Here is a 218,464-nt window from a genome sequence, read left to right on the forward strand (position 1 = left end):
CGGACGAAGCGGATCACCATCGTTCTGACGGGGCTGTTGCTCGCCCTGGGCGCCGTGGCGTTCACGGCACCCGGGGCCACCGCCGCGTCCAGTACCTCGGTGGTGGCCGACGCCTGGAAGAAGAGTCCGGTCTACGTCGACCCACAGGCCTCGGACCAGCTGTCAGGCGCGCAGGCCGACGCCCTCGCCGAGAAGATCAAGAAGGCGGACAAGCCGGTCTTCGTCGCGGTCCTGCCGAAGAACTTCCCGCAGCCCGACCTCTTCAAGAAGCTGCGTACCGAGACCGGCGTGACCGGCCTCTACGCGGTGCGCCTCGGCGACGCCTTCGGCGCGCGGGCCGACCGCTCCGTCCTGACGCGGAACGCCGTGGGGAACCTCTCCTCCCTGGTCCAGGGCGAGGACACGCACACGCAGCTCAACCGCTTCGTCGACCAGGCGATCGTGCAGGCCAAGGGGAAGGCCCCGGAGTCCTGGGGCGGCGGCTCGGACGACGGGGTGCCGGTGGGCGCCCTGATCGGCGTCGGCGCGGTCGTGGTGGCGGGCGGCGCGGGCGCGTACGCCGTGGTCAGGCGCAACCGGCGGCGCCGCGAGGAGGAGCAGCGCGAGGCGCTGCGCAAGCTGGCCGTCGTGGTCGACGAGGACATCACCGCGTTCGGCGAGGAGCTCGACCGGCTCGACTTCCACCCGGCGGAGGCCGGCGCCGACGACGCGATGCGCGCCGACTACGAACGGGCCCTGGACGCCTACGAGAAGGCGAAGTCCTTCATGGCGGCCGCGACGCGCCCCGAAGAGGTACGGGCGGTCACCCAGGCCCTGGAGGACGGCCGATTCTCGCTCGCGCTGCTCGCCGCCCGCAGGGAGGGCAAGGAACTGCCCGAGCGGCGCGCCCCCTGCTTCTTCGACCCGCGGCACGGCCCCTCCGTCCAGGACGCCCGCTGGGCACCGGCGGACGGCGCCGAGCGCGAGGTCCCGGTCTGCGCGGCCGACGCGGCCCGCCTGGCCGACGGCCAGGACCCGATGGTCCGCACGGTCACGGACGAGTCCGGCGGACAGCGCCCCTACTGGGAGGCGGGCCCGGCCTACGGCCCGTGGGCAGGCGGCTACTTCGGCGGCGGCATCCTGCCCGGCCTCCTGGTAGGCACGATGCTCGGCGGCATGATGGCAAGCCCGGCCTACGCATCCGACTACGGCTCGGGCTACGGCGACTTCGGCGGCGGCTACGACGGCGGCGACATCTCAGGCGCGGACTTCGACCCGGGCGACTTCGGCGGAGGCGGTGACTTCGGGGGCGGAGGCGACTTCGGGGGAGGCGGGGACTTCGGCGGGGGGTTCTGAGGGGGCGCCTAGGGGGGCCGCCCTAAGGGGCGCCGAGGTGTGAGCACCTGAGGGGAGCGCGCCCGAGGGCGAGCGCCTGAGGGGTGAGCGCCCAAGGGGTAGCGCGCCCGAAGGGCGCCGCTAAGGGGCGCGGGGAACTGCGCGCCCAGCCCCCACGAACCCGCAGATCCCAACGCCCCAGCCGACCACACCCCAGCGGGCCGCAGGCCAGCCGCCGACCACACCCCAGCGGGCCGCAGGCAAGCCGCCGACCACACCCCAGCGGGCCGCAGGCCAGCCGATCTCAGGCCAGCCGATCGCAGACCAGCAGATCGCAGCCCAGCCGGCCGCAGGCCACCCGCCACCCGCCACCCACAGCCCAGCCACCCGCAGGGCCACTCACTCCCCGGCCTTGACGTCCTTGATCGCCGAGATGTCGAAGTTCAGCTTGATCTTGTCGGAGACGAGCACGCCGCCGGTCTCCAGCGCGGCGTTCCAGGTCAGGCCCCACGCGGAGCGCAGGATCTCCGCCTTGCCCTCGAAGCCGACGCGCTCGTTGCCGAACGGGTCCTTGGCCAGGCCGTTGAACTCCAGGTCGATGGTGAGCGGCTTGGTGGTGCCGAGGATCGTCAGGTCACCGGTGATCCGGTAGTCGTCGCCGCCGAGGGACTCCGCCGACGTGGAGCGGAAGGTCATCTCCGGGAACTCGTCGGTCTTGAAGAAGTCCGCGCTCTTCAGGTGCCCGTCGCGGTCCGCGTTGCCGGTGTCGATGCTCTCCATCGTGACGTCGATGGAGGCCGTCGAGCGCGCCGGGTCCGTGCCGTCGAGCTGCAGCGTGCCGGAGGCGTCGCGGAAGGAGCCCTTGACGTTGGTGACCATGGCGTGCCGGGCGACGAAGCCGATCGTGGTGTGCGCGGGGTCGATCGTGTAGGTGCCGGTCAGCGCGGCGAGGTCCTGGCCTGCCGGGGCGTCCGCGGTCGGCGCGGTGGTGGCGTCGGCGTCGTTCTTGCGGCTGAAGATACCCATGACGTGCTCCTTGGGGACGGGCTCCGATGTGGAGCATCTGTTGAATGTTCAACGAGATTGAATGTAGCGCGATTCAGTTCAATGTTCAACCTATATCGGAAAGTGTACTGCCGATCACGCAGCGCGACCGTCGACGCGCGCCGACGCCCTTGGACTTCCGCCCCGCGGTTGTTGGACTGCCGGGCCCCGCGGGCTCCGGTCCCGTTGACCGGGCCGTGGCCACGCCGATACCCAGTGTCCCCATGTCCCGAAGATTCCGCGCGGCGTGCACGCTCGCCGCCGCCTCCTGTGCCGTGTTCGCCCTCGCGGGCCCCGCCCCACGGGCCGCCGCCGACCCCGCCGCCCCCGAAGGCGCGGGGTCCGTCATCGGCTCCGACCGGCTCGCCGTCGCCGTGGCGGACGACTTCCCCCGCGTCCTGTCGTACACGGACCGCGCGAGCGGCGCCCGCCTCCTGGGCAGTACGCGCCCGGTCACCGACGTCACCCTCAACGGCAAGGCGTACCGGGTCGAGGTCGAAGGCGCCCCCGACCTCTCCGCCCGCAGGGCCGCGTACACCCTGGTCTTCCCGGCCCTGCCGGGCGTCGAGATCGACGCCGAACTGTCCGTCGCGGGCCGCGCCACCACGTTCAAGGTGACGGCCGTCCGCGACACCGCCGCCTTCCGCGTCGGCACCCTCGACATCCCCGGCCACGACCTGGTCTCCGTGGGCAGCGCGGACGGCGGCGCCGAGACCGCCTTCACCACGCTCGACCCGGACGCCACCAGGACCGCCGACAGGTTCGCGAAGGTCACCGTGGGAACTCCCGCCGACGCGGCGCCGGTCGGGGCGACCTACGCGATCGTCAACACGGACGCCCTCGCGGCCGCCGTCGAGTCCAACTCGACGTACGACAAGCCGAGCGGCGCCACCGGGCAGGACGGCGCCCGCTTCTGGCACCGCGCCACCAAGGGCGACGACGGCTCGACCCGCGTCGGCGTCTGGTCGGGGCAGTGGGTGTACCGCGGCGACGGCGCCGCCGCGCCCGCCCGCGGCAAGGACCTGCCCTGGGCGAAGGTCGTCGTCACGCCGGACGCCAACGGAGACCGCGCGGTCGACTGGCAGGACGGCGCCGTCGCCTTCCGCGACACCATCGCCGTCCGCCCCAAGGGCGGCGAAGGCACCCCGGACCGGGTCATCACCCACATCCCCTTCAACTTCGCCAGCCAGGCCCAGCACCCGTTCCTGCGCACCCTCGACGACGTCAAGAGGATCTCGCTCGCCACGGACGGCCTCGGCCAGCAGGCGCTCCTCAAGGGGTACGCGTCCGAGGGCCACGACTCCGCGCACCCCGACTACGGCGGCAACATCAATAAGCGCGCGGGCGGCCTGAAGGACCTCAACCGGCTGCTGAAGGACGGCAAGAAGTGGGGCGCCACCTTCGGCGTCCACATCAACGCCACCGAGGCGTACCCGGAGGCGAACGCCTTCGACGAGAAGCTGGTCGACAAGTCCAAGCCCGGCTGGAACTGGCTCAACCAGAGCTACTACATCGACCAGCGCCGCGACATCAACAGCGGCGACCTGGCACGCAGGCTGAAGCGGCTCAGACAGGAGACGGACGCCAACCTCTCCTTCGCCTACATCGACGTCTACTACACCCACGGGTGGATCGCCGAGCAGACCGCGAAGGCCGTGCAGGCGCAGGGCTGGAACCTCGCCACCGAATGGGCCGACAAGTTCGAGCGCGACTCGCTCTGGTCGCACTGGGCCAACGACCTCGACTACGGGCCCAAGACGAACAAGGGCCTCAACTCGAAGATCATCCGCTTCGTCCGCAACGGCGAGAAGGACATCTGGAACGCCGACCCCGTGCTCGGCCAGAGCGCCGTCGACGAGTTCGAGGGCTGGACCGGCGAGAACGACTGGAACGCCTTCTACGCCAACATCTGGGAGCGCGACCTGCCCGCCAAGTTCCTCCAGCACCAGGACATCACCCGCTGGGACGGCGACGACGTCACGCTCACCGGCGGCCTGCGCGGCACCGTCGAGGACGGCAGGCGCACGTTCTACGACCACGGCCGCAAGGTCCTCAGCGGTGACACCTATCTGCTGCCCTGGGCCAGGAAGGGCGGCGGCCAGAAGCTCTACCACTACAACAAGGCGGGCGGTACGACGAGTTGGCAGGTGCCCGGCTCCTCGTACACCGTCTACAAGCTGACCGACAACGGGCGCGTGAAGAGCGGCACGGTGCGGGCCCGGGGCGGCCAGGTCACCCTGAAGGCGGCGGCCGGGCAGCCCTACGTGCTCTACCCGAAGGCGTCCGGCGACGCGAAGAGAGCCGGATCTCCCGCCGACCCGAAGTGGGGCGCGGGCACCCCGGTCGCCGACCCGGGCTTCCACGACGCGGACCTGCGCGCCTGGGACACGGCGGGTTCCGTACGCCGTGACACCGACGGAAAGGGCCGCCACAGCGCCGAACTGAGCGGCCCCGGCGCCGCGTCGGTCGCCCAGCGGATCACCGGACTGACCCCCGGCGAGCGCTACACCGCGTCGGCCTGGGTGGAGGTCGAGCCCGGCGAGGAGCGGCGCACGACGCTGGCGATCGCCGGGCGCGGCCACACGGTCGAGCGTTCGGCCCTGGAGAACACCGACGCCGGAAGCCAGTGGCACGGGACCTTCCTGCAACGCGTGAAGGTCGCCTTCACCGCGCCAGTCGACGGCCGGACCACCCTCAAGGTGGCCGCGGACGCGGGCGCGGCGAAGGTGCGGATCGCGGACGTGCGGATCGTCGGCGGCGCACCGGCGGCCGCGGGCGGCCGGGGGAGCGTCGTCCAGGAGGACTTCGAGGCCGTCGACCAGGGCTGGGGCCCCTTCACCAAGGGCGCGGGCGGTGGCGTCACCGACCCCCGTACGCACATCGCGCTGCGGCACGCCCCCTACACGCAGGCGGGCTGGAACGGGAAGGCCACCGACGACGTACTCACGGGCGCGCACTCGCTCAAGACGCACGAGGGCAACCACGGCCTGGTCTACCGCACCACCCCGGCCACCGTCCCACTCGTCAACGGCCATGCCTACAAGGTCAGTTACTCCTACCAGTCGAGTCACGCCGACTCCTTCGACTGGGTGACAGGGTACGACCGCCTCGCGGCGGACGGCAGGCCCGATGCGGTCGAGTCCCGTGCCACGGCGATCCCTCGGCAGCGCACCACGGCCCGCTTCGAGCAGACCGTGACGGCGGGCTGCGGGGACACCTGGGTGGGGCTGCGGATGCGGGACGGCGCGGACGAGAAGGCGGACTTCTCGCTGGACGACTTCGCGGTCACCGACCTGGGCCCGGCGAAGGAGCGTCCCGCCTGCGCCACGCTCGACGTGGAGAGCGCCGGGGAGGCGCTGGAGCCCGGCGAGAAGAACGAGGTCACGGCCGTCTTCACCAACTACGAGAAGACCCGGGCGACGGATGTCGAGGTGTCCCTGGAGCTGCCCGACGGCTGGCGGTCCGAGCCCGCCGGCCCCGTCGCCCTCGACCCCGTGGCGCCCGGCGCGAAGGCCACCGCGACCTGGCGGGTGACGCCCCCGGCGGACGCCGACTACCGCTCGTACACGCTGAGTTCGAAGGCGACGTACGTCACGGACGACGGCGCGGCGGAGCTGGCGGCGGACACCGTCGTGCGCACCCTGCCGCCCCCGCCCGCCGCCGACGCGTACGCGTCCGACCTCGACTGGACGGCCATGGACAACGGCTGGGGCCCCGCCGAGAAGGACATGTCGAACGGTGAGACCGGCGCGGGCGACGGCAAGCCGCTGACGGTCAACGGCACGGTCTACGCGAAGGGCCTTGGCACCGCGTCACCGGGGCGGATCCGCTACTACCTCGGCGGGAAGTGCACCTCCTTCACCGCGTGGGTCGGCCAGGACGACTCGCAGGGGACGCGGGGGAGCGTGCAGTTCTCCGTGACGGCCGACGGGACCCAGAAGGTGAAGTCGCCGGTCCTCGGGGCCGCCGACGACGCGTGGTCGCTGACGGCCGACGTGTCCGGCGCGAAGTACGTCGAACTGCTCACCGGGGACGGCGGCGACGGCCCTGGCAACGACCACGCGGACTGGGGGAACGCCACGTTCCACTGCGGCGGCTGACGCCACGCGGCGGTGGCACCGGCCCTCTCCGGGGCGTGGCGCCACCGTCGCGGCACGGTGGAGCCATGTGGCACCAGATTGGTGCCACATTTTTCCGTACCGGGCCTGACCTGCATGTATGAACGATCCCAGGACCCCTGGGGTCACGTCTGGCCCCTTGGAGGCTTGCGATGGCGCCATCGTGATGCCACTATGGCGTCATGAACCTCACGCAGTACGTCGATCAGCTCAGGCAAGAGCTCGCGGTGGCCGCCGAAGCGGGCGGCGACGAAGCCCGCGCCCTCGCCGAGCGCCTCACCGCACCGCTGGAGTCGGCGGCCAGGCTCACCCTCCTCAACGCGCTCTCCGCGGCCGCCGAGGAGATCACCGGCGAGCTCGTGCCGGGCTCGGTCGACCTGCGACTGCGCGGCCTCGACCCCGAGTTCGTGGTCACCTTGCCGCCCTCGGCGGAGCCCTTCGACGCCCAGGCCGAGTACGAGGCGCTCATGTCGCCGCCCCCGGCCCCCGCCCCGCCGCCCGCACCCGAGGCCGGGGACGACGGCGGCACCGCGCGCATCAACCTCCGGCTGCCGGCCCACGTCAAGGCCCGCGTCGAGGAGGCCGCGAACCGCGACGGGCTCTCGGTCAACGCCTGGCTGGTCCGCGCCGTCTCCGGCGCCCTCGACCAGCCCGACGGCGGCCGGGCGGCACGGGCCGCGGGGCGCCGCGAGACCCAGGGCTTCGGGGGCGGGTTCACCGGCTGGGTGCGGTAAGTCCGCCCGCCAGCAAGCGAGTTCACGCCCCCGGCACACGAGTTCACCGCCGCCGGTGCACGCAAGCACCGCCGTCGGAGCACGACTTCACTTCTCACCGAGCCAACAGGACGGGACAGCCATGCCTACTTTCGACAGCCCCAAGCCCATCTCCGCCACCGTCGAGTTCTACGTCGGGACCCTGCGGGTCGTGGCGGAGGACCGCGCCGACACGGTCGTCGACGTCCGTCCCACCGACGCCTCCAGCGACCTGGACGTCAAGGCCGCGGGCCGTGTCCGCGTCGAGTTCGCCAACGGAAAGCTGCTGGTCAAGGGCCCCAAGGAGCACTCGCTCTTCAGCCGCAAGAGCCCCTCGGTCGACGTCGAGATCATGCTGCCCGCGGGCTCGGAGCTGCGCGGCGCGACGGCCATGGCGGGCCTCGTCGCCCACGGACGGCTCGGCGACTGCGCCTACCGGACCGGCGCGGGCGACATCCAGGTCGAGCAGGCGGGCGAGCTGGACCTGAACACCGGCTACGGCGAGGTGTCCGTGGGCAGCGCGGCGGGCCCCGCGGAGGTCACCACGTCCTCCGGCGAGGTGCGCCTCGGCGAGATCGCGGGGACCGTACGGATCAAGAACTCCAACGGCCCGATCCGGGTCGGCGAGGCCACCGGCGACCTCACGGTGAAGTCCTCCAACGGTGCCGTCTCCGTCGACCACGCGGGCGCCGACGTCAGCGTGAAGACCGCCAACGGCCCCATCACCGTGGGGGAGTTGGTGCGCGGCTCGACCGTCCTGGAGAGCGCCGTGGGCCGGATCGAGATCGGCGTGCGGCAGGGCACGGCGACCTGGCTCGACGTGCGGACCAAGGCGGGCACCGTGCGCCAGTCCCTGGAGGAGTCGGGGACGCCGGGCGAGCCCGGTGACGCGCTCAAGGTGCGGGCCCGGACCTCGATGGGCGACATCGTGATCCACCGCGCCTGACGGCGCCGCCCGGCGCGGGCCGCTCCGAGCTCAGCCTCCGACCGGCCCCGCTTCCCCGCTTCCCCTCTTCCCTCCCTCTCTTTCGTTCCACCCTCCCTCCTCTGCTGCCTCCCAGGCAGCCGCCCGGGATCAGTTTCGAACTGGTGTCCGGTACCGAGGCTGCCCCCACCCGAAAAGGAACGGACATGGCAACGCCCAACTCCGCGCAGCCGGTGGCCATCACCGCCACCGGACTGCGCAAGTCCTTCGGCGAGAAGACCGTCCTCGACGGCATCGATCTGCACATCCCCAAGGGCACGATCTTCTCCCTGCTCGGTCCCAACGGCGCGGGCAAGACCACCGCCGTGCAGATCCTGTCGACGCTCATCAGCGCCGACGCCGGTGAGGTGACGATCGCGGGCCACGACCTGAAGCGCGAACCCGACGCGGTGCGTGCCGCGATCGGCGTCACCGGCCAGTTCTCCGCCGTCGACAACCTCCTGACCGGCGAGGAGAACCTGATGCTCATGGCCGACCTGTACGGCTTCGGGCGCCGCAGGAGCCGGGAGATCGCCGCCGACCTCGTCGAACGGTTCGACCTCGTCGAGGCGGCGAGGAAGCCCGCCTCGACGTACTCGGGCGGCATGCGGCGCCGCCTCGACATCGCGATGACCCTCGTCGGCGGCCCCAGCATCATCTTCCTCGACGAGCCGACCACCGGACTCGACCCGCGCAGCAGGCACGGCATGTGGCAGATCGTCCGCGAGCTCGTCGCCGACGGCGTCACCATCTTCCTGACCACGCAGTACCTGGAAGAGGCCGATCAGCTCGCCGACCGCATCGCCGTCCTGAGCGGCGGCAGGCTGGCCGCCCAGGGCACCCCCGCCGAACTCAAGCGACTCGTCCCCGGCGGCCACGTCCAGCTGCGCTTCGCCGACCTCGGCGGCCTGGAGAAGGCCGAGCGGCTGCTCGGCACCGGCGCCCGCGACGACGAGGCCATGACCCTGCAGATCCCCGGCGACGGCAGCCTGAGGTCCGTCAGGACGGTGCTCGACGCGGTCGACGCCGCCGGGATCGAGGTCGAGGGACTCGGCATCGACACCCCCGACCTGGACGACGTGTTCTTCGCCGTGACCGGCCGCCCCGACCACCAGGAAGTGACGACCCGATGAGTACGCTCACCAGCACCCCGGCCCTCCCGCACGCCGCCCTCGGCCCCGCGCCCACCTCCGCGCTGCGGAACTCGATGACGATGCTGCGCCGCAACCTGATGCACGCGCGGCGCTACCCGGCGATGACGATCAGCCTGGTGAGCATGCCCATCGCCATGCTGCTGCTCTTCAACTACGTCTTCGGCGGCACGATGTCGGCGGGCATCGGCGACGCGTCGTCCGGCGAGTACATCGACTACCTGGTCCCCGGCATCCTCCTGATGGCCGTCGGCTCGGGCGTCCTGCCCACCACCGTCGGCGTCTGCACCGACATGACCGAGGGCATCGTGGCCCGCTTCCGCACGATGCCGATCAGCGGGTCATCGGTCCTGACCGGACGGGCCGTCGGCGCCGTCATCCAGACACTGATCAGCATCGTCCTGCTCGTCGGCGTCGCCTTCCTGGTGGGCTTCCGGTCCGGCGCCGAACCCCTTGAATGGGTCGCGGCCGCCGGGCTCCTCGCCCTGATGTGCTTCGCCCTCACCTGGCTCGCGGTCGCGCTCGGCCAGCTGGTCAAGGCCCCGGAGGCGGCGAGCAGCGTCGCGCTGCCCTTCTCCTTCCTGCTGCCGTTCCTCAGCAGCGCGTTCGTGCCGCTCGACTCGATGCCGGACTGGCTGCGCCACTTCGCCGAGTGGCAGCCCTACACCGCCTTCATCGAGACCCTGCGCGGGCTGCTCCTGGGCAGCGAGATCGGCAAGTTCGGCCCGCTGGCGGTGGGTTGGGGCGTGGTCATCGTCCTGGTCGGGTTCGTGTGGTCGCGCTCGCTGTTCCGCCGCGACGCGACGCGATAGCTCTGCGCTTGGGCGGGGTGGTTCCGTTCGGATTGGGTCGGTTCGGGGTGGTTCGGGTGTCGGGGGGCTGCGGGTCCGTCGTGGCTGGGCGCGCAGCTCCCCGCGCCCCTTACGGCGCCGGGACCAATCTCTGTCAGAGGTATAGACAGCGCTTTCTTTTGGTTGATAGATCCCTGTCGCATGATGCCGACACGACGTACATTTCTTGCCGCAACCGCTTTCGTCAGTGCAGGAGCCGGAGCCATGCTGAACCTTCCTTCCCCGGCGTACGCCGCCGCGGGGGACGACGAGTTCGAGGCCCTGCGCAAGCGCTGGCTGGAGATATCCCTCGGCACCGGCTACGACCCCACCGCCGAGCCGTACGCCGCCCGCCTGAAGGAGACCGGCGAACTCGCCCGCGGCTTCCGGGCGTCGATGGCGCCCGCCGCCGACTCCCTCTGGCCCACCGCCCCGTTCGACCCGCCGGCCGGCATCACCCTCAGCTACAGCAGGCTGTGGACGATGACCCAGGCGTATCTGTACGAGGGCACCGGATCGACCGGGGACGCCGGACTGCTCGCCGACATCCTGCGCGGCGTCGACCACGTCGGCACCACCGTCTACCACGCGGCCACCACCCGCTACGGCAACTGGTGGGAGTGGCAGATCGGCAGCCCCCGCCTCCTGATGGACCTCGTCGCCGCGCTCCACGACGAGCTCTCCCCGGCGCAGCGCGAGGCCGCCTTCGCCGCCGTCGACCACTTCGTCCCCGACTCCGCGATCGGCGACTACACCGGCACGTCGACCGGCGCCAACCGCGTCGACCTGTGCCGCTCCGTCGCCCTGCGCGGCATCCTCGGCCGCGACGCCGCCAAGGTCGCCCTCGCCCGCGACGCGCTCTCGCCGGTCTTCCCCTACGTCACCAAGGGCGACGGCCTCTACGCGGACGGCTCGTTCCTCCAGCACACCTGGATCGCCTACTCGGGAACGTACGGCCAGGTCATGCTCGACGGGCTCGGGCGGCTCTTCGCCCTGCTCGCCGGGTCGACGTGGGAGGTGAAGGACCCCAAGAAGCAGATCATCCTGGACAGCGTGGAGCACGCCTACGCGCCGCTGATCCTGGACGGCCTCGCGATGGACAGCGTCAACGGCCGTGCCGTCAGCCGCGGTTACCTCAAGGGCGACGACCGGAAGATCATGCGCAGCGACCACTTCCACGGGCAGGGCCTGATCGCCGCCATGGCCATGCTCGCGGGCGGCGCGAGCGCCGAGGAGCGCACCCGCTGGCACGCGCGGATCAAGGGCTGGATCGAGCGGGACACCGTCACCCCGATCCTCGCCGCCCGCCAGCTCGGCGTCGCCGACCTCGCGCGGCTGCACGCGGTGGCCGACTCCGCCGTGCGGGCCGCGCCCGAGCCGGTCGGGCACCGGCTCTTCGCCGCCATGGACCGGGCCGTGCACCGCCGCCCCGGCTTCGCCGCGAACCTCTCGATGGCATCGGAACGCATCTCGTACTACGAGTGCGGCAACGGCGAGAACCCGCGCGGCTGGCACACGGGCGCGGGGATGCTCTCCTGGTGGCCCGCGGGAAAGCCGTCCGACCAGTTCACCGACTGGTTCTGGCCGACCGTCGACCCCTACCGACTGCCCGGCACGACCGTCTCCACCAAGCGGCTCGCCGACAAGGCGGGCGGCGAGTGGGGCGCGGCCAGGCCCGCCGTGAGCTGGGTCGGCGGCGCCACGGACGGCGAGTTCGCGGCGGTCGGCCAGCACGTGAAGGGCCTCGGCGCGACCCTGGAGGCCCGCAAGTCCTGGTTCTGCGTCGCCGACGCCGTGATCTGTCTCGGCGCGGGGATCACCGCGAGCGACGGCGTGCCCGTCGAGACGGTCGTCGACAACCGCAATCTCGGTGAGGCGGGCACCGCGGCCCTCACCCTCGACGAGCGCACGGCCCCGCGCTGGGCCCACCTCGAAGGGCACGGCGGCTGGGTCTTCCCCGGCGGCGCCACCGCCCTGAAGACCCTCCGCGAGGACCGCACGGGGGCCTGGTCCGACATCAACACCACCAGCTCCACGGAGCGCCGCACCCGCCGCTGGCAGACGCTCTGGCTCGACCACGGCACCGACCCCACGGACGCCGCGTACGCCTATGTGCTCATGCCGGGGGCCTCGCGCAGGGCCGTCGCGGCCAGGGCGGGCGACCGGCGCTGGTTGTCGGTCCTCACCAATTCGGCCACGGTCCAGGCCATCTCCGTCGACTCGCTGGGCCTGACCGCGGCCAACTTCTGGCAGGCGGGCAGGGCCGGGCAGCTCGCGGTCTCACGGCCCGCGAGCGTGCTGGTCCGCCGCAAGGGGAGAAGCGCTACGGTTCATGTGAGCGAGCCCCCGCGCACCGGAGAACCCCTCGAATTCACCTGGAACCGGCCCGGAGTCCGGGTCGTGCGCAAGGATCCCTCGGTCGAGGTGCTCGGCACCGGCGGGGCGCTGCGACTGCGGATCACGCCGGGCACGGCGTGCGCGAGCCACCGATGTGAGCTGTCTCTCAGTTGACCGGCCTCGCCGGAAGGATTGCTTCCGGGGCCGTTTTTGTGGAATCCCCACAGCGGGCGGAGGGCTGAACAGTCACTTCTTCAGTAACCCCGCCCTCTTCTGTTCGGGGCCGCCAGGAAAACGGCCCGGAGACTGTACGGAGTCGACGGTCCGTTTCCGTAGGGGCGCTCCGTAAGGTCGCTACATGACCGTTTTGGACGAGACCGCTTCCGCCGGTGATTCGGCGGGCGAGCCCACCGACGCGCGTGGCCGCGTGGCCGAGCTGCACGAGATCCGTGCCCAGGCGCTGCGCGGGCCCAGCGAGAAGGCGACCGAGGCGCAGCACGCCAAGGGCAAGCTGACCGCACGCGAGCGGATCGAGCTGCTTCTCGACCCGGACTCGTTCAACGAGGTCGAGCAGCTGCGCAGGCACCGCGCCACGGGCTTCGGCCTGGAGGCGAAGAAGCCGTACACCGACGGTGTCATCACCGGCTGGGGCACGGTGGAGGGCCGCACGGTCTTCGTCTACGCCCACGACTTCCGGATCTTCGGCGGCGCCCTGGGCGAGGCCCACGCCACCAAGATCCACAAGATCATGGACATGGCCATCGCGGCCGGTGCCCCGCTGGTCTCCCTGAACGACGGCGCGGGCGCCCGCATCCAGGAGGGCGTCTCCGCCCTCGCCGGGTACGGCGGCATCTTCCAGCGCAACACCAAGGCGTCCGGCGTCATCCCGCAGATCTCGGTGATGCTCGGTCCGTGCGCGGGCGGCGCGGCCTACTCGCCGGCCCTGACCGACTTCGTGTTCATGGTCCGCGACACCTCGCAGATGTTCATCACGGGACCCGACGTGGTCCGCGCGGTGACCGGCGAGGAGATCTCCCAGAACGGCCTGGGCGGCGCGGACGTGCACGCCGAGACCTCGGGCGTCTGCCACTTCGCGTACGACGACGAAGAGACCTGCCTGGCCGAGGTCCGCTACCTGATCTCGATGCTCCCCTCGAACAACCGGGAGAACCCGCCGGCCCACGAGTCGGAGGACCCGGCCGAGCGCCGCTCGGACGTTCTGCTCGACCTGGTCCCCGCGGACGGCAACCGTCCGTACGACATGACCAAGGTCATCGAGGAGCTCGTCGACGACGGCGACTACCTGGAGGTCCACGAGCGCTGGGCGCGCAACATCATCTGCGCCCTGGCCCGCCTGGACGGCAAGGTCGTCGGCATCGTCGCCAACCAGCCGCAGTCCCTCGCGGGCGTCCTGGACATCGAGGCCTCCGAGAAGGCGGCCCGCTTCGTCCAGATGTGCGACGCCTTCAACATCCCGATCGTCACCCTCCTCGACGTCCCCGGCTTCCTGCCCGGCGTCGACCAGGAGCACGGCGGCATCATCCGGCACGGCGCCAAGCTGCTCTACGCGTACTGCAACGCCACCGTCCCGCGGATCTCGCTGATCCTGCGCAAGGCGTACGGCGGCGCGTACATCGTGATGGACAGCCAGTCCATCGGCGCGGACCTCACCTACGCCTGGCCGACCAACGAGATCGCGGTCATGGGCGCCGAGGGCGCCGCGAACGTCATCTTCCGGCGCCAGATCGCCGCCGCCGAGGACCCCGAGGCCATGCGCGCCCGCATGGTCAAGGAGTACAAGGCCGAGCTGATGCACCCGTACTACGCGGCGGAGCGCGGCCTCGTCGACGACGTCATCGACCCCGCCGAGACCCGCGAGGTCCTCGTCAAGTCCCTCGCGATGCTCCGCAACAAGCACGCCGACCTGCCCTCGCGCAAGCACGGCAACCCTCCGCAGTAACCCTGCGCCGCAGTAGCCCACAAGGAGAACGCTGCACATGACTACCGCCGACATCCGCGTCGAGAAGGGCCACGCCGACCCCGAAGAGGTCGCGGCCATCACCGCCGTCCTGCTGGCCCGCGCCGCCGCCCGGCCCACCGCCCCCGCGGCCCGCCGAGGCCACGACAGGGCCGGCTGGCGCCGCCTGGAGCGCACCCCGGGCTTCCGGGCACCGCACAGCTGGCAGGGCTGACACCCAGGTCGTACATCGGGCCCCGTCCTCCTTTGGGAGGGCGGGGCCCGCGTGCGTTTCCAGGGCGCATCGAAAAGGCGGGGCCGGTTCACCACGGACGTGGTGAACCGGCCCCGCCTTCGGTCGAGTGCGGCGCGAGCCCTACCGCAGCCGGGCCATCAGCGCGTGCTCGACCAGCGTGATCAGTGCGCTCTTCGCGTCGGCGCGGTGCCGGGCGTCGGTCGTGATGATCGGGGTGTCCGGTCCGATCTGGAGCGCCTCGCGCACCTCGTCGGGGGTGTAGGGCTGGTGGCCGTCGAAGCCGTTGAGGGCGATGACGAAAGGGAGTCCGGAGTTCTCGAAGTAGTCGACGGCGGGGAAGCAGTCGGCGAGCCGCCTCGTGTCGACCAGGACGACCGCGCCGATGGCGCCACGGACCAAGTCGTCCCACATGAACCAGAAGCGGTCCTGCCCCGGCGTACCGAAGAGGTACAGGATCAGGTCCTGGTCCAGGGTGATGCGACCGAAGTCCATGGCCACCGTCGTGGTGGTCTTGTCTCCGGTGTGGGTGAGGTCGTCGATGCCCGCGGACGCGGACGTCATGACGGCCTCGGTGCGCAGCGGGTTGATCTCAGAGACCGCCCCGACGAACGTGGTCTTGCCCACGCCGAAGCCGCCCGCCACCACGATTTTCGCGCTGGTGGTGGAGCGGGCTGTTGCTCCGCCGCTAGAGCTTGCGAAGTCCACTGAGCACCCTTTCGAGCAGTGTCACGTCTGGCTGGCCGCCGGCGGAATCGTCTCCGCCGGGCTGATGGATGGCGACGAGTCCGGCCTCCGCCAGGTCGGCTACGAGGATCCGGGCGACGCCGAGGGGGATGGAGAGCAGTGCCGAGATCTCAGCCACTGACTTGATCTCGTGGCACAGGTTGCAGATCCGCTGATGCTCGGGCAACTGGCCCTGGAGCTGGTGCGGTTGTGCGGTGGTGTGCACCAGTGCCTCGATGGCGAGCTGGTAGCGGGGCCTGGTGCGGCCGCCCGTCATGGCGTACGGGCGCACCAGGGGGTTGTTCACCGACCCCGCGGGCGCCGGTTCGGGGGCGCGCCGCTGGGGCTGGACCGGCTGGATTCGGCCAGGCCCCTGGTCGTACGGGCGCGGCCCCGGCTGCTGGGGCTGCTGCTGGGGCGGTGCGTAGGGCTGGCGGCGGTGGCTCGGCGCGGAGGGGAAGTTGTACCGGTTCGGGCCGCCGTCGTGCTGGCCGCCCTGGCCGTGACCGGGGGACCAGTGGGCCGAAGACGAACCGTCTGGGGGTGTTGCCACGTTGCTTCCTCCTCCAACTGTGCCGGGCACCATCACTGTGGAGCCGCGTCCCGAAACCTTACGGCCACGAGGCGCGAAAACGCACCGTCTGTCTGTTAGTTGAGAAGGCTCCCCTGGAGCTCCGCGCGCAGGTCCGGCGTGAGCACCGTGCCCGCACGATCGACAAGAAGTGCCATTTCGTACCCAACGAGACCGATGTCCGCATCCGGGTGGGCGAGCACGGCGAGGGAGGAGCCGTCGGAGATGGACATGATGAAGAGAAATCCTCGCTCCATCTCCACAACGGTCTGGGTCACGGAGCCGCCCTCGAAGATCCGGGAGGCCCCGGCGGTCAGCGAGGTCAGACCCGAGGCGACCGCCGCGAGCTGGTCGGCCCGGTCGCGCGGGAACCCTTCGGACATCGCCAGAAGGAGGCCGTCGGCGGAGACCACGACCGTGTGGGACACCCCGGGGGTGTTGTCCACGAAGTTGGTGATCAACCAGTTCAGATTCTGTGCCGCCTGGCTCATCGGGCTCACACTAACGCTCCTGGTTGTAGGTGCTATCAGGGCTGAAGCCCTGGCCATTCGTGTCACTGCTTGCGGTGCGTCCCCGCTGGACGCCGCGGCGCAGGTTGCTCAGCCTGCCCCGTACGTCCTCGGGGTCGCGGGAGACCTGGGGGCCGCCCTGTGGAGTCTGTTCCGCGGTGCCCTCGACCAGGTTGGCCTTGGGCACCCGCCGCGGGAGCCCGGACGAGGTGACCCCGCCCGCCTTCGGCTCCTTGAGGCGCTCGGCCCGCTGCCAGCGCTCGTCGTTGGACGAGCGCCAGTCCTCGTCGCCGCTGCCGCCGGCCGCGTTCCGGCTCTCGTCCACGGCGTCCGCGGGGGCGCTTCCGTTGCCGCCGGGAGCGGTGGAACCGCGGCGCGGGAGGCCCGCGTCGGTCATCTCGTGGACGGTGGACGGGACCGGACCGGGACGGTCGAAGCCTACGCGTTCCGCCTCGTCCGCGGGGGCCACCGGTACAGATTCCGGTTGCGGAGCGTACTCGCCCTGATAGGCGTCCTGGTAACCGTCCTGGGTGGGCCAGTCGTCCTGCTGGGACCGCTCCGGATAGCTGACCTGCTGGTCCTGGTAGCCGTCCTGCGCCGGGTAGTACTGCTGCTCGTTTCCGTACGCCTGCTGACCCTGGTCGTAACCGGCCCCCTGGTCGTACGCCGACTGCTGCTGGTCGTACCCGTGCTGGTCGTATCCCGGAGCGTGCGCACCCTGGCCGTACCCGCCCTGCTGCGGGAACTGCTGCGGCTGGGAACCCGGTTCGACCTCGTCGCGGAAGAGCGGACGGTGGCCGCCGTGCTGATGGGTCCCGTCCTGGTGGGCCTGCGCCTCGAGCGCCGCGCGGCGCTCCTCGCGCATCAACGAGCGGCCGACCGGGTCGAGTTCGTGCTGCCCCTCGCCGCCGTCACCGTGGTAGCGGGTGTCGTCGAAGCCCAGTTCGGCGGCGGTGCGCAGCGGCTCGGGCGCGAGCGCCTGCTGCTCGGGGATGATCGAGGAGACGGTGAACTCGGGGTCCTGCGCGTGGTGCTCGCCACCGCCACCGTGCGTGATCCCGTCCGGCAGCATGACCAGCGAGGTGGTGCCCGCCTGCTCGCCCGAGGGCCGCAGCTGGACACGGATGCCGTGCCGGTCGGACAGCCGGCCGACCACGAACAGGCCCATGCGCTGCGAGATCGCGGCGTCCACGGTCGGCGGGTTGGCCAGCTTGTGGTTGATGTCCGCGAAGTCCTCGGCGGTCAGGCCGATGCCCTTGTCGTGGATCTCGACCATGACGCGGCCGTCGGGCAGGCGGGTCGCGGTGACGCGGACCTTGGTCTGCGGCGAGGAGAACGTGGTGGCGTTCTCCAGGAGCTCGGCGAGCAGGTGCACGAGGTCGGTCACGGCCAGGCCGTGGATCTCGGCCTCCGGTACGCCGGACAGCTCGATGCGCTCGTACTGTTCCACCTCGGAGGAGGCGGCGCGCAGCACGTCGACCAGCGGGACCGGCTGGTCCCAGCGGCGGCCCGGTTCCTCGCCGGAGAGGACCAGGAGGTTCTCGCCGTTGCGGCGCATGCGGGTCGCCAGGTGGTCCAGGCGGAAGAGGCTCTCCAGCTGGTCCGGGTCGGCCTCGTTGTTCTCCAGGTCGGTGATGAGGGTCAGCTGGCCCTCGATCAGCGACTGGTTGCGGCGCGAGAGGTTGGTGAAGATGGCGTTGATGTTGCCGCGCAGCAGGGCCTGCTCGGCGGCGAGCCTGACCGCCTCGCGGTGCACCTGGTCGAAGGCGCGTGCGACCTCGCCGATCTCGTCGGTGGACGTGATCGGGATGGGCTGGACGCGGGTGTCCACGCGGCCCGGGTCGGTGCGCGAGAGCTGGTCGACCAGCATCGGCAGGCGCTGCTCGGCGATGCCGAAGGCGGCGGTGCGCAGCTGGCGCATCGAGCGGGACATCTGGCGGGCCATGAGCCCGGCGAGGATGAAGGCGGCAAGGAGTGCGAGCACCACGACGGCACCGGAGATGTACGCGTCGCGCTGGGCTCCGGCCGCGATGTCGGACGCCTCGTCCACGGCCTTGTCGGCGAGGTCGGACTCGATGGTGCGGTACGCGTCGAACTTGGCGGTGGTCGTCGCCCACCAGGCCTCACGCGTGATGCCGTCACCGGCCAGCTCGACCCGGGCGCTGGGCTGCGTGCTCGCCAGGTTGGCGAGGGCGGCGACCATCTTCTCCTGCGTCGGCGGCGGGACGAAGGCCTTGCCCTGCGACTTCGCGGCGGCCGCGGCCTCCTTGGCCTGCTTCTCGCCGGCGGCCGTCAGCTCCTTCTTGGCGTCCTCCAGCTTGGCGACGTCCTCGGGGGTGCCGCCGCCGGTGTACTCCTCGATGGCGATGCGCTCCAGGTAGGCGTACGAGGAGAGCGAGGTGCGCTGCAGCGTGAGTGAGCCGGTGCCGGGGCCCGGCTTGACCAGCAGGTGCGTGCCGATGGAGCGCTCCAGGGAGAGCGCCGCCTTGGAGAGCGAGATGGCGTAGACCGTGCGGCCGTAGCTGGTGATGTTGCCGGTGCCCAGACCGAGTTCGTTGGCGAACTCCATCAAGGGGTGCTGGATGGCGACGTAACCCTCTTCGGTCTTCACGCCGCTGAGCTTGGTGGTGTACGCGGCCTGCCGCAGGGCGGCGAGCTTCGGCTCCACCTTGTGGAAGCCGTCGAGGCGGCGGTTGAGGCCTTCCTTGTCCGGCATCTTCTCGGCGGCCGCGTCGAACTCGCGGGCCGCGCTGTCGGTGGCCTTGCGGGCCTTGAGCACGGCCGGATCGTTGCGGTCGCCCTTGAGCAGCGGGGCGGCGGTGATGTCGCGCTCTTCGATGAGGCGGTTGCCGTAGTTCAGCGACGCCCGCACCAGGCGGGCGGTGTTCTCGGCGTCCTGGGCTTCGTGCCAGGTGTCGATGGAGCCCTTGACCTGGAAGCCGCCCATGACGAGGCCGACGAGCACGGGTATGAGCAGGATCGCGTTCAGCCGGGTCGGCACCCGCCAGTTGCGCGGGGACATCCGTCCGCCGGAGGGAGCCAGGGGCTCGTTGCCGGGTGCGGCCGCGTCAACAGGGGACGCCGCTGTGCGCGGCGGCGGGGTGAAGTTGCCCCGCGCGTCCCCGGTGGGGGGTGCCGCGGGGCTCGGCTTGCTTCGCCTCACTCGACCAACAACCTCTCGGCGGCGGCACTCACGTCGTGCCGCTGTCGTCTCCAAGGCCCGTGCTACTGGGCAGTTCAGCGCATTCCAGCACGTCAGGGGCCGCTCTTCCAAACAGTCGGAAGCGGAAGTTCCAAGTGGTGTAAGCCTCAGATAAATCGGTCAAAAAGAGCGAGCCCCGCCAAAAGGCGGGGCTCTTGTGCGCGCAGCGACACCAGATGACCGCGATGTGTGGCGGTCACCTGGCAATTCTCTGTCGAAACGTTATGAACACGGCGGGCGGCCGTGTCAAAGGACACAGGCCGCTCCGTGTGGGCTACGACAACTGCCGTATGGCTCTTCCTACTTGAGACGTGCCATGAGTGCGTGCTCGACCAGCGTGATCAAGCCACTCTTTGCGTCCGCACGGTGTCGCGCGTCGGTGGTGATGATCGGCGTACCCGGTCCGATCTGGAGCGCCTCGCGCACCTCGTCGGGGGTGTAGGGCTGGTGGCCGTCGAAGCCGTTGAGGGCGATGACGAACGGCAGCCCGCTGTTCTCGAAGTAGTCGACGGCGGGGAAGCAGTCGGCGAGACGGCGGGTGTCCACGAGCACGACCGCGCCGATGGCACCGCGCACGAGGTCGTCCCACATGAACCAGAACCGGTCCTGACCCGGCGTACCGAAGAGGTACAGGATCAGGTCCTGGTCCAGCGTGATGCGGCCGAAGTCCATGGCGACGGTGGTCGTCGTCTTGTCCCCGGTGTGGGTGAGGTCGTCGATGCCCGCGGAGGCGGACGTCATGACGGCCTCGGTGCGCAGCGGGTTGATCTCGGAAACCGCCCCGACGAACGTGGTCTTGCCCACGCCGAAGCCGCCCGCCACCACGATCTTCGCGCTGGTGGTGGAGCGGGTCGCTCCGTCGCTAGAGCTTGCGAAGTCCACTGAGCACCCTTTCGAGCAGTGTCACGTCAGGCTGGCCACCGGCGTTCTCGTCGCCGCCGGGCTGGTGAATGGCGACGAGCCCGGCCTCCGCCAGGTCCGCCACGAGGATCCGGGCCACACCGAGCGGCATCGACAGGAGCGCCGAGACCTCGGCCACCGACTTGACCTCACGGCACAGGTGGCAGATCCGCTGGTGCTCGGGGAGCAGCCCCATCAGCTGGGCCGGGTCGGCCGTGGTGCTCACCAGCGCCTCGATGGCGAGCTGGTAGCGGGGCCTGGTCCGGCCGCCGGTCATCGCGTAGGGACGCACCAGCGGCTGGTCGCCCTCCATTCCGTACGAAGCGTCCCCGTACGGGTTGTGAGAGGCGGTGGGCGGGGTCATGGATCCTCCGGGCGGGACAGCAGGTCATCTGCGTGTGCCGTCTGACAGAGCCGGTGGGGGCAGTGTGGCGGCCGGACGGTTGGTCAGTACGTTCGGTCGGTGGGGCGGCCGAAGGGGCAAGGCTTCGGAGCTAGTGGAGCAGGCTGCCCTGCAACTCGGCGCGGAGATCCGGGGTCAGGACGGCACCCGCGCGGTCGACGAGCAGCGCCATCTCGTACCCGACGAGGCCGATGTCGCACTCGGGGTGCGCGAGCACCGCGAGGGACGAGCCGTCGGAGACCGACATGATGAAGAGGAACCCCCGCTCCATCTCCACCACGGTCTGCGTGACGGTGCCGCCCTCGAAGATCCGGGAGGCCCCGGCGGTCAGCGAGGTCAGACCGGAGGCGACCGCGGCGAGCTGGTCGGCCCGGTCCCGCGGGAACCCTACGGACATCGCCAGAAGGAGGCCGTCGGCGGAGACCACGACCGTGTGGGACACCCCGGGGGTGTTGTCCACGAAGTTGGTGATCAACCAGTTCAGATTCTGTGCCGCCTGGCTCATCGGACTCAACTAACGCTCCTGCTGGTGAGTGGGGCGAGGGAAACTGCCGGTCTGGCCGGTGCCGGCCTGGCGACCCTGCTGAATGCCCCGACGGAGATTCGTCAGCCGGCCGCGTACGTCGTCGGGCGCACGCGAGACCTGCGGACCTGTGCTGTCCTGCTGCTGCTGAGCCGTGCCCGCGACCAGATTGGCCCGCGGGACGCGGCGCGGCAGACCGGATGTGGTGACGCCGCCCGCGGAGGGCTGCCTGACGCGCTCGGCCTGACGGCCCAGCTCGTCGTTGGGCGAGCTGCGCCAGTTGCCGGGCATACCGGCGCCGTTGGTGCCGGTCGCGTTCCCGGTGTTCCCCGCGTCGCCGGTGTTCGCCGTCGTCCCGGAGCCCGCGGAGCTCGCGGAGTTACCGCCGAAGCCGTTGAACCCGCCGCTGCCGCCTGAGGTCGGAGCGGACGGCGCGGCCGCCGGGTCCTGACGCTGGGGGCGCGAGGGCAGCGGACGCTGCGGGGCCTGGCGGCGCGGCGGCTCGGGAGCGAGGCCGCCACCCTGCACGCCGCCGAACAGGTCCTGACCCTGGCCCTGGCTCTGACCCTGACCCTGGCTCTGACCCTGGTTGCCCTGGCCCTGGTTGCCCTGCTCCTGGCGTCCGTGGTCCGCCCTGCCCTGATCCTGCTGCGGGGCCTGCTGGTTCTGCGCGGCCTGCTGCTGCTGGAACCAGTTGGTCTCCAGCGTGTCGTACAGCGGCGTACGACCGCCGCCGGAGGTGGGCTGGTTCAGCAGGTCCTGCTGGCTGAGCGGGTCGCTGAGCGGGTCCGGCCGGCTCTGCGGGGCCTGCTGACCCTGCTGGTTCTGCTGCTCCTGCTGCCGGTCCTGGTGCTGGCCGGGCTGCTGCGACGAGGTCTGCGGCTGCTGGGGTATGCCCTGGTTCGGCTGGCCCGGCTGACCTTGCTGGCCCTGACGCTCCTGCTGACCCTGCTGGTTCGGGTCGCCCTGGCCGCGGCGGGGGGCAGGCGGACGCGGCACGGTGTAGTCGGGCATCTCGCGGCCGCCGTGCGGAGCCTGGGCGTTGCCCTGGTCCTGCGGCCTGCTCTGCGGAGTCTCCTGCTGCGGCCCGCCGAAGACGTCCGAGCGGACGAAGGGGCCGCTGCCGGAGCCCGCACCGGGACCCTGCACACCGGCACCGCTGGTGTCCTGCGGCGCCGACGTACCCGGCGGCGGTCCGTCGAAGTCCGGGCGCGCGAACTGCGCGGTGGAGCCCGGACCCTGGAGGTCGTCGGTCGCGGCGGGCTGGGGGAACTGGCCCGTGGAGTCGTGCTCCTCGTGACCGCGCGGGGTGTCGAACGGCTCGCGCGCCACCTGCGGCTGCGCGTTCTCGTCGCTCCAGCTGGGCACGCGCGGCTGCGGGTTGCCGCCGGGCAGCTCGGCGCGCGGACCTTCCCCGAGCTCGCGGCTCCGCTCGACCAGGGGAGGCCCCACTCGCGGCGGCAGCTGCGGCCGACGGCCCTGGTCGCCCGGCTCGTTGATGGCGTTCGTGCGCTGCTGCGGCACCGGGGGCTGCGGAGCGCCCGAGTCACCGCGGCCGCCCTGCTGCCCGAAGGCACCGGCGCCCGCACCGGAGCGGTCGCCCTGCTGCGGCTGGCCCGGGAGTCCGGACTGCTGCTGGCCCTGCGGAGCCGACGGCGGACGCTGTCCCGAGTCCCGCGAAGGCAGCGCGGCGCGCGGACCCGAGCCCGCCACCTGGCCGCGCGGCGCACCGGCGCCGAGCAGGCCGGGACCGCCCTGGCCACCCGCGCCCGGACCACCGCGGCCGGGAGCGCCGGGCAGGCCGGGGGCGTTGTTGCCGGCGCCGACACCGCGTCGCGCGGCGGCAGCGCCCGCGGCGGCCTGGGCCGCGGCGGGACCACCGGTCGGCGCGGGCGCGCCGGGCACCTTCTTGCCGCCCTGGGCGACGTCGACGGGCAGCATGACGAGCGCCGTCGTACCGCCGGAGTCGGACGGGCGCAGCTGGATGCGGATGCCGTGGCGCTGCGAGAGGCGGCCGACCACGAACAGACCCATGCGGCGGGAGACCGAGACGTCCACGGTGGGCGGCGAAGCGAGCCGCTCGTTGATCGCGGCGAGGTCCTCGGGGGAGAGGCCGATGCCGGTGTCGTGGATCTCGATGAGGACGCGGCCGTCGGGCAGCGCGTGACCGGTGACCTTGACCTTGGTCTGCGGCGAGGAGAACGAGGTCGCGTTCTCCAGGAGCTCGGCGAGCAGGTGCACGAGGTCGTTGACCACGCGTCCCGCGACCTCGGTGGAGGGTACGGCGGAGAGCTCGATGCGCTCGTACTGCTCCACCTCGGAGGCGGCGGCACGGAGCACGTCGACGAGCGGGACGGGCCTGGTCCACCGGCGGCCGGGCTCTTCACCGGCGAGCACGAGGAGGTTCTCGCCGTTACGGCGCATGCGGGTCGCGAGGTGGTCGAGCTTGAAGAGCGAGGACAGCTGGTCCGGGTCGGCCTCGCGCGACTCCAGCTCGGAGATGAGCGAGAGCTGACGCTGGATGAGGCCCTGGGAACGGCGCGAGAGGTTGGTGAACATCGCGTTGACGTTGCCCCGCAGGAGGGCCTGCTCGGCGGCGAGGCGGACGGCCTCGCGGTGCACGTCGTCGAAGGCCGCGGCCACCTGGCCGATCTCGTCCCTGGAGTGCACGCCGACGGACTCGACGGAGGTGTCGACGTCCTGCGGGTCCGACTCGGAGAGCTGCTTGACCAGCTCGGGCAGGCGGTCCTGGGCGACCTTGGTGGCGGTGTCCTGGAGCCGGCGCAGCGAGCGGATCATGGACCGGGCCACGACGAAGGCGCCGACGAGCGAGACGCCGAGCACGAGCAGGATCAGCGCACCGTTGAGGATGGCCGCCTGCTCCGCCTCGTTGCGCAGCTCGCGGGCCTTCTGCTCCATCTCGCCGAGCAGCGTGAGCTCGATCTTCGACATCGCGTCGATCTTGGTGGTGTCGTTGTCGACCCAGTCCTTGTACGACCGCTTGTCCTGGAGCCTGATGCCGCCTTCCTGCTCGAGGACGCGCTTGGCGTACTCGTTGGCGGCCTTGGTGCCGGGGTTGCCGCCGTCGATCGGCTGGGTCAGCTCGTCGGCGTTGCCCACGTAGATCTTGCTGAACGTCTGGAGCTCCGCGCGCTCCTTTTCGTTGGCGCTGAGGCCGAAGGTGCGGTCGGTCTCGGAGATCTTGCCGTAGTCGTCGTCGTTCGCGGGCAGCGCCGCGGCGATGATCGCGCGCTGTACGGACGCGTACTCCTTGGCCGAGGAGAAGGCGGCCAGGGCGCGGGTGCGCTGGATCATGTCCGGGTTGCTGGTCGCCTGCGCCATGTCCTGCGAAAGGGCGAGCAGCTGCTCGACGAGCTGGCTGTAGGCCTCGACGGTCTGCGAGGTGGAGGCCTTGTCGGCGTAGGCGTCCTTGCGGACCTTGTTGATGCCCTGGAGCTGCTGGGTGATCTGGACCGCGCTGTGCCGGACGCCGAGAAGGCCCTTCTCGCCGTCGGTGTCGTTCAGGTCCTGGGTGCCCTGGAGGAAGTTCCGGTAGACGCGGTCGGTCTTGTCGCGCGCGCCCTTGACCGTGTAGTCGGTGGCCTTCGCGCCGTGCGCGAGGGGGCCCGCCGACTTGTCGCGCTCCTCCTGGAGCGCCGCGGCCAGCTCGGTGGCCTGCTTGGTCATGTCGGTCAGCAGCTTCATGTTGTCGAGCTGCTGGATCTCGTCCATGGACGAGTTGATGCGGAGCGCGCCGAGCGAGGTCGCGGTGATCACGGGGAGCGCGAGCAGCGAGACGAGGCGGGTGGAGATGCGCCAGTTGCGCAGGGCTATTCGGGAGCCGGGGCCGCTGGGCGTCTTGGCGCCGGAACCCTTGCCCTTGGCCGGGGCGGCCGCCGGGCCGGTGCCCGTGGTCCCCTGGCGCGCGGCGCCGAGGCCGCTGTCACCGGGCGCACCCGGGCCGGAGTTCGGAGCGTGCTGGGGCGAGGAGCCGCGGTCGGTCCCGCGCTCCGGCTCCGCCGAAGCATCCCCTCGGCCGCGGTCGGCCTGGGGAGACCCCTTGCCATCCCTCTTGAAACGTCCCTGCACTAGCGTCGCAACCTCTGGACCAGGCGTCCCTCCGCGTAACGGCGGGACGGTGTCGGCGTCGTGGGGCGCGCGGCGCCCCATGGGTGGTCGTGAGTGACCGGCGCTGCTCCCCCTTCCCGCCGCCACTCGGCGCTGCGTTGCGCCCCTGCGCGCCGGTTCGATCCCGCGGCGGTCCCGGGAATTCCAGCACAGTGCAGGATCTCCAACAAGGCCCGTGTGTCGCGCCGCGACCTACGTGACACGGCGTGAGTGAGGTGTCACGAGATGTAGAAAATGATCTAGGGGAAATCGGGCGCATCCCCCCAAAGCCGCTGGGGGCAAGGGGTGTCCCAGTCTTCATGATCAGGAGCGGAATGGTGGCTTCAGTGGCGCAATGTCCGTTTCCAAGTGGTCGCGGGAGAGGGTGAATTGACCTTTTTGCCCGCTCGCTCGTGAGCAAACTCACACGAAGATCATGGCCTCATCCGGACTTTGGCCGGGAATTGGATGTTTAGCCTGACGCTTTACAGGGATGGCGAATCCGACAAGCCGCGTCCTTCGTGCGACGCCCCAACCGACAAGGTCCGAACCCCAGATGAAGACTGTGCAGTCGACGATGTTCCGCAACATAGCCAACCCGCGCCGCACCACTCTCGCGCACCTCACGGACGCCGACGAGGTCCAGGCCGCGGCCGACCGCCCGGAACACGCCGTGGAACTCCCGACCCAGACCGCGAACCCCAAGCGGACGGTCCTGATGGTGGCGCCGGAGCCGGGGACCCCTGTGGCGGGTTGACAAGGGGAGGCCCGGGGGTCGTGCCGAGTTAGCCTGGAGCGTCAGACTCCACCCCATCCCAGCAAGGGGCAAACGCTCACGTGCGCATCGCCAGGTTCTCCATCGACGGCAATGTCGCTTTCGGCGCGGTCGAGGGCGACAAGCCCGACGAACTCGTCGTCGACATCATCAAGGGCAGTCCGTACGTCGCCGACTTCGAGCTCAGCGGTGTCAAGGTCCCGCTGAGCAAGGTCCGGCTGCTGCCGCCGGTCATCGGACACAAGATCGTGGCCTTCGGCCGCAACTACGCGGAGCACGCCAAGGAGCTCGGCAGCGACGTCCCCGACGTCCCGTTCGCCTTCTTCAAGCCCGCGACCTCGATGATCGGCTCCGGCGACGCCATCACGTACCCCTCGTTCTCCGAGGAAGTGCACCACGAGGCCGAGCTGGCCGTGGTCATCGGCCGCATGTGCCGCGAGGTCCCCCGCGAGCGGGTCAAGGACGTGATCTTCGGCTACACCTGCGCCAACGACGTCACCGCGCGTGACGTCCAGCGCCGCGAGAAGCAGTGGGCGCGCGCCAAGGGCTTCGACAGCGCCTGCCCGCTCGGCCCCTGGGTGGAGACGGACATCGACCTGGCCGCGGCCAACGACCTCACGATCCAGTGCACGGTCAACGGCCAGCAGCGCCAGCTCGGCCGCACCAGCGAGATGGTCCACGACATCGAGGACCTGATCGTGAACATCACCGAGGCCATGACGCTGCTCCCGGGCGACGTCATCCTCACGGGCACCCCGGCAGGGGTCGGCCCCCTCAACGTCGGCGACGAGGTCGCCGTCACCATCGAAGGCATCGGCACTCTCACCAACAAGGTGATCAAGCGTGGCTAACGCGAACGTCCGCGTACGTTTCTGTCCCTCGCCGACCGGCAACCCCCACGTGGGCCTGGTCCGCACCGCCCTCTTCAACTGGGCCTACGCCCGGCACAACGAGGGCTCCCTGGTCTTCCGCATCGAGGACACCGACGCGGCTCGCGACTCCGAGGAGTCCTACGAGCAGCTCCTGGACTCGATGCGCTGGCTGGGCTTCGACTGGGACGAGGGCCCCGAGGTCGGCGGACCGCACGCGCCGTACCGCCAGTCGCAGCGCATGGACATCTACCAGGACGTCGCCGAGAAGCTCATCGCCGCCGGCAACGCCTACCCGTGCTACTGCACCACCGAGGAGCTGGACACCCGCCGCGAGGCCGCCCGCGCCGCCGGTAAGCCCTCCGGTTACGACGGCCACTGCCGCGACCTCACCGCCGAGCAGAAGCAGGCGTACGAGGCCGAGGGCCGCAGCCACATCGTCCGCTTCCGGATGCCCGACGAGGCCACCACCTTCGTCGACCTGGTCCGCGGCGAGATCACCGTCCAGGCGGAGAACGTCACCGACTACGGCATCGTGCGCGCCAACGGCGCCCCGCTGTACACCCTGGTGAACCCGGTCGACGACGCCCTGATGGAGATCACCCACGTCCTGCGCGGCGAGGACCTGCTCTCCTCCACGCCCCGCCAGATCGCCCTCTACAAGGCGCTGATCGAGCTCGGCATCGCCAAGACGATCCCCGAGTTCGGCCACCTCCCGTACGTCATGGGCGAGGGCAACAAGAAGCTGAGCAAGCGCGACCCCCAGGCCTCGCTCAACCTCTACAGGGAGCGCGGTTTCCTCCCGGAGGGCCTGCTCAACTACCTCTCCCTGCTCGGCTGGTCGTTCTCCGCCGACCAGGACGTCTTCACGATCCCGGAGATGGTCGGCAAGTTCGACCTCGCGGACGTGAACGCGAACCCGGCCCGCTTCGACCTGAAGAAGGCCGAGGCGATCAACGCCGACCACATCCGCATGCTGGACGTGAAGGCCTTCGCCGAGGCCTGCGCGCCCTGGCTGACGGCCCCGCACGCCAACTGGGCCCCCGAGCAGTTCGACGAGGCCGCCTGGCAGGCCATCGCGCCGCACGCGCAGACCCGCCTCAAGGTCCTCTCCGAGATCACGGACAACGTGGACTTCCTGTTCCTCGCGGAGCCGGTCTTCGACGAGCCGAGCTGGACCAAGGCCATGAAGGAGGGCTCCGACGCCCTCCTGCGCACGGCCCGCGCCAAGCTGGAGGCGGCCGACTGGACGTCTCCGGAGTCCCTCAAGGAGGCCGTCCTGGCCGCCGGCGAGGAGCACGGCCTCAAGCTCGGCAAGGCCCAGGCCCCGGTCCGCGTCGCCGTCACCGGACGCACGGTCGGCCTGCCCCTGTTCGAGTCCCTGGAGATCCTGGGCAAGGACAAGACCCTGACCCGCATCGACGCGGCCCTGGCGAAGCTCACCGCCTGATCCGCACCGCCTGATCCGCCCCGCACGAGACGAAGGGCCCGGAAGCCGAGACGGCTCCCGGGCCCTTCGCCTACCGTCGGCCGTATGCCGATCCAAGCCGTGGTCTGGGACATCGACGACACCCTCTTCGACTACGCGCGCGCCGACGCCGTCGGCATGCGGGCGCACCTGACCGCCGAAGGCCTCCTGGAGCGTTACGCCTCCGCCGAGCGGGCCCTGTCCCTCTGGAAGGCCATCACCGAGCGCCACTGGGCCCGCTTCGGCGCGGGGGAGACGGACTTCCAGGAGCAGCGCCGCGACCGGGTGCGGGACTTCCTCGACGCCCCGGCGCTCACCGGCCCCGACGCCGACGCCTGGTTCGCCCGTTACGTGGGTCACTACGAGTCGGCCTGGTCGCTCTTCCCCGACACCGTCCCCGCCCTGGACGCGCTCGCCGACGACTACCGCCACGCGGTCCTCTCCAACTCCGCCCTGTCCGTCCAGGACCGCAAACTGCGCGTCCTCGGCGTCCGCGACCGCTTCGAGGCCGTCCTGTGCGCCGCCGACCTCGGCGTCTCCAAGCCGGCGGCCGAGGCGTTCCTCGCGGTCTGTACGGCGCTGGGGCTCGACCCCGCCGATGTCGCCTACGTCGGCGACCAGCCGGAGATCGACGCGAGGGGCGCCAGGGACGCGGGCCTCCTCGGGATCTGGCTCGACCGCAACGGCGCGGCGGAGGAAGGCCCGTCGGGGGTGCACCGCATCACGCGCCTCTCCGAGCTCCCCGCGATCCTGCGTGCGGATACCCGTTTTGGAGCGCCGTCCACCTTCGGGTAATGTTCTTCCTGCGCCGCCCGAGAGGGCCGAAAGGTCCGGCCGGGAAGCGCACATCAAACAAAACCCCCGCAAGGGGTTGCGTTTTGATGGCCTATGGTGTAATTGGCAGCACGACGGTTTCTGGTTCCGTTAGTCTAGGTTCGAGTCCTGGTAGGCCAGCTCGCAGAGCTCATCTGCAACCGTGGATCTCATCCACAAGGCCCCCGTTGTGTAGCGGCCTAGCACGCCGCCCTCTCAAGGCGGTAGCGCCGGTTCGAATCCGGTCGGGGGTACAGATCCTTCCCGCGGGGACAGATCGGGTCGCACCCACTGTTTCTGATGCAGGATCGCTAGGGCCCCCGTTGTGTAGCGGCCTAGCACGCCGCCCTCTCAAGGCGGTAGCGCCGGTTCGAATCCGGTCGGGGGTACTGTCGGTACTAGACCTGGTCTAGACCACATTGGGCTATGGTGTAATTGGCAGCACGACGGTTTCTGGTTCCGTTAGTTTAGGTTCGAGTCCTGGTAGCCCAGCTGGATCTGGTGGCAACACGAGATCCGCGCCCCCGTTGTGTAGCGGCCTAGCACGCCGCCCTCTCAAGGCGGTAGCGCCGGTTCGAATCCGGTCGGGGGTACAGAGCAGCACCGAAGGGCCTTCCCATGAGGGAGGGCCCTTCGTCGTGTGTGCCGTCCTCTCGGGGCGGGCCCTCGTGGGGCGGGTCCTGTCGGGGCGGCGTCCATCACTCCTCCCGGCCCGAACCGCCCTCCCCGTAGCGGCGGTTGGACTCCTCCGCCTGGGCGATGCGGCGCAGGCTCAGGAGTACCGGCTCGTACAACACCGTGAGGGCGACGGCCGCCTCCAGCTGCCGGTCGGGGGAGTCGTACCGCTCGATCAAGTCCAGATCGGCGACGGCCAGTTGATGGCCCGAGCGGGCGTAGGGCGCCAAGTCGTCGACGGCGCACGGATATCCGAGCCGGGCGAGGGTGGCCACCGCGGTCGCCAGCATCCGGTAGGCGGGTGACTCCGCCCCGTACTCCTGCGCGTTGCGCCAGCCGAGATCGGTGAGCAGCGCGTCGACCGTGCGGTGTGCCTCCTGCGCGGCCTCGTCGTCCTCGGGGGACTCCGGGCCGTGGGGCAGGGCCCACACGGCCGTGCCCAGGCGGGAGTTGTGGTCCAGCGAGTCGTCCTCAAGGGCGGTCAGGACCTCGCGCGCCGAAGCGATCGGCACGCGGCCCACCTGGATCAGCGCCCGCACGAGCCGGAGCCGCTGCACGTGCGACGCGTCGTACTCGGCCTGTGTCGCGCTCACGCGGCGGCCCGGCGGCAGCAGCCCTTCGCGCAAGTAGTACTTGATCGTGGCCGCGGGGACCCCGGTGTGCCGGCTCAGCTCCGCCAGTCTCATCGCTTCGCGCCTCCCTCTTGCGCCGCCCTTTGGAGAGTGGCACTATCCAATCATGGATAGCGGAACTATCCAATGTTCGGCCAGGGCTCTACCAAGGGGGAACCGTCATGAGCAGCAAGCCGATCGAAGGGCGCATGACCGCCGACGCGCAGGACGGCGTGGTGGTCTTCCACATCGGGATGCGCATCAACAACTTCCGTGCCGTCCGCAGCTGGTGGCCCGTCTTCCGCGCGATGCCGCGCATGCTCAAGGAGCTGTCCAAGGACCGCGAGATCGGCATGCTGGGCTACCAGTTGCTGTTCGGCGGCACGCGCCTGGTGTACGTCGTCCAGTACTGGGAGTCGCAGGAGAAGCTGCTGGCCTACGCCGCCGCGCGGGACAAGGAGCACAGGCCCGCGTGGTCCGCCTTCAACCGGCGCATCCGGGAGGGCAAGGGCAAGGTCGGCTTCTGGCACGAGACGTTCGTCGTGCGGGCCGGGGCGCATGAGGCCGTGTACGTCAACATGCCGGAGTTCGGCCTGGGCGCGGCCACCGGCGTGATTCCGGTGGGCAGGCGCGGGGATCGCGCCGCCGATCGCCTCAAGGTGGCGTGAGAGCGGCCTGGGGGCGGCCTGGCGTTGCCGCGAGGGGCTCGCGGGGAGCGAGGCCTCAACGGCGAGTGGTCTCAAGGGCGAGCGGGGGCTCGGCGGGGGAGTGTGGAGGAACGGGGGAGCGTGCGGGGAAGGGGCGCCGCGGCGTTGAGGCGGCCCCTCCCCGTGCTCCCGTACGTCAGGAGGAGCGGCGCAGGGCCTCGGAGAGGCGTCCCGCCGCGTCGATGACCGCCTGGGCGTGCATGCGGCCCGGGTGGCGGGTCAGGCGCTCGATCGGTCCGGAGACCGAGACGGCCGCGACCACGCGGTTCGAGGGCCCGCGCACCGGCGCGGAGACCGACGCGACGCCCGGCTCGCGCTCGCCGATCGACTGGGCCCAGCCCCTGCGGCGTACGCCGGAGAGGGCGGTGGCCGTGAAACGGGCGCCCTGGAGGCCGCGGTGCAGGCGCTCCGGCTCCTCCCAGGCCATCAGGATCTGGGCCGACGAGCCCGCCTTCATGGTGAGCGTGGAGCCCACCGGGACCGTGTCCCGCAGGCCCGAGAGGCGCTCCGCCGCGGCGACGCAGATGCGCATGTCGCCCTGGCGGCGGTAGAGCTGCGCGCTCTCGCCCGTCACGTCACGCAGATGCGTGAGGACCGGGCCCGCGGTCGCGAGGAGGCGGTCCTCGCCCGCCGCGGCGGCCAGTTCGGCCAGGCGCGGGCCGAGGATGAAACGGCCCTGCATGTCCCGCGCCACCATCCGGTGGTGTTCCAGTGCCACGGCCAGTCGGTGGGCCGTGGGTCGTGCGAGCCCGGTGGCCGCGACCAGTCCTGCGAGGGTGGCCGGACCGGACTCCAGAGCGCCCAAGACAAGGGCTGCCTTGTCGAGGACGCCGACGCCGCTAGAGTTGTCCATGCGTCGATACTCGCGTCTCACTCTGTGAAACGCAAGTTCAAATTTCCGTGGAACGCGCCACTCTGTACGAGCGATCCGCGGACCAACGGATTTCGCGGCCGACGTGCGGCACGAGGGGTACGCGCGTCGGCGAACAGATTCTCTAGTTGGGCCGGCGATGCGGCCGGTCGGAGGGAAAGCGATGGGTAGGACACTCGCGGAGAAGGTCTGGGACGACCACGTCGTCCGGCGCGCCGAGGGCGAGCCCGACCTCCTCTACATCGATCTGCACCTGCTGCACGAGGTGACCAGCCCCCAGGCCTTCGACGGCCTCCGGCAGGCCGGCCGGCCGGTGCGGCGGCTCGACCTCACCATCGCGACCGAGGATCACAACACCCCGACCCTCGACATCGACAAGCCCATCGCCGACCCGGTCTCGCGCGCCCAGCTGGAGACGCTGCGCAAGAACTGCGCCGAGTTCGGGGTGCGCCTGCACCCGCTCGGCGACGTCGAGCAGGGCGTCGTCCACGTGGTGGGACCGCAGCTCGGACTGACCCAGCCCGGCACCACGGTGGTCTGCGGCGACTCGCACACCTCCACGCACGGTGCCTTCGGTGCCCTGGCGTTCGGCATCGGCACCTCCCAGGTCGAGCACGTGCTCGCCACCCAGACTCTGCCCATGGCCCGCCCGAAGACCATGGCCATCACGGTCGACGGCGAACTGCCCGAGGGCGTCACGGCCAAGGACCTGATCCTCGCCATCATCGCGAAGATCGGCACCGGCGGCGGCCAGGGCTACGTCCTGGAGTACCGCGGCCGAGCCATCGAGAAGCTCTCGATGGAGGCCCGGATGACCATCTGCAACATGTCGATCGAGGCCGGCGCCCGCGCGGGCATGATCGCCCCGGACGAGACCACGTTCGACTACATCGAGGGCCGCGCCCACGCCCCGCAGGGCGAGGACTGGGACGCCGCCGTGGCGTACTGGAAGACCCTGCGCACCGATGACGACGCGGTCTTCGACGCCGAGGTCTACATCGACGCCGCCTCGCTGGCGCCGTTCGTCACCTGGGGCACCAACCCCGGCCAGGGAGCGCCCCTTTCGGCGAGCGTCCCCGACCCGGCTTCGTACGAAGACGCTTCGGAGCGCTACGCCGCCGAAAAGGCCCTGGAGTACATGGGGTTGACCGCGGGGCAGCCGCTGCGCGACATCAAGGTCGACACCGTCTTCGTAGGTTCCTGCACCAACGGCCGCATCGAGGACCTGCGGGCGGCGGCCGCCGTCGTCGAGGGCCGCAAAGTCGCCGACGGCGTACGGATGCTGGTCGTCCCCGGCTCGGTCCGGGTCGCCCTCCAGGCCATGGACGAGGGCCTGGACAAGGTCTTCACCGCCGCAGGGGCCGAATGGCGGCACGCGGGCTGCTCGATGTGCCTGGGCATGAACCCCGACCAACTGGCCCCCGGCGAGCGCTCGGCGTCCACCTCCAACCGCAACTTCGAAGGCAGGCAGGGCAAGGGCGGCCGCACCCATCTGGTCTCCCCGCAGGTCGCCGCCGCCACCGCGGTCACCGGCCATCTGGCCGCGCCCGCCGATCTGTCCGACGCCCCCGTGACCGCCGGAGTCTGAGAACCATGGAAGCTTTCACCACGCACACCGGCCGGGCCGTACCGCTGCGCCGCAGCAACGTCGACACCGACCAGATCATCCCCGCCCACTGGCTCAAGAAGGTCACCAGGGACGGCTTCGAGGACGGGCTCTTCGAGGCCTGGCGCAAAGACGGCGAGTTCGTCCTGAACCGCCCCGAGCGCCAGGGCGCCACGGTCCTGGTCGCCGGCCCCGACTTCGGTACGGGTTCCTCGCGCGAGCACGCCGTGTGGGCGCTGCAGAACTACGGCTTCAAGGCCGTCATCTCGGCCCGCTTCGCCGACATCTTCCGGGGCAACTCGCTGAAGAACGGCCTGCTCACCGTGGTGCTCGACCAGCAGGTCGTGGACGCGCTCTGGGAGCTCACGGAGAACGACCCGCAGGCCGAGATCACCGTGGACCTGGAGGACCGCCAGGTCCGCGCGCAGGGCATCACGGCGGACTTCGAACTCGACGAGAACGCCCGCTGGCGGCTCCTGAACGGCCTCGACGACATCAGCATCACGCTGCAGAACGAGCCCGACATCGCCTCGTACGAGACCGGGCGACCCTCCTACAAGCCCCGGACCGTGCAGGTCTGACATCCCGCAACACCCCCGTGTACCCCCAATCGTGGACGGTTGGGGGTACATCTGTGTGCGCCGCCCGAGGGGTTCCCGATGACCTGAATGGGTGGTCTCAACTCCCTTGTCCTTGAAGGAAGAAGAGGCTTGAAATCCCCTTGTACTCGGCCTGACCGGGTACCCTCAGGAGAGCGCCGGAGGGCGGTAGTTACCCCCTGCGGAGGCGACAACTCGCCCTAGATGGCACAATCGGTGCATGGGACGTGACAGCCAACTCGAGCTCTACGGGCTCGTCGCGGACCAACTGAAGGAAGCGCACTCACGGGTGCGTGCACTGCAAGTCCCGGAGGGCGTACGGATGGCGCTGACCCGGAAGCTGCTGGTCATTACGGCCGCGGCCAAACACGATCTCGCCGATGCGGCAAGGCGTCTGGAGCGATTGATGGCGTCCCTCGACGAAGCTGACGAGGGCCGATTCCCCGAAGACGGCTGAGCCGCAAGCCTCAACATGCCTTCGAGGAACTCCGAGATGGTCTAGTTCGTTGCGGCACAAGGGTGATTAGCCCGTTTCGTGTTTGATTTGCGGTATATATCTGCCTAACGTGCGAAAAAGCCGGAGTATTTCGCTCCCGGCAATGTCTCCGAAGGGGAAGACGTGAACAAGGCGCAGCTCGTAGAAGCGATTGCCGACAAGGTTGGCGGCCGTCAGCAGGCCGCCGACGCCGTGGACGCGGTCCTGGACGCCGTCGTCCGTGCCGTGGTCAGCGGCGACCGCGTTTCGGTCACGGGCTTCGGCTCGTTCGAGAAGGTCGACCGCCCGGCCCGCTACGCCCGCAACCCGCAGACCGGGGAGCGCGTGCGAGTCAAGAAGACCTCGGTTCCGCGGTTCCGCGCGGGTCAGGGCTTCAAGGACCTGGTGAGCGGCTCGAAGAAGCTCCCGAAGAACGACGTCGCGGTCAAGAAGGCCCCCAAGGGCAGCCTGACCGGCGGTGCTTCGGCGACCGTCAAGAAGGCCGCGGCCAAGAAGGCCACCGCCAAGAAGGCGACGGCGACGAAGGCCACGGCGGCGAAGAAGACCACCGCCAAGAAGACCACCGCCAAGAAGGCCACGGCGACGACGAAGAAGGCGGCCGCCAAGAAGGCCACCGCCAAGAAGGCCACGGCGACGAAGGCCACGGCCAAGAAGGCCACGGCCAAGAAGACCACCGCCAAGAAGGCCGCGCCCGCCGCCAAGAAGGCCACCGCCAAGAAGACGGCGCCCGCCAAGAAGGCCACGGCCAAGAAGGCGCCCGCCAAGAAGTCGACGGCGCGCAAGACGACCGCCAAGAAGGCCACGGCCCGCAAGAAGTAAGGGCACCGAGGGCACTCACGCGCCGGGCCGGACTCCCACGGGGGAGCCCGGCCCGCGTCGTGTGTTCAGGCCCGGGTGGTCAGCGGGGACCGGTGTTCGGAAGGCGCCCCGGCCTTCAGCGGGACCCGGTGTTCAGAAGGTCTGCAGCGTCACCAGGGTGATGCGGCGCTCCGCGCCCTCGCCGTCGACCTCGATCCGCACGCGCTGGCCGGGCCGCAGCAGCCGCAGCCCGCCCGCGTCGAACGCGGGGGCCCCGAAGGGCACCGGGGTGCCGTCGTCGAGCAGCACGCTGCCGCTGCGGGTCTCGGAGTCGTACGTGTACGCGGTCGCCTGCATGGGGGCAGCGTACTCAGTCCGCGATGAGCAGCCGGGCCGCGGCCGCCGCGGTGCGCGGTCCGACGCCGAGCGCGAGTGCGGCCCGCAGGTCGTCGCCGGTGTCCACGTCCTGGCGTACGGAATCGACGCCGTCGAGCGCGAGTTCCACGGCACCGGAAGCCGTGTGCCGGGCGCGGGACGCGGTGCCGAATACCGGGCGCAATTCCGTTCCCGCCGCCGCGCAGAGCAGTGTGGTGCCGATTCCGGCGGCATCGGGCAGGAAAGCCCGGGGGAATGGGGCGGCGCCGTCGAGTACCCGGGCCAATTCCAGGGGGCGCAGCGCGGGCAGATCGGCGTTCAGGGCCGCGACGGCGACGTCGGGCCGTCCTGCGCGGACGGCCGCCGTTCCGTGCCGCAGAGCGGCGTTGAGGCCCTCTCCCGGCACGTCGGGGACGATCCGCGCGCCCAGTGCCGCCAGCTCACGGCCCGCCAGGGCGTCGTCCGTGACGACCGCCACATCCCGCACCGCGGGGCAGGCCGCGGCCGCGGCCACGGTGTCCTGCGCGAACGCCAGGGCGAGACCCGGTCGCAGGCCGTCGCCGGCGGTCGCCGCGAGCCTGCTCTTGGCGCGCGCCAACGGCTTCAGGGGTATGACCAGGGTCCACTGCACGGGCGCTCCGTCCTTCGCGTCGCGCCCATTGTGACCTGCTGGCCCGTCATGAACGTGAGGCCCGTGGAAGGCGCCTCTTTGGGCGACTGCTTATAGGGGCGGTGGTGGGAGACGGGAAAAGGGGGGGCGTCGTGCAGCGACTCCTTACAGGGGCGGTGGTGGGAGACGGGTGGGCGTACGGTGTTCTCGACAGACAGGCAGCCTGGGGCGACACTTGTGCGGCCGACCAGGTTCATGGAGGAAGGTGTCCGCGTGTCCCGCCGCAGAATCGGCTTCTGGTACCGCCTTGCGGCGGTCATCGCAAAACCGCCGCTGGTGGTTCTGTTCAAGCGGGACTGGCGTGGAATGGAACACATTCCGGCCGACGGCGGATTCATCACGGCGGTGAATCACAACTCCCATATCGACCCGTTCTCGTACGCGCACTTCCAGTACAACACCGGACGGGTGCCGCGTTTCCTGGCAAAGGACGGCCTTTTCAAGGGCGGGTTTGTCGCGAAGGTCATGAAGGGCACGGGCCAGATCCCGGTCTACCGCGAGACCACGAACGCGCTCGACGCGTTCCGCGCCGCGGTCGACGCCATCGAGCGCGGCGAGTGCGTCGCCTTCTACCCCGAGGGCACCCTCACCAGGGACCCCGACCTGTGGCCGATGACCGCCAAGTCCGGTGCCGCGCGGGTCGCCCTGAGGACCAAGTGCCCGGTGATTCCCGTCGCGCAGTGGGGCGCCAACCTCGCCCTGCCGCCGTACAGCAAGAAGCCTTCCTTCTTCCCCCGCAAGACCCTTCAGGTGAAGGCCGGGGCACCCGTCGACCTGTCGCGCTTCTACGACAAGGAGCCGACCGTCGAGGTGCTGCGCGAGGTGACCGAGACCATCATGGCCGCGATCACCGAACTCCTTGAGGAGGTCAGGGGCGAGAAGGCCCCCGAGACGCCCTACGACCCGCGCAGGGCGCGGCTGGAGCAACGACGCAAGGCCGCGGGCGACAGCGCGCCGCGGAGCACCGCAGAGAGCACCCCGGAGGACAGCAAGTGACGAACCCCGTGAACTCGGCAGGTCCTGTGAAGGCCGCCGTCTTCGGAACGGGCTCCTGGGGTACGGCCTTCGGCATGGTGCTCGCCGACGCGGGGTGCGACGTCACCCTGTGGGGCCGTCGCGCCGAACTCGCCGACGCGGTCAACTCCACCCGCACCAACCCCGACTACCTCCCCGGTGTCGAGCTCCCGGAGAACCTCAGGGCGACCACCGACCCGGCCGAGGCCGCCGCCGGCGCCGACTTCACGGTGCTCGCCGTGCCCTCGCAGACGCTGCGCCAGAACCTCGCCGCGTGGGCGCCGCTGCTCGCCCCCGACACCGTCCTCGTCTCGCTCATGAAGGGCGTCGAGCTCGGTTCCGCGATGCGGATGAGCGAGGTCGTCGAGGACGTCACGAAGGTCCCGGGGGACCGGGTGGCCGTCGTCACCGGGCCCAACCTGGCCCGTGAGATCGCCGCACGGCAGCCCGCGGCCGCCGTGGTGGCCTGCCGGGACGAGGCGGTCGCCCAGCGCCTTCAGACGGCCTGCCACACCCCGTACTTCCGCCCGTACACCAACACCGACGTGGTCGGCTGCGAGCTCGGCGGTGCCGTCAAGAACGTCATCGGCCTCGCCGTCGGCATCGCGGACGGCATGGGCCTGGGCGACAACGCCAAGGGCTCGCTCATCACCCGCGGCCTCGCCGAGACCACCCGGCTCGGCCTCGCCATGGGCGCGGACCCGCTGACGTTCTCCGGACTCGCGGGCCTGGGCGACCTCGTGGCGACCTGTTCGTCGCCGCTCTCGCGCAACCACACCTTCGGCACCAACCTCGGCAAGGGCATGACCCTGGAGGAGACCATCGCGGTCACCAGGCAGACCGCGGAGGGCGTCAAGTCCTGCGAGTCGGTGCTTGATCTGGCCCGCAGGCACGGCGTCGACATGCCGATCACGGAGACCGTCGTGGGCATCGTGCACGAGGGCACCCCGCCGATGGTGGCCCTCAAGGAGCTCATGTCGCGCAGTGCCAAGCCCGAGCGTCGCTGACTGTTTTTGGGACAGCGGGTACTCTCGACGCGATATGAGCAGCGAGAACCTCCCCCAGAGCCCTGAGCAGAGTCCCGAGTCGAGCTCTGAGCGGCCGCTCCGCAAGCCGCGCGTGGCCGTCGTGTTCGGCGGCCGCAGCTCGGAGCACGGCATCTCCGTGGTCACGGCGGGCGCCGTGCTGAGCGCGATCGACCGTGCCAAGTACGACGTGCTGCCGATCGGCATCACCACGGACGGCCGTTGGGCGCTGACCGCCGACGAGCCCGAGCGGATGGCCATCGCCGACCGCCGGATGCCCAACGTGGCCGACCTGTCCGACTCCGTGGACGGCGGCGTCGTCCTGCCGCTGGCCCCCGGCGACCGCGAGGTCGTCTACAGCGAGCCGGGCTCCGTGCCCAAGGCGCTCGGTGAGGTCGACGTCGTCTTCCCGATGCTGCACGGCCCCTACGGAGAGGACGGCACCCTCCAGGGGCTGCTCGAACTCTCCGGAGTGCCCTACGTCGGCTCCGGAGTCCTCGCCTCGGCCGTCGGCCAGGACAAGGACTACATGAAGCGGGTGTTCACCTCCTTCGGCCTCGACGTCGGCCCCTACCTGGTGATCCGTCCGCGCGAGTGGCAGCGGGACGAGGCCGGTGCCCGCCGGCGCATCGCGGACTTCGCGGGCGAGCACGGCTGGCCGCTGTTCATCAAGCCCGCGCGCGCGGGCTCCTCGATCGGCATCACGAAGGTCGACTCCTTCGACGGCCTGGACGAGGCGATCGCCGAGGCGCAGCTGCACGACCCGAAGATCCTCGTCGAGGCGCTGCTGCGCGGCCGCGAGATCGAGTGCGGCGTCCTGGAGTTCGAGGACGGGCCGCGCGCGAGCGTCCCCGCCGAGATCCCCCCGGTGCAGACGCACGACTACTACGACTTCGAGGCGAAGTACATCGACTCGACGCCCGGCATCGTGCCCGCCCCGCTGACGCCCGAGGAGACCGCCGAGATCCAGCGGCTCGCGGTCGAGGCGTTCGACGCGGCGTCCTGCGAGGGCCTGGTGCGCGCGGACTTCTTCCTCACCGAGGACGGCCGGTTCGTGATCAACGAGATCAACACGATGCCGGGCTTCACGCCCATCTCGATGTACCCGCAGATGTGGGAGAAGAGCGGCGTCGGCTACGAAGAGCTGGTGGACCGCCTCATCCAGGCGGCGCTCAAGCGCTCGACGGGCCTGCGCTGAGGCGCTGCGCCCGCCCCGTGGGGCTCAGGGCCATTCCCGAGGGGATCAGGCGATCCCCACGGGAATGGTCTTCTTGATGGGCCCGGCGAAGTCCGTGAGCGGCCCCAGACCGTCCCCCGTCCGCTCCTCGGGCAGCCTCACCTCCACGTAGGCGAGACGTGCCCCCGTGGTGAAGGTGTACGAACCGTCGTCGTTCTTCTGCAGGAGCCAGGCGACGCCGTTGACCTTCACGCCGTTCTTCGCGGCGTACTCGGGATCGATCATCTCGGGGGGCCGCGGCACACCGCAGCGCAGTATGATCGCCGGGTCTCCCCAACCGGCGGTCAGTTCGGACTTCGGCCCCGGGTCGGTACGCTCCAGTCCATCGACCTTCTCCGGGAGCTGCTGGTGCAGATTCCGGCAGAGTCCCGCGGCCTTCGCGGCCGGGGACGGAACCGCCACCGACGCCTCGTCGTCCGTAGCTGAACAGGCCGCTGTCGTGATCAACAGGGCGAGGGCGGACGTTCCTACGAGACAGCGGCGCCGGAGACGGGGGATGTTCACCGGGCCAGGGTAGACGGGGGCTACAAGTGCACGACCGGGCAGGTCAGAGTTCGTGTGATGCCGTCCACCTGCTGGACCTTCGCGACCACCATGCGGCCGAGCTCGTCCACCGTGTCCGCTTGTGCGCGCACGATGACGTCGTAGGGTCCGGTCACGTCCTCGGCCTGAATCACTCCCGGGATCTTGCCGATCAGCTCGGCGACGGTCGACGCCTTGCCGACCTCTGTTTGGATCAGGATGTACGCCTGTACCACGGAACCTCCAGGGCGGCCACGAGGATCATGTGGGGGAAAGGGACGCCACGGTACCGCGTCGCCGCTCGCCAGGGGGAGACCCGGGTGAGCTGTGGCGCGCACATCGTGGTGGACGGACAACACAAGTTGACGGTCACGTCGACGGTACCGACGACAGTGGCGGCTCGCGACCGGGGGCCGGGCAGCGCGAAAGGGCATGGTGAGACTCGGTGAAGGGAACCGTGGGCGAGTTGGGGGAGTTCGGGCTCATCAGAGAGCTCACCTCCCGGCTCACCTCCACTCCGGCCGTACGGCTCGGCCCCGGTGATGACGCCGCGGTGGTGTCCGCCCCGGACCGCAGGGTCGTGGCGAGCACCGACATCCTCCTGGAGGGGCGGCACTTCCGCCGGGACTGGTCCACCGCGTACGACGTGGGCCGCAAGGCCGCCGCCCAGAACCTCGCGGACATCGCCGCGATGGGCGCCGTGCCCACCGCGCTGCTGCTCGGCCTCGTGGTGCCCGCCGAACTCCCCGCCAGCTGGCCCGTCGAGCTGATGGACGGCCTCAGGGACGAGTGCCAGGTCGCGGGCGCGGCCGTCGTCGGCGGCGACGTCGTACGCGGCGACACCATCACCGTCTCGATCACCGCGCTCGGCGATCTGCGCAACCACGAGCCGGTCACGCGCGCGGGTGCCCAGCCGGGCGACGTCGTCGCCGTGACGGGTTGGCTCGGCTGGTCCGCCGCCGGACACGCGGTGCTCTCGCGCGGCTTCCGCTCGCCGCGCGCCTTCGTGGAGGCCCACCGCAGGCCCGAACCGCCCTACCACGCGGGCCCCGCGGCCGCCGGGCTCGGCGCGACCTCCATGACGGACGTCAGCGACGGGCTCATCGCCGACCTCGGCCACATCGCCGACGCCAGCAAGGTGCGCATCGACATCCGCTCCGGAGACGTCGACGTGCCCTCCCAGATGAACGACATCGGCCAGGCCGTCGGCGTCGACCCGCTCCAGTGGGTGCTCAACGGCGGCGAGGACCACGCGATCGTGGCGACTTTCCCGCAGGACGTGAAGCTGCCCGCCCGCTGGAAGGTCATCGGCGAGGTCCTCAACCCCTCCGCGCTGCCCCAGGTGACCGTGGACGGTGCCCCGTGGACCAGCAAGGGCTGGGACCACTTCGGGGACAACGGCGACGGCGAGGACGCCGAGTGACCGCGCCGCCGCGGGTGCTCACCGTCGCCGGATCCGACTCCGGCGGCGGCGCGGGCATCCAGGCCGACCTGAAGACGATGCTGGCCCTCGGCACGCACGGCATGAGCGTCGTCACGGCCGTCACCGCGCAGAACTCCCTTGGCGTACAGGGTTTTTGGGAGCTGCCGGCGGACGCGGTGCGGGCCCAGTACCGCGGCGTCGTCGACGACATCGGCGTGCAAGCCGTGAAGACCGGCATGCTGGCGTCGGCCGAACTGGTCGAGACCGTCGCCGAGTTGCTCGCCGGCACGGACGCCCCCGCGGTCGTCGACCCGGTGGGCGTCTCCAAGCACGGCGACCCGCTGCTCGCGGCATCCGCCCTGGACTCCGTCCGTACCAAGCTGCTGCCGGTGGCCACGGTCGCGACGCCCAACCTCGACGAGGTCGCCCAACTGACCGGCGTCCACGTCGAGTCGGAGGACGGGCTGCGCCGCGCTGCCGCCGCCGTCCTCGCGTACGGACCCCGGTGGGTGCTCATCAAGGGCGGCCATCTCAGCGGTGACGCGGTGGACCTGCTCACCGACGGCTCCGAGGAGTACGTGCTGCGCGCCCCGCGCCACGACAACCGCCACACGCACGGCACCGGCTGCACGCTCGCCAGCGCGATCGCCGCGCAGCTGGCGAAGGGGCAGAGCGTCCCCGAGGCCGTCGCGGCGGCCAAGGAGTACGTCACCGGGGCGATCGCCGCCGGGTTCGCACTCGGCGGCGGGATCGGCCCGGTGGATCACGGCTGGCGGTTCCGGGAGGGGTAGTCCGCGCCGGGCCGCCCGGCCCGGTCCCCGCACGGGGCGTAGTCCTTGAGCACGAGGTCGCTCGCGGCCTTCTCCGTCAGCTTCTTGAAGAAGCCGGCCACGAACCGTGAACTGAGCACGCGGTACGTCCGGTCCCGGCCGCGCAGCTTCCGCTCGGTCGGAGGGGCGAGGAAGGGACCCGCGTTGCCGGAGATCTTCTGGCAGCCCTTGGCGTAGTCGCGGATCTCCGCCTCGTACGCGGCGTAGGCGACGCGGTGATCGCCCCGGGCGGCCGCGAGCTCACCGGCCAGGACGTACGCGCAGACCAGCGCGGTGCCGGTGCCGATGCCGCCCATCGTGGCGCCGTACCCGGCGTCCCCGAGCAGGACCACCCGGCCCTGGGAGAGCCGGTCGACGTGGATCTGCGCGATGGCGTCGAAGTACAGGTCACCGGCGCTCTCCAGGCCCTCCAGGGCCCGTGCCGCGTGCGGCCAGCCCATGCCCGCGAACCGGTCGGTGAGGATCTTCTTCTGCTCCTCGACGTCGTGCCGGTCGTAGTCGAGCCGCTCCGAGTCGAAGACCAGGCCGACGCCCGCCACGGCCGGGTCGGCGCCGTAGTTGCTGAGCATCAGGGTGCGGCCGGGCTCGCTGTAGATGCGGGCGGTCCGGTCGAGGCCTAGGTGGTTGGGGACGTCGAAGCCCGCTACGTAGTAGCCCTGGAAGCGCAGGTACCGCGACTCGTCCCCGAAGGCCAGGCGGCGGGTGTGGGAGTGCAGCCCGTCGGCGCCGACGACCAGGTCGAAGCGGCGGGGAGCGCCCCGGTCGAAGGTGACGGCGACGCCTTCGGAGTCCTCGGTCAGCGAGGCGACGGAGTCTCCGAAGATGTACTCCACCCGGTCCTCGGTGGCCTCGTACAGGATCCGGGAGAGGTCGCCGCGGAAGATCTCCACGTCGCCGCTCATCAGGAACGCGGGCAGGTCCACCCGCTCCGTGTCGTCGGCCTCCACGAGGGTCTGCCTGCCCATGTGGGTCTGCCTGCGGTGCACCTCGTCCCAGATGCCCATGCGGCGCAGGACCGTGCGGTGCACCTCGCCCCGGAAGTCGACGGCGAAGCCGCCGCCGCGCAGGGCGGGCGCCTTCTCCAGGACGGTGACGCGCGCTCCGTAGCGGGCCAGCCAGAGAGCGAGGGCCGGGCCCGCGACGCTGGCTCCGGAGATCAGCACGTTCAGGTGGGCGAGGCTGTGGGTGGCGGTCGGCGCCTGGTTCTTCGCGGCCTTGGTGTTCGTCTTCTTCGTCATGCCGGGAAGCATCCGGGGCGGCGCTGACCGTTCGCCTACCGTTGCCTGACCGCCCCTGACCGAAGGCTCCTGCCCTGCTCGAAGGCCGTCGCGTAGCGCTCGGGGGACAGCCGCGCGCGGGCCGCTGCGGCCACGCCCGCGACATCGGGGTCACCGGCGATCGAGGCGCCGCGCAGCCCGTGCCCGGCCCCCAGCAGCCGGGCCGCCTCCTCCGCGTCCGCGGCGACGGCCGCCAACGCCTCGGCGACATCGGCCAGTTCACCGGTGTCCGTGGCGAGGACCCGGGCCTGCTCGAACCAGTCGGCGGCCTCTTCGGGGCGGGACTCCGCGAGCGCGGCACGGCCGATGCCCACGAACGTACGCACGCTCTGCCCGAGGCTGAACCAGTTCGCGGCGTACTCCTCGACGGCCGCTTCGTAGTGCTCACGCGCGCGTGCCGTGTCTCCGGAGAGGCGGGCCACGTCACCGAGGCCGCTCAGCGCCATGGCCACCTTGTCGGGGACACCCGCGGTGCGGGCCAGATCGGCGGCGCGGGTGAAGTGGACGGCGGCCTCCGCGAGATCGCCCCCGTGCAGCAGGACGGTGGCGCGCTGGTGCAGCACGTCGGCGGTCTCCTCGGGGGCCGCGAGCTCGCTCACGTGCACCAGGCCCTCGTCGAGCAGCGCGAGGGCCCGCTCCCGTTCGCCGCGCCAGTCCGCGAACATCGCCAGCGGAGCGAGGCAGTTGGTCACGCCCCAGCGGTCCCCGGTCCCCCGGAACCCGGCGAGCGCGGCCGCGAACGCCGCGTCCGCCGCGTCGGGGCGGCCCGCGAACTGCTCCTGGTAGCCCCGGCCGAGACCGAGCAGCGCGGCGCCCCAGGGATCGTCCCCGACCTGCGCGCGCACGCGGTCCGTCATGCTGCGCTCGGGTCCGCCCGTCACCGACCACTGCACGATCAGGTGCGGCAGCCGCAGCGGGCCCTCAAGCCCGGCGACGAGCCGGTCGGCGAGGGCCAGGCGCGCCGGTTCCGCGGGATCGGTGCCGTCACCCGCCAGCGCGTTGATCACGCACAGTACGTACTCCTCGGCCAGGCCGTCCGGCGGCTCGGGGCCGACCGCGGACAGGAGTTCGGCGGCGCGCGCCGTCCGCTCCCCGTTCAGGCCCCGCAGCCGCCAGAACCACGAAAGGGCGGCCAACAGCCGCAGCCCGCCGTGCGGATCGGTACGGGTGAGGTGGCGCAGCGCCGCGTCCAGATTGCCGCGCTCGGCGGACAGCCCGGCCAGCCACGGCAGCTGGTCGCCGCCGCGCAGCATCGGCTCGGCCCGCCGCGCGAGCCCCAGGAAGTGCGCGGCGTGCGCGTCCCGCAGCCGCTCCTCCTCGCCCGCCTCGGCGAGCTGCCGGGCACAGAACGCGTGGATGGTCCGCAGCATCCCGTAGCGCCCGTCGGCCACGTCGAGGAACGACTTCTCCGCGAGGGAGGCGAGCAGGTCCTCCGGATACGGGAGCCCGCACACGGCCTCCACCGCGTCGAGCGTCGCCCCCGCGGAGAAGACCGTGAGCCGCCGGGCGAGCGCCCGCTCCTCGTCGTCGAGCAGCTCCCAGCTCCACTCGACGACCGCGCGCAGCGTGCGGTGCCGCGGCGCCTTCGTACGGTCGCCGCGCGAGAGCAGCCGGAAGCGGTCGCCGAGCCGCTCGGCGAGCTCCTCCAGGGTGAGGGTGCGCAGCCGGGCCGCGGCCAGCTCGATGGCGAGCGGCAGCCCGTCGAGCGCCGCGCAGATCTCGTCGGTCAGGCGCCGCTCCGCTTCGTCGTGGGCGCCCGCCAGATCGGGGCGTACGGCGGCCGCCCGGTCGGCGAAGAGCCGCGCGGCGGGCCCGGCGGCGAGTGGCGGCACCGGCCACAGGACCTCGCCGGTGATGCCGAGCCCCTCGCGGCTGGTGGCCAGGACCCGCACCCCGGGGCAGGCGCCGAGCAGCAGCCCGGTCACCCGGGCCGTCGCGTCGACGAGGTGCTCGCAGTTGTCCAGGACGAGCAGCAGCTCCCGCCCGTGCAGCGCGGACAGGAGCCGCTCGGTGGCGTCCCCGCCCGGTGCGCGCAGGCCGTCGCGCACCCCGAGCGCGGTCAGGATCGCGTACGGCACCTGGGCCCCGTCGGCGAGCGGCGCGAGCTCCACGAAACAGACGTCGGGCAGCGCCCTCGCGGCCTCGACGGCGAGCCGCGTCTTGCCCGCGCCGCCGGGCCCGGTGAGCGTCACCAGACGGGCGTCCGCCAGGCGCGCGCCGATCCCCGCGAGCTCGTCGGCCCGTCCGATGAACCGCGTCACCTGCGCGGGCACGCCCCGCTGCCTGGCCGGCTCCTGCCCCCGGAGCAGCTCCAGATGGAGCGCGGACAGCTCGGCCGACGGATCGGTGCCGAGCGCGTCGGCGAGGGCACACCGCGCCTCTTCGTAGACGGTGAGCGCCTCCGCGGACCGCCCGTCCGCGTGCAGCGCCCGCATCAACTGCCCGTAGAGACGCTCGGTCAGCGGCCGCGCGGAGATCAGCTCGCGCAGTTCGGGTACGAGGCCGGGGCCGCCGCCCAGCGCGAGGTCGGCGTCGACGCGGTCCTGCACGGCGGCCAGGCGCAGCTCGTCGAGGCGGACGAGGAGGGCGGTGGCGTCCGGCAGATCGGCGAGCGCCCGGCCCCGCCACAGGCCGAGCGCCTCCGTCAGGAGCGCGGCGGCCCGCGCGTGCTCCCCGGTGCCGAGCAGCCGTCGCCCTTCGCGGGCCAGGCGCTCGAAGCGGTGCAGGTCGACGTCCTCGGGGGAGACCGCGAGCCGGTAGCCGGTGGGGACCGCCTCGATGTCCAGGCCCAAGCGCTTGCGGAGCCGGGAGACCTGGGACTGGAGGGCGTTCGCGGCGCCCGCGGGGGGCTCGTCGCCGTAGAGCCCGTCGGTCAGCCGCGCGAGGGGGACGGTACGGCCCGCGTCCAGGAGCAGCAGCGTGAGCAGCGCACGGGGGCGCGGCCCGCCGGGGTCCAGCGGGGTGCCGTCGGGGGACCGTACGTCGAGCGGGCCGAGGATGCCGAAGCGCATCCGCCAGATTCTGGCAGCCGCCACGCGCGCGTGGGGGTGGACGGGAGGCCCGGTACATGGGCAGACGAAAAAGCCGGCTCCCCGAAGGGAACCGGCTGATTCAGCAACCAGCTAGGTGGCCGCGCTGGCGTCAGCGCGAGACCTTGCCGGCCTTGATGCACGAGGTGCAAGCGTTGAGGCGCTTCGGCGTCCCGCTCACCACGGCACGCACACGCTGGATGTTCGGGTTCCAGCGACGGGGCGTACGGCGGTGCGAGTGCGAGATGTTGTTGCCGAAGCCCGGCCCCTTGCCGCAGACGTCGCAGTTGGCAGCCACGGGTCACTCCAAAGACTTCAGATGCACTTACGGTTAAACCCGGCATGCCGGGATCAGTGCAATGATCGGGGTGGCGTTGCCAGGAGGAATGTCCCGATGAGTATCGGGCAACCGGAGCAGCATACAACGACCGCTTCGGTACAACGAAACTACCACGGTCCGCCCGGCCCCCGCCCCGGGCCCCTCGTTCACCCTGGGTCTACGCTGCGTCCATTCCGGATGGTCAAGGAGGCGAACAGGTGCCGCAGAACCTCGACGCGGTCGCGGTGCGCGCCTGGTGCCTACTGGCTCTGGACGCCCTCGGCAGGGCCCGCGAGGAGATCGACTCGATCAACGTCTATCCGGTCGCGGACGGCGACACCGGGACGAACCTCTATCTGACCGTGGAATCGGCCTCCCAGGCGGTCGACGCCGTGTTCACGGGCCACGAACCCGCCCGCCCTTCGCTCGCCGAGACCATGCGCGCGATGGCCCACGGAGCGCTCATCGGGGCCCGCGGGAACTCGGGCACGATCCTTTCTCAACTGCTCCGCGGGATGGCACAGGTCATCGGCGCCGCAGCCGAGGGTGACGGCGCTCACGAGGCGGAGCCGGCCGGCATCAGTGAGGCAGATCACGTCGAAGGCCGGACCCTGGAGCACGCGCTCCGACAGGCCGCCGAGTCCGCCTACCAAGCGGTCGCGCACCCGGTGGAGGGCACCGTCCTGACGGTCGCCACCGCGGCGGCCGACGCCGCGTCGGGCGCCGCGGGGGACTGCGGGGCGGTGGCCAGGGCGGCGTACGAAGGGGCCTGCGCGGCCCTGGAGGCGACGCCCGGTCAGCTCGCGGTGCTCGGCAGGGCGGGCGTGGTGGACGCGGGCGGCAGGGGACTCGTGGCGGTGCTGGGGGCGCTGGTGGGCGCTCTGGCGGGGGAGACGGTGGCGCTCAGGGGCGCGGTGCCGAAGGGGGCGGCGGCCAGGAGCACGGGCTTCGGGAACGCTGCCTCCGGGACCGCGGCTTTCCCGAGCACGGCTGCCCCGCGTACGGTCTCTCCGAGCACGGCTTCCCCGAGTACGGCCTCTGCGAGCGCGGCTTCCGCGGACGCGGGAAGCGGCCACGCACGCGTGGAGGCCGTTGAGTGCGACGACCTCCCCGTGGAAGAGGGCGGCCCGGCCTTCGAGGTGATCTACCTCCTGGAAGCCGGGGACAGCGCCGTCGCACGGCTGCGGACCCGGCTCGACCGGCTCGGCGACTCGCTCGTCGTGGTCGGCGGCGACGGCCTGTGGAACGTCCACGTCCATGTCGACGACGCGGGAGCGGCCGTCGAGGCGGGCGTGGAGGCGGGCCGCCCGCACCGCATCCGGATCACCCACTTCGGAGTGGGCGACGCGCACACCACCCCGCAGCCGCCCAGGGAGCGCGCGCAGCGGGCCATCGTCGCCGTCGTGCCGGGGGAGGGGCTCGCCGGCCTCTACGGAGAGGCCGGGGCGACCACCGTGCCCACGCGCGTGGGGGAGCCGCCCGCCAGCGGCGAACTCGTCGAGGCGATCCGCCGGGCCCACGCGCGCGAGGTCGTGCTCCTGCCGAACGACGCCGACCTGCGGCACACCGCGGCCGCGGCGGCCGCCCAGGCCCGCACCGAGGGGGTGCGCGTCGCGCTGATCCCCACGCGCTCGGCGGTCCAGGGCATCGCGGCGCTCGCCGTGCACGAACCGGACCGCCCCTTCGACGAGGACGTGGTCGCCATGACGTCGGCGGCGGGCGCGACCCGGTACGGCGAACTGTCCGTCGCCGAGCGGCAGTCGTGGACCATGGCGGGCATCTGCCAGGCCGGTGACGTCCTCGGCCTGATCGACGGCGACGTCGCGGTGATTGGCTCGGAGGTCGCCCGCACCGCGGCAGGCGTCCTGGACCGGATGCTCTCGGCGGGCGGCGAGATGGTCACGCTCGTGCTCGGCGAATCCGTGCCCGAGACGGTCGCCGAGCACCTGGAGAAGCACGTGCGCGAGGCGTACCTGGCCGTCGACACCGTCGTCTACCGCGGCGGCCGCCAGTCGGCGCTGCTGCTGATCGGCGTGGAGTAGCGCGGCCCTCGACCGCCGGATTCGGGGGACCTTCGGCGGATTGTCAGTGCCGTGGTGTGCAATGGATCTCGTGCCTGCGCTCGAAGAACCCCTGAAGAAAGTGGTCGGCCCCGCCACCGCGAAGGTGATGGCCGAGCACCTCGACCTGCACACGGTCGGCGACCTGCTGCACCACTATCCGCGGCGGTACGCGGAGCGGGGCGAGCTGACCCACCTGGCCGACCTCCCGCTGGACGAGCACGTCACGGTGGTCGCCCAGGTCGCGAGCGCGCGCATCCTGACGTTCAACGGCGGCCGGGGCCAGCGCCTGGAAGTCACGATCACCGACGGCGGCGGCCAGGTCCAGCTCGTCTTCTTCGGCCGCGGCATCCACAAGCCGCACAAGGACCTGCTCCCCGGCACCCGCGCGATGTTCGCGGGCAAGGTGTCGGTCTTCAACCGCAAGATGCAGCTCGCCCACCCCGCGTACGAACTGCTCACGGCGGACAGCGACGAGGTGGGCGAGGCCGTCGGCTCCTGGGCGGGCGCCCTCCTGCCGATCTACCCGGCCACCGCCAAGCTGGAGTCCTGGAAGATCGCCAAGTCGGTCGACATGGTGCTGCCCAGCGCCCAGGAGGCGGTGGACCCGCTGCCGCCCGCGCTCCGCGACGGCCGCGGCCTCGTCCCGCTCACCGAAGCCCTCCTGAAGATCCACCGGCCGCACTCGAAGGCGGACATCGCCGCCGCCCGCGACCGCCTGAAGTGGGACGAGGCGTTCGTCCTCCAGGTGGCCCTGGCCAGGCGGCGCTACGCGGACGCGCAGCTGCCCGCCGTCGCCCGCAGGCCCAAGGAAGCCGGCCTCCTGACCGCCTTCGACGCCAAGCTGCCCTTCACCCTCACCGAGGGCCAGGAGAAGGTATCCAAGGAGATCTTCGACGACCTGGCCACCGAGCACCCGATGCACCGCCTCCTCCAGGGCGAGGTCGGATCGGGCAAGGCGCAGCCGCTTGATGCGCTGGTGCTGACGCCTGGGGGCTTCCGGCCGATGGGCGACATGAAGACCGGTGACCTCGTCGTCGCGCCAACCGGAGAGACCGCCGTCGTCAGCGGTGTCTTCCCCCAAGGCGAGCGTGATGTGTGGCGCCTGACACTCTCCGACGGCAGTCGCGTCGAGTGTGACGACGAGCATCTCTGGATTGTCGGTACGAGCTGCGGCTGGCACCGAGGCCAGCCGCCGAAGGTCCTGACCACCAGAGAGATCCGTCTGGACCTCTTCAAGGCGAACGGTTCGTCGAAGTGGTACCTCCCCGTCGCGGCCCCGACCGATCTGGGACACGATGAGCCGCTGCCGCTCGATCCGTACCTCATCGGCCTGCTGTTGGGGGACGGGTCGTTCCGCCACAACTTGCGGTTGTCCACGGTTGATGAGGAGATCCACGACGCGGCGGCCGAAGCGGTCGCACCAGAGTGCCGTCTGGTCCGTGTGGCGGGTTCCTCGTGCGACTACACGATCCAACTGGCACACCGTTCCAGGGGCACGCGCAACCCTGTCATCCAAGTGCTGCGCGACGTGGAGCTGTGGGGTCTGACCTCACACGGGAAGTTCGTCCCCGAGATCTACAAGAACACGTCGATCAAGAATCGACTGGCCCTGCTACAGGGCCTGCTGGACACGGACGGCACGATTCAGTCGGACGGGCTGAGTATCTCGCTGTGCTCGGCGTCCCTTCGGCTCGCTGAGGACGTCGCGTGGCTGGTGCGCTCACTGGGAGGCCGGGCCAGGGTGCTGCCGAAGAAGGCGGCCTTCAACGTGTCGATCGCCCTGCCTGAGGAGTACATGCCGTTCAGGCTGACGCGGAAGGCCGAGCGCGTGTGCCCGAGGCCGAAGTACAACACGTTCCGCCGAGGGATTCGCAGCGCCGAGTTCATCGGGCGGAAGCCGGTTCAGTGCATCAGCGTCGATCACCCGAGCAGGGCATACATCACCGACAACTTCACGGTGACGCACAACACGATGGTCGCGCTGCGCGCCATGCTCGCCGTCGTGGACGCGGGCGGGCAGGCCGCGATGCTCGCGCCCACCGAGGTGCTCGCCCAGCAGCACCACCGCTCCATCGTCGAGATGATGGGCGAGCTCGCCGAGGGCGGGATGCTGGGCGGCGCGGAGCAGGCCACCAAGGTCACGCTGCTCACCGGCTCCATGGGGGCGGCGGGGCGGCGGCAGGCCCTGCTCGATCTCGTCACCGGTGAGGCCGGCATCGTCATCGGCACGCATGCGCTGATCGAGGACAAGGTCCAGTTCCACGACCTGGGTCTGGTCGTCGTCGACGAGCAGCACCGCTTCGGCGTCGAGCAGCGTGACGCCCTGCGCGGCAAGGGCAAGCAGCCCCCGCACCTCCTGGTCATGACGGCCACCCCGATCCCGCGCACGGTCGCGATGACGGTCTTCGGCGACCTGGAGACGTCCGTCCTCGACCAGCTGCCCGCAGGGCGCTCGCCGATCGCCAGCCACGTCGTCCCCGCCCAGGACAAGCCGCACTTCCTCGCCCGCGCGTGGGAGCGCGTGCGCGAGGAGGTGGAGAAGGGCCACCAGGCGTACGTGGTCTGCCCGCGCATCGGCGACGACGTGGACGAGGCGGCCGACTCCAAGAAGGCCAAGAAGAAGGCCGAGGAGGAGGCCACCGCCGAGAAGCGGCCCCCGCTCGCCGTCGTCGAGGTCGCCGAGCAGCTCGCCCAGGGGCCGCTGCGGGGGCTGCGGATCGAGGTCCTGCACGGCCGCATGCAGCCCGACGACAAGGACGCGGTGATGCGCCGCTTCGCCGCGGGCGAGACCCAGGTCCTGGTCGCCACGACGGTCATCGAGGTGGGGGTGAACGTGCCGAACGCCACCGCGATGGTGATCATGGACGCGGACCGCTTCGGCGTCTCCCAGCTGCACCAGCTGCGCGGCCGCGTCGGCCGTGGCTCGGCCGCGGGCCTCTGCCTCCTGGTCACCGACATGCCCGAGGCCAGTCCCGCCAGGGCCCGCCTCGGTGCCGTCGCCTCGACGACCGACGGCTTCGAGCTCTCCCGCATCGACCTGGAGCAGCGCCGCGAGGGCGACGTGCTCGGCCAGGCCCAGTCCGGCGTCCGCTCCAGCCTGCGGATGCTCGCGGTCATCGAGGACGAGGAGGTCATCGCGGCCGCCAGGGACGAGGCGGTCACCGTGGTCGCCGACGACCCCGACCTGGAGCGCCTGCCCGAGCTGCGCACCGCGCTCGACGCGCTGCTCGACGCCGAGCGCGAGCGCTACCTCGACAAGGGCTGACAAGGGGTGAGGCCCGTGCACGCCATATCGTGGGGTGACCCCGGCACCGGGGCGCACCTCAGCGAGCCAGAAGGAATCAGATGACCCGCGTGATCGCCGGCACGGCCGGCGGACGCCGCCTGGCCGTCCCGCCGGGCAACGGCACCCGCCCCACGTCCGACCGGGCGCGCGAGGGCCTCTTCTCCACCTGGGGGGCCCTCCAGGGCACGCTCGACGGCGCCCGTGTCCTCGATCTGTACGCGGGCTCGGGAGCCGTCGGCCTGGAGGCGCTCTCCCGCGGCGCCGGGCACGCCCTGCTCGTCGAGGCGGACGCCAGGGCCGCGCGCACCATCCGGGAGAACGTGCAGGCGGTCGGCCTGCCCGGCGCGGAGGTCAGAGCGGGCAAAGCCGCCCAGATCGTCCAGTCGGGGACCCCCGCCGCCCCGTACGACCTGGTCTTCCTCGACCCGCCGTACGCGGTCACGGATGACGATCTTCGGGAGATCCTGCTCACACTCCGCTCGGAAAGCTGGCTCACGGCCGACGCGCTCGTCACCGTTGAACGCAGTACAAGAGGCGGAGAATTCGGCTGGCCCGAGGGTTTCGAGGCCCTCAGGTCCCGTCGCTACGGCGAAGGGACGTTTTGGTACGGTCGCGCCGCCTCTACGTGCGACGACTCAGTGATCGCGCCATGACCGGACCGGAGAGCGAGGGACTCACGTTGCGCCGCGCAGTCTGTCCGGGGTCGTTCGACCCCATCACCAATGGACACCTCGACATCATCGCCCGCGCCTCCAAGTTGTACGACGTGGTGCACGTAGCGGTGATGATCAATCAGTCGAAGAAGGGCCTGTTCGAGATCGAGGAGCGGATCGAGATGATCCGCGAGGTCACCGCCGATTTCGGCAACGTCGAGGTCGAGTCCTTCCACGGCCTCCTCGTCGACTTCTGCAAGCAGCGTGACATCCCGGCCATCGTCAAGGGCCTGCGCGCGGTCAGCGACTTCGACTACGAACTCCAGATGGCCCAGATGAACAACGGGCTCTCGGGAGTCGAGACCCTGTTCGTGCCGACGAACCCCACCTACAGCTTCCTGTCCTCCTCGTTGGTCAAGGAGGTCGCGGCCTGGGGCGGCGACGTCGCCCACCTGCTGCCGCCGCTGGTCCACGAGGCCCTGACCGAGCGCCTGGGCAAGAAGTGACCCACCCGCGGTTCCACTGACGGCTCGTCACCCGGTGTCGGGCGGACGCCCCATGGCCTTACAGTCGTCCCGTCCGTCTCACAACCAGCTGTAGAGAGTGGCGAGCACACGGTGGACGTGCAGAAGAAGATCGACGAGATCGTCGAGGCGATCGGCAGCGCCCGTTCCATGCCCATGTCGGCCTCGTGCGTGGTCAACCGCGCCGATCTGCTCTCGATGCTCGAAGAGGTGCGCCAGGCGCTGCCCGGCTCCCTCGCGCAGGCCCAGGAGCTCATCGGGGGCCGCGAGCAGCTGGTCGAGCAGGCCCGCCAGGAGGCGGAGCGGATCATCGAGACCGCGCACGCCGAGCGCGGCTCGCTGATCTCCGACACGGAGGTCGCCCGCCGCTCCCAGGGCGAGGCCGAGCGCATCCTCACCGAGGCCCGCCAGACCGCCGAGGAAGTCCGCGTCGAGGCCGACGACTACGTGGACAGCAAGCTCGCCAACTTCGAGGTCGTCCTCACCAAGACCCTCGGGTCCGTGGGCCGCGGCCGCGAGAAGCTCCTCGGCACCGGCCCCGGCGTGGACGAGCAGGGGTACGAGGACGAGGACGCCCCCGAGCGCAGCCACGACCCCGAGACCCTGCGCCGCAACGCCGACGCGTACGTCGACGCCAAGCTCGGCGCCTTCGAGGCGGTCCTCGCCAAGACCTTGCAGGCCGTCGGCCGCGGCCGCCAGACCCTGCACGGCCGCGCCCCGGCCGACGAGCTCGGGACCCTCGGCGAGGTCGGCGGCTCCCAGGCCCACACCACGGACGCGGAGTACCTGGCGGACCTGGCGGGCCCGGCCGCCGCCGCGGAGCCCGCACCGCAGCCCCAGCCCCCCGCCCAGGCCCCGCCGGTCCCGGCCCAGCAGCCCTACGCACCGCCCCAGCAGCAGCCCGATCCGTACGGGTACCAGCAGCAGGACCAGTACGCGTACCAGCAGCAGGCGTACGGGCAGCAGGATCCGTACGCGGTGTACCAGCAGCAGGATCAGTACGCCTACCAGCAGCAGGGCTACGAGCAGGCCGGACAGCAGCAGGCAGTGCAGCAGCAAGCAGTCCAGCAGCAGGGCTACGAGCAGCCTCGGTACGAGGCGCCCGCGGCGCTGGAGGAGGCCAGCCTCTTCGACACGACCATGATCAGCGCCGAGCAGCTGCGCCAGTACGAGCAGGGGCGCTGAGGGCCGGATCGGGACCGGATTGGGCCGAGAGCGAATGGTCCAGTATCCTGGCTCTTCGGTCGCGCATACGTCCGCGACTCAGGCTGCCCGCCCGAGCCTCCTCGTGAGGCGTCAGCGGCGGCCCCTCCTTAGTACTTCCAGGATTCGAAAGCAGGAAAAGCCCTGAGCACGCGCCTAGACCACCGCAACCCCCTCGTGTTCGACACACACGAGCTGGGTCGGCGTCCTGGTGCGCAGCAGCGGCTCACCCGTGAGATCGAAGCGCCCGGTTCGCCGGACGCCTTCGGTATCGAAGGGGTCATCGGAGTGCCGCAGGGCGCTTCGGTCGAGCTGGAGATCCGCCTTGAGTCGGTCATGGAAGGGGTGCTTGTCACAGGCACCGCCCGTGCATCGGCCGAGGGGGAGTGCGTAAGGTGTCTGGAGCCGCTAGAGCTGGAGCTCGACGCGGACTTCCAGGAGATGTTCTCGTACCCTGACGCCGACGACCGGGGCCGCACCGCGGAACCGGCCGACGACGCCGGGGAATCCCCAGAGGACGAGGACAGGCTCTTTCTCGAGGACGGCATGTTCGACCTCGAGCCTGTGCTGCGTGATGCGGTGGTGCTCGCACTGCCGATGCAGCCGGTGTGCCAGGACGACTGTCAGGGCCTGTGCTCCGAATGCGGAGTGCGGCTCGCGGACGACCCGGACCACCACCACGATGCCGTCGACATCCGTTGGGCGGCACTGCAAGGACTCGCCGGGACCATCCAGGACGGCGAGAAGGACGAGATGAGCGGCGGCGCGCCTCGATCAGCGCACGCCGACGAGAAGCAGGAGAAGTAGCCGTGGCTGTTCCGAAGCGGAAGATGTCGCGCAGCAACACGCGCCACCGCCGGTCGCAGTGGAAGGCTGCGGTCCCCACCCTGGTTTCGTGTGAGCGTTGCCAGGAGCCCAAGCAGCAGCACATCGCGTGCCCGAGCTGCGGCACCTACAACAAGCGCCAGGTCCTCGAGGTCTGAGCGGCTGGTGAGAGGCACCGTGTCTAGCCCCAAGAAGGCGGAAGACGCCAAGAAATTGGCGGAGACAACGGCCTCGTCCCACACGCTTCTGGAAGGGCGGCTCGGGTACACACTCGAGTCCGCCCTTCTGGTGCGTGCGCTGACCCACCGTTCGTACGCATACGAGAACGGCGGTCTGCCGACGAATGAACGGCTCGAGTTCCTCGGGGACTCGGTGCTGGGACTCGTCGTCACGGACACGCTGTATCGCACCCACCCCGACCTGCCCGAAGGCCAGCTGGCCAAGTTGCGGGCCGCGGTGGTCAATTCGCGTGCGCTGGCGGAGGTCAGCCGTGGCCTCGAACTGGGCTCCTTCATCCGGCTCGGCCGGGGTGAAGAGGGCACGGGAGGCCGGGACAAGGCATCCATCCTCGCCGACACCCTCGAAGCGGTGATCGGCGCGGTCTATCTGGACCAGGGTCTGGACGCGGCGGGTGAGCTGGTGCACCGGCTCTTCGACCCGCTGATCGAAAAGTCCTCGAACCTGGGCGCGGGCCTGGACTGGAAGACCAGTCTTCAGGAGCTCACCGCGATGGAGAGCCTCGGCGTGCCCGAGTATCTCGTCACGGAGAGCGGCCCGGACCACGAGAAGACCTTTACTGCTGCCGCCCGCGTCGGAGGCGTCTCGTACGGCACCGGCACCGGCCGCAGCAAGAAGGAAGCGGAGCAGCAGGCCGCGGAGTCGGCATGGCGCGCCATTCGCGCGGCGGCGGACGAGCGGCTGAAGGTGGCGGAGGCCGCCGCCGCTGCTGCGCAGTCCGAGGGGACCGCCGACACCCCCTCGGCCTGACGGCCGCCTATCCTTTGGTGCCGGTCGCCCCTGCTCGGGGCGGCCGGCACCGCGCGTTTCCCTGCCGCTTCGCGGCATTCGTCCCCCTCGCCCACCCTTCTCATCGCCCCGGAGCGGACATGCCCGAGCTGCCCGAAGTCGAAGTCGTACGGCGCGGTCTTGAGCGCTGGGTCAGTGGTCGGGTCGTCTCGGACGTGCAGGTGCTGCATCCGCGTGCCGTGCGGCGGCACGTCGCGGGCGGCGAGGACTTCGGGGCGCGGCTCAAGGGGCACCGGATCGGGCTCGCGCAGCGCCGCGGCAAGTATCTGTGGCTGCCGCTCGCCGATTCCGCGCAGTCGGTGCTCGCCCATCTCGGCATGAGCGGTCAGCTCCTGGTGCAGCCGCACGACGCCGACGACGAGAAGCACCTGCGGATCAGGGTCCGCTTCGACGATGCGCAGGGCACCGAGCTCCGCTTCGTCGACCAGCGCACCTTCGGCGGGCTCTCTCTGCACGACAACACCGCCGAGGGTCTGCCGGACGTCATCGCGCACATCGCCCGCGATCCGCTCGACGAGGCGTTCGACGACGCGGCCTTCCACCTCGCGCTGCGCGGCCGGCGCACCACGATCAAGCGGGCGCTGCTCGACCAGTCGCTGATCAGCGGCGTCGGCAACATCTACGCGGACGAGGCGCTGTGGCGCGCGCGGCTGCACTACGAGCGGCCCACCGGCACCTTCACGCGCCCGCGCACGGCCGAACTCCTGGGCCACGTACGGGATGTGATGAACGCGGCCCTCGCCGTCGGAGGCACCAGCTTCGACAGCCTCTACGTCAACGTGAACGGCGAATCGGGTTACTTCGACCGGTCGTTGGACGCCTATGGGCGTGAGGACGAGCCGTGCCGCCGGTGCGGCACCGCGATCCGCAGGCGCCCCTGGATGAACCGGTCCAGCTACTTCTGCCCGCGCTGTCAGAGGCCGCCGCGCGCCTCGTCGTAACTCTCCTGCGCCTTCGCGACGTCGCCCTGCCGGCCCTCCACGAAGTGGATCAGGGTGAGCAGCCGCTCGGCGATCTCCTGTCCCAGCGGCGTCAGTTGATAGTCCACGCGCGGCGGGTTGGTGGGCTGCGCGTCGCGTCGCACCAGGCCGTCGCGCTCCAGTGCGTGCAGCGTCTGGGACAGCATCTTCTCGCTCACGCCGTCGACGCGTCGGCGCAGTTCGTTGAAGCGGAACGTCCCCTCGTGCAGGGCGCCGAGGGTGAGCGCGCCCCAGCGTCCCGTGATGTGCTCCAGCGTGGTCCGGGAAGAGCACTGCTTGGAGAACACGTCGTAGGCGAGGTCCGGGGAATCCATGCAGACACCATACTCCTCTGCAGCGCTAGCGGACGGGTTGCGCTAACCAAAAGTTAGTGCTTTCCTTCTGGTCGTGCCTCGCCGAGGCCGCGACCATCCGTCTTCGCATGAGGAGTACGCCGCCATGACCAGCCCCGTCGTCGCGATCGCCCACCACTCCGGCTTCGGCCACACCGCCGTACTCGCCGAGGCCGTCCGCGCCGGCGCCGCCGACGCGGGTGCCACCGTCCACCTGATCAACGTCGGCGAGATCACCGAGGCCGAGTGGGAGCTGCTCGACGCCGCCGACGCGATCGTCTTCGGCTCACCCACCTACATGGGCACCGCGTCGGGCGCCTTCCACGTCTTCGCGGAGGCCACGTCCAAGCGCTGGGCCGGGCGGGACTGGCAGGACAAGCTGGCCGCCGGATTTACCAACTCCGGTTCCAAGAGCGGCGACAAGCTGCACACCCTGCAGTACTTCCAGACGCTCGCCGCGCAGCACGGGATGCACTGGGTGAACCTCGGACTGCTCCCCGGCTGGAGCTCCACCACCGGATCCGAGAACGACCTCAACCGCCTCGGCTTCTTCTCCGGAGCGGCCGCTCAGACCAACTCCGACGAGGGCCCGGAAGGCGTCCACAAGGCGGACGTCGCCACGGCGGAACACCTGGGCCGCCGGGTCACGGAGGCGGCCCGCACCTTCATCGCGGGGCGCGCCGCGGTCGCGGCCTGAGCCGGGGGCCTCGGTACGGGCGCGGACCCGGGCGCCCCGACCGGTCGGTCAGAAGCCGAAGTCCTGCGTCCACCAGGGGCCGCCGGAGCCGAAGTGCACGCCGACGCCGATGGTGCGGTAGTCGCAGTTGAGGATGTTGGCGCGGTGGCCCTCGCTGTTCATCCAGGCGTCCATCACCGACTGGGCGTCGGCCTGGCCGCGGGCGATGTTCTCGCCGCCGAGGTCGGAGATGCCCGCCTTCTCGGCGCGATCCCACGGTGTCGCGCCGTCCGGGTCGGTGTGGTCGAAGAAGTCCCGCTCGGCCATGTCCTCGCTGAACCGCCCGGCCAGCGCCGCCAGCTTGCCGTCCGCCTGGAGCGGCCGGCACCCCGCCTTCGCCCGCTCCTGGTTGACCAGGGTGAGCACCTCGGCCTCCGCCGCGCTCTCGGCGGACGGCGACTGCGCGCTCGGCGCGGGAGCCTTGGCCTTCTCCTCCGGCGTACGCGAGGGGGCCGGCGTCTTCTTCTTGTCGGCGTCGGGCCGCGGCGTTTCCGCCTCCGGCTTCTCGGCGGGCTGCCGCGGCGTCTTCGACGGCTTCGGGTCGGCCTTGGAGGGAGTGGGCGAGGGAGCCTCGGGCCGTCCGGTGCCACGGCTGGGCGCGGACGCCTCGCCGCGGTCGGCGCTGCCGTCCGTCCCGCCCTGGGTGTCGACCGCGGACGGGGAGCCCGCCGAGCGCACCTTGCCGGGCTCGCTGTCGCCCAGCTGGTAGCTGTCACTGCCGGGCAGTACGCCGGAGGCGACCGCGACGGCGCCCATGGCGACGGCGGCGGAGATGCCGAGCAGGCCCGTGCGGACCGGGGTGGCGACCCGGCCCTTGCGGCGGTGCGACACCGTCCCCGGCTGGTTCTCAGGGGTGGCGGCGGCCCGCCCAGCGCCGGAGCGTCGGTGGCGTCCCATCTCCTGGCCTTTCGTCCTTATGATCAACGTGACTCGCCCATACGGGTGAGGCTCATCGTGTCCGGACTGTACGCGATGGCGTATGGGGGCGAAGTGCCTCCAGAGCAATTGGCCGGTTAGCGTGCACCCATGAACGAAGACGTACGACTCACCGCCTGGGTGCGCGGACGCGTGCAGGCCGTGGGTTTCCGCTGGTTCACGCGGGCCAAGGCCCTGGAGATCGGCGGCCTGAGTGGTTTTGCTCTCAATTTGGAGGACGGCCGCGTACAAGTCGTCGCCGAGGGGCCCCGAGCCGGCTGTCAAACACTGCTCGAATGGCTTCGCGAGGGCGACACACCCGGGCGGGTCGACGGGGTCACAGAGATCTGGGACACACCGCGTGGCATATACGAGAGCTTCGCCATTCGCTGACCCTGACCCGGGCGGACGCGTCCCGAGGGGGTTCGCGTCGGCCCCGCGGGGGTGTCGCGGGCAGTTGCCTGAGGCAGAAAAGACCTGGTGGTTGCCAAGAAGAGCTTGTCGTGGCAGGCTCCCAGGACAAGGATGATCTCCACGCCCCCAGGGCCCCGACGGAGTAGCAGCGCCGCCCCTTCCGAGGCCGCGCGCCCCCGGGCCGCCCGCCAATACGGGGCGTGATCGTGTTGACCGTCAAACTTTTTGGTGAGACTCTGGAAGCCCCGCGCACCTTAGCTGTTTGGCATGTGAGAACGGCCAGCAAGACCAGCAAGTAACAACGAGTGCCAAGCACCGCGGGTGCGATTCCCTCACGACCCACACCGCTTCGGTCGGTCACTCAGTGTGGAGGACCATCCATCATGGCAAAGGCGCTTCTCGGTTACGTCGGCGGCAGCGACCCGCGACTCCTCGCCGAGATGCGACGGCTCCAGCAGCGCGTCCAGGACCTGGAATCCGAGCTCGTCAGGATCCAGGCCGAGAACGACTCGCTCGCGGCTGCCGCTTCTCACGAATCGCTCCTGGAGAGCATCGACGTACCCCAGGCGGAGCCTGTGCTCACCTGACCACTGCTTGATCAGTTGTTTTGATCAGTCATTACAGGGCGCCTTCCAGCAAAGGCGTCTCGTAAGCAACAAGTGGTCGGGCTGTCCGTGTCAGCCGCTTGTCTCCAGATCTGCAAGGGACGCTTCGGCGTCCCTTCTTTCTTGTCCGCGTACGCTGCTTTCTTTACGTCTGATGTGCCCTGCACCTTCATGGGTGAAACGGTCAGTGAAAGGTAGAGTCCGACGGCGTGCATCTCAAGGCCCTGACCCTGCGCGGTTTCAAGTCCTTCGCGTCGGCCACGACGCTGAAGTTCGAGCCGGGTATCACCTGCGTCGTCGGACCGAACGGTTCCGGCAAGTCCAATGTCGTGGACGCGCTGAGCTGGGTGATGGGCGAGCAGGGCGCCAAATCGCTGCGCGGCGGCAAGATGGAGGACGTCATCTTCGCCGGCACCACCGGCCGCCCGCCGCTCGGCAGGGCCGAGGTGTCGCTCACCATCGACAACTCCGACGGCGCGCTCCCCATCGAGTACGCCGAGGTCACCATCACGCGGATCATGTTCCGCAACGGCGGCAGCGAGTACCAGATCAACGGCGACACCTGCCGGCTGCTCGACATCCAGGAACTGCTCTCCGACTCCGGCATCGGCCGCGAGATGCACGTCATCGTCGGACAGGGCCAGCTCGACGGGGTGCTGCACGCCGACCCGATGGGGCGGCGCGCGTTCATCGAGGAGGCCGCCGGCGTCCTCAAGCACCGCAAGCGCAAAGAGAAGGCGCTGCGCAAGCTCGACGCCATGCAGGCCAACCTCGCCCGCGTACAGGACCTCACCGACGAGCTGCGGCGCCAGCTGAAACCTCTCGGCAGACAGGCCGCCGTGGCGCGCAGGGCCGCCGTCATCCAGGCCGACCTGCGTGACGCCCGGCTGCGGCTGCTCGCCGACGATCTCGTACGGCTGCGCGAGGCGCTCAATGCCGAGGTCGCCGACGAGGCAGCGCTCAAGCAGCGCAAGGAGAGCGCCGAGGCCGAGCTGCGGGCCGCCCTGCAACGGGAGGCGCAGCTGGAGGACGAGGTGCGGCGCCTCACGCCGCGGCTGCGGAGCGCCCAGCAGACCTGGTACGAGCTGTCGCAGCTGGCCGAGCGGGTGCGCGGCACCGTGTCGCTGGCCGACGCCCGGGTCAAGAGCGCCACCGCGGCGCCGCCCGAGGAGCGGCGCGGGCGCGACCCCGAGGACATGGAGCGCGAGGCCGCCCGGATCAGGGAGCAGGAGGCCGAGCTGACGGCCGCGCTCGAAGCGGCCGAGCACGCGCTCGACGACACCGTCTCCCACCGGGCCGACCTCGAAAGGGAGTTGGCGGTCGAGGAGCGCAGGCTCAAGGACGTGGCGCGGGCCATCGCCGACCGCCGCGAGGGGCTCGCGCGGCTCGGCGGACAGGTCAACGCGGCGCGTTCACGGGCCGCGTCCGCGCAGGCCGAGATCGACCGGCTGGCCGTCGCGCGCGACGAGGCCGCCGAGCGCGCGGTCGCCGCACAGGAGGAGTACGAGCAGCTCAAGGCCGAGGTCGACGGGCTCGACGCGGACGACGCGGAGCTCGGCGAGCGGCACGACGCGGCGAAGCAGGGCCTCGCCGACGCGGAGGCGGCGCTCACCGCGGCGCGGGAGGCGGCGACCGCGGCGGAGCGCAAGCGGGCCGCCGTGGCCGCCCGCCACGAGGCGCTCGCGCTCGGCCTGCGCCGCAAGGACGGCACGGGGGCGCTGCTCACCGCGCGCGAACAACTGGCGGGGCTGCTCGGCCCGGCCGCCGAACTGCTCACCGTGGCACCGGGGTTCGAGGTGCCGGTCGCCGCCGCGCTCGGCGCGGGTGCCGACGCGATCGCGGTGAACGGCCCGGCCACCGCGGCCGAGGCCATCCGCCTGCTGCGCAAGCAGGACGCGGGGCGCGCCGCGCTGCTCCTCGCCGACGCCCCCGACGAGGGCGTACGGCAGGAGCGCCCCGACGGGCCGCCGTACGTCGCCGATCTGGTGCGCGGGCCCGACGACCTGATGCCCGCCGTGCGCCGGCTGCTGCGCGGGATCGTCGCCGTCGGGACCCTTGAGGACGCCGAGGACCTCGTCTACGCGCATCCGGAGCTGACCGCGGTCACCGCCGAGGGCGATCTGCTCGGCGCGCACTTCGCGCACGGCGGTTCCGCGGGCGCGCCGAGCCTGCTCGAAGTCCAGGCCTCCGTCGACGAGGCGGCCGCCGAGCTGGAACAACTCGCCGCGCAGTGCGAGGAGTTGGCGGAGGTCCAGCGGGCCGCCACCGAGCGCAAGGGGGAGTGCGCGCGGCTCGTCGAGGAGCTGGGGGAGCGACGCAGGGCCGCCGACCGCGAGAAGTCGTCGGTCGCACAGCAGCTCGGCCGGCTCGCCGGGCAGGCGCGGGGCGCCGCGGGCGAGGCGGAGCGCGGCACGGCCGCGGCCGCCAAGGCGCAGGACGCCCTTGACCGCGCGGTCGAGGAGGCCGAGGAGCTGGCCGAACGCCTCGCCGTGGCCGAGGAGGCACCGGCCGACGAGGAGCCGGACACCTCGGTGCGCGACCGGCTCGCCGCCGACGGTGCCAACGCGCGCCAGACCGAGATGGAGGCCAGGCTCCAGGCGCGTACGCACGAGGAGCGGGTGAAGGGGCTCGCGGGCCGCGCCGACTCCCTCGACCGGGCCGCGCGCGCCGAACGTGAGGCACGCGCGCGTGCCGAACAGCGCAAGGCGCGGCTTCGCCACGAGGCGGCCGTCGCCGAGGCCGTCGCGTCCGGCGGGCGTCAGCTGCTCGCCCACGTCGAGGTCTCCCTCGTACGGGCGCAGGAGGAGCGCGCGGCCGCCGAGCGCGCCAAGGAGGTGCGCGAGCGCGAGCTGGCCGCCGAGCGCGTCCAGGGTCGCGACCTCAAGGCCGAACTCGACAAGCTGACGGATTCGGTCCACCGCGGCGAGGTACTCGGTGCCGAGAAGCGGCTGCGGATCGAGCAGCTGGAGGGCAAGGCGCTGGAGGAACTCGGTGTGGAACCGGCGGGACTGGTGGCCGACTACGGACCTGATCAGCTGGTGCCGCCCTCGCCCCCCGCCGAGGGCGAGGAGCTGCCCGACGACCCGGAGCACCCGCGGAACAGGCCGGTGCCGTTCGTCCGCGGCGAGCAGGAGAAGCGGCTCAAGTCAGCCGAACGGGCGTACCAGCAGCTCGGAAAGGTGAACCCGCTGGCCCTTGAGGAGTTCGCGGCGCTTGAGGAGCGTCATCAGTTCCTGAGCGAGCAGCTCGAAGACCTGAAGAAGACCCGTGCCGACCTCCTCCAGGTGGTGAAGGAGGTCGACGAGCGCGTCGAGCAGGTCTTCACCGAGGCGTACCGCGACACGGCCAGGGAGTTCGAGGGCGTCTTCTCGCGGCTCTTCCCCGGCGGCGAGGGGCGGCTGATCCTGACCGACCCCGACAACATGCTCGCCACCGGCGTCGACGTCGAGGCGCGGCCGCCGGGAAAGAAGGTCAAGCGGCTCTCGCTGCTCTCCGGCGGTGAGCGTTCGCTGACGGCGGTGGCGCTGCTCGTCTCGATCTTCAAGGCACGGCCGAGCCCGTTCTACGTGATGGACGAGGTCGAGGCGGCGCTCGACGACACCAATCTGCAGCGGCTCATCCGCATCATGCAGGAGCTCCAGGAAGCCTCCCAGCTCATCGTGATCACGCACCAGAAGCGCACGATGGAGGTCGCGGACGCGTTGTACGGCGTCTCGATGCAGGGGGACGGCGTCTCCAAGGTGATCAGCCAGCGGCTGCGCTAGGGCCCTTCGGGCGGTCGTCGGCGGCTGTTCCCGGGGGCATGGCACTCCGACTTCAACTGTTCAAGACTTGAACGTACGTAGCCTCACGGTGCCTATAAGTTCACAGCAGCCCACCTATTGACTTCGAAACTTGAAGGCATAGTCTCTGCAACGTTGCTTTTACCTTCAGGTGGTGGGCGGCGTGAAGTTGTGCGCCACTTGAAGAGCTCGCCCCCACCCCCGGCAACGCTGCCGGTGGCCCGAGGAGTACACGTGACCACATCGCAGGCGCCTCAGTCCGGAGCCAGAGAGGCCCAGCCGGACCATCTCGGCCATGTCATCTTCATTACGGCGGCCGCCGCGATGGGCGGCTTCCTCTTCGGCTACGACAGTTCGGTGATCAACGGCGCGACCGTCGCCATCCAGCACCGCTTCGACGTCGACGCCAACATGCTCGGGTGGATCATCGCCACCGCGCTGCTCGGCTGCGCCGTCGGTGCCGCGATCGCCGGCCGCATCGCCGACCGCATCGGCCGCATCCGCTGCATGCAGATCGCCGCCGTGCTCTTCGCCGCGAGCGCCATCGGTTCGGCGCTGCCCTTCGCGGCCTGGGACCTGACGGTGTGGCGCCTCATCGGCGGCATCGGCATCGGCATGGCGTCCGTGATCGGCCCGGCCTACATCGCCGAGGTCGCGCCGCCCGCCTACCGCGGCCGGCTCGCCTCGTTCCAGCAGGCCGCCATCGTCATCGGCATCGCCGTCTCCCAGCTGGTCAACTGGGGCATCCTGAACATGGCGGACGGCGACCAGCGCGGCAAGCTGATGGGCCTGGAGGCCTGGCAGTGGATGCTCGGCGTCATGGTCGTCCCGGCCCTGCTCTACGGCCTGCTGTCCTTCATCATCCCCGAGTCGCCGCGCTTCCTGATCTCGGTCGGCCGTGGCACCGAGGCCAAGAAGGTGCTCGGCGAGGTCGAGGGCACCGACATCGACCTGGACGCGCGCGTCGCCGAGATCGAGACGGGCCTGCACCGCGAGCACAAGCCCTCCTTCAAGGATCTGCTCGGCAAGGTCGGCTTCCTGCCGATCGTGTGGATCGGCATCGGGCTCTCGGTCTTCCAGCAGCTCGTCGGCATCAACGTGATCTTCTACTACTCGAACCAGCTGTGGCAGTCCATCGGCAAGGACCCCTCCAGCTCGTTCCTGTACTCGTTCGAGACGTCGATCGTGAACATCGTCGGTACGGTCATCGCGATGATCTTCGTCGACCGGATCGGCCGCAAGCCGCTCGCGATCATCGGTTCCGCGGGCATGGCGGTGGCCCTGTTCACCATGGCCTGGGCGTTCTCGTACCGGACCGGATCCGGTGACAGCGTCTCGCTGCCCAACGCGCAGGGCCTGACCGCGATCATCGCCGCCAACGCCTTCGTGCTCTTCTTCGCCCTCTCCTGGGGCGTGGTGGTCTGGGTGCTGCTCGGCGAGATCTTCCCCAACCGGATCCGCGCGGCGGCGCTCGGTGTGGCCGCGTCCGCCCAGTGGCTCGCCAACTTCGCGATCACCAAGACCTTCCCGAGCATGTCCGAGTGGTCGCTGACCGGCTCGTACATCATCTACGGCGCCTTCGCCGCCGTCTCGATCCCCTTCGTCATGAGGTTCGTCAAGGAGACGAAGGGCAAGGCCCTGGAGGAGATGGGCTAACCCCCCGCTGCCCCCTCCTCTTCAGGAAGCTGCCCCGGCCGCAGGACAGGTCACTTGTCCTTCAGCCGGGGCAGTACGTTTTCGCAGAAGTGGTGCAGGCTGCGCCAGCCCTCGTCGACGGGCATGCCGCCCGAGAGCGGGTGCAGGATCAGGCTGCCGGTCTCGCCCTTCGCGTACGTCACGCACTCCTCGGGCGTCAGGATCCGGTAGACGCCCTCGGCGCGCAGCTCCTCGACCGTGGTGGCCGCCGACTTCACCGCCGAGTGGATGTCCTCGTTCTGCCAGGAGGCGTAGGTGCGCGCCTCGTGCAGGAAGTGCTTGCCGTGCTCGGCCCAGGCCCGGTCGGGGTCGTCGGCGATGTGCAGCAGCGGGGTCTCGGCGGCGGGCATCATCGTCCAGCCCTCGGTGCCGTGCTCCGCGAGCTGTTCGTTGTAGTACGCCTCGAGGTCGGGCAGGTGCGCGCTCGGGAAGAACGGCAGGCCGAGCCGGGCCGCACGCCGCGCCGCCGCCTTCGAGGAGCCGCCGACCAGGAGCATCGGGTGGGGCTGGGTGAAGGGGCGCGGGGTGATGCGCACGGTGCGGTCGCGGTAGGTGAAGGGCTCGCCCGTCCAGGCCGCGAGGAGCGTCTCCAGGAGCTCGTCCTGGAGCTTGCCGCGCCGCTTCCACTCGACGCCCGACTGCTCGTACTCCTCGGGCCGGTAGCCGATCCCCGCCACGGTGACGAGCCGGCCGCCGCTGAGCAGGTCGAGCACGGCGATGTCCTCGGCGAGCCGCAGCGGATCGTGCAGCGGGCCGATGATCGCGGAGACCGTCACCGCGATGCGCCGGGTCGCGCCGAAGACGGCGCCCGCGAAGGCGAAGGGGGAGGGCAGCCAGTTGTTCTCGGCGCCGTGGTGTTCCTCGGTCTGGATCGTGGAGATGCCGCGGTCGTCCGCGTACGCGGCCATCTCCAGGGCGGCCTGGTAGCGCTCGTTCAGCGAGGCGGGCGTCGCCGCGGGATCGACGAGATTGAAGCGTACGACTGTGACGGGCATGGAGACGTCCCCCTTCACCGAGCATGGGCGGGCGAAGGGGGACGCTAGTTGACGCCACATCAGATGGGTAGCCTCGTACGGAAGTTGGACGCCGCCGTACGCGATTTGGCGCGGATGGGCCGACCGGAGGGTCAGGTCTTCGTGGTCACGGTCAGGTCTTCGTGGTCACGGTCAGGCGGAGACCAGCTCGGTCTCGCCCTCGCCCTTGCCGTCCGTGGCCGCCGCGCCCTGCTCGACGAGCGGGGTCTTCGGCAGGACCGCGTACAGCACGGCGGCGATGACGATCGTGGCCAGCCAGCCGAGGCCGTGGCGGCCGATCCAGGACGTGGCGAGCGGACCGCTGAACCAGTCGACCTTGGTGAAGGCCAGGCCCACCACCAGGGCGATCGCCCACGCCGTCATCGCCTGCCAGGCGAAGCCCGCCTTGTACCAGTAGGCGCTGGTGCGCTTGGTGTCCATCAGGGCCTCGCCGTCGTACGTCTTGCGGCGCAGCATGTCGATGCCGAAGACGCCGATCCAGGCGGAGAAGGCGACCGCGAGCAGGGTGAGGAAGGAGATGAACGAGCCCATGAAGCTCGTCGCCACGTTCATCAGGATGTAGCCGAAGATCAGGCTGATGACGGCGTTGACGCTCACCGCCCAGGCGCGCGGGACCTTGATGCCGAGCGTCATCGCGGTGAAGCCCGCGGAGTACATCGACATCGAGTTGATCAGCAGCATGCCGATCAGCGCCATCAGCAGGTACGGCACCGCGATCCACATCGGGAGCAACTCGCCGAGGAAGGAGACCGGGTCCTGCGCCGAGGACAGCTTCGGGTCGGAGACGGCCATGACCGCGCCCATCAGGACCATCGGGACGACGACGATGCCCGCGCCGCCGATGGCGTGGCCGACGAGCGGCTTGTTCGACGCGGTGCGCGGCAGGTAGCGGGTGAAGTCGGGGCCCGTGGGCACCCAGCTGATGCCGCCCGCGGCGATCGTGCCGACGCCCGCGACCATCATCGCGGTGGAGCCCGCGGGCTTGTCGAAGACGGCCGACCAGTCGGTCTCGGCGAGGAGGTAGACCAGCACGAGCACGCTGAACGCGCCGAAGGCGTACGTCGACCAGGTGCTGCAGATGTGCAGGATCTTGCGGCCGAGGCCACTGATCAGGAACGTGCAGGCGACGAAGGCGACCAGGGTGACGACGGTCAGCCAGGTGCTCGACTCCACGCCGAAGCAGATGTTCAGGACCGTGAGGATCGCGTACGCGCCCGTGACCGCGTTGATCGTCTCCCAGCCCCAGCGGGCGACCCAGATCAGCGCACCGGGGAAGAGGTTGCCGCGCTGGCCGAAGACCGCGCGCGAGAGCGTCATGCCCGGCGAGCCGCCGCGCTTGCCCGCGATGGAGATCAGGCCGACCATGCCGTAGCTCAGCAGCGGCGAGACGAGCGCGACGACCAGGACCTGCCAGAAGTTCAGGCCGTTGGACACGATCAGGCCCGCGCCCATGGTGAGCAGCAGGACACTGATGTTGGCCGCGACCCAGGTGGGGAACAACTCGCGGGTCTTGCCCGTGCGCTCGGCGTCCGGGACGGGTTCAAGGCCGCGCGTCTCGAGGGCGCCTTCGGATTCGGCGGTGGTGCTCATGGGGGTGGGTCCGTGCCTCTCGCTCGGCTCGCAACGTCGCGATCCGTCGGTGGGGTTGATCGCGATGGACTCTACGCGCGTTGATGCGGCGAGCTCCATCGTACTTTAGTCCGAGTAAAGCCCTCTCGGGGCATATGTTCTTTGGAGGAAAACACAATCTGGGCCTCAGTCGGGGCCATGGCCGATACTGGGTGGGTTATGGAAATCGTCATCCTTGCTGTAGTCATCGCCGTGGTCGTGATCGGCGCGCTCGGCGGGCTCGTGATCGGCAGCCGCAAGAAGAAGCAGCTGCCCCCGCAGGCCCCGTCCAGCACGCCCACCATCACCGCCCCTTCCGCCGAACCTCAGGTCGGCGAGGAGGCCGAGACGCCGCGCGACGAACCGCGCCGCACGATCGAGGAGGTGGAACTCCCGCTCGTCGAGCCCTCGGCATCCGCCCCGGTCGTCGAGGAGCCGGTCGCCGAAGAGCCGGCCGCGCCGGAGATCGAGACCCCCGAGCCCACCGCCGGACGTCTGGTCCGGCTGCGCGCCCGGCTCTCCCGCTCGCAGAACGCGCTCGGCAAGGGGCTGCTCACGCTGCTGTCCCGCGAGCACCTCGACGAGGGCACCTGGGAGGAGATCGAGGACACCCTCCTCACCGCCGACGTCGGCGTCGCCCCCACCCAGGAGCTCGTGGAGCGCCTGCGCGAGCGGGTGCGCGTGCTCGGCACCCGTACGCCGGACGAGCTGCGCACGCTGCTGCGCGAGGAACTCGTCAAGCTCCTCGGTACGGCCGAGGGCACCGACTTCGACCGCACCGTGAAGACCGAGTCGGGCCTGGAGACCCCCGGCATCGTGATGGTCGTCGGCGTCAACGGCACCGGCAAGACCACCACCACCGGCAAGCTAGCGCGCGTGCTCGTCGCCGACGGCAGGTCCGTGGTCCTCGGCGCCGCCGACACCTTCCGCGCGGCCGCCGCCGACCAGCTGCAGACCTGGGGCGAGCGCGTCGGCGCCCGCACGGTCCGCGGTCCCGAGGGCGGCGACCCGGCGTCGATCGCCTTCGACGCGGTCAAGGAGGGCATCGCGGACGGCGCGGACGTCGTCCTCATCGACACCGCGGGCCGGCTGCACACCAAGACCGGTCTGATGGACGAGCTCGGCAAGGTCAAGCGCGTCGTCGAGAAGCACGCCCCGCTGGACGAGGTGCTGCTGGTGCTCGACGCCACGACCGGGCAGAACGGCCTGGTGCAGGCGCGGGTCTTCGCCGAGGTCGTCGACATCACCGGCATCGTCCTGACCAAGCTCGACGGCACCGCCAAGGGCGGCATCGTCGTCGCGGTCCAGCGCGAACTGGGCGTCCCGGTCAAGCTCGTGGGCCTCGGCGAGGGCGCGGACGACCTGGCGCCGTTCGAGCCCGAGGCGTTCGTGGACGCGCTCATCGGCGACTAATCGGCGACTAGGCGATCCGCCGGTGCTCGCGTCGGACGTGAGCTCGCGGCGCGCGTGACAGGGCCCCCTCGCATGGTGCAGATGCGAGGGGGCCCTGCCGTCTCCGTGGATCGGGTGCGGCGTGGATCGGGGGCGGCGGCTTACGCGGGGGAGCGGTGCGCCACGTACGCCAGGGTGCCCAGGAGCAGCCGTGCCTGCGGCGGTTTCGTCGCCGTGTCGAGCGCGGGCGGGCGCAGCCAGCGGACCGGACCGAGACCGCCGCGGTCGGACGGCGGGGCCGTGATGTGGTCGCCGGGGCCCAGGCCGTGCAGGTCGAGCGCCGCGTCGTCCCAGCCCATGCGGTAGAGCAGCTGGGGGAGTTCGGTGGCGGCGCCCGGCGCGACGAAGAACTGCGCCCTGCCGTCCGGCGTGACCGCCACGGGCCCCAGGGGAAGTCCCATCCGCTCCAGCCGCACGAGCGCCCGCCGCCCGGCGGTCTCCGCCACCTCGATCGCGTCGAACGCGTGGCCCACCGGCAGCAGCACCGAGGCGCCGGGGAACTGGGCCCAGGCGTCCGCCACTTCGTCGAGCGTGGCCCCCGCGGGGACCTCGGGGGCGAAGTCGAGCGGGTGGGCGCCGGGGGCCGCGCAGCCGGCGGCGCCGCACGAGCAGGCGCCGTCCAGCGCACGGGCGCCGGGCACCGCGCTCCATCCCCACAGGCCGGTGTACTCCGCGACCGTGGTGCAGTCCGACGCGCGAGCGCGCCGCCGTGATCCGGTCCGGGGCCGGTCGGTTCCCCGGGTGCCGCCGATCGTGAAGCCCATGCCCCCTCCAACGGGTCGAGCGTGTCGTGGTTACGTGACGGAATCGGATCGTGACCCTCTGTTCCCGCGACGGCGCCCGGTGGCCTCACGGGTGGTGCGCCCGGTGTCATGCGCCCCGGCGCACTCCGCTCCGCCCACTTTCTGTCGTCCCATGTCAAGTGAATCGCTTGTAGCGGCAAGGGAGTTCATTCGAAGGGGTGGCGAATGGTGGCGTTTCCGCGATCGCCCTCGCCGGAGGGGTGATCGTAGGATTACTTTCAGTGCACGACCCCGGGAGTTCGAGCACCCGTGGGTATGCCGGAGGCAAGTCGGTTTCCTGTTCGATGGGTGACATTCACCGGACGGACGGCCGCAAGTAGCGGCATTCTGTTAGGGCTTGGCGTGGACGATGCGCGGCCGGTGGGCAGCACACAGGCATGGACAGCGCGACAGCACACAGAAGTCTTGAAGGATGGGGGCGTTCCAGTGGGCGGCAATGGCGGAGGCGGTATGAACGCTGAGAAGCGCCCCAATGAGATGCTCACTTCCTGGTTCGTGCGCAGCGGCTGGTCCAAGGGCGAGCTGGCGCGCCAAGTGAACCGCAGAGCGCGCCAGTTGGGCGCGCATCACATCTCCACGGACACCTCACGAGTACGCCGCTGGCTCGACGGCGAGAATCCGCGCGAGCCGATTCCCCGCATCCTTTCCGAGCTGTTCTCCGAGCGCTTCGGCTGCGTCGTGGCGGTCGAGGACCTCGGACTCCGCGCCCCGCACCGCACGCCCGCCTCCTCCGGCGTCGACCTGCCCTGGACGGGCCCGCAGACCGTCGCGCTCATCAGCGAGTTCTCGCGCAGCGACCTGATGCTGGCCCGCCGGGGCTTCCTCGGCACCTCGCTCGCCCTCTCCGCGGGCCCGGCCCTCATCGAGCCCATGCAGCGCTGGCTGGTGCCCACCCCCTCGGCCTCCGCGGCACCGCCCGAGGAGCCCGAGCCCACCGCGCCGCGCCGCCCGGCCCGGCTCTCCAAGCCCGAACTCGACCTGCTCGAATCCACCACGGTGATGTTCCGCCAGTGGGACGCCCAATGCGGGGGAGGGCTCCGGCGCAAGGCCGTCGTCGGTCAGCTGCACGAAGTGACGGACCTGTTGCAGGAGCCCCAGCCCGAGTCCACCTCGCGCCGCCTGTTCAAGGTCGCGGGCGAACTGGCCGAACTGGCCGGCTGGATGAGCTACGACGTGGGCCTTCAGCCCACCGCCCAGAAGTACTTCGTCCTCGCCCTGCACGCCGCCAAGGAAGCGGGCGAGAAGCCCCTCGGTTCGTACATCCTCTCCAGCATGAGCCGCCAGATGATCCACCTCGGGCGGCCCGACGACGCCCTGGAACTCATCCACCTCGCGCAGTACGGCAGCCGCGACTGCGCGAGCCCGCGCACCCAGGCGATGCTGTATGCGATGGAGGCCCGCGCCTACGCCAGCATGGGCCAGCCCGGCAAGTGCAAGCGGGCCGTGCGGATGGCCGAGGACACCTTCGCCGACGCCTTCGACTTCGACGAGCCCGAGCCGGACTGGATCCGCTTCTTCTCCGAGGCCGAGCTGAACGGGGAGAACGCCCACTCGTACCGCGACCTGGCCTACGTGGCGGGCCGCAGCCCCACGTACGCCTCGCTCGCCGAGCCCGTCATGGACCGCGCCGTCGAGCTCTTCGGGAAGGACCTCGAACACCAGCGGTCGTACGCCCTGAACCTCATCGGCAAAGCCACCGTCCACCTGCTCCAGCGCGAGCCCGAGCAGAGCACCGTCCTCGCGGGCCAGGCGCTCGACATCGCCAAGAAGGTCCGCTCGGAGCGGGTGAACACCCGGCTGCGCAAGACCGTCGACACGGCCGTGCGGGACTTCGGAGACGTCGCCGAGGTCCTGGAGATCACCGAGCGGCTCGCCATCGAGATGCCGGAGACCGCGGAGGCGGTCTGACACCGGTACGACCGGCTCCGGCCGCGGCAGGACCATCCCGAACAGCCCGACTCGGCTCCCCCACGCCAGGTCAGTCGGATGGCCGCCGCGGCCGGTTTTCATGTCGTGCGCGGAGGAGGAAAGCGCACCCCCCCGCGACCCGGCAGTTCATGGCCGCGTAACACGTACGACCTCTTCGTCACTGCGGTGAAACACCGAGGCGCACCCGCCGAAACCGCGCTGCGCCAGTCTCTGGCGCACAACCGGCCCACCGCCCCGCTCCCCGGGAGCAAGGGCCCCTCGGTACCGCACAGGCTTCGCCCGCACGGGCCGCATACGATGAGGAGACGCCGATGCCCCCAGGCATCACGATCGCCGCAGACGCCCCCGAGCTGTCTGCCGCCAACACCGGGTTCATGCTCATCTGTTCCGCCCTGGTGATGCTGATGACGCCGGCCCTCGCCTTCTTCTACGGAGGCATGGTCCGCGTCAAGAGCACCCTCAACATGCTGATGATGAGCTTCATCAGCCTGGGGATCGTCACCGTCCTGTGGGTGCTCTACGGCTTCTCCGTCGCCTTCGGCACCGACCACGGGAGCCTCTTCGGGTGGGACGGCGACTACGTCGGCCTGAGCGGCATCGGCCTCGGCGAGCTCTGGGACGGCTACACCATCCCGGTCTACGTCTTCGCCGTCTTCCAGCTGATGTTCGCCGTCCTCACGCCCGCCCTGATCAGCGGCGCCCTCGCGGACCGCGTGAAGTTCACCGCCTGGGCGCTGTTCATCGCCCTGTGGGCCACGATCGTGTACTTCCCCGTCGCCCACTGGGTGTGGGGCACCGGCGGCTGGGCCTTCGAACTCGGCGTCATCGACTTCGCCGGCGGTACGGCCGTCCACATCAACGCGGGCGCCGCGGCGCTCGGCGTGATCCTCGTCATCGGCAAGCGCGTCGGCTTCAAGAAGGGCCCGATGCGGCCGCACTCCCTGCCGCTCGTGATGCTCGGCGCGGGCCTGCTCTGGTTCGGCTGGTTCGGCTTCAACGCCGGATCGTGGCTCGGCAACGACGACGGCGTCGGCGCGCTCATGTTCCTCAACACGCAGGTCGCCACCGCGGGCGCCATGCTCGCCTGGCTCGCCTACGAGAAGATCCGGCACGGCGCGTTCACCACGCTGGGCGCCGCGTCCGGCGCGGTCGCGGGGCTCGTCGCCATCACCCCGTCCGGCGGCTCCTGCTCGCCGCTCGGCGCGATCGCCATCGGCGCGATCGCGGGGCTGCTGTGCGCGATGGCCGTCGGCCTCAAGTTCAGGTTCGGCTACGACGACTCGCTCGACGTCGTCGGCGTCCACCTGGTCGGCGGTGTCGCGGGCTCGATCCTCGTCGGCTTCTTCGCCACCGGCGGCGGGCAGTCCAAGGCCCAGGGCCTGTTCTACGGCGGCGGCCTCAGCCAGCTGTGGAAGCAGCTCGCGGGCGTCGGCGCCGTCCTCGCCTACTCCCTGATCGCCTCCGCGGTCCTCGCCCTGCTGATCGACAAGACCCTCGGCATGCGCGTCGACGAGGACGAAGAGGTCGCGGGCATCGACCAGGCCCAGCACGCCGAGACCGCCTACGACTTCAGCGGCGCGGGCGGCGGCACGGCTCCTCGTACGGCGGCGGTCCCCGCACCCGGCCCGGACGGCGCACCCGCACGGAAGAACAAGAAGGTGGACGCATGAAGCTCATCACCGCGGTCGTCAAGCCGCACCGGCTCGACGAGATCAAGGAAGCCCTCCAGGCCTTCGGCGTCCAGGGACTCACCGTCACCGAGGCCAGCGGCTACGGGCGCCAGCGCGGACACACCGAGGTCTACCGCGGCGCCGAGTACACCGTCGACCTGGTGCCGAAGATCCGCATCGAGGTCCTTGTCGAGGACGACGACGCCGAACAACTCGTCGATGTCGTGGTCAAGGCCGCCCGTACCGGCAAGATCGGGGACGGCAAGGTCTGGAGCGTGCCGGTGGACACGGCGGTACGGGTGCGGACGGGGGAGCGGGGGCCCGACGCACTGTGACGGGGCGGGGCGGGGCGGGGCGAGGGACGGGCGGGACCGGGTGGGGTCGAACGACTGACTGAGCAGGGCTGAGCGGTACGGAACAGGAGCTGCTGGGTGACGAGTGTGGACGTACGAACCGAAGCGGAAGCGGAAGACCCCGGACCCAGCGGCTACGCGGCGGCCCGGCTGCGACTCCTCCACGAGGAGGCGCGGTCCGGGCCGCCGCGCCGTTCCGCCCTCGCCGGCCTCACCGACGCGTGGCTGACCGGCCTCTTCACCGCCGCCGAAGTGCCGCGCGGCGTCTCCCTGGTCGCCGTCGGCGGCTACGGCCGCGGTGAACTCTCCCCGCGCAGCGACCTCGACCTGCTGCTCCTGCACGACGGGAGCGCCGACCAGACGCAGATCGCCGCCCTCGCGGACCGCCTCTGGTACCCCGTCTGGGACCTCGGGCTCGCCCTCGACCACTCCGTCCGTACGCCGGCCGAGGCGCGCAGAACCGCGGGCGAGGACCTCAAGGTGCACCTCGGGCTCCTCGACGCCCGCCATGTCGCGGGAGACCTGGGGCTCACCGCGGGGCTGCGCACCACCGTCCTCGCCGACTGGCGCAACCAGGCGCCGAAACGGCTGCCCGAGCTGCGCGAGCTGTGCGCGGAACGGGCCGAGCGGCAGGGCGAGTTGGGCCACCTCCTCGAACCCGACCTCAAGGAGGCGCGGGGCGGCCTGCGGGACGCCACCGCGCTGCGCGCCGTCGCCGCGTCCTGGCTCGCCGACGCGCCCCGCGAAGGCCTCGACGACGCGCGGCGCCGGCTGCTCGACGTGCGCGACGCGCTGCATCTCGCCACCGGCAGGGCCACCGACCGGCTCGCCCTCCAGGAACAGGACCAGGTCGCCGCCGAACTCGGACTGCTCGACGCGGACACGCTGCTGCGGCAGGTGTACGAGGCCGCGCGCGTCGTGTCGTACGCCAGTGATGTCACCTGGCGCGAGGTCGGCAGGGTGCTCAGGGCGCGGGGCGCGAGGCCCCGGCTGCGGGCCATGCTCGGCGGGCGTGGGGCGGCCGCCGCGGAACGCTCGCCGCTGGCCGAGGGCGTCGTGGAGCACGACGGGGAGGCCGTGCTCGCGCGGGCCGCCAGGCCCGAGCGGGACCCCGTGCTCCCGCTGCGGGCCGCCGCGGCCGCGGCGCAGGCCGGGCTGCCCCTGTCGCTGCACGCCGTACGCCGCATGGCCGCCGCGGCCGGGGCGCTGCCCACGCCGTGGCCCGCCGAGGCGCGCGAGCAGCTCGTGACGCTGCTCGGTGCGGGGCGGCCCACCGTGCAGGTCTGGGAGGCGCTGGAGGCCGAGGGGATCGTCACGCGGCTGCTGCCCGACTGGGAGCGGGTGCGGTGCCGGCCCCAGCGCAACGCCGTCCACACGTGGACGGTCGACCGCCATCTCGTGGAGACGGCGGTGCGCGCCGCGGAGCTCACCCGGCGGGTGGGGCGGCCCGATCTGCTGCTCGTCGCCGCGCTGCTGCACGACATCGGGAAGGGGTGGCCGGGCGACCACTCCCTGGCCGGGGAGGTCATCGCCAGGGACGTCGCCGCGCGGGTCGGCTTCGAGGCCGGGGACGTCGCCGTCGTCGCCTGCCTCGTGCGCCACCACCTCCTCCTGGTGGAGACGGCCACACGCCGCGACCTCGACGATCCCGCGACCGTGCGGGGCGTCGCGGAGGCGGTCGGGTCCGTGGGAACGCTGGAGCTGCTGCACGCCCTGACCGAGGCGGACGCCCTGGCGACCGGGCCCGCGGCGTGGTCCGCGTGGCGGGGGGCGCTCGTCGCCGACCTGGTCAAGCGGGTGGGCGCGGTGCTCTGCGGGGACGAGCCCGCGGAGCCGGCCGACGTGGCGCCGACGGCCGAGCAGGAGCGGCTCGCGGTGGAGGCGGTACGGACGGGTGGGCCGGTGCTTGCCTTGCGGGCGCAGGCGGAAGGGGTGGCCGTCGCCTCCGGGGAGCCGCTGGGCGTGGAGCTGCTGATCGCGGTGCCGGATCAGCCCGGGGTGCTGCCGGCGGTGGCCGGGGTGCTCGCGCTGCACCGGCTGGCCGTGCGGACGGCTGAGCTGCGGGGCCTTGAGCTGCCGCCGGAGGTCGGGGCCGGGGCCGGTGCCGATGTGCTGCTGCTGAACTGGCGGGTCGCCGCCGAGTACGGCTCGCTGCCGCAGGCCGCCCGGTTGCGGGCCGATCTGGTGCGGGCGCTCGACGGATCCCTCGACATCGCGGCGCGGCTCAGGGAACGCGACGCGGCGTATCCCCGCCGACGCGGAACGGTGGCGCCGGCGGCCCGGGTGACGGTGGCATCGGCGGTCGCGTCACGGCTCGCGACGGTCATCGAGGTACGCGCCCAGGACGAGCCGGGGCTGCTGCATCGGATCGGGCGGGCGTTGGAGGCGGAGGGGGTGATGGTGCGCAGTGCGCATGTGTCGACGCTTGGGGCCAATGCGGTGGATGCGTTCTATGTGACGGGGGCGGATGGGGAGCGGTTGGCGGGGGAGCGGGCGGTGGGGGTGGCTCGGGGGGTTGAGGGGGTGTTGGGCGGGGGGCGGTAGGGGGCGGGCGCTGGGCGCGGGCCGGTGCGGGTTCGCCTTGTCCGTCTGTGGGGCGGGGCTGCGGGGGTATGTGCGTACTCGCCATCCCGGGGCGGGAGTTACTTGGACTTGCTCCCTTGCCTCGGTGGCCACTTGTGCTCCGTGCGCACATACCCCCACGTCCCCTCAGGACGGTCCCGCGACCGCGCCCCGGCGGGGGTGGCCCCACATGCACCCCGGACCGCGCCGCTGTCCCAGTCCACCCGGTGCCCCGGCGTGGGTGGCCTTTCCCTACGCCCCACAACCGCACCCGAGGCGCACGCCCCCCCGGGCGAGACGAGGAGACCCACCGCCTCCCCCACCCACCCCAAGGCCGTACCGGCAGGTCGAGGCCGTGTGGAGGAGGGAAGTCACGCCCAGAGCCCCGGGCACCCGCGCCTGGCAGATACCCTGGAAGGCGACCTGTCAGCCCGCCCCCAGACCCGAGGATTCGCGACCGCCGTGTTCGATACTCTCTCCGACCGCCTCGCAGCGACATTCAAGAACCTCCGGGGCAAGGGCCGCCTGTCCGAGGCGGACATCGACGCCACGGCGCGCGAGATCCGCATCGCCCTGCTCGAGGCGGACGTCGCCCTGCCCGTCGTCCGCGCCTTCATCAAGCAGATCAAGGAGCGCGCGGCCGGCGCCGAGGTCTCCCAGGCGCTCAACCCCGCCCAGCAGGTCATCAAGATCGTCAATGAGGAGCTCATTGGCATTCTGGGTGGCGAGACGCGACGCCTGCGGTTCGCGAAGACCGCGCCGACGGTCATCATGCTCGCGGGTCTCCAGGGTGCCGGTAAGACGACCCTCGCGGGCAAGCTCGGCCTCTGGCTCAAGGGCCAGGGCCACTCCCCGCTCCTGGTCGCCTGCGACCTCCAGCGGCCGAACGCCGTGAACCAGCTGAGCGTCGTCGCCGAGCGCGCCGGCGTCGGCGTGTACGCCCCGCAGCCGGGCAACGGCGTCGGTGACCCCGTGCAGGTCGCCAAGGACTCCATCGAGTTCGCCAGGACCAAGCAGTACGACGTCGTCGTCGTCGACACCGCGGGCCGCCTCGGCATCGACCAGGAGCTGATGCAGCAGGCCGCGGACATCCGCGACGCGGTCAGCCCCGACGAGGTCCTGTTCGTCGTCGACGCGATGATCGGTCAGGACGCGGTCAACACCGCCGAGGCCTTCCGGGACGGCGTCGGCTTCGACGGCGTGGTCCTCTCGAAGCTCGACGGTGACGCCCGCGGTGGTGCCGCGCTCTCGATCGCGCAGGTCACCGGTCGCCAGATCATGTTCGCCTCGAACGGCGAGAAGCTGGACGAGTTCGACGCGTTCCACCCGGACCGCATGGCGTCCCGCATCCTCGGCATGGGCGACATGCTCACGCTGATCGAGAAGGCCGAGCAGACCTTCTCGCAGCAAGAGGCCGAGAAGATGGCCTCGAAGCTCGCCTCCAAGAAGGGGCAGGACTTCACGCTCGACGACTTCCTGGCCCAGATGGAGCAGGTCAGGAAGATGGGCAGCATCAGCAAGCTGCTCGGGATGATGCCCGGCATGGGGCAGATCAAGGACCAGATCAACAACCTCGACGAGCGCGACGTCGACCGCACCGCCGCCATCATCAAGTCGATGACGCCCGGCGAGCGCCAGGAGCCGACGATCATCAACGGCTCGCGGCGCGCGCGCATCGCCAAGGGCTCGGGCGTCGAGGTCAGCGCCGTCAAGAACCTGGTGGAGCGGTTCTTCGAGGCCCGCAAGATGATGTCCCGCATGGCCCAGGGCGGCGGCATGCCGGGTATGCCCGGGATGCCGGGCATGGGTGGCGGCCCCGGCAAGCAGAAGAAGAAGCAGAAGCAGGCCAAGGGCAAGCAGCGCTCCGGCAACCCGATGAAGCGCAAGCAGCAGGAGCTGGACGAGGCCACGCGCCGCGAGCAGGGCGGTGAATCCGGTGGCGCCTTCGGCCTGCCCGGCGGTCAGGCCGGGCAGGACTTCGAGCTGCCGGACGAGTTCAAGAAGTTCATGGGCTGAGTTCTCGCCGCGGCGCGGGCTCGCTCGCGTACGACATCCGGGGCGTCCCTCTGCGGAGGGGCGCCCCCGGTGCGTTCCGGGCGCGGGTGCCCGGCCCTGTTTTGTGACGTAACGTCCGAATATGAGCAACCCTGTGCCGCCGCGCCAGGCGCCCGATCAGCCGTGGCGCTCCGAGGGCGCGCCCCCGCCCGAACCCCCGCCACCGCCGAAGAAGAAGATGCCGGGCGGGTGGGGGAGTCTCATCCTCACCGCGCTCATCGTGTATCTCATCGCCAACCTGGTGCTGTCCTTCTTCAACGACGGCGACGAGCCGACCATCTCGTACACGGAGTTCAGCAAGCAGGTCGACTCCGGCAACGTCACGAAGATCTACGCCAAGGGCGACGCGATCCAGGGGCAGCTCAAGAAGGAGCAGCCGAAGCCGGACGGCGACAAGGGGAACTACACCAAGTTCACGACGCAGCGTCCTGCCTTCGCGGACGACAAGCTCTGGGACGACCTGACCAAGCACAAGGTCACCGTCACCGCCGAGCCCGTGGTGCAGGAGCGCAGTTTCCTCTCCAACCTGCTCATCTCGCTCGCCCCGATGCTGCTGCTGGTCGCGCTCTGGATCTTCATCGCCCGGCGGATGAGCGGCGGCATGGGCGGCGGTGGCGGCATGCTCGGGCGCAAGACGCCGCCCAAGCCGGTCGAACTGGAGCCCGGCGCGAAGCGGACGACGTTCGCGGACGTCGCGGGCATCGACGAGGTCGAGGGCGAGCTCAACGACGTCGTCGACTTCCTCAAGAACCCGGACGCCTATCGCACGATGGGCGCCAAGATGCCGCGCGGCGTGCTCCTCGCGGGCCCGCCGGGCACCGGCAAGACGCTGCTCGCGCGCGCCGTCGCGGGCGAGGCGGGCGTGCCCTTCTTCTCGGCCTCCGCGTCGGAGTTCATCGAGATGATCGTCGGCGTCGGCGCCTCACGCGTACGGGAACTGTTCGCCGAGGCCCGCAAGGTCGCCCCCTCGATCATCTTCATCGACGAGATCGACACCATCGGGCGCGCGCGGGGCGGTGGCAGCGGGATGGGCGGGCACGACGAGCGCGAGCAGACCCTGAACCAGATCCTCACCGAGATGGACGGCTTCTCGGGCGCGGAGGGCGTCATCGTCCTCGCCGCCACCAACCGTGCCGACATCCTCGACCCCGCCCTCACCAGGCCGGGCCGGTTCGACCGCGTCGTCAACGTCTCGCCCCCCGACCGCGCGGGCCGCGAGGCCATCCTCAAGATCCACACCCGCGCCATCCCGCTGTCCGACGACGTCGACCTCGCCCAGGTCGCCCGTACGACCCCGGGCATGACCGGCGCCGAGCTCGCCAACCTCGCCAACGAGGCCGCCCTCCTCGCCGTCAAGCGCAAGCAGCAGCAGGTCACCCAGTCCGACCTCTCCGAAGCCATGGAGAAGGTCCAGCTGGGCGCCGAGCGGCCGCTGGTCATGCCGGAGGAGGAGCGCAGGCGGACCGCTTACCACGAGAGCGGGCACGCGCTGCTCGGCATGCTCCAGCCCGGCGCCGACCCGGTCCGCAAGATCACGATCGTGCCGCGCGGACGCGCCCTCGGCGTCACCCTCTCGACCCCGGACTCCGACAAGTACGCCTACACGGAGGAATACCTTCGCGGGCGAATCATCGGTGCCCTAGGAGGCATGGCCGCCGAACACGTCGTCTACGGAGTCATCACCACGGGCGCCGAGAACGACCTGGAGCAGGTCACCAACATCGCGCGTGGCATGGTCGGCCGCTGGGGCATGAGCGAGCGCGTCGGCCGGCTCTCCGCCCTCCCGAACGACGCCCAGCAGGCCTACGGGCTCGCGGCCGCCCCGGGGACGCTCGACGCGATCGACGGCGAGATGCGGCGGATCGTCGACGAGTGCTACGACAGCGCCTGCCGTCAGCTGCGCGACCACCGCGGCCAACTGGACGACCTGGCCGCGGCGCTCCTGGAGAACGAGACGCTGGAGGAGGCGCACGCCTACCGGGTCGCGGGCATCACGCGGCTGACCAAGGACAGCTGAGGAGGAGGCGACGGCCGGGGCGGCCGAGGTCGTGCGTACGGCTACTTCGTACGCGCGATCAGGTACCGGAAGACGTTCGGCATCCACACCGTCCCGTCCTTGCGCCGGTGCGGATGCAGGGCCTCCGCGAGTTCCTTGTCGACCTGCACCTGGTCGGTCGCGCGCACGGCCGCGTCGAACAGCCCCGTCGAGAGCAGTCCGCGGGCGGCGCTCTCCACGTCCGCGTACCCGAAGGGGCACGCGACGCGTCCCGAGCCGTCCGGCTTGAGGCCCGCCCGATGGGCCACCTCCTCCAGGTCGTCCCGCAGCGCGGGGCGCCAACTGCCGGTACTGCGCAGGGGGTCGGCCAGCTTGGTCGCCACCCGCAGGACCGAGGAGGTCGCACACCGCTCCGGAGGACCCCACCCGACGAGCACCACCGGGGTGCCGCGGGCGGCGAGCGGAGCGGCCGACTCCAGGAGGGCCGAGAGCCCTTCGGAGTCGCCTGCCGTGCAGCCGATGGGGTGGAACGCGGTCACCAAGGTGTACGGCGGGGTGTCCGGGCCCGCCGCGTCCGCGGGCTCGCCCTCGACGAGCCGCGTGTCGGTACGCGCGCGTGCGCCCCCCGCTGCCTCCGGCCGGAGGCGCTCGCGCGCGAGGGCCAGTCGTTCGGGCGCCGACGGGTCGACGCCGGTGACCGCGGCGCCCCGCGACGCCGCCATCAGCAGGGCGAGGCCGGAGCCGCAGCCGAGACCGAGCAGCCGGGTGCCGGTGCCCACTTCGAGTCGTTCATAGACCGCTTCGTAGAGCGGGACCAGCATCCGTTCCTGTATCTCCGCCCAGTCACGCGCGCGTGCCCACAGGTCCACACGAGGGGTCGCGCCCGCGTGGAGGTGGTGCGACTGCACGAGCGTTGGTGTCATCGAAAGCGCCCCAATCCGCCGAGAGTTACTGCCGTGCCGGAATTCAACGGTTCGTCCGCCCCCGTGTAGTGCGCTCGCACTCCCCCCGTATGCCAGAGAACTCCGCATCCGTCGTGGCGTCCAGGGGTTGTGTGCCAATGCTTGCGTTCGACCGTCGTGCGCCCCCTGGGGGATAAAGATTCACGCTGTCCGGTGGCCCGCCCCTACGATGCGCGCCATGGCCAAGACACCCGTTCTCACGCCCCGGGCGGACGATTTCCCGCGCTGGTACCAGGATCTGATCAACAAGGCCGAGCTGGCCGACAACGGCCCGGTGCGCGGCACCATGGTGATCCGACCGTACGGGTACGGCCTGTGGGAGCGGATGCAGCAGGACATGGACGCCCGCATCAAGGCGACGGGTACCCAGAACGCGTACTTCCCGCTCCTCATCCCGCAGTCGTACCTGACCAGGGAGGCCGAGCACGTCGAGGGCTTCGCGCCGGAGCTCGCCGTCGTCACGCACGGCGGCGGCAAGGAGCTCGAAGAGCCGGTCGTCGTGCGCCCCACCTCGGAGACGATCGTCAACGAGTACTTCTCCAAGTGGGTGCAGAGCTACCGCGACCTGCCCCTGCTGATCAACCAGTGGGCGAACGTGGTCCGTTGGGAGATGCGCCCGCGCCTGTTCCTGCGCACGTCGGAGTTCCTGTGGCAGGAGGGCCACACGGCCCACGCGACGTACGAGGAGGCCCGTGACTTCGCCGCCCGCATCCACCGGCACGTCTACGGAGACTTCATGCGCGACGTCCTCGCCATGGACTTCGTGCTCGGCCGCAAGACCGCCAAGGAGCGCTTCGCCGGCGCCATCAACACCCTGACGCTCGAAGGGATGATGGGCGACGGCAAGGCCCTCCAGCTCGGCACCAGCCACGAGCTCGGCCAGAACTTCGCCCGCGCCTTCCACACCCGCTACCTGTCCAAGGAGGGCAAGCAGGAGCTGGTCTGGCAGACCTCCTGGGGCAGTACGACGCGGATGGTCGGCGCCCTGGTGATGATGCACGGCGACGACGACGGCCTGCGGGTGCCGCCGCGCCTCGCGCCCGTCCAGGCCGTCGTCCTCGCCATCAAGGGGGACGACGCCGTACTCGCCAAGGTCCGCGAGATCGGCGACACCCTGCGGGCCGCCGGTGTCCGCGTCCAGGTCGACGACCACACGGACACCTCCTTCGGACGCCGTGCCGTCGACTGGGAGCTCAAGGGAGTGCCGATCCGCGTGGAGGTCGGCCCGCGCGACCTGGCGAACGGCACCGCGATGGTGGCCCGCCGCATTCCCGGCGGCAAGGAGCCGGTCGCGATCGACGCCCTCGCCGCGCTGCTGCCCACCGCCCTCGAAGAGGACCAGGCGCTGCTCCTCACCCAGGCCCGCGAGCGCCGCGAGTCCCGCACCACGGACGTCGCCACCCTCGACGAGGCCGTGGAGGCCACCGCCGCGGGCCGCTGGGCGCGCATCCCCTGGTCCGAGGTCGGCGAAGAAGGCGAGGCCAGGCTGGCCGAGCACTCCGTGACCGTACGGTGTCTGGTCGCCGAGGACGGGGCGGTGCCGGACGCCGACGAGACCCCGGGTAACGTCGCTCTCGTGGCCCGCTCCTACTGAGGAGGGCGCCTCCGGTACCCGCGCTCGCCGGCACGGCTCGCACGCCTGCCCCGACCACACGAGTCCCGGCGCGAGGAGTTCTCCTACGCGCCGGGGCGTACGCGCCACTACGTACCGGCTTGGTGTGAGCTGTGAGGCTTCTCCGCAGATCAGCGCACCCGCCCTCGTCCGGACGCATCAACGGCAACTGACGGGTACGTGCAAATTATTTGAGATGCCCCGGAATGGAACCCCCAGGGCTCCCGGCTCGTTGTTCACGACGTGAGCACGACACCACCTGTTCTCGCCGCAGAGCTGGCACAGGCGTGGGCCGACATTCAGCGGCACCACCCCGAGCTGCCCGACCTTGCCGCGCCCGAATCCCTGATCGGAGAGTCGTCGTCCGCCTGCGGCGCCGAGCTCTCCTTCGAGAGACTGCTTCACGAGGCAGTCCATGGCATCGCCGCCTCGCGCGGCGTACGCGACACCTCACGTGCGGGCCGATACCACAACCGTAGATTCCTCGCGATCGCCGAGGAGCTGGGCCTCGACCACTCCGAAGAGCCACATCCCAGCAGCGGCTTCTCCCTGGTCACGCTCAACCCCGAGGCGAAGAAGCGCTACCGCCCGACGATCGAGCGGCTCCAGCGCGCTCTGAAGGCACACACGGCGGCGACGACCGCGGACACCGCGCGCAGCTTCCGCGGCCCCGCCGCCCGGCACGGCTCCTCCGGAGGCGGCGTGCGCGTGAAGGCGGTCTGTGACTGCGGGCGCAACGTCCGCGTCGTGCCCTCCGTGCTCGCCCAGGCGCCGATCATGTGCGGCGGCTGCGGCAAGCCCTTCCGCATCCCCGAGGCGATCGGCGCGGGCGTGGGCTGAGCTGGCGTGGGGCGGTCGAACCGGGTTCGGCCGCCCCGGCGGCGTATGGCACAATGGCTAGCTGTACTCGACAGTCGCATAGGACCCCTCTCTCCTCCGGCTGACGCGTCCATCGGGCACTCGAGTACCGCAACCCCACGCGGCATCGTCGTTGTGCCCACCCACGTCAAGACCAGGAGACACCACTCCCGTGGCAGTCAAGATCAAGCTGAAGCGTCTGGGCAAGATCCGTTCGCCTCACTACCGCATCGTCGTCGCCGACTCCCGTACCCGCCGTGACGGCAGGGCCATCGAGGAGATCGGCCTGTACCACCCGGTGCAGAACCCCTCGCGCATCGAGGTCAACTCGGAGCGTGCCCAGTACTGGCTGTCCGTCGGCGCCCAGCCGACCGAGCCGGTCATGGCCATCCTGAAGCTCACCGGTGACTGGCAGAAGCACAAGGGCCTGCCGGCCCCGGCGCCGCTGCTCGTCGCGGAGCCCAAGGACAAGCGCGCCGCGTTCGAGGCCTTCACCAAGGGTCTCGAGGGCGACGACGTCAAGGGTGAGGCCATCACCCAGAAGGCCAAGAAGGCTGACAAGAAGGCGGACGAGGCCGAGGCTTCTTCGTCGACGTCCGCCGCTGAGTCGACCGAGGCCTGAGCATGCTCGAGGAGGCTCTCGAGCACCTCGTGAAGGGCATCGTCGACAACCCCGACGACGTGCAGGTGGCCTCGCGCAACCTGCGCCGCGGACGCGTTCTCGAGGTCCGGGTTCACCCCGACGACCTCGGCAAGGTGATCGGTCGTAACGGCCGCACCGCGCGCGCTCTGCGCACCGTCGTGGGCGCCATCGGCGGCCGCGGTGTCCGCGTCGACCTCGTCGACGTGGACCAGGTTCGCTGAACCGGGTTCGCTGAACCACAGGGTTCACAGAATCACAGCAGCACCGGCTCGGGCCGGGGAGGGCTTACGAGCCGTCCCCGGCCCGTAGTCGTTGGATGAGGAGAGAACGCAGTGCAGTTGGTAGTCGCCCGTATCGGCCGTGCCCACGGCATCAAGGGTGAGGTCACCGTCGAGGTCCGCACCGACGAGCCCGAGCTGCGGCTCGGTCCCGGCGCCGTACTCGCCACCGACCCCGCCTCCGTAGGCCCGCTGACCATCGAGACCGGCCGGGTGCACAGCGGCCGGCTGCTGCTGCGCTTCGAGGGCGTGCGCGATCGCACCGGCGCCGAGGCGCTGCGCAACACCCTCCTGATCGCCGAGGTGGACCCCGAGGAGCTCCCCGAGGAGGAGGACGAGTTCTACGACCACCAGCTCATGGACCTCGACGTCGTCCTCGAGGACGGCACGGAGGTCGGCCGGATCACCGAGATCTCGCACCTGCCCTCGCAGGACCTGTTCATCGTGGAGCGGCCCGACGGCAGCGAGGTGATGATCCCCTTCGTCGGGGAGATCGTCGTCGAGATCGACCTGGAGGAGCAGAAGGCCGTCATCGACCCGCCGCCCGGCCTGATCGACGACCGCGCCGAGATCGCCTCCACGCGGGACGCCGAAGCGGCTGCGGAGGGCGACGCGTAATGCGGCTCGACGTCGTCACGATCTTCCCCGAATACCTGGAACCCCTGAACGTCTCCCTCGTGGGCAAGGCACGCGCGCGTGGGCAGCTCGACGTCAACGTGCACGACCTCAGGGAGTGGACGTACGACCGGCACAACACGGTCGACGACACCCCCTACGGCGGCGGCCCCGGCATGGTCATGAAGACCGACCCCTGGGGCGCGGCGCTCGACGACGTGCTGGCCGAGGGGTACGAGGCAGGGGCCCACGGGCCCGTCCTGGTCGTCCCCACGCCCAGCGGGCGCCCCTTCACGCAGGAACTGGCCGTGGAGCTCTCCGAGCGGCCCTGGCTGGTCTTCACGCCCGCGCGCTACGAGGGCATCGACCGCCGCGTCATGGACGAGTACGCGACCCGGATGCCGGTCTACGAGGTCTCCATCGGCGACTACGTGCTGGCCGGCGGGGAAGCCGCCGTCCTGGTCGTCACGGAGGCCGTGGCCCGGCTGCTGCCCGGCGTCCTCGGCAACGCCGAGTCGCACAGGGACGACTCCTTCGCCCCCGGCGCCATGGCCAACCTGCTCGAAGGCCCGGTCTACACGAAGCCTCCGGAGTGGCGCGGGCACGGCATCCCGGACGTGCTGCTCAGCGGCCACCACGGCAAGATCGCGCGCTGGCGGCGGGACGAGGCGCTCCGGCGCACCGTCCGCAACAGGCCCGATCTGATCGAGCGTTGCGACCCCGGGGCCTTCGACAAGAAGGACCGCGAGATGCTCTCGATCCTGGGGTGGCGGCCGGGGCCCGACGGCCGATTTGGGCGAGACCCCGAGGCCGTGGAAGAATAGGTCGCTGCTGTACGTCCAGCGTGCGCCCCTGCCACAGGGGGATCGACCGTTGCTCCCCGTGTACCCGGTACCCGGGGATGGTCCAGACGCCCGCCCGACGCGATCAGCTATCGAATCCTTCATCACGAACTCCCGCTGATGACCTGTGGCATCGGCGAAGAAAGCAGACGATCATGGCTAACCTGCTCGACTCGGTCGACAGCGCGTCGCTGCGCAGCGACATCCCGTCCTTCCGCCCGGGTGACACCGTCAACGTCCACGTGCGCGTCATCGAGGGCAACCGCTCCCGTGTGCAGCAGTTCAAGGGCGTAGTCATCCGTCGCCAGGGTGCCGGCGTGCGCGAGACCTTCACGGTCCGCAAGGTCTCCTTCTCCGTCGGCGTCGAGCGCACCTTCCCGGTGCACACCCCGATCGTCGAGAAGATCGAGCTCGTCACCCGCGGTGACGTGCGTCGCGCGAAGCTCTACTACCTCCGTGACCTGCGCGGCAAGGCCGCGAAGATCAAGGAGAAGCGCGACAACTGAGCTCCTGCGCGGGTCCACAGCGGAGCCGGATAACATCTGGCTCCGATGGACACCGAAGCACGGAACACGGAGCGCGACCGCTCCTCCCCACCCTCCGATTCCGGAGACGTCACGCACGTCGCCGAAGGATCCGAGGAGACGGAGGAGCGGTCGCGCTCCGTTTTCACGTCCGTGGTCGCCTGGCTGCCGGGCGGCCGGATCACCCTCTCGCTTCTGGTGTGCGTGGGGTTCCTGCTGCTCCTGAGTACGTTCGTGGTGCAGCCCTTCCAGATCCCGAGCGGCTCCATGGAGCCCGCGTTCCGGGTCGGGGACCGGGTACTCGTCAACAAGTTGGCGTACCGTTTCGGTTCCGAGCCGCAGCGGGGTGACGCGGTCGTCTTTGACGGCAGCGGGTACTTCGGAGATGCCACCTACATCAAGCGGGTCGTGGGCACGGGGGGAGACCAGGTGGTCTGCTGCGACAGGCGGGGGAGGGTCACGGTGAACGGCGAGCCCCTCGACGAGCCGTACCTGTACCCCGGTGACAGCCCCTCCCAGGTGCCCTTCAAAGTCGTCGTCCCCGAAGACAGCCTCTTCCTCCTCGGCGACCACCGCAGCGACTCCCGGGACTCGCGCGACCACCTGGGGCAGCCGGGCGGCGGCATGGTCCCGGTGGACGAGGTGATCGGCAGGGCCGACTGGATCGCCTGGCCCGTCGGACACTGGGTCTCCCTGAAGCGTCCCGACAGCTACGCGCGCGTGCCGGCACCAGGCGGCGCACATGGGTAGCCGAGGGCGTGCGGGCTCCGGTCAGCGAGGGACGGACACCCGGCTGCCCACCGGGTCACGGCCGACCAGCGGCCCGGCGCTGCCGGGCCGGGCCGAGCGGCGCAAGCTCGCCAAGAAGGTCAAGCGGCGCAGACGGCGTTCGGCGATCAAGGAGATACCCCTCCTCATAGGTGTGGCGCTCCTGATAGCCCTCGTCCTGAAGACCTTCCTGGTGCAGGCCTTCGTGATTCCCTCGGGCTCCATGGAGCAGACGATCCGCATCGGTGACCGGGTCCTGGTGGACAAGCTCACTCCCTGGTTCGGCTCGAAGCCCGAGCGCGGGGACGTCGTCGTGTTCAAGGACCCGGGCAACTGGCTCGAAGAGGAACACGGCAAGAAGAAGGACCCCCCTGTAGTCGTCAAGCAGATCAAGGAAGGGCTCACCCAGATCGGGCTGTTGCCCTCCGACAGCGAACGGGACCTGATCAAGCGCGTGATCGGCGTCGGCGGCGACACCGTGAAGTGCTGCGACAAGAACGGCAAGGTCACCGTCAACGGAGTGCCGCTCGACGAGCCGTACATCCACCCCGGCGACCAGCCGTCGTCCTTCGAGTTCGAGGTGAAGGTCCCCAAGGGGCGCCTCTTCATGATGGGCGACCACCGCAGCGACTCCGCGGACTCCCGGTTCCACCGCACCGAGAAGTTCAGCGGCACCGTCTCCGAGGACGAGGTGGTGGGACGGGCCCTCGTCATCGCCTGGCCGTTCGGCCACTGGCGCAAACTGGAGGAGCCGGAGACCTACGCGTCCGTAGCCGACGCGCGCCCGGCATCGGACGCGGTCACAGGGGCGTCGCATAGGGTGGCCCCCGGCGATCGATACGGATTGATCCGACTCCCGACCCCTGCGGAACTCCCGCTCGTTATGGGAGTGGTGGGCCTGCATCGCATCTGGGGCAGGCGGCGGCACGGACTGAGGAGTGGATGTGGGGGATTTGGCGGTCGGCGCACGATCCGGACACGAAGGGCCCGAGGAGCGGCCGGGGCGATCCGACGAGCCGGTCGACGAGGCCGTCGCGGACGGCACGAACCCCGGGAGTGACTCCGTGGACGGCGACAGCGGGGCGAAGGACGACCAGGGTGGCAAGCCACCCAAGAAGGCCCGGTCCTTCTGGAAGGAGCTTCCGCTCCTCATCGGCATCGCGCTGGTCCTCGCGCTGGTCATCAAGACCTTCCTGGTCCAGGCGTTCTCGATCCCCTCGGACTCGATGCAGAACACGCTCCAGCAGGGCGACCGCGTCCTCGTCGACAAGCTGACGCCGTGGTTCGGCTCCGAGCCCGAGCGCGGCGAGGTCGTCGTCTTCCGGGACCCGGGCCACTGGCTGGACGGCGAGCCGACCCCCGACCCGAACGCGATCCAGCGGGTCCTCGGCTGGGTCGGTCTGATGCCGTCCGCCGACGAGAAGGACCTCATCAAGCGCGTCATCGGCGTCGGCGGCGACACCGTGGAGTGCAAGGGCACGGGTCCGGTGAAGGTCAACGGCAAGGCGCTGAACGAGCCGTACGTCTTCGCGGGGAACACCCCGTGCAGCGTCGACGACCAGGGCGGCCAGTTCAAGGTCACCGTGCCCAAGGGCAAAATCTGGGTCATGGGTGACCACCGGCAGAACTCGCTGGACTCCCGCTACCACCAGAACCAGCCGGGCGGCGGCGCCGTCCCCGTGGACAACGTCGTGGGCCGCGCCATCGTGATCGCCTGGCCGCCCACCCGCTGGGCCACGCTGCCCAAGCCGGACACCTTCGACCAGTCGGGCATCAACGCGCTGTCCAGCGCGACGCCGGGCGTCCTCGGACTGGCCGGCGCGGTGCCGATCGTGCTGTGGCGCAGGCGGCGTCTCACGGTCGCTGCCGCACAGGGCGCGAGGGTTTCTGGCGGAGGTACCGACAGGTAGGGTGCCGTCCCAGATCGCCGATCTTCCGCCGTCCGTGTGTACGGACGGCGGGGTCGTCTCCGAGACGGGGGAGCACCGGGATGAGCAGGACACGTCGTACGGACGAGGGCCACGGACGGCTCGGCAGCGTGCTGTCGGGTGTCGCCGTGGCCCTCGGCTGTGTGCTCTTCCTCGGCGGCTTCGTCTGGGGCGCCGTCCTGTACCAGCCGTACACCGTGCCGACCGGATCCATGACGCCGACCATCGGCTCCGGCGACCGGGTCCTCGCCCAGCGGATCGACGGCGACGACGTGCGCCGCGGTGACGTCGTCGTCTTCAAGCAGTCGACCTGGGGCGACCTGCCGATGGTCAAGCGCGTGGTCGGCGTCGGCGGCGACCGGATCGCCTGCTGCGCCGACGGCAAGCTGACCGTCAACGGCAAGGAAGTCGCAGAACCGTATCTCCCCGACGGCAAGGGCGCCTCCGCCACCGGCATCCCCACCACGACCGTACCCAAGGGCCGCCTCTTCCTGCTCGGTGACGAGCGCAGCGGCTCCCTGGACTCCAGCGTGCACCTGGGCGACGCGGAGCACGGTTCGGTGCCGCGCGACGCGGTGCGGGCGCGGGTCGACGCGGTGGCCTGGCCGATGGGCAAGTTCGGGATGCTCGAACGTCCGGACGGCTTCAAGGACATGCCGGGCGGCATCTCCGAGCCGGGCCCGCTGCGGATGGTGCTGACCGCCGTGCTGGTCGGGGTGGTGCTCGTCCTGGGCGGCGCCGCGTACGGTCCGGTGGCCAAGCGGCTCGGCCGCGGGCGCGGCGCGAGCCGTACGCGGGCGGTGACCGGTGTCGGCTGAGGAGACCGCGTCGCCCGGGACCTCCGCGGCGGGGCGGCCGCTGCGCAAGGTGGCGCGGGTGGTGCTGCTCGACCCCGACGACCGCATCCTGCTGCTGCACGGCCATGAACCCGCCGACCCTTCGGACGACTGGTGGTTCACACCGGGCGGCGGTCTGGAGGGCGACGAGACGCGGGAGCGGGCGGCCCTGCGCGAACTGCGGGAGGAGACGGGTATCACGGATGTCGTGCTCGGCCCGGTCCTGTGGCAGCGGATCTGCTCCTTCCCGTTCGACGGGCGGCGCTGGGACCAGGACGAGTGGTACTTCCTGGCACGTACGTCACAGACGGCGACCGCTCCCGAAGGGCTCACGGAACTGGAACGACGCAGCGTCGCCGGAGCGCGTTGGTGGTCGTGCCGGGAACTGACCGAGGCGCATGAGACGGTGTATCCGACCAGGCTCGCCGAGCTGCTTCGCAGACTGCTCGACGAGGGGCCCCCGGACGGGCCCGAGATCCTCGACACGGAAATCGTGTAGGGGCTCGCGGGACTGACGCACAATAGGGGGACGCACGGCTGAAGGGGAACATGCCATGAGCGCCGAGGACCTCGAGAAGTACGAGACCGAGATGGAGCTGAAGCTCTACCGGGAGTACCGCGATGTCGTCGGTCTGTTCAAATATGTGATCGAGACCGAACGGCGCTTCTACCTCACCAACGACTACGAGATGCAGGTGCACTCGGTCCAGGGTGAGGTTTTCTTCGAGGTGTCCATGGCGGACGCCTGGGTGTGGGACATGTACAGGCCCGCCCGGTTCGTGAAGCAGGTGAGGGTGCTCACGTTCAAGGACGTGAATATCGAGGAGCTCAACAAGAGCGATCTCGAGCTGCCGGGCGGCTGAGTTCACTCGCCGGGGTGGCGGAGTTTTCCACAACCGGCGAGTAATGCACCAAGATCCAATAGGTGCGGACTGATCCGTGACGGTGGGTGCCGGAGGTGGTGCCCACATGAACGCACGCGGAGCACTCGGAAAGTACGGCGAAGAACTGGCCGCGCGGCGGCTGGTCGAGTCCGGTATGACGGTCCTTGAGCGCAATTGGCGCGCGGGCAGGACCGGTGAGATCGACCTCGTGGCGATGGACGGCGAGGCCCTCGTCGTCTGCGAGGTCAAGACCCGCAGGGCGGGCCTCGCCGGCACGCCCTTCGAGCATCCGATGGCGGCCGTGAGCGCGGCCAAGGCGGCCCGGCTCCGGCGGCTCGCCGAGCACTGGATCGAGGAGCGCGGCGGCCCACCGCCAGGCGGCGTCCGCGTCGACCTGGTCGGCGTGCTGGTCCCCCGGCGGGGCGCTCCCGTCGTCGAGCACGCGCGGGGTGTGGCCTGATGGGCTTCGCGCGTACGTGTTCCGTGGCGCTGGTCGGCGTCGAGGGCGTGGTCGTCGAGGTGCAGGCCGACCTGGAGCCGGGCGTCGCCGCCTTCACGCTGGTGGGCCTGCCGGACAAGAGCCTGACCGAGAGCCGTGACCGGGTCAGGGCCGCCGTGGTCAACTCCGGCGGGGAGTGGCCTCAGAAGAAGCTCACGGTGGGGCTGAGCCCGGCGTCGGTGCCCAAGGGCGGCAGTGGATTCGATCTCGCGGTCGCCTGCGCCGTGCTCGGGGCGGCGGAGCGGATCGATCCGCGCGTGCTCGCCGACATCGTGATGATCGGGGAGCTGGGCCTCGACGGGCGGGTGCGACCGGTGCGCGGGGTGCTGCCCGCGGTCCTCGCGGCGGCCGACGCGGGGTACGAACAGGTCGTCGTCCCCGAGTGCACCGCGGCCGAGGCGTCCCTCGTGCCCGGCGTCTCGGTCCTCGGCGTGCGCAGTCTGCGACAGCTGATCGCGGTCCTCACCGACGAGCCGGTGCCCGAGGAGGAGCCGACGGAGGCGGGGCGACCCGACCCGATGCTCGCGGGACTCTGCGTGCCGGGGACGGGCGTGGGCACGGGGTTGAGCGGCGCATCCGACGACGCCCACGCGCTGGACCTGGCCGATGTCGTGGGACAGGTGTCGGCACGGACCGCCGTGGAGGTGGCCGCCGCGGGAGCGCACCACCTCTTCCTCCAGGGGCCGCCGGGAGCGGGCAAGACGATGCTCGCGGAGCGGCTGCCCGCGATCCTGCCCAGGCTGTCCCGCGAGGAGTCGCTGGAGGTCACGGCGGTGCACTCGGTGGCGGGCATGCTGCCTCCCGGCAGGCCGCTGGTGGACGTCGCGCCGTACTGCGCGCCGCACCACTCCGCGACGATGCAGTCGCTCGTGGGCGGCGGGAAGGGGGTCGCGCGTCCGGGCGCCGTTTCGCTGGCGCACCGGGGCGTGCTCTTCCTCGACGAGGCACCGGAGTTCAGCAGCCAGACCCTCGACTCCCTGCGCCAGCCTCTCGAATCGGGTCATGTGGTGATCGCCCGCAGTGCCGGAGTGGTCCGGCTGCCCGCCAAGTTCCTGATGGTGCTCGCGGCCAACCCCTGTCCTTGTGGTCGGCACACGCTCCTGGGGGACGGCTGCGAGTGCCCCGCCTCCGTCGTCCGGCGATATCAGGCGCGGCTCTCCGGCCCCCTGCTCGACCGGGTCGACCTGAAGGTGGAGGTGGAGCCCGTCACCCGGTCCGAACTCGCGGGGTACGGCACGCGCGGGGACTCCACGCAGACCGTCGCCGACCGGGTGCGCACCGCACGGGAGAGAGCGGCCGCCCGATTGGTCGGCACGGGCTGGCGGACGAACAGTGAGGTCCCCGGGCATGCGCTGCGCACGCGCTGGCCCGCCGATCCCGGCGCCCTGGACGCGGCCGAGCTCGACCTGGAGCGCGGCTTCCTGACCGCCCGCGGGCTCGACCGGGTCCTGCGGGTCGCCTGGACCGTCGCGGATCTCGCGGGCCGTGACCGGCCCGGCGTGCAGGACGTGGCTCTCGCGCTGCAACTGCGCACCGGTGTCTCGCGCGGCGTGCCGATGGCGATCGGATCGAGGGCGTGAGCGGCGGCCGCGCACCGGAGGAGGAGCGCCTTGCGAGGATCGCGCTGACGCGGGTGCTCGAACCGGGCGACGCGGTGGGCGGGCGATGGCTGCGCGAAGAGGGCGCCGTCGAGGTGCTGCGCCGGATCGGCGCGGGGGAGGAGCGGCTCCCGGGAGTGACGGGGCGCCGTTGGGCGGGCCTTGGCGCACGGGCGGCCAAGGCGCGGCCCGAGCGTGACCTGGCGGCGGCGGGCGATGTCGGGGCGCGGTTCGTGATCCCCGGAGACACGGAGTGGCCGATGCCGCTGGACGACCTCGGAGACGCCCGGCCGGTCGGACTCTGGGTGCGCGGGCGGCCCTCCCTGCGGATGTGGGCGCTGCGGTCGGTCGCCGTCGTGGGCGCCAGGGCCTGCACGGAGTACGGCGCGCACATGGCGGCCGGTCTCGCCGCGGGGCTCGCGGAGCGCGGCTGGGTCGTGGTGTCCGGCGGGGCGTACGGCGTGGACGGCGCGGCGCACCGGGGAGCCCTTGGCGCCGGTGGGGCCACCGTGGCGGTGCTCGCCTGCGGGGTGGACAGGACCTATCCGCTCGGGCACGCCCAGTTGCTCGGGCGGATCGCGGAACAGGGTCTCATCGTGGGGGAGTTGCCGCCGGGTGATCATCCGACGCCGAGTCGGTTCATCCTGCGCAACAGAGTGATCGCCGCGCTGACTCGGGGCACGGTGGTGGTCGAGGCCGCCTACCGCAGCGGCGCGCTGGTCACCGCCCGCGGCGCCCAGGAGTTGGGACGCTTCACGATGGGAGTGCCAGGGCCCGCCACCAGTGGCCTCTCCGCGGGGGTGCACGAACTCCTGCGGGGGGACGGCGTCCTCGTCACCGACGCCGCGGAAGTCGTCGAGCTGGTCGGGGACATGGGCGAGCTGGCACCGGAGCGCCGAGGGCCCGTCGTACCCCGCGATCTGCTCGCCGGGGGAGCGGCCCGCGTACTGGCCGCGCTGCCCGCCAGGGGCTGCGCGCACGCGCGGGACATCGCACGCGATGCGGGCACGACGGAGGACGACGCCGTAAGCCGACTGTACGAGCTTCGCTCTCTCGGGTTCGTCGAACGACACGGCGACGGCTGGCAGTTGACACGCCAGGCGTTTCTGACCGTCTCCACCGCTGGAGGTGAATCGTGACCGAGCGTGTTCCGCCGGACGGATGACCCCCCGACGACCTTGGGAAATCGCGCAGTTGACGCCTCGGTTCCGTCACACTAAGCGACGGAACCGACTCCTCGGTGCACCCAGCGGAACGTATCTGCGCACTCAGGATCCCATAGTCTTCGCACACTGCGACACTCCAGTCACGCTACGCTCACAAGGATTCCGACGCGGACAGGCGACCAGACGGACAACCTCATTCATTCCACGCAAGATCTCCACCGCACCGAAGCGGGCGGCACCGGCGAATCCGTCGGCCCCCGCGACCTCACCAACCCACGCGACCTCAACAGTTCACGGCAGAACGGCTCAAGGCGACGAATGCCCCAGCACATCTCAGGGTCCGACCGGACGGCGGTTCCCCCCGCTGCCCGTAGCGGGGAGCGGGAGCGGCCCCCCGCTCCCTCGTCGCTGGACGAGCTGTGGCGGTCGTACAAGGAGACCGGGGACGAGCGGCTGCGCGAGCAGCTGATCCTGCACTACTCGCCGCTGGTCAAGTACGTCGCGGGGCGGGTGAGCGTGGGGCTGCCGCCCAATGTCGAGCAGGCCGACTTCGTCTCGTCCGGGGTGTTCGGGCTGATCGACGCCATCGAGAAGTTCGACATCGAGCGGTCCATCAAGTTCGAGACGTACGCGATCACGCGCATTCGCGGGGCGATGATCGACGAACTGCGGGCGCTCGACTGGATCCCCCGCTCGGTACGGCAGAAGGCGCGCAACGTCGAGCGGGCCTACGCCACGCTGGAGGCCCAGCTCCGCAGGACGCCCTCGGAGAGCGAGGTCGCCTCGGAGATGGGGATCGCGCTGGAGGAACTGCACGCCGTTTTCAGCCAGTTGTCGCTGGCGAACGTGGTGGCGCTCGAGGAGTTGCTGCACGTCGGAGGGGACGGCGGCGACCGCCTCAGCCTCATGGACACGCTCGAGGACCACGCGGCCGACAACCCCGTGGAGGTCGCCGAGGACCGGGAGCTGCGCAGGCTGCTCGCGCGGGCGATCAACACGCTCCCCGAGCGCGAGAAGACCGTGGTGACGCTCTACTACTACGAAGGGCTCACGCTCGCCGAGATCGGCAACGTGCTCGGCGTGACCGAGAGCCGGGTGAGCCAGATCCACACCAAGTCCGTGCTCCAGTTGCGGGCGAAGCTGGCGAGTTTTGGGCGCTGAGGGGCGCTGAATCGTCCCTGCCCCGGGGGTGTGAGCGGGGAGTCACTCCCGCGCGCGGCGTCCCGTCCGTAAAGTGGAGCTGTGCCAAGGATTCGAGCGGCCTCTGTGGCCGAGCACCGGTCGATGCAGCGCGGCGCCCTGCTGGACGCTGCGCGATCCCTGCTGTCCGAAGGCGGTACGGAGGCGTTGACCTTCCCCGCACTCGCCGAGCGCACCGGGCTCGCCCGGTCGTCCGTGTACGAGTACTTCCGGTCACGGGCCGCCGTGGTGGAAGAGCTGTGCGAGGTCGATTTCCCCGTCTGGGCCGCGGAGGTCTCCGCGGCGATGGAGGGGGCGGATTCGGCCGAGGGCAAGGTCGAGGCGTATGTCCGCCAGCAGCTGGCCCTGGTCGGTGACCGGCGCCACCGCGCGGTCGTGGCCATCTCCGCCAGTGAGCTCGACGCCGGGGCCCGCGAGAAGATCCGCGCCGCGCACGGCGGGCTCATCGCGATGATCGTCGAGGCACTGGAAGCGCTCGGGCACGAGCAGCCCAGGCTCGCGGCGATGCTGTTGCAGGGCGTCGTGGACGCGGCGGTGCGGCGGATCGAGCTGGGGGCCGCGGAGGATCCGACGGCCATCACGGAGGCGGCCGTCGCGATGGCGCTGCGGGGCGTACGGGGCTGAGGCCCTCGCCGCGCGGGTGTCCCGCCCGGTCATCGCGGCCAGGGCGTTCCGCCCCGGTCTCACCATGGGGGTGTTCCCGCCATGGGGAGCAGCCTTGACGGGCCCTGGCGCAGGAGCCACGGGGCCAGCAGGGTCAGCGGATTGAGGTAGGTCTCGGATCTGAGCAGGCCCCAGTGGAGGCAGCTGCCGGGGCAGTGGCCCGTCGGGATGTCCAGGATGCCGACCGCGTCGCCCGCCTCGACCTCGGCGCCCTTCTTCAGCGTTGCCCGCACTGGTTCGTAGGTGGTGCGCAGGGGCGGATCTCCCGTGCCGTCCAGCTCCACCGAGACCACGCCCCGGCCCGCCACGCGTCCCGCGAAGGAGACGCGGCCCGGGGCGATCGCGCGCACCGGGGTGCCCGCGGGGGCGGAGAGGTCCACGCCCCGATGGCCCGCGGTGTAGTCCGTCGCCGGGGGATCCCAGCCTCGTACGACCGCGGGGCGGGTGCCCACCGGCCAGGTCGTGGCCTGTGGCGTCGTGCCGGGCGGTGCCGTCCCCGCCGGTGGGGCGGAGGGCTGGGGCAGGAAGGTCGCGAGCAGGGCCGCCAGCGTCGGCAGCAGCAGTTCCAGGCGCAGGAGAGACATGGGAGAACCGTCCCGTGCCGGGCGGCGCCGTGGGGATCTTGGTCCGGATCTGTGGATTACCGGTCGGTTGTGGAAAGCCCCGTCACCCGGTTGTGGAAAGCCCCGTCACCCGGTCGTGGAAAGCCCCGTCACCCGATCGTGGACGTCGGTGCGGCAGGGGCTCAGCCGGTCGGAAACGGGGTTCGGCCGGTCAAGGGCAGCGGCGTCACCCGCTACCTCGCGGGTCCCGTACACTTCTTGTGGCGATCCGGGTCACCGGGTCGACTTCGCACGCCCCGACATCAGGCCATGAAACAGCCGGTGTCAGCGCCCCTCGGTCCCTAGTGGCAAGGCGCAACGCGGGCGTCAGGCGCGAGTGCCGTCCGGCACACGCGGCACAACCGAGAAAATCAAGGAGAACGGCCATGGCCGTCGTCACGATGCGGGAGCTGCTGGAAAGCGGCGTCCACTTCGGTCACCAGACCCGTCGCTGGAACCCGAAGATGAAGCGCTTCATCTTCACCGAGCGCAACGGCATCTACATCATCGACCTGCTCCAGTCGCTGTCGTACATCGACCGCGCCTACGAGTTCGTCAAGGAGACCGTCGCCCACGGCGGCACGGTCATGTTCGTCGGCACGAAGAAGCAGGCGCAGGAGGCCATCGCCGAGCAGGCGACCCGCGTCGGCATGCCCTACGTGAACCAGCGCTGGCTGGGCGGCATGCTCACCAACTTCTCGACCGTCTACAAGCGTCTGCAGCGCCTCAAGGAGCTCGAGCAGATCGACTTCGAGGACGTCGCCGCTTCGGGTCTCACCAAGAAGGAGCTCCTCGTGCTCTCGCGCGAGAAGGCCAAGCTGGAGAAGACCCTCGGTGGTATCCGCGAGATGTCCAAGGTGCCCAGCGCCGTCTGGATCGTGGACACCAAGAAGGAGCACATCGCGGTCGGTGAGGCCCGGAAGCTCAACATCCCGGTCGTCGCCATCCTCGACACCAACTGTGACCCCGACGAGGTCGACTACAAGATCCCGGGCAACGACGACGCGATCCGCTCCGTCACCCTGCTCACCCGCGTGATCGCCGACGCCGTCGCCGAGGGCCTCATCGCCCGTTCCGGCGTGGCCACCGGTGACTCGAAGCCGGGCGAGAAGGCCCAGGGCGAGCCCCTGGCCGAGTGGGAGCGCGACCTGCTCGAGGGCGAGAAGAAGGCCGACGAGGCCCCCAAGGCCGAGGACGCCAAGGCTGACGAGGCCAAGGCCGAGGACAAGCCGGCCGAGGCTGCCGCCGAGGCGCCCGTTGCTGAGGCGCCCGCCGCCGAGGCTCCGGCCGCGGACGCCGAGCAGGCCTGACCCTCACAGGTTCGGTAGTTGACGGCGGGGGCCCGATCGGCCCCCGCCGTTCACCCGTAGACCTTCGTAGATCTTTCAGACTTCGAGAGAGAATTTTCGATCATGGCGAACTACACCGCCGCTGACGTCAAGAAGCTCCGTGAGCTCACGGGCGCCGGCATGATGGACTGCAAGAAGGCGCTGGACGAGGCCGAGGGCGATGTCGACAAGGCCGTCGAGGCCCTGCGCATCAAGGGCCAGAAGGGCGTCGCCAAGCGCGAGGGCCGCTCCGCCGAGAACGGCGCCGTGGTCTCCCTCATCGCCGACGACAACACCTCCGGTGTCATCGTCGAGCTGAAGTGCGAGACGGACTTCGTCGCCAAGGGTGACAAGTTCCAGGCCGTGGCGAACAACCTCGCCGCCCACGTCGCCAAGACGTCCCCGGCCGACCTCGCGACGCTGCTCGCGTCCGAGATCGAGGCCGGCAAGACCGTCCAGGCGTACGTCGACGAGGCCAACGCCAACCTCGGCGAGAAGATCGTCCTGGACCGCTTCGCGCAGTTCTCCGGCGCCTACGTCACCGCGTACATGCACCGCACGATGCCCGACCTGCCCCCGCAGATCGGTGTCCTCGTCGAGCTGGACAAGGCCGACGCCGCCGTCGCCAAGGGCATCGCGCAGCACATCGCCGCCTTCGCGCCGAAGTACCTCTCCCGCGAGGACGTCCCGGCCGAGGTCGTCGAGTCCGAGCGTCGCGTCGCCGAGGAGACCACCCGCGCCGAGGGCAAGCCCGAGGCCGCGCTGCCGAAGATCGTCGAGGGGCGTGTCAACGGCTTCTTCAAGGAGGCCACCCTCCTCGGTCAGCCGTACGCGCTGGACAACAAGAAGTCGGTCGAGAAGGTTCTCGCCGAGGCCGGTGTCACCCTGAAGCGCTTCTCGCGCATCAAGGTCGGCATCTGAGTCCGTACCGCGATCGACGGTAGACCCCGCTAGGGTCGACAGCGGTCGCCCGCGCACGGCACCTCGTGCGTGATGTACGACCGCAGGATCTGACGAGGAGGCCATTGCCGAGCATGGGATGCGAACGACACCCCACCGGCAGTGGCCTTCTTCGCATGTGTGCCAAGTAAGAGAAGCGAGAACCACATGACCACCAAGGCCGACTCGAAGAGTGACGACGACAAAGTTGCCGGACGCTTCCTGCTGAAGCTCTCCGGCGAGGCGTTCGCCGGTGGGGGCGGCCTCGGGGTCGACCCCGACGTGGTGCACGCCATCGCCCGCGAGATCGCGGCCGTCGTCCGTGACGGCGCCCAGATCGCCATCGTGATCGGCGGCGGCAACTTCTTCCGCGGTGCCGAGCTCCAGCAGCGCGGCATGGACCGGGCCCGCTCCGACTACATGGGCATGCTCGGCACGGTCATGAACTGCCTCGCCCTCCAGGACTTCCTGGAGAAGGAGGGCATCGACTGCCGCGTGCAGACCGCCATCACGATGGGGCAGGTCGCGGAGCCGTACATCCCGCTGCGCGCCGTGCGCCACCTGGAGAAGGGCCGTGTGGTCATCTTCGGTGCGGGCATGGGCATGCCGTACTTCTCCACCGACACCACCGCCGCGCAGCGCGCCCTGGAGATCGACGCCGAGGCGCTGCTCATGGGCAAGAACGGGGTGGACGGGGTCTACGACTCCGACCCCAGGACCAACCCCGACGCGGTGAAGTACGACGCCCTCGGCTACGGCGAGGTCATCACCCAGGACCTGAAGGTCGCCGACATGACCGCGATCACGCTGTGCCGGGACAACAAACTGCCCATCCTCGTCTTCGAGCTGCTCTCCGAAGGCAATATCGCCCGAGCCGTCAAGGGTGAGAAGATCGGCACACTCGTGGGCGACCAGGGAAGCCGGGCCTGACCCCAGGGACCTGGGTCAGCCTCAAGGGACGTACGCGAGACGCCCCTTGAGGGGATGGACAAAGCCCTGCCGGTCGGACACCGTGCAGGAAAGAGACGCGACGCAGCCGGCCGCCCCCGTGCCATGCCGGGCCTACTCAAGACACGCAGGAGCAAGTGGTGATCGAAGAGACCCTCCTCGAGGCCGAGGAGAAGATGGAGAAGGCCGTCGTGGTCGCCAAGGAGGACTTCGCCGCGATTCGCACCGGCCGTGCGCACCCGGCGATGTTCAACAAGATCGTGGCTGACTACTACGGCGCGCTGACGCCGATCAACCAGCTGGCCTCGTTCTCGGTGCCCGAGCCGCGGATGGCCGTGGTGACCCCGTTCGACAAGAGCGCGCTGCGCAACATCGAGCAGGCGATCCGCGACTCCGACCTCGGCGTCAACCCGAGCAACGACGGCAACATCATCCGTGTGACGTTCCCGGAGCTCACCCAGGACCGCCGCAAGGAGTACATCAAGGTCGCCAAGACCAAGGCCGAGGACTCCAAGATCTCGATCCGTTCGATCCGTCGCAAGGCCAAGGAAGCCTTCGACAAGGCGATCAAGGACGGCGACGTCGGCGAGGACGAGGGACGCCGCGCCGAGAAGGAGCTCGACGACACCACCGCGAAGTACGTCGCACAGGTGGACGAGCTGCTCAAGCACAAGGAAGCCGAGCTGCTCGAAGTCTGATCGAGGTCCGATCGAGGCTGATCGAAGTCCGAGGAATCAGGAAAGCGATCCGTGAACGACTCTTCCTGGGGGGCGCCGCCCAGAGCCGGGTATTGGGGGCCGCCCGACCAGGGGCCTGGTCAGGGGGCGACCCCGGCAGGTCCCGCGTACGATGCGCAGGACGCGCTGTTTCCGTCTGAGACGCAGCCCATGCCCATCGTGCCCGACGTACCCGTGAGCGGCGGAGACCAGGACGACGACCGGGGGGCCACTCGGATGGGCGGCCCCCTGTTCCGTGACGAGCCTCCGCAGGAGCCCATGCCCAGCGCACCACAGCCCGCCCCGGCAGCACCGCAGAAGAAGAGCGCGGGCCGCGACCTCGGGGCGGCCATAGGAGTCGGTGTGGGACTCGGCGCGGTGATCATCGCGTCGCTGTTCATCGTGAAGGCCGTCTTCGTCGGCGTCATAGCTGTCGCCGTCGTGGTCGGTCTTTGGGAGCTCACCTCCCGGCTCGAGGAGCGCAAGGGCATCAAGGCGCCGCTGGTCCCGCTGGCGGTGGGCGGCGCGGCGATGGTCGTGGCCGGCTACGTCCGCGGGGCCGAGGGCGCCTGGGTGGCGATGGCGCTCACCGCGCTCGCCGTCCTGGTGTGGCGCATGACCGAGCCTCCCGAGGGCTATCTGAAGGACGTCACCGCAGGGGTCTTCGCGGCCTTCTACGTGCCGTTCCTCGCGACCTTCGTGGCGCTGATGCTCACCGCGGACGACGGCCCGCAGCGCGTCCTGACGTTCCTGCTCCTGACCGTGGTCAGCGACACCGGGGCGTACGCGATCGGCTGGCGCTTCGGCAAGCACAAGCTGGCGCCGCGCATCAGCCCCGGCAAGACCCGCGAGGGCCTGGTCGGCGCGGTCACCTTCGCGATGGCGGCGGGCGCGCTGTGCATGCAGTTCATGATCGAGGACGGCACCTGGTGGCAGGGCCTGCTCATCGGCTTCGCGGTCGCGGTGAGCGCCACGCTCGGCGACCTCGGCGAGTCCATGATCAAGCGGGACCTCGGCATCAAGGACATGGGCACGCTGCTGCCGGGCCACGGCGGCATCATGGACCGCCTGGATTCCCTGCTGCCGACGGCGCCGGTGGTCTGGCTGCTGCTCGTGATCTTCGTCGGGTCCGGCTGATTGCCGGTCTGACCTGCGCATTCATGCGTGAGGGGCTCGTTGTCCACAGGGCGGCGAGCCCCTTGTCGTATGTCTGCGACACTGGAAGGACCATGCCTGTACCCGGAGAACTCACTTTCGTCGCGCCCCGCGGGGCCAAGAAGCCGCCGCGGCATCTCGCCGACCTCACGCCCGCCGAGCGCAAGGAAGCCGTCGCCGCCATCGGCGAGAAGCCGTTTCGCGCCAAGCAGCTCTCGCAGCACTACTTCGCGCGGTACGCGCACGACCCGGCCGAGTGGACGGACATCCCCGCCGGTGCGCGCGAGAAGCTCCGTGAGGCGTTGCTGCCCGATCTGATGTCCGTGGTGCGGCACATCAGCTGTGACGACGACACCACCCGCAAGACGCTCTGGCGGCTCTTCGACGGGACGCTCGTGGAGTCGGTGCTCATGCGGTACCCGGACCGGGTCACCATGTGCATCAGCTCCCAGGCAGGGTGCGGGATGAACTGTCCGTTCTGTGCCACGGGACAGGCCGGTCTGGACCGGAACCTGTCGACCGGTGAGATCGTGCACCAGATCGTCGACGGCATGCGGGCGCTCAGGGACGGCGAGATTCCGGGCGGTCCCGCGCGGCTGTCCAACATCGTCTTCATGGGCATGGGCGAGCCGCTCGCCAACTACAACCGGGTGGCCGGTGCCATCCGCCGCCTCACCGACCCGGAGCCGGACGGCCTCGGGCTCTCGCAGCGCGGGATCACCGTCTCGACGGTCGGTCTCGTCCCGGCGATCCACCGGTTCTCCGACGAGGGCTTCAAGTGCCGCCTCGCCATCTCGCTCCACGCGCCGGACGACGAGCTGCGCGACACCCTCGTCCCCGTGAACACGCGGTGGAAGGTGAACGAGGTGCTCGACGCGGGCTGGGAGTACGCGGCGAAGTCCGGCCGCCGGCTCTCCATCGAGTACGCGCTGATCAGGGACATCAACGACCAGGCGTGGCGGGGTGACCGGCTCGGCCGGCTGCTCAAGAACAAGCCGGTGCACGTGAACCTGATTCCGCTGAATCCGACGCCGGGCTCCAAGTGGACCGCTTCGCGGCCCGAGGACGAGAAGGCGTTCGTCGAGGCCATCGCCGCCCATGGGGTGCCGGTGACCATCCGGGACACCCGGGGCCAGGAGATCGACGGAGCGTGCGGGCAGCTCGCCGCGGCCGAGAGGTAGTCTGGCGGGCGTACGCCTCGTACATACATCTGCATATTCCGACAGGGGAGCGCCACAGCGCTGAGAGTGCGGCACCTTGGACAGGTGGGCCGCAGACCCTCTGAACCTCGCCCAGGTCATTCTGGGTAGGAAGTTCGGTCATTACTCAAGCTGTTGCGCCCTGCCCGCGGCCTCTTCGCCGTGGGCGGGGCCGCGTCTTCTCCTGGTCACCCAGGAGGAAGTTCCAGTGAGCACCACCAAGAAGGTCACGTTCACCGCGGTCGCGGTGGGCATCGGGCTCGTCGCGCTCTCCGCGTGCGGCGGCTCCGACAGCGGGTCGGGCACGAGCGACTCCAAGAGCGTCACGCTCGTCAGCCACGACTCCTTCAACGTCTCCAAGGACGTACTGAGGGACTTCGAGAAGCGCTCCGGCTACAAGGTCAACGTCCTCAAGGACGGGGACGCGGGCGCCGCCGTCAACAAGGCGATCCTCTCCAAGGACAACCCCCAGGGCGATGTCTTCTTCGGCGTCGACAACACCCTGCTCTCGCGCGCGCTCGACAACGGGCTCTTCCAGACGTACCAGGTCGAGGGCGCGGAGAAGATCAAGCCCGAGTTCCGGGTGGACGCGGACAAGCACCGGGTCACGCCCGTGGACAGCGGTGACATCTGCGTCAACTACGACAAGAAGTACTTCGCGGAGAAGAAGCTGGCGCCGCCGAAGTCCTTCGACGACCTCGCCAAGCCCGCGTACAAGGACCTGCTCGTCACCGAGAACGTCGCGACGTCCTCGCCGGGGCTCGGCTTCCTGCTCGGCACCGCGGCCAAGTACGGCGACGGCGGCTGGCAGGACTACTGGAAGAAGCTCAAGGCCAACGGCGTCAAGGTCGTCGAGGGCTGGGAGCAGGCCTACAACGAGGAGTTCTCCGGGTCGGCCGGCGGCAAGAAGGCCAAGGGTGACCGGCCGCTTGTCGTCTCGTACGCCTCGTCGCCGCCCGTCGAGGTCCTCTACGCCAAGCCGCAGCCCAAGGAGGCGCCGACCGGCGTCGCGACCGGCACCTGCTTCCGGCAGGTCGAGTACGCGGGGCTGCTCAGCAACGCGAAGAACACCAAGGGCGGCAAGGCGCTCCTGGACTTCCTCGCGGGCAAGGAGTTCCAGGAGGACATGCCGCTGAACATGTTCGTGAACCCGGTGCGCGAGGGCACGAAGCTGCCCGCGCTGTTCACCGAGCACGGCGTGACGGTCGACAAGCCCGAGACCCTGGACCCGAAGAAGATCGCCGACAACCGCGAGCCGTGGATCAAGTCGTGGACCTCGCTCGTAGTGAAGTAGGCGACGCGGCCGGGAAGGCCGGGGCCCGCTCTCGCGCGGGCCTCGGCCGGGGGAGCGCGGCGCGGCTCGGTCTGATGGCCGTGCCCGTCGCGTTCTTCGCGCTCTTCTTCGCCTATCCGGTCACGGCGATCGTCGCGCGCGGACTGCACGTCGACGGTGTCTGGCGGTTCGGGCGGATCACCGAGGTGCTCGGGCAGTCCGACATCCGGGACGTGCTGTGGTTCACCACCTGGCAGGCGCTCGCGTCGACCGCGATCACGCTTCTGGTCGCGCTCCCCGGCGCGTATGTCTTCGCGCGCTTCGACTTCCCGGGCAAGCAGGTCCTGCGGGCCGTCGTGACCGTGCCGTTCGTGCTGCCGACGGTCGTCGTCGGGACCTCCTTCCTCGCGCTGCTCGGCCGCGGCGGACTCCTCGACGAGCTGTGGGGCGTGCGCCTGGACACCACGGTGTGGGCGATCCTGCTCGCGCACGTCTTCTTCAACTACGCCGTCGTCGTACGGACGGTCGGCGGACTCTGGTCGCAGCTCGATCCGCGCCAGGAGGAGGCCGCGCGGATGCTCGGCGCCTCGCGCTGGACGGCCTGGCGCACGGTGACACTGCCCGCGCTCGGCCCCGCCGTCGCGGCCGCCGCGCTGATGGTCTTCCTCTTCACCTTCACCTCCTTCGGCGTCGTGCAGATCCTCGGCGGGCCCGCGTACTCCACCCTTGAGGTGGAGATCTACCGGCAGACCGCACAGCTGCTCGACCTGCCGACGGCCGCCGTCCTGACGATCGTGCAGTTCGCCGCGGTCGGGCTGATTCTCGCGGTGCACGCGTGGACGGTGCGGCGCAGGGAGAGCGCGCTGAAGCTCGTCGACGCGTCGGCCGTGGCACGGCGGCCGCGCGGGGCGGCGCAGTGGACGCTGCTCGGCCTGGTCATGGCGACGGTCGCCGTGCTGATCCTGCTGCCGCTCGGGGTGCTGATCCAGCGGTCCTTCGACGGTCCCGACGGCTTCGGATTCGCGTACTACAAGGAGCTGACCTCGGCGGAGGGCGGCGCCTTCCTCGTGCCGCCGATCGAGGCGGTCTGGAACTCGCTCCAGTACGCGGTCGTGGCGACGGCCATCGCGGTCGTCATCGGCGGGCTCGCCGCCGCCGCGCTCACCCGCAGGGCCGGGCGGCTCGTGCGCGGTTTCGACGCGCTGCTCATGCTGCCGCTCGGGGTCTCCGCGGTGACCGTGGGCTTCGGCTTCCTGATCACCCTGGACAAGCCCCCGCTCGACCTGCGCTCGTCCTGGATCCTGGTGCCGCTCGCCCAGGCGCTGGTGGGCGTGCCCTTCGTCGTACGCACCATGCTGCCGGTGCTGCGCGCGGTGGACGGGCGGCTGCGCGAGGCTGCCGCCGTGCTCGGGGCCTCGCCGCTGCGGGCCTGGCGCGAGGTCGACCTGCCGATGGTGCGGCGGGCGCTGCTGATCGCCGCCGGGTTCGCCTTCGCGGTCTCGCTCGGCGAGTTCGGCGCGACCGTCTTCATCGCGCGGCCGGACAACCCGACCCTGCCGGTCGCCGTGGCACGGCTGCTCGGGCGGGCCGGTGACCTCAACTACGGCCAGGCGATGGCCCTTTCGACGATCCTCATGGTGGTGTGCGCGGTGTCGCTGCTGCTCCTCGAACGCATCCGTACCGACCGCACCACGGGGGAGTTCTGATGACGGACGCACTGCTGAGCCTGCGGGACGCGACCGTACGTTTCGGGGCGCGGGCCGCGCTCGACGCCGTCGACCTCGACGTCGCCGAGCACGAGATCGTCTGTGTCCTCGGGCCCAGCGGCAGCGGCAAGTCGACGCTGCTGCGGGCGGTCGCCGGGCTCCAGGGCCTGGACGCGGGGCGGGTCCTGCTCGGTGGGCAGGACCAGGGCGGGGTGCCCGCGCACAAGCGGGGCGTCGGCCTGATGTTCCAGGACCATCAGCTCTTCCCGCAGCGTGACGTGGCGGGCAACGTGGCCTTCGGGCTGCGGATGCACGGCGCTTCGCGGGGCGAACAGGCCGACCGCGTCGCCGAGTTGCTGGAGCTCGTCGGGTTGCCGAAGGCGCAGCGGCGCGCGGTCGCCGCGCTCTCCGGCGGCGAGCAGCAGCGGGTCGCGCTCGCGCGGGCGCTCGCCCCGCGCCCCAGGCTGCTCATGCTGGACGAGCCGCTCGGCCAGCTCGACCGTTCGCTCAGGGAGCGGCTCGTCGTCGAACTCAGGGAACTCTTCGGGGAGTTGGGCACCACGGTGCTCGCCGTCACGCACGACCAGGGCGAGGCGTTCGCGCTCGCCGACCGGGTCGTCGTGATGCGGGACGGCAGGATCGCCCAGTCCGGCAGCCCGCTGGAGGTGTGGCAGAGCCCCGTGGACGAGTTCGTGGCGCGCTTCCTCGGCTTCGACAACATCGTCGCGGCGACGGTGTCGGGCGGCGGCGCGGACACCGTGTGGGGCAAGGTGCCCGTCCCTGAGGACACCCCGGCGGGACGGCACACGCTCCTGGTGCGCCCGGCGGGCGTACGGCTCGTCGCCGCCGACGAGGGCCTGCCCTGCGCGGTGACGGCACGGACCTTCCGCGGCACCCATGTCGCCGTGCACCTGCAGCCCGAGGAGGGGCCGCGTCTGGAGGCGGCGTGCGCGCTGCGGCGGGCGCCGGAGGTCGGCGAGACGGTGGGCGTCGGATTCGACGCGGAGGACGTGGTGGTGCTCGCCGACGGTGCGGCCCGAAACGCAGGTGCCACCCCGGTGAAGTCGCTCTAGAGTTCGAACCATGACCACCCTGAGCCATGATCGCTACCGTGCCGAAGTCACCCGCCAGTTCGACCTCTTGAGGGCCACCCTGGACGGCGCCGACCTCTCCGTCACCGTACCGACCTGCCCGGACTGGACGCTGGGACAGCTCGCCCGGCACATGGGCGGCGCGGTGCGCTGGAGCGGGCACCTGGTCGAGACCCGCGCCGAGAAGAACGTCCCCGACGAGGCCGTGCCGAACGCGACGGGCCCCGGGGACGACGATCCCGCCGCGCTCGACGCCTGGCTCGCCGGCACCGCCCAGTTCGCCGAGCGCGTCTTCCGCGCCACCGAAGCCGACACCGCGGTGTGGGCGTGGGCCGAGGACCACACCGCGGGATTCTGGGCGCGGCGCATGACGCACGAACTGGCGATCCACCGCGCGGACGCGGCGATCGCCGCGGGGGTCGCGTACGAGGTGGCCCCGGACGTGGCGGCCGACGCGATCGACGAGTGGCTGGAGATCGTGTCGTTCGTGCAGCGCGCCGACCCCGACGACAGCGCGTCGGAGCTGAAGGGAGCGGGGCGCTCGATCCATCTGCACGCGACCGATGCCCCGGAGGGCCTGGACGCTGAGTGGCTCATCGAGTTCGGCGAGGACGGGTTCACCTGGCGGCGCGGGCACGCGAAGGCGTCCGTCGCGCTGCGCGGCCCGCTCACCGAGGTACTGCTCGCCTTCTACCGGAGGCGGCCGCTCGACAGCGGGCTCGTGGAGGTCGTCGGGGAGCGGGAGTTGCTCGACTTCTGGCTGGAGCGGGCGACCTTCGGGTGACGTCCTGCTCGGGGTGACGTCCTCCCTGGGGTGACGGCGTCACGCGGTCGGTGACGGCCTGACCAGGCCCATTTCGTACGCGAGGATCACCGCCTGCGCCCGGTCGCGCAGTTCCATCTTGGTGAAGAGCCGGTTGATGTGCGTCTTCACGGTGTGGTCGGTGATCGTCAGACGGCCGGCGATCTCCGCGTTCGACAGGCCCTGCGCGATGAGGACGAGCACCTCGGCCTCGCGGGCGGTCAGGCCCTCGATGTCGCGCGCCGGGGGTACGGCGGACCGCTGGCGCGCGAACTCCGCGACGAGGCGCTGGGTGATCTCGGGCGCGAGCAGCGCGTTGCCCGCGGCCACCACCCGTACGGCGTGCAGGAGTTCGGGGAACGTACAGTCCTTGAGCAGGAACCCGGAGGCACCCGCGGCCAGCGCCTCGTACACGTACTCGTCGAGTCCGAAGGTCGTCAGCATCAGGGCCCGCGTCGCGCCGCCGGACGCGGCGAGGATCTCGCGGGCCGCGTCGATGCCGTTCAGGTGCGGCATGCGGATGTCGAGGAGCACCAGGTCGGGGCGGTGTTCGGCGGCGAGCGCGACGGCCTGGGCGCCGTCCTCCGCCTCGGTGACGACCTCGATGTCGTCCTGGGTGTTCAGGAGGTTCACGAAGCCGGTGCGCACGACGGCCTGATCGTCGGCGACGAGGGTTCTGATCACGCCGGTCATGCCGGTCATGCCGGTTCCGTCCTGTCGGGAGATGTTCGGTCGGTCCTTCGTCACCACGGGAGTTCGGCCTCCACCGTGAAGCCGCCGGTGGGGCCCGCGCCCGCGGTGAGGCTGCCGCCGACCAGGGCCGCGCGCTCGCGCATGCCGGTCAGGCCGTGCCCGCTGGTGGCGCCGCCGGCCCGCGGGCCGGGACCGTCGTCGCGCACGCGGAGCGTCAACCGGTCCTCGCGGTAGCCGAGTTCGACCACGGTGCGGGCGCCCGGCGCGTGCTTGCGGGCGTTCGTCAGGGACTCCTGCACGATGCGGTACGCGGACAGTTCCCACGCGGCGGCCAGCGGCACGCGCTCCCCGGTGATCCGCAGCTCCGCGCCGCAGCCCACCGCGCGGTGCTGGTCGAGGAGTTCTTCGAGGCGGTCCAGGGTGGGCTGCGGTGCGGTCGCGGCGCCCGCGGCCTCCTCGGCGCGCTGCGGGGTGCGCAGGACGCCGAGCAGGCGGCGCAGTTCGGCCATCGAGCCACGGGCCGTGCCCGCGATCTGCTGGAAGCCCTCGCGGGCCGCCGGGGTGAGCCCCGGCGTCGTGTAGGTGGCGCTCTCCGCCTGCACCGCGATCATCGACACCGAGTGCGAGACGATGTCGTGCAGCTCGCGGGCGATCGCGGCGCGTTCGGCCTGGGCCGCCTGCCGCCGTGCCATCGCGATCAACTGGGCCTGCGCGAGCGCCCGTTCGCGCCGGGTCTCCTCGCGGGCGCGCACCGCGTCGCCCATGCTGACGGCGCCGAGGATCACCGCGCAGAGCCCGAACGCCTCGGCGAACAGGCCGAGCGAGCCCGCGTTGCCGAGGGCGGGGACGTCGGGGAGGCGGTCGTCGCGGGCCCAGCTCAGGATGTGCCAGAGGTTGGTGGCCAGGGCGCCGAGCGTGCCGCCGGCCACCAGCAGGGCAGGGTGCAGGACGCGGTGCCTGCCGAGGACGTAGCAGCCGATCAGGCCGCTGATCATCACGGCGATGGAGAGCGAGGTGTCGGCGCCGAAGCTGAGCAGCCCCGCGGCGACGGTCACCAGGGCCACGGGCGGGAAGGCGCGGCGCCACATCAGCGAGGCCGTGGACACCAGGATCGCGCTCGCGTTGGTCACCGAGCCAGGGAACACCACGAGCTCCCCGGCCGCGCCCACGGTCAGGACCGCGCCCGTGAGCCACGGGTAGGCGGGGGCCGCGACGAGCGCGCGCAGACGGCGGCGCAGGGCGCTTGGGCGAGGCGGGGCGGCCTGCGGGGGCGGTGCGGCAGGCCGTGGGGGCGCGTCCTGCCGGGGCGGGGTGGTCGTGCTCATGGCCATGATTCTTCCGTCCGCGGGGAGCGGGTGCGTCGGCGCCGGGGTGGAGAAGGACGGCGCCCGTCATGCCACGGGTTGACGCGCGGGTCCGGATCCTCGGGTGACGCGCGGGGCGCGGCGGGTTCCTAACGTCGTGGACATGCCTCGCACCCTCGTCGTCACCAATGACTTCCCGCCCAGGCAGGGCGGCATCGAGACCTTCGTGGACACGCTCGTACGACGGTTCCCGCCCGGCGCCGCCGTGGTGTACACGTCGGCCGAGCCGGGCGACGTGACGTACGACGCGACGTTCCCCCACCCCGTCGTACGCGACCGGGCGCGCACCCTGCTGCCCACCCGGCGCACCGGCCAGCGGGCCGTGGACATCGCCCGGCGCCACGGCTGCGACCGCGTCTGGTTCGGCGCCGCCGCGCCGCTCGGGCTGCTCGCCGGGCGGCTGCGGCGCGAGGCGTCGGTGCGCACGGTGGTCGCCACGACGCACGGCCACGAGGTGTGGTGGGCCCGTACCCCGGGCGCGCGTGCGCTGCTGCGCAGGATCGGCGCGGGAGCGGACTGCGTGACGTATCTCGGCGAGAGCACCCGGTGGCCCGTCCGGTGGGCGATGGACCCCTCGGCGCGGCTCGCGCGCCTGGTGCCCGGTGTCGACGCGACGGGCTTCAGCCCCGGCGTCGACGGGAGCGCGGTACGCGAGCGGTACGGGCTCGGCGACGGCAGGCCCGTCGTCCTGTGCGCCGCCCGCCTGGTGCCGCGCAAGGGGCAGGACACCCTGATCGAGGCGCTGCCGATGGTGCGCAGGGCGGTCGCCGACGCCACGTTGCTGCTGGTCGGCGCGGGTCCTTACGAGGCGAGGCTGCGCAGGATCGCCGAGGAGCAGGGCGTCGCTGACGGCGTCGTCTTCGCGGGCGGCCATCCGCACGAGGCGATGCCGCCGTTCTACGCGGCCGCCGACGCCTTCGCGATGCCGTGCCGCACGCGCAGGCGGGGCCTGGAGGTCGAGGGGCTCGGCATCGTCTTCCTGGAGGCGGCCGCCGCCGGACTGCCGGTGGTGGCGGGCGACTCGGGCGGCGCGCCGGACACCGTGCTCGACGGCGAGAGCGGCTACGTCGTCGACGGCCGTTCCCCCGCGGCCGTCGCGGACCGCCTCGTACGGCTGCTCAGGGACCGTGAACTCGCCCGCGCCATGGGGGAGAAGGGGCGGGCGTGGGTGCGGCGCGAGTGGAACTGGGACCGGTCCTACGAGGTGCTCTCGGGGCTGCTCGACGGGTGAGCGGGTGGGTGACCGGGTGGGTGAGCGGGTGGGTGAACGGCCCGCCCCGGCCTACGCGGACCGCAGCGAGGCGAGCGCCTCCGGTGCCTCCTCCACGGTGTCCACCAGCGCGATCCGCGACGCCATCGGCCGCTCCCGCGCCAGCGCCTTCAGGAGCGGCCAGGCCGGCAGGTGTTCCGTCCAGTGCACGCGGCCGACCAGGACCATCGGGGTGGGTTCGCCGCGGGACTCGTAGTAGTTGGGCGTCGCGTTGTCGAAGATCTCCTGGACCGTGCCCGCGGCGCCGGGCAGGAAGACGACGCCCGCGTTCGAGCGGGCCAGCAGGCCGTCCTCGCGGGTGGCGTTGGCGAAGTACTTGGCGAGGTGCGCGGCGAAGGCGTTCGGCGGCTCGTGGCCGTAGAACCAGGTGGGGATGCCCACCGAGGAGCCGCCGGACGGCCAGCGCTCACGGACGGCGAACGCCGCCTTCGCCCACTCGGTGACCGACGGCGTGAACGAGGGTGCCTTGGCGAGGAGTTCGAGCGCCTCGGCCAGCATCTCGTCGTCGAAGGGGGCCGCGTAGGCGCCGAGGTTCGCGGCCTCCATGGCGCCGGGGCCGCCGCCCGTCGCCACCGTGAGACCGGCCCTGGCCAGTTCGCGGCCGAGCCGTGCGGCGCCCGCGTAGTCGTCGGTGCCGCGGGCCATCGCGTGGCCGCCCATGACGCCCACCACCGGCGCGCCGACGAGCAGTTCGTCCAGGGCGTCGGAGATGGAGTCGTCGTGGATCGCGCGGAGCATCGAGGCGAAGACGTCGCCGTCGCTCTTGGTCCCCTGGAACCAGGCGTACGCGTGGGCGTCCGGCGTCGCGTCGTACCCGCCGTCGGCGAGGCCCGCGAACAGGTCGTCGGGAGAGTAGAGCAGACCGCGGTAGGGGTTGAACGGCAGGCCGGGGACCGGCGGGAAGACCAGTGCTCCCGCTGCCCTGATCCGGTCGGCGGCCTCCTGCCCCATCGGGCAGCCGAGGAAGACGGCGCCCGCCACGTCGGCCGCCAGGAGCGCGGAGGTGCGCTGCGTCAGATCGACGGCCTGGACGCGGCACCCGGCGATGCCGTCGCGCGCCGAGACCTCGTCGAACTCGGCGAGGGTCTCGATCTCACGGTCGTCGCCCGGGAGTTGCGGGGCGGATGCGTGTTCGGGGTTCGGCTGCATCCGCCCATGCTAAGCAGCACCGTGCGGGACGGGTCCGGTCAGCCCTGGACCTCGGAGGGGTCCATCCACATGATCTCCCAGGTGTGTCCGTCCAGGTCGTCGTAGGCGCGGCCGTACATCGTGCCGTAGTCCTGGACCTTGCCGGCCGTGCCGCCCGCGGCGACCGCCTTGTCGACGAGCTCGTCGACCTTCTCGCGGCTCTCGGCGCTCAGACAGACCAGGGTCTCGCTGACCTTGGTGGCGTCGGCGATCTCCTTCTGCGTGAAGGTCGCGTAGTGCTGCTTGCTGAGCATCATCGCGATGATGGTGTCGCTGATGACCACGCAGGCGCAGTCGTCGGTGGAGAACTGCGGGTTGATGCCGTAGCCGAGCTCCGTGAAGAACTTCTTGGACGCCGCGACGTCGTTCACGGCCAGGTTCACGAAGATCATCTGCTGGTACATGAGTGTCTCTCCCGGTGGGTGTGTCCCGTACGTGGGTGCCGTGTGGGTGCCACGTGCGTGCCGCGCGTGTGTCTTACGGAGGGGTAGACAGCAGTTCGACACGGAACTCATCGCCCGGCGCGAACCTTTCTCCCACGAGTTTTCCCGGGCCCCGGGAGCGGGGCCCGGAAGAGGCCCGCTCAGCCCACGAGCGGCACCGCGGCCAGTTCCGCGACCAGCCAGGTCAGCGGCCCGAACACGGAGGCGAGCGCGCCCGCCCGCAGCGCCGCCGAGCCGCGCAGCATCGTCGCGGGCGCCCCGAGCCGCAGCAGCGCCGCCGTCGTGTGCGAACGGGCCTGCCTGGCCTCGACCGCGGCGGTGGCCAGGGTGAGGACCGCGCAGCCCGCGACGAGCAGCGCGCCGAGGGTGGTGAGCGGACCGACGTCGGGGCGCGGGCCCGCGTAGAGGACGACCGAGGCGTACGCCCCCGAGGCCACCGCGCACACCACGCCGAGCGGCCGACCGATGCGCCGCGCCTCCTGCTGGAGCACGCGCCCGGCGAGCAGTCGGACCGCACCGGGCCGCACCGCCTGCAACAGCCGCCCGCACAGATGCGTGAGGCCGGGGCCCGCGAGCGCGAGGCCGAACGCGGTCAGCGCCCAGCCCGCGAGGACGCCCGCCGGGCTGCCCGCGAGCCCGCCCGGCATGGGCAGTCCCGAGCCCGCGCCGGAACCGTGCAGGGAGCGGCTCGCGTACGTCTCCACGGCGAGGCCCGCGGCGAGCAGCGCGACGCCCCAGGGCAGCCCGCCGGGCGCGGGCGTCGGGCCCTCGGGATCCTGCTCCGGCTCGGCGCCGGTCCCGGTCTTCGCGGGCAGCGGCCGCAGCACGAGCGCACTGGCCAGCGACGCGAGGATCGGGACGAGGGCGAGCAGGGTGAGCGCGGCGGCGAGCGGCAACGGCTTGTCGGCGGCGAGCAGTCCGGCCGCCGCTCCGTCGAAGGGGAGCCCCGAGAGGTCGCCGCGCAGATGCAGGAAGAAGAGCAGCGCCAGCATGGAGCCGAGGAGGCAGGCCACCGCCGTGGAGATCGCGGCGAGCAGCATCAGGCGGCCGGGCCCCAGGCCCACCGAGGAGAGCCCGGCGCGCGGCCGGGTGCCCGGGTCGGTGCGGGCCACGGCGACCGCGAAGTACACGGTGGCCGCGATCGGCGCGAGGCACCACGCGAGGCGCAGGGCGGATCCGGCGCCGGGGTGTTCCATCGCGTACGTCAGGGTGCAGAGCAGCAGGAAGCCGGTACCCGCGGACGCGGCGGCCACCATGAGCCGGCGCAGTTGGACGAGCGGGTGCGCGCCGCGGGCTAGACGGAGAGCGAGCACGCGGCCCGGCCTTCCGCCTCGGCGGTGCCGGCCACCGGCCGGGCGGGGTCACCGGAGCCCGGCAGGTGCACCGTGTGCACGCGTCGTCCGTCGAGCAGCGCGACGGTGCGGTCGGCGAGGGTGGCGACCTCCGCGTCGTGCGTGGCCAGGACGACCGTGATGCCGTGCGAGCGGGCCGCGGTGGTCAGGGTGCGCAGGACGTGCGCGCGGTCGGCCCGGTGCAGCGGCGCGGTGGGCTCGTCGGCGAAGATCACGGACGGCGTGCTCACCAGGGCGCGGGCGACGGCGACGCGCTGGCGCTCGGCGTGGAGGAGGGCGTGCGGGCGCTTGCGGGCGCAGGCGCCGATGTCGAGGCGCTCCAGCCACTCCAGGGCCGCGGGCTTGGCGACGCGGTGGGCGGCGCCGCGCAGCATCAGCGGCAGGGCGACGTTCTCCCAGGCGTTGAGCTCGGGGACGAGGTGCGGTTCGGGGTCGATCCAGCCGAACCGGTCCCTGCGCAGCCGCTCGCGCACCAGCGGGCGCATGGTGTGCACGGGCACGCTGTTGAACCAGATCTCGCCCTGCTGGGCGGGCAGCTGGCCGGAGAGGCAGCGCAGGAGGGTGGTCTTGCCGCTGCCGCGCGGGCCGCTGACCGCGAGGATCTCGCCCTCGCGGACACCGAGCGAGACGCCGGTGAGGGCGGGGGAGCCGTTGAGCTTGACGTGCAGAGCGCGTGCCCACAGCACGTCGTTGTCCGGTGGGGCAGCCATCGCGTACACCTCGGTTCAGATCAGTTTGCCTCCCCCGTACGGGGGAACGAAGGCGGGGCCGATCGGTCACTGGGCACGCTAAGGATTCGGGCGGACCTGCCCGGAAACGACGCGGCCCGGGGGCGCCCGTTCTCACTCGAACGGGCGCCCCCGGGGCCGGTGTTGATCGACCTGGGGCAGGTCGGTCAGAGCTTCGTCCAGGCCTCCGTGAGGACCTGGCGCAGAATGCCCTCGATCTCGTCGAAGGTCTCCTGGGTGGAGATCAGCGGCGGGGCGAGCTGGACGACCGGGTCGCCGCGGTCGTCGGCACGGCAGTACAGGCCGTTCTCGAAGAGCGCCTTGGAGAGGAAGCCGTACAGGACGCGCTCGGTCTCCTCGTCGTTGAACGTCTCCTTGGTGTTCTTGTCCTTCACCAGCTCGATGCCGTAGAAGAAGCCGTTGCCGCGGACGTCGCCGACGATCGGCAGGTCGTGCAGCTTGCGCAGGGTCTGGAAGAACGCGTCCTCGTTGTCGAGCACGTGCTGGTTCAGGCCCTCCTTCTCGAAGACGTCGAGGTTGGCGAGGCCGACCGCGGCGGACACCGGGTGACCGCCGAAGGTGTAGCCGTGCAGGAAGGTGTTGTCGCCCTTGTAGAACGGCTCCGCGATCTTGTCCGAGACGATGCAGGCGCCGATCGGGGAGTAGCCCGAGGTCATGCCCTTGGCGCAGGTGATCATGTCCGGGACGTAGCCGAACTTGTCGCAGGCGAACATCGTGCCGAGGCGGCCGAAGGCGCAGATGACCTCGTCGGAGACGAGCAGCACGTCGTACTTGTCGCAGATCTCGCGCACGCGCTGGAAGTAGCCGGGCGGGGGCGGGAAGCAGCCGCCCGCGTTCTGCACCGGCTCCAGGAAGACGGCCGCGACCGTCTCCGGGCCCTCGAAGAGGATCTCCTGCTCGATCTGGTCGGCGGCCCAGCGGCCGAAGGCCACAGGATCATCGGCGTGAGCGTGGCTCGGGGCGCGGTAGATGTTCGTGTTCGGCACCTTGTGCGCGCCGGGGACCAGCGGCTCGAAGGGGGCCTTGAGCGCGGGCAGACCGGTGATGGACAGGGCGCCCTGCGGGGTGCCGTGGTAGGCGACCGCGCGTGAGATGACCTTGTACTTCGTGTGGTTCCCGGTGAGCTTGTGGTACTGCTTCGCCAGCTTCCACGCGGTCTCGACGGCCTCGCCGCCACCGGTGGTGAAGAAGACCTTGTTGAGGTCGCCCGGCGCGTAGTCCGCGAGGCGCTCGGCGAGCTCGACGGCCTTCGGGTGGGCGTAGGACCACACCGGGAAGAAGGCCAGCTCCTGCGCCTGCTTGTAGGCGGTCTCGGCGAGCTCGTGACGGCCGTGGCCCGCGTTGACGACGAAGAGGCCGGACAGGCCGTCCAGGTACTTCTTGCCCTTGTCGTCGAAGATGTAGGTGCCCTCGCCACGCACGATGGTGGGCACGGGTGCGTTTTCGTAGTCCGACATGCGGGTGAAGTGCATCCACAGGTGGTCGTACGCGGTCTGGCTGAGGTCCTTGCTCACGGCTATCGGGTTCCCCACATATAGGTCTGCTTCTTGAGCTTGAGGTAGACGAAGCTCTCGGTGGAGCGCACGCCGGGGAGGGCGCGGATGCGCTTGTTGATGACTTCGAGCAGGTGGTCGTCGTCCTCGCAGACGATCTCCACCAGGAGGTCGTGCGAGCCCGCGGTCATCACCACGTACTCGGCCTCCGGCATGGCGGCCACGGCGTCCGCGACCGGGTCCACGTCGCCCTCGACGTCGATGCCGACCATCGCCTGCCTGCGGAAGCCCACGGTGAGCGGGTCCGTGACGGCGACGATCTGCATCACGCCCTGGTCGAGCAGCTTCTGGACGCGCTGGCGCACGGCCGCCTCGGAGAGGCCCACGGCCTTGCCGATCGCCGCGTACGGACGGCGTCCGTCCTCCTGGAGCTGTTCGATGATCGCCAGAGAGACGGCGTCCACGGGCGGGGTGCCGTTCCCGCCGCGGTTCGCGCCCGGATTCCCGGTGCGTGAGCCGCGGGGGCTGCTGGGGTCTGCGCTGCGACTTGCCACGACCTCACTGTGCACGACGTCTCGTCACTTCCGCAAGGCCGGATCGATGAATTTCGTTGTCTGCGACTTCAATCGTCACGGATTCCGCAGTTCTGGGCCGCTGGGTATGTTGAAAGCGTCGGTGCAGCGACTAGGGTGGGTGTCTCATCCACTGGACATCTGACTGGAGGGCCGGAAGTGACCACCGAGCTGCGCCGTCTGCGCAACTACATCAACGGAGAATTCCGGGACGCGGCCGACGGACGGACCACCGAGGTCATCAATCCGGCGACCGGCGAGGCGTACGCGACCGCGCCGCTGTCGGGTCAGGCCGACGTCGACGCGGCCATGAAGGCCGCCGCCGACGCGTTCCCCGCCTGGCGCGACCTCACCCCCGCCGAGCGCCAGAAGGCCCTGCTGAAGATCGCCGACGCCTTCGAGGAGCGCGCCGAGGAGCTGATCGCGGCCGAGGTCGAGAACACGGGCAAGCCGATCGGACTCACGCGGTCCGAGGAGATCCCGCCCATGGTCGACCAGATCCGCTTCTTCGCGGGTGCGGCCCGGATGCTCGAAGGACGCGCCGCCGGCGAGTACATGGAGGGTCTGACCTCCATCATCCGCCGCGAGCCGATCGGCGTCTGCGCGCAGGTCGCGCCGTGGAACTACCCGATGATGATGGGCGTGTGGAAGTTCGCCCCGGCCCTCGCGGCCGGTAACACGGTCGTCCTCAAGCCGTCCGACACGACCCCCGCGTCGACCGTCCTGATGGCCGAGATCATCGGCTCCATCGTGCCGCCCGGCGTCTTCAACGTCGTCACCGGCGACCGCGACACCGGCCGCCTCATGGTCGAGCACAAGACCCCGGCGATGGCCTCCATCACCGGCTCCGTGCGCGCCGGCATGCAGGTCGCCGAGTCCGCCTCCAAGGACCTCAAGCGGGTCCACCTGGAGCTCGGCGGCAAGGCCCCCGTCGTCGTCTTCGAGGACACCGACATCGCCAAGGCCGTCGAGGACATCTCGGTGGCGGGCTTCTTCAACGCGGGCCAGGACTGTACGGCCGCCACGCGCGTGCTCGTCCACGAGTCCATCCACGACGAGTTCGTGACGGCGCTCGCCAAGGCCGCCGCCGACACGAAGACCGGGCAGCCGGACGACGAGGACGTGCTGTACGGCCCGCTCAACAATGCCAACCAGCTGAAGCAGGTCACCGGCTTCATCGAGCGGCTGCCCGCCCACGCGCGCGTGGAGGCCGGCGGCCAGCGGGTCGGCGAGAAGGGCTACTTCTTCGCGCCGACCGTCGTCTCGGGCCTCAAGCAGGACGACGAGATCATCCAGAACGAGGTCTTCGGCCCCGTCATCACCGTCCAGTCCTTCACGGACGAGGCGCAGGCCGTCGAGTACGCGAACGGCGTCGACTACGCGCTGGCGTCCTCGGTGTGGACCAAGGACCACGCGCGCGCGATGCGGATGTCCAAGGTCCTCGACTTCGGCTGCGTCTGGATCAACACGCACATCCCGCTCGTCGCGGAGATGCCGCACGGCGGCTTCAAGAAGTCCGGCTACGGCAAGGACCTCTCGGCGTACGGGTTCGACGACTACACGCGCATCAAGCACGTGATGACGTCCATCGAGGGCTGACACGTCCGGTGCGGGCCGGTGGGTGCTCGCGCCCACGCGGCGGAGCCGCATGTGTCACAGCCCCGCGCCCCTCAAGGGGCTCCCCCTGGCCCGGACGATATTCGTGTGACGGGTCATCCGCCCCCGCGTACCGTTGCGTACGCGGGGGCGGCTCCGTGGTGTGCTTCCTTCTCCTATCTCTGTAAAAGATCCGTAGCGCACCCACTCTCCGCCCCCGCTTTCTCTGTACGACGGGGGTGGGACCTGATGACGCCGGTGAACGACGACCTCGCGGGACTGCTGCTGCGCCGCCGGCAGAGCGTGTCCGTGCCCGAGGGGACCGGGCGGTCCGCAGCCACCGACGCGGGCGTCGTCGTCCTCGAAGCCGAACTCGCCGACCGCGGCCACCTGTTGACCGCCCCGCTGCGCCGCGCGCTGACCGCGCTGTCCGTCCAGGGCCTCGCCACGACCGGGCGCGCGCTGCTCGACGGGGTCGACGCCCTGATGGGCTCGGACCGTCGGCACGCCCCGCTGTTCGCGCGCTTCCCCGCCGAGACCGCCTACCGGCCCGCGTACGAGCGCTACACCTCCGTCGTCGCCGAGCACCTCGCCGCCCAGCCGCACCAGCCCTGCATGAACTGCGCGGGCACCAAGGCACGCGTGCGCGCGCTCGCGCCCTGCGCCCACCTGCTGTGTGACGACTGCCTCGGCGCGAAGCGGGACGTCTGGTACTGCTGCGACCAGTGCTGCGAGTGGTACGCCTGCCCGATCTGCGACCAGCGCTACGAGACCGACGGCCCCGTCGACCCCTGGCTCGACACCGGCGCCGGACTCGGCGGGGACGGCGGGCCCGTGCTGCGCGCCCTGCGCCTCGGCGAGCCCGGCGACGCCGCCGCCGAGCTCACCGCGCTGCTCGCCCGCCGCACGCCCCTGAACCCCCAGGACCACGACGACCTCGTCCTGCTCCTCGGCCATCTGGACCCGGCCGGGGCCGCGGACTGGCTGCCGCCCGCCGTCCCGCTGCGCGAGAGCAAGGCGCTCGCCCTCGCCCCGCTGCTCGACGTCCCCGAGGCGCGCCCGCTGATCGCGCGGTACGCGGACACCGCCACGGATGTGCTGCGGATCCTCGCCGTACGCTCCGGAGGCGACCCCGACCTGCTCGAACTGCCGCGGCTGCGCGGCCTTTCACGCCCCGTGCGCCGTGAGCTGCTCGCGCTGCTCGAAGGACTCGACTTCCGGCGGCTCGCCGAGGACCTGGCACGCCACCCGCGCGCGTGGAAGCGGGCGGGCGAGATCCTGCACCCCTTCGAGCGCGCCCACCGGCACCCGCGCGTGGCGCTCGCCTTCGCCGTGCTGCGCGAGACCCGCGTCGGCGACGGCCCGCTCGGCGAGGTGCTGCTCGCCGAGGCCGTCCGCCACGACGACGTGCGCCTGGCGGGGGACCGGCTGCGCGTGGTCACCTGGCAGGCGCGCGTCGAGGAGGCGCTGGGCCGCTGGGACACCGACACCGCCGTACGACTCCTTGGCGAGCGCCCCGGTGAACTCCTGCGCCGCCTCGACCTGTTGCTGGCCCGGTCCGGCGAGGCGACCCTTCCGGAGCCGGTCGGCGAGGCCCTCGCGCGGGCCCTGCCGCGCACCGCGCCGGGACCGCTGCTCGGCGCGTACGGCCGGATGAAGGTCCGTGCCGTCCCCGGGCACCGCCGCGTCTTCTTCCCGCGCGGGCGCGTCACCAAGGCCTACGCGATCGAGGACGAGCGGCCGCCGCTGCCCGTCAGGGTCGCGGGCCGCGCCGGAGAGCTGATCGAGGCGGAGGCCGTGCGGCGCCTGGCCGGGCGCGCGGGGGAGCGGTACGACGTGGCCGTCCTGGACGCCTCGCTCGCCGACCTGCCCGTGCCGTTCGCCGAGCGGGCGTCGGCGGCCTCGCTGGTCGCCGTGCCGCGCGGCGGCTCGCTGCCCATGCCCGCGGACAGCGAGACCGTCCGGCTCTTCCTGCACTGGCTCCAGCCCAAGGGCCTGCGCGTCGACCTCGATCTGTCCGTCGCGCTCTACGACGACCTGTGGCGCTTCGTGGGCCTGTGCGACTACACGCAGCTGGAGCACGCGGGCGGTGCCGCGCGGCACTCCGGGGACCTGACATCGGCGCCCGCGCCGCACGGCGCCACCGAGTACCTGGACCTGGACCTGCCGCGCCTGGCGCACACGGGCGTACGGTTCGTGGTCCCCGTGGTCCTCTCGTACAACGACGTGCCCTTCGACGAACTCCCGGACGCCTTCGCCGGGTTCATGGCCGTGACGGACAAGGGGCGTGCGGTCTACGACCCGCGCACCGTGCGGCAGCGCTTCGACCTCGCGGGCAACGCGACGGTCCGCGTACCGATGATCGTCGACCTGCGGACGCGGCGCGCGTGGTGGGCCGACGTCACCCTCACCACGGACGTGGGCAGCCACTCCGTGTGGCGGTACGAGAGGCGGCTCGGGCGGCTGGGGAACGACCTGCTCGACACCTTCACCCCGGGCGGCCGCGCCACCCTGTGGGACCTGGCCTGCTGGGCGGCGGCCGCCCGCACCGACGGCGAGGTGTACGTGCGCGGGCGCGGCCACGTCCTGTGGGGCTACCGTCGCGCCGAGGACGAGCCGCGCGCCGACTTCGCGCTGCGCATCAGGGACGGCTGGGATCCCGACGCGCTGCGCGCGGAGCCGGAGCTCGCGGACCGCCGGGTCCTTCTCGCGCTGCTGCACGGGGAGTTGGCGGGCGCGGAGCACGCCGCGTCCGGCACGGCGTACCGGCTCTACCCGGGTCCCGTCGACGCCGCCCCGCTGGAGCGGATCACGGCGGGGGACCTGGCGGGGTGGCTGGAGCCCGCGGTGCCGTCCGCGCCCTGAGGTGATCGACAAGGTGTCGGCTCCACGGGGCGCGGCTCGACGCTGCGTCCATTGCGGGTGCCCCGCGGGCGGGCGCATGCTGCCGGGGTGCGAGCGAACCCCAGAGCCTCCTCCGTGTCCCGCCGTTCCCTGCTGCGCGCCATCGGCGGCGGGGCGGCCGTCAGTACGCTCGCGGGCTGCGGTGTGCCCGCCGCCTACATCGGCCCCGGCGAGCGGGCCGCCGGCGACCGCTCGCGGCAGGACAAGAAGCTGACCTTCGCCAACTGGCCGCTGTACATCGACACCGACGACAAGGACAAGACGAAGCGCCCCTCGCTGGACGCCTTCGAGAAGCGGACCGGGATCGACGTCCGCTACACGGAGGAGATCAACGACAACGACGAGTTCTTCGGCAAGATCAGCCCCTCCCTGATGAACCACCAGGAGACGGGCCGCGACCTCATCGTCATCAGCGACTGGATGTGCGCCCGTTTCGTACGGCTCGGCTGGGTGCAGGAGATGGACCGGGCGCACCAGCCCAACGTCACCAAGTACCTCGACCCGCTGCTGCGTTCGCCGCACTTCGACCCGGGGCGCAAGTTCACCGTGCCCTGGCAGTCGGGCATCACCGGCATCGCGTACAACAAGCGCAGGGTCGGCCGCGAGATCAAGCACGTCTCCGACCTGTGGGCCGACGACCTCAAGGGCCGGGTCACGCTGCTCTCCGGGCTCGACGAGGCGTTCGCGCTGCTGCTCCAGGGCGACGGCGTCGACGTCACCCAGTGGAAGGCCGACGACTTCCACCGGATGTGCGACAAGGTCGAGAAGATGGTGAACTCCCACCACATCCGCCGCTTCACCGGCAACGACTACATCAAGGACCTCTCCAGCGGCGACGTCCTGGCCTGCCAGGCCTACAGCGGCGACGTCATCCAGCTCCAGGCGGACGACCCGGACATCGAGTTCGTCGTCCCCGAGGAGGGCGGCGAGCTGTGGGCGGAGTCCCTGATGATCCCCAACCTCGCCCGCCACAAGCAGAACGCCGAGCGGCTCATCGACCACTACTACGACCCCGAGGTCGCCGCGGAACTCGCCGCCTGGGTCAACTACGTCTGCCCCGTCCCCGCCGCCCGCGACATCCTCGCCTCCGCCAAGGACAAGGACCTCGCGGAGCTCGCCGAGGACCCGCTGATCTTCCCCGACGACGCGATGCGCAAGCGGCTCGCGATCGCGCGCGACATCACGTCGAAGGAGCGGACGGAGTTCGCGAAGCGGTGGAACGCGTTGGCGGGGCTGTAGCGTCGGCGGTTCGCTTAGTCGTTCCTTCCTCATCTCCCGTGGTTTGCACGGGTGTTGTGGGTACTCGCGGTGCCCCGGTACCAGTGAGGGAGAAGGAAATGGAGTGGCTCGACAGGGCGGCGTGCGTACGGGAGAACCAGGACCCGGAGTTGTTCTTCCCGGTGGGTGGCTCCGGGCCCGCCGTGGCGGACGTCCGCGAGGCGAAGGCCGTGTGCTGCCGCTGCCCGGTGGCGACCCAATGTCTGGAGTACGCCCTGAGCACGAAGCAGGCGGCGGGCGTGTGGGGCGGTATGTCGGAGACCGAGCGGGCGGCGATGTCCAGGGCCGCGCGGCGCAGGGCACGCCAGGCGAATCGGCGTGCTCCGGCCGGGCGGGGTGCCGAGGGGCGTGGCGCGGAGGGGCGTGGCGCGGAGGGGCGTGGTGCGGAGGGGCGGAGTTCCCGGACGCGGCCCGCCGCCGAACGGGCTCCGGCCCGGCGGTCCTCGTCCTGACGGGGGTCCTGTCGGGGCGTCGGCCCTGGAGCGACCAGGCCGGATCGGGCTCGGGTTATGCCACGGTGGGCGGGACGTCGGATCGGGCTACGCCGATCCGGACCGCCCAGACCAGGGCGATCGCCACGACGAGTCCCGCGGCGAACGGCAGGAACGCGGCGGTGGTCTCGGGGAAGGCGACGGGGCCGGTCAGTTGCGTCATCAGGCCCGGGTATCCAGGGCCGGGCCCTCAACGCCGGGTGGTGGAGCGCTTTGTGCGCGGGCGCCGCCACGTCCTGCGCAGGAACTGCCCGGCGTCCTCGATCGCCCACCCGGCCCGCAGCCGCCAGGCGTCCAGCCTGCCCGTCACCGGGCTCAGGGCCTTGCGCCACTTGAACCACGGCGGCAGGTCACGGAACGGCACGAACGTCAGGGTGTCCCCGATCGCGTCCGCCGCGAAGCCGCCGGGACCCTCGGCGCGCAGCGCCGCGTACAGCTCCGGAGTCAGGGCGCCGTTGAGGCGGGCCGCGGTGCCCGCCGCCGTGAACGCGAAGCCGCGCTGATGGGGGTCGGCCACGCCCATCGCCCTGACGATCCGCGGCGACGCGTCCGCCAGCGCGCACTGGAATGCGAGGCCGATGGCCGCCGTCCCGATCCGCCGCTCGCCGCGGGCGAACGCGGCGTCCCACTCGCCCGGGTCGTCGAGGCGCAGGAGTCCCTCGCCGCTCTCCCAGTCCCACCCGGATGCCATGACCGACGCCGTCCCTCCCGCCCGCTGCCCTTACCGACCCGACCCGACCCGACCCGACCCGACCGATCATGCCCGATCGCCGGGGCCGGGAAGGGCGGCGGGGCGTCGCTTCAGCTCATCGCCGCCAGCGCGATCCGCTCGGCCACCGGGTTCATGCCCTCGCCCTTCGCGTCGGTCGCGTTGACCGAGTAGACGAGGGTGCGGGAGCCGTCCTCGGTGGCGGCGATCATGTTCGAGTAGCCGTAGCGGGCGCCCGTCTTGAGCCAGAGCACCTTGCCGCCCAGCTCGTAGCGCTGGAGGCCCGCGCCGAACGTCGCGCCCTCGGCCTTCGGCGGCAGCGTGAACATCTCCTTCAACTGCGGCTCGGGCACGAGCCTTCCGTCGAACAGCGCCTGGGTGAAGGCCTCCAGGTCGGCCGTGGAGGAGATCATGTCGCCCGCGGCGAAACGGTCGTACTGATTCCACTCGGTCACGTCGACGAGCCGGGTGGTGCCGTCCGCCCGCTCCATCGTCTGGTACCCGCGGTTGTGCGGGCCGCGGATACGGATTTCGGTGCCGGGGAAGTACGTGTCGTCCATGCCCAGCGGTTCGAGGATCCGCTGCTTCACCTGGGCGGCGTACGAGTCCCCGGTGACCTTCTCGATCAGCATGCCGAGCACGGTGTAGCCGATGTTGCCGTAGTGCTGCTCCGCGCCGGGGTCGTGCGCGGGGCCCTGGGCGATGGACGACGCGACGACGGCCTTGTAGTCCAGCGTGTCGAAGCGGTGTGCGTACTCGTCGTCGAAGCCGTCGCCCGGCTCCAGACCGCTCGTGTAGTTGAGCAGGCTGCGTACGGGGATGGGCAGGAACTCCTTCTTGTCCCGGGCCTTGCCCTGGGCCTTGTCTGCCTTGGCCTGTCTCTTGCCCTGGCCGCGCTTCGTGTCCTTGAACAGCTCCGGCAGATAGCGCTGGACCGGGGCGTCGAGGTCGAGCTCCCCCTCGGCGGCGAGCTGGAGCGCCACGGCGGCCGTCACGATCTTCGTCGTGGACCCGGCGCGGAACCGGCCGTGCGGATCGGCCTTGCGGTGGGTCACCAGGTCGTGCACGCCCGAACTGCCGCGCCAGTCGCCCTCGGTGTCGCTCACGCGGACGAGCGCGGCGGTGGCGTCGGCGTTCGGCAGCCCCTTGATCGCCTCGCGCAGGGCCTTGGTGTTGGGGCCGCTGGACGCGGTGTCCGGGGCCGTGGTGCTCGTGGCCGGGGAGTGGGCCAGGGCGGGTGCGGCGGCCGCGCCGGTGAGACCGAGGACGAGGGCGGCGGCGAGGGCGGCGCGGGCGGTGGCCTTCATGGGGAGGGGCTCCTGAGTGATCGTCGCGGTGTGGTGATCTCATCCTCGCGAGCACCGGAGCCGGGCGGATCGTCACCGAGGATGGCGTGGGCCCCGCGGGGCGTCGGGGTCAAGAGGCGGCTGGATCAGGGGTGTTGGCCGGGTGATCCCCTAAGGGGTGCGGCGGGTGGCTTCGGAGACGTCGGCGCCGGCAGCGGTGCCGGTGCCGGTGTCAGCGTCGGCGTCGGCGTCGGCGTCGATCTCGGTGTCCGCGCGCTCCTGGGCCGCCATCACCGCGTCCCCGTGCTCGTGCGCCCACACCCCGAAGGCCTCGATCGGTGCGAGCAACGTGCGGCCGAGCGCGGTGAGTTCGTACTCGACCCGGGGCGGCGACCCGGCGTACGAGGCGCGGGTCACCAGGCCGTTGTACGTCAGGCGCCGCAGCGTCTCGGTGAGGACCTTGGGGCTGATGCCGCCGATCATGCCGAGGAGCTCGCGGGGGCGGCGCGGGCCGTGTCGCAGGGACCACAGGAGCACGGCGTTCCAGGTGTTGGCGAGCAGGTCGAAGGCGAGGCGGGCGCGGCAGTCGGCGAGCAGCTCACGGTCGGTGGTCACGTACCGAATGGTGCCCGAGCCGCTTCCTAGTGTCGTCCTCGATCCCGGCGGCAGGGCCGGGCGGCGAGAGGAATCGGCATGCGGATCGGTGTCATCGGCACGGGCAACATGGCGGACGCGCTCGGCACGCACTGGGTGCGGGCGGGCCACGAGGTGCTGATCGGCGGGCGGGACGGGAAGGCCGCTGCGGCGCTCGCCGCCCGCATCGGGGCCGGGCGGCACGGATCGCCGCGCGCGGCCGCCGAGTTCGGCGACGTGGTGCTGTTCGCGCTCCCGTACGCGGCGGGCGCGCCGGTGGCCGCCGCACTCGGCACGGCCCTGCGCGGCCGGGTGCTTATCGACTGCTCCAACCCGGTGGGCGCGGGATTCGCCCTGCTCACGGAGGCGGACGGCGGCCCGTCGGCGGCTCGCCGCCTCGCCGAAGCGGCGCCCGGCGCCCACGTGGTGAAGGCCTTCAACCTCTGTCACGAGGACGTCTGGCGCATGACCCCGCCGGTCTTCGGCGGGCGGCCGCTCGCGGTGCCGCTCTGCGGGGACGACGAGGAAGCGCTGGCCGTCGTACGCCAGTTGGTGCGGGACACCGGCTGCACGCCGGTCCGGGCGGGCGGACTGGCCAGGGCGGGTCTGCTGGAGGCGACGGCGGCGCTGGTGATCGGCGTGTGGGTGGGGGAGGGGGCGGACGCGCAGGCGATGCTGCCGCCGCTGGTCTGACGGGGCCCTCCGGGACGGCCGCCCCGGGGTCAGGCGCCGCGCAGCTCGTGCAGGAGGTCGACGCGGTTGGTGGTGATCGAGTCGACGCCCGCGTCGATGAGGGCGCGCATCGAGCGGCGGGTGTCCGGGGTCCAGGCGGAGACGAGGAAGCCCTCGCGGTGCACCTGGAAGGCGAGTTCGCGGTCGACCAGCGGGAAGCGGTAGTTGAGCCAGCGCGGCTTCACCGCGTCGAGCACGGCGCGGCGGGGCGGCGCGAGGCTCGTCCAGGTCAGCGCGATCTCGGCGGCGGGATCGGCGGCGCGCACCGCGAGCATGGTCTGCGCGCCCGCGCAGTAGTACGCCCGCTCGGCGGCTCCGCACTCCGCGACGACGCCGACGACCGTGCGGACGGAGGCGGGCGTCGCGCCCGGCAGATCGATCATCAGCCGGTGTTCCCCGGTGGCCGCGAGGGCCGCTTCGAGGGTGGGCACGCCGTCATCGGTGAGACCGGCGACCTCGGCCGACGACAGCGCGGCGACCGGACGGTCGTACCCCCACAGCCGCTTGAGGGACTCGTCGTGCAGCAGGACGGGCACGCCGTCGCTGGTCAGGCGGACGTCGATCTCCACCGCGTCCGCGCCCCTCGCCAGCGCGGAGCGCAGCGAAGGGAGGGTGTTCTCGCGGACGCGGTAGGGATCGCCTCGGTGGGCCACAGCTGTCACGGTGCGCATGGGCCCATTGTGGTGCCGGAGTTACGGGGCGAGCCACGTCTCCGTGTACGTGTCGATCTCGGCGGCGATGCGGTCCTTGCCCGTCCGGTCGAGGAAGGACGCCTCGACGGCGTTCTTGGCGAGGGCCGCGATGCCGCGCTCGTCGAGGTTGAGGAGGCGGGCCGCGACGGCGTACTCGGTGTTGAGGTCGGTGCCGAACATCGGCGGGTCGTCGGAGTTGACCGTCACCGTCACCCCTGCCTCGACGAACTGCTTGATCGGGTGCTCGCCCAGGGTGCGGACCGCGCGGGTCGCGATGTTCGAGGTCGGGCAGACCTCGAGGGGGATGCCGCGCTCGGCGAGGTGCGCGAGCAGCTTCGGGTCCTGGGCGGAGCTGGTGCCGTGGCCGATGCGCTCGGCGCCGAGGTGGGTCAGCGCGTCCCAGACGGTCTCGGGCCCGGTGGTCTCGCCCGCGTGCGGCACCGAGTGCAGGCCCGCGGCGATCGCCTGGTCGAAGTACGGCTTGAACTGCGGGCGCGGCACGCCGATCTCGGGCCCGCCGAGCCCGAAGGAGACCAGGCCCTCGGGGCGCAGCTCGTCGGTGGTGGCGAGCCGGAGCGTCTCCTCGGCCGATTCGAGACCGGCCTCACCGGGGATGTCGAAGCACCAGCGCAGTACGGTGCCGAACTCCTTCTCGGCGGACTTGCGGGCGTCCTCGATGGCGTCCATGAAGGCGCGGTCGTCGATGCCGCGGCGCACGGAGGAGTACGGGGTGATGGTCAGCTCGGCGTAGCGGACGTTCTGCCGGGCCATGTCCCTGGCCACCTCGTAGGTGAGCAGGCGCACGTCGTCCGGGGTGCGGATCAGGTCCACGACGGAGAGGTAGACCTGGATGAAGTGCGCGAAGTCCGTGAACGTGAAGTAGTCGGCGAGCGCCTCGGGGTCCGTCGGCACCGCGGAGTCGGGGTGCCGGGCGGCGAGCTCGGAGACGATCCGGGGGGAGGCCGAGCCCACGTGGTGCACGTGCAGTTCCGCCTTGGGCAGCCCCGCGATGAAGGCGTGCGGGTCTCTGTCCTGCGTGGCTGCGGTCTGCTGGTCGGTCACGGTTTCCTCCCCAGGAACGGGCTTGATCGGCTGATCGATGGGACGGGGATCATCCTAGGTCGGCACCGGTGGGCGCCGGTCGGCGCGGGCGAACCAGGGGCCGTAGCATGACGGAACGTACGAAAGAGGTGACCCGCCATGTCTGAGGACGATGCCGCGCGGGGCGCGGACGCGCCTCAGGAGCGGGATCCCTGGGCCCCGCCCGCGGAGGACGCGGCTCCGCCGCCGTCCCTTGAGAAGCGGGGGGCGTGGGCGCCGCCGCCGGGGCAGTGGCAGGGGCCGGGCCCGGTGCAGGGGCCAGGGCCTTCGGCGCCGCCGTACGGTGATCCCTTCGCGCCGCCCGGCGCGGCGCAGGGCGAGCCGGTGCCGCCGCCTCCGGTGTCGCCGGACGGGCCGGGGCAGGTGCCGTACGGGTATCCGGGCTACGGGGGATATCAGGGGCAGGCGGATTACGCGGGGCATCCCGGGTACCAGGGGCAGCAGGGGCATCCGGGGTACGACGGATTTCAGGGGCCTCAGGGGTACGCCGGGTATCCCGGCTACCCGGTGCAGGGCCCGCCCGGATACGGCTGGCCCGCGATGCCGATGGCCCCCGCCAACGGCATGGGCGTCGCCGCGCTCGTCCTCGGCATCGTCTCCGCGGTCGGCTTCTGCCTGTGGCCCCTCGCGATCGTGCTCGGCATCCTCGCGGTGATCTTCGGCGCGGTGGGCCGCCGCAAGGCCCGGCGGGGCGAGGCCACCAACGCGGGACAGGCGCTGGCCGGGATCATCTGCGGCGCGGCCGGGATCGTGCTCGGGGTGGCGATGCTGGTCTTCGTGCTGGTGGTGCCCGACGACGACGGTGACGCGGGGTCGGACGATCCGGGGTTCTCGGCGGCCACTGGCGCATGGGCCTTGGACCGTGACGTGCCGACCGGCAGCTGAACTGTCCCGCCGCTCCGCGGCGGATGCGTTCCCCAGCCGCTCACCCGTGACTCCGAACCGGACGGTTCGGGTAGGGGCGATGGCTCGTACCTCGCCGGCCGGCGCGGAGATTCGGGCGGGCGGGTGGGAGTGATCCGCCGCGGAGCGGCGGTCTAGCTCATGCTCAAGGCGCCCCGCCAGCCCTCGCCACCATCAGAGCGAACCCCAGCAGATTCAGCCCCCGCCACCGCTCCGGATTCCCGATCCGCTCGTCGTCGGCCGCGAGGCCCACGCCCCATATGCGGTCCACCGGGCTCGCCTCGACCAGGACGCGCTTGCCCGTCCCCGCCAGGTAGTCCGTCAGCGCCGGGTCCGACGCGAACTTGTGGACGCTGCCCTCGACCACGATGCCGAAGCGCTCCCTGGCCCATATCGCCTCGTCGAAGCCGCGCACGAGCCGTCCCGCGTTCTTCGCCTGCGCGGGGGAGCGCGCCGCGAGGACCGCCCGCTCCGCGTCCGCGTCGTCGAACAGGCGGGCCTTGGCCGCCATCATCCAGTGCTCCGCCGTCGCGTACCGGACGCCGTCCACCGTGAACGGCGAGGGCCACCACTGGCTGAAGCAGCTCGGGCCGAGCGTGCCGTCCTTGCGCGGGGCGTGGCCCCAGAAGTACAGGTACTCCGCCTTCTCTCCCGCGCGCACCGCGCGGACGAGTTCCGCCGCGGAGCGAACCGAGTCGATCTTCGTCATGCACGCGAGTGTGGCACGCACCACTGACACTCCGTCCTGGGTTTTCCAGGACGACTCGACACCTGGTCGACAGATTCCGTCGCGTAACCAAAAGGCAACAACGGAATCACTTGTTGGACTACTACCGCTCTGCCAGGATCGGCACTCAAATCGATCTGGAGCTACGCCGACCCCCGCGGGACGGGGAGGACGGCGGAGGAGAGCGTCATGCACAACTTCCAGGCGCAGGACCACTTCTCGGACGGCGCGCAGTACATCGCGGGGCGGCTGACCAAGGGAACGTCGGGCACCACCCACGCGGTCGTCGACCCCGCCACGGGCGACGAGGTCTACTCGTACGAGCTCGCCGGAAGAGATGACGTCGACGCCGCCGTCGCCGCGGCCGCCGAGGCCTTCCCCGGCTGGGCGGGCGCCTCCCCGGGCGAGCGTTCGGACGCCCTGCACCGCTTCGCGGGCGTGCTCGCCGACCACGCAGAGGAGCTCGCGCAGGCCGAGTCGCTGCAGTGCGGCAAGCCCATCAAGCTGAGCCGTGAGTTCGACGTCCCCGGGACCGTCGACAACGCCGCCTTCTTCGCGGGCGCTGCCCGGCATCTGCAGGGCCAGTCGGCGGGGGAGTACAGCGGGGACCACACCTCGTACGTGCGCCGTGAGCCGATCGGCGTCGTCGGTTCCATCGCCCCCTGGAACTATCCGCTCCAGATGGCCGCCTGGAAGGTGCTCCCCGCGATCGCCGCGGGCAACACCATCGTCCTCAAGCCCGCCGAGCTGACCCCCTTCACCTCCCTCCTGTTCGCGCGGGCCGCCACCGAGGCGGGCATCCCCGACGGTGTCGTCAACATCGTCACGGGCGCGGGCAGGGAGGCGGGCGAGCACCTCGTGGGCCACCCCGACGTCGCCATGACGTCCTTCACCGGATCCACCGGCGTCGGCAAGCGCGTCGCCGAGATCGCCACCTCCACCGTCAAGCGCCTGCACCTGGAGCTCGGCGGCAAGGCGCCCTTCGTGGTCTTCGATGACGCCGACCTCGACGCCGCCGTGCACGGCGCGGTGGCCGGCGCGCTGATCAACTCGGGCCAGGACTGCACGGCCGCCACGCGCGCGTACGTCCAGCGTCCGCTGTACGACGCCTTCGTGTCGGGCGTCGCCGACCTGATGGACTCCGTACGGCTCGGCGACCCCTTCGACCCGAGCACCGACATGGGCCCGCTCATCTCGCACGTGCACCGCGACCGCGTCGCCGGTTTCGTCGACCGGGCCCGCTCGTACGCGCGCGTGGTGACCGGCGGCGAGTCGCTCCAGCACCCCGGCGCGTTCTACAAGCCGACGCTCATCGCCGACGCCGCGCAGGACAGCGAGGTCGTGCAGTCCGAGATCTTCGGTCCTGTGCTCGTGGTGCTGCCCTTCGACAGCGACGACGAGGGCATCCGGCTCGCCAACGACACCCCCTACGGACTCGCCGCGTCCGCCTGGAGCCGCGACGTGTTCCGCGCCAACCGGGCCACCCGCGAGATCAAGGCCGGCTGCGTGTGGGTCAACGACCACATCCCGATCCTCAGCGAGATGCCGCACGGCGGCTACAAGGCGTCCGGCTACGGCAAGGACATGTCCGCGTACTCGTTTGAGGAGTACACGCAGGTCAAGCACGTCATGTTCGACAACACCGCGGTGGTCCGCAAGGACTGGCACCGCACGATCTTCGGGGACCGATAGCCGCTAGCCGACAAGCCGCCCGACCAGCGGCCGGCTCACTCCCGAAAGGGCAACCACGCGCATGGAGCAGTACGAGCCAGACCGCTTGTCACCCGCCCAGCTGGCCGCCATGCACCGCAGCCTGCGGAACGGCCGGGGCGCACTGACCCGCCGTTCCCTGCTGCGCGCCGGGACCGGCGGCGCGCTCGCCGTCGGCGGACTCGGGGCGCTGAGCGCCTGCGGGATCCCCGCGGCGGGCAAGGGCAAGGGCGGCGTCGCCGCCGACGACCACTCGGCCGACGAGAAGCGCGTCACCTTCTCCAACTGGACCGAGTACATGGACGTCGACGAGAAGGACGCGAACCGGCGGCCCACCCTGGAGGCGTTCACCAAGCGCACCGGGATCACGGTCAAGTACACCGAGGACATCAACGACAACGTCGAGTTCTTCGGCAAGATCAAGCCGCAGCTCGCCGCGGGCCAGGACACCGGACGCGACCTCATCTGCGTCACGGACTGGCTGGCCGCCCGGCTCATCCGCTTCGGGTGGGTCCAGAAGCTGGACCCGGCCAACCTGCCGCACGCGTACGCCCATCTCTCCTCCCAGTTCCGCGATCCCGACTGGGACCCGGGGCGGGCCTACTCGTACCCCTGGACCGGCATCTCCACCGTCATCGCGTACAACAAGAAGGCGACCGGCGGGAAGAAGATCACGTCCGTCTCGCAGCTGCTCGACGACCCGAAGCTCAAGGGGCGCGTCGGCTTCCTCTCCGAGATGCGCGACACCGTCGGGATGACCCTCATCGACATGGGCAAGGACCCCGCGGACTTCACCGACGACGACTTCGACGCGGCGATCGCCCGTCTCCAGAAGGCCGTCGACAAGAAGCAGATCCGCCGCTTCACCGGCAACGACTACACCTCCGACCTGGACAAGGGCGACATCGCCGCGTGCCTGGGCTGGGCCGGTGACATCGTGCAGCTCCAGGCCGACAACCCGGCCGTCGACTTCCACATACCGGACCGGGGCTACATCACGTCCACGGACAACCTGCTGGTCCCCAACAAGGCGCGCCACAAGCGCAACGCCGAGCGGCTGATCGACTACTACTACGAGCCGGAGCCGGCGGCCCGTCTCGCGGCGTACATCAACTACGTGTGCCCCGTCGACGGGGTGCGGGACGCTCTCGCGAAGATCGACGCGGACGCCGCGTCGAATCCGCTGATCATCCCCGACAAGGAGATGAAGGCGAAGTCCCGGGCGTTCAGGTCGCTGACGCCGAAGGAAGAGACCGCGTACGAAGAGAAGTTCGCCAAGCTCACGGGGGCGTAGGCGGCTGCGCTCTCGCCGTCTTCGTCCGCGGGCCCGCCGTGGCTCGTCGCGCAGTTCCCCGCGCCCCTGACGGGGCGCCCCGATCCCCGCGTCCCCCGACAGGGCGCGCCCCGTTCCCTCGACTTCCCCTGGACCCACCATGACCACTGCTCAAGAACACGGCGGCGATGTCCGTCTCAGCGGGATCAGCAAGACCTACGGCTCCTTCACCGCCGTACAGCCGCTCGATCTCACCGTGCCGCAGGGCTCCTTCTTCGCGCTGCTCGGGGCGTCCGGCTGCGGCAAGACGACCACGCTGCGCATGATCGCGGGCCTGGAGGAGCCCAGTTCGGGCACCGTGCACCTCGGCGACCAGGACGTCACGGCGCTGCCGCCCTACAAGCGGCCCGTGAACACCGTCTTCCAGTCGTACGCGCTCTTCCCGCACCTGGACATCTTCGAGAACGTCGCCTTCGGGCTGCGCAGGCGCGGCATCAAGTCCGTGAAGAAGCAGGTCGGCGAGATGCTCGACCTGGTGCAGCTCGGCGAGCAGGCGCGCAAGAAGCCGCACCAGCTCTCCGGCGGCCAGCAGCAGCGCGTCGCGGTCGCCCGCGCGCTCATCAACCACCCCAAGGTGCTGCTCCTGGACGAGCCGCTCGGCGCCCTCGACCTGAAGCTGCGCCGCCAGATGCAGCTGGAGCTCAAGCGCATCCAGACCGAGGTCGGCATCACCTTCGTGCACGTCACGCACGACCAGGAGGAGGCCATGACGATGGCCGACACCGTGGCCGTGATGAACGGCGGCCGCGTCGAACAACTGGGCGCCCCCGCCGACCTCTACGAGAACCCCGGCACCACCTTCGTCGCCAACTTCCTCGGCACCTCGAACTTCATCGAGGCCGAGATCGGCGGCACCAGCGGCGACGACATCGTCCTCAAGGCGGGCGACGGCAAGCTCGTGCTGCCCGCCGCCCGATGTACCGCCCCGACCACGGCGGGCGGCAAGGTCCTGGTCGGCATACGCCCGGAGAAGATCTCCCTCACGCACGCCGACGACGCGGGACGGATCCCCGAGGGCCGCAACCGCATCACCGGCACCATCGCCGACAGCAGCTTCATCGGCGTCTCCACGCAGTACGTCGTCGACAGCCCGCTCTGCGACTCCTTCGAGGTGTACGCGCAGAACATCGAGCGCGACGGCCGGCTCACGCCGGGCGCCGAGGTGGTCCTGCACTGGAACCCCGCGCACACCTTCGGCCTCGACGCCACACAGGATGTCGAGGCGGGCGTCGAGAAGGTCGAGGAGGACACCTCCGCATGACGACCGTGACCGACGCACCACCACCCGCAGAGGCGCCCGCCCCCGAGGAAGCCCCAGCACGCAAGCCCCGCAAGCGCGGCCGCCTCGTCCCCTACTGGCTGCTGCTGCCCGGCATCCTCTGGCTCGTCGTCTTCTTCGCGCTGCCGCTGGTCTACCAGGCCTCCACGTCCGTGCAGACCGGATCCCTCGAAGAGGGCTTCAAGGTCACCTGGCACTTCGCCACGTACTGGGACGCGCTCTCCGACTACTGGCCGCAGTTCCTGCGCTCGGTGCTGTACGCGGGCGCCGCCACGGTCCTGTGTCTGCTGCTCGGCTATCCGCTCGCGTATCTGATCGCGTTCCGCGCGGGCCGCTGGCGCAACCTCATCCTGGTCCTGGTCATCGCGCCGTTCTTCACCAGCTTCCTCATCCGTACGCTGGCGTGGAAGACGATCCTCGCGGACGGCGGCCCCGTCGTCGGCGCCCTGAACTCGCTGCACGTCCTGGACGTCACCAGCTGGCTCGGCGTCACGGACGGCGACCGGGTGCTCGCCACCCCGCTCGCGGTGATCTGCGGACTCACGTACAACTTCCTGCCGTTCATGATCCTGCCGCTCTACACCTCCCTGGAGCGCATCGACGGCCGCCTGCACGAGGCCGCGGGCGACCTCTACGCCAAGCCGTCGACGACCTTCCGCAAGGTGACCTTCCCGCTCTCCATGCCGGGCGTCGTCTCCGGCACGCTGCTCACCTTCATTCCGGCGGCGGGCGACTACGTGAACGCGGACCTGCTCGGCTCCACCGACACCCGCATGGTCGGAAACGTCATCCAGACGCAGTTCCTGCGCATTCTCGACTACCCGACGGCCGCCGCGCTCTCCTTCATCCTCATGGCCGCGATCCTCTTCATGGTCACCTTCTACATCCGCAAGTCAGGGACGGAGGACCTCGTCTGATGGCCGCTTTCTTCCGCTGGCTGCGGCGCAATGTCATCGTCATCGCGGGGCTCCTCACGCTCGCCTATCTGCTGCTCCCGAACGTCGTCGTGACGGTGTTCTCCTTCAACAAGCCGAAGGGCCGCTTCAATTACTCCTGGCAGGAGTTCTCGCTCGACGCCTGGAAGGATCCGTGCGGCGTCGCCGACATGTGCGGCTCGCTCTCGCTGAGCCTCCAGATCGCCACCTGGGCGACGATCGGCGCGACCGTGCTCGGCACGATGATCGCCTTCGCCCTGGTGCGCTACCGCTTCCGGGCGCGCGGCGCGGTGAACTCGCTGATCTTCCTGCCGATGGCGATGCCCGAGGTCGTCATGGCCGCCTCGCTGCTCACGCTCTTCCTCAACATGGGTGCGCAGCTGGGTTTCTGGACCGTCCTGATCGCCCACATCATGTTCTGCCTCAGCTTCGTGGTGACCGCCGTCAAGGCGCGCGTCATGTCGATGGACCCACGCCTCGAACAGGCCGCGCAGGACCTCTACGCGGGACCCGTGCAGACCTTCCTCAGGGTCACGCTGCCGATCGCCGCACCAGGAATCGCGGCGGGCGCGCTGCTCGCCTTCGCGCTCTCCTTCGACGACTTCATCATCACGAATTTCAACGCGGGCTCGACTGTGACCTTCCCCATGTTCGTCTGGGGATCCGCACAGCGGGGTACGCCCGTTCAGATCAATGTGATCGGCACGGCGATGTTCCTCGTCGCCGTTCTGCTCGTACTCTCCGGAATGCTCATCGGCAAGCGCCGGAACAAGCAAGCGAACTAGCGCACGCGCTATTTCCGAACACGCACCATTTCTGAAGGAGTGGAAATCATGGCCCCAAGCGCCATGACCCGTTGGACCGATTCCCTCGCCGACGCCCGGCCGGTGTCCTTCTGGCTCGACGACCCCGGCAGGCCGGCCCCGGAGCCCGCCCTCACCGGCGACGAACGCTGCGACCTCCTCGTCGTCGGCGGCGGCTACAGCGGACTGTGGACCGCGCTGATCGCCAAGGAGCGCGACCCGAGCCGCGACGTCGTGCTCGTCGAGGGCCGCGAGGTGGGCTGGGCCGCCTCGGGGCGCAACGGCGGCTTCTGCGCCGCGTCCCTCACGCACGGCATCTCCAACGGCCTGTCCCGCTGGCCCGGTGAGATCGAGAAGCTGGAGGAGCTCGGCGCCCGCAACCTCGACGAGATCGAGGCGGCCGTCAAGCGCTACTCCATCGACTGCGACTTCGAGCGCACCGGCGAGATCGACGTGGCCACCGCGCCGCATCAGCTGGCCGAACTCCGCGAGATGTACGCGGAGATGGCCGAGCACGGTCTCGCGGCGGGCTCCGAGCTGCTCGACGCGGACGCGCTGCGCGAGCAGGTCGACTCGCCGACCTTCCTGGGCGGCCTCTGGGACCGCGAGGGCGTCGCCATGCTGCATCCGGCGAAGCTGGCGTGGGGCCTGAAGCGGGCCTGCCTGGCCAAGGGCGTACGCGTCTACGAGCACACGCCCGCGCTCGAACTGGCCGCGGCGGGCGCGGGGATGGCGATCCGCACGCCGTACGGCCGGGTGCGCGCCCGGCAGGTCGCGCTCGCCACGAACATCTTCCCCTCGCTGGTCAAGCGGCTGCGCGCGTACACCGTCCCGGTCTACGACTACGCGCTGATGACCGAGCCGCTCACCGACGACCAGCTGGCCGCGATCGGCTGGAAGAACCGTCAGGGACTCGGCGACAGCGCCAACCAGTTCCACTACTTCCGGCTCTCGGCCGACAACCGCATCCTGTGGGGCGGCTACGACGCGATCTACCCGTTCGGGGGGAAGGTGCGCGCCGAGTACGACGACCGCCCCGAGACGTACGCGAAGCTCGCGGGCCACTTCTTCACCTGCTTCCCGCAGTTGGAGGGCGTGCGCTTCACGCACGCGTGGGGCGGCGCGATCGACACGTGCACGCGCTTCTCGGCGTTCTTCGGCACGGCGCACAAGGGCCGGGTCGCGTACGCGGCGGGCTACACGGGCCTCGGCGTCGGAGCCACCCGGTTCGGCGCCGACGTCATGCTGGACCTGCTCTCCGGCGAGCGCACGGAGCGCACCGGTCTGGAGATGGTCCGTACGAAGCCGCTGCCCTTCCCGCCCGAGCCGTTCGCGTGGACCGGGGTGGCGCTGACCAAGTGGTCGCTCGCCAGGTCCGACGCCAACGGGGGCAAGCGGAACCTGTGGCTCAAGACGATGGACAAGCTGGGCCTCGGCTTCGACAGCTGAGTGCGGCTCGGTCCGACTGAGCGGGGCGTGATCGACCGGCGCACGCCCCGCGTCCCACCAGTGCCCCGCCGCACCACCAACTGGTCGCGGCAACTCGCGTAATGCTCGGCCCCGGGACCTCTCTCACCTGTGAACGCACCGTTGTCGCACAGGTAAGGGAGGTCCCGCCATGACTGGCTCAGGGGCTAAGTCGGCGGTCGAATGGCTCGTGTCGGTGGCGCCGGATCCGGACGCCTGCCGCTGGGAGTGGGAACGCAATCCGCTCGGCGTCGTGCTGCTTCCTGCGGGCAGGCGCTGGGACGTGCTGATCCTGCCGGGCGAACTCGGCTACCCCACGCTGGACGTGCTGACCCGCTGCGTCGACCGCCCAGGACCGGTGCTCGCCGACTTCGGCGACTCCCGCATGGGGTTCTTCGTGCCGCCGGGCACGGTCGCCCGCTGGGTCGGTACGGGCGTGCGCGGCGCGGGCCGCGGCACCTGGATCGTGGTGCCCTACCCGGGGCGGGCCACCGGCGGCGTCCGCTGGCTGGTCTCGCCGGACGGCTCGGGCACGCTGACGGACCCGGCGCTGCTCGAACTGGCGATGCACGAGGCGGCCGCCCGGCTGGCCCGCGAGGAGGGGGAGGGCTGAGCTGCTGCCGGAACCCTTGACAACTTAATTGGTCTGGACCAAGTTAAGCGCGTCCCACCCTCCAATCCCCCCATGCCCGGAGGCAGTTGTGGATCGCTCTCTGTTGCCCCGAACCGGCCAGGCAAGCCGCGTCAGACGCCTTGCCGTGGTCGCCGTCGCCGCCTGCGCGCTCGCCGCGTCGGGCCTGCTCAGCACCCGCGCCTCGGCCGTTCCCGAAGAGCGGGCCGCCCCCGGAGCGGCCGCCGCCGACCACGCCCTGGTCGGCTATCTGCACACCAGCTTCGCCAACGGCTCCGGCTACACCCGACTCGCGGACACCCCCGACAGCTGGGACATCATCGACCTCGCCTTCGGCGAGCCGACCTCCGCGACCTCCGGAGACATCCGCTTCGGGCTCTGTCCGAAGACCGAGTGCCCGAACGTCGAGACCAAGGACGAGTTCAAGGCCGCGGTCAAGGCCAAGCAGGCCGCCGGCAAGAAGGTCCTGATCTCCATCGGCGGCCAGAACGGCCAGGTCCAGCTCACCACCACGGGCGCCCGCGACACCTTCGTCCGCTCCGTCTCCGCGATCATCGACGAGTACGGACTCGACGGGCTCGACATCGACTTCGAGGGTCACTCCCTCTCGCTGAACGCCGACGACACGGACTTCAAGAACCCGAAGACCCCGTCGATCGTGAACCTCATCTCGGCCGTGAAGACCCTCAAGGCCAAGTACGGCTCCGGCTTCACCCTCACGATGGCGCCGGAGACCTTCTTCGTACAGCTCGGCTACCAGTTCTACGGCACCGGCAAATGGGGCGGCCAGGACCCGCGCGCGGGTGCCTATCTGCCGGTCATCCACGCCCTGCGCGACGACCTCACGCTGCTGCACGTCCAGGACTACAACTCGGGGCCGATCATGGGCCTCGACAACCAGTACCACTCGATGGGCGGCGCGGACTTCCACATCGCGATGACCGACATGCTCCTGACCGGCTTCCCCGTGGCGGGCGACAAGAACAACGTCTTCCCGCCGCTGCCCCCGCGGAAGGTCGCCATCGGCATGCCGGCCTCGGTCAACGCGGGCAACGGCCACGTCTCCACCGCCGAGGTCAACAAGGCCCTGGACTGCCTGACCAAGAAGACCAACTGCGGCTCCTACCAGACCCACGGCACCTGGCCGGACCTGCGCGGCCTGATGACCTGGTCGATCAACTGGGACCAGTTCAACAACAGGGAGTTCTCGAAGAACTTCGACGCGTACTTCGGCTAACGCTCGACCGGTTCCCTGCCGTACCGCGCGATCACCAGCGCGAGGACCTGGAGCAGCGCCCCGCACAGCACCCAGGAGGCCACCACGTCCAGTGGCCAGTGGTACCCGCGCCGTACGAGCCCGAAGCCGACCGCGATGTTCAACAGGGCGCAGGCGATGACCAGTTCGCGGCGGCCGTACGCGCCGCGCAGCAGGGGGAGGAGGAGTAGGACGGCCGCTCCGTAGGCGACCAGGGCCGTCGCCGCGTGGCCCGAGGGGTAGTAGCCGAGTCCGTCCGCGCCGGGCGGGCCCGGCCGGTCCACGGCCTCCTTGAAGGGGACGACGAGGAGCGGGACGAGCGCCATCGTGACGGCGGCGGCCGCCGGGGGCAGCCACCAGCGGAACGAGCCCTCGCGCCGGCCGCGCCAGGCGACGTGGGCGAGGACCACGGCGAGGACCGGCACGGCGACCGTGATGTTGCCGAGGTCGGCGAGGAACTCCGCGGCGCGGTCGGGCAGTCGGCTGGTGATGAGGGCGCGCCCCAGGCGTTCGTCGGCGTCGCGCAGCGGTCCTCCGGCGACGACCTGCCAGGTGAGCAGCGCGAGCACGAGCGCGGACAGGGAGAGCAGCAGGGCGGGCCGTCCGGGAGCGGGGGACGGGCCGGCTTCGGCGGGGTGCGCGGACCTCGGGCGCGCTGCCCTGTCCCGGTCCTCGGAGGTAGCCATGGGACACAGCCTGACAGGCGGGAACGGGCGCGGGCGGGTGCGGGCGGCCGCGGACACGCGGAAGGGCCGGCGCAAGGGGGGGTGTGCGCCGGCCCTTCGGGTCGTCCGGCCCGGACATCAGGCACGGCCTTCAGGCGAAGGCGTGTCGGAAGTGGTCGCGGGGCGGCCGATTCGACCGGGTTGCCGCGCGCCCCGGGGGGTTTGGGGCGGGCGGCCGTCCGATCGGTGAGGAGTTCCGGAACCTGAAGCTCCGGGTGTGTGCGCGAGGCACGTCCAGGGCGGGGCTGGGGAGGCTCCGCCGTGGCGCCACCCACAGTCCCCTGTGGGCGGGTGTTTCTCTCATCTGCAGAAACCGTACGGCAGCGAAGTGCGCCCCGACAGGCGCAACCGCATCCCGACATGGGGCCCGCACACCTTCTTCACAGGCCCCGACGGTCACCCCGGACCACGGGCGCGGCGCCGCACGAGGTCAGACGGCCGCGAAGGCGCCCTCGATGATGTCCAGGCCCTCGGTCAGGAGGTCGTCGCCGATGACCAGCGGCGGCAGGAAGCGCAGGACGTTGCCGTACGTGCCACAGGTCAGCACCAGCAGGCCCTCCGCGTGGCAGGCCTTGGCGAGCGCCGCGGTGGCCTCCGGGTTCGGCTCCTTGGTCGCACGGTCCTTGACCAGCTCGATGGCGATCATCGCGCCGCGGCCGCGGATGTCGCCGATGATGTCGAACTTCTCGGCCATGGCGGTCAGCCGGGCCTTCATCGTGGACTCGATCGCCTTCGCCTTGGCGTTGAGGTCGAGCTCCTTCATCGTCTCGATGGCGCCGAGCGCACCGGCGCAGGCCACCGGGTTGCCGCCGTAGGTGCCGCCGAGGCCGCCCGCGTGCGCGGCGTCCATGATCTCGGCGCGGCCCGTGACGGCGGCGAGCGGCAGACCGCCCGCGATGCCCTTGGCCGTCGTGATCAGGTCCGGGACGATGCCCTCGTCCTCGCAGGCGAACCACTGGCCGGTGCGGCAGAAGCCGGACTGGATCTCGTCGGCGACGAAGACGATGCCGTTGTCGTTCGCGTACTTCACGATCTCCGGCAGGAAGCCCTTGGCGGGCTCGATGAAGCCGCCCTCGCCGAGCACCGGCTCGATGATGATCGCGGCGACGTTGTCCGCGCCGACCTGCTTGCCGATCATGTCGATGGCCTGCTTGGCGGCCTCGACACCGGCGTTCTCGGCGCCGGTCGGCCAGCGGTAGCCGTAGGCGACCGGGACGCGGTAGACCTCGGGCGCGAACGGGCCGAAGCCGTTCTTGTACGGCATGTTCTTCGCGGTCAGCGCCATCGTGAGGTTGGTGCGGCCGTGGTAGCCGTGGTCGAAGACGACGACGGCCTGGCGCTTGGTGTACGCACGGGCGATCTTGACGGCGTTCTCGACGGCCTCGGCGCCCGAGTTGAACAGCGCCGACTTCTTCGCGTGGTCACCCGGCGTCAGCTCGGCGAGCGCCTCGGCGACGGCCACGTAGCCCTCGTACGGCGTGACCATGAAACAGGTGTGGGTGAAGTCCTGGAGCTGGGCGCTCGCCCGGCGCACGACGGCCTCGGCGGAGGCGCCGACGGACGTCACGGCGATGCCGGAACCGAAGTCGATCAGCCGGTTGCCGTCGACGTCCTCGATGATGCCGCCACCCGCGCGCGCGGCGAAGACGGGCAGGACCGAGCCCACACCACCGGCGACCACGGCGGTACGGCGGGCCTGCAGCTCCTGCGACTTCGGACCGGGGATGGCGGTGACGACGCGGCGCTCCTGCGGAAGGTCGGTCATGGGGGGCTCCTGTTGCTGACGGGGGTGGGGCGACGATACGGACGCTTCTCTGCTTTCTTCGCAGGTTAGGTGCGGGGCCCAGGGGTGGGCATGCTCCATGGGGGAGTCGTTGGGCGTGGCGGTTGTCCGTGGTGGACATAGCGGCGGGCCCGGCGCGGGCGGCCCCGCGGCGCCGGTATCACCACAGGCACGGGCGCGTATGCGGTGAACTCCCCCTTCCGGGGCACTAGATTGACCGCGATACGACAGATCGGCTGGTCAGGGGGCAAGGGGCATGGACTCCGACGGCACGCACGACGCACGCGGCACTCACGCGACTCCGGTGCCGCGCCCGGCGGCGCCTCCGCCCGGGGCCGTGGCGCCGCACGCGGGGGCGCGGACACCGGGCCCGCCGCCCCGTCCCGCGCAGGCTCCCGGCGCCCCGCCGCTGCCCGACGGGGCCGCGTTCCTCGCCTGGCTGCGGGCGCCGCGCCCGGCGGCGCTGCCCGGCATCTGGCGCTTCGCGCACAAGCCGCGGCCCGCGCAGGAGCCCGAGGTCCTGCCGACCCGGCAGCTGCTCAGCGGCGCGCTGATCGCCTTCCTGGTGGGCTGGCTCGTCTGGTCCCTGCTGTGGAACGGCTACCTGGGCGGCTGGTGGGTGCTGCCCCTCGAACTGTTCCTGCCCGACTCCTGGATCTACTCCCACGACGAGCTCGGCAACGCGTTCGTCTGGTACGGCTACTACACCCTCATCGCCTTCGGCATCATGATCGCGGCCGGCCGGATCGGCCGCTGGGGCGAGATCTGGCGCCGCTTCGTCGCCCCCCACCTGCGCCGCCCCGAGGCCCCCGCGCCGCCGCCCCCGCCCGAGGAGGACCCGGCCCGCTGGCCCCAGCTGCGGGCCGCGGGCGCCGAGGCCGCCGCCGACCGGCTCGCCGCCGACGCGGGCGCGGGACTGATGCGGGACGTGGACCACGCGAGGATCGCCAGGGCCTGGCGGTCCGTGCGCGCGGGCCGCAGCCCGCTCGCCGTCTTCACCGACGCCGTCGTGCGCGACGGGGCCCGCGCCTGCCCGCACCCCTCGGGGGACAGGGACCTGCCCGCGCGGGCCGCCCGGCACGACCTGGCCACCGCGCAGGTGCGGATCGGCACGACCGCCGACGACCCGCGCAACCCGTACGCCTACCGGGGCACCGGTCTCGCCCTCGGCCCCGACCTGCTCGGCACCTCGCTGCTCGCCGTCGGCCCCGGCGGATCGGGCAAGACCGCCCGCGTGGTGTGGCCGCTCGCCGAGTCGCTGTGCCTGGGCGCGCTCGCCGGGCGGGCCGCCGTGGTGGTCGTCGGGGCGGCGGGCGCCGGGCTCGGACCCACCGAGGACTACGACGTGGTGGTGCGGGTCGGACACCCCGACTCCGAGTACGACCTCGATCTGTACGGCGGCACCACCGACCCCGACGAGGCCGCGGCCGTGCTCGCCGAGGCGCTCGTCGGCGACCTCGTCGACCCGCACCCCAGCGGCGACAGCCGCCGCTCCACGACCTGCCTCGCCCAGCTCCTCGGCCCCTACTCCGCCGTCCACCGGCGCTTCCCCTCAGTGCCGGAACTGCGCGCGCTCCTGGACGGTTCCCCCGGGCCGCTCGGCGCGCTGCGCAAGGCGCTCCAGGAGGCGGGCCAGGACGCGATGATCCGGGAACTCGACGCGCGCGAGCGGCAGTTGGGCCACCCGGGCGATCCGGGAGCGGTCCTCGCCGACCGCATCGCGCTGCTCGACCGCCCCGCCTTCGCCGCCTTCTTCGACACCACGGGCCGCAGCACGCCGTTCTCGCTGCGGGCCATGGACCATCCCGTACGGGTCCGCGTCGACCTGCCCGAGCGCGGCCACGCGGACGCCTCGCGCATCCTGGCCCGCCTGGTCCTCGCCCAGTTCACCGCGAGCGCCGCCGTCCGCGAGGACCGCTCCCTGTTCGCCTGCCTCGTCCTGGACGACGCGTCGGGCACCGTCACCCCCGAAGCCGTACGCCGGGTCCAGCGCCTGCGGTCCGCCAACGCGGGCGTCGTCATGACGCTGCGTACGCTCGACGACGTACCCAGGCCCCTGCGCACCCCGCTGCTCGGCGCGATCGGCTGCCGCATGGCGCTCTCCGGTCTCACCCCGTGGGACGGCCAGGACTTCGCGGAGGTCTGGGGCAAGGAGTGGACGGAGGCACGCGATGTCACCGACCGGCAGATCATCGCCGAGACCCCACTGGGCAAGACGGTGCACATGCTGCGCCGTGTCATCACCGGCAACGCGCCGACGGCCCGCGCCGTCACCGTCCGCCAGGTCGAACGCGAGCGCTGGTCCGCCTCCGAGCTGGCGCACGGGGTGCCGCCGGGGCACGCGGTGCTCTCGCTGACCGACGTACGCGGGGAGTACGCGCCGCCGCTCCTGGTGGACCTGCGGGTCTGACGCGCGGAGCCGCGGGTCTGAAGCGACGGGGGCGGGGCACCCGGGGTGTCCAGGGCGGCTGGGGTCCCCGGCCCGTACTTACGTGGTGTTCGGTCTCGGGCGCACCATACGGTGAGGCAGAATCGACACAGGTCGTTCATACGGACCGGCCAAAAGATCCACCTCCCGGCGCCCGCAACCCGGGGGCCGGGAACCGCCCGCCCCGCCTGCCGCAGACCTGAAGGTCCCATGCCGCCCACGCTCGCCTCGCTCGTCCACCACTCCGCGCTCAAGCTGACCGTGCGGGCCGGCGAGGAACGCCTGGACACCCCCGTGCGCTGGGCGCACGCCAGCGAACTCGCCGACCCCGTCCCCTACATGGAGGGCGGCGAACTCCTCCTGATCACCGCGCTCAAGCTGGACGCGGAGGATCCGGAGGTCATGCGCCGCTATGTGAAGCGGCTCGCGGGCGCGGGCGTCGTCGGCCTCGGCTTCGCCGTCGGCGTGCACTACCCCGACATCCCTGCGGCCCTCGTCGACGCCGCGACCGACGCGGGCCTGCCGCTCATCGAGGTGCCCCGGCGCACCCCGTTCCTCGCCATCAGCAAGGCCGTCTCCGCCGCCATCGCCGCCGAGCAGTACCGCGCGGTGACCGCGGGCTTCGCCGCCCAGCGCGAGCTGACCAAGCAGGCGCTGAGCGACGGCCCCGATGGGCTGCTGCTCGCCCTCGCCGGGCAGGTCGACGGCTGGGCCGCGCTGTACGACGCGTCCGGCTCGGTCGTCGCCACCGCACCGGAGTGGGCCTCGCGCAGGGCGGGCCGGCTCACCGCCGACGTCGAACGCCTCAGGGAGCGGCCCGCGCCCGCCAGTTCCGTCGTCGCGGGCGCCGAGGACCGCGTCGAGCTGCACTCGCTGGGCACCGGACGCAGGCCGCGCGCCGCGCTCGCCGTCGGCACGGCGTCCACCCTCGGCACCGCCGAGCGCTACGCGGTGCACTCCGCCATCGCCCTGCTCACCCTCACCACCGAACGCTCCCGCTCGCTGCACGCCGCCGAGCAGCGCATCGGCGCCGCCGTGCTGCGCATGCTGCTCGCGGGGGAGCCCGACCACGCGCGGACGGTCGCGGGGGACCTGTACGGCGGGCTGCTCGACGCGCCCTTCCGGCTGGTCGTCGCCGAGGTGGCCTCCGCGTCCGCGGCATGGGTGCGGGCCGGTGCCGAAGGGACCACGACCGCGGAGGGCGACGCGCGGGACGAGGGCGCGCGCCCCGTCGCCACCTCGGCCGCCGTCGTCCTCGCGGCCGCCGAGGCGCACGGCACCGACCCGCTCGCCGCGCTCGTCGACGTCGTCGAGGCGGCCGCCGCCCGCGCGGGCGAGGCACTGCTCGTCGTCCCGTACGGGGAGCGGCTCGTGCTCCTCGCGGTGGACGGCGGCGCCGGGGTGCGCGCCTGCGGCGAGTACGCGGCGGCCCTGGAGGCGGGCCGCGTCGGCGCGGCCGCCGAGCCCACGGCCCCGTCCGGCGAGGAGGCCGAACTGGTGATGGGCCTGTCCGCGCCGGCCGGACCGATCGCCGCCGCCACCGCGTACAAGCAGGCGGAACAGGCCCTGTCCGTCGCCCGCAGGCGCGGCCGCGCCCTGGTCGAGCACGAGGAGCTGGCCGCCGGATCGGTCCTGCCGCTGCTCGCGGACGACGCGGTGCGGGCGTTCGCCGACGGCCTGCTGCGCGCGCTGCACGAACACGACGCCACCGGCCGCGGCGACCTGGTCGCCTCGCTGCGCGCCTGGCTCTCCCGGCACGGCCAGTGGGACGCGGCGGCGGCCGACCTCGGCGTCCACCGCCACACGCTGCGCTACCGCATGCGCAGGGTCGAGGAGATCCTCGGCCGCTCCCTGGACGACCCGGACGTCCGCATGGAGCTGTGGCTGTCGCTCAAGGCGACGTCGATGGGGTCGGACTGACGCACGCCGCGGTGCCGACCAGGAGCGCCGCCCCGTACAAACCGGTGCGAGGTCAAAGGTCAGTACTCCGAGTCGGACAAACGTCAGCCCCGCACCCTGCCCCTACGGTGAGGGTCGTACCCCCCGACACATCTCCGCGGAAGGGCCGGGAATCGACATGACTTCCATCCACGCCTTCTGGCTCGCCGGTCGCCAGACCACCGGCGAGACCACGTTCGACGTCACCTCGCCCTGGGACGGCCGGCTCGTCGCCAAGGCCGCCGTACCGACCGACGCCCAGGTCGAGGAGGCCGTGGCCGCCGCGTACGCCGTCCGCGACGAGTTCGCCGCGACCCCGGCCCACGTCCGTGCCGCCGCCCTGACGCACGTGTCGAACCGCCTGGTCGAGCGCACCGAGGAGATCGCCCAGCTGATCTCCGCCGAGAACGGCAAGCCGATCAAGTGGGCCCGCGGCGAACTCGGCCGCGCCATCTCCGTCTTCCGGTTCGCCGCCGAGGAGGCCCGCCGCTTCAACGGCGGCGAGGCCCAGCGCCTGGACACCGACGCCGGCGGCCAGGGCCGCCTCGCCCTGACCCGCCGCTTCCCCAAGGGCGTCGTCCTCGGCATCGCGCCGTTCAACTTCCCGCTGAACCTCTGCGCGCACAAGATCGCCCCGGCCATCGCCGTCGGCGCGCCGATCATCCTCAAACCGGCCCCCGCCACCCCGCTCTCCGGCCTGATCCTCGGCGAGCTGCTCGCCGAGACCGAGCTGCCGGCCGGTTCGTGGAGCATCCTGCCGGTCGCCAACGACAAGATGCCCGCCCTCGTCCAGGACGAGCGGATGCCGGTCATCTCCTTCACCGGCTCCGACAAGGTCGGTTACGCGATCATGGACTCGGTGCCGCGCAAGCACTGCACCCTGGAGCTCGGTGGCAACGGCGCGGCCGTCGTCCTCGACGACTTCTCCTCGGACGAGGACCTCGACTGGGCCGCCTCGCGCATCGCGACCTTCTCGAACTACCAGGGCGGCCAGTCCTGCATCTCCGTGCAGCGGGTCATCGCGGACGCGTCCGTGTACGACCGTCTGGTGCCGCGCGTGGTCAAGGCCGTCGAGGCCCAGGTCACCGGTGACCCCTCGGACCCGAAGACCGACGTGGGCCCGCTGGTCAGCGAGGACGCCGCCAAGCGCGTCGAGTCCTGGGTCGACGAAGCGGCCAAGGCCGGTGCCAAGGTCCTCACCGGCGGCAAGCGCGACGGTGCCGCCTACGCGCCGACCGTGCTCGCCGACGTCCCCGCGGACGTCACCATCGCCTGCGAAGAGGTCTTCGGCCCGGTCCTCACGCTGCGCAAGGTCAACGGCGAGGAAGAGGCGTTCGCCGCCGTCAACGACTCCAAGTTCGGCCTCCAGGCGGGCGTGTTCACGCACGACGTCCAGGCGGCCTTCCGCGCGCACCGCGCCCTCGAGGTCGGCGGCGTGGTCATCGGCGACGCCCCCTCCTACCGCGCGGACCAGATGCCGTACGGCGGTGTGAAGCAGTCGGGCGTGGGCCGCGAGGGCGTGCGCTACGCGATGGACGACTACACCTACGAGCGTGTGATGGTCCTGACCGGTCTCGCCCTCTAGGACGCGACCGCCCACTCACCGAGCAGGACCCCGGCGCGCGTCTGTCCCGCGCGCCGAAAGCCACGGCCGGAGCCCACTGTGCGGGGGCTCCGGCCGTCGTGCTGGACGCGGTGCGTCAGACGACGCGCTCCTGCGCGTCGAACTGGTCGACCGGCTGGTTGGTGCAGGCCGCCACGGGGCCGCCGAGGACGTTGCCGCCCACGCCCTGCGGCGCGGGGACGGCGCAGCGCAGGTCGACGTTGACGAACGAGGCGCCGTAGCTGTTGAGGATGCCGCCCGCGTCGCCGGCGATGGCGACGTCGCCGTTGTCGGTGGCGAACTCCGAGGAGTCCGCCGCGGCCACGCCCGCACCGCCGATGGTCGCGGCGGCGGCCGCCGCCATCAGCGCGGCGCCGGTCAGAACTTTCCGGATCATCTTTGCTCCAAGGGGGAGAGGAGGTTGACGGCGGCAGGCGCGGCCGTCAACCGGAGAAAACAGAGCGGCCACGAAAAGGTCACCGCGCGTTTCATTCATTCAGGGCAATGGGTGGAATGTTCACGCGAATGCCGGAAAGGCGGGCCGGGCACGGTATTCGCGGGCGAATTCCAGGTCCCGTGAATATGCCAAAAGAAAAGACGAGAGGGCCCTCCGGCGACCGTGCGAGGTGACAGCACGGTCGCCGGAGGGCCCTGCTCAGGCCCGCGACGAAGGAAGGGATCCCCGACGCAGGGTCAGATGATGCGCTCGGGGGCGTCGAACTGGTCCACCGGCGCGTTGTTGCAGGTCGTGACCGGGCCGCCGAGCACGTTGCCGCCGACACCCTGGGCCGCGGGGACGGCGCAGCGCAGGTCGACGTCGACGAACGGGGCGCCGTAGGCGTTGGCGACACCACCCGTGTCGCCGGCGATGGCGACGTCACCGTTGTTGGTGGCGAACTCCGAGGAGCCGTTGCCCGTGCCGCTGACCGTCTCGCCGTAGGCGACGCGGGCGGCCTTGTTCATGTCGTGCGCGCTGCTGGTCATGTTCTCGGCCTCGGGACCACTGCCCGTCGTCGCCGACGCCACACCGGCGGCACTCACGGTCGCGGCGGTGGCGGCGGTCGCGAGCGCGGCGCCGGCCAGAACCTTCCGGATCATCATTGCTCCAATTTCAGAGGGGGTGACGGCTGCATTCTGTAGCAGTCGTTCTGCTGGAACGCGGAGCGGCGGAGAAAGGTCACCTGCATTCACGCGAATAGTCCATTCATCCGCCCCGAGTGCCTTAAGCGGAATGGAAACCGCTAAAACTTTCCCCGAACGTGGGAGGGAATGCGGGTGAATGACCGTGCCGGAGACCCGGGGGCGGACCTCTCCGGCCGGATCGTGCGCGAGGGGTGGCCGGGTTGCCCTGGATCGGGTACATACGATCGAGTAGCACCGGTGGGTAACGGGCCGGGCCGGTGCCCCCGACACGCGGCGAGGTGAACCTCATGTCCGCAACATCCCCCGCACCCGAGCACCGGGCGAAGGTCTCCGAACGAGAGGCGAGGCAGGTCGCCGAGGCGGCTCGCGAGCAGGACTGGCGCAAACCCAGCTTCGCCAAGGAACTCTTCCTCGGCCGCTTCCGGCTCGACCTGATCCATCCGCACCCCATGCCGCCCGACGAGGACGCGCAGCGCGGCGAGGAGTTCCTCGCCAAACTGCGGGACTTCTGCGAGACGAAGATCGACTCGGCGCGCATCGAGCGCGAGGCGCAGATCCCCGACGAGGTGATCAACGGGCTCAAGGAGCTCGGCGCCCTCGGCATGAAGATCGACACCAAGTACGGCGGGCTCGGCCTCACCCAGGTGTACTACAACAAGGCGCTCGCCCTGGTCGGCTCGGCAAACCCGGCGATCGGCGCGCTGCTCTCCGCGCACCAGTCGATCGGCGTGCCGCAGCCCCTGAAGATCTTCGGCACCCAGGAGCAGAAGGACGCCTTCCTGCCCCGCTGCGCCCGCACCGACATCAGCGCGTTCCTGCTCACCGAGCCGGACGTGGGGTCGGACCCGGCCCGGATGGCGATGGCCGCCGTCCCCGACGGCGACGACCACTACGTACTGGACGGTGTGAAGCTCTGGACGACCAACGGCGTCGTCGCCGACCTGCTCGTCGTCATGGCGCGGGTGCCGAAGTCCGAAGGGCACAAGGGCGGCATCACGGCCTTCGTCGTCGAGGCGGCCGCCGAGGGCATCACGGTCGAGCACCGCAACGCGTTCATGGGCCTGCGCGGCCTGGAGAACGGCGTGACCCGCTTCCACCAGGTCCGGGTCCCCGCGGCGAACCGCATCGGTCCCGAGGGCGCGGGCCTGAAGATCGCGCTGACGACGCTCAACACGGGCCGGCTCTCGTTGCCCGCGATGTGCGTCGGCGCGGGCAAGTGGTGCCTGAAGATCGCCCGCGAGTGGTCGGGCGCCCGTGAGCAGTGGGGCAAGCCGGTCGCGTACCACGAGGCGGTCGGCGCGAAGATCTCCTTCATCGCCGCCACGACGTTCGCCCTGGAGGCCGTCCTCGACCTCTCCTCGCAGATGGCCGACGAGGACCGCAACGACATCCGCATCGAGGCCGCCCTCGCCAAGCTGTACGGCTCCGAGATGGCCTGTCTGATGGCCGACGAGCTGGTCCAGATCCGCGGCGGCCGCGGCTTCGAGACCGCAGCCTCGCTCAAGGCCCGCGGCGAACGCGCCGTCCCCGCCGAACAGATCCTGCGGGACCTGCGCATCAACCGCATCTTCGAGGGCTCCACGGAGATCATGCACCTGCTCATCGCCCGCGAGGCCGTGGACGCCCACCTGAAGGTCGCGGGCGACCTCATCGACCCCGACAAGTCCCTGACCGACAAGGCGAAGGCGGGCGCCAAGGCGGGCGGCTTCTACGCCCGCTGGCTGCCCAAGCTGGTCGCGGGTCCTGGTCAACTCCCGCGCTCCTACGCAGAGTTCCACCCGGCCGGGCACGCGGACCTCTCCGGGCACCTGCGCTACGCCGAGCGCAACGCCCGCAAGCTGGCCCGCTCGACCTTCTACGCCATGTCGCGCTGGCAGGGAAAGATGGAGACCAAGCAGGGCTTCCTCGGCCGGGTCGTGGACATCGGTGCCGAGCTCTTCGCGATGAGCGCGGCGTGCGTGCGCGCCGAACTCCTGCGCACCACCGAGGAGTACGGCCGCGAGGCGTACCAGCTGGCCGACGTTTTCTGCCGGCAGTCCCGCATTCGCGTCGACGAACTCTTCGACCGGCTGTGGACCAACACCGACGAACTCGACCGCAAGGTCGTCAAGGGCGTCCTTTCCGGCACGTACACCTGGCTCGAATCGGGAATTGTCGACCCCTCCGGAGAGGGCCCCTGGATCGCTGACGCCACGCCAGGAGCGACCACCCACGAAAACGTCCACCGCCCCATTCGCTGACCCCCGTTCCGCCCGCCCCTCGCGCCCCCCGAATGGTTGCTGCGCGGATTCCGCACGACAACAATGAGCGGACGGCGTCGAGGGGTGGGGGGATTTCCGTGTCCGTCCTCAAATTGGATCGCCTCACCGGAAAGATCATGCGTGCGGGCGAGGGCAGGGTGCTGCGCAAGTTGCAGCACATAGCGGCCCAGGTCAACTCCGTCGAGCCGGACTTCGAGGATCTCTCCGATTCCGAACTCCAGTCGCTCACCGCCGAGTTCAAAGAGCGGTACGCCGAAGGGGAGAGCCTGGACGATCTGCTCCCCGAAGCCTTCGCCACGGTCCGTGAGGCGGCGCGGCGCACCCTTGGCATGCGCCACTTCGACGTACAGATCATGGGCGGCGCCGCACTCCATCTCGGAAACATCGCCGAGATGCAGACCGGCGAGGGAAAGACCCTTTCCGCGACGCTGCCCGCCTACCTGAACGCCCTCGCGGGCAAGGGCGTCCACCTCGTCACGGTCAACGACTACCTCGCCGAGCGCGACGCCCAGTGGATGGGCCGCGCCTACCGCTTCCTCGGCCTGACCGTGGGCGTCATCAAGTCCGACATGACCCCGGCGGTCCGCCGCGAGCAGTACGCCTGCGACATCACGTACGGCACGAACAACGAATTCGGCTTCGACTACCTGCGCGACAACATGGCCTGGTCGAAGGCGGAACTGGTGCAGCGCGGCCACCATTTCGCGATCGTCGACGAGGCGGACTCCATCCTCATCGACGAGGCCCGCACCCCGCTGATCATCTCCGGCCCCGCGGACCAGCCCACCCATTGGTACGGCTACTTCGCCGACGCCGTCCGCCGTCTGCGGGGCGTCGCCGTCCAGGAGGAGATGTTCACCACCGCGCAGCGCAAGATGGAACTCGCGGAACTGCGGGCCGCCTACGACTACGAGTACGACCCGAAGAAGCGGACGGTCGCGATCCTCGACCGGGGCGTGGAATTCCTGGAGGACCAGCTCGGGATCGACAATTTCTACGACTCCGCACACACGTCGCTCATCGGCCAGCTCAACAACGCACTCAAGGCCAAGGAACACTTCAAGAAGGACAAGGACTACGTCGTCACCGACGGCGAGGTCCTGATCGTCGACGAACACACCGGACGCATTCTCGCCGGACGCCGCTACAACGAAGGCGTCCACCAGGCGATCGAGGCGAAGGAAGGAGTGACGATCAAGGACGAGAACCAGACGCTCGCCACGATCACCCTGCAGAACTTCTTCCGCCTCTACGGAAAACTCTCCGGAATGACCGGCACGGCCATGACGGAGGCCGCCGAATTCCACCAGATCTACAAACTCCACGTGGTCCCCATCCCCACCAACAAGCCGATGGTCCGCGCCGACCAGGCCGATGTGATCTACCGCGAGGAGTCCGTGAAGTTCGGCGCGGTCGTCGCCGACATCATCGAGCGGCACGAGCGCGGCCAGCCGATCCTCGTCGGCACCGTCTCCGTGGAGAAGTCCGAGCACCTCTCCGCGCTGCTCACCCGGCGCGGCATCCGGCACGAGGTGCTCAACGCCAAGAACCACAAGGGCGAGGCGCGGATCGTGGCGCAGGCGGGCCGCAAGGGCGCCGTCACCGTCGCCACGAACATGGCCGGCCGCGGCACCGACATCATGCTCGGCGGCAACCCCGAGGCGATGGCCGACGCCGAGCTGACGGACGAGGGACTCACCCCCGACGAGGCCCCCGCGCGCCACCAGGAGATCCTCGCGCGCATCGAGGCCGAGGCCGCCGCGGAACACGACGAGGTCAAGGAGCTCGGCGGGCTCTACGTCCTGGGCACCGAACGCCACGAGTCCCGCCGCATCGACAACCAGCTGCGCGGCCGCAGCGGCCGCCAGGGCGACCCGGGGCAGTCCCGCTTCTACCTCTCGCTCGGCGACGACCTGATGCGGCTGTTCCGCGCCGAGCTGGTCGAACGGGTCATGCTCATGGCCAACGTGCCCGACGACGTCCCCATCGAGAACAAGATGGTGACCCGCGCCATCGCCTCCGCGCAGTCCCAGGTCGAGCAGCAGCACTTCGAGACCCGCAAGAACGTCCTCAAGTACGACGAGGTCCTCAACCGCCAGCGCGGGCTCATCTACGCCGAGCGCCGCCGGGTCCTCGAGGGCGAGAACCTCCGCGAGCAGATCCACCACTTCATGGACGACACCGTCGACGCGTACGTGGCGGCGGCCACCGCCGACGGCTTCGCCGAGGAGTGGGACCTGGAGCGGCTCTGGAGCGCCTGCCGCGAGCTGTACCCGATGCGCGTCACCCCCGACGACCTGGACGAGGAGGCGGGCGGCCGCTCCGAGGTGAGCGCCGAACTGATCGGCGAGGCCCTGACCGAGGACATGCACGCCCGCTACGAGGAACGCGAGCGCGAGCTCGGCGAGGACGCCACGCGGGAGCTGGAGCGCCGGGTGGTGCTCTCCGTCCTCGACCGTAAATGGCGCGAACATCTTTACGAGATGGACTACCTCCAGGAGGGCATCTGGATGCGGTCCTACCTCGGCAGGGACCCCTTGTTCGAGTTCCAGCGCGAGGGCTACGACATGTTCACGGCCATGATGGACGCCATCAAGGAGGAGTCCGTCGGCTTCCTCTTCAACCTGGAGGTCCAGGTCGGGCAGCCCGCGCCGGACACCGTCCAGGACGCGGTCGGGATCAGCGCGAAGGGCCTCCAGGCCCGCAGGAGCGCGGGCCAGCTGCACTTCAGCGCGCCCACGGTGGACACCGCGGAGGGCGTCGTCGAGGGCGACTTCGAGCCGTCCGACGACACCGCGGCCGCCGCTGGCGACGAACTCGGCGACGAACCCGCCGACGAGCCCCCCGACCGACCCGGCGCCACCGGAGCCCCGCCCCGGAGCGGGCGCGGCCGCAAGAAGCGATGACCCAGGTCCCGCGCCACGTACGCCACATCGGGGCACGCACTGTCCGGGCCCACAGGAGTTGCGGCCACAATGGGGGGATGAGCGACAGCCCATCCCCCCTCGCGGACCCGCATCTCGTCTTCGACCCGGTCCCCCTCCAGGACGCGGCAGACCCGCGGGACATCGTCATCCTCGGCTCCACGGGCTCGATCGGCACCCAGGCCATCGACCTCGTCCTCGGCCATCCCGACCGTTTCCGCGTCACGGCGCTCTCCGCCGCGGGCGGCCGCGTGGGTCTCCTCGCCGAGCAGGCACGCCGGCTGCGGGTGAAGACCGTCGCGGTCGCCCGCGAGGACGCCGTACCGGCCCTGCGGGAGGCGCTCCAGGGGCAGTACGCCGGGGAGCCGCTCCCCGAGATCCTGGCCGGACCCGACGCGGCCACCGAGCTCGCCGCCTCCGCGTGCCACACGGTGCTCAACGGCATCACCGGCTCCATCGGCCTCGCCCCGACGCTCGCCGCCCTGAAGGCGGGCCGCACCCTCGCGCTCGCCAACAAGGAATCCCTCATCGTCGGCGGCCCCCTGGTCAAGGCGATCGCCAAGCCCGGCCAGATCATCCCGGTCGACTCCGAGCACGCGGCGCTCTTCCAGGCGCTGGCCGCGGGTACCCGCGCCGACGTGCGCAAGCTGGTCGTCACCGCCTCCGGCGGCCCCTTCCGGGGACGTACGAAGGCCGACCTCGTGAACGTCACCCCCGAGGAAGCGCTCGCGCACCCCACCTGGGCGATGGGCCCCGTGATCACCGTCAACTCCGCGACGCTGGTCAACAAGGGACTCGAGGTCATCGAGGCGCACCTGCTCTACGACATCCCCTTCGACCGCATCGAGGTCGTCGTCCACCCGCAGTCCTACGTGCACTCCATGGTCGAGTTCACCGACGGCTCGACGCTCGCCCAGGCGACCCCGCCCGACATGCGGGGCCCGATCGCCATCGGCATCGGCTGGCCGGAGCGGGTGCCCGACGCGGCCCCGGCGTTCGACTGGACCAAGGCGTCGAGCTGGGAGTTCTTCCCCCTCGACAACGAGGCGTTCCCCTCCGTCGGGCTCGCCCGGCACGTCGGGGAGCTCGCGGGCACGGCCCCGGCGGTGTTCAATGCCGCCAACGAGGAGTGCGTGGACGCGTTCCTGAAGGGCGCGCTGCCCTTCAACGGGATCATGGAGACGGTGACGGAGATCGTGGCGGAACACGGCACACCGTCCCTGGGAACCTCCCTGACCGTCGCGGACGTCCTCGAAGCGGAGACCTGGGCACGTGCTCGGGCACGTGAACTGGCAGGCAAGGCGACCGCGGAGGCTCGTGCATGACGACCTTGATGATGATCCTCGGGATAGTCGTCTTCGTGATCGGGCTGCTCTTCTCGATCGCCTGGCACGAGCTGGGACACCTGTCGACCGCCAAGATGTTCGGCATCCGCGTGCCGCAGTACATGGTCGGCTTCGGCCCGACCATCTTCTCGCGCAAGAAGGGCGACACCGAGTACGGCATCAAGGCCATCCCCCTCGGCGGGTACATCCGCATGATCGGCATGTTCCCGCCGGGCCCCGACGGCCGCATCGAGGCACGGTCCACGTCGCCCTGGCGCGGCATGATCGAGGACGCCCGCTCGGCGGCCTTCGAGGAGCTGGAGCCCGGCGACGAGTCCCGCCTCTTCTACACGCGCAAGCCGTGGAAGCGCGTGATCGTGATGTTCGCCGGCCCCTTCATGAACCTGATCCTCGCCGTGGCGATCTTCCTCGGCGTGATGATGACGTTCGGCATCAACACCCAGACGACCTCCGTCGGCAAGGTCTCGGACTGCGTCATCCAGCAGAGCGAGAACCGCGCCAAGTGCGAGAAGGGCGACAAGGCCGCGCCCGCCAAGGCGGCCGGCCTGAAGGCGGGCGACAAGATCGTCGCCTTCCAGGGGGAGAAGGTCGACGACTGGGCCGCGCTCCAGTCGAAGATCCGCGAGACCATCGGCCCGGCCACGATCACGGTCGAGCGCGACGGCAAGCGGCAGGACCTGCACGCCACCCTGATCAAGAACCAGGTCACCAAGACGGACGGTGACGGCGCCTACGTAGAGGGCAAGTACGTCTTCGCGGGCTTCCTCGGCTTCACCCCGGCCAGCGGCATCGTCCAGCAGTCCTTCGGTGACTCCGTGAGCCGCATGGGCGACATGATGGAGAACGGCGTCGAGTCGATCATCGCCCTGCCGTCCAAGATCCCCGACCTGTGGGACGCGGCCTTCGGCGACGGCGAGCGCAAGCAGGACTCCCCGATGGGCGTGGTCGGCGCGGCCCGCGTCGGCGGCGACGTGTTCACCCTGGACATCCCGCCGGAGAACCAGATCGCGATGATGCTGTTCCTCATCGCGGGCTTCAACCTCTCGCTGTTCCTGTTCAACATGCTGCCGCTGCTCCCGCTCGACGGCGGGCACATCGCGGGCGCCCTGTGGGAGTCGGTGCGCCGCAAGACGGCACGGGTCATGCGCCGTCCCGACCCGGGCCCCTTCGACGTCGCGAAGCTGATGCCGGTCGCCTACGTGGTGGCGGGAATCTTCATCTGCTTCACGATCCTGGTGCTCATCGCCGACGTGGTGAACCCGGTCAAAATCTCCTGATTACGCGAAGTTTGCGGCGGCCCGGCACTCTATGTGTCGGGCCGCCCACCATTGAGTGGACTTCCGGGCGGGATGTGCTCGGGCCCACCGGGTTGCCGTAATCTCGAAGCCTGGAGCCCGTCGATCTCGGGACCTTGATCCAGAACTTGTGATCCACACTCTTGGGGATGCTCGCCAGATGACTGCCGTTTCTCTCGGAATCCCGTCCGTTCCGACCAAGCTCGCCGACCGCAGGGTCAGCCGCAAGATCCAGGTCGGTTCCGTGGCTGTCGGTGGGGACGCACCGGTCTCGGTGCAGTCGATGACGACGACGCGTACGTCGGACATCGGCGCGACCCTCCAGCAGATCGCCGAGCTCACCGCTTCCGGCTGCCAGATCGTGCGCGTGGCCTGTCCCACGCAGGACGACGCGGACGCGCTGGCCACGATCGCGCGGAAGTCGCAGATCCCGGTGATCGCCGACATCCACTTCCAGCCGAAGTACGTGTTCGCGGCGATCGACGCCGGGTGCGCGGCGGTCCGGGTGAACCCGGGCAACATCAAGCAGTTCGACGACAAGGTCAAGGAGATCGCGAAGGCCGCGAACGACGCGGGTACGCCGATCCGGATCGGCGTGAACGCGGGCTCCCTGGACGCGCGGCTGCTCAAGAAGTACGGCAAGGCCACCCCCGAGGCGCTCGTCGAGTCCGCCCTCTGGGAGGCGTCCCTCTTCGAGGAGCACGGCTTCCGGGACATCAAGATCTCGGTGAAGCACAACGACCCGGTCGTCATGGTCAACGCCTACCGTCAGCTGGCGGCGGCCAGCGACTACCCGCTGCACCTCGGTGTGACCGAGGCGGGTCCTGCCTTCCAGGGCACGATCAAGTCGGCGGTGGCGTTCGGCGCGCTCCTGAGCGAGGGCATCGGCGACACCATCCGCGTCTCCCTGTCGGCCCCGCCGGTCGAGGAGATCAAGGTCGGCATCCAGATCCTGGAGTCGCTGAACCTGCGCCAGCGGCGCCTGGAGATCGTCTCGTGCCCGTCGTGCGGGCGGGCGCAGGTGGACGTCTACAAGCTGGCCGAAGAGGTCACCGCGGGCCTGGAGGGCATGGAGGTGCCGCTGCGCGTCGCCGTCATGGGCTGCGTCGTCAACGGTCCCGGCGAGGCCCGTGAGGCGGACCTCGGCGTCGCGTCCGGCAATGGCAAGGGCCAGATCTTCGTCAAGGGCGAGGTCATCAAGACGGTCCCCGAGTCGAAGATCGTCGAGACGCTGATCGACGAGGCGATGAAGATCGCCGAGCAGATGGAGAAGGACGGGGTGGCCTCCGGCGAGCCGACGGTGGCGGTGGCGGGCTGAGTGCCCTTGGCAGGGGCCCATGGGGGAGCGCCCTTCCTCGGCGCGGGCCGGCTCCTGTAGCCCTGCCTGCTCCTCGGCGCGGGCCGGTCCCTGTAGGCCTGACTGTCTCTCGGTACGGCCGGTCCCTGTAGGAGCCTGTTCCTCTTTCTGCGTCGGGTGCTTCGCGTAGGGGCCTGCCCGTTCTTCGGCGCCGGCTGGTCCCTGTAGGAGCCCGCCCGCTCCGCGGCGGACGCCTCCCACCACCCACCCGTCTCTCGGCGCCGGCTGGTCCTTGTAGGAGCCCGCCTGCTGCGCGGCGGAGCGGTTCCCACCCGCCCACCCGTTTCTCCGCGCCGACCGGTTCCTGTAGGGGCTTGCCCGCTCCTCAGCACGGGCCGGGTCCTTGTAGGAGCCCGCCCGCTGCGCGGCGGAGCGGTTCTCCGCGCCGGTCTCCGCACGTAGGGCCCAGCTACCCAGCCGGCCCGCAACGTTGTTGCCACCCCACCTCGAGTGGGGCCCGCCGGCGCAGCGGCCCCGCCCCTACACCCACACCCCGGTACGGAGCCACGGGTGGGCGGGTGGGGACCACGCCGCGAAGCGGCGGAAAGCCTCAGCCCCCGCCGGGGGGTGGGGTGAGTGGCGGCCTCACGTTTCACGGACGTCACCCGCGCAGCGCGCCTCCGTCCGGCCACCCACGCCGCGAAGCGGCGGAAAGCCTCAGCCCTCGCCGGGGGGTGGGGTGAGTGGCGGCCTCAGCTTTCACGGACCTCGCCCGCGCAGCGCGCCTCCGTCCGGCCACCCACGCCGCGAAGCGGCGGAAAGCCTCAGCCCTCGCCGGGGGGTGGGGTGAGTGGCGGCCTCAGCCTTCACGGACCTCGCCCGCGCGGAGCGCACGCCTCCACCCCGGACGCCGTCGGGCTTGACGAAGATGGCGTCGGCGCGGCGGAGTGGGCGTACCGGTCAGCAGCCGCAGCCGCAGCCGCAGCCGCAGCCGCAGCCGGCTGTCGCCGAACAGGTGATGGCCTACCCGGGGTCCGTGCAGAGCTGGGCGGTGAGAGCGCCGCAGGCCCATTCCTCCCAGGCCTCGGGGGACCAGCCCCGGTCGCGGACGAAGATCAGGTACAGCTCCGGACTGAGCAGCCCGTACAGCACGTCGGCCGCGCGGTCGGTGTCGACGTCGGGGCGGGCGTCGGGCTTGGAGGTCAGTGCCTTCGCCGCGGCGTGCTGGACGGTGTGGCGCGGGTCGGGGCCGGCGGGCCACTGCGCGGCGATCTCCGGGTCCGTGGCCGCCGCGGCCGCGATGAGCGGGATGATCGGGGCGACCCGGCCGAGGATGTCGCGTACGCCCCGTACGTGGGCGCGCAGTTGCCCGGCCGCGGTGGGCTCGGCGCACGCCGCGCGGAACCAGTCGCGGTCCATCGTGGCGACCGCTTCGGCGTCGCCCGCGATGGCTGTGTCGACGACGTCCTTGAACAGCGCGCGCTTGTTCCGGAACACGAAGTACACGGTCTGGACGGCCACGTCCGCGCGGTCCGCGACCTCCTGAAGGCTTGTCGCGCCGTATCCCTGCGCGACGAACAGGTCCCGCGCTGCCGCGACGATGTTCTCGCGGGTGCGCCGCGAGCGCTCGGCCCGCTTGTCGGGGCGTTTGCCGGGTCGTTCGGCGTTCTGTCCGTCGGATCCCTTGACCGCATCCATGCCGAGAGTCTATCTCTAGAGTTAGTCACTAGAGTTCAACTCTAGATTCTTGGAGGGGTAGCGATGAGTACGACTCGTACGGCTGCGGAGCTCGACCAAGAGGCATCTGTGCGCCGCGTGTTGGAGGACTTCTACCGGGACGGCAGGCCGCCGTGGGACAGCGGCATCACGCCCCCCGAGCTGGTGGCCCTGATCGAGGCGCCCGACGCGCCGGCGCCGGGCCGGGTCCTCGAACTCGGCTGCGGCACCGGAACCAACGCGGTGTACCTGGCCCGGCACGGCTGGCAGGTGACGGCCGTCGACCTGGTCGAGCGCGCGGTCCGGCGGGCGAGGGAAAAGGCCGACGCGGCCGGAGCCGACGTCACGGTGCTGTGCGCGGACGCCACCCGGCTCGACGAGGTGGGCGTGCCCGGCCCGTACGACCTGTTCTTCGACCTGAGCTGCTACTGCGGAATCCCACCGCACCGCCGCGACGCCTACGCCGCCGGCCTCACCGAGCGTGCCGCCCCCGGTGCGCGACTGCTGCTGTTCGGGTACGGGCCCGGGGCGTTCGACGACACGTGGTCCGGCGTCACCGCCGACGAACTCACCGCCCGGTTCTCCGGGTGGCGGCTGACCGACGTGACGCCCGGCACCAACCCCGTCCCGACGTTCTGGTTCACCCTGCGCCGCGCCACCGACGCGGCATGAGCTCAGCCACACCGTGCGCACGATCTGACACGGATGTCCCCGACCGGTCCACGACCACCGGCTCAGCGCTGACCGCCGTACCGCCGTACCGCCGTACCGCACCCCTCACGGGCCTTCCCGCCCCCAGCCCCACAGGCAAACGCCTCCCCCCGCACGAGGCGCCCCCGCCAGGTACAGTGCGGAGATCAGCAGACCGTATGGTGAGGCCCCCGCACGTGTTGACTCAGACCACCACCAGGGTCCTCGAACCGAGTGACCTGGACGCCGCGCTCGCCGTGCTCGGCCGCGAGCCGGTCGCCAATGCCTTTGTGGCCGCCCGTGTGCAGGTCGCGGGGCTGGATCCGTGGCGGCTCGGTGGTGAGATGTGGGGCTGGTACGAGGACGGCATGCTGGAGTCCCTCTGCTACGCGGGCGCCAATCTCGTACCGATCTGTGCCACCCCGCGCGCCGTACGCGGCTTCGCCGACCGGGCGCGCAGGGCCGGGCGGCGCTGTTCCTCGATCGTCGGTCCCGCCGCTTCCACGGCCCAGCTGTGGCGGCTCCTCGAACCCTCCTGGGGTCCCGCCCGCGAGGTCCGCGCGCAGCAGCCCCTGATGGTCACCGACCGGCTGCCGGACGACATCGCCCCCGACCCGTACGTCCGTCGCGTCCGCAAGGACGAGATGGAGACGATCATGCCGGCCTGCGTGGCGATGTTCACCGAGGAGGTCGGCATCTCGCCGATGGCCGGTGACGGTGGGCTGCTCTACCAGGCCCGCGTCGCCGAACTGGTCGGCTCCGGGCGCTCGTTCGCGCGTCTCGACGAGCACGGCAAGGTGATCTTCAAGGCGGAGATCGGCGCCGCGACCCCGCAGGCCTGCCAGGTCCAGGGCGTGTGGGTGGCCCCGGAGTACCGGGGCCAAGGGTTCGCCGCCCCCGGCATGGCGGCCGTCCTTCGCTACGCGCTCGCGGACGTCGCCCCCGTCGTCAGCCTCTACGTGAACGACTTCAACACCGCGGCCAGGGCGGCCTATCGGCGGGTGGGCTTCAAAGAGGTCGGCGCGTTCATGAGCGTGCTGTTCTGATCGGTCCGTCCGACCGGCCCGTCTGATCGGTCCGTCCGACCGGCCCGTCCGACCGGCCCGTCTGACCGGTCCGTCCGACCGGCCTGCCCCACCGGCCCGCCCGAATGCCCGGGGCAAGCACCCGCCCAGAGCGCCCTGTTCAGAAGCGCGGTGGTGCGAAGTAGGGTCGGCCCCATGACAGACGATGTCGTGATCGGTCCGCTCGACCTCGGCGCCCGCGTGGACGAGGCGCTGCGCGTCCAGGCCCACGCGTTCGGTCTCAGCGAGGACGAGGTGGCCGTACGGCGGCAGATCGTGCTGCGGCACCTCACCTACCCCCGCGCCCGCGCGTTCGGCGCGACCACCGGTGACGACCGGCTCGTCGGCTTCGTCTACGGCATGCCCAACGACCGCGCCCACTGGTGGTCCACCGTCGTCGAGCCGTATCTGCGCGGCCAGGACCTGGACGGCTGGCTCGACGAGTCGTTCGTGATCACCGAGCTGCACGTGCACCCCGGCTACCAGAACCGCGGCATCGGGCGCGCGCTGATCACGACGATCACGGACGGCGTCCCCGAGCCCCGCTCGATCCTCTCCGCGATCGACGTGGAGAGCCCGGCCCGCGGCCTGTACCGCTCCCTTGGATACGCCGATCTGGCACGCCGCGTCCTGTTCCCCAGCGCCCCCAAGCCGTACGCCGTGATGGGCGCCCCGCTGCCCCTGGCGAAACGGGTCTGAGCCGTAACCGATTTCCGCCCGCGCCCGAGCCCCGGCTAACCTCCTGCACACCACCCTTAGCAGCAGGAGTTCACCATGGCCCAGGTCCAGCGCATGTCCCGACTGATGGCGAAGACCTTGCGCGACGACCCGGCGGACGCCGAGGTCCTGAGCCACAAACTCCTCGTCCGCGCCGGTTACGTGCGCCGCACCGCCGCCGGTGTCTGGTCCTGGCTGCCGCTGGGCAAGAAGGTCCTCGCCAACGTCGAGCGCGTCGTCCGCGAGGAGATGGACGCCATGGGCGCCCAGGAGGTCTCGCTGCCCGCCCTGCTGCCCAAGGAGCCGTACGAGGCGACCGGCCGCTGGACCGAGTACGGTGCCGAGCTGTTCCGGCTCAACGACCGCAGGGGCGGCGACTACCTCCTCGGCCCCACCCACGAGGAGATCTTCACCCTCCTGGTCAAGGACCAGTGCTCGTCCTACAAGGACCTGCCGGTGACCCTCTACCAGATCCAGACCAAGTACCGCGACGAGGCCCGTCCCCGCGCCGGCATCCTGCGCGGCCGCGAGTTCCTGATGAAGGACTCCTACTCCTTCGACCTGGAGGACGAGGGCCTCGCCCAGTCGTACGCGCTGCACCGCGCCGCGTACCAGAAGATCTTCCAGCGCCTCGGCCTCGACTACCGCATCTGCGCCGCCACCGCGGGCGCCATGGGCGGCTCGAAGTCCGAAGAGTTCCTCGCCCCCGCCGCGGCCGGCGAGGACACCTTCGCGGACTGCCCGAACTGTGACTACGCCGCCAACACGGAGGCCGTCTCGTTCGGTCTGAAGGCGGTCGACGCGGCCGGTGTGCCCGCCGCCGAGGAGATCCCGACCCCGGACACCCCGACCATCGAGACGCTCGCCGCGCACCTCGGCGTCGAGGCCTCCGCGACGCTCAAGAACCTGCTCGTCAAGGTCGACGGCGAGATCGTCGCCGTGGGCGTCCCCGGCGACCGCGAGGTCGACATGGACAAGGTCGAGGCCCACTTCGCCCCGGCCGCCGTCGAACTGGTCACGGCCGAGGACTTCGAGGGCCGCGACGACCTGGTGCGCGGCTACGTGGGCCCGCAGGGCCTGGCGAAGGTCACCTACCTCGCCGACCCGCGCGTGGCCCCCGGCACCGCCTGGATCACCGGCGCCAACAAGGACGGCGTGCACGCCAAGAACGTCGTCGCGGGCCGTGACTTCGAGGTCGACGCCTACGTCGACGTCGTGGTCGTCGAGGAAGGCGACCCCTGCCCGAACTGCGGCACGGGACTCAAGCTGGACCGCGCCATCGAGATCGGCCACATCTTCCAGCTGGGCCGCAAGTACGCCGACGCCTTCCAGCTCGACGTGCTCGGCAAGGAGGGCAAGCCGGTCCGCGTGACCATGGGCTCGTACGGCATCGGCGTCTCGCGGGCCGTCGCCGCGCTCGCCGAGCAGCACGCCGACGACAAGGGCCTGATCTGGCCCGAGGAGATCGCCCCCGCCGACGTGCACGTCGTCGCCGCGGGCAAGGCGCTCCAGACCGAGCTGGCCCTCGAGGTCTCCGACAAGCTGGCCGCGGCCGGTGTCCGGGTCCTGGTCGACGACCGCCCCGGCGTCTCCCCGGGCGTGAAGTTCACCGACTCCGAGCTGATGGGCGTCCCGAAGATCCTCGTCGCGGGCCGCCGCGCCGCCGACGGCGTCGTGGAGCTGAAGGACCGCCGCACCGGTGAGCGCGAGGAGCTGTCGGTCGACGAGGCGATCGCCCGCCTGACCGCCTAGCCGATGCCCGAAGGGGCGCGCGGAACCACGCGACCGGACACATCAGGTCCGCGGTTCCCCGCGCCCCCTCAGAGCCAGCCCGCGAACTCCAGCAGCAGCTCGGAGTCCTGCACTCGGCCCACGCGCAGCGCCCGTAGGCCCGACTCGACCGCCCTGAACAGCGTCCACCCGCGCAGCCGCTCCTGCTCGACCTCCAGCGACTCCGCGAGCTTCTTCACGCGGCGCCGCGTGATGGAGGCGCCGGACGGCGAGGCGATGAGGTCCTCCACGCGGTCCCTGACGAGCCGCGCCAGGTCGAAGGCGGTCTCACCCACCACCGGGTCGGGGCCCACGGCCAGCCACGGCAGCCGGTCCCCGGCCAGCACCTTGCTCTGCCGGAACGTGCCGTGCAGCAGCCGCGGCTCGGGCGCCGCGGCGATGAGCTCGTCCCGCGCCGCGAGCGCCGCGTCGACCAAGGGGCCGAGCTCGGCATCCGCATCGGCCGAAGCCCGCATCGCCACCGCCTGCCGCTCCGTCCGCTCGGCGACCGTCTCGAAGCGGTGCCCGGACGGCGGCTCCACCCACAGCCTGCGCAGCGTCCCCGCCGCCTCCAGGAGGGCCTTGGCCTCGGGCAGCGAGCGCACCGACACGTCCCGGTGCAGCCGCTCCATGAGCAGCGCCCCGTCGGAGGCGGCGGGATCGAGCAGCCGGGCGGCGCCGAGCCCGTTCCAGTGCGCGAGGGCGGCCCGCTCGCTCTCCGGACGCGACCGGGGCGGCACCAGCTTCAGCACGGCGGGGGTGTCGTCGGCCCGCCGCACGAGCAGCACGAGGCTGCTGCGCCCGCCGGGCACCTGCACCCGCTCGATGGTCAACTCGCGTAGAGCGACCGCCTGTTCCACCGCCGTCGGCAGTTTCTCCAGCCAGTCGTCGCCGTCCCGCGTCGTCTCGCCGAGCGCGGTGACGAGGCGCTGCGGCGGTTCGAAAGCCATGCGCGAGTCGTTCCCTTCCTGAACTTCCTGTACGGGCTACGCCTGGGGCGTCGCCGCTGCCGAGGGGTCGGCGGCGGCGGACCGCTCGGCGAGCCCAGGGAAGGCTACGCTCCCGCCGCGCCACCGTGCCGCCCGGACCGCCGCCTCGCGCAGCGCGAGGGCCGCGTTGCCGCGCCGGGTGCCGGTGGCGGCCCGTACGAGATCGGAGTAGACCCCGGCGACCCGGTCCTCCAGCTCCGTGGCGAGCCGCACGGCCGACGCGGAGTCCGGCACCGGGAACGGCAGGGCGTACGCCGGGTCCGCGGGCTGCGGCTCGCCGCCCAGGTCGCGCACCGCGCGCTGCAACTCGTCGCGCCGGGCGCGGTGGGCGTCGTAGGCGGTGCGCGCGTCGTCCCTGCGCTCCTTGCCGACGCGTCCGCCGACCACCCCGTAGCCGTACACCGCCGCGTGCTCGGCGGCCAGCGCGGCCTGCACGGCCTTCAGCTCGTCGTCCTTCGAACCGCTCACTTGTCGCCCTCCGTCAGCAGATACGCGTGTGCCGCCCCCGCGGCGGCCACCGAGGCGAGCAGCCTGGCCTGTTCGGCGGGGGCGTCGAGCAGGGCCTGGGCGCGCCGGTCGGCCAACGTCCGCTCGGCCTTGGCGAGTTCACGCACGGCGTCCTTGGGGTCCGCGGCCACGGAAGGGCCCGCGGAAGCGGAGGGCTCGGCGGGGGAGCCGGAGGGGCCAGCGGAGCCGGCGGGCGGCGCGGAAGCCGGAGCGTGGCCGTCCGTGAACGCCCGCGCGTGCCGCCGCACCTCGGCCCGCAGCGGCCGCAGCCGCTCGGCGAGCGAGGGGTGCGCCGCGATGACGGCGTCGTAGCGCTCGATGAGTTCCGTGCTGTCCGCGGCCGCGCGGGCGGCGAGGCGCCGGGCGGCGGACGGCCGCTCGTCGGTGTCGGCGGAGTCCGAGCAGCCGGTGAGCAGCACGGCTCCCGCGACACCGGCGGCCCCGGTGAGCAGACTCCTTCGGCGCGGTCCCGAAAGGGACCGTGGGGCGGTGAGATACGACGGCACGGCAGACGTCCTCGGAAGGAAGGCCAGAAAGGCGTGAGCGAGCGGGGCGAGGAGAAGGGGTGGCGCGGGTCCGTGATCACCGTACCTGCGGGCCGCTCCCGTACTCGCGAGCGGCTCGGCCCGGAGCGGTGCATCGCCCCGCCCGTGGGCGGCAACACCCCTCGGGACCGGATACCCTTTGACCTGAGACGCAGACTTGCAACGCACCCACAACAGCACACGCGGCCGAGGAGTCACCCGGATGAGCACCACCCAGAGCGAGAGGCTGCGGCAACTACTGGAACCGCTCGTCAGCTCCCAGGACCTGGATCTCGAAGAGATCGAAGTGGCCTCGGTCGGACGCAAGCGAGTGCTGCGGGTCGTCATCGACTCAGAGGACGGCGTGGACCTCGACGCGATCGCGGAGGTGAGCCGTCTGCTCTCCGCGAAGCTCGACGAGACGGACGCCATGGGCGAGGGGGAGTACGACCTGGAGGTCGGTTCCCCCGGCGCCGAGCGGGCCCTGACCGAGCGCCGCCACTACGCGCGCGCCGTGGACCGCCTGGTGAAGTTCCAGTTGACGGAGGGCGGCGAGCTCGTCGCCCGCATCCTCACCGTGGACGACGAGGGTCTCGACCTCGAAGTGCCGGGCGTGAAGGGCCGCAAGGCCACGTCGCGCCGCCTCGCCTTCGCCGAGATCGACAAGGCGCGCGTGCAGGTCGAGTTCAACCGCAAGGACAAGAAGGACATGAAGGAAGAGGAGGAGGCGTAGCCGTGGACATCGACATGAGTGCCCTGCGGGGTCTGGTACGGGAGAAGGAGATCTCCTTCGACCTGCTCGTCGAGGCGATCGAGTCGGCCCTCCTCATCGCCTATCACCGCACCGACGGCAGCTTCCGCCGTGCGCGCGTGAAGCTGGACCGCGAGAGCGGTCACGTGACGGTGTGGGCGACGGAGGACCCGGCGGACCTCGAAGAGGGCCAGGAGGCCAAGGAGTTCGACGACACCCCGTCCGACTTCGGCCGCATCGCCGCGACCACGGCGAAGCAGGTCATCCTGCAGCGTCTGCGCGACGCCGAGGACGACGCGACGCTCGGCGAGTACGCGGGCCGCGAGGGCGACATCGTCACCGGCGTGGTCCAGCAGGGCCGCGACCCGAAGAACGTGCTCGTGGACATCGGCAAGCTGGAGGCCATCCTGCCGGTGCAGGAGCAGGTGCCCGGCGAGGAGTACCCGCACGGCCTGCGGCTGCGTTCCTACGTCGTGCGCGTGGCCAAGGGCGTCCGCGGTCCCTCCGTGACCCTGTCGCGCACCCACCCGAACCTGGTGAAGAAGCTCTTCGCGCTGGAGGTCCCCGAGATCGCCGACGGTTCCGTCGAGATCTCGGCGATCGCCCGCGAGGCCGGTCACCGCACCAAGATCGCGGTCCGTTCGACCCGCTCGGGCCTGAACGCCAAGGGCGCCTGCATCGGCCCGATGGGCAGCCGTGTGCGCAACGTCATGGGCGAGCTCAACGGCGAGAAGATCGACATCGTCGACTGGTCCGACGACCCGGCCGAGATGGTCGCCCACGCGCTCTCCCCGGCCCGCGTCAGCAAGGTCGAGATCGTCGACCTCGGGGCCAGGTCGGCCCGGGTCACGGTGCCCGACTACCAGCTGTCGCTCGCGATCGGCAAGGAGGGGCAGAACGCCCGTCTCGCCGCGCGGCTCACCGGCTGGCGCATCGACATCAGGCCCGACACCGAGCAGCCCGCCGACCAGTAGCCGGTCGGCGGCGAAGGACCTTCGGGAAGATCGCCAGGAATAAAATCCCGGCGATCAACGCTGGGATCACGACAGTATGTGGCGAGTAGCCGTTCGATTCTTGCCCCAAAGGGGTGAGGTCGGTGCGGGGAGGTAGACTTAAGCGTGTCTGGCCGGACGCATGCCCGCGCATGCCCTGAGCGCACCTGTGTGGGGTGCCGGGAGCGAGCGGCCAAGAGCGATCTGCTGCGCATCGTGAGGAAAGAGGGCGCCTGCGTCCCCGATCCAAGCGGTACGCTGCCCGGCCGGGGTGCGTATGTACACCCCGCCCTGGTCTGTCTTGACCTGGCGGTCCGCCGCCGGGCGTTCTCCCGGGCCTTTCGAGCCCAGGGTCCGCTCGACACGGAGGCGTTGCGCCGAGCTGTCGAGACGGTTGCCCAGCAGGCAACACCGTAAGACGAGTCGCACGGAACCCCGTGCGGCCCTGGTATTCCGCGAGTTGGAAGTAGGTCGAGATTGCGATGAGCACTCGATGAGCACGCGATGAGTACGCCCATGAAGTAGCGACGGTCCGGCGTAACCCGGACCTAAAAGGAGCGAAGTGGCTAAGGTCCGGGTATACGAGCTCGCCAAGGAGTTCGGCGTAGAGAGCAAGGTCGTCATGGCCAAGCTCCAAGAACTCGGTGAATTCGTACGTTCGGCGTCCTCGACGATCGAGGCGCCGGTAGTACGCAAACTGACTGACGCATTGAACACGGGCGGTGGCAACGGCAAGTCCGCCGCCAAGCCCGGCGCGCCGCGCAAGCAGGCCGCCCCCAAGCCGCCGACGCCGTCGGCGCCCTCTCCCGCGCAGGCCGCCCGTCCGGGTCCGGCCGCGCCGAAGCCGCCGGCTCCCAAGCCCGCCGCGGCCGAGAAGCCCGCTGCCTCGCCGGTCACCCCGGGCCCGCGCCCGACGCCCGGTCCGAAGCCGCCGGCCCCCAAGCCCGCGCCGGCCTCGCCGGCTCCGGCTGCCCCGGAGTTCACCGCTCCGCCGGCCGCGCCCGCCGCCCCCGCGGCGCCGCAGGCTCCCCGTCCCGCCGCCTCCCGCCCGGGTGCGCCCAAGCCCGGTGGCCGTCCGGCCCCCGGTCAGGGTGGTCAGGGCCAGGGTGGCCAGGGTCAGGGCGGTCAGGGCCAGGGCGGTCGTGGCGACCGTCCTGAGCGCGCCCCGCGTCCCGGCGGCCAGGGTGCTCCGCGCCCCGGCGGTGCCCGTCCCGCGGGTCCGCGTCCGGGCAACAACCCCTTCACCTCTGGTGGCTCCACCGGCATGGCGCGCCCGCAGGCGCCCCGTCCGGGCGGTGCCCCGCGTCCCGGCGGCGGCCCCGGTGGCCCCGGTGGCGCCCCGCGTCCGCAGGGCGGTCAGGGCGGCCCCGGTGGCGCTCCCCGTCCGCAGGGTCAGGGCGGCGCCCGTCCGAGCCCGGGCGGCATGCCCCGTCCGCAGGGTGGCGCTCCGCGTCCCGGCGGCGGTCCTGCGGGTAACCGTCCGAACCCGGGCATGATGCCGCAGCGTCCCGCCGCGGGCCCGCGTCCCGGTGGTGGCCCCGGCGGTGGTCGTGGTCCCGGCGGCGGCGGTCGTCCCGGCGGCGGTGGCGGCGGCGGTCGTCCCGGTGGCGGCGGCTTCGCAGGCCGTCCCGGTGGCGGTGGCGGCGGTTTCGCCGGTCGTCCCGGTGGTCCCGGTGGCGGCGGCGGTGCCGGTCGTCCCGGTGGTGGCGGCGGCTTCGGCGGTCGTCCCGGCTTCGGTGGCCGTCCCGGCGGTCCCGGTGCCCGTGGTGGCACGCAGGGTGCCTTCGGTCGTCCGGGCGGTCCCGCCCGTCGTGGCCGCAAGTCGAAGCGGCAGAGGCGCCAGGAGTACGAGGCCATGCAGGCCCCGTCGGTGGGCGGCGTCATGCTGCCTCGCGGCAACGGACAGACCGTCCGCCTGTCGCGCGGTGCCTCGCTGACCGACTTCGCCGAGAAGATCAACGCCAACCCGGCTTCGCTGGTCGGCGTGATGATGAACCTCGGCGAGATGGTCACCGCCACGCAGTCCGTCTCCGACGAGACGCTGAAGCTCCTCGCGGACGAGATGAACTTCGTCCTGGAGATCGTCAGCCCGGAGGAGGAGGACCGCGAGCTCCTGGAGTCGTTCTCCATCGAGTTCGGTGAGGACGAGGGCGGCGAGGAGATGCTCGTCTCGCGTCCCCCGGTCGTCACCGTCATGGGTCACGTCGACCACGGTAAGACCCGACTTCTGGACGCGATCCGCAAGACGAACGTCGTCGCGGGCGAGGCCGGCGGTATTACGCAGCACATCGGTGCGTACCAGGTCGCCACCGAGGTCAACGGCGAAGAGCGCGCCATCACCTTCATCGACACCCCCGGTCACGAGGCGTTCACCGCCATGCGTGCCCGTGGTGCGAAGTCCACCGACATCGCGATCCTCGTGGTCGCGGCGAACGACGGTGTGATGCCGCAGACGATCGAGGCGCTGAACCACGCCAAGGCGGCCGACGTGCCGATCGTGGTCGCGGTCAACAAGATCGACGTCGAGGGTGCCGACCCGACCAAGGTGCGCGGTCAGCTCACCGAGTTCGGTCTGGTGGCCGAGGAGTACGGCGGCGACACGATGTTCGTCGACATCTCCGCGCGCCAGGGCCTCAACATCGAGCAGCTGCTCGAGGCCGTGGTCCTGACCGCGGACGCCTCGCTCGACCTGCGGGCCAACCCGGAGCAGGACGCGCAGGGTATTGCGATCGAGGCCCACCTCGACAAGGGCCGCGGCGCCGTCGCGACCGTCCTCGTCCAGCGCGGTACCCTCCGCGTCGGCGACACGATGGTCGCCGGTGACGCCTACGGCCGAGTCCGCGCGATGCTCGACGACAAGGGCGAGAACGTGGAGGAGGCGACGCCGTCGACTCCGGTCCTCGTGCTCGGTCTCACCAACGTCCCGGGCGCCGGCGACAACTTCCTGGTCGTCGACGAGGACCGTACGGCCCGTCAGATCGCCGAGAAGCGTGCCGCCCGTGAGCGCAACGCCGCGTTCGCCAAGCGCACCCGCCGGGTGTCCCTCGAGGACCTCGACCAGGTGCTCAAGGCCGGTCTGGTCCAGGACCTCAACATCATCATCAAGGGTGACGCGTCCGGTTCCGTCGAGGCCCTGGAGAGCTCGCTGCTCCAGCTCGACGTCGGCGAAGAGGTGGACATCCGCGTCCTGCACCGCGGTGTGGGTGCGGTCACCGAGTCCGACATCGACCTGGCGATGGGCTCCGACGCCATCGTCATCGGCTTCAACGTCCGTGCGGCCGGCCGTGCCGCGCAGATGGCGGAGCGCGAGGGCGTCGACGTCCGCTACTACTCGGTGATCTACCAGGCCATCGAGGAGATCGAGGCGGCCCTCAAGGGCATGCTCAAGCCGGAGTACGAGGAGGTCGAGCTCGGCACCGCGGAGATCCGCGAGGTCTTCCGCTCGTCCAAGCTCGGCAACATCGCGGGTGTGCTCATCCGCTCCGGCGAGGTCAAGCGCAACACCAAGGCCCGGCTCATCCGCGACGGCAAGGTCGTCGCGGAGGACCTCAACATCCAGGGTCTGCGCCGCTTCAAGGACGACGTCACCGAGATCCGCGAAGGCTTCGAGGGCGGTATCAACCTCGGCAACTTCAACGACATCAAGATCGACGACGTCATCGCGACGTACGAGATGCGCGAGAAGCCGCGCGCCTGATCAGCTCGCTGATCTGCGCGGTCAGTGTCGGGGCCGGTCGGCGGGAGAAATCCCGTCGATCGGCCCCGGCCGTTCCGTGTACGGTTCTGATGTTCCCGCCAAGCGGTTGGCGGGGCCTCTACCCCGTACCGGCGGGACATCCGGATACACATGTATGTGGGGACTCTGTCCTTCGATCTGCTCCTCGGCGACGTACATTCGCTGAAGGAGAAACGCTCCGTCGTCCGCCCGATCGTCGCCGAACTCCAGCGGAAGTACGCGGTGAGCGCGGCGGAAGTGGGCGGTCAGGACCTGCACCGCAGGGCCGAGATCGGTCTCGCCGCGGTTTCCGGTGACACGGGCCATCTCACGGACGTACTGGACCGGTGCGAGCGGCTTGTCGCGGGCCGCCCCGAAGTGGAGCTGCTGTCCGTCAGGCGGCGGCTGCACGGCGACGACGATTGAATGAAGCAAGACTGGCCCGGGGTCCGATCCCCGGGAATGTGGCAAAAAGGGAGACGGAGCAGTGGCCGACAACGCGCGGGCGAAAAGGCTGGCGGACCTCATCCGAGAGGTGGTTGCCCAGAAGCTGCAGCGCGGGATCAAGGACCCGCGGCTCGGTACGCATGTGACCATCACGGACACCCGGGTCACGGGTGATCTGCGAGAGGCGACCATCTTCTACACGGTCTACGGCGACGACGAGGACCGTGCGGCGGCCGCCGCGGGCCTGGAGAGCGCCAAGGGCGTGCTCCGGTCGGCGGTCGGTCAGGCGGCCGGCGTGAAGTTCACGCCGTCCCTGGCCTTCGTCGCGGACGCCCTGCCGGACAACGCGAGGGCGATCGAGGACCTGCTCGACAAGGCGCGGATGTCCGACGCCAAGGTGCGGGAGGTCTCCGCGGGCGCCGACTTCGCGGGCGACGCCGACCCGTACAAGAAGCCCGAAGACGCTGACGAAACGGACGGCGACGCCCCCGCATGAGCGACAGCAACACCACGCCGGACGGCCTTGTCATCGTCGACAAGCCGTCCGGCTTCACTTCGCACGACGTGGTGGCCAAGATGCGCGGGATCGCCAAGACCCGCCGCGTCGGACACGCGGGCACCCTCGACCCCATGGCGACGGGCGTCCTCGTGCTCGGCGTGGAGCGCGCCACCAAGCTCCTCGGTCATCTGGCGCTGACCGAGAAGGAGTACCTGGGCACCATCCGGCTCGGCCAGGACACCGTCACGGACGACGCCGAGGGCGAGATCACCTCGTCCGCCGACGCCTCCGGGATCGCCCGCGAGGCGATCGACGCGGGCATCGCCAAGCTCTCCGGCGACATCATGCAGGTGCCGTCGAAGGTCAGCGCCATCAAGATCGACGGCAAGCGGTCGTACGCGCGGGCGCGCAAGGGCGAGGACTTCGAGATCCCCGCCAGGCCCGTGAAGATCTCCGCCTTCACGGTGTACGACGTGCGCGAGGCCGTCGCCGATGACGGCACGGCCGTCCTCGACCTGGTCGTCTCGGTCGTCTGCTCGTCCGGGACGTACATCAGGGCGCTCGCCCGTGACCTCGGTGCGGACCTCGGCGTCGGCGGTCATCTGACCGCGCTGCGCCGCACCCGCGTCGGCCCGTACAAGCTGGACGCCGCCAAGACCCTCGACCAGCTCCAGGAGGAGCTGACGGTGATGCCGGTGGCCGAGGCCGCGGGCCGGGCCTTCCCGCGCTGGGACGTCGACGACAAGCGCGGACGGCTGCTGCTCAACGGCGTGCGGATCGACATGCCCGAGGAGTACGCGGGCCAGGGCGCGGTCGCCGTCTTCGACGCCGAGGGCCGCTTCCTGGTCCTCGCGGAGGAGTCGCGGGGCAAGGCCAAGAGCCTGGCCGTCTTCGCCTGAGCGGAAGCTCATCTTGGCCCGAGCGGACGCCCGAGTCCGTCGTGGAGCGGCGGGCCTTCCGGCGCGCCGCTCCACGGTCCCCCCACCCCCCACCCAAGGGTGTTTCCATCGGCCCGCTCCGATTCACCCCTTCGGGCAGGCGCTCGGAGTGAACCGAGGGAGCGGAAGGGGGCGCGTTCGCGACGCGATCTGTCCGGCTGATCACCGCCGACCTACGGTCGGAAGGACGGGGAGCGGCGGGGAGGTTCGGGCATGGGGGCACGGGGTCCGCGGGCCAGGGGTGCGGGGGACGCCCGGGGTGCGGGGGACACCGGGGGAAGCGGCGCGCGGGACGACATCGCGCTGCTCGACCGGTCCCTGGTGCGGATATGCGATCTCGCGGGCCGCCCGCGCGGCACCGGCTTCGCCGCCGACGAGCTCGGCACGGTCGTCACCAGCCACGAAGCGGTCGACGGCCTCGCCCGGGTCGTCCTGCACGGCCCCGGCGAGCGCACCTGTGTCGTACCGGCCGACGCCGTGGTGGCGCTGCCCGGCACCGATCTCGCGCTGGTCCGCACCGAAGGGCTCGGTCTGCGGCCGCTGCCCGTCACCGTGCGGGACTCCGTGCCGACCGGCGCCTACGTGCGCATCGCCGCCCGCGGCTGGCGCGAGGCACGGGTGCTCGGCACCTCCCCGGTGACGTACACGGCGACGGACCGCTTCCATCTGGTGGGCGCCGCCCTGGAGTTGGCGATCGGCACCGAGGGCGCGGACGCGCTGCGGCTCGGCGGCGGGGCGGCCGGGGGACCGGTCGTCGACGCCTCGACCGGCGCGGTGCTCGCCGTTCTCGGGACCGCGCTGCTTCCGCAGGCGCCCGCCGAGCAGGTACCGGCCGGGGAAGCGCCCTTCGCGCACCGCCCCGCGGGCTTCGCGGTGCCGCTGCGGGACGCCGCGGCCGCCGACCCCGACGGCCCGCTCGCCGAGCTCCTCGCGCGCAACGCGGCGACCGTCCCGGCGTACGGCGACGACCTCAACACGGCCGGAGCGCTGCATCTGACCGCCACCTCCCTGGGTTCCGACGGGCCGCGCGCCGCCGTGCTCGAACCGGTCGAACGGCCGGACACCACAGCTGAGTTCAACGCCTTCACCGCGACCGGGGGCCACGCGTGCGTGCTCGGTCTCGTCGGGGATCCCGGCACCGGCCGTACGACCGAGCTGGCCGCCCTCGCCGCGCGGCGGGCCAGGGGCGCCGAGCCCGCGCCCACGCTCTGGCTGCGCGGCGCCGACCTGCGGGCCGACGACACCTCCGTGGCCGACGCGGTGGCGCGCGCCCTCGACCGCGCGGGACGGATCCTCGCCGCCTCCGACGAGGCGCCCGCCGACGGGGGCCCTGGGGACGTCCCCGCGGGGCAGGTCGCCCGGGTGGCGCGGGACGCGGGGCGGCCGCTCCTGCTGCTCCTGGACGGACCCGAGGAGATGCCGCCCGTGCTCGCCCACCGCCTCGCCGGGTGGAGCGAGGGCACGGCGGCCTGGCTGCGGGAGACCGGGGCCCGCCTCGTCGTCGCCTGCCGCGCGGAGTACTGGGAGCGGGCCGGGGCGCACTTCGACGCGGCGACGCTGCACGGCCCGGACCACGGCGACGGGCTGCCCGGCTGCGTACGGCTCGGTGACCTGCCGGCGCCGCAGGCCCGCCGGGCCCGCGCGCGGTACGGCATCCCGGACGGCGCGCTCGCCGCCGCCGACGCGCGGCACCCGCTGACGCTGCGGCTGCTCTCCGAGGTACGGGCCGCGCTGCCGGACGCGCCACCGGCGGGCAGGCCGGACCGGGAGGGGATCTTCGCGGCCTATCTGGACCTGCAGTGCCTGCGCGTCGCGGTGCGCCTCGCGGCGGCGAACGGGCTGCGGGGGACGGCCGTGCGGCGCTTGGCGGCGCGGGTGTCGGGGCAGCTCCACGAGGCGGCACGGCGCTGCCTCGGCCCGGGGCAGGGCGAGCTCGACCGGGCCGCGTTCGAAGAGGTGTTCCCGTGGGGTGCGCTGCCGGGCAAGGGCTTCGACGCCTGCACGGGCTGGGCATCCGCGGTCCTCACGGAGGGCCTGCTTGTGCCCGCGGGACCGGGCTACCGCTTCGCGCACGAGGAACTCGCCGACTGGATCCAGGGGCTCCACCTCGACGTGGACAGCGCCCTCTCCTCCCTGATCCACCGCCACCGCTCCCGGACCCCGCTCCCCGATGCCCCTCGCCCGCTGCCCGTCCCGCGCCACCGCGTGGGACCCGTGATCCAGGCACTGCTGTCGCTGGGGAGGCAGCGCGGAGCGGCCGAACTTGCCTCGCGGCTCGGGGAGTTGGTGGACGCGATGGCGGAGTTCGGGGAAGCCGGCGCGGGCACGGGAGGGGACGGGGCCGCCGGGGGCGACGGGTCCTGGTGGGCCGCGCGGCTGCTCGGCGAGGTGCTGTCGCGGGTGGCGGACGCCACGCCGTACCTCGGGGTGCTCGGGGTGCTGGCCGAGCGCGGCGCGTTCGGGACCGGGTTCTGGCTGACGCTGCCGGTCGGCGAGGCCGCGCGGTTCGACCTGCTGCGGCGGCTCGTCGCACGGGACGGGCCGCCGGGGACCCCGGACCGCTGTCTGGACGCCGTCGCCGAGCTGCTCGCTGAAGACCCTGCGGGCGTACAGCCGCACCTCGCGCGGTGGTTCGCCGACGAGCGGCCGCTGGACGCCGCGCCCGAAGCCACCGTCGCCTCCGCCGCCCAGGCCCTCCTGTACACCCACCGGCACCGCGCCATCGACGACCTGGTCGAGGCCCTGGTCGCATGCGCCCACGCCCGCGCCGACGAACTGCTCGCCGCCCTCGCCGAGGAGGAGCCGTCCGCCGTCTGCCGCGCCGTGGACCGCTGGGCGCACGACGAGCGGCCCGCGCGCCGCGTCGCCGCCGTCGCCTACGGACTGCGCGCCGCGCCGCACACCGTCACCGAGGCCGACAGGGAGCTGCTCAGGTACGCGGCGTTCGCGCTGCTCGCCCGCCCGGCCGACGACACCCTGCACGGCGCGGCCCTCGCCCTCCTCGTCCGCGACCCGCACACCCGGTCGCGGCATCTGCCCCGGGCCCTGCGGCACTTCGCGGCGGGCGACCCCCAGCTGCCCGCCAGCGCGCTCGCCACGGCCATCGCCACCCACCCCGAACCGGTGCTCGCAGCGTTCCGGGCCCGGCTGCACGCGCCGGGACGCGCCGCCGACGACGTCCTGTGCAGCCTCGCCGACGTCACGACGCCCACCCTGGCGCGCCGCGTCGCCACCCTCGTGCACGACCTCCTGGAGGCCCGTCCCGAGGCGGCGGGGCCCGCCGCCTCGTACATCGACCGGCGTCTCGAACAGGGTCCCGGCGTCCGCGCCGTGCTCTTCCCGCTGGTCGCGGGGCTGCTGCACAGCCGTCCCGCGCAGGTGCGCGCCGCCCTCGCGCCCGTGCTCGCCGCGCCGGGCACCGCCGCGTCGCGGGAACTGCGGGGCGAGCTGCTCGACGTACTGCTGAGCCAGGAGCGGGACGCCGCCGTCCTGGAGAGCGTCCTGCGGTCCGTGGTCAGGGCCCTGCCCGAGTGCGGCGAGGCCCGCACGCGCGAGCGGGTGCACCGCACCGCGCTGCTCCTGGTGCGCACCCCGGAGGGCGCCGCCTGCTTCGACCGGCGCCTGGTGGAACTGGCCCGCTCCGAGCCGGGCTTCGCCGCGCTCGTCATCGGCTGGATCGGCGCCGCCCCGCAGGAGTGGGCCGCGCTCGTCGGCCCCAGCGCGCGCCGCACGCTCGGCGGCCTCGCGGGCGGCGTCCGGGTCCCCGCGTAGGCCGCGCGCTCCCCGCCCGGCGGGTAGTGACCCCCGCCACCCCCTCCGATGAGGCACCGATGCGAGCGGGAACCCGTCGGCATGGCAGTCTTAGACCTGCGCAATCGGCAATGGGAACGTACAGACGTACGTGACGTACACGGGTTCGGCGAGGAGCAAAGAAGTGCAGCGCTGGCGTGGCTTGGAGGACATCCCCCAGGACTGGGGGCGCAGCGTCGTCACCATCGGTTCCTACGACGGCGTACACCGCGGGCACCAGCTGATCATCGGCCGCGCCGTGGCGCGCGCCCGTGAGCTCGGCGTGCCCGCCGTGGTCGTCACCTTCGACCCGCACCCCAGCGAGGTCGTGCGCCCCGGCAGCCACCCGCCGCTGCTCGCCCCGCACCACCGGCGCGCTGAGCTGATGGCGGAGCTCGGCGTGGACGCGCTGCTCATCCTCCCCTTCACCACCGAGTTCTCGAAGCTGTCGCCCGCCGACTTCGTCGTGAAGGTCCTCGTCGACAAGCTGCACGCGCGCGTGGTCGTCGAGGGCCCCAACTTCCGCTTCGGGCACAAGGCCGCGGGCAACGTCGACTTCCTGACCGAGCTCGGCGCGACGTACGACTACGAGGTCGATGTCGTCGACCTGTACGTCAGCGGCGCGGCGGGCGGCGGCGAGCCGTTCTCCTCCACCCTGACCCGGCGCCTGGTCGCCGAGGGCGACGTCACGGGCGCGGCGGAGATCCTCGGCCGCCCGCACCGCGTCGAGGGCATCGTCGTGCGCGGCGCCCAGCGCGGCCGCGAGCTCGGCTTCCCCACCGCCAACGTGGAGACCCTGCCGCACACGGCGGTCCCCGCCGACGGCGTGTACGCGGGCTGGCTGCACGTCGAGGGCGAGGCGATGCCCGCGGCGATCTCGGTCGGCACGAACCCGACGTTCGACGGCACCGAGCGGACGGTCGAGGCGTACGCGATCGACCGCGTCGGGCTGGACCTGTACGGGCTGCACGTCGCCGTGGAGTTCCTGGCGTTCGTGCGGGGCATGGTGAAGTTCGACTCGATCGAGACGCTGCTGGTCGCGATGGCGGACGACGTGAAGCGGTCCCGCGAGCTGGTCGAGGCGGCTGAGGCTTAGTCCTTCGGCCGCGGGGAACCGCGCGACCAGTCCCCACCGGCCCGCAGGCTGACGCAGTCGCTACCGCGCCCCCGCCCAGTGACAAGCCACCTGCGTCTCACCCGCACCGGAAAGCACCGGCAGATCCTCCCCGCGGCAGCGGTCCGCGACGCCCGCCCGCTCCGCCTCGCCCGAGGCGAGCACCTGGCACCGCGCGTGGAACCGGCAGCCGCCCGGCACCCTGGACGGGTCCGGCGGCTCCCCGGTGAGGACCACCGGCTCACCGGGTGCCTCCGGCAGGACCGACAACAGGGCCTGGGTGTACGGGTGCTGAGGGGATGTCAGGACCTCCTCCACCGTGCCCGTCTCCACGATCCGGCCCAGATACATCACCGCCACGCGGTCCGCGATGTTCCAGGCGAGGCCCAGGTCGTGCGTCACCACCAGCGCGGACAGGCCGAGTTCGTCACGCAGACGGAGCAGCAGCGCGAGGATCTCGCCGCGTACGGACGCGTCGAGCGAGGCCACCGGCTCGTCGGCGACGATGAGTTCGGGTTCGAGGACCAGCGCGCCCGCGATGACCACGCGCTGGCGCTGGCCGCCCGACAGCTCGTGCGGATAGCGCAGGAAGAAGCGCTCCGGCGGGCGCAGGCCCGCCCGGGAGAGGGCGTCGGCGACCGCCGCCCGCTCGTCGCCCGCGTAGCCGTGGATGCGCAGCCCCTCGGCCACCGCGTCGTACACGGTGTGCCGCGGGTTGAGCGAGCCGCTGGGGTCCTGAAGGACCAATTGGACCCGCTTGCGGTACGCCTTCAGGGCGCGGCTCGAATAGTCCAGGGGCTTGCCGGCGAACGTCACCCTGCCGGTGGTCGGCGTGACCAGGCCGAGCAGCGAACGGGCCAGCGTCGTCTTGCCGCAGCCCGACTCGCCGACCAGGGCGACGATCTCGCCGCCCTTGATGTCGAGGTCGACGCCGTCCACGGCGCGGGCGGTCGGCGCGCCGCGCCTGCCGGGGAAGGCGATGTGCAGGCCGGCGGCCGACAGGAGGGGGTCGCTCGGGGTCTCGGTGGTCATGCGCGGCTCCTCGTCGCCCGTCGGAGTGCTCTGGTTCACGGTGTGCGCTCCGCCGCCGGTGCCGACGCGGGCTGCGCGGGCAGCTGGGGGCCCGCGTGGACGCAGGCCGCGCGGTGCTGCGGGCCCGCGTCCCGCAGGGCCTGGTCCTCGGTGGTGCAGGAGTCGAGCGCGACCGGGCAGCGCGGGTGGAAGGTGCAGCCGGTGGGGAGCGCGGACGGGTCGGGCGGGTCGCCGGGCAGGCCGCGCGGCGCGAACCGCGAGGCGATGTCGCCGATCCGCGGGAAGGCGGCCGAGAGGGCCTTTCCGTACGGATGCCGGGCGTTCTCGTAGACCTGGGCGGCCGGGCCCTCCTCGACGACGCGGCCCGCGTACATCACCGCGAGCCGGTCGCAGGTGTCGGAGAGCACCGCGAGGTCATGGCTGATCATCACCAGGCCGAGGTCCTGCTCGGCCACCAACTGCTCGATCAGGCGCAGGATCTGAGCCTGGATCATCACGTCGAGCGCGGTGGTCGGCTCGTCGGCGATGATCAGGCGCGGATCGCAGGCGAGTGCCATCGCGATCATCACGCGCTGGCGCTGGCCGCCGGACAGCTCGTGCGGATAGGCGTCGGCGCGGGCGGCCGGCAGCCCCACCTGTTCGAGCAGCTCGCCGGTCTTCCTCTTCGCGCCCGCCTGGGTTGCCTTCTTGTGCAGCAGGATCGGCTCGGCGATCTGGTCGCCGATGCGGTGCACCGCGTTCAGCGAGTGCATGGCGCCCTGGAAGACGATGGACGCGCCCGCCCAGCGCACCGCGCGGACCCGCCCCCACTTCATGGCGAGCACGTCCTCGCCGTCCAGCAGGATCTCGCCGGACACCTTCGTGCCCGCGGGAAGGAGGCGGAGCAGGGCGAGCGCCAGCGTCGACTTGCCGCAGCCGGACTCGCCCGCCACGCCGAGCTTCTGGCCCGCGCCGACGGAGAGGTTCACGCCGCGGACGGCCGCCGCGCCGTTCGCGTACGTCACTTCGAGGTTCCTGACGTCGAGGAGCCGCTGCCCGGTCACCGGCGCGCCCTCTGCGTCCTTGCTGTCCTTGCTGTCCTTGCGCACATCGTTCAACGGGAGGCCCCCAGCCTGGGGTTGAGCACGGATTCCACGGCGCGGCCGCACAGCGTGAACGCGAGCGCGACGATCGCGATGGCGAGTCCGGGCGGGGCGAGGTACCACCAGTGGCCCGCGCTGACCGCGCCCGCCTCGCGCGCGTCCTGGAGCAGGCCGCCCCACGAGACGTTCGTCGGGTCGCCGAGGCCGAGGAAGGCGAGCGTGGCCTCGGTGAGGATGGCGCCGGAGATGACGAGGGTGGTCTGCGCGAGGACGAGCGGCATGACGTTGGGCAGCACGTGCCGCGTCATGATGTGGCCGTGGCCGCCGCCGAGCGCCTGGGCCCGCTCGATGTAGGGGCGGGACTCCACGGCGAGCGTCTGCGCGCGGACCAGGCGCGCGGTCGTCGGCCAGGTGGTCACGCCGATCGCCAGGATGATCGTCCAGATCGAGCGGGACATCACGGACGCCAGGGCGATGGCGAGCACCAGCGTCGGCATCACGAGGAACCAGTCGGTGACGCGCATGATGACGGTCGCGTACCAGCCCTTGAAGTGTCCCGCCGTGATCCCCACGAGGGTGCCGATGGCGACCGACAGGACGGCCGCGAGCAGTCCCACGGAGAGCGAGATGCGCGCGCCCCACACCAGGAGCCCGAGCAGATCACGCCCGAACTGGTCGGTGCCGAGCGGGAATTCACCGCTCGGCGACTCCATCGGCTTGCCCGGCGCGTCGGTCACGTTCTGCGCGTCCGAGCCCACGAGGAGCGGCGCGAAGATCGCGGCGAGCCCGATCACGGCGAGCACGCCGAGGCCGAAGAGCCCGGCCTTGTGCGTGCGGTACTCCCGCCAGAACCGGGCGGCGGAGTGCCTGCGCCGCGTCCAGGCGAGGGACCGCGCGCTCTTGGCGGCGGGCGGCGCGGGGGCGGTCGGTGCGGATTCGGTCGTCATCGGCCCACCCGGGGATCGAGCAGCGGATAGATCACGTCGGCCAGGGTGTTCATCAGGATCACCGCGGTGGAGAAGACGAAGAACAGCCCCTGCACCAGCGGCAGATCGGGCACGCTCAGCGCCGAGTAGAAGAGCCCGCCGAGCCCCGGCCAGGAGAAGACGGTCTCGACGAGGATCGCGCCCGCCACCACAGTGCCGAGGTTGACGAACATCAGCGTGACGGTCGGCAGCATCGCGTTCGGCACGGCGTGCCGACGGCGTACGAGGTCGTCGCGCAGCCCCTTGGCCCGTGCGGTCGTCAGATAGTCGCTGCCCATCTCGTCGAGCAGCGAGGAGCGCATGACGAGCAGCGTCTGCGCGTAGCCCACGGCGACCAGCGTGATCACGGGCAGCACCATGTGGTGCGCGACGTCGAGGACGTACGCGATGCCCGTCTCGCCGCCCGACTCCAGGCCGCCGGTCGGGAACATCCCGGGAATCGGCCCGATCCCCACCGCGAAGGTGATGATCAACAGCAGGCCGAGCCAGAACGACGGCACGGAGTACAGCGTCAGCGCGAGCCCGGTGTTGAAGCGGTCGCCGAGCCCGCCGTTGCGCCAGGCCGTGCGGGTGCCCAGCCAGATGCCGATGAGCGTGTAGAGGACGTACGCCGTTCCGGTGAGCAGGAGCGTCGCGGGGAGCGCCTCCATGATCTTGTCCATCACGGGGGCGTGGAACTGGTACGAGGTGCCGAAGTCGCCGGTCAGGACGTTGCCCGTGTAGTCGAAGAACTGGGCCATGACCGACTTGTCGAGGCCGAACTCCTTGCGCATCGCGGCCAGTTGCTCGGCGGAGACGCGCTTGCCGCCGGTCATCTGCTTGACCGGGTCGCCGGGGATGAGCCGGAACAGGAAGAAGCTGGTGACGAGCACGGCGAACAGCGACACGATCGCGCCGCCGAGCTTGCCCGCCACATAGAGGAGGTAGGCGCGGGTGTCGCGGGCGCGCGGCCCGCGGGCCGACGACGGTCCGGCGGCTGCCGGATCGCCGTCGGCCCCTGGGCCCAGCGGGCCCTCGGTGTCGAGCAGTGCGGGATTGCTGTCAGCGGTCATGCGTTACTCGCGGTCCTCTGCGGTCGAACGGCGGCGCAGGGCGAACAGGACTCCGCCGCCCACGAGCACCACCGCGGCAGCGGCGATACCGATGATGACACCGGTCGAGCTGCCGTCCTTGGAGGAACTCTTCCCATCCGCGGGAACGGCCGACCACCAGCTCCAATATCCGTCCTGACCGTAGATGTTGCCCGCGGCCGTCGGCATGGTGGTGATGGACTTGATCTGGTCGGTGCGGTAGGCCTCGACGGCGTTCGGATACGCGAGGACGTTCATGTATCCCGAGTCGTACAGCCACGACTCCATCTGCTTGACGATCGCGGCGCGCTTGGCCGGGTCGTACTCGGCGAGCTGCTTGTCGTAGAGCTCGTCGTACTTCTTGTCGCAGATGAAGTTGTCGGTGGCGGCGCTCTCCTTGGCCTTCTTCGGCAGCGCGGCGCAGGTGTGGATGCCGAGCACGAAGTCCGGGTCGGGGTTGACCGACCAGCCGTCGAAGGCGAGGTCGTACTCGCCCGCGTACCAGGGCACCGAGACGTCGTCCAGGCAGTCGACCTTGAGCCCGATGCCCAGGTCGCCCCACCACTCCTTCAGATACTTGCCGACCGCCTTGTCGTTGGGGTCGGTGGCGTGGCACAGGATGCGGAAGTCCAGCGGCTTGCCGTCCTTGCCGACGCGCTTGCCGTCGCCGTTCTTCTTGTAGCCCGCCTCGTCCAGGAGGGCGGCGGCCCGCTTGGGGTCGTACTTCAGCTCCTGCTCGGCGGACGGCTTCCACGCGTAGTCGGAGAAGCGCGGCGGAATGTAGCCCGCGCCCTCGACGGCGTGCCCCTGGAAGACCTTGTCGACGAGCGCCGCGCGGTCGACCGAGAGGAACAGCGCCTGGCGGACCTTCTTGTCGAGCAGCGCCGGGTTGCCGTCACCGAACTTCTCGCCGTCCAGCGTCTTGGCGCCCGGGTTGGTGGCGAGAGCGAAGAAGCGGCGCCCAGGACCCTCGTTGACCTTGATGTTCTTCTCGTTCTTCAGCGAGGCGGCCTGCGCGGGAGTGAGCGCGGGCTGCCCGGCCACGAACGACACCTCGCCCTTCCTGAGGGCGGAGACGGCGGCGTCCTGGTCCTTGTACGTCTTGAAGACCAGCTCGTCGAACTTGGGCGCGCCGCGCCAGAAGGACTTGTTGGCCTTCAGCCGTACGTACTGGTCGACCTTGTAGTCCGTCAGGATGAACGGCCCGTTGCCGACGACGGGGAAGTCCTTGTCGTTGTTGAACTTCGAGATGTCGTCGACCTTCTCCCACACGTGCTTGGGAACGATCGGCACGTCGAGGGCGGCCATGGTCGCCTGCGGCTTCTTCAGCTCGATGACCAGCTTGGTCGGGCTGGGCGCGGTGACCTTCTTGAAGTTGGTGACGAAGTTGGAGTTCGAGGTGGCGGTGCCCTCCTTGGACATCACCTTGTTGAACGTCCACGCCGCGTCCTCGGCGGTCGCCTGCTTGCCGTCCGACCACTTGGAGTCGCCCCGAATGGTGTACGTCCAGGTCAGCTTGTCGGCGGAGGGCTTCCACGCGGTGGCGAAGCCGGGGATCGCCTTGTTGTCCTTGGCGTCGTAGTTCGTCAGGTACTCGTACGTCAGGCGGTGGATGCTGGTGCTGAGCAGCCGCTGGGCGAGGAAGGGACTGAGCGAGTCGACGCTCTGCGCCACGGCGACGGTCAGCACCTTCTTGCCGCCGTCGGCCTTCGCCTCGGCCTGCTGCGGCGCCGGGTTGAGCGGAGTGGCGAGACCGGCCGTCAGAGTGAACGCGGCGGCGCCACCGGCCAGCACGAGCCTCAGGCGGCCGCGGGGACGGGTCGGTACTGCTGTCTTCGGTACTACTGCTCTGCCGTGCTGATCTTGTGTGTCCATGGGTCGGTGACCTCGCGTCATCGCTCGCGCAGGGATGGCTGGTTGCACGTTGTGTGATCAAGGGACGTCAGCTGGTTGATGTGAGTGTCTACCAGCGCCAGTCTGCGCGCGTCAACGGCAGGTGAACCCCATGTGGCCTGCGGAAATAACGAGTTGACCGGGATTTCATCCGCATTGGTCAAGACCTTTGACGCGTGGCTGGTGAGGGGGTGGCGGTGGCGACGGCAGCGCTGTGGGCAGGCGTTCCGCGGCCCCGGTGCGGGCTGCGGCGAAGAGGGGGTGGAACGCGGATGGGCCCGCACCGATTACGGTGCGGGCCCATTGGTGAGCTGACGTGCGGTTACTGCTGCGGGGGCTGCGGCTGTGCCAGTGCCTGGTTCTGCGCGTCCGGGGGCAGGGGGGCGGGCTGGCCGGGCTGGAAGGGGGTGCCGGGCTGGACGGGCTGCTGGGGCGGCTGCGGCTGACCGGGATACTGGGGCTGGCCCGGGTGCTGGGGCTGCTGCTGTTGCTGAGGCACTTGTCCAGGCACCTGTCCGGGCGCCGGCATCTGACCCGCCCCGGACTGGGCCTGGGAGGGCCCGGTCGGCTGCCACGCCTGAGCTCCGCCGGGCTGCCCCGGGTACCCGTATCCGTACTGGCCGGGCTGGCCGGGCTGCGCGGGCTGGCCCGGGTAGGGGGCTTGGGGCTGGGGCTGGGGCTGGGGCGGCTGGGCCTGCGGGTGTCCGGGGTGCGGCGGTTGCGGCTGGGCCTGCGGCTGCGGCTGCGCGTACGGCTGAGGCTGCTGCCCCTGCCCAGGCACCTGTCCCTGCCCCGGATACGGCGCCTGGCCGGGCTGCGGAACCTGCCCGCCGTACGGCTGAGGCTGCTGCTGCCCCGGCATCGGCGGAGCCATGTGCGGCGGCGGATTCCCGTCCGACGTCCACAGCCCCTGCTGCTGCTGGGCCCGCACGAAGTCCTCGGCGACCATCGCGGAGAGGTTGAAGTACGCCTCCCGCACCTTCGGCCGCATCATGTCGAGGTCGACCTCGGCACCGGCGGCGAGGTGCTCGTCGAAGGGGATGACGACGACGCCGCGGCAGCGCGTCTCGAAGTGCGACACGATGTCGTCGACCTTGATCATCTTGCCGGTCTCGCGGACACCGGAGATGACGGTGAGGGAGCGCGAGACCAGGTCGGCGTACCCGTGCGCGGAGAGCCAGTCCAGCGTGGTCGACGCGCTGCTCGCGCCGTCCACGGACGGGGTCGAGATGATGATCAGCTGGTCGGCGAGGTCGAGGACCCCGCGCATGGCGCTGTACAGGAGTCCCGTACCGGAGTCGGTCAGGATGATCGGGTACTGCTTGCCGAGTACGTCGATCGCGCGCCGGTAGTCCTCGTCGTTGAAGGTCGTCGAGACGGCCGGGTCGACGTCGTTGGCGATGATCTCGAGCCCGGAGGCCGCCTGCGAGGTGAAGCGGCGGATGTCCATGTACGAGTTGAGGTACGGGATGGCCTGTACGAGGTCCCGGATGGTGGCCCCGGTCTCGCGGCGCACGCGGCGCCCGAGCGTACCGGCGTCGGGGTTGGCGTCGATCGCGAGGATCTTGTCCTGCCGCTCGGTGGCGAGCGTGGAGCCGAGCGCGGTGGTGGTCGTGGTCTTGCCGACGCCGCCCTTGAGGCTGATGACGGCGATGCGGTAGCAGGAGAGCACCGGGGTCCGGATCAGCTCCAACTTCCGCTGCCGCTCGGCCTCTTCCTTCTTGCCGCCGAGCTTGAACCGCGAACCGCCACCCACGGGCCGGCTGCTCTTGGCCTTCGGCTTGGTGTTGCGGAGGAGCCGGTCGGAGGAGAGCTCGACGGCGGCGGTGTAGCCGAGCGGGGCACCCGGGTTGGTCCGCTCACGCTGATCGTGCTGGACGGCCTGCGGCCAGGCGGCGCCGGTGCGGGGGTCGATGGGGGGCTGGCCCTGTCCCATCTGACCGGGCTGCTCCGGCTGTTGGGTGGGTGCGGGTGCGGGTGCGGGTGCGGGGGCCGGGGCTTGAGGCTGGGGGTGGTGCTGGACCGGCGGCTGGGGCTGAATCGGCTGTTGCTGCTGCGGCTGCGGCTGGACGGGAGGCTGCGGGAACCCGTAACTGCCTGCCTGCGGGGGCGAGTTGGGGTCGACCGGGGCGGGCTGCCCCGGCTGCGGGAATCCGTAGCCGGCGGGAGGGCCGGCCTGAGGGGTGCCCTGCGAACCGGCCTGCGGGAATCCGTAGCTGCCGGGCTGGGGCTGAGCAGGCTGAGGCTGGGCCTGCTGCGGCTGCGGTTGCGGTTGCTGGGGTGCGACGGGCGGCTGGGCCTGGACCGGCGGCTGCATCGGGGCCGGTGCGGGTGCGGGAGCTGGTGCCGGAGCAGGGGCGGGCGCGGGGGTGGGCGTGGGTGCCTGCGCCTGCACGGGCTGCTCGGGCTGCACCGGCTGCGTGGGCGCGGGCCACTGCGGCGCGGACGTCGGAGCGGCGGGCTGATAGGCGGGCGGCAACGGCGGAAGCCCGGCCTGCGGCGTGGGCGGCGGAGTCCAGGCGGGCGGCACGGAGTCCTGCACGTCGTCGACGGGGGCGGGTTGCTCGGGAGCGGAGTCCTCGGACTGGGCGACGGCGTCGCGTACGACGTCGGTGTCGCTGTCGACGTCACTGTCCACGTCGGCCGTCACGGAATCGGGGCCAACGTCCGCGCTGTCCTCATCCTCCGGAGCGACGTCGAGGGAAACCGGCGCATCGTCATCGGCGCCTGCGCTTACGCCTGAGTCGGTGTCTGCGTCAGCCGCGGCCTCGGCGGCCACGGCGTCCACGGCCGACTCGGAACCGTCATCCTCATCCTCATCACGATCACGGTCCGCGGCATCGCCCGAGAGCCCGTCGGGGGAGTCGGAGACGTCGGACGCGAGGGCGCCGTCCTCGTCACCGCCACCGACCTCGGACGAACCGGAATCGGGCCCCACGACGGAATCGGGTTCCACGACGGAATCCGGTTCCACGACGGGAGCGGGCTCCACTACCGGGACCGGAACGGGGACCGGAGCCGGAACGGGGGCCGGAACCGGCGGGGCGACCGGCGGCATGGCCGGAACCGGAGGAACCGGAGAAACGGCCGCGGACTCAGCCGGGGCCTCAGCCGCCCCCCGCTCCTCCATCTCCCGCTTCAACGCACGAGCGGAGAACCGCATGGTGGCACCACTCTCAAGATCGCCACCCGCCAGGCTCTCGGCGACGGGAGCGGGAGGGGCAGCACCAGCCGCGGCCTCGTCACTCTTACCCGCACCGTCGGCGCCTGCGAGTCCCTCCTGCCCGGCCTGGCCGGCATGTCCGGCCTGCCCGGCGTCCTTGGCCGAGGCGAGAGCATCCACCTCGCTCTTCGGCACCACGCCGGTCACATGGACGGAAGCGGCGGGCCCGGCGAGGGCCCCGCTCCAGTCGGAAGCACCGTTGCCGGCCGCACCGGCCGGGCTCTCAGCAGGAGGGGAGGCGGGCAGGAACCCGTTCCCCACGGGAAGCTTGGGCAGTGCACTGGGCGCGGACGTGCCATGGGACGGCTCCTCCGAGGCCGCGCCTGAGCCCGAGGCCGAAGGCGCGTCCCCCACGGGAGATACGGGCCCGGAGGGCGGAGCGAGCGGCGAGGGCGCGGGCGCAGGCGCGACGGGCGGAACGGAAGGCGGCGTGAAGACGGGCGGAGTCAGCGGCCCCGAATTGGGAGTGACCGGCGCCCGCGGAGGCGAGAACGGTGCCCCCGGAGCAACCGAAGGCGCGGCGAAGGCCGAGGGCCCCGAATCCGACGCGGGCGGAGTGGAAGCGGCCGGAGTCGGCGCGGACGGAACCGGCGCGGACGGAGCTGAAGCGGGCGGAGCCGAGACGGGCGGAGTCGAGACGGGCGGAGCTGACGGAGTCTCCCCCGCACTGCCGGACGCGTTCTGCGTGTACCAGGCGGGCGGGGCGTAGTCGATGGTGAACTCGCCCGTCGTCTCGGAGGCGGACTCCGCGTCGGACTGATCATCGACGGGTGAGTCCCAGCCCCCGCGGATCTCGTCCCGATCGCTGTTCACAATGCCTCCTGATGTGGTCGAGCACCCTCGTGCCGTGGTGGGGGGCGACCGTTCCTGTCGTCCGATCCGCCTGGCTCTCCCCGTAGAGGGACGCGCACGAACCGCTCAAGGGTTCTGGCGTCGCGCCCAGTCCCAGCCTAATCACCAAAACCACGAGCACGGCAGGGCAGTCCACCCCACCAATGCTGTCCATTACGTCACGCCCCACCCGGGAGCGATCCGCGTACATCAATCCGCGACGGACAAATACCCCAACGCCCGACACTCCGCCCTGAATTCACCCGATGTCCGGGCCCTCAATCCATCCGCCGAGCGGCACCCAACAATCCGGTCTCGGCATCGGTGGCCTGCGTCATCACGTACTGCCGGTCCCGGTCGGCGCACCACAACGTCACCCCGTCGGCGAGCGTCGGCAGCGAATCAACGTCCCCACCGGGCAACCCGAGCGACCGCCCGATCTGCACCGCCTCGTCCGGCGACACCCGTTGCACCCCCACGAGCCGCGCCTGCCGCATCAGCCGGGGCGCGACGGGACTCAGATAGGGCAGCACGGTCAGCACGGACTGCCACGGCCCGGCGACGACCCGCCCCCGAGGCGGCCGCATCCCGCAGTCCCGCACGACGAGCACGGGACTCCCGGCCGAAGCCCCCTGCGGCGGCACCCGCCCCACGTCATGCACGGCCATCCCACTCTGCCCGACCCCAAGCGCCTGCACGAGCTGCCCCCAGGCCCCGGCCCGCCCGGTCTCGACAGCCACCCGAGCCCCGGTAGCGGCGGCCCGCAACGCGATCACCTGCGCCGTCCACAACCCGCCGATGAACACCATGTCGTACGGAGTGGGGCGATTGACGCCAAGGGTCGCGGGTTCGCCCTGCGCGTCCACTCCGATGACGACCCCGTCGTCACCGATGGGCAACGCGAGCTCGTCCACCTGCTCGACGGACAGCGCGTGCCGTCCGTGCCGGGGCCCCGGCAGACCGAACCCACCGCGTACGACGGACGTGAGGACGCCCCCGCGCCGCCCCTGCCCGTCACCGTCCGGTGCCGGGGTCGACGGCCGTGCCGGGGGAGCGGACCCCCAGGCCATCAGCGGGCACCGCCCAACGGCAGCGTCGCCAGCATCCCGGGCAACTGCTCCCGGTCGAGCCGCACGAGCCCGGTGCCGACCTGTCGGGCGCCGCTCTCCAACGCCTGTCGAGCAGCAGCGAGTTCGGCGTCACTGCGCCCGGTCACGCGCACGTGCCCGCGGAGCGACACCTCCTGCTTCTCACCCCGGCCGAGCGTGAGGCTGAACGTCGTGGCAAGGGCGGGGACCGCGGTGAGAAGAGCGACGAGCTGAGGCAGGGAAGGCCCACCCGAACCGCCCAACTGGGGCCAGCGCCGCACCCAGTAGGTGGTGTGCCGCCGGTTGTCGCAGCGCCACGCGCGCGGGGACTCCTCGGTCCGCCGCTCCGACAGCTCGGTACGCCCCGCCTGCGCGGTGACCAGGGGATTGACGCAGGCAGAGGTGGCGAGCGCGGCGGCCACCTGGTGCGGGCGGCGTCTTCCTCGCCACGGACACGGGTCTGAGGTACGCGATGCGGTCCAACGCGGCCCGCCCGGCCAAGGGCACAGGCTTCGTGGGACTGGCTCCCGAGGCGGCGATCATCCCGATCAAGCAGAACGACGCGGACGGCAACGGCACCGCCAAGACGCTCGCGCGGGCTATCGACTACGCGGTCGACGCAGGAGCGGGCGTCATCAACATCTCGCAGGACACCGCCAACGCGGCGGAGCCCGCCCCCGAACTGAAACGGGCGGTGGACAGAGCGCTCGCCGCGAGGCGGGTGATCGTCGCCTCCGCAGGCAACGACGGCCTGGGCGGCAACGTCAAGAAGACCTACCCCGCCTCCTACGAAGGGGCCCTGGCGGTAGTGGCCTCGGACCGCAACAACGAACGCGCCGCCTTCTCCCAGTCAGGCGACTTCGTCGACGTGGCGGCTCCGGGCGTCGACATGGTCTCGACGGTCCCCGGCGACGGTCACTGTGCCGACAGCGGCACCAGCTTCGCGGCCCCCTACGTCGCTGGCCTGGCGGCCCTCATCAAGTCCAAGCACCCCACCTGGACGCCCCGTCAGATCACGACGCAGATCCAACAGACAGCGGAACGCTCGGTGGCGGGCCACGACCGCCTGATCGGCTGAGGAGTGGTGGACCCCATCCGCGCCTTGACGGAGGACGACCACCCCCTCGAAACCCCCACGGCCGGCGAGGGCCTCTCTCGTGCAGATGCCCCAACTCCCGCGAATCTCCACCTCGGTGAGACTGCGGAGGAGAGAACTGCTCGGCTGGCCACATATGTCGCTGTGGGGGCTTTGGTCGTGGTGGTGGGGTTGGGTGGGGTGGGGGTGGCTTGGCGGGATGCGCGGCGTCGGAGGCCGGAGAATAGGCGGTAGGGGGCTCTCAGTGAGCACCTGGCGCGCGGTCTGCTTCGGTTCGGCCGGACGCCGGGTTCAACCTTCACGAACTTGAGTTGACTAGGCGAGGCAGCATACCGGGCAGTTCTTGCCGCTCTTTGCGCTTTCCTGCTATATATGCATGGGTGGCTAGCTGGTATGCGAAGTCGGTGAGGGCTTGACGGAGCTCTTCGCCTTTTGCTCGGCTCTTCCCGATCACCGTTGTATCGAAAATTAGTGCATAGCTCTGCGTTGCGTCTTTTGTATCTCTCCCGGGTGACGTGCAGGGGACCTGCTTCTTATATGCCTAGTTCTGTGATTCCTCGGATGCTAGGGCGTGCCGCTGTTTGAGTCCGTAATGTCCGCCCAGAACTGCAACGTCCCCTTGGCGCCCATACTTTCTGCGAACTTTTCAGAGAAAAGATCATCATTCCGATATTTTCGGATCTGGTGATTGAGCTTCTTCAGTTGCTCCGGGCTGATATCCCGCCCACGCTTTGCGAGCGCGGCAGAGGCTTTACCGGCCTTGACGGCATCGGCGGCTGAGTCCCGATCGCTGTAACTGGCGTCGGAAAATCCATACTTGGCCTGGTCCACGATCAGCCGGAGGGCCTCCGCTGCGGTCTTGTCGCTCTCGGTGGCCTTGTTGAGGATGCGCTGGACCTCGTCGCGAACGGTGTCAACATCTCGCTGGCTGGGTTGCTCTGCAGTTGCGAGGACCGGGTGGACACGTGGGCTGACAGTGAAGGACCCACCTCCCGTATCGGTCACCGCGAGGTCCTTCTTCAGGCCGTTCTCGATGGCCGTGTTGATTTGGGTGCGAAAGTCGGTCAACTCGTTGCGCGTATCGCTGAGGATCTTGACGGTGGTGTTGGCCTGTGTGTGAGCATCGCTGAACTCCCCAGCCGTCTTTGCGATGAACTCACGGGACACAGCGGCGTTGACGCCGGCCCAATCGGCCCTGTTCGCCTTTGCCCGCAGGTCACGCTCGGCGACCTCCTTCAGGTGGCTGAGGCGATTGACCATTTGTTGCCAGTCGGTGATGGCCTCACCGAGCTTGGCAAAATTCCCATATCGCAGTGCGTCGAGGTCCATCAGTTAGTCTTCTTGGGTTCTTTCCTAGGAGAGCTACTCGACTCATCGAACCCCTTGTCCAGAGTGGAGATGCTGCTGATGATTCCTGAGATGTGAACCTCATCGCCTTCGTGTGTGCGCTTGGTGAAATCGAGGTGGTTGGAAATATGGGCGCATGCGTCCAGGAGCGACTGCACCTGGTCCACCCAGCGTTCGGCCACGTGGTCGAGAGCCCTCCCCAGGGCGAAGCCATCGCTCTTGAGGCCCTCAGCCGCTGCCATGGAACTGATGCGGGCGTGGCCGCTGAAGCGATCTAGGTCGTGGCGCAGCCGAAAGGCAGAATCACCAATCGCGGCAAGATCCTTCTGTGTGACTCGGAGGTCCCCTCCGCCGTCGTTGCCTCCGCCGCCATTCGGGGTTGCTGCAGTGTTCAGCTGCATCGCGGCAGAGCGCTTCCCGCTCGCCTCCGCCTTGAGCTGTTCCCACTCTTCCCAGGCCACGACTAAGCTCCCTTCCCCCGTGCGCTCGGTCACTTCGGCCGGATGATTGCGTTCCGGCTCAACCTAACAACGCGCCCATCTGCGAACGGTGTTGTTGTCGGAAAGTTCGACCGAGTTGGCCGGTGGATACCTCTCTTCGAGACTTGTTGTGGCTTGTGGACGGTTTTGGGTGCCGCAGGAGCGGTTCCAGGTCGCTCGTTGCCAACTCCGCGTGCAGGCTACTCAGTTGGACGCCACACGGAGTGTGACTAGAGTGACACGGGCGCGCTAAGTGACCACCAGCCGCCGCCGCGAGCGGGGCGGGCAGGCAACGGGGAGGGAAGGCCTAGTGCTTCCTACGGACGGGCACGGGGGTGCCGCGCCGTCGTCAGGAGCTGATGTCAAGCGCGGCCTGGAGGCGTTGAAGACGTTCAGGCGGCGCATCAACACGTTGCTCACGGAGTTCGAGGGCTCGGCCGGCGGTTCGTCGGAGGTCGTGACGCAGAAGGTCTCGCGTGCTTCCTTCAGCGGAGGGGGGAGCGCCTTCCCTGAGGCCGACGGGCTGTACTCCCAGTACGACCAGGTCCACGAGCGGCTGACCTCGCTCTCCAAGATGCTCGGCGAGCAGATCGACGCGATGGGGATCGCCGTGCATGGCGCGGACGTCGGCTTCGACAATCTCGAGGAAGACCTGCGACAGCGCTTCTGGGCGATCCAGACGAAGGTCGACCGTGAGCAGATTCCCGTCGAGCGCGACCGCGGCGGAAAGCCCGACGGGCAAGGCGGCCACGGCAGCGACAAGTCCGATGCCGGGTGGTCGTAGTGGGTTTCGAGGGGCACAGTCTCAACGACATGATCGACCTGGTCGAGCAGGCAAAGCCCGCCGACCTGGAGAGCGCGGGCACGGCGCTCAAGATGGCGCGGGACGCGATCGCGGCAGCGGCCAAGGAACTCGGCGAGCACATCGACCGGGTCGACTGGGAGGGCGAGGCGGGCCAGGCGTTCCGCAAGTGGGGCAAGAGCCTCGTCAAGGACACGCACAAGCTCTCCGACTTCGCTGACGCCGCGAGTGTGCACATCGCCTCGGCCGGCGCGGGGTTGGCGTCTGTGCGCGGCTCCATGCCGCCGCGTGACGCTCGTGCCGATCCGAAGGCGGTGGATGACATTCCCACTCCCAAGAGGGTGGAGGGCAACGCGGAGTTTGGCGCCGCGGTCAAGGCGGAGAAGCATCGCCAAGAGGCGATCAACCAGATGAATCGGCTGTCGTCGTTCTATCGGGTGTCGCGGGACGGGATGGCGAGGCAGGAGCCACCCACGTTCTCGGCCATGCCGAATGTGGGGATGCCGAAGCCGAAGGAGACGTTCTCCCCGGGATCGGGGCCACTCGGGGGACGGGCGGTGGAGGGCTCCCGCTCGTTCACGGCTGCTGATTACGGGCGGGGAGGAGAGTCTGTGCCCGGAGCCGACGCGTCTGATGACGCGAGGCGGAGCGCCCCCGTACAGGACCTCGGTGAGTCGCCAAGGCGTGGGGTGCCGCCCGAGAGGCATGTCGGGACGGAGATCGACAGTGTCGATACGCTCCCGCCCCAGGGCACGGCCAAAGAACGACCTGCATTGCCGTCCGTACTCAGTCCGAACGGTCCGGGGGACGGCCAGACTCCTCCCCTCGGGCGAGGGCCAGTGAGCCCTGGGACCGGTGGGCCTGTCGTGCGTCCGCCGATGCGCGGTGGATATGAAAGAGCATCGCTCCCTGAACAGGGCCGCACAGGCGCAAGGGGGCCCAGCGGTCCAGGGCCCAGTATCGGCCGCAGCGTCCCTGAGGGAGGACGTAATGGCCCGTTGGCTCAAGGCAAAGGCGTCAATGGGCCTGCGGTTTCTGGACAGCCGGGTGCGGGACGCGGGATCACGGGCGGAACGCCTCAGCCTCGCGGCACCACGACGCCGCATGTGAGAGGCCCCGGTGCCACAGGCGCGGAGCGTGCCCACGGCGTAGTCGGAGGGCGGTCGTCTTCTGGGCCTGCGTCGGGGCCAGCCGCGTCAAAGATGAGTAGGGGACCGGTGATTGGGGCTGAGAGTTCCCCAGCTTCTCGAGGCGTTGGCCGACGAGGAACTGCGGAAGCCGGACCATCCGCTATGGGGGGCGGCAACGGGAAGACGTCGCAGCGGCCCCTCGGTAGTGCTGATACGGCGGTCGGCACGCCCAGGACGCAGTCGTCGGCTGCGGCTGGCAAGCGCGGATTCACTCCCGGCGGCACGGGACTGGTTCGAAAACCCTCAGGTGATCGGCGGCGCTCCGGTGACCGACAAGACGCTACGGGGCGGCCCGATTATCTGGTCGAGGACGAAGACCTGCATCTACCGGTCACGCGACGGCACGTGCCGCCCGTGATCGACTAATCGTGAGTGAGGGCACGCAAGACATGGAGTCAGGGTTCGATCGGCGTGACGTAACGGCCGCGCTGCCGTCGGGGCATGTGTGGAAGCGAGTCCTTTCGGCGGGCTTCATGGTGGGCGCCTTGGCACTGGTATCCGTGGGGTTGGCTCCGGCGGCGCTTGCCGACGACGTTCGGTCGAAGCAGTGGTACTTGGACGCCATGAGTGCCCAAGACCTGTGGAAGTCCAGCACGGGCAAGGGCATCAAGGTCGCGGTTGTCGACACAGGCGTGTCGGCCACTCCTTCCTTGCAGAGCAAGGTTCAGCCCGGGGTGGACGTGACTCGTCTCAAAGGTGACGCCACTGACGACTACGAGGGGCACGGCACGACGATGGCCGAGCTCATCGCTGGCTCGGGCCGAGGCGGTGGGCTGAAGGGCCTGGCTCCTGATACAGAGATCATCCCGATTCGCCTTACCTTGGGCCAGGCTTCGAAGAAAAGCCCGGATGACAGTCCTGCTGCCATCCGGGCAGCGGCTGACAGCGATGCCCAGATCCTCAGTATGTCCTTCGGCAGCGACTTCTCGTCTCCGGAGGAGAAGGCTGCGGTGAAGTACGCAGAGTCGAAGGGGAAACTCATGTTCGCCGGTGTCGGCAACGATGCCGAGCGGAAGAATTTCATCGGTTATCCCGCCGCTTACCCCGGCGTGGTCGGCGTTTCTGCAGCTGACGAAACCGGCAAAGTTGCCAAGGGCTCGGAGTTCGGACAGTACGTGGACCTTGCCGCCCCCGGCCTCAACATCCCCCACTGGTGCGACGCCACCTTCCGTTCCTACTGCGACGAAGGCGGCGGCGGTACCAGCTCCGCCACCGCCATCGCCTCCGCCTCCGCCGCCCTCATCTGGTCCAAGCACCCCGACTGGACCGCCAACCAGGTCCTCCGCGTGCTCATCGACACCGCTGGCCGTGACTGGCCGAGGGACAAGCCCAGCGACTATCTCGGCTACGGTCTGGTCCGGCCGGCCCAGAATCTCCTGAAGGACAAGGGGGAGCCGGGGCCCACGGATATCGACCCCGTCACCAACAAGAAGACCGCGGTCTCTGACTCCGATGATGACGGGACCACCGCTCCTTCCGCCTCCGCGTCCGCCGAGTCAACGCAGCCGTCGCGGAAGGGCACTTCAGGCGACCAGCAAGCAGCGGCAGAGGCGAAGTCCTCCGACGACGACGGCGACAACCAACTGTGGCTGGTGCTCGGCGGCATCGCCGCGGTCGCCGTGATCGGCGGCGGCGCCTTCGCCGCCGTGCGCGCTCGGCGCAGTGCCTGAACTCCGCGCGGCAAGCACCACCCGACCCACCCCGACGAAGGTTCACGAAGCGGTTCACGAAGCGAAGGGAGCCCAGCCGTGGCTGACGGCCAGAAGTTGAACAACCAGCAAGTCGCGCTTCTGAAGAAGGAGATCGTGGGCAAGTACGACTCGGTCCAGAAGCAGCTCAAGCGTCTCCAGGGCACCCTCGACACGATGGAGGGCAACTGGCGGGGCATCGGCGCGCATGCCTTCGACAAGAAGCAGACCGAGATCAACGAGCACATGCGAGCGGTCGGCAACATCCTGGTGGACTTCCTCGAAGGCATCAGCAACAACGAGAAGCTGACCGACGGGCTCGAGGACCAGGTCCGCTCGACCATGGACAGCATCGACGTCCAGTACGGCGGCAAGCACTCGGCCATCAGCAGTTACTGACCGCTGTACACGGGGACGAGGTCCCACAACCACTGAGAGACGGGGTAGCAGACATGGCAAACGTTCACCTTGACGAACTCGCGGTCAAGTACGGCGGCCTTGACGCCATCACCACTGAACTCGGCATCCAGGCCAAGCAGTTGGAGGCCGACCTCGCGGACATCAAGCGAGCCGTGGCCAAGGTGGCCGAGGGCTGGGAGGGTGAGGCCCACACGGCGTACACCCTGAAGCAGAAAGAGTGGGACAAGCACGTCGAGGCCATCCACCGCGCGCTCGTGGACATCGGCCAGAAGGTCGGCCAAGCGGGTGGCGACTACCGGGGCGGCGACCTGAAGGGCGCCAGCTACTTCCAGTGAGTGCCGGACATACGTGAGACCTGGGGACGGGTGGGCGCGCGCGGGGAGGCGCCCACCTCTCCCATAGGGACAGGCCGTGGGGCAGGTCTAGTCGTCCGAGAGCCCGCCATTGCGTACAGAAGGCTCCAGGTCGAACTCCCCGTCCCGCGCGCCCAGAACGAAAGCCTGCCACTCCGCCTCCGTGTAGCGCAGCACCGTCTCCGGGTCGAGTGACGACCGCATCGCCACGGCGCCCGCGGGGAGATACGCGATCTCGACCCGCTCCTCGTGCTCCTCGGTGCCCGGCGCGCTCTGCCACTCGACGCCGGAGATGTCGAGGGAGTACAGCTCGTCCTTCTCGCGTTCCTTGCGAGCCCTGTCCTGTGCCTCGGTGTCCTGTGCCTCGGTGTCCTGCGCCTTGTTGTCGCGTGCCTCGGTCATGGCGGAGGGGTCCCTTCACAACGTTCGAAAGAGCTGTGAGGCCACCCTACTTGGGGTGTTCCGTCGCTGTTCAGAGGTTTGGCAGGAGCGTGAACGTCACGGCCGCGTCACACCCTTGTCGCAGAGCGTGTCGGGGCGTGCTCATGACAGAGTTCGGTGCATAGGGTCCTGCCATGGATCTGAATCACGTGCACACGCTCGCCATCGGCGGAGGACGCGGCGGCGGTCACCACCACTACCACCACTACGGGAGCTCGACGGGTGGCGGCGGAGACGTGCCATGGGCGTGGATCATCATCGGCATCGTCGTCGTGGTGGCCATCTGTGTCTGGGCCCACCACCATCAACAGGCGAACAGCTGAGGCCTCAGTACTCCTCAGTCACCACCCTCAGTACTCCCCGCCCACCATCCCCGTCTGCACCATCGGCTTCCCCCGCTTGCGCGACACGAAGATCCCGCGCCCGGTCGGCATGGGCCGCGCCCGCACCCCGCCCAGGAGATCGCCCTCGTCCGGGTCGCCCGCCAGGATCACTCCCTGGGCGCCCAGTTCCTTCATCCGCTGCATGAACGGCTCGTACGACGCGCGGCCCGCGCCCGCCGTCGAGCGGGCGACGATGAAGCGGACGCCCACGTCACGGGCGAACGGGAGGAGTTCGGTGAGGGCGCCGAGCGGGTTGCCGGAAGACGTGGACACCAGGTCGTAGTCGTCGACGATGACGTACACCGTCGGGCCTCGCCACCAGCTGCGTTCCCGCAACTGCCGGGCGGTGACGTCCTCCGGCGGAGTGCGGCGTTGGATCAGGTCGGCAAGGGCCGCCATGTGGTGGTCCATGGCGTTGGACATCGGGATGTACTCGGCCAGGTGGGACGCGGGGGCGGCGTCGAGCAGGGAGCGGCGGTTGTCGACCACGAAGAGCTTGCAGGTATCGCCGCTGTAGCGCTCGGTCAGGCGCCTGATGAGGAGCCGCAGCAGGTTGGACTTGCCGGACTCGCTCTCGCCGAGTACGAGGAAGAACGGGTCCTGTTCGAAGTCGGCGAAGACCGGTTCGAGGTTGTTCTCGTCGAGGGCGAAGGAGACGCCCCGGTCCGGGAACGCATGGCCCGGGGGCAACTGTTCGGCCGGAAGCTCGCGCGGCAGCAGGCGGACCGCCGGTGCGCCGGGCACCGTCCAGTGTCGGGAGACCTCCGCGGCCAGCGCGGCCGTCGCGGCGGCGAGGTCCGTGTCGGAGGAGAGTCCGTCGATGCGGGGCACGGCCGCCATGAAGTGCTGCTTCTGCGGCGTCTGTCCCCGGCCCGGCACCCCGGCGGGGACGTTCGCCGCGACCTTGCGGTCGAATTCGGAGTCCATGGTGTCGCCGAGCCGCAGTTCGAGGCGGTTCATGAGGTGGTCCTTGAGGTTCGCGCGGACCTCCATGGAACGGGACGCGGTGAGGATCAGATGGACTCCGTAACCGAGCCCGCGCGCCGCGATGTCGAGGACGGCAGGTTCCAGGCCCTCGTACTCGGAGCGGAAGTTGCCCCACCCGTCGACGATCAGGAAGACATCGCCCCAGGGCTGATCCGTCACCGAGATCTCGCCGCGGGCCCTGCGCGCCCGGAAGTCGGCGATCGACGCGATGCCCATCGTGCGGAAGTACTCCTCGCGGCGGGTCAGCACGCCGTACACCTCGGCGAGCGTGCGCCGCACCCGCTCGGGGTCGAGGCGGGACGCGACCCCGCCGACGTGGGGGAGTCCGGCGACGGCCGCCATTCCGCCGCCGCCGAAGTCCAGTCCGTACAGCTGCACTTCGTACGGGGTGTGGGTCAGAGCGAAGGACGCGATGAGGGAGCGCAGCAGCGTCGACTTGCCCGACTGCGGGCCACCGACGATCTGCATGTGGCCCGCTGCGCCGGAGAAGTCGCACCACAGGGGCTCGCGCCGCTGTTCGTACGGCTTGTCGACCAGGCCGAGCGGAATGACGAGGCGCCCCGCACCTTCGTAGCCGGGCTGAGTGAGTCCGCGCCCCTCGGTGAAGGTGAGCCCAGGCAGCAGCGCGTCCAGGGACGGCGGGCTCTCCAGGGGCGGCAACCAGACCTGGTGGGCCGCCGGGCCCTGCGCCTCCAGGCGGCGCACGATGACGTCGAGGACGGTGTCGGCGAGCGGTCGTCCGTATCGGCCCCCGGGCCGGGCCCCGCCGCGGGACGTGGTTCGGGCACGGGCGCTGCCAGGTACCGCACGGGCACCTCCGCCGCCGTGAACAGAACGGGCCGCCGGTCCACGGGCCGCGGCCCGCCGAGCGCCGCGGCCTGCGCCGAACCGGAGCGGTACACCCCGGAGACGTACGCCGCCTTGAAGCGCACCATCTCGTCCGTGCCGAACTTCAGGTAGCCGGAGCCGGGCACGTTCGGGAGTTGGTACGCGTCCGGCACCCCCAGCGCCGCGCGTGACTCGGCGGCGGAGAAGGTACGGAGTCCCACGCGGTACGAAAGGTACGTCTCGAGGCCCCGCAGCCGGCCTTCCTCCAGGCGCTGCGAGGCGAGGAGCAGATGCACGCCGAGCGAGCGTCCGATGCGGCCGATCTGCACGAACATGTCGATGAAGTCCGGCTTCGCGGTGAGCAGTTCGCTGAACTCGTCGATGACCAGGACGAGAGAGGGGATGGACTGGAGCGGGGCGCCCGCCGCGCGTGCCTTCTCGTAGTCGTGGATGTTCGCGTAGTTGCCCGCATCGCGCAGCAACTCTTGCCGGCGGTTGAGTTCACCGCGGATGGAGTCGCCCATCCGGTCCACGAGCGTCAGGTCGTCCGCCAGGTTGGTGATCACGGCGGCGACGTGCGGCATCTGCGCCATGCCCGCGAAGGTCGCGCCGCCCTTGAAGTCGGCGAGCACGAAGTTCAGGCTCTCCGAGGAGTGCGTCACCGCGAGGCCGAGCACCAGCGTGCGCAGCAGCTCCGACTTGCCGGAACCGGTGGCTCCTACGCACAGTCCGTGCGGCCCCATGCCCTCCTGCGCCGCCTCCTTGAGGTCCAGCATCACTGGACGGGCGTCCTCGCCGACCCCGATCGGGACGCGCAGCCGCTCCGCCTGCGAGCGCGTGCGCCACGTCTGCGCGGTGTCCACCGAGTCGGCGTCGCCCAGATTGAGCAGGTCGGTGAACTCCAGGTTCGCGAGCAGCGGTTCGTCCTCGTCCCCGCCGGACGGCACGCGCAGCGGCGCGAGCTGGCGGGCCAGCGCCTCGGCCGCCGCGTAGGACAGGACATCGGGGGTGCCCTCGTAGACCAGGCCGTGGCCCGATTCGATCCGCAGCGCCCCCGGACGCACCGCGAGCGACAGACCGCCGCGGCCATGGGTCAGTTCACCCGGTACGACCTCCACGACCGTCACGCCCTGCAGCCCTTCGGGCGAGGCCAGTGCGGACAGCGGAGGCAGCGAGAGGCCGTCGAGTACGACGACGATGTGCGGCTCATCGGGCAGAGGCGCGCCCTCGGGGTGGAAGCGCGGCCGTCCCTGGAGCCGGGCGGCGAGCATGGCCTCCAGTTCCGTCGGGTCCTGGGTGACGAGACGGCGGCTGCCGGCCCCGTCGGCGGCGCCCGGCACCTGGCTGTGCGGCAGCCACTTGGTCCACTCCCAGTGGGGCGCCGCCGCCGTGCCGGCCCCGATGGCGATCACCAGGTCCTGAGGGGAGTGCAGCGAGCTGAGCGACGCGGTCAGGGCGCGGGCCGTGCCGCGCGCCGTCTCGGCGGATCCGCTGACCGTCACGTGGTAGGAGGCGCGCAGTGACACGGCCATCGGCAGGTCGTCGAGTGTGCTGTGCGCGGCGAGGAAGCGCTGCATCGCGCCCGCGGTGAGCGGTTCGAGCTCGTCCACCGGAGCGGTCTGCGGCGGAACAAGGGGAGTGGCGAGCGCCTGAGGACCGAGACCGACCCGCACCTGCCCGAAGTCCTCGTCGCCGAAGCGCCGTTCCCAGACGCGGCTGCCCTCGGCGACCAGCGCCCACAGCTGTTCGGGGGAGGGGTGCAGGTAGTACTGCGCGTCACGCTGGGCTTTCGCGGTGTCCACGGCGGAGCGCCGGGTCTGCCGCAGGTAGCGGAGGTAGTCGCGCCGGATGTCCGCCAACTGGCCCTGGTTTCCCTGCCGATAGCGGATCAGCATCGCGATGGTCATGGCCACCGTCGAAGCGATCATCACCATGCCCATGATCCGCATGAACGGATGCGCGGTCGGCACGAAGAAGAACACCACGGAACCGCCCATGCCCAGCATGGGAAGGAGCTGCATCATCGCGCCTTCCTGCTGCCCCCGCGGCAGTTCGGGCGGGGACTGCAGCACGACCTCGTCGGTGGGTACCGCGGTGGGCAGGGCCCGAGGTGGGCGCTTTACGACGATGTGGCTCACTGAACACCAATTCCCTTGTCGGTGGGGGGCGTTCCGTGTGCCACCCCGGGGCCAGGCGAACACGGACCGCTGTGTGATCCTACTGATACGGGTGGTGACCAAGGGGGGATAGGGTGCCTGTCGGGCGTACGGGAGGCCGCTGATCCGGCCAGTCGCCGGTCGGCCCAACGGGCCGAAGAATCAGGGTATTTCGTGGCACGCGACGGGGGTCGGGGCCCAGGAACAAGTCAGATGACCCCGTTCGCCCGGCGGCGCGTCACGTGATGAGACACAGTCGGCGAAGATGCCACGGGCGTCACACCGGTACCAGCACCGGCATCGGCAATGTAGGGGGAGCAGCAGGTGAGCACGACGGCGTCCACAACGGTCACCGGGTCCGGGCGGGCCGGCCGCGGCAACGCTCCTGGAGGCCCGGCCGGAGGCGGCACGGCCTTCGGCTTCTGCCGCGTCACCATCGTCGCGCCCGACAGCCGCATCGACGTGGCACTGCCCGACGACGTCCCGGTCGCCGACATCTATCCCGAGATCCTGCGGCTCGCCCGGCAGGGCCCGGCCGAGGGCGCCCCGGTCGGCTACCACCTCGTACGCCGCGACGGCACCGTCCTCGACAGCGCCCGCACCTTCGCCGCCCAGCGCATCCTCGACGGCGAACTCCTCACCCTGCGCCCCTTCTCCGAATCGCTGCCGCCCGCCGTCTTCGACGACGTGTCCGAGGTCGTCGCGTCCGCGGTGACCCGCGACCGCGTGCTGTGGACCGGCGACCTGACGAGGGCCGCCGGACTCACCGGCGGCACCGTGCTCTCCACGCTCCTCGCCTGCGTGGCCTGGACCGCGGCGCCCGACCACGGCATGCACGGCCTGCCAGGCATCCTCGCCGCCGTCGCGGGCCTCCTGCTGCTCACCCTCGCCGCCGTGCGGGCACGGGTGTACGAGGACCGGGGCTCGGCCATCGCCCTCGGGCTCGGCGCGCTGCCGAACATGGCGGTGGCGGGCTCCGGGCTGCTGCCGCTCACCGACGGGCAGGGTGTCGGCAGGCTCCAGTTCCTGCTCGCCTGCGCGGCCGTCCTGACCGCGTCGGTGATTCTCACCCTGGTCTCGCCGCGCAGTGACAGCCCCTTCGTGGGCTTCGCCTTCGCCTCCGCGGTGGGCCTGCTCGCCACGTTCGTCGCGGCGCTGTGGCAACTGGCACCCGTCGAGACGGCAGCGCTGTGCGCGCCGCTGGCGGTGGGTGCGCTCGCCTTCCTGCCCGGCCTGTCCATGCGGTTCGCCCGTCTCCCCATCGGCTTCGAACCGCCGCACGGCACGCGCGGCACGTATGGCGAGGACCCCGCACCGCAGGAGCCCGTGGACACGGATCGCATTGCCGCCCAGGCCCGCCGTGGTCAGGAATTCCTCGTCGGGCTCGTCGGCGGTTGCGCCGTCGTGGCGATCGCCGCCACCGCGGTGCTCGGCTTCTCCGACGACAGGTGGGGACAGGCGCTGGCCCTTGCCACGGGGATCGCGATGCTGATGCGGGCGCACCTCTTCCGCTACACCGCCCAGGTCGCCGCCGTGCTCACCGCGGGCCTGGTCGCCCTCGTGCTGCTCGGCATCGGTCTCTGCCTCGATCTGCCCGCCGGTTCGGTCGGTGACGGCGCGGCCCTCGAGCTGCGGACCGTCTGGCTGGTCGCGGCGATCGCACTTGCGGCGGCCCTGGTCACGGGCATCGGCCTGGTCACCTCACGTACCGGCGTGACTCCGTTCTGGGGCCGTTTCCTGGAGATCGCCGAGTCCTTCGTCCTGCTGACCCTGGTACCGCTGACCCTCGCGGTCTTCGACGTATACGCCAAGGTCAGGGCCATGACCAGCTGATGCGCCGATTCGTACCCCTTCCACGTCGTAGAGAGGTCCCGTCAGCGTGAGCTTTGGCCCGCCTCCGTCCCGCTTCACCCAGTCCGCGGTCGCGGCAGCCGAGGGCAGGAAGAGGCGTACGTCGATCACCATCGGCGTAGTCCTCGTTCTGATCGCGGCGCTCTGCTCCGGCGCCTGGGTGCTCTGGGCTACCAGCGGTGGCGAAGCGGCGGATGCGCGGCCGGCGTCGGCCGATCTGCCGCCCGACGCGATCCGGGAGACGGCCGAGAAGACTCCCGTGACGCCCGAGGGCGGTACCGCGGCCGAGTACACGGCCAAGAAGCTCAAGGAGGGCGAGGCGGCCTCGACGCTCGGCCTGTGGGCCACGGACAAGATCGTCGCGAAGGGGACCGGCAACGTCGTCAGGGGCATCAGGACCAAGGACTCCGAAGAGGCGTGGCAGATCAAGTTCCGGGGGCCCGTCTGTGCCGTGACCCGGCACGTCAGCGTGGACGGCAGGACCGCCGTCGCCTACGCGGGGCAGCGCCTGGCGAAGGGTGACAAGACGCAGAACAGTGCGACGGTGTCCTGCGACCGGATCGCCGTGTTCGACGTGGACACGGGCAGGAAGCTCTGGGACAAGAAGCTGCCCGGTGAGAGCGGTCCTGCCATGGACGTCAACGTGACGATGACACGGGGCGCCGTGGTCGCCGCCACCGGGCAGGCATCGGCGGCGTACGACATGACCAGCGGCAGGCGGTTCTGGGCCGACACCAAACCCTCGAACTGCGCCGACCTCGGCTTCGCCGGCGGCCGCAGCCTGCTCGCCCTGGTGAAATGCGGGGACTCCGCCGACCCCGAGTTCCGCGTGCAGAGGATCGCCCCGCGCTCGGGCAAGTCCCTGTGGACGTACAAGGTCGCCCAGGGGATCAAGGGCGTCAGGATCGCTTCCTCGAAGCCGCCCGTCATCGCGGTCGCGGCCGGAGACATAGAGTCGACCACCCTGATCGCCCTCACCGACCGTGGCAGGCAGCGGAGCACCATCCGCCTGGAGGGCGACCGCTACGTCCACGGCTGCGACGGATCCTTCACTTCCCAGGTGGAGGTCTGCGCCGGGGTGGTCGTCGGGGACCGGCAGCTCTACATGGCGACACGGCCGCGAGACTTCGCCCCGGAGACCTCTTGGGGCCAGGCGTCCAACGAAGTCGTGGCCTTCGACCTGGACACCGGGAACGGCGTGCGCAAATTCGACTCCAAGACGGGCCGCCCCATGTTCCCCCTGCGCATGAGCGGCGACAAGGTCATCGCGTACAGGGAGGCCGCGAGCGCGCCCTCCGCCGCGGTCAGCCTCGACCCCGGCTCGGGCAAGGAGACCCTCCTGCTGCTCTTCGGGAACCCCGAGATGCCGGAGATGACGGCCGTCGAACCACCGGACGTGGTGTACGAGCGCGGCAGGATCTTCCTCGCGATCACTCACGTCGAGCGGATCAAGGGCGACAGTCCGCACCAACTGGTGATGACAGGATTCGAGAGCAGCGGCTGACGGCGCCTCCGGGCCCTGCGTCCCTTGCGCCGATTGCCCCGCGCGCGTCCGCTCGCACCCGGATGCGGAGCGTCGGCATGCCGACTGGTAACCTGTGTGACGACCGTCAGTCTGCGTACCCCCGGATCCCGCAAGGATCCGAACCGGAAACGCAAGGATTCGGACCCGCGAGGGCCCGTCCGGACGGCTCATCCCCGCCTCCCGAGTCATGGAAGCTCCCCTGAGATGTGGACCAGGGGCACTCGGTGGCCACGAAAAGACTACGAGGAGTACGCGTGTCGCTCGACGCCGCTACGAAGAAGCAGATCATGACCGACTTCGGCCAGAAGGAGGGCGACACCGGCTCCCCCGAGGTGCAGGTCGCGCTGCTCTCCCGTCGGATCTCCGACCTGACCGAGCACCTCAAGACGCACAAGCACGACCACCACTCCCGTCGTGGTCTGCTGATCCTGGTCGGTCAGCGTCGCCGCCTGCTGCAGTACCTGGCCAAGAAGGACATCCAGCGCTTCCGTGCGCTGGTGGAGCGCCTGGGCATCCGCCGCGGTGCGGCGGGCGCCAAGTAAGACGGCGTGAAGGGAGCGGTTCCCACTCGAGGCACTCGAAGGGGGCCGCTCCCTTTGCTGTACATGCGCTGTGTCACCGACGCTTTGTAGTCTGGTGACACACGCACGTCCCGCGGGTGAGGAAAGCCCCCGGGGCGCACGGACGAAAACCCCCACGGGGGAGAGGCGCACCCAGCCGCCGCCGGTCCTCGGTAGTGGCGCCCGGAGACATCCCCGGGTGCTTCGATCGAAGACCGGCCCGCACACACGGCGCGCTTCTCCACACCGTCCCCGTCCTGGGAAGGACGCACGGGACACGCCCCCGGGCCACACGGGCCAAGGGGCGAGAAGACGAAAACGTAGACACGTAGGAGAACAGTGGAGAACGAGACCCACTACGCCGAGGCCGTCATCGACAACGGCACGTTCGGCACCCGCACCATCCGCTTCGAGACGGGCCGCCTGGCCAAGCAGGCCGCCGGCTCCGCCGTCGCGTACCTGGACGACGACACCATGGTGCTGTCGGCCACCACCGCTTCCAAGCGGCCCAAGGACCAGCTCGACTTCTTCCCCCTCACGGTGGACGTCGAGGAGCGGCAGTACGCCGTCGGCAAGATCCCCGGTTCGTTCTTCCGTCGTGAGGGTCGTCCCTCCGAGGACGCGATCCTGACCTGCCGCCTGATCGACCGCCCGCTGCGTCCTTCCTTCAAGAAGGGCCTGCGCAACGAGATCCAGATCGTCGAGACGATCATGGCGCTCAACCCCGACCACCTGTACGACGTGGTCGCGATCAACGCCGCCTCCTGCTCGACGCAGCTGGCCGGCCTGCCCTTCTCGGGCCCGATCGGCGGCACGCGCGTGGCGCTCATCAAGGGCCAGTGGGTCGCCTTCCCGACGCACACCGAGCTCGAGGACGCCGTCTTCGACATGGTCGTCGCCGGTCGCGTCCTCGAGGACGGCGACGTCGCGATCATGATGGTCGAGGCCGAGGCCACCGAGAAGACCATCCAGCTGGTGAAGGACGGCGCCGAGGCCCCGACCGAAGAGGTCGTCGCCGCCGGTCTTGAGGCCGCGAAGCCCTTCATCAAGGCGCTCTGCAAGGCCCAGTCGGACCTCGCCGCGAAGGCCGCCAAGCCCACCGGCGACTTCCCGGTCTTCCTGGACTACCAGGACGACGTGCTCGAGGCTCTGACCGCCGCGGTCACGACCGAGCTCGCCCAGGCGCTCACCATCGCCGGCAAGCAGGAGCGCGAGGCCGAGCTGGACCGCGTCAAGGAGATCGCCTCCGAGAAGCTGCTCCCGCAGTTCGAGGGCCGTGAGAAGGAGATCTCCGGTGCCTACCGCGCGCTGACCAAGAAGCTGGTCCGCGAGCGCATCATCAAGGACAAGGTCCGCATCGACGGCCGTGGCGTCACGGACATCCGTACGCTCGCCGCCGAGGTCGAGGCCATCCCGCGCGTGCACGGCTCGGCGCTGTTCGAGCGTGGCGAGACCCAGATCCTGGGCGTCACCACCCTCAACATGCTTCGCATGGAGCAGCAGCTGGACACCCTCTCCCCGGTGACCCGCAAGCGCTACATGCACAACTACAACTTCCCGCCGTACTCCGTCGGTGAGACCGGCCGCGTCGGTTCGCCGAAGCGCCGCGAGATCGGCCACGGCGCCCTCGCCGAGCGCGCCATCGTGCCGGTCCTGCCGACGCGCGAGGAGTTCCCCTACGCGATCCGCCAGGTCTCCGAGGCCCTCGGTTCCAACGGCTCGACGTCCATGGGCTCGGTCTGCGCCTCCACCATGTCGCTGCTGAACGCCGGTGTGCCGCTGAAGGCCGCCGTCGCCGGTATCGCCATGGGTCTGATCTCCCAGGAGATCGACGGCGACACGCACTACGTGGCCCTCACCGACATCCTCGGTGCCGAGGACGCGTTCGGTGACATGGACTTCAAGGTCGCCGGTACGAAGCAGTTCGTGACCGCGCTCCAGCTCGACACCAAGCTCGACGGCATCCCCGCCTCGGTCCTGGCCGCCGCGCTGAAGCAGGCCCGCGACGCGCGTCTGCACATCCTCGACGTGATGAACGAGGCGATCGACGTTCCGGACGAGATGTCCCCGAACGCGCCGCGGATCATCACCGTCAAGATCCCGGTGGACAAGATCGGTGAGGTCATCGGCCCCAAGGGCAAGATGATCAACCAGATCCAGGAGGACACCGGCGCCGACATCACGATCGAGGACGACGGCACCATCTACATCGGTGCCGCGCAGGGCTCGCAGGCCGAGGCCGCCCGCGCCACGATCAACGGCATCGCCAACCCGACCATGCCGGAGGTCGGCGAGCGCTACCTGGGCACCGTCGTGAAGACGACGACCTTCGGTGCGTTCGTCTCGCTCATGCCGGGCAAGGACGGTCTGCTGCACATCTCGCAGATCCGCAAGCTCGCCGGCGGCAAGCGCGTGGAGAACGTCGAGGACGTCCTCGGTGTGGGCCAGAAGGTCCAGGTCGAGATCGCCGAGATCGACTCCCGCGGCAAGCTCTCCCTCATCCCCGTCATCGAGGGCGAAGAGGGCGACGACCAGAAGGACGACACCGACAAGTGACGTCGCGTAGCACCACGACGACGGCCCGCACCTCCTCGGAGGCGCGGGCCGTCGCCCGTACCCAAACCCTGATCAAGGGCGAGAACGGCATCGGCACGGTCCGCAGGACCACCCTCCCCGGCGGCCTCCGCGTCGTCACGGAGACCCTGCCCTCCGTCCGCTCGGCGACCTTCGGCATCTGGGCGAACGTCGGCTCCAGGGACGAGACCCCGTCCCTGAACGGCGCCACGCACTACCTCGAGCACCTCCTCTTCAAGGGCACGAGCAAGCGCAGTGCCCTCGACATCTCGTCCGCGATCGACGCGGTCGGCGGCGAGATGAACGCCTTCACGGCGAAGGAGTACACGTGCTACTACGCGCGCGTGCTCGACACCGACCTGCCGCTCGCCATAGACGTCGTCTGCGACATGCTGACGGGCTCCCTGATCCTCCAGGAGGACGTCGACGCCGAGCGCGGCGTCATCCTCGAAGAGATCGCCATGACCGAGGACGACCCGGGCGACTGCGTGCACGACCTGTTCGCGCACACCATGCTCGGCGACACCCCCCTCGGCCGCCCTGTCCTCGGCACGGTCGACACGATCAACGCCCTGACCGCCGACCGGATCCGCCGCTTCTACCGCAAGCACTACGACCCCACCCACCTGGTGGTCGCCGCCGCGGGCAACGTGGATCACAACAAGGTCGTACGCCAGGTCCGTGCCGCCTTCGAGAAGGCAGGCGCCCTCCAGCGCACCGACGCGACCCCGATGATCCCGCGCCAGGGCTCCCGCGCCCTGCGCACCTCGGGCCGCGTCGAGATCGTCAACCGCAAGACCGAGCAGGCGCACGTCATCCTCGGCATGCCGGGCCTGGCCCGCACCGACGAGCGCCGCTGGGCCCTCGGCGTCCTGAACACCGCCCTGGGCGGCGGCATGTCATCGCGCCTCTTCCAGGAGGTGCGGGAGAAGCGCGGCCTGGCCTACAGCGTGTACTCGTACACGTCGGGCTTCGCCGACACCGGCCTCTTCGGGGTGTACGCGGGCTGCCGCCCCAGCCAGGTGCACGACGTCCTGAAGATCTGCCGCGACGAGCTCGACCAGGTCGCCCAGCACGGTCTGTCGGACGACGAGATCGGCCGCGCCATCGGCCAGCTCGCGGGCTCCACGGTCCTCGGCCTCGAAGACACCGGCGCCCTGATGAACCGCATCGGCAAGAGCGAGCTCTGCTGGGGCGAGCACATGTCGGTCGACGAGATGCTGGCCAAGATCTCCGCGGTCACCCCCGACGAGGTGCGCGAGGTGGCCCGCGACGTGCTCGGCCGCCGCCCGTCCCTCTCGGCCATCGGCCCGCTCAAGGACAAGCAGGCGGCCCGGCTCCACGAAGCGGTCGCGTAGTCCAGGCAAGCGGTCGCGTAGTCCCCCAAGGGGACCGACTCCATAAGGAATGAAGGACATGAGCAAGCTGCGCGTGGCGGTCATCGGTGCCAAGGGCCGCATCGGCTCCGAGGCCGTGAAGGCCGTCGAGGCCGCCGACGACATGGAACTGGTCGCGGCGCTCGGCCGGGGCGACAGCCTGGAGACGCTGGCCGAGGCCGGCGCCCAGGTCGCGGTCGAACTGACCCACCCCGACTCGGTGATGGACAACCTCGACTTCTGCGTACGCCACGGCATCCACGCCGTGGTCGGCACGACGGGCTGGACCGACGAGCGCCTCGCGCGCCTTCGGACCTCGCTGGCCGAGTCGCCGGAGACGGGGGTGCTCGTCGCGCCGAACTTCTCCATCGGCGCGGTCCTCACGATGAAGTTCGCGCAGATCGCCGCGCCGTACTTCGAGTCCGTCGAGGTCGTCGAGCTGCACCACCCGCACAAGGCCGACGCCCCCAGCGGCACCGCCACGCGTACCGCTCAGCTCATCGCCGAGGCGCGCAGGGCGTCGGGCAGCGCCCCGCAGCCCGACGCCACGACGACGGCCCTGGACGGCGCCCGCGGTGCGGACGTCGACGGCGTTCCCGTGCACTCGGTGCGCCTGCGCGGCCTCCTGGCCCACCAGGAGGTCCTGCTCGGCGGCGAGGGCGAGACCCTGACCGTCCGGCACGACTCGCTGCACCACAGCAGCTTCATGCCGGGCATCCTGCTCGGCGCGCGCCGCGTGGTGAGCACCCCGGGCCTGACGTTCGGCCTGGAACACTTCCTGGACCTGAGCTGAGCGCCTGACCCTCATGCGAGCGAAGATCACCTACGCCGTCACGGCTGCCGTCCTGGTCGTCTATTTCGTCCTGGTCGGCAGCCGCGGCGTGCTCCTGATACAGCACGGCACCGTCCTCACCGTCACCTTCGGCGTCGCCGTCCTCATCCTGCCGGTCATCGGCGTCTGGTTCCTCTGGAAGAACACCCAGTTCGTCCGGAACGCCAACCGCCTCGCCGTCGAACTGGAGGCCGAAGGCGGCCTGCCCGTCGACGAGTTGAAGCGCACGCCCGGCGGCCGCATCGACCGCGACTCGGCCGACGAGGTCTTCGCCCGGCGCAAGGCCGAGACGGAGGACGCCCCGGACGACTGGCGCTGCTGGTTCCGCCTGGCCGTCGCCTACCACGACGCCCGGGACACCCCCCGCGCCCGCAAGGCCATGCAACGCGCGATCGCCCTGCACGAAGGCAGGGCGATCAGCGCGTAGTTCGTCGGAGTGCGGAGGCCGGCGGGTACGGCGGACGAGGACCGCGGGGGAGTCCTAGGCCGTGCGCCCGTACTCGTCGGCCCACACCTCGATGGAGTCGGCCGCCCGGTCGAAGGCCTCGTGCCGCGCCAGGAAGTCGGCGTTCCGGTCGGTCAGCAACGGCTGCTGCCCCTCGGCCCGCTGATCACGGCGTACGAGAATGAGTGCCTGCCCCTGTACGGTCCTGGGCAGCCCCAGCCAGCGCACCGGCTGCTGTGCCGTCCGGACGGCCGCGATCTGGGCCCACGGCACGGTCTGGGTCGTCAGGAAGCCGACGCGGCGCAGCCCCTGCGCGCTCACCCAGGTGCCCATGCGCAGCAACCGCAGGGAGCCCGCGATGACGAGCACGGCGAGCCCCGCGCAGATCGCCGCCCCCGTGAGGGAGCCGGCGAACGCGATGATCACGGCGGCGAGGAGCACGAAGGAAGCAAGCAGCAGCAGGAGCGCGCCGGCCGCCACGCGCCACGGTCCCGGCCGGTAGGGCCGGCGCCAGTGGTCGCGGTCGTCGAAGGGCAGGGCGGAGTCGTCCGCCCTCTCGTCGAAAGCGCGGTCCGCGGTCAGGAAGGGCAGGGGCACGGGCTGATCCTCACTCAATCCACGCATGGGCTGTGCCCGGTGAGGCTATCGAGCCGTGTCCCCTGCGACCACCCTTGGGGGGCCAAGGGGGTACCTGCCCCGCCATTGGTGCAACGGCGGCGGACCCGCGCAGGTCAGGTGCTTGTCAGCGTCCGTCGGACGCTTCGGACTGCTGTGTCTTGGCGGGCGACTGGTCGGCGGACATCGCGGGCATCCCGAAGATCAGGGATCCCACGAGACCGGCCACCACGGTCAGTCCCATCAGGGTGCGCCCCAGGACCTGACTGGCCGAGGCGCGTTCACGGGGCGGGGGAGTGACGTTGCTGCGGAACTTGTCGGCTTCGGCGATGAAGGCGAACGGGACGGGCTCTCGCCGACGGAACATGGGGCGCGCTTCTCCTCACGGGTCTCGAACGGAGCTCTGTTGACTCTGTTACTTAGACAGACGCTCGAATCGCCCAAAAGGTGCCCTGTTTCGGCAAATTAGTCGAAGAATGTCGTAGCGGGTCACCGAACGGCCGATTGTCAGTGGCGGGCCATAGAGTGGGCGCCGCCCGAGTGATGCATACGGAAGGACCCCCGCCAGTGAGCGAGACCCCCACCGAAGACCTCAAGCCCAGCTTCCGCAGCGAGGTCACCGTCGAGCTGGTGAAGCACGCCGCCACCGACTCCGACGTCCTGTGGGCCGCCCGTGTCTCCACCGCGGGAGAGCAGTCCCTGGAGGAGCTCCAGAAGGACCCGGAGCGCTCCAAGGGCCTGATCAACTACCTGATGCGGGACCGCCACGGCAGCCCCTTCGAGCACAACTCGATGACGTTCTTCATCAGTGCCCCGATCTTCGTCTTCCGCGAGTTCATGCGCCACCGCGTGGGCTGGTCGTACAACGAGGAGTCGGGTCGCTACAGGGAGCTCCAGCCGGTGTTCTACGTACCCGGTGAGTCCCGCAAGCTGGTCCAGCAGGGCCGCCCGGGGAAGTACGAGTTCGTCGAGGGCACCCAGGCCCAGCAGGAGCTGACGGGCCGGGTCATGGAGGACTCCTACCGTCAGGCGTACGAGTCGTACCAGGAGATGCTCGAGGCGGGCGTCGCCCGCGAGGTCGCCCGCGCCGTCCTCCCGGTGGGCCTCTACTCCTCGATGTACGCGACGTGCAACGCCCGTTCGCTCATGCACTTCCTCGGCCTGCGCACGCAGCACGAGCTCGCCACGGTCCCGTCCTTCCCGCAGCGGGAGATCGAGATGGTCGGCGAGAAGATGGAGCAGCACTGGGCCGAACTGATGCCGCTGACGCACGCGGCCTTCAACAAGAACGGACGCGTGGCGCCGTAAGGCACTGATGTACGGGTGGGCCGAGTGAAGTGTCCGTATTGCGGCATTTCGAGAAGTTCATCTAGCCTGATCAAACGGACCCGGCACTGCTTGAACCCCCGAGCAGGCAGTGCCGGGCTCCACACTTGTCAGGTCCGCTCACATCCCCCGAGGGGCGACCCCGCGCTGAGCAGCGAGTAGCGTGTTACCCATGGCTCCGACCTCCACTCCGCAGACCCCCTTCGGGAGGGTCCTCACCGCCATGGTCACGCCCTTCAAGGCGGACGGCGCACTCGACCTCGACGGCGCGCAGCAGCTCGCCGCCCACCTGGTGGACGCAGGCAATGACGGCCTCGTCATCAACGGCACCACCGGTGAGTCCCCGACCGTCAGTGACGCGGAGAAAAACGATCTCGTACGAGCCGTGGTGGACGCCGTCGGAGACCGCGCCCACGTCGTAGCCGGCGTCGGCACGAACGACACCCGGCACAGCATCGAGCTCGCCCGCGCCGCCCAGCAGGCCGGCGCGCACGGCCTGCTGACCGTGACGCCGTACTACAACAAGCCCCCGCAGGAGGGCCTGTTCCGGCACTTCACCGCGATCGCGGACAGCACCGAACTGCCGGTCATGCTCTACGACATCCCGGGCCGCAGCGGCGTACCGATCAACACCGAGACGATCGTCCGCCTCGCCGAGCACCCCCGGATCGTCGCCAACAAGGACGCCAAGGGCGACCTCGGCCGCGCCAGCTGGGCCATCGCCCGCTCCGGCCTCGCCTGGTACTCCGGCGACGACATGCTGAACCTCCCGCTCCTGTCCGTCGGCGCGTGCGGCTTCGTCTCCGTCGTCGGCCACGTCGTCACCCCGGAGCTGCGCGCCCTCCTCGAGGCGTACGTCACCGGTGACGTGCAGAAGGCCACGGAGATCCACCAGAAGCTGCTCCCGGTCTTCACCGGGATGTTCCGTACGCAGGGTGTGATCACCACCAAGGCGGCGCTCGCCCTCCAGGGCCGGCCCGCGGGGCCGCTGCGCCTGCCGCTGGTCGAGCTGTCGCCCGAGGAGACGCACCAGCTCAAGATCGATCTCGCCGCCGGCGGGGTACAGCTGTAACCACAGACTTCACAACTGAATAAGCCAAACACCGCGGGCCCGACACGAGCTGCCGGCCGCCCGCACCCCACACAACAACTGCTACTGCACGAACGTCATGCGCGCCACGTGCCCCGGAGGTACGTGGCGTGCGTGGTGAGGAGAGTCTTTTGAGTCATCCGCATCCTGAACTCGGCGCTCCGCCGAAGCTCCCGAAGGGCGGCCTGCGGGTCACCCCGCTCGGCGGCCTCGGCGAGATCGGCCGCAACATGACCGTCTTCGAGTACAACGGTCGCCTGCTGATCGTCGACTGCGGAGTGCTCTTCCCCGAGGAGGAGCAGCCCGGAATCGACCTGATCCTGCCGGACTTCACGTCCATCAGGGACCGCCTCGACGACATCGAGGGCATCGTGCTCACGCACGGCCACGAGGACCACATCGGCGGTGTTCCCTACCTCCTGCGGGAGAAGCCGGACATCCCGCTGATCGGCTCCAAGCTGACCCTCGCGCTGATCGAGGCGAAGCTCCAGGAGCACCGCATCCGGCCGTACACGCTGGAGGTCGCCGAGGGCGACCGCGAGCACCTCGGCCCGTTCGACTGTGAATTCATCGCGGTCAACCACTCCATCCCGGACGCCCTGGCCGTCGCCGTCCGCACCCCCGCGGGCATGGTCGTCGCCACCGGCGACTTCAAGATGGACCAGCTGCCGATGGACGGCCGCCTCACCGACCTGCACGCGTTCGCGCGGCTGAGCGAGGAGGGCATCGACCTCCTCCTCTCCGACTCGACCAACGCGGAGGTGCCGGGCTTCGTACCGCCCGAGCGGGACATCTCCAACGTTCTGCGCCAGGTCTTCGCGGGCGCCCGCAAGCGCATCATCGTGGCGAGCTTCGCCAGCCACGTGCACCGCATCCAGCAGATCCTGGACGCCGCCCACGAGTACGGCCGCAGGGTCGCCTTCGTCGGCCGCTCGATGGTCCGCAACATGGGCATCGCGCGCGACCTGGGCTACCTCCGCGTACCCCCGGGCCTGGTCGTCGACGTCAAGACGCTGGACGACCTGCCCGACAGCGAGGTCGTCCTGGTCTGCACGGGTTCGCAGGGCGAGCCCATGGCCGCGCTCTCCCGCATGGCCAACCGCGACCACCAGATCCGGATCGTCCAGGGCGACACGGTGATCCTGGCGTCGTCCCTCATCCCGGGCAACGAGAACGCGGTCTACCGCGTGATCAACGGTCTGACCCGCTGGGGCGCGAACGTCGTCCACAAGGGCAACGCGAAGGTGCACGTCTCCGGCCACGCCTCGGCCGGCGAGCTGCTGTACTTCTACAACATCTGCAAGCCCAAGAACCTGATGCCGGTCCACGGCGAATGGCGCCACCTGCGCGCCAACGCCGAGCTCGGCGCCCTCACCGGCGTCCCGCACGACCGCATCGTGATCGCGGAGGACGGCGTCGTCGTCGACCTCGTCGAGGGCAAGGCGAAGATCGTCGGCAAGGTCCAGGCCGGATACGTCTATGTGGACGGCCTCTCCGTGGGCGACGTCGGCGAGCCCGCCCTGAAGGACCGCAAGATCCTCGGCGACGAGGGCATCATCTCGGTCTTCGTGGTGGTGGACTCCAGCACCGGCAAGATCACCAGCGGTCCGACCATCCAGGCCCGCGGTTCCGGCATCGACGACTCGGCGTTCAACGCCGTGATGCCCCGGATCCAGGAAGTCCTGGACAAGTCGGCGCAGGACGGTGTCGTCGAACCCCACCAGCTGCAGCAGCTCATCCGCCGCACGCTGGGCAAATGGGTCTCGGACAACTACCGCCGACGTCCGATGATCTTGCCCGTGGTCGTCGAGGTCTGATCCTCACGACTGCGTGATCTCCGGAGCGGGGCGCCTCGATTTGCATCGGGGCGCCCCGCTCCGTTAGGTTTACGGCTCCGCCAGCGAGGGAAGCCCCGAGCACTCACGTGCCTGGGACGGACCGAGCGGGGCGGGAATTCCGACTCAGAATCTCTGATAAAGTCGGACTCGCCGGAAAGGGAAACGCGAAAGCCGAAAGGCCGGAGCGGGAACCGGAAAGGCACCGAGGAAGTCGGACACGAAAGAGTCAGATAGAGTCGGAAACGCAAGAACAAAAGAAACACCGAAGGGAAGCGCCCGGAGGAAAGCCCGAGAGGGTGAGTACAAAGGAAGCGTCCGTTCCTTGAGAACTCAACAGCGTGCCAAAAGTCAACGCCAGATATGTTGATACCCCGACTCACTTCGGTGAGTTGAGGTTCCTTTGAAAAAGTCCTGTACGGCCATGAGTCGTGCAGGCAGCACAGCGAGGACGCTGTGAACCAGGGGGATTATTCCTCTCCTTGGTTCCGCTCTCGTGTGTGTGGTCCCGATTACGGGAAAACATTCACGGAGAGTTTGATCCTGGCTCAGGACGAACGCTGGCGGCGTGCTTAACACATGCAAGTCGAACGATGAAGCCCTTCGGGGTGGATTAGTGGCGAACGGGTGAGTAACACGTGGGCAATCTGCCCTTCACTCTGGGACAAGCCCTGGAAACGGGGTCTAATACCGGATAACA

Annotated in this window: 182 protein-coding genes, 5 tRNA genes, 1 rRNA gene, 6 pseudogenes and 1 riboswitch (1 of these 195 cut by a window edge); of the genes and pseudogenes, 130 read left to right on the plus strand and 64 right to left on the minus strand. The window is 70.9% G+C overall.

Features of this window, described 5'->3' with window-relative positions; translation table 11 throughout:
- Positions 1–1,335 carry the 3' portion of a hypothetical protein gene (locus ACIO9J_RS10005; protein ID WP_401995346.1) on the plus strand. It extends 9 nt beyond the left edge of the window, so the window shows 1,335 of its 1,344 coding nt (coding positions 10–1,344); the start codon falls outside the window, past its left edge; its stop codon occupies positions 1,333–1,335.
- 378 nt (positions 1,336–1,713) lie between these two features.
- On the opposite strand, the gene ACIO9J_RS10010 is transcribed toward ACIO9J_RS10005, so the two are convergent.
- On the minus strand, positions 1,714–2,340 hold the full coding sequence (locus ACIO9J_RS10010) for a YceI family protein (RefSeq protein ID WP_401995348.1): 627 nt from the start codon (positions 2,338–2,340) through the stop codon (positions 1,714–1,716).
- Positions 2,341–2,582: 242 nt separating this feature from the next.
- Here ACIO9J_RS10010 and ACIO9J_RS10015 point away from each other — a divergent pair, with 242 nt between their 5' ends.
- The 8 genes from ACIO9J_RS10015 to ACIO9J_RS10050 all read left to right on the plus strand — a co-directional run bounded on the left by ACIO9J_RS10015 (position 2,583) and on the right by ACIO9J_RS10050 (position 14,702).
- Positions 2,583–6,458 (plus strand): endo-alpha-N-acetylgalactosaminidase family protein, encoded by a 3,876-nt coding sequence (locus ACIO9J_RS10015; protein ID WP_401995351.1) that lies wholly within the window; start codon positions 2,583–2,585, stop codon positions 6,456–6,458.
- 200 nt (positions 6,459–6,658) lie between these two features.
- Positions 6,659–7,210 (plus strand): hypothetical protein, encoded by a 552-nt coding sequence (locus ACIO9J_RS10020; protein WP_401995354.1) that lies wholly within the window; start codon positions 6,659–6,661, stop codon positions 7,208–7,210.
- A 121-nt stretch (positions 7,211–7,331) separates the two neighbouring features.
- Entirely contained in the window at positions 7,332–8,174 is an 843-nt protein-coding gene (locus ACIO9J_RS10025; protein ID WP_401995357.1) for a DUF4097 family beta strand repeat-containing protein, read from the plus strand.
- A 185-nt stretch (positions 8,175–8,359) separates the two neighbouring features.
- Positions 8,360–9,325 carry an ATP-binding cassette domain-containing protein gene (locus tag ACIO9J_RS10030; RefSeq protein ID WP_401995359.1) on the plus strand — a complete coding sequence of 322 codons (966 nt, stop codon included), beginning with the start codon at positions 8,360–8,362 and terminating at the stop codon, positions 9,323–9,325.
- Complete coding sequence (locus tag ACIO9J_RS10035) at positions 9,322–10,155, plus strand: ABC transporter permease (protein ID WP_401995362.1); 834 nt, start codon at positions 9,322–9,324, stop codon at positions 10,153–10,155. The genes ACIO9J_RS10030 and ACIO9J_RS10035 overlap by 4 nt, the downstream gene beginning before the upstream one ends.
- Positions 10,156–10,335: 180 nt before the next feature.
- A complete protein-coding gene (locus ACIO9J_RS10040; RefSeq protein ID WP_401995365.1) occupies positions 10,336–12,684 on the plus strand; it encodes a polysaccharide lyase 8 family protein in 2,349 nt (782 codons plus the stop codon).
- A 184-nt stretch (positions 12,685–12,868) separates the two neighbouring features.
- Positions 12,869–14,470, plus strand: a complete 1,602-nt coding sequence (locus tag ACIO9J_RS10045; RefSeq protein ID WP_401995368.1) for an acyl-CoA carboxylase subunit beta — start codon at positions 12,869–12,871, stop codon at positions 14,468–14,470.
- Between the two features lie 37 nt (positions 14,471–14,507).
- Positions 14,508–14,702 carry an acyl-CoA carboxylase subunit epsilon gene (locus ACIO9J_RS10050; protein ID WP_401995371.1) on the plus strand — a complete coding sequence of 65 codons (195 nt, stop codon included), beginning with the start codon at positions 14,508–14,510 and terminating at the stop codon, positions 14,700–14,702.
- Positions 14,703–14,843: 141 nt separating this feature from the next.
- Here ACIO9J_RS10050 and ACIO9J_RS10055 read toward each other — a convergent pair whose 3' ends face one another.
- The 8 genes from ACIO9J_RS10055 to ACIO9J_RS10090 form a co-directional block, all read right to left on the minus strand.
- A complete protein-coding gene (locus ACIO9J_RS10055; protein WP_030361923.1) occupies positions 14,844–15,428 on the minus strand; it encodes an ATP/GTP-binding protein in 585 nt (194 codons plus the stop codon).
- Positions 15,409–15,999, minus strand: a complete 591-nt coding sequence (locus tag ACIO9J_RS10060; RefSeq protein WP_401995374.1) for a DUF742 domain-containing protein — start codon at positions 15,997–15,999, stop codon at positions 15,409–15,411. The genes ACIO9J_RS10055 and ACIO9J_RS10060 overlap by 20 nt, the downstream gene beginning before the upstream one ends.
- A gap of 95 nt (positions 16,000–16,094) precedes the next feature.
- Positions 16,095–16,508, minus strand: a complete 414-nt coding sequence (locus ACIO9J_RS10065) for a roadblock/LC7 domain-containing protein (RefSeq protein ID WP_055564496.1) — start codon at positions 16,506–16,508, stop codon at positions 16,095–16,097.
- Between the two features lie 10 nt (positions 16,509–16,518).
- On the minus strand, positions 16,519–19,689 hold the full coding sequence (locus ACIO9J_RS10070; RefSeq protein ID WP_401995377.1) for a nitrate- and nitrite sensing domain-containing protein: 3,171 nt from the start codon (positions 19,687–19,689) through the stop codon (positions 16,519–16,521).
- A gap of 339 nt (positions 19,690–20,028) precedes the next feature.
- Complete coding sequence (locus ACIO9J_RS10075) at positions 20,029–20,610, minus strand: GTP-binding protein (RefSeq protein WP_401995380.1); 582 nt, start codon at positions 20,608–20,610, stop codon at positions 20,029–20,031.
- Positions 20,591–20,992 (minus strand): DUF742 domain-containing protein, encoded by a 402-nt coding sequence (locus ACIO9J_RS10080; protein WP_055564453.1) that lies wholly within the window; start codon positions 20,990–20,992, stop codon positions 20,591–20,593. Before ACIO9J_RS10080 ends, ACIO9J_RS10075 begins: the two co-directional genes overlap by 20 nt.
- Before the next feature lie 130 nt (positions 20,993–21,122).
- Positions 21,123–21,536, minus strand: a complete 414-nt coding sequence (locus ACIO9J_RS10085; protein WP_401995960.1) for a roadblock/LC7 domain-containing protein — start codon at positions 21,534–21,536, stop codon at positions 21,123–21,125.
- Positions 21,537–21,545: 9 nt separating this feature from the next.
- The gene (locus tag ACIO9J_RS10090) at positions 21,546–25,643 is read right to left on the minus strand and encodes a nitrate- and nitrite sensing domain-containing protein (RefSeq protein WP_401995383.1); all 4,098 of its coding nucleotides are present in this window, start codon (positions 25,641–25,643) and stop codon (positions 21,546–21,548) included.
- 574 nt (positions 25,644–26,217) lie between these two features.
- Here ACIO9J_RS10090 and ACIO9J_RS10095 point away from each other — a divergent pair.
- From ACIO9J_RS10095 to ACIO9J_RS10135, 9 genes are all read left to right on the plus strand, one after another.
- Positions 26,218–26,418 (plus strand): hypothetical protein, encoded by a 201-nt coding sequence (locus ACIO9J_RS10095; RefSeq protein ID WP_401995386.1) that lies wholly within the window; start codon positions 26,218–26,220, stop codon positions 26,416–26,418.
- A gap of 80 nt (positions 26,419–26,498) precedes the next feature.
- Complete coding sequence (locus ACIO9J_RS10100; RefSeq protein WP_401995388.1) at positions 26,499–27,287, plus strand: fumarylacetoacetate hydrolase family protein; 789 nt, start codon at positions 26,499–26,501, stop codon at positions 27,285–27,287.
- Positions 27,280–28,755, plus strand: a complete 1,476-nt coding sequence (gene gltX / locus ACIO9J_RS10105; protein WP_401995391.1) for a glutamate--tRNA ligase — start codon at positions 27,280–27,282, stop codon at positions 28,753–28,755. The genes ACIO9J_RS10100 and gltX overlap by 8 nt, the downstream gene beginning before the upstream one ends.
- 84 nt (positions 28,756–28,839) lie before the next feature.
- Positions 28,840–29,568, plus strand: coding sequence for an HAD family hydrolase (locus ACIO9J_RS10110; protein WP_401995394.1), 729 nt, complete (start codon positions 28,840–28,842; stop codon positions 29,566–29,568).
- A gap of 87 nt (positions 29,569–29,655) precedes the next feature.
- Positions 29,656–29,727: transfer RNA gene (locus ACIO9J_RS10115), tRNA-Gln, on the plus strand.
- 40 nt (positions 29,728–29,767) lie between these two features.
- Positions 29,768–29,840, plus strand: a tRNA-Glu gene (locus ACIO9J_RS10120).
- A gap of 62 nt (positions 29,841–29,902) precedes the next feature.
- Positions 29,903–29,975 (plus strand) — tRNA-Glu (locus tag ACIO9J_RS10125).
- A gap of 31 nt (positions 29,976–30,006) precedes the next feature.
- A tRNA-Gln gene (locus ACIO9J_RS10130) sits at positions 30,007–30,078 on the plus strand.
- A 28-nt stretch (positions 30,079–30,106) separates the two neighbouring features.
- Positions 30,107–30,179 (plus strand) — tRNA-Glu (locus tag ACIO9J_RS10135).
- Positions 30,180–30,284: 105 nt separating this feature from the next.
- On the opposite strand, the gene ACIO9J_RS10140 is transcribed toward ACIO9J_RS10135, so the two are convergent.
- On the minus strand, positions 30,285–30,947 hold the full coding sequence (locus ACIO9J_RS10140; RefSeq protein ID WP_401995397.1) for a MerR family transcriptional regulator: 663 nt from the start codon (positions 30,945–30,947) through the stop codon (positions 30,285–30,287).
- A 107-nt stretch (positions 30,948–31,054) separates the two neighbouring features.
- Between ACIO9J_RS10140 and ACIO9J_RS10145 the strand changes: the two genes are divergently transcribed.
- Positions 31,055–31,540: a DUF4188 domain-containing protein gene (locus tag ACIO9J_RS10145; RefSeq protein ID WP_401995400.1), complete on the plus strand. Its 486-nt coding sequence runs from the start codon at positions 31,055–31,057 to the stop codon at positions 31,538–31,540.
- 175 nt (positions 31,541–31,715) lie between these two features.
- Here ACIO9J_RS10145 and ndgR read toward each other — a convergent pair whose 3' ends face one another.
- Complete coding sequence (gene ndgR / locus ACIO9J_RS10150) at positions 31,716–32,432, minus strand: IclR family transcriptional regulator NdgR (protein ID WP_401995402.1); 717 nt, start codon at positions 32,430–32,432, stop codon at positions 31,716–31,718.
- A 181-nt stretch (positions 32,433–32,613) separates the two neighbouring features.
- Between ndgR and leuC the strand changes: the two genes are divergently transcribed.
- The 4 genes from leuC to ACIO9J_RS10170 all read left to right on the plus strand — a co-directional run bounded on the left by leuC (position 32,614) and on the right by ACIO9J_RS10170 (position 35,970).
- Positions 32,614–34,038, plus strand: coding sequence for a 3-isopropylmalate dehydratase large subunit (gene leuC, locus ACIO9J_RS10155; protein ID WP_401995404.1), 1,425 nt, complete (start codon positions 32,614–32,616; stop codon positions 34,036–34,038).
- A gap of 5 nt (positions 34,039–34,043) precedes the next feature.
- Positions 34,044–34,637 carry a 3-isopropylmalate dehydratase small subunit gene (leuD, locus tag ACIO9J_RS10160; RefSeq protein WP_401995406.1) on the plus strand — a complete coding sequence of 198 codons (594 nt, stop codon included), beginning with the start codon at positions 34,044–34,046 and terminating at the stop codon, positions 34,635–34,637.
- Between the two features lie 238 nt (positions 34,638–34,875).
- Positions 34,876–35,112, plus strand: a complete 237-nt coding sequence (locus ACIO9J_RS10165) for a hypothetical protein (protein ID WP_401995409.1) — start codon at positions 34,876–34,878, stop codon at positions 35,110–35,112.
- Between the two features lie 162 nt (positions 35,113–35,274).
- A complete protein-coding gene (locus ACIO9J_RS10170) occupies positions 35,275–35,970 on the plus strand; it encodes an HU family DNA-binding protein (RefSeq protein ID WP_401995412.1) in 696 nt (231 codons plus the stop codon).
- A 132-nt stretch (positions 35,971–36,102) separates the two neighbouring features.
- On the opposite strand, the gene ACIO9J_RS10175 is transcribed toward ACIO9J_RS10170, so the two are convergent.
- Entirely contained in the window at positions 36,103–36,306 is a 204-nt protein-coding gene (locus ACIO9J_RS10175) for a hypothetical protein (RefSeq protein ID WP_401995415.1), read from the minus strand.
- 13 nt (positions 36,307–36,319) lie between these two features.
- Positions 36,320–36,955 (minus strand): 2-phospho-L-lactate guanylyltransferase, encoded by a 636-nt coding sequence (gene cofC / locus ACIO9J_RS10180; RefSeq protein ID WP_401995418.1) that lies wholly within the window; start codon positions 36,953–36,955, stop codon positions 36,320–36,322.
- A gap of 252 nt (positions 36,956–37,207) precedes the next feature.
- Here cofC and ACIO9J_RS10185 point away from each other — a divergent pair, with 252 nt between their 5' ends.
- The 3 genes from ACIO9J_RS10185 to ACIO9J_RS10195 all read left to right on the plus strand — a co-directional run bounded on the left by ACIO9J_RS10185 (position 37,208) and on the right by ACIO9J_RS10195 (position 40,231).
- Positions 37,208–37,990, plus strand: coding sequence for a lysophospholipid acyltransferase family protein (locus tag ACIO9J_RS10185; RefSeq protein ID WP_401995420.1), 783 nt, complete (start codon positions 37,208–37,210; stop codon positions 37,988–37,990).
- 74 nt (positions 37,991–38,064) lie between these two features.
- Positions 38,065–39,015 carry an NAD(P)H-dependent glycerol-3-phosphate dehydrogenase gene (locus ACIO9J_RS10190; protein ID WP_401995963.1) on the plus strand — a complete coding sequence of 317 codons (951 nt, stop codon included), beginning with the start codon at positions 38,065–38,067 and terminating at the stop codon, positions 39,013–39,015.
- A gap of 34 nt (positions 39,016–39,049) precedes the next feature.
- A complete protein-coding gene (locus ACIO9J_RS10195; protein ID WP_401995423.1) occupies positions 39,050–40,231 on the plus strand; it encodes a D-alanine--D-alanine ligase family protein in 1,182 nt (393 codons plus the stop codon).
- Positions 40,232–40,276: 45 nt separating this feature from the next.
- On the opposite strand, the gene ACIO9J_RS10200 is transcribed toward ACIO9J_RS10195, so the two are convergent.
- Together ACIO9J_RS10200 and ACIO9J_RS10205 are read right to left on the minus strand one after the other, a co-directional pair.
- Positions 40,277–40,774, minus strand: coding sequence for a DUF3515 domain-containing protein (locus tag ACIO9J_RS10200; RefSeq protein WP_401995426.1), 498 nt, complete (start codon positions 40,772–40,774; stop codon positions 40,277–40,279).
- Positions 40,775–40,794: 20 nt separating this feature from the next.
- On the minus strand, positions 40,795–41,028 hold the full coding sequence (locus ACIO9J_RS10205; RefSeq protein ID WP_016642988.1) for an Lrp/AsnC family transcriptional regulator: 234 nt from the start codon (positions 41,026–41,028) through the stop codon (positions 40,795–40,797).
- A 209-nt stretch (positions 41,029–41,237) separates the two neighbouring features.
- On the opposite strand from ACIO9J_RS10205, the gene ACIO9J_RS10210 reads away from it, so the two are divergent.
- Together ACIO9J_RS10210 and thiD are read left to right on the plus strand one after the other, a co-directional pair.
- Positions 41,238–42,215 (plus strand): thiamine-phosphate kinase, encoded by a 978-nt coding sequence (locus tag ACIO9J_RS10210; RefSeq protein ID WP_401995429.1) that lies wholly within the window; start codon positions 41,238–41,240, stop codon positions 42,213–42,215.
- Positions 42,212–43,006, plus strand: a complete 795-nt coding sequence (gene thiD, locus ACIO9J_RS10215) for a bifunctional hydroxymethylpyrimidine kinase/phosphomethylpyrimidine kinase (protein ID WP_401995432.1) — start codon at positions 42,212–42,214, stop codon at positions 43,004–43,006. Before ACIO9J_RS10210 ends, thiD begins: the two co-directional genes overlap by 4 nt.
- Here thiD and ACIO9J_RS10220 read toward each other — a convergent pair.
- The 3 genes from ACIO9J_RS10220 to rpmB all read right to left on the minus strand — a co-directional run bounded on the left by ACIO9J_RS10220 (position 42,979) and on the right by rpmB (position 47,649).
- A complete protein-coding gene (locus ACIO9J_RS10220; protein ID WP_401995435.1) occupies positions 42,979–44,283 on the minus strand; it encodes an FAD-dependent monooxygenase in 1,305 nt (434 codons plus the stop codon). The genes thiD and ACIO9J_RS10220 overlap by 28 nt on opposite strands.
- 35 nt (positions 44,284–44,318) lie before the next feature.
- Positions 44,319–47,333, minus strand: coding sequence for a BTAD domain-containing putative transcriptional regulator (locus tag ACIO9J_RS10225; RefSeq protein WP_401995438.1), 3,015 nt, complete (start codon positions 47,331–47,333; stop codon positions 44,319–44,321).
- A 130-nt stretch (positions 47,334–47,463) separates the two neighbouring features.
- Entirely contained in the window at positions 47,464–47,649 is a 186-nt protein-coding gene (rpmB, locus tag ACIO9J_RS10230; RefSeq protein ID WP_016642993.1) for a 50S ribosomal protein L28, read from the minus strand.
- Positions 47,650–47,861: 212 nt separating this feature from the next.
- Here rpmB and ACIO9J_RS10235 point away from each other — a divergent pair, with 212 nt between their 5' ends.
- From ACIO9J_RS10235 to mutM, 9 genes are all read left to right on the plus strand, one after another.
- Positions 47,862–49,712 carry a DAK2 domain-containing protein gene (locus ACIO9J_RS10235; protein WP_401995966.1) on the plus strand — a complete coding sequence of 617 codons (1,851 nt, stop codon included), beginning with the start codon at positions 47,862–47,864 and terminating at the stop codon, positions 49,710–49,712.
- Positions 49,713–49,773: 61 nt separating this feature from the next.
- Positions 49,774–52,998 carry a helicase-related protein gene (locus tag ACIO9J_RS10240; RefSeq protein WP_401995441.1) on the plus strand — a complete coding sequence of 1,075 codons (3,225 nt, stop codon included), beginning with the start codon at positions 49,774–49,776 and terminating at the stop codon, positions 52,996–52,998.
- Between the two features lie 80 nt (positions 52,999–53,078).
- Positions 53,079–53,672: a 16S rRNA (guanine(966)-N(2))-methyltransferase RsmD gene (gene rsmD / locus ACIO9J_RS10245; protein WP_401995443.1), complete on the plus strand. Its 594-nt coding sequence runs from the start codon at positions 53,079–53,081 to the stop codon at positions 53,670–53,672.
- 26 nt (positions 53,673–53,698) lie between these two features.
- A complete protein-coding gene (gene coaD, locus ACIO9J_RS10250) occupies positions 53,699–54,178 on the plus strand; it encodes a pantetheine-phosphate adenylyltransferase (protein ID WP_199843647.1) in 480 nt (159 codons plus the stop codon).
- Positions 54,179–54,289: 111 nt separating this feature from the next.
- On the plus strand, positions 54,290–55,381 hold the full coding sequence (locus tag ACIO9J_RS10255; protein ID WP_401995446.1) for a cell division initiation protein: 1,092 nt from the start codon (positions 54,290–54,292) through the stop codon (positions 55,379–55,381).
- Between the two features lie 162 nt (positions 55,382–55,543).
- Complete coding sequence (locus ACIO9J_RS10260; protein WP_401995969.1) at positions 55,544–56,206, plus strand: YceD family protein; 663 nt, start codon at positions 55,544–55,546, stop codon at positions 56,204–56,206.
- Positions 56,207–56,208: 2 nt separating this feature from the next.
- Complete coding sequence (gene rpmF, locus ACIO9J_RS10265) at positions 56,209–56,382, plus strand: 50S ribosomal protein L32 (RefSeq protein ID WP_026165248.1); 174 nt, start codon at positions 56,209–56,211, stop codon at positions 56,380–56,382.
- 7 nt (positions 56,383–56,389) lie between these two features.
- Complete coding sequence (rnc, locus tag ACIO9J_RS10270; RefSeq protein ID WP_401995449.1) at positions 56,390–57,211, plus strand: ribonuclease III; 822 nt, start codon at positions 56,390–56,392, stop codon at positions 57,209–57,211.
- Positions 57,212–57,330: 119 nt separating this feature from the next.
- A complete protein-coding gene (gene mutM, locus ACIO9J_RS10275; protein WP_401995452.1) occupies positions 57,331–58,191 on the plus strand; it encodes a bifunctional DNA-formamidopyrimidine glycosylase/DNA-(apurinic or apyrimidinic site) lyase in 861 nt (286 codons plus the stop codon).
- On the opposite strand, the gene ACIO9J_RS10280 is transcribed toward mutM, so the two are convergent.
- Complete coding sequence (locus tag ACIO9J_RS10280) at positions 58,164–58,544, minus strand: winged helix-turn-helix transcriptional regulator (protein WP_401995455.1); 381 nt, start codon at positions 58,542–58,544, stop codon at positions 58,164–58,166. The genes mutM and ACIO9J_RS10280 overlap by 28 nt on opposite strands.
- Before the next feature lie 124 nt (positions 58,545–58,668).
- On the opposite strand from ACIO9J_RS10280, the gene ACIO9J_RS10285 reads away from it, so the two are divergent.
- The gene (locus ACIO9J_RS10285) at positions 58,669–59,259 is read left to right on the plus strand and encodes a flavodoxin family protein (RefSeq protein WP_401995458.1); all 591 of its coding nucleotides are present in this window, start codon (positions 58,669–58,671) and stop codon (positions 59,257–59,259) included.
- A gap of 48 nt (positions 59,260–59,307) precedes the next feature.
- Here ACIO9J_RS10285 and ACIO9J_RS10290 read toward each other — a convergent pair whose 3' ends face one another.
- The gene (locus ACIO9J_RS10290) at positions 59,308–60,195 is read right to left on the minus strand and encodes a CAP domain-containing protein (RefSeq protein WP_401995461.1); all 888 of its coding nucleotides are present in this window, start codon (positions 60,193–60,195) and stop codon (positions 59,308–59,310) included.
- A gap of 129 nt (positions 60,196–60,324) precedes the next feature.
- Between ACIO9J_RS10290 and ACIO9J_RS10295 the strand changes: the two genes are divergently transcribed.
- The 4 genes from ACIO9J_RS10295 to ACIO9J_RS10310 all read left to right on the plus strand — a co-directional run bounded on the left by ACIO9J_RS10295 (position 60,325) and on the right by ACIO9J_RS10310 (position 66,670).
- Complete coding sequence (locus ACIO9J_RS10295; RefSeq protein WP_401995464.1) at positions 60,325–60,606, plus strand: acylphosphatase; 282 nt, start codon at positions 60,325–60,327, stop codon at positions 60,604–60,606.
- A gap of 404 nt (positions 60,607–61,010) precedes the next feature.
- Entirely contained in the window at positions 61,011–61,214 is a 204-nt protein-coding gene (locus ACIO9J_RS10300) for a hypothetical protein (RefSeq protein ID WP_401995467.1), read from the plus strand.
- A 227-nt stretch (positions 61,215–61,441) separates the two neighbouring features.
- Positions 61,442–64,996, plus strand: a complete 3,555-nt coding sequence (smc, locus tag ACIO9J_RS10305; RefSeq protein WP_401995470.1) for a chromosome segregation protein SMC — start codon at positions 61,442–61,444, stop codon at positions 64,994–64,996.
- Between the two features lie 252 nt (positions 64,997–65,248).
- On the plus strand, positions 65,249–66,670 hold the full coding sequence (locus ACIO9J_RS10310) for a sugar porter family MFS transporter (protein ID WP_401995473.1): 1,422 nt from the start codon (positions 65,249–65,251) through the stop codon (positions 66,668–66,670).
- A gap of 50 nt (positions 66,671–66,720) precedes the next feature.
- Here the strand turns inward: ACIO9J_RS10310 and ACIO9J_RS10315 are convergent, their stop codons facing one another.
- Both ACIO9J_RS10315 and ACIO9J_RS10320 read right to left on the minus strand, forming a co-directional pair.
- The gene (locus tag ACIO9J_RS10315) at positions 66,721–67,704 is read right to left on the minus strand and encodes an LLM class flavin-dependent oxidoreductase (protein ID WP_401995476.1); all 984 of its coding nucleotides are present in this window, start codon (positions 67,702–67,704) and stop codon (positions 66,721–66,723) included.
- Between the two features lie 171 nt (positions 67,705–67,875).
- A complete protein-coding gene (locus ACIO9J_RS10320) occupies positions 67,876–69,333 on the minus strand; it encodes a purine-cytosine permease family protein (protein ID WP_401995479.1) in 1,458 nt (485 codons plus the stop codon).
- 198 nt (positions 69,334–69,531) lie between these two features.
- Between ACIO9J_RS10320 and ftsY the strand changes: the two genes are divergently transcribed.
- Positions 69,532–70,764: a signal recognition particle-docking protein FtsY gene (ftsY, locus tag ACIO9J_RS10325; protein WP_401995482.1), complete on the plus strand. Its 1,233-nt coding sequence runs from the start codon at positions 69,532–69,534 to the stop codon at positions 70,762–70,764.
- 140 nt (positions 70,765–70,904) lie between these two features.
- On the opposite strand, the gene ACIO9J_RS10330 is transcribed toward ftsY, so the two are convergent.
- Positions 70,905–71,567, minus strand: a complete 663-nt coding sequence (locus tag ACIO9J_RS10330) for a bifunctional DNA primase/polymerase (protein ID WP_401995485.1) — start codon at positions 71,565–71,567, stop codon at positions 70,905–70,907.
- Positions 71,568–72,032: 465 nt separating this feature from the next.
- Here ACIO9J_RS10330 and ACIO9J_RS10335 point away from each other — a divergent pair, with 465 nt between their 5' ends.
- From ACIO9J_RS10335 to ftsH, 6 genes are all read left to right on the plus strand, one after another.
- Positions 72,033–73,514 (plus strand): hypothetical protein, encoded by a 1,482-nt coding sequence (locus ACIO9J_RS10335; RefSeq protein WP_401995488.1) that lies wholly within the window; start codon positions 72,033–72,035, stop codon positions 73,512–73,514.
- A 332-nt stretch (positions 73,515–73,846) separates the two neighbouring features.
- The gene (locus ACIO9J_RS10340) at positions 73,847–75,205 is read left to right on the plus strand and encodes an ammonium transporter (protein ID WP_401995491.1); all 1,359 of its coding nucleotides are present in this window, start codon (positions 73,847–73,849) and stop codon (positions 75,203–75,205) included.
- Positions 75,202–75,540 (plus strand): P-II family nitrogen regulator, encoded by a 339-nt coding sequence (locus ACIO9J_RS10345; protein ID WP_150493276.1) that lies wholly within the window; start codon positions 75,202–75,204, stop codon positions 75,538–75,540. Before ACIO9J_RS10340 ends, ACIO9J_RS10345 begins: the two co-directional genes overlap by 4 nt.
- Before the next feature lie 96 nt (positions 75,541–75,636).
- Positions 75,637–78,102: a [protein-PII] uridylyltransferase gene (locus ACIO9J_RS10350; RefSeq protein WP_401995494.1), complete on the plus strand. Its 2,466-nt coding sequence runs from the start codon at positions 75,637–75,639 to the stop codon at positions 78,100–78,102.
- Positions 78,103–78,582: 480 nt separating this feature from the next.
- A complete protein-coding gene (gene ffh / locus ACIO9J_RS10355; protein WP_401995497.1) occupies positions 78,583–80,136 on the plus strand; it encodes a signal recognition particle protein in 1,554 nt (517 codons plus the stop codon).
- 121 nt (positions 80,137–80,257) lie between these two features.
- Complete coding sequence (gene ftsH, locus ACIO9J_RS10360) at positions 80,258–82,192, plus strand: ATP-dependent zinc metalloprotease FtsH (RefSeq protein ID WP_401995500.1); 1,935 nt, start codon at positions 80,258–80,260, stop codon at positions 82,190–82,192.
- A 41-nt stretch (positions 82,193–82,233) separates the two neighbouring features.
- Here ftsH and ACIO9J_RS10365 read toward each other — a convergent pair whose 3' ends face one another.
- On the minus strand, positions 82,234–83,094 hold the full coding sequence (locus ACIO9J_RS10365; protein WP_401995503.1) for an SAM-dependent methyltransferase: 861 nt from the start codon (positions 83,092–83,094) through the stop codon (positions 82,234–82,236).
- 217 nt (positions 83,095–83,311) lie between these two features.
- Between ACIO9J_RS10365 and proS the strand changes: the two genes are divergently transcribed.
- The 18 genes from proS (at position 83,312) to ACIO9J_RS10455 (ending at position 98,008) form a co-directional block, all read left to right on the plus strand.
- Positions 83,312–84,727: a proline--tRNA ligase gene (gene proS, locus ACIO9J_RS10370; RefSeq protein ID WP_401995506.1), complete on the plus strand. Its 1,416-nt coding sequence runs from the start codon at positions 83,312–83,314 to the stop codon at positions 84,725–84,727.
- A 261-nt stretch (positions 84,728–84,988) separates the two neighbouring features.
- Entirely contained in the window at positions 84,989–85,585 is a 597-nt protein-coding gene (locus ACIO9J_RS10375; RefSeq protein WP_401995509.1) for a hypothetical protein, read from the plus strand.
- 190 nt (positions 85,586–85,775) lie between these two features.
- Complete coding sequence (rpsP, locus tag ACIO9J_RS10380) at positions 85,776–86,225, plus strand: 30S ribosomal protein S16 (RefSeq protein ID WP_401995512.1); 450 nt, start codon at positions 85,776–85,778, stop codon at positions 86,223–86,225.
- Between the two features lie 2 nt (positions 86,226–86,227).
- Positions 86,228–86,467, plus strand: coding sequence for an RNA-binding protein (locus ACIO9J_RS10385; RefSeq protein ID WP_014176063.1), 240 nt, complete (start codon positions 86,228–86,230; stop codon positions 86,465–86,467).
- 111 nt (positions 86,468–86,578) lie between these two features.
- Positions 86,579–87,142, plus strand: a complete 564-nt coding sequence (gene rimM, locus ACIO9J_RS10390) for a ribosome maturation factor RimM (protein ID WP_401995514.1) — start codon at positions 86,579–86,581, stop codon at positions 87,140–87,142.
- Positions 87,142–87,963, plus strand: coding sequence for a tRNA (guanosine(37)-N1)-methyltransferase TrmD (gene trmD / locus ACIO9J_RS10395; protein ID WP_401995517.1), 822 nt, complete (start codon positions 87,142–87,144; stop codon positions 87,961–87,963). Before rimM ends, trmD begins: the two co-directional genes overlap by 1 nt.
- Positions 87,964–88,136: 173 nt before the next feature.
- Positions 88,137–88,487 carry a 50S ribosomal protein L19 gene (gene rplS / locus ACIO9J_RS10400; protein ID WP_401995520.1) on the plus strand — a complete coding sequence of 117 codons (351 nt, stop codon included), beginning with the start codon at positions 88,137–88,139 and terminating at the stop codon, positions 88,485–88,487.
- Between the two features lie 45 nt (positions 88,488–88,532).
- On the plus strand, positions 88,533–89,255 hold the full coding sequence (gene lepB / locus ACIO9J_RS10405; RefSeq protein ID WP_401995523.1) for a signal peptidase I: 723 nt from the start codon (positions 88,533–88,535) through the stop codon (positions 89,253–89,255).
- Positions 89,248–90,333 (plus strand): signal peptidase I, encoded by a 1,086-nt coding sequence (lepB, locus tag ACIO9J_RS10410; protein WP_401995526.1) that lies wholly within the window; start codon positions 89,248–89,250, stop codon positions 90,331–90,333. The genes lepB (ACIO9J_RS10405) and lepB (ACIO9J_RS10410) overlap by 8 nt, the downstream gene beginning before the upstream one ends.
- Positions 90,334–90,337: 4 nt before the next feature.
- Positions 90,338–91,183, plus strand: a complete 846-nt coding sequence (gene lepB / locus ACIO9J_RS10415) for a signal peptidase I (protein ID WP_401995529.1) — start codon at positions 90,338–90,340, stop codon at positions 91,181–91,183.
- A gap of 80 nt (positions 91,184–91,263) precedes the next feature.
- A complete protein-coding gene (lepB, locus tag ACIO9J_RS10420) occupies positions 91,264–92,019 on the plus strand; it encodes a signal peptidase I (protein ID WP_401995531.1) in 756 nt (251 codons plus the stop codon).
- Positions 92,009–92,536, plus strand: coding sequence for an NUDIX hydrolase (locus ACIO9J_RS10425; RefSeq protein WP_401995534.1), 528 nt, complete (start codon positions 92,009–92,011; stop codon positions 92,534–92,536). The genes lepB (ACIO9J_RS10420) and ACIO9J_RS10425 overlap by 11 nt, the downstream gene beginning before the upstream one ends.
- Positions 92,537–92,591: 55 nt before the next feature.
- Complete coding sequence (locus ACIO9J_RS10430) at positions 92,592–92,900, plus strand: DUF2469 domain-containing protein (protein WP_003965949.1); 309 nt, start codon at positions 92,592–92,594, stop codon at positions 92,898–92,900.
- Positions 92,901–92,976: 76 nt separating this feature from the next.
- Positions 92,977–93,381 (plus strand): YraN family protein, encoded by a 405-nt coding sequence (locus ACIO9J_RS10435; protein WP_401995537.1) that lies wholly within the window; start codon positions 92,977–92,979, stop codon positions 93,379–93,381.
- Positions 93,381–95,000: a YifB family Mg chelatase-like AAA ATPase gene (locus tag ACIO9J_RS10440; protein WP_401995540.1), complete on the plus strand. Its 1,620-nt coding sequence runs from the start codon at positions 93,381–93,383 to the stop codon at positions 94,998–95,000. The genes ACIO9J_RS10435 and ACIO9J_RS10440 overlap by 1 nt, the downstream gene beginning before the upstream one ends.
- Positions 94,997–96,157: a DNA-processing protein DprA gene (dprA, locus tag ACIO9J_RS10445; RefSeq protein WP_401995543.1), complete on the plus strand. Its 1,161-nt coding sequence runs from the start codon at positions 94,997–94,999 to the stop codon at positions 96,155–96,157. The genes ACIO9J_RS10440 and dprA overlap by 4 nt, the downstream gene beginning before the upstream one ends.
- A gap of 345 nt (positions 96,158–96,502) precedes the next feature.
- Complete coding sequence (whiG, locus tag ACIO9J_RS10450; RefSeq protein ID WP_401995546.1) at positions 96,503–97,345, plus strand: RNA polymerase sigma factor WhiG; 843 nt, start codon at positions 96,503–96,505, stop codon at positions 97,343–97,345.
- Positions 97,346–97,450: 105 nt separating this feature from the next.
- Positions 97,451–98,008, plus strand: a complete 558-nt coding sequence (locus ACIO9J_RS10455; protein WP_401995972.1) for a TetR/AcrR family transcriptional regulator — start codon at positions 97,451–97,453, stop codon at positions 98,006–98,008.
- A gap of 59 nt (positions 98,009–98,067) precedes the next feature.
- Here ACIO9J_RS10455 and ACIO9J_RS10460 read toward each other — a convergent pair whose 3' ends face one another.
- Entirely contained in the window at positions 98,068–98,631 is a 564-nt protein-coding gene (locus ACIO9J_RS10460; RefSeq protein ID WP_401995549.1) for a M23 family metallopeptidase, read from the minus strand.
- 404 nt (positions 98,632–99,035) lie between these two features.
- Here ACIO9J_RS10460 and rpsB point away from each other — a divergent pair, with 404 nt between their 5' ends.
- From rpsB to ACIO9J_RS10510, 10 genes are all read left to right on the plus strand, one after another.
- Positions 99,036–99,959: a 30S ribosomal protein S2 gene (gene rpsB / locus ACIO9J_RS10465; protein ID WP_401995552.1), complete on the plus strand. Its 924-nt coding sequence runs from the start codon at positions 99,036–99,038 to the stop codon at positions 99,957–99,959.
- A gap of 102 nt (positions 99,960–100,061) precedes the next feature.
- Positions 100,062–100,898 (plus strand): translation elongation factor Ts, encoded by an 837-nt coding sequence (gene tsf / locus ACIO9J_RS10470; RefSeq protein WP_401995555.1) that lies wholly within the window; start codon positions 100,062–100,064, stop codon positions 100,896–100,898.
- A gap of 186 nt (positions 100,899–101,084) precedes the next feature.
- Positions 101,085–101,846, plus strand: coding sequence for a UMP kinase (pyrH, locus tag ACIO9J_RS10475; protein ID WP_055552940.1), 762 nt, complete (start codon positions 101,085–101,087; stop codon positions 101,844–101,846).
- Positions 101,847–102,004: 158 nt separating this feature from the next.
- Positions 102,005–102,562 carry a ribosome recycling factor gene (gene frr / locus ACIO9J_RS10480; protein WP_055565944.1) on the plus strand — a complete coding sequence of 186 codons (558 nt, stop codon included), beginning with the start codon at positions 102,005–102,007 and terminating at the stop codon, positions 102,560–102,562.
- A 51-nt stretch (positions 102,563–102,613) separates the two neighbouring features.
- The gene (locus ACIO9J_RS10485; protein ID WP_401995560.1) at positions 102,614–103,717 is read left to right on the plus strand and encodes a phosphatidate cytidylyltransferase; all 1,104 of its coding nucleotides are present in this window, start codon (positions 102,614–102,616) and stop codon (positions 103,715–103,717) included.
- 92 nt (positions 103,718–103,809) lie between these two features.
- Positions 103,810–104,916 carry a 23S rRNA (adenine(2503)-C(2))-methyltransferase RlmN gene (gene rlmN, locus ACIO9J_RS10490; protein ID WP_401995563.1) on the plus strand — a complete coding sequence of 369 codons (1,107 nt, stop codon included), beginning with the start codon at positions 103,810–103,812 and terminating at the stop codon, positions 104,914–104,916.
- Positions 104,917–104,949: 33 nt separating this feature from the next.
- Positions 104,950–105,066: riboswitch (TPP riboswitch) on the plus strand.
- A 76-nt stretch (positions 105,067–105,142) separates the two neighbouring features.
- On the plus strand, positions 105,143–106,228 hold the full coding sequence (locus ACIO9J_RS10495; RefSeq protein WP_401995566.1) for a thiamine ABC transporter substrate binding subunit: 1,086 nt from the start codon (positions 105,143–105,145) through the stop codon (positions 106,226–106,228).
- Positions 106,204–107,913, plus strand: coding sequence for an ABC transporter permease (locus ACIO9J_RS10500; RefSeq protein WP_401995569.1), 1,710 nt, complete (start codon positions 106,204–106,206; stop codon positions 107,911–107,913). The genes ACIO9J_RS10495 and ACIO9J_RS10500 overlap by 25 nt, the downstream gene beginning before the upstream one ends.
- Positions 107,913–108,986: an ABC transporter ATP-binding protein gene (locus tag ACIO9J_RS10505; protein ID WP_401995572.1), complete on the plus strand. Its 1,074-nt coding sequence runs from the start codon at positions 107,913–107,915 to the stop codon at positions 108,984–108,986. The genes ACIO9J_RS10500 and ACIO9J_RS10505 overlap by 1 nt, the downstream gene beginning before the upstream one ends.
- Positions 108,987–108,996: 10 nt before the next feature.
- A complete protein-coding gene (locus ACIO9J_RS10510; RefSeq protein ID WP_401995575.1) occupies positions 108,997–109,788 on the plus strand; it encodes a maleylpyruvate isomerase family mycothiol-dependent enzyme in 792 nt (263 codons plus the stop codon).
- Positions 109,789–109,827: 39 nt separating this feature from the next.
- Here ACIO9J_RS10510 and ACIO9J_RS10515 read toward each other — a convergent pair whose 3' ends face one another.
- Both ACIO9J_RS10515 and ACIO9J_RS10520 read right to left on the minus strand, forming a co-directional pair.
- On the minus strand, positions 109,828–110,508 hold the full coding sequence (locus tag ACIO9J_RS10515; RefSeq protein ID WP_401995578.1) for a response regulator: 681 nt from the start codon (positions 110,506–110,508) through the stop codon (positions 109,828–109,830).
- Positions 110,509–110,549: 41 nt separating this feature from the next.
- Positions 110,550–111,824, minus strand: coding sequence for a sensor histidine kinase (locus ACIO9J_RS10520; RefSeq protein ID WP_401995581.1), 1,275 nt, complete (start codon positions 111,822–111,824; stop codon positions 110,550–110,552).
- A gap of 142 nt (positions 111,825–111,966) precedes the next feature.
- On the opposite strand from ACIO9J_RS10520, the gene ACIO9J_RS10525 reads away from it, so the two are divergent.
- Positions 111,967–113,094 carry a glycosyltransferase family 4 protein gene (locus ACIO9J_RS10525; RefSeq protein WP_401995584.1) on the plus strand — a complete coding sequence of 376 codons (1,128 nt, stop codon included), beginning with the start codon at positions 111,967–111,969 and terminating at the stop codon, positions 113,092–113,094.
- A gap of 51 nt (positions 113,095–113,145) precedes the next feature.
- Here the strand turns inward: ACIO9J_RS10525 and ACIO9J_RS10530 are convergent, their stop codons facing one another.
- The 6 genes from ACIO9J_RS10530 to ACIO9J_RS10555 all read right to left on the minus strand — a co-directional run bounded on the left by ACIO9J_RS10530 (position 113,146) and on the right by ACIO9J_RS10555 (position 118,927).
- Entirely contained in the window at positions 113,146–114,282 is a 1,137-nt protein-coding gene (locus ACIO9J_RS10530) for an LOG family protein (protein WP_401995587.1), read from the minus strand.
- A gap of 38 nt (positions 114,283–114,320) precedes the next feature.
- Positions 114,321–114,725 (minus strand): VOC family protein, encoded by a 405-nt coding sequence (locus ACIO9J_RS10535; protein WP_401995590.1) that lies wholly within the window; start codon positions 114,723–114,725, stop codon positions 114,321–114,323.
- Between the two features lie 179 nt (positions 114,726–114,904).
- A complete protein-coding gene (locus ACIO9J_RS10540; protein ID WP_401995593.1) occupies positions 114,905–116,077 on the minus strand; it encodes a hypothetical protein in 1,173 nt (390 codons plus the stop codon).
- Positions 116,059–116,826: an ABC transporter ATP-binding protein gene (locus ACIO9J_RS10545; protein WP_401995596.1), complete on the minus strand. Its 768-nt coding sequence runs from the start codon at positions 116,824–116,826 to the stop codon at positions 116,059–116,061. Before ACIO9J_RS10545 ends, ACIO9J_RS10540 begins: the two co-directional genes overlap by 19 nt.
- Positions 116,827–117,011: 185 nt before the next feature.
- Entirely contained in the window at positions 117,012–118,397 is a 1,386-nt protein-coding gene (locus tag ACIO9J_RS10550) for an aspartate aminotransferase family protein (protein ID WP_401995599.1), read from the minus strand.
- Positions 118,382–118,927 carry an Lrp/AsnC family transcriptional regulator gene (locus ACIO9J_RS10555; protein WP_401995602.1) on the minus strand — a complete coding sequence of 182 codons (546 nt, stop codon included), beginning with the start codon at positions 118,925–118,927 and terminating at the stop codon, positions 118,382–118,384. Before ACIO9J_RS10555 ends, ACIO9J_RS10550 begins: the two co-directional genes overlap by 16 nt.
- Before the next feature lie 162 nt (positions 118,928–119,089).
- Here ACIO9J_RS10555 and ACIO9J_RS10560 point away from each other — a divergent pair, with 162 nt between their 5' ends.
- The 4 genes and pseudogenes from ACIO9J_RS10560 to ACIO9J_RS10575 all read left to right on the plus strand — a co-directional run.
- Positions 119,090–120,529: a gamma-aminobutyraldehyde dehydrogenase gene (locus ACIO9J_RS10560; protein ID WP_401995605.1), complete on the plus strand. Its 1,440-nt coding sequence runs from the start codon at positions 119,090–119,092 to the stop codon at positions 120,527–120,529.
- A gap of 246 nt (positions 120,530–120,775) precedes the next feature.
- Positions 120,776–123,391 carry an MXAN_6230/SCO0854 family RING domain-containing protein gene (locus ACIO9J_RS10565; protein WP_401995608.1) on the plus strand — a complete coding sequence of 872 codons (2,616 nt, stop codon included), beginning with the start codon at positions 120,776–120,778 and terminating at the stop codon, positions 123,389–123,391.
- Positions 123,392–123,505: 114 nt separating this feature from the next.
- Positions 123,506–124,669: a PotD/PotF family extracellular solute-binding protein gene (locus ACIO9J_RS10570; RefSeq protein WP_401995611.1), complete on the plus strand. Its 1,164-nt coding sequence runs from the start codon at positions 123,506–123,508 to the stop codon at positions 124,667–124,669.
- Positions 124,670–124,767: 98 nt separating this feature from the next.
- A pseudogene (locus ACIO9J_RS10575) lies at positions 124,768–125,022 on the plus strand (WhiB family transcriptional regulator); the annotation flags it as partial.
- Positions 125,023–125,215: 193 nt separating this feature from the next.
- Here the strand turns inward: ACIO9J_RS10575 and ACIO9J_RS10580 are convergent.
- The 4 genes from ACIO9J_RS10580 to ACIO9J_RS10595 form a co-directional block, all read right to left on the minus strand.
- A complete protein-coding gene (locus tag ACIO9J_RS10580) occupies positions 125,216–125,362 on the minus strand; it encodes a hypothetical protein (protein WP_401995614.1) in 147 nt (48 codons plus the stop codon).
- A 27-nt stretch (positions 125,363–125,389) separates the two neighbouring features.
- On the minus strand, positions 125,390–125,890 hold the full coding sequence (locus ACIO9J_RS10585) for a hypothetical protein (RefSeq protein WP_401995617.1): 501 nt from the start codon (positions 125,888–125,890) through the stop codon (positions 125,390–125,392).
- Between the two features lie 110 nt (positions 125,891–126,000).
- On the minus strand, positions 126,001–127,215 hold the full coding sequence (locus ACIO9J_RS10590) for a serine hydrolase domain-containing protein (protein ID WP_401995620.1): 1,215 nt from the start codon (positions 127,213–127,215) through the stop codon (positions 126,001–126,003).
- Between the two features lie 150 nt (positions 127,216–127,365).
- Positions 127,366–127,809, minus strand: coding sequence for a winged helix-turn-helix transcriptional regulator (locus tag ACIO9J_RS10595; protein WP_401995623.1), 444 nt, complete (start codon positions 127,807–127,809; stop codon positions 127,366–127,368).
- A gap of 78 nt (positions 127,810–127,887) precedes the next feature.
- Here ACIO9J_RS10595 and ACIO9J_RS10600 point away from each other — a divergent pair, with 78 nt between their 5' ends.
- Entirely contained in the window at positions 127,888–128,520 is a 633-nt protein-coding gene (locus ACIO9J_RS10600; protein WP_401995625.1) for an NADPH-dependent F420 reductase, read from the plus strand.
- 29 nt (positions 128,521–128,549) lie between these two features.
- On the opposite strand, the gene ACIO9J_RS10605 is transcribed toward ACIO9J_RS10600, so the two are convergent.
- Together ACIO9J_RS10605 and ACIO9J_RS10610 are read right to left on the minus strand one after the other, a co-directional pair.
- On the minus strand, positions 128,550–129,230 hold the full coding sequence (locus ACIO9J_RS10605) for a glycerophosphodiester phosphodiesterase (RefSeq protein ID WP_401995628.1): 681 nt from the start codon (positions 129,228–129,230) through the stop codon (positions 128,550–128,552).
- Between the two features lie 21 nt (positions 129,231–129,251).
- Positions 129,252–130,313, minus strand: coding sequence for an adenosine deaminase (locus ACIO9J_RS10610; protein WP_401995631.1), 1,062 nt, complete (start codon positions 130,311–130,313; stop codon positions 129,252–129,254).
- 138 nt (positions 130,314–130,451) lie between these two features.
- Here ACIO9J_RS10610 and ACIO9J_RS10615 point away from each other — a divergent pair, with 138 nt between their 5' ends.
- A complete protein-coding gene (locus ACIO9J_RS10615; protein ID WP_401995634.1) occupies positions 130,452–131,237 on the plus strand; it encodes a DUF4190 domain-containing protein in 786 nt (261 codons plus the stop codon).
- A 163-nt stretch (positions 131,238–131,400) separates the two neighbouring features.
- Here the strand turns inward: ACIO9J_RS10615 and ACIO9J_RS10620 are convergent, their stop codons facing one another.
- Entirely contained in the window at positions 131,401–131,964 is a 564-nt protein-coding gene (locus ACIO9J_RS10620) for an NADAR family protein (RefSeq protein ID WP_401995637.1), read from the minus strand.
- A gap of 207 nt (positions 131,965–132,171) precedes the next feature.
- Here ACIO9J_RS10620 and ACIO9J_RS10625 point away from each other — a divergent pair, with 207 nt between their 5' ends.
- From ACIO9J_RS10625 to ACIO9J_RS10660, 8 genes and pseudogenes are all read left to right on the plus strand, one after another.
- On the plus strand, positions 132,172–133,674 hold the full coding sequence (locus tag ACIO9J_RS10625; RefSeq protein WP_401995640.1) for a gamma-aminobutyraldehyde dehydrogenase: 1,503 nt from the start codon (positions 132,172–132,174) through the stop codon (positions 133,672–133,674).
- Between the two features lie 61 nt (positions 133,675–133,735).
- Entirely contained in the window at positions 133,736–134,986 is a 1,251-nt protein-coding gene (locus ACIO9J_RS10630; RefSeq protein WP_401995643.1) for a spermidine/putrescine ABC transporter substrate-binding protein, read from the plus strand.
- A 139-nt stretch (positions 134,987–135,125) separates the two neighbouring features.
- Positions 135,126–136,286, plus strand: a complete 1,161-nt coding sequence (locus ACIO9J_RS10635) for an ABC transporter ATP-binding protein (protein ID WP_401995646.1) — start codon at positions 135,126–135,128, stop codon at positions 136,284–136,286.
- Entirely contained in the window at positions 136,283–137,221 is a 939-nt protein-coding gene (locus ACIO9J_RS10640) for an ABC transporter permease (protein ID WP_401995649.1), read from the plus strand. Before ACIO9J_RS10635 ends, ACIO9J_RS10640 begins: the two co-directional genes overlap by 4 nt.
- Positions 137,221–138,024: an ABC transporter permease gene (locus ACIO9J_RS10645; RefSeq protein WP_401995652.1), complete on the plus strand. Its 804-nt coding sequence runs from the start codon at positions 137,221–137,223 to the stop codon at positions 138,022–138,024. Before ACIO9J_RS10640 ends, ACIO9J_RS10645 begins: the two co-directional genes overlap by 1 nt.
- Positions 138,025–138,072: 48 nt before the next feature.
- Positions 138,073–139,491, plus strand: a complete 1,419-nt coding sequence (locus ACIO9J_RS10650) for an NAD(P)/FAD-dependent oxidoreductase (protein ID WP_401995655.1) — start codon at positions 138,073–138,075, stop codon at positions 139,489–139,491.
- 169 nt (positions 139,492–139,660) lie between these two features.
- Positions 139,661–140,122 carry a hypothetical protein gene (locus ACIO9J_RS10655; RefSeq protein WP_401995658.1) on the plus strand — a complete coding sequence of 154 codons (462 nt, stop codon included), beginning with the start codon at positions 139,661–139,663 and terminating at the stop codon, positions 140,120–140,122.
- 250 nt (positions 140,123–140,372) lie between these two features.
- Positions 140,373–141,377: pseudogene (locus ACIO9J_RS10660) on the plus strand (chitinase); the annotation flags it as partial.
- On the opposite strand, the gene ACIO9J_RS10665 reads toward ACIO9J_RS10660, so the two are convergent.
- The 3 genes and pseudogenes from ACIO9J_RS10665 to gabT all read right to left on the minus strand — a co-directional run bounded on the left by ACIO9J_RS10665 (position 141,374) and on the right by gabT (position 143,885).
- On the minus strand, positions 141,374–142,081 hold the full coding sequence (locus ACIO9J_RS10665; RefSeq protein WP_401995661.1) for a phosphatase PAP2 family protein: 708 nt from the start codon (positions 142,079–142,081) through the stop codon (positions 141,374–141,376). The pseudogene ACIO9J_RS10660 and the gene ACIO9J_RS10665 overlap by 4 nt on opposite strands.
- A 150-nt stretch (positions 142,082–142,231) precedes the next feature.
- Positions 142,232–142,424, minus strand: a pseudogene (locus ACIO9J_RS10670) (phosphoesterase); the annotation flags it as partial.
- Between the two features lie 126 nt (positions 142,425–142,550).
- Positions 142,551–143,885: a 4-aminobutyrate--2-oxoglutarate transaminase gene (gene gabT, locus ACIO9J_RS10675; RefSeq protein WP_401995664.1), complete on the minus strand. Its 1,335-nt coding sequence runs from the start codon at positions 143,883–143,885 to the stop codon at positions 142,551–142,553.
- 274 nt (positions 143,886–144,159) lie between these two features.
- On the opposite strand from gabT, the gene ACIO9J_RS10680 reads away from it, so the two are divergent.
- From ACIO9J_RS10680 to ACIO9J_RS10690, 3 genes are all read left to right on the plus strand, one after another.
- Positions 144,160–146,313: an ATP-binding protein gene (locus ACIO9J_RS10680; protein ID WP_401995667.1), complete on the plus strand. Its 2,154-nt coding sequence runs from the start codon at positions 144,160–144,162 to the stop codon at positions 146,311–146,313.
- Positions 146,314–146,541: 228 nt separating this feature from the next.
- Positions 146,542–148,251: a PucR family transcriptional regulator gene (locus ACIO9J_RS10685; protein WP_401995670.1), complete on the plus strand. Its 1,710-nt coding sequence runs from the start codon at positions 146,542–146,544 to the stop codon at positions 148,249–148,251.
- 157 nt (positions 148,252–148,408) lie between these two features.
- Positions 148,409–149,854, plus strand: a complete 1,446-nt coding sequence (locus ACIO9J_RS10690) for an aldehyde dehydrogenase family protein (RefSeq protein ID WP_401995672.1) — start codon at positions 148,409–148,411, stop codon at positions 149,852–149,854.
- Positions 149,855–149,969: 115 nt separating this feature from the next.
- Here the strand turns inward: ACIO9J_RS10690 and ACIO9J_RS10695 are convergent, their stop codons facing one another.
- Both ACIO9J_RS10695 and ACIO9J_RS10700 read right to left on the minus strand, forming a co-directional pair.
- Positions 149,970–150,269 carry a hypothetical protein gene (locus tag ACIO9J_RS10695; RefSeq protein ID WP_401995674.1) on the minus strand — a complete coding sequence of 100 codons (300 nt, stop codon included), beginning with the start codon at positions 150,267–150,269 and terminating at the stop codon, positions 149,970–149,972.
- Positions 150,270–150,565: 296 nt separating this feature from the next.
- On the minus strand, positions 150,566–150,973 hold the full coding sequence (locus tag ACIO9J_RS10700) for a hypothetical protein (RefSeq protein ID WP_401995677.1): 408 nt from the start codon (positions 150,971–150,973) through the stop codon (positions 150,566–150,568).
- A 329-nt stretch (positions 150,974–151,302) separates the two neighbouring features.
- Here ACIO9J_RS10700 and ACIO9J_RS10705 point away from each other — a divergent pair, with 329 nt between their 5' ends.
- The 5 genes from ACIO9J_RS10705 (at position 151,303) to ispG (ending at position 160,159) form a co-directional block, all read left to right on the plus strand.
- Positions 151,303–153,255, plus strand: a complete 1,953-nt coding sequence (locus tag ACIO9J_RS10705; RefSeq protein ID WP_401995680.1) for an acyl-CoA dehydrogenase family protein — start codon at positions 151,303–151,305, stop codon at positions 153,253–153,255.
- Positions 153,256–153,392: 137 nt separating this feature from the next.
- A complete protein-coding gene (secA, locus tag ACIO9J_RS10710; RefSeq protein ID WP_401995975.1) occupies positions 153,393–156,182 on the plus strand; it encodes a preprotein translocase subunit SecA in 2,790 nt (929 codons plus the stop codon).
- Positions 156,183–156,259: 77 nt separating this feature from the next.
- Entirely contained in the window at positions 156,260–157,525 is a 1,266-nt protein-coding gene (gene dxr, locus ACIO9J_RS10715) for a 1-deoxy-D-xylulose-5-phosphate reductoisomerase (RefSeq protein WP_401995683.1), read from the plus strand.
- Complete coding sequence (locus tag ACIO9J_RS10720; RefSeq protein ID WP_401995686.1) at positions 157,522–158,823, plus strand: M50 family metallopeptidase; 1,302 nt, start codon at positions 157,522–157,524, stop codon at positions 158,821–158,823. Before dxr ends, ACIO9J_RS10720 begins: the two co-directional genes overlap by 4 nt.
- Positions 158,824–159,001: 178 nt before the next feature.
- Complete coding sequence (gene ispG, locus ACIO9J_RS10725; protein WP_401995689.1) at positions 159,002–160,159, plus strand: flavodoxin-dependent (E)-4-hydroxy-3-methylbut-2-enyl-diphosphate synthase; 1,158 nt, start codon at positions 159,002–159,004, stop codon at positions 160,157–160,159.
- 1,002 nt (positions 160,160–161,161) lie between these two features.
- On the opposite strand, the gene ACIO9J_RS10730 is transcribed toward ispG, so the two are convergent.
- Positions 161,162–161,836, minus strand: coding sequence for a TetR/AcrR family transcriptional regulator (locus tag ACIO9J_RS10730; RefSeq protein WP_401995692.1), 675 nt, complete (start codon positions 161,834–161,836; stop codon positions 161,162–161,164).
- 63 nt (positions 161,837–161,899) lie between these two features.
- Between ACIO9J_RS10730 and ACIO9J_RS10735 the strand changes: the two genes are divergently transcribed.
- From ACIO9J_RS10735 to ACIO9J_RS10750, 4 genes are all read left to right on the plus strand, one after another.
- Positions 161,900–162,526 carry a class I SAM-dependent methyltransferase gene (locus ACIO9J_RS10735; RefSeq protein ID WP_401995695.1) on the plus strand — a complete coding sequence of 209 codons (627 nt, stop codon included), beginning with the start codon at positions 161,900–161,902 and terminating at the stop codon, positions 162,524–162,526.
- A gap of 215 nt (positions 162,527–162,741) precedes the next feature.
- Positions 162,742–163,590 carry a GNAT family N-acetyltransferase gene (locus tag ACIO9J_RS10740; RefSeq protein WP_401995698.1) on the plus strand — a complete coding sequence of 283 codons (849 nt, stop codon included), beginning with the start codon at positions 162,742–162,744 and terminating at the stop codon, positions 163,588–163,590.
- 174 nt (positions 163,591–163,764) lie between these two features.
- Positions 163,765–164,307, plus strand: coding sequence for a GNAT family N-acetyltransferase (locus tag ACIO9J_RS10745; protein WP_401995701.1), 543 nt, complete (start codon positions 163,765–163,767; stop codon positions 164,305–164,307).
- 75 nt (positions 164,308–164,382) lie between these two features.
- On the plus strand, positions 164,383–166,077 hold the full coding sequence (locus ACIO9J_RS10750; protein ID WP_401995704.1) for a proline--tRNA ligase: 1,695 nt from the start codon (positions 164,383–164,385) through the stop codon (positions 166,075–166,077).
- 68 nt (positions 166,078–166,145) lie between these two features.
- Here the strand turns inward: ACIO9J_RS10750 and ACIO9J_RS10755 are convergent, their stop codons facing one another.
- Genes ACIO9J_RS10755 through ACIO9J_RS10765 form a run of 3 tightly spaced genes read right to left on the minus strand, consistent with a single transcriptional unit; the run spans position 166,146 to position 168,097 of the window.
- Complete coding sequence (locus ACIO9J_RS10755) at positions 166,146–167,045, minus strand: aminoglycoside phosphotransferase family protein (protein WP_401995707.1); 900 nt, start codon at positions 167,043–167,045, stop codon at positions 166,146–166,148.
- Positions 167,046–167,081: 36 nt separating this feature from the next.
- Positions 167,082–167,552, minus strand: a complete 471-nt coding sequence (locus ACIO9J_RS10760) for a ferritin-like domain-containing protein (protein ID WP_401995710.1) — start codon at positions 167,550–167,552, stop codon at positions 167,082–167,084.
- Positions 167,549–168,097 carry a hypothetical protein gene (locus tag ACIO9J_RS10765; RefSeq protein WP_401995713.1) on the minus strand — a complete coding sequence of 183 codons (549 nt, stop codon included), beginning with the start codon at positions 168,095–168,097 and terminating at the stop codon, positions 167,549–167,551. Before ACIO9J_RS10765 ends, ACIO9J_RS10760 begins: the two co-directional genes overlap by 4 nt.
- A 241-nt stretch (positions 168,098–168,338) precedes the next feature.
- Between ACIO9J_RS10765 and rimP the strand changes: the two genes are divergently transcribed.
- The 9 genes from rimP (at position 168,339) to ACIO9J_RS10810 (ending at position 180,342) form a co-directional block, all read left to right on the plus strand.
- The gene (rimP, locus tag ACIO9J_RS10770; protein WP_401995716.1) at positions 168,339–168,848 is read left to right on the plus strand and encodes a ribosome maturation factor RimP; all 510 of its coding nucleotides are present in this window, start codon (positions 168,339–168,341) and stop codon (positions 168,846–168,848) included.
- A 2-nt stretch (positions 168,849–168,850) separates the two neighbouring features.
- Entirely contained in the window at positions 168,851–169,840 is a 990-nt protein-coding gene (gene nusA, locus ACIO9J_RS10775; protein WP_401995719.1) for a transcription termination factor NusA, read from the plus strand.
- A 144-nt stretch (positions 169,841–169,984) separates the two neighbouring features.
- Complete coding sequence (locus tag ACIO9J_RS10780; protein WP_401995722.1) at positions 169,985–170,275, plus strand: YlxR family protein; 291 nt, start codon at positions 169,985–169,987, stop codon at positions 170,273–170,275.
- A 145-nt stretch (positions 170,276–170,420) separates the two neighbouring features.
- Complete coding sequence (gene infB, locus ACIO9J_RS10785) at positions 170,421–173,555, plus strand: translation initiation factor IF-2 (RefSeq protein WP_401995725.1); 3,135 nt, start codon at positions 170,421–170,423, stop codon at positions 173,553–173,555.
- A 150-nt stretch (positions 173,556–173,705) separates the two neighbouring features.
- Positions 173,706–173,999, plus strand: coding sequence for a DUF503 domain-containing protein (locus tag ACIO9J_RS10790; protein WP_401995728.1), 294 nt, complete (start codon positions 173,706–173,708; stop codon positions 173,997–173,999).
- Positions 174,000–174,060: 61 nt separating this feature from the next.
- Positions 174,061–174,516, plus strand: coding sequence for a 30S ribosome-binding factor RbfA (rbfA, locus tag ACIO9J_RS10795; RefSeq protein ID WP_401995731.1), 456 nt, complete (start codon positions 174,061–174,063; stop codon positions 174,514–174,516).
- Positions 174,513–175,418: a tRNA pseudouridine(55) synthase TruB gene (truB, locus tag ACIO9J_RS10800; protein ID WP_401995734.1), complete on the plus strand. Its 906-nt coding sequence runs from the start codon at positions 174,513–174,515 to the stop codon at positions 175,416–175,418. The genes rbfA and truB overlap by 4 nt, the downstream gene beginning before the upstream one ends.
- Positions 175,419–175,670: 252 nt before the next feature.
- Positions 175,671–179,228, plus strand: coding sequence for a trypsin-like peptidase domain-containing protein (locus tag ACIO9J_RS10805; protein ID WP_401995737.1), 3,558 nt, complete (start codon positions 175,671–175,673; stop codon positions 179,226–179,228).
- A 163-nt stretch (positions 179,229–179,391) separates the two neighbouring features.
- Positions 179,392–180,342, plus strand: coding sequence for a bifunctional riboflavin kinase/FAD synthetase (locus ACIO9J_RS10810; protein ID WP_401995740.1), 951 nt, complete (start codon positions 179,392–179,394; stop codon positions 180,340–180,342).
- A gap of 60 nt (positions 180,343–180,402) precedes the next feature.
- Here the strand turns inward: ACIO9J_RS10810 and ACIO9J_RS10815 are convergent, their stop codons facing one another.
- The 8 genes and pseudogenes from ACIO9J_RS10815 to ACIO9J_RS10850 all read right to left on the minus strand — a co-directional run.
- Positions 180,403–181,392, minus strand: a complete 990-nt coding sequence (locus ACIO9J_RS10815) for an oligopeptide/dipeptide ABC transporter ATP-binding protein (RefSeq protein ID WP_401995743.1) — start codon at positions 181,390–181,392, stop codon at positions 180,403–180,405.
- A 35-nt stretch (positions 181,393–181,427) separates the two neighbouring features.
- The gene (locus ACIO9J_RS10820) at positions 181,428–182,480 is read right to left on the minus strand and encodes an ABC transporter ATP-binding protein (RefSeq protein WP_401995978.1); all 1,053 of its coding nucleotides are present in this window, start codon (positions 182,478–182,480) and stop codon (positions 181,428–181,430) included.
- A 5-nt stretch (positions 182,481–182,485) separates the two neighbouring features.
- Entirely contained in the window at positions 182,486–183,421 is a 936-nt protein-coding gene (locus tag ACIO9J_RS10825; protein WP_401995746.1) for an ABC transporter permease, read from the minus strand.
- The gene (locus ACIO9J_RS10830; protein WP_401995749.1) at positions 183,418–184,512 is read right to left on the minus strand and encodes an ABC transporter permease; all 1,095 of its coding nucleotides are present in this window, start codon (positions 184,510–184,512) and stop codon (positions 183,418–183,420) included. Before ACIO9J_RS10830 ends, ACIO9J_RS10825 begins: the two co-directional genes overlap by 4 nt.
- A 3-nt stretch (positions 184,513–184,515) precedes the next feature.
- Positions 184,516–186,405 carry an ABC transporter substrate-binding protein gene (locus ACIO9J_RS10835; protein WP_401995752.1) on the minus strand — a complete coding sequence of 630 codons (1,890 nt, stop codon included), beginning with the start codon at positions 186,403–186,405 and terminating at the stop codon, positions 184,516–184,518.
- 340 nt (positions 186,406–186,745) lie between these two features.
- Entirely contained in the window at positions 186,746–190,459 is a 3,714-nt protein-coding gene (locus ACIO9J_RS10840; protein WP_401995755.1) for an SCO5717 family growth-regulating ATPase, read from the minus strand.
- A 296-nt stretch (positions 190,460–190,755) separates the two neighbouring features.
- On the minus strand, positions 190,756–191,547 hold the full coding sequence (locus ACIO9J_RS10845; protein WP_401995758.1) for a hypothetical protein: 792 nt from the start codon (positions 191,545–191,547) through the stop codon (positions 190,756–190,758).
- A pseudogene (locus ACIO9J_RS10850) lies at positions 191,547–191,987 on the minus strand (type VII secretion protein EccE); the annotation flags it as partial. The gene ACIO9J_RS10845 and the pseudogene ACIO9J_RS10850, both read right to left, overlap by 1 nt.
- A 62-nt stretch (positions 191,988–192,049) precedes the next feature.
- Here ACIO9J_RS10850 and ACIO9J_RS10855 point away from each other — a divergent pair.
- Positions 192,050–192,895 (plus strand): annotated as a pseudogene (locus ACIO9J_RS10855) (S8 family serine peptidase); the annotation flags it as partial.
- Between the two features lie 330 nt (positions 192,896–193,225).
- Here the strand turns inward: ACIO9J_RS10855 and ACIO9J_RS10860 are convergent.
- Both ACIO9J_RS10860 and ACIO9J_RS10865 read right to left on the minus strand, forming a co-directional pair.
- A complete protein-coding gene (locus ACIO9J_RS10860) occupies positions 193,226–193,990 on the minus strand; it encodes a hypothetical protein (protein ID WP_401995761.1) in 765 nt (254 codons plus the stop codon).
- Positions 193,990–194,469: a hypothetical protein gene (locus tag ACIO9J_RS10865; RefSeq protein ID WP_401995764.1), complete on the minus strand. Its 480-nt coding sequence runs from the start codon at positions 194,467–194,469 to the stop codon at positions 193,990–193,992. The genes ACIO9J_RS10860 and ACIO9J_RS10865 overlap by 1 nt, the downstream gene beginning before the upstream one ends.
- A 328-nt stretch (positions 194,470–194,797) precedes the next feature.
- Here ACIO9J_RS10865 and ACIO9J_RS10870 point away from each other — a divergent pair, with 328 nt between their 5' ends.
- The gene (locus ACIO9J_RS10870) at positions 194,798–195,271 is read left to right on the plus strand and encodes a hypothetical protein (RefSeq protein WP_401995766.1); all 474 of its coding nucleotides are present in this window, start codon (positions 194,798–194,800) and stop codon (positions 195,269–195,271) included.
- 448 nt (positions 195,272–195,719) lie between these two features.
- Here ACIO9J_RS10870 and ACIO9J_RS10875 read toward each other — a convergent pair whose 3' ends face one another.
- Positions 195,720–195,869: a hypothetical protein gene (locus ACIO9J_RS10875; RefSeq protein ID WP_401995769.1), complete on the minus strand. Its 150-nt coding sequence runs from the start codon at positions 195,867–195,869 to the stop codon at positions 195,720–195,722.
- Between the two features lie 978 nt (positions 195,870–196,847).
- Between ACIO9J_RS10875 and ACIO9J_RS10880 the strand changes: the two genes are divergently transcribed.
- The 3 genes from ACIO9J_RS10880 (at position 196,848) to ACIO9J_RS10890 (ending at position 198,922) form a co-directional block, all read left to right on the plus strand.
- Positions 196,848–198,149, plus strand: coding sequence for a S8 family serine peptidase (locus ACIO9J_RS10880; protein ID WP_401995772.1), 1,302 nt, complete (start codon positions 196,848–196,850; stop codon positions 198,147–198,149).
- Positions 198,150–198,227: 78 nt separating this feature from the next.
- On the plus strand, positions 198,228–198,566 hold the full coding sequence (locus ACIO9J_RS10885; protein ID WP_401995775.1) for a WXG100 family type VII secretion target: 339 nt from the start codon (positions 198,228–198,230) through the stop codon (positions 198,564–198,566).
- Between the two features lie 53 nt (positions 198,567–198,619).
- Positions 198,620–198,922, plus strand: a complete 303-nt coding sequence (locus ACIO9J_RS10890; protein ID WP_401995778.1) for a WXG100 family type VII secretion target — start codon at positions 198,620–198,622, stop codon at positions 198,920–198,922.
- A gap of 87 nt (positions 198,923–199,009) precedes the next feature.
- Here the strand turns inward: ACIO9J_RS10890 and ACIO9J_RS10895 are convergent, their stop codons facing one another.
- Positions 199,010–199,342, minus strand: a complete 333-nt coding sequence (locus ACIO9J_RS10895) for a DUF397 domain-containing protein (RefSeq protein ID WP_401995781.1) — start codon at positions 199,340–199,342, stop codon at positions 199,010–199,012.
- Positions 199,343–199,515: 173 nt separating this feature from the next.
- Here ACIO9J_RS10895 and ACIO9J_RS10900 point away from each other — a divergent pair, with 173 nt between their 5' ends.
- Positions 199,516–199,704: a hypothetical protein gene (locus ACIO9J_RS10900; RefSeq protein ID WP_401995784.1), complete on the plus strand. Its 189-nt coding sequence runs from the start codon at positions 199,516–199,518 to the stop codon at positions 199,702–199,704.
- Between the two features lie 27 nt (positions 199,705–199,731).
- On the opposite strand, the pseudogene eccCa reads toward ACIO9J_RS10900, so the two are convergent.
- Positions 199,732–203,717: pseudogene (gene eccCa / locus ACIO9J_RS10905) on the minus strand (type VII secretion protein EccCa).
- A gap of 342 nt (positions 203,718–204,059) precedes the next feature.
- On the opposite strand from eccCa, the gene eccD reads away from it, so the two are divergent.
- The 7 genes from eccD to ACIO9J_RS10940 all read left to right on the plus strand — a co-directional run bounded on the left by eccD (position 204,060) and on the right by ACIO9J_RS10940 (position 212,880).
- Entirely contained in the window at positions 204,060–205,568 is a 1,509-nt protein-coding gene (gene eccD, locus ACIO9J_RS10910; RefSeq protein WP_401995787.1) for a type VII secretion integral membrane protein EccD, read from the plus strand.
- Positions 205,569–205,614: 46 nt separating this feature from the next.
- On the plus strand, positions 205,615–207,090 hold the full coding sequence (locus tag ACIO9J_RS10915; RefSeq protein WP_401995790.1) for a PQQ-binding-like beta-propeller repeat protein: 1,476 nt from the start codon (positions 205,615–205,617) through the stop codon (positions 207,088–207,090).
- A gap of 275 nt (positions 207,091–207,365) precedes the next feature.
- Positions 207,366–207,653, plus strand: coding sequence for a 30S ribosomal protein S15 (gene rpsO, locus ACIO9J_RS10920; protein ID WP_401995793.1), 288 nt, complete (start codon positions 207,366–207,368; stop codon positions 207,651–207,653).
- Between the two features lie 357 nt (positions 207,654–208,010).
- On the plus strand, positions 208,011–210,227 hold the full coding sequence (locus tag ACIO9J_RS10925; RefSeq protein ID WP_401995796.1) for a polyribonucleotide nucleotidyltransferase: 2,217 nt from the start codon (positions 208,011–208,013) through the stop codon (positions 210,225–210,227).
- Positions 210,224–211,603: a M16 family metallopeptidase gene (locus ACIO9J_RS10930; RefSeq protein WP_401995798.1), complete on the plus strand. Its 1,380-nt coding sequence runs from the start codon at positions 210,224–210,226 to the stop codon at positions 211,601–211,603. Before ACIO9J_RS10925 ends, ACIO9J_RS10930 begins: the two co-directional genes overlap by 4 nt.
- 58 nt (positions 211,604–211,661) lie before the next feature.
- Positions 211,662–212,414, plus strand: coding sequence for a 4-hydroxy-tetrahydrodipicolinate reductase (gene dapB, locus ACIO9J_RS10935; RefSeq protein ID WP_401995801.1), 753 nt, complete (start codon positions 211,662–211,664; stop codon positions 212,412–212,414).
- Between the two features lie 13 nt (positions 212,415–212,427).
- On the plus strand, positions 212,428–212,880 hold the full coding sequence (locus tag ACIO9J_RS10940) for a hypothetical protein (protein ID WP_401995804.1): 453 nt from the start codon (positions 212,428–212,430) through the stop codon (positions 212,878–212,880).
- Between the two features lie 54 nt (positions 212,881–212,934).
- On the opposite strand, the gene ACIO9J_RS10945 is transcribed toward ACIO9J_RS10940, so the two are convergent.
- The gene (locus ACIO9J_RS10945) at positions 212,935–213,495 is read right to left on the minus strand and encodes a PH domain-containing protein (protein WP_401995807.1); all 561 of its coding nucleotides are present in this window, start codon (positions 213,493–213,495) and stop codon (positions 212,935–212,937) included.
- Between the two features lie 145 nt (positions 213,496–213,640).
- Positions 213,641–213,880 (minus strand): hypothetical protein, encoded by a 240-nt coding sequence (locus ACIO9J_RS10950; protein WP_401995810.1) that lies wholly within the window; start codon positions 213,878–213,880, stop codon positions 213,641–213,643.
- Positions 213,881–214,056: 176 nt separating this feature from the next.
- Between ACIO9J_RS10950 and thyX the strand changes: the two genes are divergently transcribed.
- From thyX to ACIO9J_RS10970, 4 genes are all read left to right on the plus strand, one after another.
- Complete coding sequence (gene thyX / locus ACIO9J_RS10955) at positions 214,057–214,821, plus strand: FAD-dependent thymidylate synthase (protein ID WP_401995813.1); 765 nt, start codon at positions 214,057–214,059, stop codon at positions 214,819–214,821.
- A gap of 190 nt (positions 214,822–215,011) precedes the next feature.
- On the plus strand, positions 215,012–215,911 hold the full coding sequence (dapA, locus tag ACIO9J_RS10960) for a 4-hydroxy-tetrahydrodipicolinate synthase (protein ID WP_401995816.1): 900 nt from the start codon (positions 215,012–215,014) through the stop codon (positions 215,909–215,911).
- Positions 215,912–216,060: 149 nt separating this feature from the next.
- The gene (locus ACIO9J_RS10965; RefSeq protein ID WP_401995818.1) at positions 216,061–217,746 is read left to right on the plus strand and encodes a ribonuclease J; all 1,686 of its coding nucleotides are present in this window, start codon (positions 216,061–216,063) and stop codon (positions 217,744–217,746) included.
- Positions 217,747–218,289: 543 nt separating this feature from the next.
- Positions 218,290–218,464: ribosomal RNA gene (locus ACIO9J_RS10970) — 16S ribosomal RNA — on the plus strand; the annotation flags it as partial.

The sequence above is a fragment of the Streptomyces sp. NPDC087300 genome (genome assembly GCF_044744425.1).
Lineage (GTDB): Bacteria > Actinomycetota > Actinomycetes > Streptomycetales > Streptomycetaceae > Streptomyces.

Bases quoted from the DNA above. Each gene is read 5' to 3' on its own strand.
- ACIO9J_RS10010 (WP_401995348.1), bottom strand. From the start codon at position 2,340: ATGGGTATCTTCAGCCGCAAGAACGACGCCGACGCCACCACCGCGCCG.
- ACIO9J_RS10015 (WP_401995351.1), top strand. From the start codon at position 2,583: ATGTCCCGAAGATTCCGCGCGGCGTGCACGCTCGCCGCCGCCTCCTGT.
- ACIO9J_RS10020 (WP_401995354.1), top strand. From the start codon at position 6,659: ATGAACCTCACGCAGTACGTCGATCAGCTCAGGCAAGAGCTCGCGGTG.
- ACIO9J_RS10025 (WP_401995357.1), top strand. From the start codon at position 7,332: ATGCCTACTTTCGACAGCCCCAAGCCCATCTCCGCCACCGTCGAGTTC.
- ACIO9J_RS10030 (WP_401995359.1), top strand. From the start codon at position 8,360: ATGGCAACGCCCAACTCCGCGCAGCCGGTGGCCATCACCGCCACCGGA.
- ACIO9J_RS10035 (WP_401995362.1), top strand. From the start codon at position 9,322: ATGAGTACGCTCACCAGCACCCCGGCCCTCCCGCACGCCGCCCTCGGC.
- ACIO9J_RS10040 (WP_401995365.1), top strand. From the start codon at position 10,336: ATGATGCCGACACGACGTACATTTCTTGCCGCAACCGCTTTCGTCAGT.
- ACIO9J_RS10045 (WP_401995368.1), top strand. From the start codon at position 12,869: ATGACCGTTTTGGACGAGACCGCTTCCGCCGGTGATTCGGCGGGCGAG.
- ACIO9J_RS10050 (WP_401995371.1), top strand. From the start codon at position 14,508: ATGACTACCGCCGACATCCGCGTCGAGAAGGGCCACGCCGACCCCGAA.
- ACIO9J_RS10065 (WP_055564496.1), bottom strand. From the start codon at position 16,508: ATGAGCCAGGCGGCACAGAATCTGAACTGGTTGATCACCAACTTCGTG.
- ACIO9J_RS10080 (WP_055564453.1), bottom strand. From the start codon at position 20,992: ATGACCCCGCCCACCGCCTCTCACAACCCGTACGGGGACGCTTCGTAC.
- ACIO9J_RS10085 (WP_401995960.1), bottom strand. From the start codon at position 21,536: ATGAGCCAGGCGGCACAGAATCTGAACTGGTTGATCACCAACTTCGTG.
- ACIO9J_RS10095 (WP_401995386.1), top strand. From the start codon at position 26,218: ATGAAGACTGTGCAGTCGACGATGTTCCGCAACATAGCCAACCCGCGC.
- ACIO9J_RS10110 (WP_401995394.1), top strand. From the start codon at position 28,840: ATGCCGATCCAAGCCGTGGTCTGGGACATCGACGACACCCTCTTCGAC.
- ACIO9J_RS10140 (WP_401995397.1), bottom strand. From the start codon at position 30,947: ATGAGACTGGCGGAGCTGAGCCGGCACACCGGGGTCCCCGCGGCCACG.
- ACIO9J_RS10145 (WP_401995400.1), top strand. From the start codon at position 31,055: ATGAGCAGCAAGCCGATCGAAGGGCGCATGACCGCCGACGCGCAGGAC.
- ndgR (WP_401995402.1), bottom strand. From the start codon at position 32,432: ATGGACAACTCTAGCGGCGTCGGCGTCCTCGACAAGGCAGCCCTTGTC.
- leuC (WP_401995404.1), top strand. From the start codon at position 32,614: ATGGGTAGGACACTCGCGGAGAAGGTCTGGGACGACCACGTCGTCCGG.
- leuD (WP_401995406.1), top strand. From the start codon at position 34,044: ATGGAAGCTTTCACCACGCACACCGGCCGGGCCGTACCGCTGCGCCGC.
- ACIO9J_RS10165 (WP_401995409.1), top strand. From the start codon at position 34,876: ATGGGACGTGACAGCCAACTCGAGCTCTACGGGCTCGTCGCGGACCAA.
- ACIO9J_RS10175 (WP_401995415.1), bottom strand. From the start codon at position 36,306: ATGCAGGCGACCGCGTACACGTACGACTCCGAGACCCGCAGCGGCAGC.
- ACIO9J_RS10190 (WP_401995963.1), top strand. From the start codon at position 38,065: ATGGTGCTCGCCGACGCGGGGTGCGACGTCACCCTGTGGGGCCGTCGC.
- ACIO9J_RS10195 (WP_401995423.1), top strand. From the start codon at position 39,050: ATGAGCAGCGAGAACCTCCCCCAGAGCCCTGAGCAGAGTCCCGAGTCG.
- ACIO9J_RS10220 (WP_401995435.1), bottom strand. From the start codon at position 44,283: ATGACGAAGAAGACGAACACCAAGGCCGCGAAGAACCAGGCGCCGACC.
- ACIO9J_RS10225 (WP_401995438.1), bottom strand. From the start codon at position 47,333: ATGCGCTTCGGCATCCTCGGCCCGCTCGACGTACGGTCCCCCGACGGC.
- ACIO9J_RS10240 (WP_401995441.1), top strand. From the start codon at position 49,774: ATGGATCTCGTGCCTGCGCTCGAAGAACCCCTGAAGAAAGTGGTCGGC.
- rsmD (WP_401995443.1), top strand. From the start codon at position 53,079: ATGACCCGCGTGATCGCCGGCACGGCCGGCGGACGCCGCCTGGCCGTC.
- mutM (WP_401995452.1), top strand. From the start codon at position 57,331: ATGCCCGAGCTGCCCGAAGTCGAAGTCGTACGGCGCGGTCTTGAGCGC.
- ACIO9J_RS10280 (WP_401995455.1), bottom strand. From the start codon at position 58,544: ATGGATTCCCCGGACCTCGCCTACGACGTGTTCTCCAAGCAGTGCTCT.
- ACIO9J_RS10285 (WP_401995458.1), top strand. From the start codon at position 58,669: ATGACCAGCCCCGTCGTCGCGATCGCCCACCACTCCGGCTTCGGCCAC.
- ACIO9J_RS10290 (WP_401995461.1), bottom strand. From the start codon at position 60,195: ATGGGACGCCACCGACGCTCCGGCGCTGGGCGGGCCGCCGCCACCCCT.
- ACIO9J_RS10295 (WP_401995464.1), top strand. From the start codon at position 60,325: ATGAACGAAGACGTACGACTCACCGCCTGGGTGCGCGGACGCGTGCAG.
- ACIO9J_RS10300 (WP_401995467.1), top strand. From the start codon at position 61,011: ATGGCAAAGGCGCTTCTCGGTTACGTCGGCGGCAGCGACCCGCGACTC.
- ACIO9J_RS10315 (WP_401995476.1), bottom strand. From the start codon at position 67,704: ATGCCCGTCACAGTCGTACGCTTCAATCTCGTCGATCCCGCGGCGACG.
- ACIO9J_RS10320 (WP_401995479.1), bottom strand. From the start codon at position 69,333: ATGAGCACCACCGCCGAATCCGAAGGCGCCCTCGAGACGCGCGGCCTT.
- ftsY (WP_401995482.1), top strand. From the start codon at position 69,532: ATGGAAATCGTCATCCTTGCTGTAGTCATCGCCGTGGTCGTGATCGGC.
- ACIO9J_RS10330 (WP_401995485.1), bottom strand. From the start codon at position 71,567: ATGGGCTTCACGATCGGCGGCACCCGGGGAACCGACCGGCCCCGGACC.
- ACIO9J_RS10340 (WP_401995491.1), top strand. From the start codon at position 73,847: ATGCCCCCAGGCATCACGATCGCCGCAGACGCCCCCGAGCTGTCTGCC.
- ACIO9J_RS10345 (WP_150493276.1), top strand. From the start codon at position 75,202: ATGAAGCTCATCACCGCGGTCGTCAAGCCGCACCGGCTCGACGAGATC.
- ftsH (WP_401995500.1), top strand. From the start codon at position 80,258: ATGAGCAACCCTGTGCCGCCGCGCCAGGCGCCCGATCAGCCGTGGCGC.
- ACIO9J_RS10365 (WP_401995503.1), bottom strand. From the start codon at position 83,094: ATGACACCAACGCTCGTGCAGTCGCACCACCTCCACGCGGGCGCGACC.
- proS (WP_401995506.1), top strand. From the start codon at position 83,312: ATGGCCAAGACACCCGTTCTCACGCCCCGGGCGGACGATTTCCCGCGC.
- ACIO9J_RS10385 (WP_014176063.1), top strand. From the start codon at position 86,228: ATGCTCGAGGAGGCTCTCGAGCACCTCGTGAAGGGCATCGTCGACAAC.
- trmD (WP_401995517.1), top strand. From the start codon at position 87,142: ATGCGGCTCGACGTCGTCACGATCTTCCCCGAATACCTGGAACCCCTG.
- rplS (WP_401995520.1), top strand. From the start codon at position 88,137: ATGGCTAACCTGCTCGACTCGGTCGACAGCGCGTCGCTGCGCAGCGAC.
- lepB (WP_401995523.1), top strand. From the start codon at position 88,533: ATGGACACCGAAGCACGGAACACGGAGCGCGACCGCTCCTCCCCACCC.
- lepB (WP_401995526.1), top strand. From the start codon at position 89,248: ATGGGTAGCCGAGGGCGTGCGGGCTCCGGTCAGCGAGGGACGGACACC.
- lepB (WP_401995531.1), top strand. From the start codon at position 91,264: ATGAGCAGGACACGTCGTACGGACGAGGGCCACGGACGGCTCGGCAGC.
- ACIO9J_RS10430 (WP_003965949.1), top strand. From the start codon at position 92,592: ATGAGCGCCGAGGACCTCGAGAAGTACGAGACCGAGATGGAGCTGAAG.
- ACIO9J_RS10440 (WP_401995540.1), top strand. From the start codon at position 93,381: ATGGGCTTCGCGCGTACGTGTTCCGTGGCGCTGGTCGGCGTCGAGGGC.
- whiG (WP_401995546.1), top strand. From the start codon at position 96,503: ATGCCCCAGCACATCTCAGGGTCCGACCGGACGGCGGTTCCCCCCGCT.
- ACIO9J_RS10460 (WP_401995549.1), bottom strand. From the start codon at position 98,631: ATGTCTCTCCTGCGCCTGGAACTGCTGCTGCCGACGCTGGCGGCCCTG.
- rpsB (WP_401995552.1), top strand. From the start codon at position 99,036: ATGGCCGTCGTCACGATGCGGGAGCTGCTGGAAAGCGGCGTCCACTTC.
- tsf (WP_401995555.1), top strand. From the start codon at position 100,062: ATGGCGAACTACACCGCCGCTGACGTCAAGAAGCTCCGTGAGCTCACG.
- pyrH (WP_055552940.1), top strand. From the start codon at position 101,085: ATGACCACCAAGGCCGACTCGAAGAGTGACGACGACAAAGTTGCCGGA.
- rlmN (WP_401995563.1), top strand. From the start codon at position 103,810: ATGCCTGTACCCGGAGAACTCACTTTCGTCGCGCCCCGCGGGGCCAAG.
- ACIO9J_RS10505 (WP_401995572.1), top strand. From the start codon at position 107,913: ATGACGGACGCACTGCTGAGCCTGCGGGACGCGACCGTACGTTTCGGG.
- ACIO9J_RS10510 (WP_401995575.1), top strand. From the start codon at position 108,997: ATGACCACCCTGAGCCATGATCGCTACCGTGCCGAAGTCACCCGCCAG.
- ACIO9J_RS10515 (WP_401995578.1), bottom strand. From the start codon at position 110,508: ATGACCGGCATGACCGGCGTGATCAGAACCCTCGTCGCCGACGATCAG.
- ACIO9J_RS10520 (WP_401995581.1), bottom strand. From the start codon at position 111,824: ATGAGCACGACCACCCCGCCCCGGCAGGACGCGCCCCCACGGCCTGCC.
- ACIO9J_RS10525 (WP_401995584.1), top strand. From the start codon at position 111,967: ATGCCTCGCACCCTCGTCGTCACCAATGACTTCCCGCCCAGGCAGGGC.
- ACIO9J_RS10530 (WP_401995587.1), bottom strand. From the start codon at position 114,282: ATGCAGCCGAACCCCGAACACGCATCCGCCCCGCAACTCCCGGGCGAC.
- ACIO9J_RS10535 (WP_401995590.1), bottom strand. From the start codon at position 114,725: ATGTACCAGCAGATGATCTTCGTGAACCTGGCCGTGAACGACGTCGCG.
- ACIO9J_RS10545 (WP_401995596.1), bottom strand. From the start codon at position 116,826: ATGGCTGCCCCACCGGACAACGACGTGCTGTGGGCACGCGCTCTGCAC.
- ACIO9J_RS10565 (WP_401995608.1), top strand. From the start codon at position 120,776: ATGACGCCGGTGAACGACGACCTCGCGGGACTGCTGCTGCGCCGCCGG.
- ACIO9J_RS10580 (WP_401995614.1), bottom strand. From the start codon at position 125,362: ATGACGCAACTGACCGGCCCCGTCGCCTTCCCCGAGACCACCGCCGCG.
- ACIO9J_RS10585 (WP_401995617.1), bottom strand. From the start codon at position 125,890: ATGGCATCCGGGTGGGACTGGGAGAGCGGCGAGGGACTCCTGCGCCTC.
- ACIO9J_RS10590 (WP_401995620.1), bottom strand. From the start codon at position 127,215: ATGAAGGCCACCGCCCGCGCCGCCCTCGCCGCCGCCCTCGTCCTCGGT.
- ACIO9J_RS10600 (WP_401995625.1), top strand. From the start codon at position 127,888: ATGCGGATCGGTGTCATCGGCACGGGCAACATGGCGGACGCGCTCGGC.
- ACIO9J_RS10605 (WP_401995628.1), bottom strand. From the start codon at position 129,230: ATGCGCACCGTGACAGCTGTGGCCCACCGAGGCGATCCCTACCGCGTC.
- ACIO9J_RS10615 (WP_401995634.1), top strand. From the start codon at position 130,452: ATGTCTGAGGACGATGCCGCGCGGGGCGCGGACGCGCCTCAGGAGCGG.
- ACIO9J_RS10620 (WP_401995637.1), bottom strand. From the start codon at position 131,964: ATGACGAAGATCGACTCGGTTCGCTCCGCGGCGGAACTCGTCCGCGCG.
- ACIO9J_RS10625 (WP_401995640.1), top strand. From the start codon at position 132,172: ATGCACAACTTCCAGGCGCAGGACCACTTCTCGGACGGCGCGCAGTAC.
- ACIO9J_RS10630 (WP_401995643.1), top strand. From the start codon at position 133,736: ATGGAGCAGTACGAGCCAGACCGCTTGTCACCCGCCCAGCTGGCCGCC.
- ACIO9J_RS10635 (WP_401995646.1), top strand. From the start codon at position 135,126: ATGACCACTGCTCAAGAACACGGCGGCGATGTCCGTCTCAGCGGGATC.
- ACIO9J_RS10640 (WP_401995649.1), top strand. From the start codon at position 136,283: ATGACGACCGTGACCGACGCACCACCACCCGCAGAGGCGCCCGCCCCC.
- ACIO9J_RS10645 (WP_401995652.1), top strand. From the start codon at position 137,221: ATGGCCGCTTTCTTCCGCTGGCTGCGGCGCAATGTCATCGTCATCGCG.
- ACIO9J_RS10650 (WP_401995655.1), top strand. From the start codon at position 138,073: ATGGCCCCAAGCGCCATGACCCGTTGGACCGATTCCCTCGCCGACGCC.
- ACIO9J_RS10655 (WP_401995658.1), top strand. From the start codon at position 139,661: ATGACTGGCTCAGGGGCTAAGTCGGCGGTCGAATGGCTCGTGTCGGTG.
- ACIO9J_RS10665 (WP_401995661.1), bottom strand. From the start codon at position 142,081: ATGGCTACCTCCGAGGACCGGGACAGGGCAGCGCGCCCGAGGTCCGCG.
- gabT (WP_401995664.1), bottom strand. From the start codon at position 143,885: ATGACCGACCTTCCGCAGGAGCGCCGCGTCGTCACCGCCATCCCCGGT.
- ACIO9J_RS10680 (WP_401995667.1), top strand. From the start codon at position 144,160: ATGGACTCCGACGGCACGCACGACGCACGCGGCACTCACGCGACTCCG.
- ACIO9J_RS10685 (WP_401995670.1), top strand. From the start codon at position 146,542: ATGCCGCCCACGCTCGCCTCGCTCGTCCACCACTCCGCGCTCAAGCTG.
- ACIO9J_RS10690 (WP_401995672.1), top strand. From the start codon at position 148,409: ATGACTTCCATCCACGCCTTCTGGCTCGCCGGTCGCCAGACCACCGGC.
- ACIO9J_RS10695 (WP_401995674.1), bottom strand. From the start codon at position 150,269: ATGATCCGGAAAGTTCTGACCGGCGCCGCGCTGATGGCGGCGGCCGCC.
- ACIO9J_RS10700 (WP_401995677.1), bottom strand. From the start codon at position 150,973: ATGATGATCCGGAAGGTTCTGGCCGGCGCCGCGCTCGCGACCGCCGCC.
- ACIO9J_RS10705 (WP_401995680.1), top strand. From the start codon at position 151,303: ATGTCCGCAACATCCCCCGCACCCGAGCACCGGGCGAAGGTCTCCGAA.
- secA (WP_401995975.1), top strand. From the start codon at position 153,393: ATGCGTGCGGGCGAGGGCAGGGTGCTGCGCAAGTTGCAGCACATAGCG.
- dxr (WP_401995683.1), top strand. From the start codon at position 156,260: ATGAGCGACAGCCCATCCCCCCTCGCGGACCCGCATCTCGTCTTCGAC.
- ACIO9J_RS10720 (WP_401995686.1), top strand. From the start codon at position 157,522: ATGACGACCTTGATGATGATCCTCGGGATAGTCGTCTTCGTGATCGGG.
- ispG (WP_401995689.1), top strand. From the start codon at position 159,002: ATGACTGCCGTTTCTCTCGGAATCCCGTCCGTTCCGACCAAGCTCGCC.
- ACIO9J_RS10730 (WP_401995692.1), bottom strand. From the start codon at position 161,836: ATGGATGCGGTCAAGGGATCCGACGGACAGAACGCCGAACGACCCGGC.
- ACIO9J_RS10735 (WP_401995695.1), top strand. From the start codon at position 161,900: ATGAGTACGACTCGTACGGCTGCGGAGCTCGACCAAGAGGCATCTGTG.
- ACIO9J_RS10745 (WP_401995701.1), top strand. From the start codon at position 163,765: ATGACAGACGATGTCGTGATCGGTCCGCTCGACCTCGGCGCCCGCGTG.
- ACIO9J_RS10750 (WP_401995704.1), top strand. From the start codon at position 164,383: ATGGCCCAGGTCCAGCGCATGTCCCGACTGATGGCGAAGACCTTGCGC.
- ACIO9J_RS10755 (WP_401995707.1), bottom strand. From the start codon at position 167,045: ATGGCTTTCGAACCGCCGCAGCGCCTCGTCACCGCGCTCGGCGAGACG.
- rimP (WP_401995716.1), top strand. From the start codon at position 168,339: ATGAGCACCACCCAGAGCGAGAGGCTGCGGCAACTACTGGAACCGCTC.
- ACIO9J_RS10790 (WP_401995728.1), top strand. From the start codon at position 173,706: ATGTATGTGGGGACTCTGTCCTTCGATCTGCTCCTCGGCGACGTACAT.
- truB (WP_401995734.1), top strand. From the start codon at position 174,513: ATGAGCGACAGCAACACCACGCCGGACGGCCTTGTCATCGTCGACAAG.
- ACIO9J_RS10805 (WP_401995737.1), top strand. From the start codon at position 175,671: ATGGGGGCACGGGGTCCGCGGGCCAGGGGTGCGGGGGACGCCCGGGGT.
- ACIO9J_RS10815 (WP_401995743.1), bottom strand. From the start codon at position 181,392: ATGACCACCGAGACCCCGAGCGACCCCCTCCTGTCGGCCGCCGGCCTG.
- ACIO9J_RS10825 (WP_401995746.1), bottom strand. From the start codon at position 183,421: ATGACGACCGAATCCGCACCGACCGCCCCCGCGCCGCCCGCCGCCAAG.
- ACIO9J_RS10830 (WP_401995749.1), bottom strand. From the start codon at position 184,512: ATGACCGCTGACAGCAATCCCGCACTGCTCGACACCGAGGGCCCGCTG.
- ACIO9J_RS10835 (WP_401995752.1), bottom strand. From the start codon at position 186,405: ATGGACACACAAGATCAGCACGGCAGAGCAGTAGTACCGAAGACAGCA.
- ACIO9J_RS10845 (WP_401995758.1), bottom strand. From the start codon at position 191,547: ATGGCCTGGGGGTCCGCTCCCCCGGCACGGCCGTCGACCCCGGCACCG.
- ACIO9J_RS10860 (WP_401995761.1), bottom strand. From the start codon at position 193,990: ATGGACCTCGACGCACTGCGATATGGGAATTTTGCCAAGCTCGGTGAG.
- ACIO9J_RS10890 (WP_401995778.1), top strand. From the start codon at position 198,620: ATGGCAAACGTTCACCTTGACGAACTCGCGGTCAAGTACGGCGGCCTT.
- ACIO9J_RS10895 (WP_401995781.1), bottom strand. From the start codon at position 199,342: ATGACCGAGGCACGCGACAACAAGGCGCAGGACACCGAGGCACAGGAC.
- ACIO9J_RS10900 (WP_401995784.1), top strand. From the start codon at position 199,516: ATGGATCTGAATCACGTGCACACGCTCGCCATCGGCGGAGGACGCGGC.
- dapB (WP_401995801.1), top strand. From the start codon at position 211,662: ATGAGCAAGCTGCGCGTGGCGGTCATCGGTGCCAAGGGCCGCATCGGC.
- ACIO9J_RS10940 (WP_401995804.1), top strand. From the start codon at position 212,428: ATGCGAGCGAAGATCACCTACGCCGTCACGGCTGCCGTCCTGGTCGTC.
- ACIO9J_RS10950 (WP_401995810.1), bottom strand. From the start codon at position 213,880: ATGTTCCGTCGGCGAGAGCCCGTCCCGTTCGCCTTCATCGCCGAAGCC.
- thyX (WP_401995813.1), top strand. From the start codon at position 214,057: ATGCATACGGAAGGACCCCCGCCAGTGAGCGAGACCCCCACCGAAGAC.
- dapA (WP_401995816.1), top strand. From the start codon at position 215,012: ATGGCTCCGACCTCCACTCCGCAGACCCCCTTCGGGAGGGTCCTCACC.